General features: G+C 62.6%; 233 protein-coding genes and 1 tRNA gene. 115 read left to right on the top strand and 119 right to left on the bottom strand.

The features are described 5' to 3' along the window. The first annotated feature begins 6 nt into the window (after positions 1-6). Genes AC1DZ5_RS15010 through AC1DZ5_RS14995 form a run of 4 tightly spaced genes read left to right on the top strand, consistent with a single transcriptional unit; the run spans position 7 to position 1807 of the window. Complete coding sequence (locus AC1DZ5_RS15010) at positions 7-252, top strand: HNH endonuclease (RefSeq protein WP_477890404.1); 246 nt, start codon at positions 7-9, stop codon at positions 250-252. Positions 253-300: 48 nt separating this feature from the next. Then, positions 301-642, top strand: coding sequence for an ArsR/SmtB family transcription factor (locus tag AC1DZ5_RS15005; RefSeq protein ID WP_477890402.1), 342 nt, complete (start codon positions 301-303; stop codon positions 640-642). Beyond that, entirely contained in the window at positions 639-1142 is a 504-nt protein-coding gene (locus AC1DZ5_RS15000; RefSeq protein WP_477890400.1) for an SRPBCC family protein, read from the top strand. The genes AC1DZ5_RS15005 and AC1DZ5_RS15000 overlap by 4 nt, the downstream gene beginning before the upstream one ends. A gap of 5 nt (positions 1143-1147) precedes the next feature. Further along, a complete protein-coding gene (locus AC1DZ5_RS14995) occupies positions 1148-1807 on the top strand; it encodes a glutathione S-transferase family protein (protein WP_477890398.1) in 660 nt (219 codons plus the stop codon). A gap of 9 nt (positions 1808-1816) precedes the next feature. On the opposite strand, the gene AC1DZ5_RS14990 is transcribed toward AC1DZ5_RS14995, so the two are convergent. From AC1DZ5_RS14990 to AC1DZ5_RS14950, 9 genes are all read right to left on the bottom strand, one after another. Beyond that, entirely contained in the window at positions 1817-3019 is a 1203-nt protein-coding gene (locus AC1DZ5_RS14990; protein ID WP_477890396.1) for an ABC transporter permease, read from the bottom strand. Further along, positions 3009-3761: an ABC transporter ATP-binding protein gene (locus AC1DZ5_RS14985; protein WP_477890394.1), complete on the bottom strand. Its 753-nt coding sequence runs from the start codon at positions 3759-3761 to the stop codon at positions 3009-3011. The genes AC1DZ5_RS14990 and AC1DZ5_RS14985 overlap by 11 nt, the downstream gene beginning before the upstream one ends. Further along, positions 3758-5101 (bottom strand): efflux RND transporter periplasmic adaptor subunit, encoded by a 1344-nt coding sequence (locus AC1DZ5_RS14980; RefSeq protein ID WP_477890392.1) that lies wholly within the window; start codon positions 5099-5101, stop codon positions 3758-3760. The genes AC1DZ5_RS14985 and AC1DZ5_RS14980 overlap by 4 nt, the downstream gene beginning before the upstream one ends. A gap of 44 nt (positions 5102-5145) precedes the next feature. Further along, positions 5146-6573, bottom strand: a complete 1428-nt coding sequence (locus AC1DZ5_RS14975) for an efflux transporter outer membrane subunit (RefSeq protein ID WP_477890449.1) — start codon at positions 6571-6573, stop codon at positions 5146-5148. 115 nt (positions 6574-6688) lie between these two features. Next, on the bottom strand, positions 6689-7585 hold the full coding sequence (locus AC1DZ5_RS14970) for an EAL domain-containing protein (protein WP_477890391.1): 897 nt from the start codon (positions 7583-7585) through the stop codon (positions 6689-6691). Between the two features lie 102 nt (positions 7586-7687). After that, the gene (locus tag AC1DZ5_RS14965) at positions 7688-8410 is read right to left on the bottom strand and encodes a helix-turn-helix transcriptional regulator (RefSeq protein ID WP_477890389.1); all 723 of its coding nucleotides are present in this window, start codon (positions 8408-8410) and stop codon (positions 7688-7690) included. A gap of 61 nt (positions 8411-8471) precedes the next feature. Then, positions 8472-8915: a hypothetical protein gene (locus AC1DZ5_RS14960; protein ID WP_477890388.1), complete on the bottom strand. Its 444-nt coding sequence runs from the start codon at positions 8913-8915 to the stop codon at positions 8472-8474. A 173-nt stretch (positions 8916-9088) separates the two neighbouring features. Next, a complete protein-coding gene (locus AC1DZ5_RS14955) occupies positions 9089-9541 on the bottom strand; it encodes an EVE domain-containing protein (protein ID WP_477890387.1) in 453 nt (150 codons plus the stop codon). A 3-nt stretch (positions 9542-9544) separates the two neighbouring features. After that, entirely contained in the window at positions 9545-9922 is a 378-nt protein-coding gene (locus AC1DZ5_RS14950) for a VOC family protein (RefSeq protein ID WP_477890385.1), read from the bottom strand. Between the two features lie 161 nt (positions 9923-10083). On the opposite strand from AC1DZ5_RS14950, the gene AC1DZ5_RS14945 reads away from it, so the two are divergent. The 3 genes from AC1DZ5_RS14945 (at position 10084) to AC1DZ5_RS14935 (ending at position 13575) form a co-directional block, all read left to right on the top strand. Further along, a complete protein-coding gene (locus tag AC1DZ5_RS14945) occupies positions 10084-10500 on the top strand; it encodes a PilZ domain-containing protein (RefSeq protein WP_477890383.1) in 417 nt (138 codons plus the stop codon). Positions 10501-10662: 162 nt separating this feature from the next. Then, entirely contained in the window at positions 10663-12612 is a 1950-nt protein-coding gene (locus AC1DZ5_RS14940) for a methyl-accepting chemotaxis protein (protein WP_477890381.1), read from the top strand. A 21-nt stretch (positions 12613-12633) separates the two neighbouring features. Then, the gene (locus AC1DZ5_RS14935) at positions 12634-13575 is read left to right on the top strand and encodes a substrate-binding domain-containing protein (RefSeq protein WP_477890379.1); all 942 of its coding nucleotides are present in this window, start codon (positions 12634-12636) and stop codon (positions 13573-13575) included. A 14-nt stretch (positions 13576-13589) separates the two neighbouring features. On the opposite strand, the gene AC1DZ5_RS14930 is transcribed toward AC1DZ5_RS14935, so the two are convergent. Next, the gene (locus AC1DZ5_RS14930; protein WP_477890377.1) at positions 13590-13991 is read right to left on the bottom strand and encodes a tautomerase family protein; all 402 of its coding nucleotides are present in this window, start codon (positions 13989-13991) and stop codon (positions 13590-13592) included. A 2-nt stretch (positions 13992-13993) separates the two neighbouring features. Next, complete coding sequence (locus AC1DZ5_RS14925; RefSeq protein ID WP_477890375.1) at positions 13994-14215, bottom strand: hypothetical protein; 222 nt, start codon at positions 14213-14215, stop codon at positions 13994-13996. Positions 14216-14352: 137 nt separating this feature from the next. Here AC1DZ5_RS14925 and AC1DZ5_RS14920 point away from each other — a divergent pair, with 137 nt between their 5' ends. The 10 genes from AC1DZ5_RS14920 (at position 14353) to AC1DZ5_RS14875 (ending at position 21875) form a co-directional block, all read left to right on the top strand. Then, positions 14353-15279, top strand: a complete 927-nt coding sequence (locus AC1DZ5_RS14920; RefSeq protein ID WP_477890373.1) for a LysR family transcriptional regulator — start codon at positions 14353-14355, stop codon at positions 15277-15279. An 86-nt stretch (positions 15280-15365) separates the two neighbouring features. Further along, a complete protein-coding gene (locus tag AC1DZ5_RS14915) occupies positions 15366-16139 on the top strand; it encodes a GntR family transcriptional regulator (protein WP_477890371.1) in 774 nt (257 codons plus the stop codon). Beyond that, on the top strand, positions 16136-16933 hold the full coding sequence (locus tag AC1DZ5_RS14910; protein ID WP_477890369.1) for a transporter substrate-binding domain-containing protein: 798 nt from the start codon (positions 16136-16138) through the stop codon (positions 16931-16933). Before AC1DZ5_RS14915 ends, AC1DZ5_RS14910 begins: the two co-directional genes overlap by 4 nt. Before the next feature lie 29 nt (positions 16934-16962). Next, positions 16963-17646, top strand: coding sequence for an amino acid ABC transporter permease (locus AC1DZ5_RS14905; protein WP_477890367.1), 684 nt, complete (start codon positions 16963-16965; stop codon positions 17644-17646). Between the two features lie 3 nt (positions 17647-17649). After that, positions 17650-18300, top strand: a complete 651-nt coding sequence (locus AC1DZ5_RS14900) for an amino acid ABC transporter permease (RefSeq protein WP_477890365.1) — start codon at positions 17650-17652, stop codon at positions 18298-18300. Then, positions 18287-19051, top strand: coding sequence for an amino acid ABC transporter ATP-binding protein (locus AC1DZ5_RS14895; protein ID WP_477890363.1), 765 nt, complete (start codon positions 18287-18289; stop codon positions 19049-19051). The genes AC1DZ5_RS14900 and AC1DZ5_RS14895 overlap by 14 nt, the downstream gene beginning before the upstream one ends. Positions 19052-19099: 48 nt before the next feature. Beyond that, positions 19100-19681: a phosphatidylglycerophosphatase A family protein gene (locus AC1DZ5_RS14890; RefSeq protein ID WP_477890361.1), complete on the top strand. Its 582-nt coding sequence runs from the start codon at positions 19100-19102 to the stop codon at positions 19679-19681. 68 nt (positions 19682-19749) lie between these two features. Continuing rightward, entirely contained in the window at positions 19750-20187 is a 438-nt protein-coding gene (locus AC1DZ5_RS14885; protein WP_477890447.1) for a CinA family protein, read from the top strand. Positions 20188-20261: 74 nt separating this feature from the next. Then, positions 20262-21176, top strand: coding sequence for an alpha/beta fold hydrolase (locus tag AC1DZ5_RS14880; RefSeq protein ID WP_477890359.1), 915 nt, complete (start codon positions 20262-20264; stop codon positions 21174-21176). A 111-nt stretch (positions 21177-21287) separates the two neighbouring features. Further along, complete coding sequence (locus tag AC1DZ5_RS14875) at positions 21288-21875, top strand: outer membrane beta-barrel protein (protein WP_477890357.1); 588 nt, start codon at positions 21288-21290, stop codon at positions 21873-21875. Positions 21876-21949: 74 nt separating this feature from the next. Here the strand turns inward: AC1DZ5_RS14875 and AC1DZ5_RS14870 are convergent, their stop codons facing one another. Next, on the bottom strand, positions 21950-22765 hold the full coding sequence (locus AC1DZ5_RS14870; RefSeq protein WP_477890355.1) for a UPF0149 family protein: 816 nt from the start codon (positions 22763-22765) through the stop codon (positions 21950-21952). A 54-nt stretch (positions 22766-22819) separates the two neighbouring features. On the opposite strand from AC1DZ5_RS14870, the gene AC1DZ5_RS14865 reads away from it, so the two are divergent. Continuing rightward, positions 22820-24448 carry an FMN-binding glutamate synthase family protein gene (locus AC1DZ5_RS14865; RefSeq protein WP_477890353.1) on the top strand — a complete coding sequence of 543 codons (1629 nt, stop codon included), beginning with the start codon at positions 22820-22822 and terminating at the stop codon, positions 24446-24448. A 71-nt stretch (positions 24449-24519) separates the two neighbouring features. Beyond that, positions 24520-26079, top strand: a complete 1560-nt coding sequence (locus AC1DZ5_RS14860; RefSeq protein ID WP_477890351.1) for a methyl-accepting chemotaxis protein — start codon at positions 24520-24522, stop codon at positions 26077-26079. A 92-nt stretch (positions 26080-26171) separates the two neighbouring features. Here AC1DZ5_RS14860 and AC1DZ5_RS14855 read toward each other — a convergent pair whose 3' ends face one another. Next, on the bottom strand, positions 26172-27095 hold the full coding sequence (locus tag AC1DZ5_RS14855; protein ID WP_477890349.1) for a LysR family transcriptional regulator: 924 nt from the start codon (positions 27093-27095) through the stop codon (positions 26172-26174). A 96-nt stretch (positions 27096-27191) separates the two neighbouring features. Here AC1DZ5_RS14855 and AC1DZ5_RS14850 point away from each other — a divergent pair, with 96 nt between their 5' ends. Beyond that, positions 27192-28418, top strand: a complete 1227-nt coding sequence (locus tag AC1DZ5_RS14850; protein WP_477890347.1) for an MFS transporter — start codon at positions 27192-27194, stop codon at positions 28416-28418. Here AC1DZ5_RS14850 and AC1DZ5_RS14845 read toward each other — a convergent pair. The 9 genes from AC1DZ5_RS14845 to argS all read right to left on the bottom strand — a co-directional run bounded on the left by AC1DZ5_RS14845 (position 28408) and on the right by argS (position 37293). Continuing rightward, positions 28408-28839, bottom strand: coding sequence for a putative toxin-antitoxin system toxin component, PIN family (locus AC1DZ5_RS14845; RefSeq protein WP_477890345.1), 432 nt, complete (start codon positions 28837-28839; stop codon positions 28408-28410). The genes AC1DZ5_RS14850 and AC1DZ5_RS14845 overlap by 11 nt on opposite strands. Then, on the bottom strand, positions 28832-30103 hold the full coding sequence (locus tag AC1DZ5_RS14840; protein WP_477890343.1) for a THUMP domain-containing class I SAM-dependent RNA methyltransferase: 1272 nt from the start codon (positions 30101-30103) through the stop codon (positions 28832-28834). Before AC1DZ5_RS14840 ends, AC1DZ5_RS14845 begins: the two co-directional genes overlap by 8 nt. Beyond that, positions 30100-31710 (bottom strand): RNA polymerase factor sigma-54, encoded by a 1611-nt coding sequence (rpoN, locus tag AC1DZ5_RS14835; RefSeq protein ID WP_477890341.1) that lies wholly within the window; start codon positions 31708-31710, stop codon positions 30100-30102. The genes AC1DZ5_RS14840 and rpoN overlap by 4 nt, the downstream gene beginning before the upstream one ends. Then, a complete protein-coding gene (gene lptB, locus AC1DZ5_RS14830; RefSeq protein WP_477890339.1) occupies positions 31710-32486 on the bottom strand; it encodes an LPS export ABC transporter ATP-binding protein in 777 nt (258 codons plus the stop codon). The genes rpoN and lptB overlap by 1 nt, the downstream gene beginning before the upstream one ends. Then, the gene (gene lptA / locus AC1DZ5_RS14825) at positions 32483-33094 is read right to left on the bottom strand and encodes a lipopolysaccharide transport periplasmic protein LptA (protein WP_477890337.1); all 612 of its coding nucleotides are present in this window, start codon (positions 33092-33094) and stop codon (positions 32483-32485) included. The genes lptB and lptA overlap by 4 nt, the downstream gene beginning before the upstream one ends. A 74-nt stretch (positions 33095-33168) precedes the next feature. Then, positions 33169-34101: an exopolyphosphatase gene (locus AC1DZ5_RS14820; protein WP_477890335.1), complete on the bottom strand. Its 933-nt coding sequence runs from the start codon at positions 34099-34101 to the stop codon at positions 33169-33171. Between the two features lie 84 nt (positions 34102-34185). Further along, the gene (locus AC1DZ5_RS14815; protein WP_477890333.1) at positions 34186-34839 is read right to left on the bottom strand and encodes a thiol:disulfide interchange protein DsbA/DsbL; all 654 of its coding nucleotides are present in this window, start codon (positions 34837-34839) and stop codon (positions 34186-34188) included. A gap of 63 nt (positions 34840-34902) precedes the next feature. Next, positions 34903-35580: an SPOR domain-containing protein gene (locus AC1DZ5_RS14810; RefSeq protein WP_477890331.1), complete on the bottom strand. Its 678-nt coding sequence runs from the start codon at positions 35578-35580 to the stop codon at positions 34903-34905. Positions 35581-35607: 27 nt separating this feature from the next. Next, entirely contained in the window at positions 35608-37293 is a 1686-nt protein-coding gene (gene argS / locus AC1DZ5_RS14805) for an arginine--tRNA ligase (RefSeq protein ID WP_477890329.1), read from the bottom strand. Between the two features lie 135 nt (positions 37294-37428). Here argS and AC1DZ5_RS14800 point away from each other — a divergent pair, with 135 nt between their 5' ends. Then, the gene (locus tag AC1DZ5_RS14800; protein WP_477890327.1) at positions 37429-37752 is read left to right on the top strand and encodes a PsiF family protein; all 324 of its coding nucleotides are present in this window, start codon (positions 37429-37431) and stop codon (positions 37750-37752) included. A 68-nt stretch (positions 37753-37820) separates the two neighbouring features. Here the strand turns inward: AC1DZ5_RS14800 and ubiA are convergent, their stop codons facing one another. The 7 genes from ubiA to AC1DZ5_RS14765 form a co-directional block, all read right to left on the bottom strand. After that, positions 37821-38690 carry a 4-hydroxybenzoate octaprenyltransferase gene (gene ubiA, locus AC1DZ5_RS14795; protein WP_477890325.1) on the bottom strand — a complete coding sequence of 290 codons (870 nt, stop codon included), beginning with the start codon at positions 38688-38690 and terminating at the stop codon, positions 37821-37823. A gap of 70 nt (positions 38691-38760) precedes the next feature. Continuing rightward, positions 38761-39720, bottom strand: a complete 960-nt coding sequence (locus AC1DZ5_RS14790) for a LysR substrate-binding domain-containing protein (protein ID WP_477890323.1) — start codon at positions 39718-39720, stop codon at positions 38761-38763. A 4-nt stretch (positions 39721-39724) separates the two neighbouring features. After that, the gene (locus tag AC1DZ5_RS14785) at positions 39725-40648 is read right to left on the bottom strand and encodes a DMT family transporter (protein ID WP_477890320.1); all 924 of its coding nucleotides are present in this window, start codon (positions 40646-40648) and stop codon (positions 39725-39727) included. Next, positions 40629-41621 (bottom strand): hypothetical protein, encoded by a 993-nt coding sequence (locus tag AC1DZ5_RS14780; RefSeq protein ID WP_477890318.1) that lies wholly within the window; start codon positions 41619-41621, stop codon positions 40629-40631. Before AC1DZ5_RS14780 ends, AC1DZ5_RS14785 begins: the two co-directional genes overlap by 20 nt. Beyond that, on the bottom strand, positions 41618-42106 hold the full coding sequence (locus AC1DZ5_RS14775) for an SRPBCC family protein (RefSeq protein ID WP_477890316.1): 489 nt from the start codon (positions 42104-42106) through the stop codon (positions 41618-41620). Before AC1DZ5_RS14775 ends, AC1DZ5_RS14780 begins: the two co-directional genes overlap by 4 nt. Before the next feature lie 122 nt (positions 42107-42228). Further along, positions 42229-42915, bottom strand: a complete 687-nt coding sequence (locus AC1DZ5_RS14770) for a response regulator (RefSeq protein WP_477890314.1) — start codon at positions 42913-42915, stop codon at positions 42229-42231. Further along, a complete protein-coding gene (locus tag AC1DZ5_RS14765; RefSeq protein ID WP_477890312.1) occupies positions 42912-44873 on the bottom strand; it encodes a sensor histidine kinase in 1962 nt (653 codons plus the stop codon). The genes AC1DZ5_RS14770 and AC1DZ5_RS14765 overlap by 4 nt, the downstream gene beginning before the upstream one ends. Positions 44874-45007: 134 nt before the next feature. On the opposite strand from AC1DZ5_RS14765, the gene AC1DZ5_RS14760 reads away from it, so the two are divergent. After that, on the top strand, positions 45008-47041 hold the full coding sequence (locus AC1DZ5_RS14760; RefSeq protein ID WP_477890310.1) for a hypothetical protein: 2034 nt from the start codon (positions 45008-45010) through the stop codon (positions 47039-47041). A 21-nt stretch (positions 47042-47062) separates the two neighbouring features. On the opposite strand, the gene recG is transcribed toward AC1DZ5_RS14760, so the two are convergent. Beyond that, complete coding sequence (gene recG / locus AC1DZ5_RS14755; protein ID WP_477890308.1) at positions 47063-49210, bottom strand: ATP-dependent DNA helicase RecG; 2148 nt, start codon at positions 49208-49210, stop codon at positions 47063-47065. A 58-nt stretch (positions 49211-49268) separates the two neighbouring features. Here recG and queA point away from each other — a divergent pair, with 58 nt between their 5' ends. Both queA and tgt read left to right on the top strand, forming a co-directional pair. Beyond that, the gene (gene queA, locus AC1DZ5_RS14750; RefSeq protein WP_477890306.1) at positions 49269-50351 is read left to right on the top strand and encodes a tRNA preQ1(34) S-adenosylmethionine ribosyltransferase-isomerase QueA; all 1083 of its coding nucleotides are present in this window, start codon (positions 49269-49271) and stop codon (positions 50349-50351) included. Positions 50352-50382: 31 nt separating this feature from the next. After that, positions 50383-51594, top strand: coding sequence for a tRNA guanosine(34) transglycosylase Tgt (gene tgt / locus AC1DZ5_RS14745; RefSeq protein WP_477890304.1), 1212 nt, complete (start codon positions 50383-50385; stop codon positions 51592-51594). Positions 51595-51671: 77 nt separating this feature from the next. On the opposite strand, the gene AC1DZ5_RS14740 is transcribed toward tgt, so the two are convergent. The 7 genes from AC1DZ5_RS14740 to AC1DZ5_RS14710 form a co-directional block, all read right to left on the bottom strand. Beyond that, entirely contained in the window at positions 51672-53417 is a 1746-nt protein-coding gene (locus tag AC1DZ5_RS14740; RefSeq protein WP_477890302.1) for a methyl-accepting chemotaxis protein, read from the bottom strand. A 160-nt stretch (positions 53418-53577) separates the two neighbouring features. Beyond that, complete coding sequence (locus AC1DZ5_RS14735; protein ID WP_477890300.1) at positions 53578-55113, bottom strand: methyl-accepting chemotaxis protein; 1536 nt, start codon at positions 55111-55113, stop codon at positions 53578-53580. A 37-nt stretch (positions 55114-55150) separates the two neighbouring features. Further along, complete coding sequence (locus AC1DZ5_RS14730; protein ID WP_310342229.1) at positions 55151-56425, bottom strand: FIST signal transduction protein; 1275 nt, start codon at positions 56423-56425, stop codon at positions 55151-55153. A gap of 30 nt (positions 56426-56455) precedes the next feature. Next, positions 56456-57115, bottom strand: coding sequence for a PhaM family polyhydroxyalkanoate granule multifunctional regulatory protein (locus AC1DZ5_RS14725; RefSeq protein ID WP_477890298.1), 660 nt, complete (start codon positions 57113-57115; stop codon positions 56456-56458). Between the two features lie 89 nt (positions 57116-57204). Next, on the bottom strand, positions 57205-57663 hold the full coding sequence (locus tag AC1DZ5_RS14720) for a copper chaperone PCu(A)C (protein WP_477890296.1): 459 nt from the start codon (positions 57661-57663) through the stop codon (positions 57205-57207). Positions 57664-57698: 35 nt separating this feature from the next. Beyond that, positions 57699-58250: a YcnI family copper-binding membrane protein gene (locus AC1DZ5_RS14715; protein ID WP_477890294.1), complete on the bottom strand. Its 552-nt coding sequence runs from the start codon at positions 58248-58250 to the stop codon at positions 57699-57701. Positions 58251-58352: 102 nt separating this feature from the next. Then, the gene (locus AC1DZ5_RS14710) at positions 58353-58715 is read right to left on the bottom strand and encodes a DUF2946 family protein (RefSeq protein WP_477890292.1); all 363 of its coding nucleotides are present in this window, start codon (positions 58713-58715) and stop codon (positions 58353-58355) included. Positions 58716-58736: 21 nt separating this feature from the next. Between AC1DZ5_RS14710 and AC1DZ5_RS14705 the strand changes: the two genes are divergently transcribed. Together AC1DZ5_RS14705 and AC1DZ5_RS14700 are read left to right on the top strand one after the other, a co-directional pair. Next, on the top strand, positions 58737-59102 hold the full coding sequence (locus AC1DZ5_RS14705; RefSeq protein WP_477890290.1) for a TraR/DksA family transcriptional regulator: 366 nt from the start codon (positions 58737-58739) through the stop codon (positions 59100-59102). A gap of 62 nt (positions 59103-59164) precedes the next feature. Next, positions 59165-59770, top strand: a complete 606-nt coding sequence (locus AC1DZ5_RS14700) for a MarC family protein (RefSeq protein WP_310343031.1) — start codon at positions 59165-59167, stop codon at positions 59768-59770. Here AC1DZ5_RS14700 and fghA read toward each other — a convergent pair whose 3' ends face one another. From fghA to AC1DZ5_RS14685, 3 genes are read right to left on the bottom strand one after another with little or no spacing between them, the layout of a single operon-like run. Continuing rightward, on the bottom strand, positions 59771-60628 hold the full coding sequence (fghA, locus tag AC1DZ5_RS14695; protein ID WP_477890288.1) for an S-formylglutathione hydrolase: 858 nt from the start codon (positions 60626-60628) through the stop codon (positions 59771-59773). Continuing rightward, positions 60628-61746, bottom strand: coding sequence for an S-(hydroxymethyl)glutathione dehydrogenase/class III alcohol dehydrogenase (locus tag AC1DZ5_RS14690; protein ID WP_477890286.1), 1119 nt, complete (start codon positions 61744-61746; stop codon positions 60628-60630). Before AC1DZ5_RS14690 ends, fghA begins: the two co-directional genes overlap by 1 nt. After that, entirely contained in the window at positions 61743-62846 is a 1104-nt protein-coding gene (locus AC1DZ5_RS14685; protein WP_477890284.1) for a fumarylacetoacetate hydrolase family protein, read from the bottom strand. Before AC1DZ5_RS14685 ends, AC1DZ5_RS14690 begins: the two co-directional genes overlap by 4 nt. A 77-nt stretch (positions 62847-62923) precedes the next feature. On the opposite strand from AC1DZ5_RS14685, the gene AC1DZ5_RS14680 reads away from it, so the two are divergent. The 4 genes from AC1DZ5_RS14680 to purU (AC1DZ5_RS14665) all read left to right on the top strand — a co-directional run bounded on the left by AC1DZ5_RS14680 (position 62924) and on the right by purU (AC1DZ5_RS14665) (position 66063). Further along, a complete protein-coding gene (locus tag AC1DZ5_RS14680; protein ID WP_477890282.1) occupies positions 62924-64009 on the top strand; it encodes a DUF3108 domain-containing protein in 1086 nt (361 codons plus the stop codon). A gap of 7 nt (positions 64010-64016) precedes the next feature. Then, positions 64017-64748, top strand: coding sequence for a DUF3108 domain-containing protein (locus tag AC1DZ5_RS14675; RefSeq protein WP_477890280.1), 732 nt, complete (start codon positions 64017-64019; stop codon positions 64746-64748). Positions 64749-64835: 87 nt separating this feature from the next. Beyond that, entirely contained in the window at positions 64836-65138 is a 303-nt protein-coding gene (locus tag AC1DZ5_RS14670) for a BTH_I0359 family protein (protein ID WP_310342244.1), read from the top strand. 76 nt (positions 65139-65214) lie between these two features. Further along, on the top strand, positions 65215-66063 hold the full coding sequence (purU, locus tag AC1DZ5_RS14665; protein WP_477890277.1) for a formyltetrahydrofolate deformylase: 849 nt from the start codon (positions 65215-65217) through the stop codon (positions 66061-66063). A gap of 5 nt (positions 66064-66068) precedes the next feature. Here the strand turns inward: purU (AC1DZ5_RS14665) and AC1DZ5_RS14660 are convergent, their stop codons facing one another. From AC1DZ5_RS14660 to AC1DZ5_RS14650, 3 genes are all read right to left on the bottom strand, one after another. After that, positions 66069-67661 (bottom strand): methyl-accepting chemotaxis protein, encoded by a 1593-nt coding sequence (locus tag AC1DZ5_RS14660; RefSeq protein WP_477890275.1) that lies wholly within the window; start codon positions 67659-67661, stop codon positions 66069-66071. A gap of 142 nt (positions 67662-67803) precedes the next feature. Then, on the bottom strand, positions 67804-68652 hold the full coding sequence (gene asd / locus AC1DZ5_RS14655; RefSeq protein ID WP_477890273.1) for an archaetidylserine decarboxylase: 849 nt from the start codon (positions 68650-68652) through the stop codon (positions 67804-67806). Between the two features lie 368 nt (positions 68653-69020). Then, positions 69021-69608 carry a bactofilin family protein gene (locus tag AC1DZ5_RS14650; RefSeq protein ID WP_477890271.1) on the bottom strand — a complete coding sequence of 196 codons (588 nt, stop codon included), beginning with the start codon at positions 69606-69608 and terminating at the stop codon, positions 69021-69023. A 126-nt stretch (positions 69609-69734) separates the two neighbouring features. On the opposite strand from AC1DZ5_RS14650, the gene AC1DZ5_RS14645 reads away from it, so the two are divergent. Beyond that, positions 69735-70607 carry a LysR substrate-binding domain-containing protein gene (locus tag AC1DZ5_RS14645; protein ID WP_477890269.1) on the top strand — a complete coding sequence of 291 codons (873 nt, stop codon included), beginning with the start codon at positions 69735-69737 and terminating at the stop codon, positions 70605-70607. Between the two features lie 72 nt (positions 70608-70679). Then, entirely contained in the window at positions 70680-72182 is a 1503-nt protein-coding gene (locus AC1DZ5_RS14640) for an FAD-linked oxidase C-terminal domain-containing protein (protein ID WP_477890267.1), read from the top strand. Between the two features lie 25 nt (positions 72183-72207). On the opposite strand, the gene AC1DZ5_RS14635 is transcribed toward AC1DZ5_RS14640, so the two are convergent. From AC1DZ5_RS14635 to AC1DZ5_RS14570, 14 genes are all read right to left on the bottom strand, one after another. Beyond that, positions 72208-73305 carry a 1-acyl-sn-glycerol-3-phosphate acyltransferase gene (locus AC1DZ5_RS14635; protein WP_477890265.1) on the bottom strand — a complete coding sequence of 366 codons (1098 nt, stop codon included), beginning with the start codon at positions 73303-73305 and terminating at the stop codon, positions 72208-72210. A gap of 40 nt (positions 73306-73345) precedes the next feature. Then, positions 73346-74065 (bottom strand): 3-oxoacyl-ACP reductase FabG, encoded by a 720-nt coding sequence (gene fabG, locus AC1DZ5_RS14630; RefSeq protein ID WP_477890263.1) that lies wholly within the window; start codon positions 74063-74065, stop codon positions 73346-73348. Between the two features lie 34 nt (positions 74066-74099). Beyond that, positions 74100-74900: a beta-ketoacyl synthase chain length factor gene (locus AC1DZ5_RS14625; RefSeq protein ID WP_477890261.1), complete on the bottom strand. Its 801-nt coding sequence runs from the start codon at positions 74898-74900 to the stop codon at positions 74100-74102. 96 nt (positions 74901-74996) lie between these two features. Continuing rightward, positions 74997-75689: a hypothetical protein gene (locus AC1DZ5_RS14620; RefSeq protein ID WP_477890259.1), complete on the bottom strand. Its 693-nt coding sequence runs from the start codon at positions 75687-75689 to the stop codon at positions 74997-74999. Beyond that, positions 75673-78027 carry an MMPL family transporter gene (locus tag AC1DZ5_RS14615; protein ID WP_477890257.1) on the bottom strand — a complete coding sequence of 785 codons (2355 nt, stop codon included), beginning with the start codon at positions 78025-78027 and terminating at the stop codon, positions 75673-75675. The genes AC1DZ5_RS14620 and AC1DZ5_RS14615 overlap by 17 nt, the downstream gene beginning before the upstream one ends. After that, positions 78024-78929, bottom strand: a complete 906-nt coding sequence (locus tag AC1DZ5_RS14610) for an LpxL/LpxP family acyltransferase (protein WP_477890255.1) — start codon at positions 78927-78929, stop codon at positions 78024-78026. Before AC1DZ5_RS14610 ends, AC1DZ5_RS14615 begins: the two co-directional genes overlap by 4 nt. 17 nt (positions 78930-78946) lie before the next feature. Continuing rightward, a complete protein-coding gene (locus tag AC1DZ5_RS14605; RefSeq protein WP_477890253.1) occupies positions 78947-79246 on the bottom strand; it encodes an ApeI family dehydratase in 300 nt (99 codons plus the stop codon). A 1-nt stretch (position 79247) separates the two neighbouring features. Further along, positions 79248-80576 carry an AMP-binding protein gene (locus AC1DZ5_RS14600; RefSeq protein WP_477890251.1) on the bottom strand — a complete coding sequence of 443 codons (1329 nt, stop codon included), beginning with the start codon at positions 80574-80576 and terminating at the stop codon, positions 79248-79250. Between the two features lie 14 nt (positions 80577-80590). Next, positions 80591-81052 carry a hotdog family protein gene (locus AC1DZ5_RS14595; RefSeq protein WP_477890249.1) on the bottom strand — a complete coding sequence of 154 codons (462 nt, stop codon included), beginning with the start codon at positions 81050-81052 and terminating at the stop codon, positions 80591-80593. Positions 81053-81092: 40 nt separating this feature from the next. After that, positions 81093-82286 carry a beta-ketoacyl-[acyl-carrier-protein] synthase family protein gene (locus AC1DZ5_RS14590; RefSeq protein WP_477890247.1) on the bottom strand — a complete coding sequence of 398 codons (1194 nt, stop codon included), beginning with the start codon at positions 82284-82286 and terminating at the stop codon, positions 81093-81095. Between the two features lie 99 nt (positions 82287-82385). After that, positions 82386-83126, bottom strand: coding sequence for a polysaccharide deacetylase family protein (locus AC1DZ5_RS14585; protein WP_477890245.1), 741 nt, complete (start codon positions 83124-83126; stop codon positions 82386-82388). 104 nt (positions 83127-83230) lie between these two features. Then, positions 83231-83836, bottom strand: a complete 606-nt coding sequence (locus AC1DZ5_RS14580; protein WP_477890243.1) for a LolA-related protein — start codon at positions 83834-83836, stop codon at positions 83231-83233. Between the two features lies 1 nt (position 83837). After that, on the bottom strand, positions 83838-84482 hold the full coding sequence (locus AC1DZ5_RS14575; protein ID WP_477890241.1) for a COG4648 family protein: 645 nt from the start codon (positions 84480-84482) through the stop codon (positions 83838-83840). Beyond that, positions 84479-84766 (bottom strand): phosphopantetheine-binding protein, encoded by a 288-nt coding sequence (locus AC1DZ5_RS14570; RefSeq protein WP_477890445.1) that lies wholly within the window; start codon positions 84764-84766, stop codon positions 84479-84481. Before AC1DZ5_RS14570 ends, AC1DZ5_RS14575 begins: the two co-directional genes overlap by 4 nt. 125 nt (positions 84767-84891) lie before the next feature. On the opposite strand from AC1DZ5_RS14570, the gene AC1DZ5_RS14565 reads away from it, so the two are divergent. From AC1DZ5_RS14565 to AC1DZ5_RS14515, 11 genes are all read left to right on the top strand, one after another. Continuing rightward, a complete protein-coding gene (locus tag AC1DZ5_RS14565) occupies positions 84892-85608 on the top strand; it encodes a phosphatase PAP2 family protein (protein ID WP_477890239.1) in 717 nt (238 codons plus the stop codon). A gap of 19 nt (positions 85609-85627) precedes the next feature. After that, positions 85628-86215 carry a chorismate--pyruvate lyase family protein gene (locus tag AC1DZ5_RS14560; RefSeq protein ID WP_477890237.1) on the top strand — a complete coding sequence of 196 codons (588 nt, stop codon included), beginning with the start codon at positions 85628-85630 and terminating at the stop codon, positions 86213-86215. Positions 86216-86279: 64 nt separating this feature from the next. Further along, positions 86280-86561, top strand: a complete 282-nt coding sequence (locus AC1DZ5_RS14555; protein WP_477890235.1) for a phosphopantetheine-binding protein — start codon at positions 86280-86282, stop codon at positions 86559-86561. Continuing rightward, complete coding sequence (locus AC1DZ5_RS14550; RefSeq protein ID WP_477890233.1) at positions 86558-87625, top strand: beta-ketoacyl synthase N-terminal-like domain-containing protein; 1068 nt, start codon at positions 86558-86560, stop codon at positions 87623-87625. The genes AC1DZ5_RS14555 and AC1DZ5_RS14550 overlap by 4 nt, the downstream gene beginning before the upstream one ends. Further along, complete coding sequence (locus tag AC1DZ5_RS14545; RefSeq protein WP_477890231.1) at positions 87622-88224, top strand: hypothetical protein; 603 nt, start codon at positions 87622-87624, stop codon at positions 88222-88224. Before AC1DZ5_RS14550 ends, AC1DZ5_RS14545 begins: the two co-directional genes overlap by 4 nt. A 42-nt stretch (positions 88225-88266) precedes the next feature. Next, positions 88267-89274: a dialkylrecorsinol condensing enzyme gene (locus AC1DZ5_RS14540; protein WP_477890229.1), complete on the top strand. Its 1008-nt coding sequence runs from the start codon at positions 88267-88269 to the stop codon at positions 89272-89274. Continuing rightward, on the top strand, positions 89264-90397 hold the full coding sequence (locus AC1DZ5_RS14535; RefSeq protein ID WP_477890227.1) for a beta-ketoacyl-ACP synthase III: 1134 nt from the start codon (positions 89264-89266) through the stop codon (positions 90395-90397). Before AC1DZ5_RS14540 ends, AC1DZ5_RS14535 begins: the two co-directional genes overlap by 11 nt. Further along, the gene (locus AC1DZ5_RS14530; protein ID WP_477890225.1) at positions 90397-90792 is read left to right on the top strand and encodes a DarG family dialkylresorcinol biosynthesis protein; all 396 of its coding nucleotides are present in this window, start codon (positions 90397-90399) and stop codon (positions 90790-90792) included. Before AC1DZ5_RS14535 ends, AC1DZ5_RS14530 begins: the two co-directional genes overlap by 1 nt. Next, positions 90789-91781 carry a BtrH-related acyltransferase DarH gene (darH, locus tag AC1DZ5_RS14525; protein ID WP_477890223.1) on the top strand — a complete coding sequence of 331 codons (993 nt, stop codon included), beginning with the start codon at positions 90789-90791 and terminating at the stop codon, positions 91779-91781. The genes AC1DZ5_RS14530 and darH overlap by 4 nt, the downstream gene beginning before the upstream one ends. A gap of 53 nt (positions 91782-91834) precedes the next feature. Then, positions 91835-92701, top strand: a complete 867-nt coding sequence (locus AC1DZ5_RS14520) for an ABC transporter ATP-binding protein (RefSeq protein ID WP_477890221.1) — start codon at positions 91835-91837, stop codon at positions 92699-92701. Between the two features lie 2 nt (positions 92702-92703). After that, positions 92704-93864: an ABC transporter permease gene (locus AC1DZ5_RS14515; protein ID WP_477890219.1), complete on the top strand. Its 1161-nt coding sequence runs from the start codon at positions 92704-92706 to the stop codon at positions 93862-93864. Positions 93865-93906: 42 nt separating this feature from the next. Here the strand turns inward: AC1DZ5_RS14515 and AC1DZ5_RS14510 are convergent, their stop codons facing one another. Genes AC1DZ5_RS14510 through AC1DZ5_RS14495 form a run of 4 tightly spaced genes read right to left on the bottom strand, consistent with a single transcriptional unit; the run spans position 93907 to position 97579 of the window. Then, entirely contained in the window at positions 93907-94776 is an 870-nt protein-coding gene (locus AC1DZ5_RS14510; RefSeq protein WP_477890217.1) for a class I SAM-dependent methyltransferase, read from the bottom strand. Between the two features lie 5 nt (positions 94777-94781). Further along, positions 94782-95570 (bottom strand): glycosyltransferase family 2 protein, encoded by a 789-nt coding sequence (locus AC1DZ5_RS14505; RefSeq protein ID WP_477890215.1) that lies wholly within the window; start codon positions 95568-95570, stop codon positions 94782-94784. 3 nt (positions 95571-95573) lie between these two features. Further along, on the bottom strand, positions 95574-96320 hold the full coding sequence (locus AC1DZ5_RS14500; protein ID WP_477890213.1) for a lysophospholipid acyltransferase family protein: 747 nt from the start codon (positions 96318-96320) through the stop codon (positions 95574-95576). An 8-nt stretch (positions 96321-96328) separates the two neighbouring features. Next, on the bottom strand, positions 96329-97579 hold the full coding sequence (locus tag AC1DZ5_RS14495; RefSeq protein WP_477890211.1) for a beta-ketoacyl-[acyl-carrier-protein] synthase family protein: 1251 nt from the start codon (positions 97577-97579) through the stop codon (positions 96329-96331). Positions 97580-97773: 194 nt separating this feature from the next. Between AC1DZ5_RS14495 and AC1DZ5_RS14490 the strand changes: the two genes are divergently transcribed. From AC1DZ5_RS14490 to AC1DZ5_RS14480, 3 genes are read left to right on the top strand one after another with little or no spacing between them, the layout of a single operon-like run. Continuing rightward, the gene (locus AC1DZ5_RS14490) at positions 97774-98034 is read left to right on the top strand and encodes an acyl carrier protein (RefSeq protein ID WP_477890209.1); all 261 of its coding nucleotides are present in this window, start codon (positions 97774-97776) and stop codon (positions 98032-98034) included. Positions 98035-98044: 10 nt separating this feature from the next. Next, positions 98045-99307 (top strand): beta-ketoacyl-[acyl-carrier-protein] synthase family protein, encoded by a 1263-nt coding sequence (locus AC1DZ5_RS14485; protein WP_477890207.1) that lies wholly within the window; start codon positions 98045-98047, stop codon positions 99305-99307. After that, complete coding sequence (locus AC1DZ5_RS14480) at positions 99304-99795, top strand: 3-hydroxyacyl-ACP dehydratase FabZ family protein (protein ID WP_477890205.1); 492 nt, start codon at positions 99304-99306, stop codon at positions 99793-99795. The genes AC1DZ5_RS14485 and AC1DZ5_RS14480 overlap by 4 nt, the downstream gene beginning before the upstream one ends. A 7-nt stretch (positions 99796-99802) precedes the next feature. On the opposite strand, the gene AC1DZ5_RS14475 is transcribed toward AC1DZ5_RS14480, so the two are convergent. Both AC1DZ5_RS14475 and AC1DZ5_RS14470 read right to left on the bottom strand, forming a co-directional pair. Further along, complete coding sequence (locus AC1DZ5_RS14475) at positions 99803-100468, bottom strand: ProQ/FINO family protein (RefSeq protein WP_477890203.1); 666 nt, start codon at positions 100466-100468, stop codon at positions 99803-99805. A gap of 34 nt (positions 100469-100502) precedes the next feature. Further along, entirely contained in the window at positions 100503-101360 is an 858-nt protein-coding gene (locus tag AC1DZ5_RS14470; RefSeq protein WP_477890201.1) for a phytanoyl-CoA dioxygenase family protein, read from the bottom strand. 103 nt (positions 101361-101463) lie between these two features. Between AC1DZ5_RS14470 and AC1DZ5_RS14465 the strand changes: the two genes are divergently transcribed. Together AC1DZ5_RS14465 and rocF are read left to right on the top strand one after the other, a co-directional pair. Beyond that, the gene (locus tag AC1DZ5_RS14465) at positions 101464-102471 is read left to right on the top strand and encodes an asparaginase (RefSeq protein WP_477890199.1); all 1008 of its coding nucleotides are present in this window, start codon (positions 101464-101466) and stop codon (positions 102469-102471) included. Then, a complete protein-coding gene (gene rocF, locus AC1DZ5_RS14460) occupies positions 102468-103382 on the top strand; it encodes an arginase (RefSeq protein WP_477890197.1) in 915 nt (304 codons plus the stop codon). Before AC1DZ5_RS14465 ends, rocF begins: the two co-directional genes overlap by 4 nt. A gap of 9 nt (positions 103383-103391) precedes the next feature. Here rocF and AC1DZ5_RS14455 read toward each other — a convergent pair whose 3' ends face one another. After that, entirely contained in the window at positions 103392-104399 is a 1008-nt protein-coding gene (locus AC1DZ5_RS14455) for an MBL fold metallo-hydrolase (RefSeq protein ID WP_477890195.1), read from the bottom strand. Positions 104400-104559: 160 nt separating this feature from the next. On the opposite strand from AC1DZ5_RS14455, the gene AC1DZ5_RS14450 reads away from it, so the two are divergent. After that, a complete protein-coding gene (locus AC1DZ5_RS14450; RefSeq protein ID WP_477890193.1) occupies positions 104560-106695 on the top strand; it encodes a putative bifunctional diguanylate cyclase/phosphodiesterase in 2136 nt (711 codons plus the stop codon). 13 nt (positions 106696-106708) lie between these two features. Here AC1DZ5_RS14450 and putA read toward each other — a convergent pair whose 3' ends face one another. Continuing rightward, on the bottom strand, positions 106709-109726 hold the full coding sequence (gene putA / locus AC1DZ5_RS14445; protein WP_477890190.1) for a bifunctional proline dehydrogenase/L-glutamate gamma-semialdehyde dehydrogenase PutA: 3018 nt from the start codon (positions 109724-109726) through the stop codon (positions 106709-106711). Positions 109727-109822: 96 nt separating this feature from the next. Between putA and AC1DZ5_RS14440 the strand changes: the two genes are divergently transcribed. The 3 genes from AC1DZ5_RS14440 to AC1DZ5_RS14430 all read left to right on the top strand — a co-directional run bounded on the left by AC1DZ5_RS14440 (position 109823) and on the right by AC1DZ5_RS14430 (position 112129). After that, entirely contained in the window at positions 109823-110296 is a 474-nt protein-coding gene (locus tag AC1DZ5_RS14440; RefSeq protein ID WP_477890188.1) for an Lrp/AsnC ligand binding domain-containing protein, read from the top strand. Between the two features lie 76 nt (positions 110297-110372). After that, complete coding sequence (locus AC1DZ5_RS14435; protein ID WP_477890186.1) at positions 110373-110933, top strand: DUF3617 domain-containing protein; 561 nt, start codon at positions 110373-110375, stop codon at positions 110931-110933. A gap of 68 nt (positions 110934-111001) precedes the next feature. Beyond that, the gene (locus tag AC1DZ5_RS14430) at positions 111002-112129 is read left to right on the top strand and encodes an ABC transporter substrate-binding protein (protein ID WP_477890184.1); all 1128 of its coding nucleotides are present in this window, start codon (positions 111002-111004) and stop codon (positions 112127-112129) included. Here AC1DZ5_RS14430 and AC1DZ5_RS14425 read toward each other — a convergent pair. Then, positions 112126-112824, bottom strand: a complete 699-nt coding sequence (locus tag AC1DZ5_RS14425) for a YggS family pyridoxal phosphate-dependent enzyme (protein ID WP_477890182.1) — start codon at positions 112822-112824, stop codon at positions 112126-112128. The genes AC1DZ5_RS14430 and AC1DZ5_RS14425 overlap by 4 nt on opposite strands. A 54-nt stretch (positions 112825-112878) precedes the next feature. Between AC1DZ5_RS14425 and AC1DZ5_RS14420 the strand changes: the two genes are divergently transcribed. The 3 genes from AC1DZ5_RS14420 (at position 112879) to AC1DZ5_RS14410 (ending at position 116244) form a co-directional block, all read left to right on the top strand. Continuing rightward, complete coding sequence (locus AC1DZ5_RS14420; RefSeq protein WP_477890180.1) at positions 112879-113922, top strand: type IV pilus twitching motility protein PilT; 1044 nt, start codon at positions 112879-112881, stop codon at positions 113920-113922. Between the two features lie 153 nt (positions 113923-114075). Next, complete coding sequence (locus AC1DZ5_RS14415; RefSeq protein ID WP_477890178.1) at positions 114076-115212, top strand: PilT/PilU family type 4a pilus ATPase; 1137 nt, start codon at positions 114076-114078, stop codon at positions 115210-115212. A gap of 105 nt (positions 115213-115317) precedes the next feature. Then, complete coding sequence (locus tag AC1DZ5_RS14410) at positions 115318-116244, top strand: NAD(P)-dependent oxidoreductase (protein ID WP_477890176.1); 927 nt, start codon at positions 115318-115320, stop codon at positions 116242-116244. Positions 116245-116309: 65 nt separating this feature from the next. On the opposite strand, the gene AC1DZ5_RS14405 is transcribed toward AC1DZ5_RS14410, so the two are convergent. From AC1DZ5_RS14405 to AC1DZ5_RS14395, 3 genes are read right to left on the bottom strand one after another with little or no spacing between them, the layout of a single operon-like run. Continuing rightward, positions 116310-116948, bottom strand: a complete 639-nt coding sequence (locus AC1DZ5_RS14405) for a BON domain-containing protein (RefSeq protein ID WP_477890174.1) — start codon at positions 116946-116948, stop codon at positions 116310-116312. After that, a complete protein-coding gene (locus AC1DZ5_RS14400) occupies positions 116945-117544 on the bottom strand; it encodes a phosphoheptose isomerase (protein ID WP_310342290.1) in 600 nt (199 codons plus the stop codon). The genes AC1DZ5_RS14405 and AC1DZ5_RS14400 overlap by 4 nt, the downstream gene beginning before the upstream one ends. Before the next feature lie 58 nt (positions 117545-117602). Next, positions 117603-117992, bottom strand: a complete 390-nt coding sequence (locus AC1DZ5_RS14395) for a YraN family protein (RefSeq protein ID WP_477890172.1) — start codon at positions 117990-117992, stop codon at positions 117603-117605. Between AC1DZ5_RS14395 and rsmI the strand changes: the two genes are divergently transcribed. Beyond that, positions 117993-118904: a 16S rRNA (cytidine(1402)-2'-O)-methyltransferase gene (gene rsmI, locus AC1DZ5_RS14390; RefSeq protein ID WP_477890170.1), complete on the top strand. Its 912-nt coding sequence runs from the start codon at positions 117993-117995 to the stop codon at positions 118902-118904. A gap of 4 nt (positions 118905-118908) precedes the next feature. On the opposite strand, the gene AC1DZ5_RS14385 is transcribed toward rsmI, so the two are convergent. Further along, positions 118909-119541 (bottom strand): 2-dehydro-3-deoxy-6-phosphogalactonate aldolase, encoded by a 633-nt coding sequence (locus AC1DZ5_RS14385; protein WP_477890168.1) that lies wholly within the window; start codon positions 119539-119541, stop codon positions 118909-118911. Continuing rightward, complete coding sequence (locus AC1DZ5_RS14380; RefSeq protein ID WP_477890166.1) at positions 119538-120464, bottom strand: 2-dehydro-3-deoxygalactonokinase; 927 nt, start codon at positions 120462-120464, stop codon at positions 119538-119540. Before AC1DZ5_RS14380 ends, AC1DZ5_RS14385 begins: the two co-directional genes overlap by 4 nt. An 89-nt stretch (positions 120465-120553) precedes the next feature. Between AC1DZ5_RS14380 and AC1DZ5_RS14375 the strand changes: the two genes are divergently transcribed. From AC1DZ5_RS14375 to AC1DZ5_RS14365, 3 genes are all read left to right on the top strand, one after another. Continuing rightward, entirely contained in the window at positions 120554-121288 is a 735-nt protein-coding gene (locus AC1DZ5_RS14375) for a FadR/GntR family transcriptional regulator (RefSeq protein ID WP_477890164.1), read from the top strand. A gap of 76 nt (positions 121289-121364) precedes the next feature. After that, positions 121365-122144: an SDR family NAD(P)-dependent oxidoreductase gene (locus AC1DZ5_RS14370; protein WP_477890162.1), complete on the top strand. Its 780-nt coding sequence runs from the start codon at positions 121365-121367 to the stop codon at positions 122142-122144. Then, on the top strand, positions 122135-123022 hold the full coding sequence (locus AC1DZ5_RS14365) for an SMP-30/gluconolactonase/LRE family protein (protein WP_477890160.1): 888 nt from the start codon (positions 122135-122137) through the stop codon (positions 123020-123022). Before AC1DZ5_RS14370 ends, AC1DZ5_RS14365 begins: the two co-directional genes overlap by 10 nt. 6 nt (positions 123023-123028) lie before the next feature. On the opposite strand, the gene AC1DZ5_RS14360 is transcribed toward AC1DZ5_RS14365, so the two are convergent. The 10 genes from AC1DZ5_RS14360 to AC1DZ5_RS14315 all read right to left on the bottom strand — a co-directional run bounded on the left by AC1DZ5_RS14360 (position 123029) and on the right by AC1DZ5_RS14315 (position 134153). Beyond that, positions 123029-124387, bottom strand: a complete 1359-nt coding sequence (locus tag AC1DZ5_RS14360; protein ID WP_477890158.1) for an MATE family efflux transporter — start codon at positions 124385-124387, stop codon at positions 123029-123031. 33 nt (positions 124388-124420) lie between these two features. Continuing rightward, on the bottom strand, positions 124421-126073 hold the full coding sequence (locus AC1DZ5_RS14355) for an alpha-glucosidase family protein (RefSeq protein WP_477890156.1): 1653 nt from the start codon (positions 126071-126073) through the stop codon (positions 124421-124423). A gap of 24 nt (positions 126074-126097) precedes the next feature. After that, positions 126098-127270 carry a carbohydrate ABC transporter permease gene (locus AC1DZ5_RS14350; RefSeq protein ID WP_477890154.1) on the bottom strand — a complete coding sequence of 391 codons (1173 nt, stop codon included), beginning with the start codon at positions 127268-127270 and terminating at the stop codon, positions 126098-126100. Further along, positions 127267-128271 (bottom strand): carbohydrate ABC transporter permease, encoded by a 1005-nt coding sequence (locus AC1DZ5_RS14345; protein WP_477890152.1) that lies wholly within the window; start codon positions 128269-128271, stop codon positions 127267-127269. Before AC1DZ5_RS14345 ends, AC1DZ5_RS14350 begins: the two co-directional genes overlap by 4 nt. Before the next feature lie 102 nt (positions 128272-128373). Continuing rightward, positions 128374-129681, bottom strand: coding sequence for an ABC transporter substrate-binding protein (locus AC1DZ5_RS14340; protein ID WP_477890150.1), 1308 nt, complete (start codon positions 129679-129681; stop codon positions 128374-128376). A 68-nt stretch (positions 129682-129749) separates the two neighbouring features. Continuing rightward, entirely contained in the window at positions 129750-130754 is a 1005-nt protein-coding gene (locus AC1DZ5_RS14335) for an ABC transporter ATP-binding protein (RefSeq protein ID WP_477890148.1), read from the bottom strand. Between the two features lie 196 nt (positions 130755-130950). Next, entirely contained in the window at positions 130951-131274 is a 324-nt protein-coding gene (locus AC1DZ5_RS14330; protein ID WP_477890146.1) for an ATPase with chaperone activity, read from the bottom strand. A gap of 81 nt (positions 131275-131355) precedes the next feature. Then, entirely contained in the window at positions 131356-132603 is a 1248-nt protein-coding gene (locus AC1DZ5_RS14325) for a DEAD/DEAH box helicase (protein ID WP_477890144.1), read from the bottom strand. Between the two features lie 78 nt (positions 132604-132681). After that, positions 132682-133317 (bottom strand): PAQR family membrane homeostasis protein TrhA, encoded by a 636-nt coding sequence (gene trhA, locus AC1DZ5_RS14320; RefSeq protein WP_477890142.1) that lies wholly within the window; start codon positions 133315-133317, stop codon positions 132682-132684. 23 nt (positions 133318-133340) lie between these two features. Then, positions 133341-134153, bottom strand: a complete 813-nt coding sequence (locus AC1DZ5_RS14315; protein ID WP_477890140.1) for an IclR family transcriptional regulator domain-containing protein — start codon at positions 134151-134153, stop codon at positions 133341-133343. 138 nt (positions 134154-134291) lie between these two features. Here AC1DZ5_RS14315 and pobA point away from each other — a divergent pair, with 138 nt between their 5' ends. The 5 genes from pobA to AC1DZ5_RS14290 all read left to right on the top strand — a co-directional run bounded on the left by pobA (position 134292) and on the right by AC1DZ5_RS14290 (position 141238). Next, positions 134292-135473: a 4-hydroxybenzoate 3-monooxygenase gene (gene pobA, locus AC1DZ5_RS14310; RefSeq protein WP_477890138.1), complete on the top strand. Its 1182-nt coding sequence runs from the start codon at positions 134292-134294 to the stop codon at positions 135471-135473. Between the two features lie 96 nt (positions 135474-135569). After that, positions 135570-136790 carry an efflux RND transporter periplasmic adaptor subunit gene (locus AC1DZ5_RS14305; protein WP_477890136.1) on the top strand — a complete coding sequence of 407 codons (1221 nt, stop codon included), beginning with the start codon at positions 135570-135572 and terminating at the stop codon, positions 136788-136790. Continuing rightward, positions 136787-139861: an efflux RND transporter permease subunit gene (locus AC1DZ5_RS14300; RefSeq protein WP_477890134.1), complete on the top strand. Its 3075-nt coding sequence runs from the start codon at positions 136787-136789 to the stop codon at positions 139859-139861. The genes AC1DZ5_RS14305 and AC1DZ5_RS14300 overlap by 4 nt, the downstream gene beginning before the upstream one ends. An 89-nt stretch (positions 139862-139950) precedes the next feature. Further along, complete coding sequence (locus AC1DZ5_RS14295) at positions 139951-140841, top strand: MurR/RpiR family transcriptional regulator (RefSeq protein WP_477890132.1); 891 nt, start codon at positions 139951-139953, stop codon at positions 140839-140841. 49 nt (positions 140842-140890) lie between these two features. Next, positions 140891-141238, top strand: coding sequence for a phosphomannose isomerase type II C-terminal cupin domain (locus AC1DZ5_RS14290; RefSeq protein ID WP_477890130.1), 348 nt, complete (start codon positions 140891-140893; stop codon positions 141236-141238). A gap of 11 nt (positions 141239-141249) precedes the next feature. Here AC1DZ5_RS14290 and AC1DZ5_RS14285 read toward each other — a convergent pair. Further along, positions 141250-141325 (bottom strand) — tRNA-Arg (locus AC1DZ5_RS14285). Positions 141326-141418: 93 nt separating this feature from the next. On the opposite strand from AC1DZ5_RS14285, the gene AC1DZ5_RS14280 reads away from it, so the two are divergent. After that, positions 141419-141949, top strand: coding sequence for a c-type cytochrome (locus AC1DZ5_RS14280; RefSeq protein ID WP_477890128.1), 531 nt, complete (start codon positions 141419-141421; stop codon positions 141947-141949). A 123-nt stretch (positions 141950-142072) separates the two neighbouring features. On the opposite strand, the gene AC1DZ5_RS14275 is transcribed toward AC1DZ5_RS14280, so the two are convergent. From AC1DZ5_RS14275 to AC1DZ5_RS14260, 4 genes are read right to left on the bottom strand one after another with little or no spacing between them, the layout of a single operon-like run. Beyond that, positions 142073-142615, bottom strand: coding sequence for a DUF2946 family protein (locus tag AC1DZ5_RS14275; protein WP_477890126.1), 543 nt, complete (start codon positions 142613-142615; stop codon positions 142073-142075). 15 nt (positions 142616-142630) lie between these two features. After that, positions 142631-143626, bottom strand: coding sequence for a YheT family hydrolase (locus AC1DZ5_RS14270; RefSeq protein WP_477890124.1), 996 nt, complete (start codon positions 143624-143626; stop codon positions 142631-142633). 45 nt (positions 143627-143671) lie between these two features. Beyond that, positions 143672-144127: a YybH family protein gene (locus AC1DZ5_RS14265; RefSeq protein ID WP_477890122.1), complete on the bottom strand. Its 456-nt coding sequence runs from the start codon at positions 144125-144127 to the stop codon at positions 143672-143674. Positions 144128-144146: 19 nt separating this feature from the next. Next, positions 144147-144887, bottom strand: a complete 741-nt coding sequence (locus tag AC1DZ5_RS14260; RefSeq protein WP_477890120.1) for a Rossmann-fold NAD(P)-binding domain-containing protein — start codon at positions 144885-144887, stop codon at positions 144147-144149. A gap of 72 nt (positions 144888-144959) precedes the next feature. Here AC1DZ5_RS14260 and AC1DZ5_RS14255 point away from each other — a divergent pair, with 72 nt between their 5' ends. From AC1DZ5_RS14255 to AC1DZ5_RS14245, 3 genes are read left to right on the top strand one after another with little or no spacing between them, the layout of a single operon-like run. Further along, positions 144960-145568, top strand: a complete 609-nt coding sequence (locus tag AC1DZ5_RS14255; RefSeq protein ID WP_477890118.1) for a LemA family protein — start codon at positions 144960-144962, stop codon at positions 145566-145568. 6 nt (positions 145569-145574) lie between these two features. Continuing rightward, on the top strand, positions 145575-146495 hold the full coding sequence (locus tag AC1DZ5_RS14250; RefSeq protein WP_477890116.1) for a TPM domain-containing protein: 921 nt from the start codon (positions 145575-145577) through the stop codon (positions 146493-146495). Next, positions 146495-147010, top strand: a complete 516-nt coding sequence (locus AC1DZ5_RS14245) for a TPM domain-containing protein (RefSeq protein WP_477890114.1) — start codon at positions 146495-146497, stop codon at positions 147008-147010. The genes AC1DZ5_RS14250 and AC1DZ5_RS14245 overlap by 1 nt, the downstream gene beginning before the upstream one ends. Before the next feature lie 56 nt (positions 147011-147066). Here the strand turns inward: AC1DZ5_RS14245 and AC1DZ5_RS14240 are convergent, their stop codons facing one another. The 9 genes from AC1DZ5_RS14240 to AC1DZ5_RS14200 all read right to left on the bottom strand — a co-directional run bounded on the left by AC1DZ5_RS14240 (position 147067) and on the right by AC1DZ5_RS14200 (position 154057). Beyond that, entirely contained in the window at positions 147067-147483 is a 417-nt protein-coding gene (locus AC1DZ5_RS14240; protein WP_310342374.1) for a F0F1 ATP synthase subunit epsilon, read from the bottom strand. 3 nt (positions 147484-147486) lie between these two features. Then, positions 147487-148887 (bottom strand): F0F1 ATP synthase subunit beta, encoded by a 1401-nt coding sequence (atpD, locus tag AC1DZ5_RS14235; RefSeq protein WP_310342376.1) that lies wholly within the window; start codon positions 148885-148887, stop codon positions 147487-147489. A gap of 27 nt (positions 148888-148914) precedes the next feature. Then, positions 148915-149799: a F0F1 ATP synthase subunit gamma gene (gene atpG / locus AC1DZ5_RS14230; RefSeq protein ID WP_477890111.1), complete on the bottom strand. Its 885-nt coding sequence runs from the start codon at positions 149797-149799 to the stop codon at positions 148915-148917. A 27-nt stretch (positions 149800-149826) separates the two neighbouring features. Continuing rightward, positions 149827-151380, bottom strand: coding sequence for a F0F1 ATP synthase subunit alpha (gene atpA, locus AC1DZ5_RS14225; RefSeq protein ID WP_310342381.1), 1554 nt, complete (start codon positions 151378-151380; stop codon positions 149827-149829). 50 nt (positions 151381-151430) lie between these two features. Next, complete coding sequence (locus AC1DZ5_RS14220; RefSeq protein WP_477890109.1) at positions 151431-151961, bottom strand: F0F1 ATP synthase subunit delta; 531 nt, start codon at positions 151959-151961, stop codon at positions 151431-151433. A 9-nt stretch (positions 151962-151970) separates the two neighbouring features. Next, positions 151971-152441, bottom strand: a complete 471-nt coding sequence (locus tag AC1DZ5_RS14215) for a F0F1 ATP synthase subunit B (protein ID WP_477890107.1) — start codon at positions 152439-152441, stop codon at positions 151971-151973. Positions 152442-152476: 35 nt separating this feature from the next. After that, on the bottom strand, positions 152477-152725 hold the full coding sequence (gene atpE / locus AC1DZ5_RS14210) for a F0F1 ATP synthase subunit C (protein WP_105261674.1): 249 nt from the start codon (positions 152723-152725) through the stop codon (positions 152477-152479). A 62-nt stretch (positions 152726-152787) separates the two neighbouring features. Then, positions 152788-153666, bottom strand: coding sequence for a F0F1 ATP synthase subunit A (atpB, locus tag AC1DZ5_RS14205; RefSeq protein WP_477890104.1), 879 nt, complete (start codon positions 153664-153666; stop codon positions 152788-152790). Between the two features lie 13 nt (positions 153667-153679). Further along, positions 153680-154057, bottom strand: a complete 378-nt coding sequence (locus AC1DZ5_RS14200) for an ATP synthase subunit I (protein ID WP_477890102.1) — start codon at positions 154055-154057, stop codon at positions 153680-153682. Between the two features lie 267 nt (positions 154058-154324). Between AC1DZ5_RS14200 and AC1DZ5_RS14195 the strand changes: the two genes are divergently transcribed. The 4 genes from AC1DZ5_RS14195 (at position 154325) to AC1DZ5_RS14180 (ending at position 159918) form a co-directional block, all read left to right on the top strand. Continuing rightward, positions 154325-154627 carry a YbeD family protein gene (locus tag AC1DZ5_RS14195; protein ID WP_477890100.1) on the top strand — a complete coding sequence of 101 codons (303 nt, stop codon included), beginning with the start codon at positions 154325-154327 and terminating at the stop codon, positions 154625-154627. A 3-nt stretch (positions 154628-154630) separates the two neighbouring features. After that, on the top strand, positions 154631-155335 hold the full coding sequence (gene lipB / locus AC1DZ5_RS14190; RefSeq protein ID WP_477890098.1) for a lipoyl(octanoyl) transferase LipB: 705 nt from the start codon (positions 154631-154633) through the stop codon (positions 155333-155335). 14 nt (positions 155336-155349) lie between these two features. Next, a complete protein-coding gene (gene lipA / locus AC1DZ5_RS14185) occupies positions 155350-156366 on the top strand; it encodes a lipoyl synthase (RefSeq protein ID WP_477890096.1) in 1017 nt (338 codons plus the stop codon). Between the two features lie 75 nt (positions 156367-156441). After that, a complete protein-coding gene (locus AC1DZ5_RS14180) occupies positions 156442-159918 on the top strand; it encodes a DEAD/DEAH box helicase (protein WP_477890094.1) in 3477 nt (1158 codons plus the stop codon). Between the two features lie 32 nt (positions 159919-159950). On the opposite strand, the gene AC1DZ5_RS14175 is transcribed toward AC1DZ5_RS14180, so the two are convergent. Both AC1DZ5_RS14175 and AC1DZ5_RS14170 read right to left on the bottom strand, forming a co-directional pair. Further along, positions 159951-160814: a BRO-N domain-containing protein gene (locus AC1DZ5_RS14175; protein WP_477890092.1), complete on the bottom strand. Its 864-nt coding sequence runs from the start codon at positions 160812-160814 to the stop codon at positions 159951-159953. A 61-nt stretch (positions 160815-160875) separates the two neighbouring features. Next, positions 160876-161223 carry a hypothetical protein gene (locus AC1DZ5_RS14170; protein WP_477890090.1) on the bottom strand — a complete coding sequence of 116 codons (348 nt, stop codon included), beginning with the start codon at positions 161221-161223 and terminating at the stop codon, positions 160876-160878. 240 nt (positions 161224-161463) lie between these two features. On the opposite strand from AC1DZ5_RS14170, the gene AC1DZ5_RS14165 reads away from it, so the two are divergent. Both AC1DZ5_RS14165 and AC1DZ5_RS14160 read left to right on the top strand, forming a co-directional pair. Continuing rightward, a complete protein-coding gene (locus AC1DZ5_RS14165) occupies positions 161464-162825 on the top strand; it encodes a HipA domain-containing protein (protein WP_477890088.1) in 1362 nt (453 codons plus the stop codon). A 233-nt stretch (positions 162826-163058) separates the two neighbouring features. Beyond that, the gene (locus AC1DZ5_RS14160) at positions 163059-163460 is read left to right on the top strand and encodes a nuclear transport factor 2 family protein (protein WP_477890086.1); all 402 of its coding nucleotides are present in this window, start codon (positions 163059-163061) and stop codon (positions 163458-163460) included. Positions 163461-163474: 14 nt separating this feature from the next. On the opposite strand, the gene AC1DZ5_RS14155 is transcribed toward AC1DZ5_RS14160, so the two are convergent. After that, complete coding sequence (locus AC1DZ5_RS14155; RefSeq protein WP_477890084.1) at positions 163475-163954, bottom strand: hypothetical protein; 480 nt, start codon at positions 163952-163954, stop codon at positions 163475-163477. Between the two features lie 206 nt (positions 163955-164160). Between AC1DZ5_RS14155 and AC1DZ5_RS14150 the strand changes: the two genes are divergently transcribed. The 29 genes from AC1DZ5_RS14150 to AC1DZ5_RS14010 all read left to right on the top strand — a co-directional run bounded on the left by AC1DZ5_RS14150 (position 164161) and on the right by AC1DZ5_RS14010 (position 197072). After that, positions 164161-165420: a sarcosine oxidase subunit beta family protein gene (locus AC1DZ5_RS14150; protein ID WP_477890082.1), complete on the top strand. Its 1260-nt coding sequence runs from the start codon at positions 164161-164163 to the stop codon at positions 165418-165420. A 14-nt stretch (positions 165421-165434) separates the two neighbouring features. After that, on the top strand, positions 165435-165743 hold the full coding sequence (locus tag AC1DZ5_RS14145) for a sarcosine oxidase subunit delta (protein WP_477890080.1): 309 nt from the start codon (positions 165435-165437) through the stop codon (positions 165741-165743). Further along, a complete protein-coding gene (locus AC1DZ5_RS14140) occupies positions 165740-168742 on the top strand; it encodes a sarcosine oxidase subunit alpha family protein (RefSeq protein ID WP_477890078.1) in 3003 nt (1000 codons plus the stop codon). The genes AC1DZ5_RS14145 and AC1DZ5_RS14140 overlap by 4 nt, the downstream gene beginning before the upstream one ends. Next, positions 168735-169376, top strand: coding sequence for a sarcosine oxidase subunit gamma (locus tag AC1DZ5_RS14135; RefSeq protein ID WP_477890076.1), 642 nt, complete (start codon positions 168735-168737; stop codon positions 169374-169376). Before AC1DZ5_RS14140 ends, AC1DZ5_RS14135 begins: the two co-directional genes overlap by 8 nt. Positions 169377-169391: 15 nt before the next feature. Continuing rightward, a complete protein-coding gene (gene glyA / locus AC1DZ5_RS14130) occupies positions 169392-170660 on the top strand; it encodes a serine hydroxymethyltransferase (protein WP_477890074.1) in 1269 nt (422 codons plus the stop codon). A gap of 12 nt (positions 170661-170672) precedes the next feature. Then, on the top strand, positions 170673-171644 hold the full coding sequence (locus tag AC1DZ5_RS14125) for a dipeptidase (protein ID WP_477890072.1): 972 nt from the start codon (positions 170673-170675) through the stop codon (positions 171642-171644). Between the two features lie 78 nt (positions 171645-171722). Continuing rightward, positions 171723-172595, top strand: coding sequence for a glycine betaine ABC transporter substrate-binding protein (locus AC1DZ5_RS14120; protein ID WP_477890070.1), 873 nt, complete (start codon positions 171723-171725; stop codon positions 172593-172595). 24 nt (positions 172596-172619) lie between these two features. Then, positions 172620-173153: a DUF5943 domain-containing protein gene (locus AC1DZ5_RS14115; protein ID WP_477890068.1), complete on the top strand. Its 534-nt coding sequence runs from the start codon at positions 172620-172622 to the stop codon at positions 173151-173153. Between the two features lie 23 nt (positions 173154-173176). Next, positions 173177-175237 carry an oxidoreductase gene (locus AC1DZ5_RS14110; RefSeq protein ID WP_477890066.1) on the top strand — a complete coding sequence of 687 codons (2061 nt, stop codon included), beginning with the start codon at positions 173177-173179 and terminating at the stop codon, positions 175235-175237. A 1-nt stretch (position 175238) separates the two neighbouring features. After that, entirely contained in the window at positions 175239-177131 is a 1893-nt protein-coding gene (locus AC1DZ5_RS14105; protein WP_477890064.1) for a (Fe-S)-binding protein, read from the top strand. Continuing rightward, positions 177128-178231 carry an electron transfer flavoprotein subunit alpha/FixB family protein gene (locus AC1DZ5_RS14100; RefSeq protein ID WP_477890062.1) on the top strand — a complete coding sequence of 368 codons (1104 nt, stop codon included), beginning with the start codon at positions 177128-177130 and terminating at the stop codon, positions 178229-178231. Before AC1DZ5_RS14105 ends, AC1DZ5_RS14100 begins: the two co-directional genes overlap by 4 nt. Then, entirely contained in the window at positions 178228-178980 is a 753-nt protein-coding gene (locus tag AC1DZ5_RS14095; RefSeq protein ID WP_477890060.1) for a hypothetical protein, read from the top strand. Before AC1DZ5_RS14100 ends, AC1DZ5_RS14095 begins: the two co-directional genes overlap by 4 nt. A gap of 21 nt (positions 178981-179001) precedes the next feature. Further along, on the top strand, positions 179002-180258 hold the full coding sequence (locus tag AC1DZ5_RS14090) for an aromatic ring-hydroxylating oxygenase subunit alpha (RefSeq protein ID WP_477890058.1): 1257 nt from the start codon (positions 179002-179004) through the stop codon (positions 180256-180258). A 46-nt stretch (positions 180259-180304) separates the two neighbouring features. Beyond that, positions 180305-181408, top strand: a complete 1104-nt coding sequence (locus tag AC1DZ5_RS14085; RefSeq protein WP_477890056.1) for an FAD-binding oxidoreductase — start codon at positions 180305-180307, stop codon at positions 181406-181408. Positions 181409-181619: 211 nt separating this feature from the next. Then, positions 181620-182657, top strand: a complete 1038-nt coding sequence (locus tag AC1DZ5_RS14080) for a quaternary amine ABC transporter ATP-binding protein (RefSeq protein WP_477890053.1) — start codon at positions 181620-181622, stop codon at positions 182655-182657. Next, on the top strand, positions 182650-183522 hold the full coding sequence (locus tag AC1DZ5_RS14075) for an ABC transporter permease (RefSeq protein WP_477890051.1): 873 nt from the start codon (positions 182650-182652) through the stop codon (positions 183520-183522). The genes AC1DZ5_RS14080 and AC1DZ5_RS14075 overlap by 8 nt, the downstream gene beginning before the upstream one ends. Before the next feature lie 28 nt (positions 183523-183550). Beyond that, the gene (locus tag AC1DZ5_RS14070; protein WP_477890049.1) at positions 183551-184636 is read left to right on the top strand and encodes a GlxA family transcriptional regulator; all 1086 of its coding nucleotides are present in this window, start codon (positions 183551-183553) and stop codon (positions 184634-184636) included. A gap of 246 nt (positions 184637-184882) precedes the next feature. Continuing rightward, positions 184883-185824 (top strand): choline ABC transporter substrate-binding protein, encoded by a 942-nt coding sequence (locus AC1DZ5_RS14065; protein WP_477890047.1) that lies wholly within the window; start codon positions 184883-184885, stop codon positions 185822-185824. 10 nt (positions 185825-185834) lie between these two features. After that, positions 185835-186695, top strand: a complete 861-nt coding sequence (purU, locus tag AC1DZ5_RS14060) for a formyltetrahydrofolate deformylase (protein WP_477890045.1) — start codon at positions 185835-185837, stop codon at positions 186693-186695. Positions 186696-186716: 21 nt separating this feature from the next. Then, on the top strand, positions 186717-188177 hold the full coding sequence (betB, locus tag AC1DZ5_RS14055) for a betaine-aldehyde dehydrogenase (protein ID WP_477890043.1): 1461 nt from the start codon (positions 186717-186719) through the stop codon (positions 188175-188177). Positions 188178-188196: 19 nt separating this feature from the next. Next, positions 188197-189867 (top strand): choline dehydrogenase, encoded by a 1671-nt coding sequence (betA, locus tag AC1DZ5_RS14050; protein WP_477890041.1) that lies wholly within the window; start codon positions 188197-188199, stop codon positions 189865-189867. 174 nt (positions 189868-190041) lie between these two features. Beyond that, positions 190042-191154, top strand: a complete 1113-nt coding sequence (locus AC1DZ5_RS14045) for an ABC transporter substrate-binding protein (protein WP_477890039.1) — start codon at positions 190042-190044, stop codon at positions 191152-191154. A gap of 89 nt (positions 191155-191243) precedes the next feature. Next, positions 191244-192137, top strand: coding sequence for an ABC transporter permease (locus tag AC1DZ5_RS14040; RefSeq protein ID WP_477890037.1), 894 nt, complete (start codon positions 191244-191246; stop codon positions 192135-192137). After that, the gene (locus AC1DZ5_RS14035) at positions 192134-192922 is read left to right on the top strand and encodes an ABC transporter permease (RefSeq protein ID WP_477890034.1); all 789 of its coding nucleotides are present in this window, start codon (positions 192134-192136) and stop codon (positions 192920-192922) included. Before AC1DZ5_RS14040 ends, AC1DZ5_RS14035 begins: the two co-directional genes overlap by 4 nt. Positions 192923-192941: 19 nt before the next feature. Continuing rightward, on the top strand, positions 192942-194000 hold the full coding sequence (locus tag AC1DZ5_RS14030; RefSeq protein WP_477890032.1) for an ABC transporter ATP-binding protein: 1059 nt from the start codon (positions 192942-192944) through the stop codon (positions 193998-194000). Positions 194001-194018: 18 nt separating this feature from the next. Further along, positions 194019-194348, top strand: coding sequence for a DMT family transporter (locus AC1DZ5_RS14025; protein WP_477890030.1), 330 nt, complete (start codon positions 194019-194021; stop codon positions 194346-194348). Positions 194349-194425: 77 nt separating this feature from the next. Further along, positions 194426-195472 (top strand): L-glyceraldehyde 3-phosphate reductase, encoded by a 1047-nt coding sequence (gene mgrA, locus AC1DZ5_RS14020; protein WP_477890028.1) that lies wholly within the window; start codon positions 194426-194428, stop codon positions 195470-195472. A 10-nt stretch (positions 195473-195482) separates the two neighbouring features. Further along, entirely contained in the window at positions 195483-196172 is a 690-nt protein-coding gene (locus AC1DZ5_RS14015; RefSeq protein WP_477890026.1) for a helix-turn-helix domain-containing protein, read from the top strand. A gap of 63 nt (positions 196173-196235) precedes the next feature. After that, positions 196236-197072, top strand: coding sequence for a DMT family transporter (locus AC1DZ5_RS14010; RefSeq protein ID WP_477890024.1), 837 nt, complete (start codon positions 196236-196238; stop codon positions 197070-197072). Between the two features lie 289 nt (positions 197073-197361). Here AC1DZ5_RS14010 and AC1DZ5_RS14005 read toward each other — a convergent pair whose 3' ends face one another. Beyond that, positions 197362-198318, bottom strand: a complete 957-nt coding sequence (locus AC1DZ5_RS14005) for a LysR family transcriptional regulator (RefSeq protein WP_477890443.1) — start codon at positions 198316-198318, stop codon at positions 197362-197364. A 208-nt stretch (positions 198319-198526) separates the two neighbouring features. Between AC1DZ5_RS14005 and AC1DZ5_RS14000 the strand changes: the two genes are divergently transcribed. The 9 genes from AC1DZ5_RS14000 to AC1DZ5_RS13960 all read left to right on the top strand — a co-directional run bounded on the left by AC1DZ5_RS14000 (position 198527) and on the right by AC1DZ5_RS13960 (position 207058). After that, positions 198527-199684 carry an iron-containing alcohol dehydrogenase gene (locus AC1DZ5_RS14000; RefSeq protein ID WP_477890022.1) on the top strand — a complete coding sequence of 386 codons (1158 nt, stop codon included), beginning with the start codon at positions 198527-198529 and terminating at the stop codon, positions 199682-199684. 37 nt (positions 199685-199721) lie between these two features. Further along, positions 199722-200279 carry a flavodoxin family protein gene (locus tag AC1DZ5_RS13995; RefSeq protein ID WP_477890020.1) on the top strand — a complete coding sequence of 186 codons (558 nt, stop codon included), beginning with the start codon at positions 199722-199724 and terminating at the stop codon, positions 200277-200279. Positions 200280-200319: 40 nt separating this feature from the next. Next, positions 200320-200613, top strand: coding sequence for a superoxide dismutase (locus AC1DZ5_RS13990; protein WP_477890018.1), 294 nt, complete (start codon positions 200320-200322; stop codon positions 200611-200613). 66 nt (positions 200614-200679) lie between these two features. Continuing rightward, positions 200680-201375 (top strand): type 1 glutamine amidotransferase domain-containing protein, encoded by a 696-nt coding sequence (locus AC1DZ5_RS13985; RefSeq protein WP_477890016.1) that lies wholly within the window; start codon positions 200680-200682, stop codon positions 201373-201375. 108 nt (positions 201376-201483) lie between these two features. After that, complete coding sequence (locus AC1DZ5_RS13980; protein WP_477890014.1) at positions 201484-202689, top strand: low temperature requirement protein A; 1206 nt, start codon at positions 201484-201486, stop codon at positions 202687-202689. A gap of 32 nt (positions 202690-202721) precedes the next feature. Then, positions 202722-203180, top strand: a complete 459-nt coding sequence (locus tag AC1DZ5_RS13975; protein ID WP_477890012.1) for a (2Fe-2S)-binding protein — start codon at positions 202722-202724, stop codon at positions 203178-203180. A gap of 13 nt (positions 203181-203193) precedes the next feature. Beyond that, a complete protein-coding gene (locus tag AC1DZ5_RS13970; protein ID WP_477890010.1) occupies positions 203194-205386 on the top strand; it encodes a xanthine dehydrogenase family protein molybdopterin-binding subunit in 2193 nt (730 codons plus the stop codon). Then, a complete protein-coding gene (locus AC1DZ5_RS13965; protein ID WP_477890008.1) occupies positions 205386-206396 on the top strand; it encodes an XdhC family protein in 1011 nt (336 codons plus the stop codon). Before AC1DZ5_RS13970 ends, AC1DZ5_RS13965 begins: the two co-directional genes overlap by 1 nt. A 161-nt stretch (positions 206397-206557) precedes the next feature. Beyond that, positions 206558-207058, top strand: a complete 501-nt coding sequence (locus tag AC1DZ5_RS13960; protein WP_477890006.1) for a cyclophilin-like fold protein — start codon at positions 206558-206560, stop codon at positions 207056-207058. A gap of 512 nt (positions 207059-207570) precedes the next feature. Here AC1DZ5_RS13960 and ptsP read toward each other — a convergent pair. From ptsP to AC1DZ5_RS13930, 6 genes are all read right to left on the bottom strand, one after another. Next, a complete protein-coding gene (gene ptsP / locus AC1DZ5_RS13955) occupies positions 207571-209358 on the bottom strand; it encodes a phosphoenolpyruvate--protein phosphotransferase (protein WP_477890004.1) in 1788 nt (595 codons plus the stop codon). Continuing rightward, positions 209355-209624 carry an HPr family phosphocarrier protein gene (locus AC1DZ5_RS13950; RefSeq protein ID WP_477890002.1) on the bottom strand — a complete coding sequence of 90 codons (270 nt, stop codon included), beginning with the start codon at positions 209622-209624 and terminating at the stop codon, positions 209355-209357. Before AC1DZ5_RS13950 ends, ptsP begins: the two co-directional genes overlap by 4 nt. Then, complete coding sequence (locus AC1DZ5_RS13945; protein ID WP_310342487.1) at positions 209593-210039, bottom strand: PTS sugar transporter subunit IIA; 447 nt, start codon at positions 210037-210039, stop codon at positions 209593-209595. The genes AC1DZ5_RS13950 and AC1DZ5_RS13945 overlap by 32 nt, the downstream gene beginning before the upstream one ends. A gap of 356 nt (positions 210040-210395) precedes the next feature. Then, a complete protein-coding gene (locus AC1DZ5_RS13940; RefSeq protein WP_477890000.1) occupies positions 210396-210527 on the bottom strand; it encodes a hypothetical protein in 132 nt (43 codons plus the stop codon). Then, positions 210524-211027, bottom strand: coding sequence for a hypothetical protein (locus AC1DZ5_RS13935; RefSeq protein WP_477889998.1), 504 nt, complete (start codon positions 211025-211027; stop codon positions 210524-210526). The genes AC1DZ5_RS13940 and AC1DZ5_RS13935 overlap by 4 nt, the downstream gene beginning before the upstream one ends. Positions 211028-211032: 5 nt before the next feature. Next, positions 211033-211737, bottom strand: coding sequence for a DUF4197 domain-containing protein (locus AC1DZ5_RS13930; protein ID WP_310342493.1), 705 nt, complete (start codon positions 211735-211737; stop codon positions 211033-211035). A gap of 17 nt (positions 211738-211754) precedes the next feature. Between AC1DZ5_RS13930 and AC1DZ5_RS13925 the strand changes: the two genes are divergently transcribed. Next, positions 211755-212252 (top strand): TlpA disulfide reductase family protein, encoded by a 498-nt coding sequence (locus AC1DZ5_RS13925; RefSeq protein WP_477889995.1) that lies wholly within the window; start codon positions 211755-211757, stop codon positions 212250-212252. A gap of 33 nt (positions 212253-212285) precedes the next feature. Here AC1DZ5_RS13925 and AC1DZ5_RS13920 read toward each other — a convergent pair whose 3' ends face one another. Beyond that, complete coding sequence (locus AC1DZ5_RS13920; RefSeq protein WP_477889993.1) at positions 212286-212735, bottom strand: c-type cytochrome; 450 nt, start codon at positions 212733-212735, stop codon at positions 212286-212288. A 183-nt stretch (positions 212736-212918) separates the two neighbouring features. Here AC1DZ5_RS13920 and AC1DZ5_RS13915 point away from each other — a divergent pair, with 183 nt between their 5' ends. Next, a complete protein-coding gene (locus AC1DZ5_RS13915) occupies positions 212919-213575 on the top strand; it encodes a cytochrome b/b6 domain-containing protein (protein ID WP_477889991.1) in 657 nt (218 codons plus the stop codon). After that, positions 213572-214081: a GNAT family N-acetyltransferase gene (locus AC1DZ5_RS13910; protein ID WP_477889989.1), complete on the top strand. Its 510-nt coding sequence runs from the start codon at positions 213572-213574 to the stop codon at positions 214079-214081. Before AC1DZ5_RS13915 ends, AC1DZ5_RS13910 begins: the two co-directional genes overlap by 4 nt. Before the next feature lie 57 nt (positions 214082-214138). Here AC1DZ5_RS13910 and AC1DZ5_RS13905 read toward each other — a convergent pair whose 3' ends face one another. The 13 genes from AC1DZ5_RS13905 to AC1DZ5_RS13845 form a co-directional block, all read right to left on the bottom strand. Next, entirely contained in the window at positions 214139-214645 is a 507-nt protein-coding gene (locus AC1DZ5_RS13905) for a redoxin family protein (protein WP_477889987.1), read from the bottom strand. A gap of 101 nt (positions 214646-214746) precedes the next feature. Beyond that, positions 214747-215016 carry a 30S ribosomal protein S17 gene (gene rpsQ, locus AC1DZ5_RS13900; protein ID WP_477889985.1) on the bottom strand — a complete coding sequence of 90 codons (270 nt, stop codon included), beginning with the start codon at positions 215014-215016 and terminating at the stop codon, positions 214747-214749. Between the two features lie 10 nt (positions 215017-215026). Continuing rightward, positions 215027-215236: a 50S ribosomal protein L29 gene (gene rpmC, locus AC1DZ5_RS13895; protein ID WP_310342506.1), complete on the bottom strand. Its 210-nt coding sequence runs from the start codon at positions 215234-215236 to the stop codon at positions 215027-215029. 16 nt (positions 215237-215252) lie between these two features. Continuing rightward, positions 215253-215669, bottom strand: a complete 417-nt coding sequence (gene rplP / locus AC1DZ5_RS13890) for a 50S ribosomal protein L16 (protein WP_029708121.1) — start codon at positions 215667-215669, stop codon at positions 215253-215255. Between the two features lie 2 nt (positions 215670-215671). After that, positions 215672-216568, bottom strand: coding sequence for a 30S ribosomal protein S3 (gene rpsC, locus AC1DZ5_RS13885; protein ID WP_310342522.1), 897 nt, complete (start codon positions 216566-216568; stop codon positions 215672-215674). Between the two features lie 16 nt (positions 216569-216584). Beyond that, entirely contained in the window at positions 216585-216914 is a 330-nt protein-coding gene (rplV, locus tag AC1DZ5_RS13880) for a 50S ribosomal protein L22 (protein ID WP_075585605.1), read from the bottom strand. Positions 216915-216924: 10 nt separating this feature from the next. Next, the gene (gene rpsS, locus AC1DZ5_RS13875) at positions 216925-217203 is read right to left on the bottom strand and encodes a 30S ribosomal protein S19 (RefSeq protein WP_094476242.1); all 279 of its coding nucleotides are present in this window, start codon (positions 217201-217203) and stop codon (positions 216925-216927) included. Between the two features lie 11 nt (positions 217204-217214). After that, positions 217215-218039 (bottom strand): 50S ribosomal protein L2, encoded by an 825-nt coding sequence (gene rplB / locus AC1DZ5_RS13870; RefSeq protein WP_105261718.1) that lies wholly within the window; start codon positions 218037-218039, stop codon positions 217215-217217. Positions 218040-218041: 2 nt separating this feature from the next. Beyond that, the gene (rplW, locus tag AC1DZ5_RS13865) at positions 218042-218365 is read right to left on the bottom strand and encodes a 50S ribosomal protein L23 (RefSeq protein WP_105261719.1); all 324 of its coding nucleotides are present in this window, start codon (positions 218363-218365) and stop codon (positions 218042-218044) included. Positions 218366-218373: 8 nt separating this feature from the next. Continuing rightward, on the bottom strand, positions 218374-218994 hold the full coding sequence (gene rplD / locus AC1DZ5_RS13860; protein WP_310342534.1) for a 50S ribosomal protein L4: 621 nt from the start codon (positions 218992-218994) through the stop codon (positions 218374-218376). Further along, positions 218994-219668 (bottom strand): 50S ribosomal protein L3, encoded by a 675-nt coding sequence (rplC, locus tag AC1DZ5_RS13855; protein WP_477889982.1) that lies wholly within the window; start codon positions 219666-219668, stop codon positions 218994-218996. The genes rplD and rplC overlap by 1 nt, the downstream gene beginning before the upstream one ends. A 199-nt stretch (positions 219669-219867) precedes the next feature. Further along, complete coding sequence (gene rpsJ, locus AC1DZ5_RS13850; protein WP_068674876.1) at positions 219868-220182, bottom strand: 30S ribosomal protein S10; 315 nt, start codon at positions 220180-220182, stop codon at positions 219868-219870. Between the two features lie 23 nt (positions 220183-220205). After that, a partial coding sequence (locus AC1DZ5_RS13845) for an EF-Tu C-terminal domain-related protein (RefSeq protein ID WP_477890440.1) occupies positions 220206-220354 on the bottom strand: 149 nt, incomplete at its 5' end.

Genomic DNA, 220354 nt, shown 5'->3' with positions numbered 1-220354 from the left:
TTATCTATGACCGCCTTGTCCCTGACCCGCGAAAAGATCTACCGCACCGTAGCCCGCCAGCTGCATGGCCAGGTGCCCTGCTGGATCTGCGGCGAGCACGTGGCCCACGCCGACGCCACGCTAGAGCACATCATCCCGCGCAGCGAGGGCGGCAGCAGCCACCTGGAGAACCTGGCCATCAGCCACGACTTTTGCAACAACCAGCGCCACATCCGCGGCACCACGCCGGAGAGCAAACGCCCGGCGGCTTGACACCGCCCTTTTTTTCTTTTTTAATTTACCAACTGGTTAATTAAAGACATGCAAGACGCCCTCAGCTCCACCTTTGCCGCCCTGGCCGACCCGACCCGCCGGGCCATTCTGGCGCGCCTATCCACCGGTGAAAGCTCAGTCAGCGACCTGGCCAAGCCCTTTGCCATGAGCGCGCCCGCGGTGACCAAGCACCTCAAGGTGCTGCAGCGTGCCGGCCTGATCAGCCAGAGCCGCCAGGCCCAGTGGCGCCCCTGCAAGCTCGAAGCCCAGCCCCTGCGCGAGGCCGCCGACTGGGTGGCCCAGTACCGCCAACACTGGGAAGAGCGGCTGGACCGCCTGGAAGATTACCTAGCCACCCTGCAACCCCCATCCAGTGAGGAACCCCAATGACAACCCACGCTCCCTTCACCATTTCCCGTTTGCTCAAAGCCCCGCGCCAGCTGGTGTGGGAGGTGTATTCCTCGCCCGAGCACCTGCAGCACTGGCTGGGCCCCAAGGGCAGCACCATCACGCACAGCCAGCTGGACTTTCGGGAGGGCGGCACCTACCACTATGCGATGAAGGTCGAAGGCGGCATGGAGCTCTGGGGCAAATGGCTGTTCCGCGAACTGCGGGCGCCCGAAAAGCTGGTGCTGATCCAGTGCTTTTCCGACCCCCAGGGCGGCGCCACGCGCAACCCCTGGGCGGCGGGCTGGCCCATGTACACCCACTCCACCACCACGCTGACCGAGCAGGATGGCGGCACGCTGATGACGCTGGTGTGGGCACCGCACGAAGCCAGCGCGGAAGAAGAAGCCCTGTTTGCCGCCAGCCACGACAGCATGCGCCAGGGCTGGAGCGGCAACATCGACGTGCTGGAAGACTACCTGTCCCTGCTGCAAACGCCTTAACCGCCATGTCGCTGACGCTGTACTACCACCCCTTGGCCTCGTACTGCCACAAGGTTCTGGTCGCGCTGTACGAGCGCGAGGTTGCGTTTGAACCACGCATCATCGACCTTGGCGCAGAAGACGACCGTGCCGAACTGGGCGCCCTGTGGCCCTTCCGCAAGTTCCCCGTGTTGCGGGACCATGAGCGCCAGCGCACGGTGCCCGAGTCGTCCATCATCATTGAGTACCTGGACCCGTTCGCGGCCCGGCCACCGCTGATTCCGCAGGACGCTAATGACGCGCTGCAGGTGCGGCTGTGGGATCGCATTGTGGACAGCTATGTGCACGAGCCCATGCAGGACATCGTGCTGGACCATCTGCGTGGCGCCAAAGGCGACACGAGTGGCCTGCGGGCCACACTACAGACCGCCTACGGCCTACTCGACACCCAGTTGGCCACACGGCCCTGGGTGACCGGCCACGCTTTCAGCATGGCCGATTGCGCCGCAGCCCCCGCGCTCTTCTATGCCCACACGCTGGAGCCCTTCCCCGAGCCGCTGGCACACCTGCGAACCTATTTCGGGCGCCTCATGGACCGGCCCTCGGTGCAGCGCGTGCTAACAGAGGCCAAGCCCTACTTCCCCATGTATCCGTTCTACAGCGCCATTCCTGCGCGGTTCCTGTAAGCCCAGGCCCTATTCGTGCCGCAGCGCGTCAATAGGGTCCATGCGCGCGGCGCGACGCGCCGGGAAGTAGCCAAACACCACGCCAATGCCCGATGAAAACACCAGCGACAGCAGGTTGATTGACGGGTTGAACAGGTAGGGCACCTGCATCACCTGCGCCAGGCCGATGGACGCCACAGTGGCCAGCACGATGCCCACCAGCCCGCCCAGCGCCGCCAGCGCCACGGCTTCCATCAGGAATTGCAGCAGCACCTCGCGCTCCAGCGCACCAATGGCCAGGCGCAGGCCGATCTCGCGCGTGCGCTCGGTCACGCTGACCAGCATGATGTTCATGATGCCGATGCCGCCCACCAGCAGGCTCACCGCGGCCACGGCGCCCAAGAGCATGGTCATAACCTGCGTGGTGCCCGACAGCGTCTCGGCCAGTTGCTGGGTGTCCAGCACGTTGAAGTTGTCGTCGTCACCATCGGCCAACTTGCGGCGCTCGCGCAGCAACTGGGTCAGGCCGGCCTTGACGCGGCTGGGGTCGCTGCCCTCTTGCATGGACACCAGCAGGGTGCCCACATTGAGCGAGCCGGTAACGCGACGCTGCAACGTATGCAGCGGCACCATCACCACATCGTCCTGGTCGTTGCCCATGGCCGCCTGGCCCTTGGAGGCCAGAACGCCGACCACCTCGCACGAAAACTGCTTCACCCGCACCTGCGCGCCCAGCGCGGGCTGATTGCCAAACAGCTCGCGCCGCACGGTCTCGCCAATCACGCAGACGGCGGAGCCGGCCTGCAGTTCTTCGTCGGTGTAGCGGCGGCCCTGGGCCAGCTTCCAGTTGCTCACGTCGAACCAGTCGTTGGTGCTGCCGGTCACGCTGGTGGACCAGTTGCGGCCATTGGCCACCACGGTCACACCGGCACGCGCCTCGGGCGCCACGGCCTGCACGCCACCCAGCTGGGTGGCAATGGCCTGCGCATCGGCTTCCTTGAACGCGGCGCCACCGCCACCCCCTGGCCCCTGGCGCTGGCCGGGGCGCACCATGAGCAGGTTGCTGCCCAGGCTGGCGATCTGGTTGTGCACCGCCTGCGTGGCACCCTGGCCCAGCGTGACCATGGTGATCACGGCGCTGACGCCGATCACGATGCCCAGGATGGTGAGGAAGGAGCGCAGCAGGTTGCGCCGGATCGAGCGCAGTGCCAGCAGCAAGGTGTTAAGCAACATGGGCCACCTCTTGCTGCAGCGCTGTGGGGTGCGGGTTGCGTGCGTCGTCGGCCACCACGCCATCCACAAAGCGCACCACGCGCTTGGCGTACGCAGCCATGTCGGGCTCGTGCGTGACCATGAGCACAGTAATGCCCCGGTCCACGTTGAGGCGCCACAGCAGCTCCATGATTTCGTGGCTGCGTTGCGTGTCCAGGTTGCCCGTGGGTTCGTCGGCCAGCAGCACAGCCGGCTCGGTGACGATGGCGCGTGCAATCGCCACGCGCTGTTGCTGTCCACCCGACAGCTCTGCCGGCGTGTGGTGCTCCCAACCCGCCAGCCCCACCGAGGCCAGCGCGCGGCTGGCGGCAGCCCGCCGGTCGGCCACCGATTCACCGCGGTACAGCAGCGGCAGCTCCACGTTCTCCTGGGCCGTGGTGCGCGCCAGCAGGTTGAAGCCCTGAAACACAAAGCCCAGGTAGCGGCGGCGCAGGCGGGCGCGCTGGTCACGGCCCAGGCTCTGCACGGGTACGCCCTGGAACAGGTACTCGCCCGCCGTGGGCGTATCCAGGCAACCCAGCGTGTTCATGACGCTGGACTTGCCTGAGCCACTGGGGCCCATGATGGCAACAAAGTCACCGGCCTCGATGTCCAGGTCCACCCCCTTGAGTGCCCGAAACTTGGTGGCGCCCTCGCCGTAGTCGCGCGTGATGCTGCGCAGGCGTATCAGCGGCGTGTGGTCCGGGGTTATGGCCTCGCTCATGAGCGGGCTCCGGCAGTGCGCTGATCGGTGATCACCTTGTCACCCACCTGCAACTCGCCCGCAGTGATCTCAGTCATGCGGCCGTCCGAGATGCCGGGCGTGACGGCCACGGCACCCGCAGCGCCATCGCGCAGCACCCACACCTGGCGCGCGGCGCCAGCACTGCCGCTGCCACCGGCCTTGCGCGTGCCACCGGGCATGCGCGGTATCAGGCTGGAGACAATGCCGCCCTTGCTCGCCGCCGCACCGCCACCGCCCGTGCTGGCCAGTGGCGAGAAGCGCAGCGCGGTGTTGGGCACCAAGAGCGCGTCGTCACGCTCAGTGGCTGCAATGGTGGCCGACGCTGTCATGCCAGGGCGCAGGATCTGGTCGCTGTTGTCCACCTCCAGGTAGGTGATGTAGGTGACCACGTTGTCGGTGGTGGTGGAGCCAAACGCCACGCGCGTAACCTTGGCCGGGAACTTCCGCGTGGGATACGCGCTGACCGTGAAGCTGGCCTTTTGCCCCACCTGCACCGCACCTACATCGGCCTCGTCCACATTCACCTGCAGGCGCAGTTTGCCCAGGTCTTCGGCCACGGTGAACAGCGTCACGGCCTGCAGCGAAGCGGCCACAGCGTTGCCGGGGTCCACCGTGCGCGTCAGCACCACGCCGTCGATGGGTGAGCGGATCGATGCCTTGGACAGGTTGGTCTCATCGGTGGCCGCTGCGGCCTTGGCGTCGGCCACCGAGGCCTGGGCGCTGAGTTCCGAGGCCTGGGCGGTTTCCAGCGTTGCGCGGCCTGTGTCCAGCTCCGTCTTGGACGGCACCTTGCCGCCCGACAGGCGCGCCACTTCTTCCAGGCGGGCCAGGCTGGTGCGGGCCTCGCGCGTGGCCACCACGGCCTGGGCCAGCTTGGCCTGGGCGGAGGCCAGTGTGGCGCGCGAACGCTTCACCTGATCGCCGAGCTTGGAGGTGTCCAGCTCCACCAGCACCTGGCCTTTTTTGACATGGTCATTCACATCCACCAGCACGCGCAGCACGGTGCCCGAGAGCTCGCTGCCAATGCTGACTGATCGCGTGGGTTGCAAGGTGCCGTTGGCCATGACGGACAGCGCCAGGTGGCCGCGCGCCACGGCTTCGGTCACATAGCTGGGGGCTTGGCTGGCCTGCTGCCGACCCTTCCAGACCAGTCCGCCGACTACCGCCGCGACCAGTACGACGGCGCCCACCCACACGGTGGGCATGCGCCACCAGACGTGGCTGACCGGCTCGTCGAGCAGCTGGATCACGTCTTCGGTGCGCAGGGGCGCTCGCGGGGTGGAGGGGGTGGCTTGCGATTCAGGGGTGGAGGGTGTCATGGCGGGCATTCAAAAAATAGGGGATGGGGTGTGACATGGCAGAGCTAATTCCAGCCACCACCCAGCGCCTTGTAGAGGCGCACGTGGTCGGCGCTGACATCGGCCACGGTGCTGGCCACGTTGTCTTGCGCACTCAGGAGCGTGCGCTGCGTGGTCAGCACGGTTTGAAAATCGATGAGACCGCTTTGGTAGCGCTGGCTGGCCAGCAAGGCCGCGTTGTTGGCTGCATCGGCGGCGGTTTGCAGTTCCACCAGGCGGTTGCGGTCACCCTGCAGCGCTACCAATGCGTCTTCCACATCCTTGAGTGCAGTGAGCACGGTGGCCTGGTAGGCCACATGGGCCTGGGCCAGTGCGGCTTCCTGCGCACGCACCTGGGCCTTGGCGGCACCGCCATCAAATATCGGCGCCGACACGCTGGCGAGCAAGGAGCCAACCAGGGACGCGCCATCCGTCAGCGCCCCCAGGGTCAGGGCCTTGAGGCCCAGCGTCGTGCTCAATGAAAAACTCGGGTAGCGCGCGGCCTCGGCTTCGGACACCCGGGCCAGCGCAGCCGTCACCTTGAGCTCTGCAGACCGCACATCTGGCCGCTGGCGCAAGGTGTCCACAGGCAAACTCAGTGCCAAGTCTTGGGGGGCTTGGGGCACCGGCAAGGTGGCGGTCAGCGTGTTGTTCAGTGCAGTCGGCGTCTGTCCCGTGAGCACGGCCAGGCTGTGCAGGGTCTTGCTCACGCTGGCTTGCAGCGCCGGTACTTGCGCCGCAGTCTGGGCCACGGCGGTGCGCGCCTGCTCCACCTCCAGCGAGGTGGTCAGGCCGGCTTGGGCGCGCCACTGGGTGATCTGAAGGGTCTCGGTCTGGCTTTGCAGATTGCTCTGCGCAATGGCCACCTGGGCTTGAAAACCGCGCAGTTCGATATAGGCGACGGCCACTTCTGCCGCCACGGACACACGCACATTGCCCAGGCTGGTTTGTGCGGCATCGGCATCGGCCTGGGTGGCGTCGGCGGCGTTGTGCTTGCCGCCAAAGATATCGGGCTCCCAGCTCGCATCAAAGCCAGCCGAGAAGCTGTTGCCCGCGGAGCCACTGCTGCCAGTACCGGAGAAGCTGCGCTGCGCCGAGGCACTGGCACCAATGGACGGGCCCAGCCCCGCCACCTTGGCATCGCGCAGCGCACGCGATTGCTGCAGGGCGGCCTGGGCGGTTTGCACATCGGTGTTGGCCAGCAGCGCCTGGGTTACCAGACCTGTGAGTTGCGGGTCGTTGAAGCGTGACCACCAGTCGGCCAGCGCGGTGGGCGTAGCCGCCACAGATGCGGCAGCAGCGGTGGTGGCCGTCCAGGCATCGGGTACGGCCACGGCGTTCGCTGGGGCTTCCGGCTTGCCGGGCAGCAGCGTGGAACACGCCGATAGCGACAGCACCGCCAAAACCAGGGCGGTCAGGCGTAAGGACGGGAAAGAGGGAGAAGGGGCAGACAATTTCAATTCACGCTCAGTGCACACGCGGTGCTATTGCAGTGAATCGATGGTGCCTGTGCCGCTTTACATGTCTATGCGGCTAGCGTGAAGCTTTGTAAAGTTCAAAGGCGCGGCTTTAGTCAAACCACTGCAGGCCCTGCGGCCCCGTATCGGTCGCGACCAGTTCAGCGGGCTGGGAGGCCTGGTCGTGCGGGGCCCATGTCTCGGTCAGCACCTGGCGTGCGCGCAGGTTGAGCGTGTCGACCACCGTAGGCGACGGGAAGCCCAGAAAGCGCCCCTGCGCGAGCTGGATGCCAGAGTCGCGCACGATGCGCAGGTCAGCCGCGTCTTCCACAGCTTTGGCCACCAGGCTGGCCCCGGTCTTGAAGCCGAAGGCCGCCAGCGAGCGCAGCACCTTGGCCTTGGCAGGGTCGTTTTGCAGGTCGGTGGTCATGCGGCCGTCCATCTTCACGATGGAGGGCTTGAGCTGCATCCACAGGTTGAGGCTGCGCTGGGAGGCCTTGATGTCGTCCAGTGCAATGGCGCATCCCTGCGTCTGCAAGGCCGCGGTGGCGCGCGCCAGGGCAGCCAGGTCGTCAATCCTGCGGTGGTTGGTCACCTCCACCACGATGCGTTTGCACGGCACGCCGCTGGCCTGGAACAGCTCGTGCAAGCGCGACAGCGCCTCCGACTCGCTGAGCGTGGCCAGCGTGGACGCGCTGAAGCTGAGGTACATGCGGCCCTGCGTATGGGGGTAACCCCAGCCCTGCAGGGCACGGCCTGCGCAGGCCAACTCCACCTCGATTTGCAACTGGATAGCCTGCACACTGTCCAGCAGCATGGGGGGTAGCTCGGAACCACTGTGTCCGCGGGCCAGTGCCTCGTGGCCGTCGATCTCGCCGGTTTGCAGCGCGATGATGGGTTGGTACAGCGTGCCCAGCTTGCCCTGGTCCAGCAGCACCTGCAACGGGTGTGGCGGATTTTTGGCGGGCCAGCGCTGCAGCAAGCGGTGAAACAGGGGAGTAGCGGACATGGAAAAACCTTGGAACACAGAACCCATGCAATCTACGCCCAAAGGGTGCTTCGTCGTGTGTACAAATTGTTCCGGTTTGCAAAGTTGCACACCGGCCGTGCCCTAGGTGCCGCCGTCTTGCAGGCGGGAGATTGCCTCTGGTGGCGCCGCGGTGCGCAGGTAGTCGGCCAGGGATTTGCCGGGCTCTTCGGCAAAGCGGCCCGCTGCACTTTGTAACAATTCCAGCTGCTCCATGCGGTCCAGGCGGAAGCTGCGAAAGCCTTGGCGCGTCTCACACCAGGCCGCCAGCGTCCAGACCCGGCCCCAATAAAAGCACCCCAAAGGGCGCAAGGTGCGCTCGCTGGCGGTGTTGGCTGCGTCGCGGTACTGCAGGCGCACCTTGTTGCGGGTCTGGGCGGCCTCGCGCAGGGTTTGCAGCGTGGCCTGCACCGCGGGCTCCAGCCCGATGGGCGGCGCGTAAATGGTCATGCTTTGCGCGGCCACACGGGCTGCGGCGGGCAGCACCGAGAGAATTTTGCCCAGCGCCACCTGGGAATTTTGCGCCAGCACCGGGTCTTGCCACACCTGGGCCATGCGCACCGAGGCCACCAGTGCGCGCGCTTCGTCCGCGCTGAACATCAGCGGCGGCAATTCAAAGCCCTGGCCCAGCCGGTAGCCCACGCCCGCTTCGCCCTCGATAGGCACGCCCTGGTGCTGAAGGTCGGCCACGTCGCGGTAGACGGTGCGCTCGGACACCTCCAGGCGCTGCGCCAGAAAGGCGGCGGTGGTGAGGCGGCGGCCCCGGATGAGTTGGACGATTTGGAACAGGCGGTCGGCGCGGCGCATGGGAGTTGGATATGTTTTTGGCCTCTAGCCCCCATGATACTTGCGCCAACAGCTAGCAATTTCATAGCGAACCTGAAGGCAAGGCGTTCTTGTCGAGCTGGCGACCGGGCAGCTTCTCGGTCAGGTCTTCGATCATGAACCGGCCATAGCGCTGCGCGGTGACAACGCGCAGCACGGGCACCAGATCGGCCACCCGTGCGGCGCTGGCGTCGTCGCCAGTCTCCACCACCAGAAAGCTGCAGCCGTCTTCTGCAAAGGCCTTGTGCACGCGTACCAGGTCCAGCTCGTAGCCAAAGTTGGCCAGCGGGCTGGCGGTTTGCAGCTCCGCGTTCACCTGGGCCAGCATCTCCTGGGGCGTGTACTCCACCAAGCGGGCTGGGCCAAAGCCCTTCTCGGCCAGCACCGCCTTGGCAGCCTGCAAGGCGTTGTCGGTCGAAAAGGCCATCAGGGTGTGGCCCACAGGTTTGAAGACGCCAAAAGTGGTGGGGGGATTGGTCTTGTCCATGGAACTCTCCAGTAGGGCGGTGTGCCGACCCATTCACTCTAGGACCGCAGGCGCAGCCCCTCTGTGCGCCTGCGCACCGAGGGGCTGTGCCGCAGCGACCGCGGGCAAGCTGGCATGGGAGAGGTTTGCATGAAATTGACCTCTAGCCCCCGTGGAATATGCGCCAACAGCTCCTAAAGATATAGCAAGCCGGGCGAGGCCCGCATGGCATGCGCAATGTGCAGCATGTCGGCGTCGCTCACCTGGAACAGGCCAAACCGGAACTTGTAGCCCCAGCGGCTGCGGTCTTCCACAAACTCGAAGTCGTCCAGCAGCGGCAGGATGGGCGCCTCCAGCGCAGGCACATAGGCCACGTCGCGCCGGTAGGGCACAAAGCCACCACCCATGTCGAACTCATACGGCACGCCGGGCTGCACGATGCCAATCGACACGAAGGCCTGCAGTTTGTCCTTGCCCCCCATGCTGACCGTGGGGCTGTAGTAGGCCAAGCGGTCGCCTGGTGCTACGCGCTTGAGGGGCGCGGCCTTGCCGTGGCAGACCTGCATATAGCCCTGCTCCGGCACCGCGCAGCCCCGGCGGGCATGCGCGGCGCAGGCCACGGCAATCCAGTTGTTGCGCGTGGTCATGGATCAAGCCAATGCGTGCAGGCCGACGCGGTTGCCGTCCAGGTCGGTGATGTGGGCGAAGAAGCCCATGCCCGGCGGCAGCGCGGTGCGCGGCTGGGCAACCTGGCCGCCCTGGGCCACGGCGCGCTGCAGCGCAGCGTCCAGCGAAGGCGATGCGTCCAGGTACACCAGCGTACCGCCGGTGGAAACCTTGGGCGCCGTGGGGCCCATCATCAGCGCGCCGCCGGTGCCGTCGCCGTCCATGTCGTAGGGGAACACGGCGCCTTCGCTGGGGCCCATGTTCTCGCGGCGCATGGCGCGGTCCAGCACGGCTTCGTAAAAGGCCTGGGCGGCGTCCAGTTGGGTGGTGGGGATTTCAAACCAGCTGATAGCGTTTTTCATGGTGCATTTCCTTGTTGCGTTGAAGAAGCCCAGATGGTGCGGGGGGGCTACTGACAGCGGTATGTCAGGAGGGTGCAACGCAGGCGTCACTGCTTCGTCACAGCGCTGCAACGCAAGGGCCGCACCATGGTGGTCGTCTTCATCGCTTTGGGGGTTATTGCATGCCATCTTCTGAACAACGGGTACACACCCGCGCGCCGTTCTTCCTGCTGGGCACCGGCGCCAATGCCACGTCGCTGTTTGCATTCCGCGACGCCAACGACCCGCAGTCCATTGCGGCCCTGGTCTTGGACATCAGCGAGGGCGGCGTGCAAATCCTCTCCCAAGCCGGCCTGCAGCTGACGGGCAAGTCCTTCCACCTGGAGCTGGTGGTCAGCCCCACCGATGTGTGGGAAAAACTGGACGGCGGCGAGGTGCAGTGGGTGTGGTCACGCCCCGAGGGCATGTACACCCGCAGCGGCTTTGTGGCGCGCGCCGACACCCAGGTGCTGTCCATGCTGGTGGCCACGCTGCAGGCGGCCGACCACAAGGTGCTGCGCTGCGTATTGCACCCGGTGGGCGAACACGCACTGGCCTGAGGCCAAGCCACTGTTGCTGCGCCCTCCGGGGTCGGCGCAGTCTTGACCGATTGCGCCACGGCCTCACAAAACAGAAAATAATTTCTAAGTGTTTACACCTAAGTAAATAATTTCCATTGTCACTATAGTCCACGGAGATCATCACAACCCCATCTCTACCCGATGCGCCCACGCCTGCCCCTGACCCCCTCCGTCGCCCGTCGGCTGGCGATGCTGGCTCTGCTGGGGCTGGCCTTGGTGTTGCTTGCAGTGGGGGCTGCCATGGGGGTGTTGGAACAACGCAGCACTCGTGCACTGGTGGTGAGCGCTGTAGCCGAGCAGGTACAGAGCATGGTGGCCGTAGCCGACACGGCTGACCAGATCAATCGCGGCATGGTCTTGCGGGCCTATGCCAGCTTCCGGCGCAACTTCGACCATCAACCCCAAGTGGACGAATCCACCGGTGAGATGCAGAGCGGTGGCAGCGTTGTGAACGACGACTTCCTCGCGGTGGACAGGTTCACGAAGGAAACTGCTGGCGTTGCCATGGTGTTTGCCCGCAAGGGTGACGCCATGGTCTGCATCTCCAGTTCTACACGTACTGAGTCAGGCGAACGCTCCCTGGACATACCGTTTGACGCACATCACCCGGCCTACGCCACCATCATGGCAGGTCAGCCCTACACCGGCTACGCGCGCCTTTTCGGCAAGTCCTACCTCACCCGCTATGAGCCGCTCAAGGCCGCCGATGGCCATGTCATTGGCGCATTTGGTATCGGCAATGATGTGTCGCTGCAGGAATGGGTACTGGAGCAGCAGGTTGCCAAAGTGAAGATTTTCGACACCGGTGGCATGTACTACCTGGATGCCAACGGCGCGCCCTCAGACTTCCGATTCCTCGTCCACCCCACAGCGAAGGGAAAAAAGGTGCTGGCAACCGCACCCGCCGCGGCCAGCTTTCTAGAGGCTTTGGCCCAGGCCCCCGATGGCCATGTGCACGAAGCCTACCCCCTGCTGGATGAGACCACCGGTGCACGCTGGGCCGTGATGCGCAAGACACAGTCCGGCAGCGGATGGCTGGTCGCCGAGGTGTCGGAGGCCGAGTCCATGCGTAGCTACTGGCGCAACATGACCATCATCGGGAGCCTGCTGGCAGCCACGGCCTTGCTACTGGGCGCCGGTCTGTTCTACCTAGTGCGCCGTACCGTAAGCACGCCATTGGGAGAACTCACCAAGGCAGTCACACTGGTAGCCCAAGGCGACCTGACCCAGTCCTTTGCCAGCAGGCGGCGCGACGAAATCGGCACCTTGGTCAGCGGCGTGGAACACCTGCGCAAGAGCTACCAGCTGGCACTGGACAAGGTACGCACCACGTCCGAGGGCATCCGCATCGCCAGCATGGAAATTGCCACCGGCAACCAGGACCTGAGCAACCGTACCGAACACACGGCAGGCAACCTGCAAAGCACGGCGTCCAGCATGGCCCAGCTGATGCACACGGTGCAACGATCCGAAGACGCTGCACGCCAGGCCAACCAGTTGGCGGCCTCGGCCGTGCAGGTGGCGCAACGCGGCGGCGCGGCGGTGAGTGACGTGGTCGCCACCATGGGCGAGATCACGCAGAGCTCCCACAAAATTGCGGACATCACGGGCGTGATCGACGGTATTGCCTTCCAGACCAATATCCTGGCCCTGAACGCTGCGGTGGAGGCCGCGCGCGCTGGAGAACAGGGGCGCGGCTTTGCCGTGGTGGCCGCCGAGGTACGCAACCTGGCCCACCGCAGCGCCGAGGCGGCCAAGGCGATCAAGCTGCTCATCGACGCCTCGGTGGAACGCGTTGCGTCCGGCTCCCTGCAGGTGCAGCAGGCCGGTGACACCATGCAAGAGATTGTGGGTTCGGTGCAGCGGGTCAACCACATCATTTCGGAGATCGCCGCCACCGCGGCGGCGCAGTCTTCCGACATCTCACGCGTCAACGCAGCCGTGGTAGAGCTGGACCAACTCACGCAGCAGAACGCGGCGCTGGTGGAGCAGTCCGCCGCGGCGTCTGAGAGCCTGCACGACCAGGCCAACACCCTGGCCCAGGCGGTCGTGGCCTTCAAGCTTCAGACCACGCCTGCGCTCCCCCTTTAACCCTCACCAAGCCCCCCCCCTATGAAGCATATCCGTGCGCGGGCGTTGCTCACACTGGCACTGACCGCCCCATTTGCCGCGCAGGCCCAGAAAATCGGCCTGGCCATGTCCGAAGTCGATGCTTTTTTGTCGCTGCTGAAAAACGGCGTACAGGTCGCCAGCGCCCGGGTGGGTGCCAGTGTGGTGATGGAGAACGCCCTGACGGACAAGGTCACCCAACTCAACCAGATCCAGAGCCTGATTACACAGAAAGTGGATGCCCTCATCGTGGTGCCGGTCGACACCGGCGCCACCCAACGCATCACCAGCATGGCGATGAATGCTGGCATCCCGCTGGTCTACGTCAACCGCAAACCGGCAGACTTTGAGCAGTTGCCCTCTGGCGCGGCCTTCGTCGGTTCGGACGAAAAAGTGTCTGGCACCCTCCAGGCGCGGGAAGTGTGCCGCCTCATGAACGGCCGGGGCCATGTGCTGGTGCTGATGGGCGACCTCTCCAACGAAGCCGCACGCACCCGCACCCAGGATGTGGAAGATGTGCTGGGTACCGGCCTCTGTAGCGGCATCAAGGTGCTCGACAAGCGCATTGGCAACTGGAACCGGGATCGCGCTCGCATGATCACCACCAACATCCTGGCCGCGGCCAAGCTGTCGGGTAAGAGGTTCGATGCCATCATCGCCAACAACGATGAGATGGCCCTGGGTGCCATTGCCGCCCTGAAGGCAGCGCAGCAATGGACTCCGGAGTTCATCGTCGGCGGCATCGATGCCACCCCCGACGCCCTGCAAAGCATGCGCGAGGGCGAACTCAAGGTCACCGTCTTCCAGAACGCCGAGGCCCAAGGCGGCAGGGCCGTGGAGGCCGCGCTGCGCCTGATCCGCAAACAGCCGGTGCAGCGTTTTGTGGACGTGCCCTTTGAACTGGTGACGCCCCCCTCCCTGCCCAAGTACCTGACCAAGAACTAGATCGTTGTCGCCGCTCAGAGCACCGCCGTGGTGAGGCGCCGCGCCGCCTGCGTATGCCCGCCATAACCCCAGTCAGTCGCCGGCACCTCGCGCACGATGACGTAGCTTGCAGGCTCCAGCCCATGGCCCTCGCCCAGTTGGTTTTCCAGCTCGGCAAACGCGGTGGCGATGAAAGCCGCCTTTTGCTCGGCCGTGTTGGTACCTTGGGTGATGCTGATCTCCAGCAGCGCGGTGGGGCGCTGCACATCGCTGCCGCCCACATGCCAGCGCGCGGCGGGCACGTCGTCAATCAGCACCGCGGTCACCTCCGCACGCTTGCCGAGTTGTTCGTGGGTGATACGGGTCAGCGCCTCGGCCAGGGCGCGGTAGCGCGAGGGGTTTTGCAGCGGCGAGATTTTGAGTTGCAGGGTGGGCATGGTCAGGCTTTCGTAGTTGTGTTGGTGGAACGGTGGGTGCGGCGGGCCAGACTGGCCTTCAGCCGTTCGGCACTGCGCTGGGCAAGGTCCTGGCTGCGCTGCCACACGGCGTCGGCACCGCGCCAAAAGTCGTCGGCCGCCTCGCCGCGCAGGCGATGGATTTCGGTTCTGGCCTGGGCCTGCAGGCGGGCAATCGTGGTGGCACAGGGCATGGTGGGGAACATGGTGGACTCCGGTGGGTTCAGGGGCAAATGCGATGGTTTGAACTTTATTGATATAGCCAGCACTCGGAAACAGCGCCAAACCCATATTGGTTTTGCAGTATTTGCAAAACCAAGTCCAGCCGCCGCACAATGGCGCCATGCAACTCCAACTCGATGACGTCGCCCTGTTCACCCGCATTGCCAAGCTGGGCACCTTGTCCGCCGCGGCGCGCGAGCGCAATGTGCCTGTGAGCCAGGTGACGCGTGCGCTGACGCGGCTGGAGGCGGCCTGCGGCGTGCGCCTGCTGCACCGCACCACCCACGGCCTGAGCCTGACCGACGAGGGCGACACGCTCTTGGCCTATGGCCAGCGCCTGCTGGACACCACGGCCGAGTTGGACAGCGAACTCAGCGGCAAGCTCAGCGGCCCCAGTGGCTGGGTGCGCATCAGCGTGAGCCCGCTGATGGCCGAATGCGTGATTGCCCCCAGCCTGGAAGGCCTGTACCAGCGCTGGCCGCTGCTGCACCTGGACATCAATGCCGATGACCGGATCGCCGACATGGCGCGTGACGGCATTGATGTGGCCATCCGCACCGGCGCATCCGTCAGCGACACGCTGGTGGCACGGCAAATTGGCGAATACGGCCGCACGCTGTATGCCGCGCCCCGCTACCTGGCACGCTGCGGTACGCCCCAGCACCCGGACGACTTGGCCCGCCACCACCTGATTGCCAACAGCGCCAGCCCCGCCCTGAACCGCTGGAGCCGCGCCGGCCACCCCACCCCGCCGGACCTGCTGGTGCCGGGGCAGACGCGCGCGGACAACACCGCCCTGCTGCTGAGCCTGGTGGTGCATGGCGTGGGCATTTCCCGCCTGCACGACCTGATGGCCGCGCCCTGGGTACGCAGCGGCGCCCTGGTGCCGCTGCTACAGGATTACTTTGCCAGCCCGCGCATCCCCATCTATGCGGTGATGCTGCAGGAGCGCCACCGCCTGCCCAAGGTCCGGGCGTGCATTGACTATTGGGCTGAGTGCCTGGCCAAGCTGGCGCTGCCAGACCATGCGCCCCAGCAAGGGGCATAACGCACACAAAACGCCCCACCCAATCACCACACTGGTGCGCAAAACTTGTATACCAGTGGCACATTTTGTGCTGCAATGGATGCCATATGGCCAACGCATCCGACATCAGCACCCGCATCATTGAGGCCGTCATGGCACAGAAGCTTGCCCCCGGCGCACGCCTGGGCGAGCAGCAGCTGGCCATGCTGTTTGACTGCAGCCGCACCATCGTGCGCGAGGCGCTCACGCGGCTGGCGGCGCGCGGCATCGTCACGGTCAGCAGCCGGCGCGGCTGGTATGTGATCGAACCCTCTCTGAGCGAAGCACGCGAAGCCTTTGAGGCGCGCCGGGTGATCGAGATGGGGCTGATCCGCTGCACCACCGAAGTGAGCAAGGCCGCCATCAAGAAGCTCAAGGCCCATATCAAGACCGAGAAGGCTGCCGTCAAGGGCGCGGACGTGGGCCTGCGCAGCTTCTTGCTGGGCGACTTCCATGTGTGCCTGGCCGAGTGCCTGGGCAACAGCCTGCTGGCCGACACCCTGCGCGACTTCACCGCGCGCACCACGCTCATCGCCATGCTGTACCAGTCCACCCACGACGCCGCTCATTCATGCGAAGAGCATGGCCGCATCGTCGAGGCGCTGGAAGCCTCAGACTGGGTGCTGGCCGAGCAGCTCATGCAGGCCCACATTGGCCATGTGCAGGACGCGCTGCGCCTGCAAGCCCCCAATGGCGACCCGCTGGCCGAGTTGCGCAGCGCACTCAGCCCTGTGGGCGAAGGCACCAAACCGAAGCCTGTCCGTTTGGCACATGACTTGCATACAAGTCTTGGCGACAAATCTCCCAAAGACCCCTCAACCTACCTTGGAGCCCTGCTATGACTTTCCCATTGAACAAACGCACCTTCACCCTGGCCATGGCCGCCGGCGCTCTGCTTGCCGCCGCTGGCGTGCACGCGCAAACCGCGCTGGACGACATCATGAAATCCAAAGTGCTGAAGGTGGCCGTGCAGACCGATTCCGCGCCCTACGGCTTTGTGGGCACCGACCTCAAGCCCATCGGCCTGGACGTAGACATGGCCAACTACATTGGCAAGAAAATGGGGGTCCCCGTGGAACTGGTGGTGGTGGTGAGCGCCAGCCGCATTCCCGCGCTGCAAACCCGCAAGGCAGACTTGGTGATTGCCACCCTGGGCAAGAACCCCGACCGTGAAAAAGTCATCGACTTTTCGTCCGCCTATTCGCCGTTCTTCCAGGCCGTGTTTGGCCCCAAGAACCTGAGCGCGAAAGCCTTTGCCGACCTTGGCGGCAAGTCCGTCGGCGTGACCCGTGGCGCGATGGAAGACCAGGAGCTCGGCAAGGTAGCTCCCGCCAACACCGATATCAAGCGCTTTGAAGACAACAACGCCACCATCGCCGCGTTCACCGCGGGCCAAGTTCAGTTCGTCGCGCTGGGTGCCTCGGTGGCCGGCAACATGATGACCAAGAACCCACAGCTCTCCAGCGAATACAAGCTGCTGCTGAAAGACAGCCCCAACTTCATCGGCATCGCCAAAGGTGAAGACAAGCTCAAGGCCAAGGTGAACGAAATCATCGCCGAAGCCAAGAAGAGTGGCGAGCTGGAAGCCATGGCCAAGAAGTGGCTGGGCCGCGGCCTGGGTGACCTGCCTCTGTAACGCCTGATACAGCCTGATCGAGCATCCCCATGCGCATTCAGCTGGACTTTGGCGCCGTGCTGGCGGAGTGGCCCCTGCTGCTCACCGGTGTCGGCTGGACCCTGGCGCTCACGGCCGCCGCCGTGCTGGTGGGCACGGCCCTGGGCATAGGCTGCGCCTGGGTGCGGGCGCGCGGCTTTGGGGCCGAGCACGCGCCGGCCTGGCTGCGTGCCGTGGTGAATGGCTATGTGGAGCTGATCCGCAACACGCCCTTCATCGTGCAGCTGTTCTTCATCTTTTTTGGCCTGCCGGCCGCGGGCTTCAAGCTGTCGGCCGAGACGGCATCCTTCATCGCCATGGTGATCAACCTCGGGGCCTATGCCACCGAGATCATCCGCGCCGGGCTGGAGGCCACGCCCAAGGGACAGATTGAGGCGGCAGTGAGCCTGGCGCTCACCCGGCTGCAAACCTTTACCCGTGTGGTGCTGCCCCCCGCACTCAAAAAAGTGTGGCCTAGCCTGGTGAGCCAGATCGTCATCGTGATGCTGGGTTCCTCGGTGTGCGGACAAATCTCTACCCAAGAGCTGAGCTACGCGGCCGACCTGATCCAGAGTCGCAACTTCCGCTCCTTCGAAGCATTCATCGTGGTCGGTGCGCTGTACCTGCTGCTGTCCTTCGCGGTGCGCCACCTGCTCAACTGGGCCGGTGCCACCTTTCTGTTCGGGAGGCGCTAGACCATGGTTGATTTTTCCCTCTGGGACATTGTCCGCAACCTGCTGCTGGCCTTGCGCTGGACAGTAGGCCTGTCGTTGATCGCCTTTGTTGGCGGAGGGCTGGTGGGCTTGCTGCTCCTGATGCTGCGCCTGAGCAAGCTGCCGGGCGCCGGCGTGTTTGTGAGCGCCTATGTGCAGCTGTTTCAGGGCGTGCCGCTCTTGGTGCAGCTGTTTTTGGCCTACTACGGCCTGGGTCTGTTTGGTATCAACACCTCGCCCTGGGTGGCGGCCGGCATGGGGCTTACCTTTTACGCCAGCGCCTTCCTCACCGAAATCTGGCGCGGCTGTGTGGCTTCCATTCCGCGCGGCCAGTGGGAGGCCTCGCAAAGCCTGGCGCTGAACTTTGCCGAGCAACTGCGCTACGTCATCCTGCCGCAGGCCTTCAAGATTGCAGTGGCGCCCACGGTGGGCTTTCTGGTGCAGGTCATCAAGGGCACGGCACTGGCCTCGGTGATTGGTTTCATGGAGCTGACCAAGGTGGGCAAGACCATTGCCAATGCCACCTACAGCCCGTTTCTCGTCTTCAGCTGCGTGGCTCTCATGTACTTTGTGCTGTGCTACCCCGTGAGCCTTTACGCCAAATCCTTGGAGAGGAAGTTGCATGCCCCCCGTTGAAACCAGCGCCACTGTGGCCCCCATTGTGGACATCCGCGCATTGCGCAAATCGTATGGCAGCAACGAGGTGCTCAAAGGCATTGACCTGCAAATTGCCCCGGGCGAGGTGATCGCCATCATCGGCAAAAGCGGCTCAGGCAAAAGCACGCTGCTGCGCTGCATCAACGGGCTCGAAGAGTTCCAGAGCGGCGAACTGACGGTGGACAGCAAACCGCTGCTGCACAAGAACGCCGCGGCCATGCGCGCACTGCGCCAGCGCGTGGGAATGATCTTCCAGGGTTTCAACCTGTTCCCGCACCTGACGGTGGGCAAGAACATCATGCTGGCGCCCAGCCTGGTCAAAAGCAAGGACGCCGACAGCGCCCAAACCCATGCCCGTGCCCTGCTGGCGCGCGTGGGCCTGGCCGAAAAGTTTGACGCCTATGCTGACCAACTGTCGGGCGGGCAGCAGCAGCGCGTGGCGATTGCGCGTGCGCTGGCCATGGAGCCCGCCGTGCTGCTGTGCGACGAGATCACCAGCGCGCTGGACCCCGAGCTGGTGGGCGAGGTGCTGCGCGTGGTGGAAGGCCTGGCACAAGACGGCATGACGCTCTTGATGGTGACGCATGAGATGAGTTTTGCGCGCCGCGTGTCCAACCGAGTGATCTTTATGCACCAGGGGCGCGTGCACGAGATGGGGCCACCCGCCGACATCTTTGGCAAGCCGCAAACGCCCGAACTACAGCAGTTTTTGTCGTCCCTGCACGATTGAGTACGGCGCACCGCAGACGCCCGGCGCGGCGTCTTCGATAATCGGGGCATGAGTGACCCCGTGACCCTGATTCCGCTGGACACCCTCAGCGGCGCCCCATTGACCCCTCCATCCTCCCGGCCGACCGCCAAATTCATGTTCGCCCACCCGGCGCATGTGCTGGCGCTGGGCTTTGGCTCGGGCCTGTCGCGCATTGCGCCGGGCACCTCGGGCACGCTGTGGGCCTGGGTGGCGTTTGTGGCGCTGCAGCCCTGGATGGGCGACGCCAGCTGGGCCTTGCTAATTGGCGGAGGCACCTTGGTGGGCTGGTGGGCCAGCACCGTGACCGCGCGCCACCTGGGCGTGCTGGACCCCAGCAATGTGGTCATCGACGAGGTGATCGCCTTCTGGCTGGTGCTGTGGCTAGTCACCCCCACTTCGCTGGTCGGCCAGGTCATGGCGTTTGGCCTGTTCCGCTTTTTTGATGCCGTCAAACCCGGCCCCGTGGGCTGGGCCGATGCCCTGTTCCACCACGTGAACCCGCAGACCGACCGCCGCGCCTGGACCAAGGCCGGCTTTGGCATCATGCTGGACGACTTCGTCGCCGCGGGCTGCACCGTGCTGGTGGTGGCGCTGTGGAGGTTCATCTGAACACCACCGACTCGCTATCAAATCAGGAGCTGCTCGCGCATATTCCACGTGGGCTAGTGGCCGATTTGATGCTTAAACACCAGTGGATGCTGGCCACGGCCGAGAGCTGCACCGGCGGTCTGATCGCCGGCGCCTGCACCGACCTGGCCGGCTCCAGCGCCTGGTTTGAGCGCGGCTTTGTGACCTACTCCAACGCTGCCAAGACCGAGATGCTGGGCGTGGATGCCGCGCTGATCGCCATCCACGGTGCCGTGAGCGAGCCCGTGGTGCGCGCCATGGCGCAGGGCGCGCTGCAGCATTCGCATGCGCAGGTAGCAGTGGCTGTGACCGGCGTGGCCGGCCCCACGGGCGGCAGCGCCGACAAGCCTGTGGGCACGGTCTGGTTTGGCTGGGCCACACCGGCCGGCGTGCGCACCGAGGTGCAGCACTTTGCGGGAGACCGTGCCGCGGTGCGCGCCGCCACGGTACAGCATGCGCTGGCGCGGCTGGTCGAGTTCCTGGCCTAGCGACACGAGCGTGCAGGCCACATTGCACGCAATCGACACCACATCCGGCCCCGACTCAGTGAAGGAAAACCACCATGTACACACCCTGGTTTGAACATTTCGAAGAACGTGATTTCGAGGTCCACGGTGTGCGCATCCATGCCCGCGTACCCAACACACCGCGCGCCGGGCGGCCAGCCCTGCTGTTGCTGCATGGCTTTCCGCAAAGCCATGTGTTGTGGAACCGTGTGGCCCAGCAACTGCAGGACCGCTTCTACCTGGTGATGCCCGATTTGCGGGGCTACGGTGACTCGGCCAAACCCGAAGGGCTGGCCGACCACAGCAACTACAGCAAGCGCACCCTCGCCCATGACATGGTGGCCATGATGGATACGCTGGGCGTTAACCAGTTCTACCTCTGCGGCCACGACCGCGGGGGTCGCGTCGCGCACCGCCTGGCCGTGGACCACCCCAGCCGGGTGCTGGGTCTGTGCGTGATCGACATTGCGCCCACACTGGACATGTATGCCGCCACAGACTTTGCATTTGCACGGGCCTACTACCACTGGTTCCACCTGATCCAGCCCAAGCCCTTGCCCGAGACCATGATTGGTGGCGCTCCACTAGCCTATCTGCATGCCAAGCTGGGCGGCTGGGGTTCGGGCGGGCTTGGCTACATCGAACCTCAGGCGCTGGCAGAGTACGAGCGCTGCTTCACCCTGCCCGGCACCCTCCACGCCATGTGCGAAGACTACCGCGCCAGCGCCGGTATCGATCTGGAGCATGACCGCGCCAGCCGGGCCCTACCCGGCGATCAGGGAAAAATTGCCTGCGACATGCTGGTGATTTGGGGCGAACGCGGCGTGGTGCACCGCATGTTCCAGCCCGTGCCGCTGTGGCAGGCGCAATGTGCGGGCACCGTGAGCGCGAAAAGCCTGCCCGCAGGGCATTTCATACCGGAAGAACTGCCCAAGGAGACCGCGGAGTGTCTGGCGAATTTCTTTCTCTAGCTACCGGTGCGGGATAGGGCGTGACCACCTTGGGGCCTGTAACAGTCCCGTAAAATCCGGGTCGGCTATTCGGAGGGATAGCTTTCTCCCATCAAATCTCAATAAATCCATATGAAAAAACTTTTGATCGCGGCGGCCATGGCTGCCACCTTTGTCTCCCCCCAAGCGTTTGCACAAGCCAAGAACTTTGAAGGCTTCAGCCTGTTGGGTGGCCTTAATGTTGCCAACTCAAAATACGATTTCAACGCCAATGCTGGCTCGACAAGCTTCTCCACTGCCAAGACTGCAACCAATCTGCAACTGCAGGCTGAGTACGGCTTCGCGGTGAGCAACAACGTGTTGCTGGGCCTGGGTCTAACCGTGGGCTTGGGTGATCTGTCATTCGGCACACCTCCCACCGCAACGGATGAGGTAAAGCTGAAAGACAACGCATCTGTGTATATCGCTCCGGGCGTGGCACTGAGTGACTCAACTTTGCTGTACGCCAAACTGGCTTCCACTTCTGGCACAGCGAGCAGCAATGGCACGGCGAGCCTATCCGGCTTGGGATATGGCGTAGGTGCGCGCTTCCTGAGCGGAAAGAATATGTTTTTCCAAGTTGAGTACGTCTACAACAAGTTTGATGACAAAACAAACGGCTCTGGCACGGCTCAACCCAACAGCAGCGCGTTCGCCTTTGGCGTAGGCTACAAGTTCTAAGCTTCGCGTTCCTACAAAAAAAGCCCACATCGCTGTGGGCTTTTTTTATGCTTGTCGGCCTATACACCAGGCCCTCAAGCCCCGTGGCACTTCTTGTATTTTTTGCCGCTACCGCAATGGCAAGGGTCGTTGCGGCCGGGTTCGGCTTCTTTGCGCACGGTCTCCACGCGCGGGCCGAAGTTGCGCCATAGCTCGCGCAGGTCGTAGGTGGCCCACACGCCATCGGCAAAGGCGTTGATGCGCTGTTGGCTCACGCTGGGCGGGCCGTCATCGTCAAATACGGATAGCGTGGGTTCATCGGTATCATCTTCGGTCAGCGCCACGATGGACTGCAATGAAGCGTCCAGCCACTTCTCGGCTTCCTTGTCACGTGGCGCGGCCCACTCCTCGGGCCAGCTTTCCACGGCGAACATGAAGCCCAGCGCCCACACTTGGGCAAATGATGGCAAGGCCTGGTCGGCCATGGCCGCGCGCTCTTCCTCGGGCAGCACAGCCACCGCACCGCGCACGTCCATCACCTCGGGGTGGTAGGCGCTGTCTTCGTCCAGGCTTTGTACTCCAGTGTTGAGCCCACGCACCACGTCGTTCCAGCGCCGCGTCCATAGCGCCTGAAACTGCCGTGCCTGCTCCACACTGGAGAAGCTGCCTGCCTCGCCATCCGCTGGCATCTCCATGTCCAGCAGCACCGGAAAATATTCGGCGGCTGCAATCGGGCGGCGGCAGCACACCAGAGCAGCCATGAAGCCCTCACAAAACTCCCACTGGGGAATTTCATCGTGGCGGGAACGCAGGTCGTCGAGGATGGTGTCGATCGCGTCGAACTCATCAGGGGTCAAAGCGTCTACGGGCGCACCGGAGGCGGCGTCTGCAGAGGGAGTTAGGGTAGACATAGGCTGTGCAAAAAGAGAGCAGGCTGGTATTGTCTCTCCGAACAAAGGGTTTCCATGCTGCATACACTCAATTCCATCTTCCCCATCCGCTACACCGTCCTCGGGCTCTGCGCCTTTGCGTTTCTGCTCAGCGGCTTCAGTGTGGTGGTGTTCGGGGTGGGGTGGGGCACGCTGCTGCTGTCGGCCCTGCTGGTGGGGGTGGGGGTGTATGACCTACGGCAGACCAAGCGCTCCATCCTGCGCAACTACCCCATCATTGGCCATATCCGCTTCATGCTGGAGTTTGTCCGGCCCGAGATTCGTCAGTACTTCATCGAGAGCGACAACGAGGCCACACCGTTTTCGCGCTCCCAGCGTTCGCTGGTTTACCAGCGCGCCAAGACGGAACCCGACAAACGCCCCTTTGGCACCCAGCTCGACGTGCATGCCGAGGGCTACGAGTGGATGAACCACTCCGTGGCGCCCACCAAGCTAGCCTCGCACGACTTCCGCATCACCATCGGCTCCGACACGGCCCAGCCCTACAACGCCAGCGTGTTCAACATCTCGGCCATGAGCTTCGGAGCGCTCAGCGCCAACGCCATCCTGGCCCTCAACGCTGGCGCCAAGCGTGGCGGCTTTGCCCACGACACGGGCGAAGGCTCGATCTCGGTACACCACCGCGTGCATGGTGGCGATCTGGTGTGGGAGGTAGCCTCGGGCTACTTTGGTTGCCGCAACGACGATGGCAGCTTCAACCCCGACAAGTTCAGCGCCAACGCGCGCGACCCGCAGGTCAAGCTGATTGAGCTCAAACTCAGCCAGGGCGCCAAGCCTGGCCATGGCGGCATGCTGCCAGGCCCCAAGGTCACGGCCGAAATTGCCGCGGCACGCGGCGTGCCCGAGGGCGTGGACTGCATTTCGCCCGCCGCGCACAGCGCCTTCTCCACGCCCGTGGAGATGATGCAGTTCATCGCGCGGCTGCGTGAGCTCTCGGGCGGCAAGCCCACGGGCTTCAAGCTCTGCATCGGCCACCCTTGGGAGTGGTTTGCCATGGTCAAGGCCATGCTGGAGACCGGCATCACGCCCGACTTCATCGTGGTGGACGGAGCCGAGGGCGGCACAGGTGCGGCGCCGCTGGAGTTCACCGACCATGTGGGCTCGCCGCTGCAAGAGGGGTTACTGCTGGTGCACAACACCCTACGCGGTGCCGGCCTGCGCGAACGTATCAAGATTGGCTGCGCTGGCAAGGTGGTTAGTGCGTTTGACATCGCGCGGCTAATGGCGCTGGGCGCAGACTGGTGCAACAGCGCACGCGGCTTCATGTTTGCGCTGGGCTGCATCCAGGCCCAGCACTGCCACACTGGGGCTTGCCCCACCGGAGTGACCACACAAGACCCGCTGCGCCAGCAGTCGCTGGTCGTACCCGACAAGGCCGAACGCGTCTACAACTACCACCAGCAGACCCTGTACGCACTCAAGGAACTGGTGCAAGCCGCCGGCGTGCTGCACCCAAGCGAAATCACGGCCCACCACATCGTGCGCCGCTCTACCGACCACAAGGTCAAGTCGCTGGCCCAGTTGATCCTGACGCAGCTGCCCAACGGCGCCCTGCTGCACGACAGTGTGGCCGCGCTGCCGCTGATCTACCGCCACACCTGGCCCCGGGCCAGCGCGCGCAGCTTTGCATTGCAGGGAGACTAGGTTCCTTTTGCCTTTTGCTTTGGCGGGCTTCGGAGTACAGTCGTTGAAGGACAACAACAAGAGGAGCAGCCATGATGGGTACCAACTTGCGCATCGGCGCCAGGCTTGGCTTGGCATTTGGGGTTGTGCTGCTGATCACCGCCGTGATGGCTCTGACCGGGGTGTGGCGACTGGGTGTCCTGAAAGACCAAGCCCACGCCTTGGCCTACACCGAAGTGGAACGCTCCTCGCTGGCCCAGAAATGGGTGGAAAACATCCGTATCAACTGGGTGCGCACCTCGGCCGCACTGCACGCTTCTGACCCCAACCATGTGGCCCTGCTGCAAAAGGACATGGACGCGACGTCCAAGCTCATCAGTGATTTACAAAAGCAGCTGGAACCCCTGATTACCGACGACAAAGGCAAAGCGCTGTTCGCTGACATTGGCAAGCAACGCGAGCTGTACCGCGGCCCGCGCACCGACCTGATGAAAAAGAAACAGGCTGGTGAGGACGTCAATGCAGCGGTGGATACCGCCTTGTTACCTCTGGCCACCAACTACCTCAAGTCGCTGGACACGCTGATGGACCACATGGAAGACCAGCTCAAGGACGGCGTGGCCCAGACAGAGGCTGTCGCAAACAGCGGGCAGTGGATTCTGAGTGTCGGGGCTATTCTGTCGGCCGTCATCGGGCTCACACTGGCCGCGCTGGCCACGCGCTCCATCACCCACCCCATCCAGCACGCGGTGAAATCAGCCCAGGCCATCAGCGAGGGCGACCTGACCATCCACATCCAGCCCGATGGCACCGACGAGGCCGCCGAAATGATGCACGCCCTGATGGGCATGCGCGACAACCTAGCGCGCATGGTGGGCGGAGTGCGCACCAGTGCGGAGGGGGTGTCCAGTGCCAGCTCTGAAATCGCTACCGGCAACAACGACCTGTCGGCACGCACCGAGCAGCAGGCCAGCGCCCTGCAGCAGACCGCAGCCAGCATGGAAGAACTCAGTGCCACCGTGCGGCAAAACGCCGACAGCGCTGCCCAGGCGAACCAGCTCGCCGTGACAGCCTCTACCGTGGCGACTCGGGGCGGCGAGGTTGTGAGCCAGGTGGTGCAAACCATGAAGGGCATCAACGAGGCATCCAGCAAGATTGCCGACATCATCAGCGTGATTGACGGCATTGCGTTCCAGACCAACATCCTGGCGCTGAATGCGGCCGTGGAAGCCGCACGCGCGGGCGAGCAGGGCCGCGGCTTTGCCGTGGTGGCCAGCGAAGTACGGGCCCTAGCGGGCCGCAGCGCCGAAGCCGCCAAGGAGATCAAGACCCTGATCAGCACCAGCGTGGAACGGGTGGAGCAAGGCACGGCCTTGGTGGACCAAGCTGGCAGCACCATGAGCGAGGTAGTGGACGCCATCCGCCGCGTGACCGACATTGTGGGCGAGATCAGCGCGGCCAGCGGCGAGCAGGCCTCGGGCGTGACCCAGGTGGGCAACGCAGTAACGCAGATGGACCAAACCACCCAGCAAAACGCCGCTCTGGTGGAAGAAATGGCCGCCGCCGCCAGCAGCCTGCGCTCGCAGGCGCGCGCACTGGTGGAGGTGATGGCAGTCTTCAAACTCACGGCGCCATCCCGCCTCTTGGCTTAACCTGCCAGAGTGCATCGCATTGCCCCTATATTTGCTATCGTTTCAGGAGCTGTTGGCGCAATGAATACGGGGGCTATCAGCTTGTTTGATACCTACCCCGCTGCCGCCAGCGCACCCCAACCTGCCACCAGCGCGGGTCGCAAGATGTCCACAAAGCGGTGCAGCTTGGCCGGGTAAAAGTGGGCATAGGGGTAGAGCAGGTAGATCGGCAGAGGCTCGGCGCGCCACTCGGGCAACAGGTGCAGCAAGCGGCCCTCGGCTACGTCCTCCGCCACCGCCCAGCTGGACGCCACGCACACGCCCAGCCCCAACAGTGCCGCGCTGCGCAGCGCGTATAGGCTGTCGGTGCTCATGCGCGGTTTCAGCGCCAGGCGTTGCTGCGTTCCATCGCTGTGGCGCAGCGTGATGTCGTTGCGGTAGAAGGTACGCAGTGCCAGCCAGGGTAGCGCCGCCAAGTCTGAGGCGTGCGCTGGCGGCGGTGCATCGCCCAGCACCGCGGGCGCGGCCACCACAATGCGCGGGATCTCCGCCAGCTTGACGGCTACCACCGCGGGGTCGTCCACCGCGCCCACATGGATGGCGCAGTCAATGCCGTCGGCAATGAAGTCCGGCGTCCGGTCGTGCAGCAGCCATTCCACCGCCACACGCGGGTGGCGCTGCAGGTAATCGGCCAGCGGGCCCACCAGCTGTTGCTGGCCAATGGCGTGGGGCACCACCACACGAAGCGTGCCCTCGGGCACCTCGGTGCTGCCGCGCAGGTCGGCCTCAAAGGCGTCCCAGTTCTGCAGCAGCTCCTTGGCGTGGGCAAAGCAACGCTGGCCTTCCTCGGTCAGCTGCATGGCGTGGGTGGAGCGCTGCAGCAGCTTGGCTCCCAGCATGCGCTCCAGCGTCTGCAGGCGCCGGCTCACCGTAGGCTGGGTAGTGCCCAGCTGCGCCGCGGCGGCGGACAGGCTGCCGGCCTCCACGATGCGCACCAGGGTCTGCATGAGTTCGATGCGGTCAGGGGCTGTCTTCATACGTCAAGCGTATAACAATTGTGCTTGCCACAGGCGTTCCCAAGGTATTTGGGCGGTGACACACTCGCCTCCATCGCCAAACCAAGGGTTAACGCTATGACATCGACCACTTCCACGCATAAGCCCGCCAACGCCCTGCCCGCGGCCCTGGTGCTGTTGCTGGCCATCGGCGCCGGCCTGGCCGCCGCTGCGCTGTACTACAGCCAGCCCATGCTGGGCGTGCTGGGCACCGAGTTCCACGCCACACCCGGCGCCATCGGCCTGGTGCCCACGCTGACCCAACTGGGCTATGCGCTGGGCCTGGTGCTGCTGGCCCCGCTGGGCGACCGGTTTGACCGGCGCCGCATCATCCTGGGCAAGGCCGCCGTGCTGTGTCTGGCACTGCTGGCCGCGGCGGCCGCGCCCTCCCTGGGTGTGATGCTGGCGGCCGGCCTGGTGATTGGCGTATCGGCCACGCTGGCGCAGGACATCGTGCCCGCCGCCGCCACGCTGGCACCCGAAGCCAGCCGCGGCAAGATCGTGGGCACGGTGATGACCGGGCTGCTGCTGGGCATTTTGTTGTCACGCGTGGTGTCGGGCCTGGTGGCCGAGCAGGCGGGCTGGCGTGCCATGTTTGTCGCTGCGGCACTCAGCATTGCGCTCTTGGGTGTCGCCGTGTGGCGCGGCCTGCCGCGGTTTGCACCTACCACGCAGCTGCCCTACTTGGCGCTGATGCGCACGCTGGCTACCTTGTGGCAGCGCCACCGCGGGCTGCGCCGTGCTGCCCTGGCGCAGGGGCTGTTGAGCGTGGCCTTCAGCGCGTTCTGGTCTACGCTGGCGGTGATGCTGCATGCCGCGCCGGCCCACCTGGGCAGTGCTGCAGCCGGGGCCTTTGGTCTGGCCGGTGCCGCAGGGGCGCTGGCCGCGCCACTGGCGGGGCGCATGGCCGACCGCCGCGGCCCCGAGGTGGTGACACGGTTGGGCGCGGCCCTTGTGGTGGCCGCTTTTCTGGCCATGGGCCTGGGTGCGCTGGGAACGGACAGCCCGCTGTGGTTGCTGGCCGTGGGTGCCGTGGTGTTTGACCTGGGTGTGCAGGCCAGCCTGATTGCCCACCAGACCATCGTCTACAGCCTGGAGCCCGCCGCGCGCAGCCGCCTGAATGCGGTGCTCATGGGGGGCATGTTCATCGGCATGGCCAGCGGTGCCTGGCTGGGCAGCCTGGCGCTGGCGCAGTGGGGTTGGGCAGGGGTCTGTGGTCTGGCGGCCCTGGCGGCAGCCACCGCATTGGCCGTGCGGCTCTGGCCTGTGGCCGACGGCGGCGCCGCAGCGCTATCTATTCGATAGCTGCTCGCGCAGCAGCGCCAAGGGCTAGCAGCCGTTTTGCCATGCAAAGCACGGCGTGGTCCTTGCTCAGCACCGGGCAGCGCTGGGCCACGGCGAGGTCAATGAACTTCTGGTCGTCCGGGTCTTTGCAAGTCACGCTGGCCTTGGGCGGCACCTCCACGGTCTGCACCTGGGCGTCACGCGCCTGTAGCACTTCGGAGGCGCTCAGACCATAGAAGGCCAGGCGCTTGGCAATCTGCGGATAAGCCAACACGCGCTCTAGCTCGTCGCGCATGGGGGCAGTAGCCACCCACTGCAGGCGCCCGGTTTGCAGGGCGTCGCGCAGCGGGGGCGTGGCCGTATCGTTGAAGACCAGCAGGTCCAGCACGATATTGGTGTCCAGAACAATCTGGCGGACACCGTCCACCGCGTGCTCAGTCATTGGGCTCCTGGGCAGCTGGTGCAGCGCCCTTGGCCAGGCGGCCCTTGACCATGTCGAACTTGAACAGGCGGCACTCCAGCGGGCCGTTCCACATGGGCACACGGCGTGATTCCTTCAGGCGCATCTTGCTGGGCAGCTTCAGGTCGGGCGTCAGCACCCAGGCGGTCCAGCCGCTGTAGTTTTTCTTCCAGTGGCTGGCCAGCTGGTTGAAGAAGTCCACGCCCTCGTCGGTCTGCGCCAGTTCGCGTGCGCCAAAGCGCGCCCCCTCGCCTTCACCGGCTACACCGCCGATGCCGATGCGCTCGCCATAGGGCGGGTTCAGCACCATCACGCCGCCACCTTCAATTGGGGGCATGCGCTGCAGCGCATCGCCACCGCGGAACTCGATCACATCGGCCACACCGGCACGCTGGGCATTGCGCTGGGCAAAGTCCACCATGCGGTGCGACACATCGCTGCCGTAGATCAGCGCGGTCTGGCCCGGTTCGGGCTTGACCACGTTGGCGGCGGCCTCGGCCTTCATGTCCGCCCATTCCTGGCTGCGGAAGGGCCGGTATTTCTCAAACGCAAAGCGGCGCAGCGAACCCGCCGCGATGTTGCAGGCAATCTGCGCGGCCTCAATGGCCACCGTGCCGCTGCCGCAGCAGGGGTCGTACAGCGGCATCAGGTCGTCATCGCCCGAGGCCCAGCCGCTGGCGGCGATCATGGCGGCGGCCAAGGTTTCTTTCAGCGGGGCGTCGCCCTTGTCCTCGCGCCAGCCGCGCTTGAACAGCGGCTCGCCCGAGGTGTCGATGTAGAGCGAGCAGCTGTCGGTGGTCAGGTGGGCATAGATGCGCACATCGGGCCACTGCGTGTTCACGTCGGGGCGCACGCCATTCGCCACTTCGCGGAAACGGTCGCACACGGCGTCCTTGACTTTGAGCGCAGCGAAGTTCAGCGAGGTCAGCGGGCTGTGCTGCGCGGTCACCTCGACCTTGATGCTTTCCTTCGGGCTAAACCACTGCTCCCATGGCACTTGCAGGCCGGCACGGTACAGGTCTTGTTCACTGCGGTATTCGGTGTACGACACCAATACCAGCACGCGCTGCGAGAGGCGGCAGTACAGGTTGAGCAACATGGCGTGCGCAAACGAGGTGCGCACGGCCACGCCGCCGCGCTGCTTGGTCACGCAGCCGGGCGGCAGACCGGTGATCTGCAAGATCTCCGGCGCCAGGTACTCCTCCACGCCGGCGGCGCAGGGGAGAAAAAGGGTCAGTTGGTTCATAGCGCTTTGCGGAGTGAGGCGGGGGCGATCTTCAGGCCCTCGCGGTATTTGGCCACGGTGCGCCGGGCGCATTCGATGCCCTGCTCCTTGAGCATGTCGGAAATCTGGTTGTCGCTCAAGGGCTTCTTGCTGCTCTCGGAGGCAATGAACTGCTTGATGAGCGCGCGCACCGCGGTGCTGGAGGCATTGCCACCGCTCTCGGTGCCCAGGCCCGAGCCGAAGAAGTATTTGAGCTCGAAGGTGCCAAACGGCGTGGCCATGTACTTGGCCGTGGTCACGCGGCTGATGGTGGATTCGTGCAGGCCCAGCTCATCGGCAATCTCGCGCAGCACCAGGGGACGCATGGCCAGCTCGCCGTGGGTGAAGAAATTTTTCTGCCGCTCCACGATGGCCGTGCTCACGCGCAGGATGGTGTCAAAACGCTGCTGGATGTTCTTGATGAACCAGCGTGCCTCTTGCAGACGCTGCTGAAGCGCGGCGTGGCCCGCACCGTCGCGGCCACCGCGGTGGTTGCGCAGCACATTGGCGTAAATGTCATGCACCTTAAGGCGCGGCATCACTTCGGGGTTGAGCTGCACGCGGAATTTGGGGATGCCGCCGGCCTTGCCAATCGCCACCACTAGCACGTCGGGCACCACGATGTTGCGCTCCACGTCCACAAAGCGGCGCCCGGGCTTGGGCTCCAGCCGCGCGATGAGCGCAATGGCTTCGCGCACCAGGGTGTCGCTGCCCACACCCATCTGCACCAGGCGCTTGATGTCGCGCCGCGCCAGCAGGTCCATGGGTTGGCGACAAATGCCCAGCGCCACCTGCAGCACCTCTGCGCGCTCGTCCTCGCCCTCTTCCTCGGCCTGGGCCAGCAGGTAAGCCACTTGCAGGCGCAGGCACTCGCCCAGGTCCCGCGCCCCCACGCCCACAGGCTCCAGGCTGTGCAGCAGGCCCAGCGCCACGGTGAAATGGTGCACCAGGTCCTGCAACTGTTCTTCGTCACCAGGGTTCAGGCTGCGCGCCAACTCTTCCAGCGGGTCTTCCAGGTAGCCATCGTCATTGAGCGATTCGATGAGGAAGCGCAGCGCGGCTGCGTCGGTGGCATTGGTGCGCAGGCTCAGGGCCTGGCGGTGTAAAAAGGTCTGCAGCGACTCGGCCGAGCGCGCGAGCTCAGTAGCGTCTTTCTCTTCGTCGTCACCCAGGTTGTTGGCCCGGGCCTTGGCATCCACACCCCACTCGCCGTCGTCGGGCGTCATCTCGGTGGTGCCATCGCCTTCCCAATTGGGCTCGTCGCTGCTGCTCAGCGGCGTGGTTTCTTCGTCATTGCTGCTGGTGCTGGTGGAGGTGGCGTAGTCCGCCACCGCGTTGGGCGCGTAATCGACTTCGCTGTTCTCGGACAGGCGGTCACCCTCGCTCACCGTGGCGTCCACCGCGTTCAGGCCGAAGTCCTCGCGCTCGGCCCGCTCTTCGGTCAGCTCCAGAAAGGGGTTTTCGTCCAGCATCTGCTCCACCTCCTGGCTCAGCTCCAGCGTGGAGAGCTGCAGCAGACGGATGGACTGCTGCAACTGGGGCGTGAGCGCCAGGTGTTGGGAGACGCGTAGCGAGAGGCCCTGCTTCATCACATTTTGAAATGCTCACCGAGATAGACGCGGCGCACATCGGCGTTGTTCACGATCTCGGAGGGGGTGCCCTGCGCCAGCACATGGCCGTCGCTGATGATGTAGGCGTGGTCGCAGATGCCCAGGGTCTCGCGCACGTTGTGGTCGGTGATGAGCACGCCGATGCCACGGCCCTTGAGGAAGTTGATGATGCGCTGGATCTCGATCACCGCAATCGGGTCGATGCCGGCAAACGGTTCGTCCAGCAGGATGAAGCGCGGCCGCGTGGCCAGCGCACGCGCAATCTCCACACGGCGGCGCTCGCCGCCCGACAGGGCCAGCGAGGGCGACTCGCGCAGGTGCTCCACGCGCAGGTCTTGCAAGAGCGCGGTCAGGCGTGCCTCAATCTCGGCCGACTTGAGCGGGTTGCCTGCGTCGTCGCGCTGCAGCTCTAGCACGGCGCGCACGTTGTCTTCCACATTCAGTTTACGGAATATCGAGGCTTCTTGCGGCAGGTAGCCCAGCCCCAGCCGCGCGCGGCGGTGAATGGGCATGTGCTCGATGGAATGGCCGTCGATGGTGATGTCCCCCGCGCTGGCGCGCAGCAGGCCCACGATCATGTAGAACGACGTGGTTTTGCCCGCGCCGTTGGGGCCTAGCAAGCCAACCACCTCGCCAGTGCGCACGGTGAGCGACACGTCCTTCACCACCTGGCGCTTGCCGTACGACTTTTGCAAATGCCGGGCTTCCAGCCGCCCGGTGCTGGTGTCCGGGGCTTCTTGGGTGGGCTCGCTCACTGGGCGGCCTTCTCAAGTTGTGGCGTAGCGCGCAGGGTCGGGCTGGGTTGGGACACAGCAGGGGCAGCTTCGGCCTCGGGTTTGGGCGTCAGCATGGCGCGCACACGGCCGGCCGGGGCGGCAGCGGTCTTGGGGGCACCATCCACAGTGAATTTGTCGGTCAGGTTTTCGTAGAGGATGACGGCGCCCGTTACCTCATCGGCCAGCGTGGCCCCGCGCAGGCGGCGCAACTGGGCTTTTTTGACAAAGCGCACGGTGTCGGCCTTGCCGTCGTATTCAATGGTGTCTCCGTCGCCCTCAATGAATTCATCCAGGCCTTCGCGCTTTTGCCGGAAAAACGCCGGCGTGGCGGTCGAGCCGGTGACCAGGCCGTACTGGTAGCCATCGGGGTCCTGGCGCACCTCGATCTGGGCGCCACGGATCAAGATGCTGCCCTTGGTCAGCACCACATGGCCGCTGAACACGCTGACCTGCTTGACGTCGTCGTAGCGCAGGGCGTCGGCCTCCACGTTCATGGGCTTGTTTCGGTCGGCCTTTTCGGCCCAGGCGTGCCCCACCACGCTGGACAGAGCCAGCCACAAGGACACCGACAAAAGGGTATTTTTCATAAAGGCACGAAACTTGCTCAAAAGCGCTTCGGCCATTGTACCGAGCGCTTTGCGCATTTCGCGCCCTGGCCGACTCAGCCGTCGGCGTTAATTTTGGCGATCAGCGCCTGCAACACGTCTGCTGCGCGGTCGTTCTCCACTTGGCAGGTGCCCGCATTGGCGTGGCCACCCCCGCCGTAGCTGAGCATCAGGTCGCCAATATTGGTCTTCGACGTGCGGTTGGTGATGGATTTGCCGGTGGCAAACACGGTGTTTTGCTTTTGCAAGCCCCACAACACGTGGATGGAGATATTGGTCTGCGGGAACAACGCGTAGACCATGAAACGGTTCACCGCAAAGATGGTGTCTTCGTTGCGCAGGTCCAGCACCAACAGGTTGCCATGCACGGTGGAGCAACGCAACAGTTGCTCCTTGGCCTTGGCGGCATGGTCGAAATACAGCTCCACGCGCTCCACCACGTCGGGCAGCTGCAGGATGTCGTCGATGCCGTGGTGGCGGCAGTACTGAATCAAATCCATCATCAGCTGGTAGTTGCTGACGCGGAATTCGCGGAAGCGGCCCAGACCGGTGCGCGAATCCATCAGGTAATTCAGCAGCACCCATCCCGTGGGGGCCATGATTTCGTCGTGGCTGAAGCGGGCCGAGTCGCCCTTGTCCACCGCTTCCATCATGTCGTGGAAGCGCGCCGGGAAGCGGCTGGCGCCGCCATAGTGGTCAAACACCACGCGCGCGGCCGAGTCGGCATCGGGCAGGATGATGTGGTTGGGGCGCTCACCGGTGTTGCGCACCGTCTCCGACTCATGGTGGTCAAAGGCCAGGTGCACGCCCGGCACGTACGGCAGGTTGGTGGTGATGTCGCGGTCGGACACCTCCACCTTGCCGTCCTGCATGTCTTTGGGGTGGACGAACTTGATGTCGTCGATCAGGTCCAGCTCGTTGAGCAGGACTGCGCACACCAGCCCATCAAAATCACTGCGGGTGACCAGCCGGTACTTGGGGTGTGCCATGGGAAGACTCTCCACAAAGGGGTTGAATGACAAATCATTCTAGCCCTGTGGGATCCCTCTGCGGCGCGTGCAGAGGGGCGTTTTTTAGCGAGCGGTGCGCGCCTGGACGATCAACGCGTCCACGATCTGCAGCGCGCGCTGCATGTTGCCGGCGATGGAGCCATCGGTATAAAAGCGACCTGCCACGCCCAGGGCGGGCACGCCTTCGACCTTGTAAGCGTTTTGCAGTTGGGCAGCCTTGGTAGCCTTGGTGGCCACGCTGAACGAACCGTACTGCTCGACAAACTTGGCCTTGTCCACGCCCTGCTTGGCCACCCACTCGACGATGGCGTCGCCACCGCTGAGGTTCAGCTTCTCGACGTGGATGGCGGCAAACACCTTGGCGTGCAGCTTCTCCACCAGGCCCATGGCTTCGAGCGCGTAGTACAGGCGCTGCTGGGGCACAAAACTATCCTGGAAGGCCACGGGCACACGGCGGAAGGACACATCCTTGGGCAGCTTGGGAATCCAGGCTTGCAGCGTGGGCTCGAACGCATTGCAGTGGGGGCAGCTGTACCAAAAGAACTCCACCACTTCGACCTTGCCAGCGGGTGCTTCCACCGGAGCGCGCGGGTCCACGGGCTGGTAATCGGTGCCGGGCTGTGGGCCTTTGGCCTGCGCCTGGGCGCTGCTGGCCCACAGGGCGGAGGATGCAAAGGCAGCGCCAGTGGCGGCTTGGGTAAATTCGCGACGTTTCATGGGTTCAAAAGCTCCAAAGTGCCCGGATGTGAGTGGACTGGGCGGGGAAAGTTCCAGCGCCGCTTAGCGCTGCACGCGCACCAAGGCGGTTTCCAGACCGCTCTTGTCCAGCTTGTCTTTGGCCTTGTCGGCATCGTCCTTTTTGTCAAACGGGCCTACGCGTACCCGGAACACCGGCCGGCCCGACTGCTCGCGCTCGGAAATCTTGGTCTCGATGCCGCTCAGCGAGAGCTTGGCGCGGTGCGCCTCGGCGTCTTCGGCCGTACGGAAGGCGCCTACCTGCACAAAATAGGAGAACGCGTCGCCTTCGGCGGCTGTACCGGCCTTGGCCTTGGCCAGATCACCCAGGGGGTCTGCCGACACGGCGGGCTTGAGTTCGCCCTTGGCATCCGGCTTGGCCGCAGTCTTGGCGTCTGCCTTGGGGTCGGTTTTGGCTTCCGCCTTGGCCTCGGTCTTTGCGTCTGGCTTGGCCGCCGTCTTGGCGCCCGACGCGGCAGATGCCGGTGCGGTGGCCGTGGGCACGGCGGGGGCCGGGTTCTTGCCGTAGAGCAGCGCGTTGGGGTCCCAGTTTTTGTTCTTCTGGGCTTCGGCCGCGTCCTGGTCGGCACTGCGGCTCTGGCTCTTGTTCATGAACGGCACCGGCACCTTGGTGACGTACACCGCCACGGCCAATGCGGCCCCCAGGCCCACCACCACGCCCACAATGAAACCGACAATGGTTCCGCCACGTTCAAACTTCATGCGCTGCTTTCTCTTCAATCAGTTGGATCACATTTTTTGCGGGGCACTCACGCCCAGCACAGCCAGGCCATTGTGCAACACCTGCGCCGTGGCCGCGACCAGCGCCAGACGCGCCAGTTTCACCGCTTCGTCGTCCACCAGGATGCGTTCGGCATCGTAATAGCTGTGGTAGCTGGCGGCCAGTTCGCGCAGGTAGAAGGTCACGTCATGCGGCGCCTCGTCGGCGGCCGCCGCGGTCAGCATCTCGGGGTATTTGGCCAGTAACAGCATCAACGCCTGGGCCTGCGGGCTTTGCAGCGCCGACAAGTCCACCGTCTTCAAGCTGGCCACATCGCCACCCCAGGTGGCCAACACCGAGCAGATGCGCGCATGCGCGTACTGCACGTAGTAGACCGGGTTGTCGTTGTTCTTGGCCACGGCCAAATCCACGTCGAAGGTGTACTCGGTATCGGGCTTGCGCGAGAGCAGGAAGAAGCGCACCGCATCCTTGCTGGTCCACTCGATCAGATCACGCAACGTCACATAACTGCCCGCGCGTTTGCTGATCTTGACCTCTTCACCCCCCTTGACCACACGCACCATGGTGTGCAGCACGTAGTCGGGGTAGCCCTGGGGAATGCCCACGCCCGCCGCCTGCAGGCCGGCGCGCACCCGTGCGATGGTGCCGTGGTGGTCGGTACCCTGGATGTTCACCACCTTGGTGAAGCCGCGCTCCCACTTGGCGATGTGGTACGCCACATCGGGCACAAAGTAGGTGTAGCTGCCGTCCTGCTTGCGCATGACGCGGTCTTTGTCATCACCGTATTCCGTGGACTTGAGCCACAACGCGCCATCCAACTCGTAGGTTTTGCCAGCGGCTTGCAAGCGCTTGACCGCGTCGTCCACACGGCCGCTGGTGTACAGGCTGCTTTCCAGGTAGTAGTTGTCAAACTTCACCGCAAAGGCTTGTAAATCCAGGTCCTGCTCATGGCGCAAATAGGCCACAGCAAACTGGCGCATGCCGTCCAGATCGTTGATGTCACCGCTGGCAGTGAACTCACGGTCGTCGGACTTGACGGTCTTGCCGGCCAGAAAGTCGGCCGCGATGTCGGCGATGTAGTCGCCGTTGTAGGCCGCGGCCTTCTCACCGCTGGGCCATTGGTCATCGCCGGGCTTGAAACCCTGGGCGCGCAGGTGCGTGCTGCTGGCCAGGGTGCCAATCTGCACACCCGCGTCGTTGTAATAGAACTCGCGGTACACATCCCAGCCCTGCGTTTGCAACAGGTTGCAGATCGCGTCGCCCAGTGCGGCCTGGCGGCCGTGGCCCACGTGCAGAGGGCCTGTGGGGTTTGCGGATACGAATTCCACCAGCACGCGCTGACCGTTGGAGGGCTGGTGGCCAAACTGATCGGCCTGGCCCAGCACCTCGCGCACGATTTCCTGTTTGGCGGCGGGCTTGAGGCGGATATTGATAAAGCCGGGGCCGGCGATTTCTACGTCCTGCACCCATTGGGCATAGACGGGCGTAGCCAACAGCGCGGTGCGCAGGCTCTCGGCCAGCGCACGGGGGTTTTGCTTGAGGGGTTTGGCCAGTTGCATGGCGGCCGTAGTGGCCAGGTCGCCGTGGGCGGCCACCTTGGGGGATTCAAAGGCGGCTTTGGCACCCGCGCCGGGGGAGAGGGTGTCCAGGCAGGCGGCCAGCGCCTGCAGGAGTTCGTGTTTGACAGTGAGCATCTGCCGATTTTACGGGGCGGCTCCGAAAACCCGTCTGGTGGTCAACGGCGCTGTCATCTTTTCGTTATAAGCTTCAAACCGTTGGGGTTTTTCTGCAACGGCAGCACCGCTGCCCTCTTTTTGATTGGATGACTGATGAAACAACTGATCTCCCTCATGGCTCTGGGTTTGGCATTGGCAGTGGGTGGCGCACACGCCGCTGACGCAAAGGCACCTACCGCGCAGCAAAACAAGATGAAGACCTGCAATGCAGACGCCAAGACCAAGGCCCTCGCAGGCGATGAGCGCAAAGCCTTCATGAAAAGTTGCCTGAGTGCCAAGGCAGAAACCGCCCCCGCTGCCGACGGTGCCACCGCCCAGCAAAGCAAGATGAAGACTTGCAATGCAGACGCCAAGACCAAGGCCCTCGCAGGCGATGACCGCAAGAAGTTCATGAAAGAGTGCCTGAGCGCCAAGTAAGCGGCCCAGCCAGGCCCCGCTAGCGCGGTGGCCGCCAAAGCCCGCTCGGCTCACCCGCGCGGGCTTTTTTACGCCCCGATGGCCAGCGCCAGGCCGACAAACACGGCCAATCCCACCCAATGGTTCAGGCGGAAGGCCTTGAAGCAGCCATCGCGCCCACGGTCGGCAATCAGCGTGCCGTGCCAGACCACCTGGGCCCCAGCCACGGCCACGCCAAGCCACCAGGCCCAGGGTCGGTTCAGCGCGGGCAGCACCAGCCAGGACCACAACGCAAGGTAGACGACATAAAACGTGAGCACCGCTGGCACATCCCAGCGCCCCAGCGTGATGGCCGAGGTCTTCATGCCGATCTTGAGGTCGTCGTCCCGGTCCACCATGGCGTATTCGGTGTCGTAGGCCAGCACCCAAAACAGATTGCCCACCAACAGCCCCCAGGCCTGCCAGGGCACGGCCCCAAGCATGGCGGCGAAGGCCATGGGAATGCCAAAGCTGAAGGCCACACCCAGCACCGCCTGCGGCATGGAGACGTAGCGCTTGGCGTAGGGGTAGACCAGCGCCACGGCCAGCGCGGCAAACGACCAGGCGATGGCGGCGGCGTTGGTCGTCAGCACCAGGCCAAAGGCGGCCAGCGCCAGCACGGCCCCCACAGCCAGCGCCTCGCGCGTGCCAATACGCCCACTGGTGACCGGGCGCTGGGCCGTGCGCTTGACGTGCTTGTCGAACTCGCGGTCCGCCACATCGTTGACACAGCAACCCGCGCTGCGCATGAGGATGGTGCCCAGCGTGAACACCGCGATGAGATGCCAACCCGGAAAGCCGCCCGCCGCCAACCACAGCGCACTGAGCGTGGGCCACAGCAACAGCAGCCAGCCCGCGGGGCGGTTCCAGCGGATCAAATCCAGGTAGAGCGAAAGCTTGGTGGAGAAAACAGAAGGCACAGAATTGCTATGAATAGAGGAGCTGCTGGCGCAATGAATACGGGGGCTAGAGGCCTATTTTGCTTAAAAATCAGGACAGGCGCGTGACACCGGGCAGCTCACAGCCATAGACGGCGTTGCGCAGCGCGGCGATGGCCTCGTAGCGCGTAAAGCTGCGCCGCCACGCCAGTACCACGCGGCGCGTCGGTGGGGGCAGGTTCTTGCCGTCCTGCACCGGCAGGTATTTCACAAAGGGCTCGTCACCGCGGCGCTTCTTGGTCTCAAACGCGTCCTTGGGCACGCTCAGGCGCGGCACCAGGGTGATGCCCATGCCCGCGGCCACCATGTGTTTGATGGTCTCCAGCGACGAGCCTTCAAAGCTCTTGCGGATGCCCTCGGCGTCGCTGGAGAAACGCGCGAACTCGGGGCATACCTCCAGCACATGGTCGCGGAAGCAGTGCCCATTGCCCAGCAGCAGCATGGTCTCGCTCTTGAGTTCTTCGGTGGTCACGCTGTCTTGCTTGGCCAGCGCATGGCTGGTAGGCACGGCGGCAAAAAACGGCTCATCGTAGAGCGGCGCCAGCGCCAGCCCGGTGTCGGGGAAAGGTTCGGCCAGGATCGCGCAGTCGATCTCGCCGGTGCGCAGCATTTCCAACAGCTTGACGGTGAAGTTCTCCTGCAGCACCAGTGGCATCTGGGGGCTGTGGGTGATGACCTGGCGCACCAGGTCGGGCAGCAAATAGGGGGCGATGGTGTAGATCACGCCCAGCTTCAGCGGGCCTGCCAGCGGGTCCTTGCCGCGCTTGGCAATGTCCTTGATATTGGCGGCCTGCTCCAGCACGCTTTGCGCCTGGCGCACGATCTCTTCGCCCAGCGGCGTCACGGTCACCTCGTTGGCGCTGCGCTCGAAGAGTTTGACGTCAAGCTCTTCCTCGAGCTTCTTCACCGCCACCGACAGCGTGGGCTGCGAGACGTAGCAGGCTTCGGCCGCCTTGCCAAAGTGCCGCTCGCGCGCCACGGCCACGATGTATTTGAGTTCGGTCAGGGTCATGGCGCTATTCTCCTCCCACCCGGCCCGTGGGTTCCACAATCACCAGTGCAATCCCACACACCAAGAGGCCCGCGCCCAGCCAAAAGGCCAGGTCCGGCGCCTCGGCAAACAGCAGCCAGCCCAGCGTGGGGCTGAACAGCAGCAGCGAGAAGCTGCCCGCCTCCACCGCCGAGGCATCGCCCGCGCGATAGGCAAAAAAGTAACTCAGGTAGATACCCGCCGCCGCCACGCCCACCACCGGCAGCAGCGGCCACAGAGCCAGCGGCACGCTGGGCAGGCTGAAACCCGAGAACACGCCAAAGGTGAGCCAGCAGGCCACCTGGCTCCAGGTCAGCACCGCAATCGGGTGCTCCTGGCCCGAGTATTTCTTCAGCACCACGCCCAGCATGGACTCCATGAGGGCGCCAAACAGCGCCACCAGGGCCGCCGGGTGAAACGCCTCCGCCCCAGGTTGCAGGATGACCAGCACACCGCCAAAGCCCACCACCACGCCACTCCAGCGCAGCCAGTGCGGCTGCTCGCGCAGGAACCACACGCCCATGGGCAGCATGAACAGCGAGCCCGTCATCAGGTAGGCACTGGCCTCGGCCAGCGGCAGGTGAGAGACCGCGTAGGCCGCACACCAGGCCGAGGTGACGATAAACACCGCACGCAGCAGGTGGATGCGCGGCTGGCGCGTGGCGACGATGCGCCCGCGCGTCCACGCCACCACGGGCGCCAGCATAGCCAGCACGACCGTGGCCTGCAAAAACAGCACTTGTTTGGGCGCAATGCCCTGGGCCATCAGCCGCTTATTGCACGCGTCCAAGACCGCCCAGCAAGCCATGGCCAGTATCACCAGCAGCACTCCCCGCGTATTCCCGGCCAACGCCAGCCAGCGCGTACGTAACGGAGAAACCACGCGCCCTTCAGCGTACCGAAATTTCACCGCTGCGCAGCTTGTCGCACAAAATCTCGATGCGCTCTTTCCAGGCGCGGCGCACGTCGGAGTGCGCGCCTTTGAACAGACGGAACACCTGCAGCTCGGGCTCGGCCTCGGACCAGTATTCGTCGCGCACACCGATCTCCAGCTCGGCGCCCAGCGAGACCACCGTGGCGCCCAGCAGGTTGGTGTGAATCACCAGCTTGTTCGCATACAACGTAATGCGGCCGCGCGTATCGAGGTCAATGAACCAATCAATCTTGCCGTCGGGGGTGTAGCCCACTTCGCTGGTGCCACTGAATCCGGCCGTCCTACGCCATTGCACGATCTGATCGGCGGGGTCTATCTCGTTCATCGGGGCCTGCGCCGCAGCCTTTTGGGCACGGGCGGCGCGTGCGATCTCGGCCGCCTCAGCGTCCAGCTTCTGCTGCGCCAACTGGGCCTGGTGCGCCAGGTTCTTCTCCAGCTTTTCTACCCACATGCGTACCTGGCCGGCAAACTGGTTAAAGCCCATGGCGATTTTTTCGTGCACATGGTCCATGCGCAGCGCCGAGCGCTCGCCACCCGTCTTGCCCTGCGCCGTGAAAGCCATTTCGTCAGACGCGTGGAATTCGATGGTGCACAGCCCCGTGGGCTGGGCCTCTTCCTGGTCGGGCAGCTTGCGCATGGCGCGCGACACCTCGATGCGCAGACCCGGCGCAGGCAGGGTCACCGACAGGCTGCCGTCCTGTTCCTGCTCCTCGCCCCCTTCCAGCGCCTGGTGCACATAGCGCCCGCGGTCGGTTTGCACCACCACCTGCTGCGCACCGCGGTGCACCTCCACACTGAATCCATGGGCGCTGAAACGCAGGCCACCGGGGATGGCCGTGGTGCGGGTTTTCAGCAAGGAGGCCTGGTACTCCAGGTAGCCATACAGCCCCCCCACCATGACGGCGGCTGCGCCCACCAGCCAGATGATCCATTGCCACGACTCGCTCATGCGCGCAGCCCCTGCATGTAGGCGACCAGCTGGTCCAGCGCGGTGCTCCAGCCGTGGGCAAAGCCCATGGTCTCGTGCTGCTGGCGGGTAGCCACGTCCTTGTGCTGCACCAGCGCGGTGTAACGGGTGCCAGTGCCCTCGGGTTGGAGGGTGACGCTGGCGGTGACAAAGGGGTTGCTGGCAGGGCGGTAGCCCGGGCCCAGGGCGTCGGTCCAGACCAGGCGCTGTTGCTCCACCACCTCCAGGTAGCAGCCGGTGTGGTCGTTGTCCTGGCCCTCGGGCGAGCGCATGGTGGTGCGGAAGATGCCGCCGGGGCGGAGGTCAATCTCGCAGTCCACCGTGGTCCATGGCGCGGGGGTGAACCAATGCACCACGTGCTGGGGCTGGGTCCAGGCGGCCCAGACCAGCGCAGGGGCAATGGGCACCACACGCTCCAACAGCAGGTCAAGCTCAGGGTTGAACGCGGGATTGGCAGTGGAAGGCATGAACGGGCTTTCTTGGCAACGACTGTACGCTATTGTTTTAGGAGCTACCGGCGCAGTGCAGACGGGGGCTAGCCCCTATTTTTGTACAAAACTGCCGCCTCGGCCACCGGGATAGCCCTAGCTTAGCGTAGCAGGCCTTGGGCGCGCGCCTCGTAAATCGCTTCCGCCTTGGAGCTGACATTGAGCTTTTTGTAGATGCGGCGCACAAAGGTCAGCACCGTGTAGCGCGAGATTTGCATCAGGTTTGCGATCTCGTCCGCCGTGAAGCCCTTGGTGATCAGCTCTAGCACCTCCTGCTCACGCGCCGACAGACTGGTGAGCGGCCTGGTCTCGTCGGCCCCGTCGCTGCGCTCGCCCCCTGTGCGTTCGCGGCCGGACTGCCGGAACCGGGTCAGCACATGGCGGGCGATCAGCGGACTGATGGGGCTGCCACCGCTGAACAGGCTGCGAATCTCGGCGGCCAGGCGCTCGGGCTCGCGGTGCTTGAGCAGGTAGCCGGTGGCACCAGCTTCGATGGAGCGGATCACATGGGCCTCGTCACCAAAGGTGGTGCTGACCATGGTGCTGCAGTCCGGCCACAGCGTGGCCGCCGCGCGAATCACATCGATGCCCGAACCGTCGGGCAGGCCCAGGTCAACGATCAGGATGTCGGCGGGCGGCCCCTGCAACAGGTCCAAGCCCGCCGAGCGTGTGCTGGCGGTGCCCGCAAGCTCCATATCCACTTCTTCTTGCACGGTTTGGGTCAGGGCGTTCAAAAAGTCCATGTCGTCTTCGACGATGGCGACGCGGATGCTGCTGGCGACGTTCATAGCGATGCGGGCCGGGAATCGGCAAAAGGAGCGAGCAGCGGCAGCCACAACGTGGTCGTCGCACCCTGGGGAGAACTGGCCCATGACACCCGGGCGCCAATGGCCTGCGCACGCCGACCCTGGTTGGCCAAGCCTTTGCCCCCGCTTTGCAGAGCGGCCGCAGTGTCATAGCCCGGCCCATTGTCGGCAATGCAGACGAACACGCCCTCGCCGTCCTGGCCGGTGGAAACCGTGATCTCGGTGGCCTCGGTGTGTTTGAAGGTGTTGGTCAGCGCTTCCTGCAGGATGCGCAGCACATGCAGGGCGCGCCGCGGGTCCAGCCAGGTCACGGGGGGAATGTCCTGCACCCCCCATTTCAGCGCAATGCCAGCCGTCTGCAGGCGCGGCCCCAGGCGGTAGCGCAGGGTGGCCAGCAGCAATAGCAGGTCTGCATCCACTGGTTCCATGGAGTCGATGGTGAGGTGCAGGTCGTCAATGCAGCCGCGCAAGATATCGGCCACCGCGGCCTCGGCGACCTGGCCTTTTTCGATGGCCCGCAGCGCGCTGTGCAGCGACGAGCCCAGGCCGTCGTGCATGTCCTGCATCAGGCGCTGTCGTTCATGGGCAACGGTCTGCTTGTGCTCGATCTTGCGCAGGCGGCCATAGCTTTCGGTCAGGGCGTCCTCGCGCTCGCGCAGCTTGTGGGCCAGTTCCTGGTTGGCGTGCTCCACCCGCAGCAGGGCGTTCATGTAGTGGCGGTGCATCAGGTAGCTGAAGACCATGAAGTTCAGCAGATTGGCGTAGGGCCCCAGGTACCAGCTCTCGGGGTCCAGAAAATTGCTCTGGATGGCCCAGTCGTTCAAACCAAACAGTGTGCTGACTGCCGTGCCCACGGCCAGCAGCATGCCGTCCAGCGAACGCCCCCACGACAGGCGGATACCCAGGCCTGCCACCGTCAGCCCCGCCAGCATGGCAAACGGGTAGATCAGCGGGGTGATCTGCGGCGAGTTGGGCAAGCCCCCCACCCCGGGCAAGGTCACCAGCAACACGACCGCACTAAGCCCCAGCAGGCTGCGCGTGAGCCAACGCTGGCGCTGACGGTGCAGCAGCATCTGCAAGAAATGCACGGCCGTGATCAACCAGAACAGCGAGTTGACGGTGAGCCAGGAAAACCAGTCGTCGGCCACCTGCACATCCACATAAAAATGCAGCGCGCGCACAAACGACAACACCGCCAGCAGTGCAAACAGGCCATAGCCCGGCGCACTCTTACCGCGCGCCCAGATGAAAAATGCAAAAAAACCCACCGCCAAAAAAGCCCCGCCGCTCATGGCCGGCGTGTGCAGTTGCAGCCACTGGCGGGCCTCAAAGCGCCATTTCAGTGCGCCAATGGGGCCGAGCCAGACCGAGGCCAGCGCGGTATGCGTCTGGGCGCTGTGCTGCATGCGGAACAAAATTTCCCGTGGCTGCGTCAACCGGCTGCCCGCGTCAACGGCAATCAGCTGCGGGTCCCAGTACCAAAGGGCGCCCTCCAGCTGCCACTGATAGACCCTCACCCCGTCCACATACACGGCCATGGGGCCGTAAGCCTTGGTGCGCGCGGTGTAGAGCATCAGGGGCGCAGCACCCGGTTCAAAGTCTGGCACGGCCAGCCGGTACCAAGTAGTGCGCGTGGCATGGGGCTGTGTCATGTCGGCCTGGCCCAGCAGGTCCGACGAATGCCCAAAGGGCAGTGCTACCGGTTGCCACAGGCCAACCAACGCGCGGCTGTCCACCATGGTGGGGGCGGGTTTTTCCAGGGCCTGGGCCTGCTGCAGCACCTCCGCACGAGTGAGGTGGACGGAAGCGTCCCGCGCAGGGCGGGCACCATGCGTCGGCCCCTGCAGCCACCACACACCCAGGGTCAGCATCAGCACGGCGCAAGCCACCCAGACCACGGCCAAGCGGGGGATCGGTACGCGTCGCGAAAAGGAAACCATGCGGTGGTTGTAACAAAAACAGACAAGGGAAGGACCCGCAGTATGTAGCACATACAGGGGACATACAGGACGCGCAGGGTTCTTGAAAATCCGCACTCGTGGTCCTCTGCGGCCCGTTTTCAAGGAGAAGCCCTGTGTGGATACAACACCTGATCGCGCTGGTACGGCGCATCGCCCTGTTCAAAAGCCTGGCCGCCGTGGCCCTGCTGGCGGTGTGCGCAAGCGCCGTGCACGCCCAGGACCGACGCCTGATGGTGCTGGACCCCACGTTCTACCTTAACCGGTACCCCGACCTGCTAGCGGCCTTTGGCCCGAACAACACCGAAGCCGCCAAGCAACACTGGCTGAACTACGGCATCAAGGAAGGCCGCCAAAGCAGCTTCGTCTTCAGCCTACCGGCCTACCAGGCGCGCAACCCGGACATCCTGTGGGACCGCAACATCCGCAGCTACGAAGCCGTGTTGAACTACTACGTCAACCAGGGCTTCAAAGAAACCCGTGACACCACGCCACAGGACACACCCTTCGACATGCCGATGGGGTTTGACCCGGACTTCTACCGCCAGTACTACCCCGACCTCGCCAAAGCCTTTGGCACCAACTTCGGGGCATTGACCCGGCACTGGCGAGAAAACGGTAGCAGAGAAGGTCGCCTGCCCAGCCGCAAGGCACTGAGCGAAGCGCTGGCTTTGGGCGTGGACCCGGAGTTCTATGCCAACCGCTACTCCGACCTGCGCAACGCCTTTCGCCTGAATGCGCTGACCCTGGTGCAGCACTATCAAAATATCGGCCGAACCGAAGGCCGCTTTGCCATGCCCGGGGTGGAAAACGCGTTTGAAGCAGGACCTCCCAGCTCGGGCCATGGCCGCCAGTATTTGCGCAAGGGAGACTGGCTTTCCACCGATCAGTACCTGAGATCTGCCTCGCGGGCCTACATCGCCGTCCAGCAGGGCGACGGAAACTTCTGTGTCTACAAGGTGGGAAGTCCGCAGGACCCTACCTACCCCGGCCTGAACTGGTGCAGCCGCAACGTCCCTGCCCCCGCTGGTCAGTACTTCACCATCTTTCAGGGTGACGGCAACCTCTGTACTTATGCCGGCACCGGCCCCGCCGACAACAAGGGCGGCATCGTCTGCCCTTCAGGTCCGCGCAGCGGCGACTTCTACCTGATCGTGCAGGACGACGGCAATCTCGTCATGTACCCCGGCAAGAACCCGGCCACCCGCAGGGGCGACGCCAACTGGAACGTGGGCTACTACAAGAACCCCAGGCAATCGCCCGGTCAGTGGATCACCAACGCCGCCAACACCGTGGCCAACGGTACAGTGATGGCTGCCAACACGGTGGCAAACGCAGCAGTTATTGCAGCCAATGCCACGGCCAACGGTGTCACCAACGCCGCCAATACCGTGGCCGGGGGCACCACCCAGCTGGCCAACACCATCGCCAGTGGCACCGTGATGGCCGCCAACACGGTAGCCAACACCGCCGTGGATGTGGCCAACCAGACCGCCGCATTTGCCACTCTGGTGATCGACATGATGCGCAACAACTGCAGCTCGTATTCCAAGTTCTTTCCCGACCCCTTGTCGGGCGGCCTGATCGGGATGGCGCAGGTGATCAACGCCACGCACAGCAACGCCATTACCGGCGAGGTCTCGGCCTGTGCCAGCGAGTTCAAATCCGGCTTCTACTGCCAGATTCCCGAAGAGATCGTGAGCTTGGTGTCGGATGTCAAAAGCCTGGGCGATGTGGCCAAACGCTCGGCCGAGCAAGCCATCACCAAAGAATGTGCCGCCAGCTTTGCACTCACAGCGCCCCCCATGTTCATGGTGCAGGCGCCCTTGGCATGCGGCGCCATCAAAAGCATGGTGGAAGACAGCATCAAGATGACCAACTGCCTGATCGCGGCCGAAAAGGATGGCGTACTGGGCCAACTGATCTCGGAATCCGGAGAGGGTGGCGGGAACATCAGTACGGCCCAGGCTTGCCAGATGGCGGGCAAGGTCACGCTCAAGATCGCCAAGAAACAGCTGACCAAGCAAATTCCTCCCGGCAGCCAGGCAGCCAAGGTCTGGAGCTATTTCAGCAAAGGCGCGCTGGCTAACAAGGCGGGTGGAGAAACCTACACGCGGTTGATGTCTCTGGAAGCCTGCAAGGGGATGTAGGCACCGCGCACGGCGGAGTTCTCAGGCCTTGAGGTACTCCGCCTTGCCACCCAGCCAGCGCGCCACGTGTTTGTGGGCCAGGTGGGGGTAGCGGTCCAGCAGCATGGGGGCTTCGGCACGGGCCCATTCCAGCAGCGCGGTGTCCTGTGCCAAGTCGGCAAAGCGCAGCATGGCCTCGCCGCTCTGGCGCGCGCCCAGAAACTCTCCGGGCCCGCGAATCTCCAGGTCACGGCGCGCGATCTCAAAGCCATCGTTGGTCTCGGCCATGGCGCGCAGGCGCTCGCGCGCGGCCTCGCCCAGGCGCGGTGCGTCGCCCGTGGAGTACAGCAGCACGCAGGCCGAGGCCGCCGCACCGCGCCCCACGCGCCCGCGCAGCTGGTGCAGCTGCGAGAGGCCAAAGCGCTCGGCGTGTTCAATCACCATGAGCGAGGCATTGGGCACGTCCACGCCCACCTCGATCACCGTGGTGCTGACCAGCACGGACATCAAGCCGGCGGTAAAGGCGCCCATGACGGCCTTTTTGTCGTCCACATGCATGCGCGAGTGCAGCAGGCCGATGAGCACGGGTTGGCCATCGGCGCGCGTGGCGCCCTGCAAGGCCTCGGCCAGGTCGGCGTGGGTTTGTGTGGCATTGGTCAGGTCCAGCGCCTCGCTCTCTTCGATGAGCGGGCACACCCAGTACACCTGTCGACCCTGGGCGATCTGGCCGCGGATGCGCTCTACCACTTCGTCACGCCGGTGGTCGTTCACTACCTTGGTGACGATGGGCGTGCGCCCGGGTGGTAGCTCGTCCAGCGTGGACACATCCAGGTCGGCGTAGTAGCTCATGGCCAGCGTGCGCGGGATGGGTGTGGCCGTCATCATCAGCATGTGCGGCTCCATGGTGTCGTGCTGCAGCTTGTTGCGCAGGGCCAGCCGCTGGGCCACGCCAAAGCGGTGCTGCTCGTCGATGATGGCCAGCGCCAGGTTTTTGAACTTCACCTTCTCCTGGATGATGGCGTGCGTGCCCACCACCAGCTGGGCCTCGCCGCTTTCGATCAGCGCCAGCATGGCGCGGCGCTCCTTGGTCTTTTGCGTGCCCGTGAGCCAGGCGGTGGTGATGCCCAGCGGCTCCAGCCAGCCCAGCAACTTGCGAAAGTGTTGTTCCGCCAATATCTCGGTGGGCGCCATCAGTGCGCACTGCCAGCCCGCGTCGATGCAGGTGGTGGCGGCCAGCGCAGCCACCACGGTCTTGCCCGCGCCCACATCGCCCTGCAGCAGGCGGTGCATGGGGATGTGCCGGGCCATGTCGTGGGCGATCTCTGCGCCCACACGCTGCTGTGCACCCGTTAGCCCAAACGGCAGCGTGGCCAACAGGCGCGCATGCAACGTGCCGCCCAGCACCGCCTGCAGCATGGGCGCGCGCAGGGCGGCGCGCTCACGCCGGCTTTGCAACTGGCTCAGCTGCTGGGCCAGCAGCTCCTCGGCCTTCAGGCGCTGCCAGGCCGGGTGGCTGTGGTCCTGCAGCGTATCCAGCGACACATCGGGCGTGGGATGGTGCAAAAAGTGTAGCGCCTGGCGCAGTGTCCATAAGGGCTGGTGGCCTATTCCGTGGTGCAACACGTCCAGATCACCGGGCGCAAAGGTGTCGGACAAATCCGAGCGCGCCAGCCCCGCCAACACGGCCTTGCGCAGGTAGGGCTGGGGCAGCCCGGCCACCGTGGGGTAGATGGGCGTGAGCGCCGTGGGCAGCTCGCCCCCCGCCGCGCGAAAGCTGGGGTGCAGCATGGTGCGGCCCATGAAGCCGCCCTTGACCTCGCCGCGCACGCGGATGCGGTTGCCCACGGCCAGCGCCTTTTGCTGCGAGCCATAAAAGCTGAAGAAGCGCAGCGTGCAGGTGTCCGAGCCGTCGTCCACTGTCACGATGAGCTGGCGGCGCGGGCGAAACGTTACCTCCTGGTGCGTCACCACGGCCTCAATCTGCGCCTGCTGGCCCTCGCGCACCTCGGTCAGCTTGACGATGCGGGTCTCGTCCTCGTAGCGCAGCGGCAGGTGCAGCGCCAGGTCGATGTCGCGCTTCAGGCCCAGTTTCTCCAGCGCCTTTTGCGCGGGAGATTTGGTGGTCACCGCCCCGCCAGCCGCAGCTTCCCCGGCGCTGTCATCGGTGCGGGCGGCGGGTTTCTTGGGCATGGGACAATTCTGCCCTGTCTTTTTCCCTTGGAACGGGCCCGTCCGGCCCTCAAGCACCATGCAAGCCTTCTTCCCCGGCACCGAGCGTGCCTTCGCCCTGAGCGACTTTGACTTTGAACTCCCCGAAACCCTGATTGCCCAGCACCCCGCGGCCGAGCGCTCGGGCTCCCGCCTGCTGGATGGCACGGGCGTCGCTTCGGTGGACCGCATCTTCCGCGAGCTGCCCAGCCTCTTGAAGGCCGGTGACCTGCTGGTCTTCAATGACACCAAAGTGATCAACGCCCGCCTGTTTGGCGAAAAGTCCACGGGCGGCAAGGTGGAGCTGCTGATCGAGCGCGTGCTGGGCGGCAACCAGGTGGCCGCCCACATGCGGGTGAGCAAAAAGCCCGAGGTGGGCGCGACCATCAAGATGACCTGCGCCCCTGGCCAGGAGGATGGCCTCTGCGCCACGCTACTAGGCCGCTGGCCCAATGTGGACGGCCCCATCTACCGCTTTGTGCTGAGCAACGACCGCGGCGATGACCCCTACACGCTGATGGAACGCCACGGGCATGTTCCGCTGCCCCCCTACATCACGCACAGCGATTCGCCCGAGGACGTGCAGCGCTACCAGACCGTGTTTGCCAAAAACCCCGGCGCCGTGGCCGCGCCCACCGCCGCGCTGCACTTTGATGAGGCTTTGTTTGCGCAGTTCGACGCCATGGGCGTGCAACGCGCGCACGTGACGCTGCACGTGGGCGCAGGCACCTTCCAGCCCGTGAAGACAGAGAATCTGGCCGAGCACCACATGCACAGCGAGTGGTACAACGTGCCCGCCGAAACCCAGGCCGCCATTGCCGCCTGCAAGGCGCGCGGTGGCCGCGTGGTGGCCGTGGGCACCACCACCGTGCGCACGCTGGAGAGCTGGGCCAAGACGGGGATTGCCAACGGCGACACCACCATCTTCATCACCCCAGGCTTTGAGTTCCAACTGATCGACGTGCTGGTGACCAACTTCCACCTGCCCAAGAGCAGCCTGATGATGCTGGTGAGCGCCTTTGCGGGCTACGAGCACATCATGGGCCTGTACCGCGAAGCCATCGCCCGTGGCTACCGCTTCTTCAGCTATGGCGACGCCATGCTCCTTCAGCGCGCGGCTTGACGCGCCTGCCTTCACCCCAGACCATACGACCATGCTGAAATTTGAACTCCTGAACAACGACCCCGCCAGCGCCGACGGCGCCTACCTAGGCAGCCATGCCCGCCGCGGCCGCCTCACCCTGAACCATGGCATCGTCGAGACCCCCATCTTCATGCCCGTGGGCACCTACGGCACGGTCAAGGGCGTCACGCCACAGAGCCTGACCGACATGAACGCCCAGATCATTCTGGGCAACACCTTCCACCTGTGGATGCGCCCCGGCCTGGACGTGGTGGAAAAATTTGGCGGCCTGCACCAGTTCGAGAAATGGGACAAACCCATCCTGACCGACTCGGGCGGTTTTCAGGTGTGGAGCTTGGGCGAGATGCGCAAAATCAGCGAGGAAGGCGTGAAGTTCGCGTCTCCGGTCAATGGCGACAAGCTGTTCCTCACGCCCGAGATAAGCATGCAGATCCAGACCACGCTGAACTCCGACATCGTGATGCAGTTTGACGAGTGCACACCCTACCTGTCGGTGGAGCCCAAGACCAAAGGCCAGATCACCACCGAGCGCGAAGCTCGCAGCTCGATGGAACTCAGCCTGCGCTGGGCCAAGCGCTGCCAGGACGAGTTTGCGCGCCTGAACAACCCCAACGCGCTGTTTGGCATCGTGCAGGGCGGCATGTTTGAGCACCTGCGTGACGAGTCACTGGCTGGGCTAGAAGCGCTGGACTTTCCGGGTATCGCCGTAGGCGGTCTGAGCGTGGGCGAGCCCAAGGAAGACATGATGCGTGTGCTCAAGCACGTGGGCCCCAAGCTGCCCAAGCACAAACCGCACTACCTGATGGGTGTGGGTACACCGGAAGACCTGATTGCCGGTGTGCAAAACGGCATCGACATGTTTGACTGCGTGATGCCCACACGCAATGCGCGCAACGGCACGCTGTTCAGCCGCTATGGCGATCTGAAGATTCGCAATGCGCGCCACAAGAGCGACGAGCAACCGCTGGACGTGACCTGCACCTGCTACGCATGCGCCGGATCAAGCGGAGTGAGCTGGGCCAACGGCGGACGCGAGGGCTTCAGCCGCGCCTACCTGCACCATCTGGACCGCTGCGGCGAGATGCTGGGCCCCATGCTGGCCAGCGTGCACAACCTGCACTACTACCTGAATCTGATGCAAGAAATCCGCGATTCGCTGGACGCAGGCCGCTTTGGCGCCTTCATCCAGCAGTTCCACGCGGACCGCGCGCGCGGCGTGTAAGCCCCAAAAGCAACCGAGGCGCTCCTGAATCAGGAGCTACTGGCGCACATTCCACGCGGGCCAGCGGCCTATTTGGCTTAAAAAGTTTCCCAATCCTCATCACCCCCGGCAGGGGTGATTTTGGCGCTGGTTTTGGGCGCCACGGCGGGCGCTTGCGAAGGGGGGGCTTTGTGCGCGCCCAAGGTCGACTTGACAGGCGCACTGTGATTCAGAACTCTGGGCGCTGGTGCCTTCAATGCGGGACGCGCTGCGGGCTGGGAGGGGGGCGAGCGCAAGCTGCTCTGATTGGCAGAAATCTGGAAAACCGCAACACCATCTACCAAATCCCGCGCTTGCGTTTTCAGGCTGGACGCAGCGGCGGCCATTTCTTCCACCAAGGCCGCATTCTGCTGTGTCGCATGGTCCATCTGCGTCACAGCCTCACCGATCTGAGAGACACCGGCACTTTGCTCGGAGCTGGCCGAACTGATCTCGCCCACGATGTCGGTAACACGGCGGATGCTCTGAACCACCTCGGTCATTGTGACGCCCGCCTTGTCCACCAGCATGGTGCCTTGCTCCACCCGCTCGACGCTGGTGCTAATAAGCAGCTTGATTTCCTTGGCCGCTTCTGCACTGCGACCGGCCAAGCTTCGGACTTCACTGGCCACGACGGCAAACCCCCGCCCCTGCTCGCCCGCGCGGGCAGCTTCCACCGCCGCATTGAGGGCCAAAATGTTGGTCTGGAATGCAATTCCGTCGATCACACTGATGATGTCCGCAATTTTGCGGCTGGACTCGTTGATGCCCTTCATGGTCTGCACCACCTGCCCCACCACCTCGCCACCTTGCGTAGCGACCGTGGAGGCATTCATGGCCAGCTGGTTGGCTTGCCGGGCGTTGTCGGCGTTCTGCTTGACCGTTGCGCTCAGTTGCTCCATTGAGGCTGCGGTTTGCTCCAGTGCACTGGCCTGGCTTTCCGTGCGCGCGCTGAGGTCCTGATTGCCCTGGGCAATTTGTGAGCTTGCCGCGGCAACGCCTTCCGACCCTTGCCGCACCCCACTGACCACCCGCACCAAGGCGTCTTGCATCGCCCTCAAGGCACTGAGGAGCGGGCTGACTTCATCGTTGGCGGAGTCCACCACCTGGGTCATGAGATTACCGTCTCGCACGTGCTCGGCCACCACCTGAGCCTGTGCAATGCGGCGACGCAGCAGGCCCGCAACGTACCAGGAGAAGCCCAGTAGCCCGACGGCGACCAATACGACTGCCCCAACGAGCAAATTTCGGGTTACGTGGACATTGCTCTCGATCAGCTCAATTTCCGCGACCAGTTTCCCGCTTTGGCGCTTTTTCTCGGCATCCAGCGCGGACAGGTACTCGTTGCGGGCGGGAATGGTTTTTTCCACCAGGAACGCAAAGGCCTCGTCCACCTTGCCCTCCTGGATGGGCTTCATGTTCTCCACACCCATGGCCCAGAACTTCGCATTCAGTTCATTGGCTTTGGCAATGAACTCGCGGTCCGCCGGCGTCCAAGCGCTGTTTTCATAGCCTTTGAGGGCTTCTTCTATGTGTTTTCGCTTCTCGCCTATGTCCGCAAACGCCGTTGCGATTCCCTCCGGCGTTTTGATCAGCATGGCGTGGCGCAATTGCAGAGATACACGGGTGACATCCAGCTGAACGTCTGCCATGCGCGTCAACTGCGGGGCACGGTTGTCACTGGCTCGCTGGGCCAAAACCGCCACCTGATTCAGTGAAACCCAGGCCGAAATGGCGACTCCGGCCAAGGCGAGGACCAACACCCCGCACACCAGATAAAGACGCTTTGCGATGCTTAGCTTCATGATCGACTCCTATGTTTTTGTTCTGACTCGTTAACCCATTTAGCGCCACGACTACGCCTGAATGTGAGACATCGTATCGATGTGATCGACAAAGGGAAAGCTAAATTAAGGAAACTTTCCTCAAAAAATGAGAAAGAAAGTGTTCGCCCCCGAAAAACACCTATAGCCTGAAGATCGCCACCACCTGCACCAGGTCCTGCGCTTGAGACTTCAGGCTGCTGGCCGCGGCGGCCATCTCTTCCACCAGGGCTGCGTTCTGCTGCGTGGCTTGGTCCATTTGCGTGACGGCTTCACCCACCTGGGAGACGCCGGCGCTTTGTTCATTGCTGGCAGCACTGATCTCGCCCATGATGTCGGTCACGCGCTTGATGCTGCTCACCACCTCCGTCATGGTGGCTCCGGCCTTGTCCACCAACGTTGTGCCTTGCTCCACGCGCTCCACACTGGTACTGATGAGGCTCTTGATCTCCTTGGCCGCCTCGGCACTGCGGCCAGCCAGGGAACGGACCTCGGACGCCACCACGGCAAACCCCCGGCCTTGTTCTCCCGCACGGGCGGCTTCCACTGCGGCGTTCAGCGCCAAAATGTTGGTCTGAAAGGCAATGCCGTCGATGACGCTGATGATGTCGCTGATCTTGCGCGATGCGTCGTTGATACCTTTCATGGTTTCCACCACTTGGCCGACCACTTCACCGCCCTGCACCGCAACCGAGCTGGCGCTTTGGGCCAGTTGGTTGGCCTGGCGGGCGTTGTCGGCGTTTTGTTTCACCGCAGAGTTGAGTTGTTCCATGGAGGCTGCGGTTTCTTCCAGCGCGCTGGCCTGTTGCTCGGTGCGTGCGCTCAGGTCGTGGTTGCCTTGTGCAATCTCGGCACTCGCCGTGGACACGGACTCAGAGCCGCTGCGCACGCTACGCACGACCTGCACCAGGCTGACCTGCATCTCTTGCAGGGCGCGCAATAGTTGGCCCATCTCATCGCGCGTGGTCGCCGCCACCGACGTCGACAAATCGCCCTTCGCCACCCTGGCGGCCAAACCCAGCGCGGAATCCAGTGGCCCGGTGATGGAACGGGTAATCAGGGTAGCCGCCAAGCCCGCTATCACCAACGCCACCACCACAGCCACCACCATGGTGGTCTTTGCCATGGCGTAGGCATCCGCAGCGGTCTTAGCCGCTTCGTCAGAACCTGTGTGGTTCAACAACACAATTTTGTCCAGCGCGTCACCGGCTTTGTCAAAAAGTGTCTTGGAGTCCCCCTCCAGCATCTTTCTTGCATAGTCGTTGTCATTGCGGCGTGATGTGTCCACCATCTCGTCATGGACCTTCATGTATTGGGTCCAACTGGCTTCAAAAGCTTCATAGAGCTTGCGCTCCTCATCGCTGCTGATCAGGCTTGCGTACGTCTGGCGCTCCTGGTCCATTTTGGCTTTGGTCGCCGCCATGTCCTTCTCTACCGCCGCCTTGGCGGCATCCTCGGTGTTCAGAATGTGCTGCATTTCAAACACCCTGAAGTCCGACTTCGCCGTATTGATCTTGTTGGCCGCCTCGACGCTGGGCAGCCAATTTGTCGCAATGTCGTTGGCACTGCCGTTCATGGAAGCCATGCGCCCCATGGCCAGAACCACCACAGCCACCAGCACGGCCATCAACAGCGCAAACCCCGCATACAGGCGCGCAGCGATCTTCAGTTTTCCCATACAGCCACCTTCTCAGTTAACTTGCCTGGCTCGCTGTCTAAGCGGCCGTCGTGAACACCGTCAGCACTCCGGTATAGCCAAACACATGGCGGTGGCCGATCTCGCCACCCGCAAAAAAACCAACCAGCGGCACATCGCCCAGCGCGCGGCGCACGATGTGCATCTCGGCACTGGGCCCGCCAAAGTGCGGGCCGCCGCGGCCCGAGCAGCTCACATACAGCGCACCAGCGATGCGCCGCGCCGGGTGCGGTGCGGCCTCCGCCTCGCTCTGCTGCAGTGCAGTGGCCACTTCCAGGGTTTGCTCCTGGGGCTCCAATTCTTCGCGCACCTCGGCACAAATGCGCATCAGATCGGCCTTGGCGGCCTGCATGTGGCGCTGGCAGAACGCCAACTGTGCGCCCTCCTGCACCTGGTCGGCCACGGCAATGCCACGGCGCCCGGGGTCCAGGCCGATGATGTGACGCACGGTCACGTCACTGCCAAAGTTACCGGTCTGGCGCACCATGGCGGCATCGTGGGCGACGCCCTCCCGCGGCTGCACCAGGCCCACCAGCGTGGCGCGCACCACCTCCAACGCTTCCTGCGGCCGCTCCAGCGACACGCCCAGGTCGCGCAGCATCACGTCCAGCGCGGGTTCACCATCCAGCGCCACGACCACGTTGTGGGCGGCCTCGGTGACCACATGGGTGGGCGACACGGGCTTACAGCCCTGCGTTACGCGCGAAACCAGGTCCACGCCTTCTCCAAACGCCACACCGCTCAAGCCCCCCGTGAACACCCCACTGGCTGCGCCATGGCCGCTGAGGTTGCCATCGGCCGCCACCGCAAACTGCACGCTCTGGGTGCGGCTGCTGGAGAGGCCGCCAAACAGATAGCCACTGTCGGTGCGCCGCGCCATCTCGTCGATCAGCTCAGCCAGGTCTGGCGTGTCGCCATCGGCATGCACCAGCGCGGTATGGGCCTCAAAGCCCAGCCCCAGCGGCGCAATACCCGAGAACACGCGGTACTGGTGGCTGGGCAGCTCCAACAACATCACGGCCAGGGCCGGCTCGTCAAAGTACTCCACGTTGTTGGACGCAATGCCAATGCCCACGGTGCCCGACCAGTCGGTGACCAGCGGCAGCTCACCGCTCAGGTGCTCCAGGATGTCCTGGGCATGCGGGGCGTAGTGGTCGGTGATATAGAGCAGCGCCAGGCACGGCGCCGTGGCGTAGCCGGGCAGCGTCATCTGCGCGCGCAGTTGTGCCAGCACCAAGGCCGCGGCCATGGGCCACTGCGGGTGCGTTGCATGGGCGTACGGAAACAGGGACATGCGCCTGCGCCTGGACGACGGGCTGGGCGCTTAGCGGCCCGCGGTCTTGCGGGCGGGGGTTTTGCGCGCTGCGGGCCGCTTGCTCACGGCCTTTTTGCCCGCGGCCGTGGCGGACTTCAGCGCTTCCTTGGCCAAGCCGGTGGCCATGTTCTTGGTCATGTCCACTGCGGTCTTGGTGGTGGCCTCTTTCATGGCGCTGGCGGCAATGTTTTGGAACTGCTGAGTCAACGAACCCCAGAGTTGCAGCGGATCCACCAGTCCCGTCGCGCTACCCGCCTTGGCGGGCTTGGGGGTGCCGGTCACATCGGAGAAGGTTTTGGCGGTAGAGGCAGCTTTTTCGGTCACACGCTGCACGCTGCTGGCCACCGAGTCGGCCGCCTTGAGCTTGAGGGCGTTGGCAACGTCACCGATATTGAAGTTCATGCCCTTGAGCGTGGCCAGGGTCATCTTCTGCACTTCCAGCGCCTGGATAGTGGCGCCCAGGGCGCGGGAGTTTTGCTCCAGCCAGAAGTGCACGTTCTTGAGCTCTTCGATGCGTTTGTCCAGCTCTTCCACATTCAGCGTGGGGGCCACCCAATTGGCGAGGTTGGGCATTTGCGGAATGTTGGTGGCGGCACCTTTGGCCAGGTTTTGCAAGAAATCAAAGCCCGGGACAAATTTGCCAAAACCGGAGGTGTCTGCATCGCTCATGGTTGCTCCAATGGGCCTGTAAAGCAGGCCACTGCGCACAGCTTACACCCAATGCACGGGCCGTGGCCACCGCTACAACCCGCACCTGCTCAGGGTTTGCCCGGCACGGGTGCGCTGGTGGCCACAGGCACCAGCAGCTCCTTTTTACTCTCCACGCCCTTGGCGTCCTTGAACACCAACGTCAGCGGTATGGTGGTGTCCTTGCGCAACGGCAGCTTCAGGTCCATCAGCATGACGTGGTAGCCGCTGGGGCTCAACGCCACAGCCTTGCCAGCGGGCAGCTCCAGCCCACCCTGGACGGCGCGCATCGTCATCACGTCGCCCTCCATCTTCATCTCATGCACTTCAGCCACGCCCGCTACCGGGGTGACGACGGCCACCAGCCGCGTGCCCTCTTTGGCGGTGAGCTGCATAAAGGCGCCGCTGGCCTTCTGGCCCTGCACGGTGGCGCGGGCCCAGGCGCCGCTGACATCCACCGTCTGGGCCCACAGCGGGGCGGATGCGGTGGCAGCCAGCAGGGTGGCGATGACAAGTTTCAAGGATTTCATGGGGGACTCCGTTGGATGAAGTTAATGGGGCTGAATCAGTGGGCGTGGCCACCGGCGGCCTGCACGTCCAGCACTTCCAGCGCAGCGGCGGGGGACTTCAGGCTGTGTGCGTCTTGGCCCGCGGCGGGAATCTCGACCCACTCGGTGCGGCCAACCTCACACAGCTGCACGACCTTGAACCACAGCGTCCCGGGCTTGCGCGGCGTGGTGCCGCGCAGCACAAACTCGTCGTACAGCGCGCTGGGCAAAGCGTTCTCAGCGCCCTTGGCGGTCCAGGTGATTTCCTGCACGCCCTCGGTGTAGCGCGTGCCATGCATTTCATAGGGCTGGGCCAGCGGGCCGACCTTGGTGGACACGGCCCAACCGGCTTTCACCATGGGTTGCGCTGCGTTGAAGCCGGCGGGGATGGTGACCTGAATGGTGGTGGTGGCCGAACCGGCACAGCCATGGCCCACCTGCAGCACCGCGCGGTAGCCGGCACCGGCCGCAGCGACCGGATCTTGCAGGGTTACATGCCCAAAAGAGGCGCTAGCCCCCGTCAATACTGCGCAAGCAGCTACGAATTGAATAGCAAATTTTGAAGTCATACGGAATATCAATAGCGCGCAACCCACAGCAGGGGCCACGCGGACGAACCACCGCCCCAACGGACGGCGCTTCGAAAAACAAAAAAAGGGGAGGGAGAAAGTTCAGGCCAGCGCAGGCGGGCCGCGCGCGGCGGACGCTGCCACGATGGCGCCTACGGGGCGCTGGGCCAGCGCGCTGCGCTGCACATGGGCCAGGGCGGCGGGCGGGTGCACCACCGCAGGGGCAGCGGGCGGCGCACCGGCCACCATGCAAAGCACACAGTCCAGAGTATGGCCCATGGGCTGGGGCGCATCGCCATCGGTGCTGGCCTTGAGCTGCACCACGCCTGCGGCAGAGCACACCAGGGTAAGTGCCTGCGGGTTGACCACTGGCGAAGCCACCGCCACGCCCAGCGACAAGGCAAACCACACCAGCATCCATCGAACGACGGCTCGGGTTTGGCGCAAGGACTGGAGGGCAGACATGGGGCTGAATTATGACGCAGGGTGCACAAGGCCCTCATCTCACATCCGGCATTTGACCCACATCAATGCAGACACGACGCCCTGCGCTCGCAGCTGGCCACCCTGCGCGGTGGCAACGCCACGAGCAGAACCCAGGCCTCTGCCGAACACTTTGCCCCCAACCAAGACTCCACCGCCCAGACCGCGAGTGAAAAAGCGCTAGAGTTTGCGCTGGACGAACACGAAAGCGCCGAGCTGCGCCAGGTGGAAGCCGCGCTGCAGCGCCTGCAGGCAGGCACCTATGGCCGTTGCGTAGATTGCGGCATCGACATCCCCGATGCCAGACTGCACGCGGCCCCCGAGGCAGAGCGCTGTATCACTTGCCAGGCGGCGGCGGAACACGCCTGACGCTGCTATTCTCGGGCGCTTCCCCGATTGAGGACGCTGGCAAGGCCAGCGCAGCTCCCATGATGAATTACACCTTCGCCTCGGCAACCATTCTGCTGATCCTGATCACCGATCCGGTCGGCAACATTCCCATCTTTGCCAACGCGCTCAAACACGTGGCGCCCGAACGGCGGCCCAAGGTCATCTTGCGCGAGATCCTGATTGCATTTGCGCTGCTCTTGACCTTCATGTTTGTGGGCGAGAGCTTTCTGCGCGTGATGAACCTCAGCGAGTTGTCGCTGCAGATCGGCGGCGGGGTGATCCTGTTTTTGATTGCGCTGCGCATGGTGTTTCCGCCGGCAGCCACGGCCGAGGGCGAACTCACGACGGAGCCGCTCATCGTGCCCTTGGCGGTACCCGCCATCGCCGGTCCGTCCGCCCTCGCGACCGTCTTGCTGTTGGTATCCCAGCAGCCCGACCGGCGCATGGAGTGGATCGGTGCCCTGTGCGTGACCATGCTGGTCAGCGCGGTGGTGCTGGTGTCGGCCGAGCGCATTCAGCGCTGGATTGGCACGCGGCTGGTCGTGGCCGTGGAACGGCTGATGGGCTTGGTGCTGGTGTCCGTGGCCATTGAGATGATGCTGCGCGGCATCAAGACCTTTGTGCAACAGGTGGCTGCCGCCACCTGATCACGCCGTGAGGCCCAGCCCCTGCGCATGGTGGCGCAGGTGGTCTTCCATAAAAGTACTGATGAAGTAGTAGCCGTGGTCGTAGCCCGCGTGGCGGCGCAGCGTGAGCGGCTGGCCGGCCTTGGCGCAGGCAGCTTCAAAGAGATGCGGGTGCAGCTGCATCTCCAGAAACTTGTCGGCCAGCCCCTGGTCCACGAGGATGCCTTGCGCAAACAGCGGCGTGCTGCGCTGGCCCATCAGGGACGAAGCATCATGCGCAGCCCAGGCCCCGCGATCCTCCCCCAGGTAGCCCGCAAACGCCTTGTGCCCCCAGGGGCTCTGGCTGGGTGCGCAGATGGGCGCAAAGGCGGACAGGCTTTTGAAACGCAGCGGGTGGCGCAGCGCCAGTGTGAGCGCACCGTGGCCGCCCATGGAGTGGCCAAACAGGCCCAGGCGGTGCACATCGACCGGCAGGGTCTCGCTCACCAGCGGCAATAGCTCGTCCAGCAGGTAACTCTCCATGCGGTAGTGCTGCGCCCAGGGTGCTTGCGTGGCATCCAGGTAGAACCCCGCGGCCACACCAAAGTCCCAGGCATCGGCCTCGCCCGGCACACCGGCGCCGCGCGGGCTGGTGTCGGGGGCGATCAGCGCCAGGCCCAGTTCCGCGGCCACGCGCTGCGCACCGCCTTTGGCCATGAAGGTCTCCTCATTGCAGGTCAGGCCCGCGAGGTACATGACCGCCGGCACCGCGCCCTGCTGCGCCTGCGGCGGCAGAAACACCGAGAAGCGCATGGGCAGGCCGATGGTGCTGGAGGCGTGTTGGTAGTAACGCTGCACGCCGCCAAAGCAGGCGTGTTCGCTCAGTAACTCCAGCGCCATCAGTAAATCACCACGCCGCGGATTGACTCGCCACGCTTCATCAAATCAAAGCCCTTGTTGATGTCTTCCAGCGGCATGGTGTGGGTAATCAGGCTGTCGATGTTGATCTTGCCTTCCATGTACCAGTCCACGATCTTGGGCACATCGGTGCGGCCGCGTGCGCCACCAAAGGCCGAGCCTTCCCACTTGCGGCCGGTGACCAGCTGGAACGGGCGTGTGGAGATTTCGGCACCGGCCTCGGCCACGCCGATGATGATGCTGCGGCCCCAGCCCTTGTGCGTGCACTCCAGCGCCTGGCGCATGACCTTGGTGTTGCCGATGCACTCAAAGCTGTAGTCGGCACCACCGTCGGTCAGTTGAACAATCGCATCCACGATGTTGCCACCGGCGGCTTCAATGTCCTTGGGATTCAAAAAGTGCGTCATGCCGAACTGGCGCGCCATGGCTTCACGGGCGGGGTTCAGGTCCACGCCGATGATCTTGTCGGCACCCACCATCTTCAGGCCCTGGATCACGTTCAGGCCAATACCACCCAAGCCGAACACCACGGCATTGGCCCCGGCTTCCACCTTGGCGGTGAAGATCACTGCGCCAATGCCGGTGGTCACGCCGCAGCCGATGTAGCAAACCTTGTCAAACGGTGCGTCTTCGCGGATCTTGGCCAGCGAGATTTCAGGCGCCACGGTGTAGTTGCTGAAGGTGCTGGTGCCCATGTAGTGGAAGATGGGATCGCCATTCAGGCTGAAGCGGCTGGTGGCGTCGGGCATCAGGCCCTTGCCCTGCGTTCCACGGATCAGCTGGCACAGGTTGGTCTTGCGGGAGAGGCAGAACTTGCAGGTGCGGCACTCGGGCGTGTAGAGCGGAATCACGTGGTCGCCCTTTTGGAGGGTAGTCACGCCGGGCCCCACGTCCACCACAATGCCTGCGCCTTCGTGGCCCAGGATGGCGGGGAAGATGCCTTCGGGGTCGGCGCCGCTGAGCGTGTAGTAGTCGGTGTGGCAGATGCCGGTGGCTTTGATTTCCACCAGCACTTCACCGAACCTGGGGCCTTGCAGGTCCACGGTTTCGATGGTCAGGGGCTGGCCTGCTTTCCAGGCGACGGCGGCACGTGTTTTCATTCGGGTGTCTCGGTAGGTGTTTCGGTGGATGTCTCGGGGGTGGTCTCAGCTGCGACGGACGCAGCCGGGGCGGCGGCAGGCGCCCGGCCCTTGAACTCGGGCGGCACCACTTCCTGCAGGATGGCACCAAACACGCTCTGACCATCGCGGCCCTTGACCTCGATGCGGATGGTGTCGCCGTACTGCATGTACTCGGTGCTGGGTTGGCCATCTTGAATGGTCTCCATCGCGCGCTTCTCGGCAATGCAGCTGTAGCCGCTGGGCCAGTCGGTGCGGTTTTTGCGGGCCACGCCCTTGTTGCTGATGGTGCCCGAGCCAATGATGGAGCCAGCCCGCACACGGCGGGTCTTGGCCAGGTGGGCCACCAGTTGGCCAAAGTGAAACGTCATGTCGCTGCCAGCCTCGCACAGGCCGACCTTGCGGCCGTTCCAGGTGCACTGCACCGGCAGGTGCACGCGGCCACGGGCCCAGGCATCGCCCAACTCGTCAGGCGTGATGGCCACGGGTCCAAACGCGGTGGCGGGCTTGCTCTGCACAAAGCCAAAACCCTTGGCCAACTCGTCGGGAATCAGATTGCGCAGCGTCACATCGTTCACCAGCACCAAGAGGCGCACCGCATCAATCGCGCGGTCCGGCGGGCAGCCCATGGGTACGTCACCGGTGATGGCGGCCAGCTCGGCCTCAAAGTCCACGCCCCAGGCGGCGTTGGCGCAGACGATGTCGGCCTGCGGGCCGGCCAGGTCGTCGCTGCCGCCCTGGTACATCAGCGGGTCGGAGTAAAAGCTCTCGGGCACTTCGGCACCGCGCGCCTGGCGCACCAGCTCCACGTGGTTCAGGTAGGCCGAGCCATCGGCCCACTGGTAGGCGCGCGGCAGCGGCGCCATGCACAGCGCCGGGTCAAACGGAAACGCGTGGCGCGCACGGCCGTTGTTCAGGCTCACGTACAGGTCTTGCAATTGGGGGGAGAGGAAATTCCAATCGTCCAGCACCTGCTGCAGGCGGTTGGCGATGTGGGTGGCGTAGTGCGCCTGGGTCAAATCCCGGGAGACGACCACCAGCTGCCCGTCGCGGGAGCCGTCTTGGTAGGTAGCGAGTTTCATGGCGGCATTTTCGCCGGGTTTGGCCCAAAGGCCCGCCATGTGTCTACCGTACACTGGACTTTTGCGTTCTATCCAGCATGTCTTTGGCTTTGCCTTCGGTCGCACTTCCCCCCACACCCTTCACTTTCTGGCCCTTCAAGGGTTTGGCGTTGGTGTTGGCCGCCGTATTGGGGCTGCACTGGTGGTTGTTAAGCGGGGCACCGCTGCAGACGCTCTGGGGCTATGCCGACGCACCGCAAGAAGCGGCCGTCGTAGCGATGCAGACCCGGGTGCTGCCACCTGTGACGCCCTCTGTGCAGCCCCAGTCGGCAGAACCAGCGCCCGTGCGCACCGCCGCCAAGCCCATCCGCCTGCCAGCGGGCGCCGCACAGGGAACTTCCGTGCCTTTTATGCCTCTAGCCCCCGTAGACATTGCGCCAACAGCTCCTGAATTGGTAGCAGAACCTGTCCCCCCTCCGCCTGCTGTGGCCCCCGCCGTGACCACGGCTGCGACGCCCGCAGTCCAGGAGAGTCCCCAGCGCTATGCCTTCCCGCCTCCCGTACGGTTGAATTACGACCTGGACGCACTGACGGGCGGCAGGCGTGATACCGGAGGTGCGAAACTCATCTGGACGCACGACGGCGCCAGCTACCAGGCCAGCCTGATAGCCACCAAGTTCTACGTCAATCTGCGGCAGTGGACCAGCAAAGGCGCGCTGACGGATGCCGGCCTGGCCCCGCTGCGCTTTGGTGACAAGGGCCGTGGCAGCGAGGTGGCTGCGCATTTCGTGCGTGACGAGGGCAAAGTTGTCTTCAGCGCCAACACGCCCGAAGCACCGCTGCTGCGGGGTGCGCAGGACCACCTCAGCGTGTTCATGCAGTTGGCCAGCCTATGGGCCGGCGAGCCGCAGCGCTATGCAGCGGGCGACAGCCTGGCCTTCCAGGCCATAGGCCCACGGCAGAGCGAAACCTGGACCTTTGTGGTTTCCGCCGAAGAAAACATCACCGTGCCGGGTGGCATTTTCAGCGCCGTCAAGCTGACGCGCGACCCCACCGGGGACTACAGCACCAAGGCGGAGCTCTGGCTGGCCCCCAAGCTCGCCTACCTGCCTGCCCACATTCGCCTGACAGAATCAAACGGCAACGTGCTGGACATGGTGTGGACCGACAGCGAACAACCCTGATCCATTTATGCCCAACCCTTCCCTACGCCGACTTCTCCTGGCCCCCCTGCTCTTTTGCGCCGCTGCAGCCTTGCCGCCTCTGGCCGCCGCACAGCCCGTAAGCGTGCCGCCTGCGGTGCGCCTGAACTACGACTTTGAAGGCGTGATCTCGACGCCCTACACCGGCAGCGCCGAACTGCTCTGGCAGCGCGAGGGCAATAGCTACACCTCGCAACTGGTGGTGCGCAAATTTGGCCTGAGCCTGCAAACCTGGACCAGCAAGGGCGCGCTCACCGCCCAGGGCCTGGAGCCATTGCGCTTTGGCAGCAAGCGCCTGGGCAAGGATGAGATCAGCGCCAACTTCCTGCGCCCCCAGGGCAAGATCAGCTTCAGCGCCAACACGCCGGAGGCCACCCTGGAGGCCGGGGCGCAAGACCAGCTCAGCGTCTTCATGCAGTTGGCCAGCGTAGTGGCCGGCGAGCCCGGGCAGTGGACAGCGGGCAAAACCGTGACCTTTCAGGCCGTGGGCGACCGCTACGCGGAGAACTGGACCTTCAAGGCTGGCGCCCTGGAACCCATCAAGGTGCCGGGCGGCACCTTCCCCGCCATCAAGCTGACGCACGAGCCCACGGCCGAGCGAAGCCAGAAACTGGAGCTTTGGTACGTGCCCAGCGTGGGGTATTTGCCACTGCGCATCCGCATTACGGAATCCAACGGCGACTTTCTCGATTTGTTGTGGGCCAGCAGCCAAAAACCCTGAGCTTTGCACCGCCGGGCACTTTTCCTGCTACTCTTGAAACCGTAAAGATGACACCCATTTGGCATGTATCTCTCGTTGGAAAATACTATGCACACCCTGTACGACTCTGAAACCTTCTCTGTCACCCACATGCTGGCCAATGGCGAGCCCGAGGGTTTTGTGGTCGAAAAAACCGAGCGTTACCCCATGGGCGTGCCCACCCTGGCCCGCCACGGCTTTGAGATCGTAGACAAACGATCCGGCAAAGAGGTGTACCTCGATGGCTCCTGGGCCGAGCTGTTCCAGCAACACATCCAGGCCTGGCAGGTGAACACGCCCACCCAGGAAGAAGTGGAAGACACGCTGGAAGGCTACGCCGAGCTGGCGCAAAACCCCGTCATCGTGCACTAATCTCCCACCTTCCCCCGACAAAGGCCGCTCCCCGAGCGGCTTTTTCATGTTGGGGGAACTGCGACAATCCATGCCCATGAGCCAGACCTACATCCTTACCTTTTCCTGCCCCGACCGCCTGGGGCTGGTGCACGCTGTTTCGGGCTTCTTGCTGGAACGCGGCGGCAACATCGAAGAAGCCGCCCAGTACAACGACCACGATACCGGTCTGTTCTTCATGCGCGTGCAGTTCAGCTGCGGCCAACTCAGCCACGCCGAACTGCGCACCCAGCTGGGCAGCTTTGCCGAGCCGTTGCAGCTGCAATGGAGCCTGCACGCCACGGCCCAGGCCATGCGCACCGTCATCATGGTCAGCAAGGAAGGCCATTGCCTGAACGACTTGCTGTTCCGCTGGAAGAGCGGCCTGCTGGCGCTGGACATCCGCGCCATCGTCTCCAACCACCGCGAGTTCTACCAGCTGGCCGCCAGCTACAACGTGCCCTTCCACCACATCCCGGTGACAGCCGCCACCAAAGCCCAGGCCGAGGCCCGCGCCTATGAGGTGATTGAGACCGAAGGGGCCGAGCTGGTGGTGCTTGCGCGCTACATGCAGATTTTGAGCAACGACCTATGCCAGAAGCTGAGTGGCCGTGCCATCAACATCCACCACAGCTTTTTGCCCAGCTTCAAGGGCGCCAAGCCCTACTACCAGGCGCATGACCGTGGCGTGAAACTGATTGGCGCCACCGCCCACTACGTGACGGCCGACCTGGACGAAGGCCCCATCATCGAGCAGGACGTGGCCCGTGTGGACCACAGCAAAACCGTGGAAGACCTGACCACCCAGGGCCGCGACACTGAGAGCCAGGTGCTGGCCCGCGCGGTCAAGTGGCACAGCGAGCACAGGGTGCGGCTGAACGGCCACAAGACCGTGATCTTCAAGTAAGCCGGTTAGCGCAGCAGCGGCAGCGCGCTGCCGCCCTGCAAGGCAAAGCGGCCGACCAACTGGTCCAGAGACTGGGCTTGTTCGTCCAGAGACTGGGCGGCCGCTGCGGCCTGCTCCACCAATGCGGCGTTTTGCTGCGTGCTGTCGTCCAGCTGGGCGACAGCACGGTTGATTTCCTCGATGCCCGAACTCTGCTGCACGGATGCCCCGGAAATCTCTTCCATCACCGTGCTCACCTGGGCTACGGTCTGCGCCATCTCGCGGATGGTTTGGCCCGCGCGCTGCGCTAGCGCCGCACCGTCCTTCACCTGGCTGGACGAGGCTTCGATCAGTGCATTGATTTCGCGTGCGGCCTTGGCGCTGCGCTCGGCCAGCGAACGCACTTCGGCCGCCACCACGGCGAAGCCACGGCCCTGCTCGCCCGCGTGCGCCGCTTCCACCGCTGCATTCAGCGCCAGGATGTTGGTCTGGAAGGCAATGCCTTCGATCACGCTGATGTTGCCGTGGATAGCTTCCGTGCTTTTGCTGATCTGCTCCATGGTGGAGACCACGCTGGCCACCACGTCGCCGCCCTGCTGGGCCGAGCGTGTAGCCACGCCCGATAGCTGGGCTGCGTGCGTGGCGCTGTCGGCATGGCGCTTGGCAATGGCCGCCATCTGCTCCACGTTGGTGGTGGTTTTTTCCAGCGAGGCGGATTGTTGTTCGGTGCGCTGGGACAAGTCCAGATTGCCCATGGAAATTTCGCGCGAGGCATTGGCCACCTGCTTGGAGCTGCTGGCAATCTCGCGCATGGTGTCGGCCAGTTTGCCTTGCATGTCACGCAGGGAGTACAGCAGGCTCTCGGTGTCCTTGGGGTCGATCTCTATGTGCATGGACAGATCGCCCTGGGCAATGCGACTGGCAATGGACTTGGCGTAGGCCGGTTCGCCACCCAGCTGGCGCAGCAGGCGCCGCGTCACCCAGCCGCTGATGGCTAGCGACAGCACAAACAGCAGCACCATGATGCCGACCACCCAGGTCTGGGAGGACTGGTAAATCTGCCCGGCCTGGACGATGGTGGCTTCGGCCGATTTGGAGCGCTGCTCCACCAGCAGGTCCACAATCTTTTCCAGCTTGCGGGTGTCATTGAGCAGGCGGGCATCTTCGGTGGGCACATCGGGGCTCATCTGCATCAGATCCACCGGCTGCTCTTTCACCAGCGCAATGTAGGCACGTTGGCGCTTGGTCCAGTTGGCCATCGCATCGATCAGCTGCTGGCTAGAGGCGCTGCTTTCCTCGGTGGTGGACAGGCCCTTGATGGTTTCCAGGCGCAAGCCGATCTGGGTCAGGCTGGCTTCAATGTCAGTCCCCAGCGTATTGCGCTCGGCCGCGGTGGTCGCAGTCAGCAACTGGGTCTGGGCCCGGCTGGCACGCAAAATCAGGCCGCGGGCCTGCTCGGCGGCCTGGCCGGCGGCGTACTCTTGTTCGTAAATGGCCTTGGTGGACGCGTTCAACCGCCCCATCTGGAACAGCGAGAACACGCCAATGACCACAGCCCCGGCGAGCACGCTGGCAAAGGCCAGCCACAGACGGGCCCGTACTGACAAATTTTCCAACATCGCCCTTTTGGGGCGTTGGCGCGGTGCCTGCTCCTGATCGTTTGAATCTTCCAGAGCCAACGCGCTGTGTGTGGAAAGGCTATCCATTTATATCCCCCAACATGGGTTTTTAAGACTTTCAGGATACCGCTTTTCCCTAAGGTCAAGCGGTTTTAACACCCATCTTTTCACCCAACTGCACCGGTTTAGCCGGCACCCATTCGGGCGAAAAGTTGAGCGCACCCTGCCCAAATAGCAGGACGACGGTGGAGCCAAGCAAGAAGCGTCCCACTTCTTCGCCTTGGCGCAACATGACTTTGCCAGCATCGTAGTGCCACTCCGTGATTTGGGGTAGGCGCGGCGGGTTGACCAGGCCATGCCACACCGTGGCCATGCTGCCCACCACCGTGGCCCCCACCAAGGTGAGGACAAACGGACCATGGTCGGAATCGAACACGCAGACCACCCGTTCGTTGCGCGCAAACAAGCCCGGCACGCCGCGCGCCGTGGTCGGGTTAACGGAGAACAGGTCGCCCGGCACATAGATCATGCGGCGCAGCACGCCGTCACACGGCATGTGGATGCGGTGGTAGTCGCGTGGGCTCAGGTAAATGGTGGCGAACGTGCCGTTGTCGAACTGCGCCGCCAACTGGGCATCGCCCCCCACCAGCGCCGTGGTGCTGTAGTGGTGACCCTTGGCCTGAAAAATCTGATCTTTGTCAATCGCGCCAAACTGGCTGATAGCGCCGTCTACCGGGCAAACAAAGGGGGCCGACGCGAGTGGGCGCACACCTTCTTTCAGGGCGCGGGTGAAGAATTCGTTGAACGTGGCATACGCAGCCGGATCCGGGTTGGCGGCCTCGGCCATATTGACTTGGTACTTGCCAATGAACCAGCGAATCAGTGCCGTCGTGGCTTTGCCACCCCGGGCACCAGCCACCAAGCCGCCAAAGGCGGTCAGGGCTTTTTTGGGGAGAAGGTACTGTGGCAGTACGGCAAGGGTGTCAGACACAGGGGAACTCCCGAGGGAAAAAGATCGCCATTCTACTGAGGCGCCCCAGAGGAAGGCACAGGCTGAGCTTTACCCAAACAGGGTACGAAAAGCCTCCAACTCGTCATGCACACATGCCTCCAAATTGCGGTCCAGCCGGGAATCGCTCAGCCTTTGGCTGCACGGCTAGCAAGCAGTGCGGAACTGTAAGCGCAAGCCCATGGTGTATGGCAGGTTTGCCCGACAGGGCCTAGATTTCAGCGGCCGTATTAGTGGTGCTGATAGCAGGCAGGCGCAAAAAAGCTTCGCGCGGAGTCTCCGCGCGAAGCTAGGCAGTGCGAATGTGTGTGGGGGTGTGAGGCGCAGTACAAAAGGCCTGCGTGCCCCTGCTATGCGGCGCTAAGCAAGCCCATTTTTGCGGGAGCGGATACCCCGGCTTTGTTGATGGAACCAAACTGGATATCACCCATCAACTGCCCGCCTTCCTGGATCACCACCTTGCCGTAGCGGATCTTGCCGCTCACCCGGCCGGTGGCGTAAATCACCAGCTTTTCGCGCACCGTCAAATCCCCGTTGAATTCACCGTGGATCTCGGCGTAGTCGATGTCGGCGGAGCCCTTGAAGGCGCCAATCTCCGTAATGTGCATGACGCGGGAGTCCATCGTTGCCTCCACCGTCCCCTCGACCACCAGGGTGTCGCAGTCCGTAATTTCCACGCCTTTGAGCTTGATGTTGGGGCCCACAGTCAGCTTGCTGCCGCCTTCTTTGGTAGGAGCCCCCGAAAGGACCGATGCTGCCGCGCTGCCGGTCGTTACTGCGGGCGCAGGCGCAGGCACCTGTACCGGGGCAACGGGTGCATGTGCCCCGCCATTGCTATTGATAGCCGAGCCAGACAAGCCCTGAGGCTGGCCCGACGTTGGACGAGAGTTCACCGGATCTGCGGGGCGTTTGCCAAAAAAAGGAGGCTGCATCGTCATCGGAATTCTTTCGAGTTGAAGAGAATTCATACTAGCCCCGCCACCCTGTAGAAATCTTTAGTCAATTGCAACATCCCTAACTCAAATGCCCCTAAATGTTGCAAGCGTCAATGGCATCATCTCCCCATGAGCGCCTCCCGTATCCCTCCCATCCAGTGCCTGCTGACCTTTGAGGCCTTGGCGCGGCTGCGCTCGGTCACGCTGGCGGCAGAGGAGCTGTTTGTCACGCCCAGCGCGGTGAGCCACCGGGTGCGGCAACTGGAACAGATCATTGGCACCAAGCTGTTTGGCCGGGCGGACTTTTCACTGACCACCGAGGGCAGCGAGTACCTGGCCCATGTGCGCGAGGGCCTGGCCATTCTGCAGAAGTTTCCCAGCGCATCGGCCGCGCCGGGCAAGCGCAAGCTGCGCCTGGCGGTCACGCCCACGTTTTCGCGCTCCATCTTGATTCCGCGCCTGCGCCAGTTCACCGATGCCTACCCCGAGATCGACCTGACGCTGCAGGTCTCCATCCCCCTGCTGGATGTGGTGGCCGAGGACGCGGACCTGATGGTGCGCTTTGGCACCGGCCGCTATGCCGACATGGAACACACGCTCTTGATGAAGGACGAGGTGACGCCCCTGGCCTCCCCTGCCTTTGTGCGCGAGCACGGCCCGTTTGAAACGCCGCAGGACCTGGCCAACATCCCCTTCTTGCGGAGCCCGCTGGAGCCCTGGCGCACCTGGTTTGCGGCCAACGGGCTGGACTGGCCCGAGCCGGTGGAGGGTTCGCAGTTCAACGACATTGGCCTGATGTGCGACGCCGCAGCCGCGGGCATGGGCGTGGGCTTGGTGCGCCTGAAGCTGGGCGCGCCCTGGCTGGAGAACGGCGCGCTGGTGCGGCTGTACGACAACAATGTGCCCAGCCCCCACGCGCACTACCTGTGCTGGCGCACCGGCGCCATGGACCGCTGGGAAGTGGCGGCCTTTGCCGACTGGTTGAAAAAAGCGGTGGGCTAGGCGCCAGTTTCTTCACGCCACAGTGCCCGGCTTTCACCTAGAGTGCAGACTACGCCGCCAGAAAACCCCGCCATGAACGCCCCTGCCTCCGCCAGCACTACCGAATTGCTATCAAAACCAGAGCTGCTTGCGCAGATTCTGCGGGGGCTAGAGCCTCATTTGCCCAAGCATGCGCTGCTGTACCAGACGGAAGACACCACGCCCTACGAGTGCGACGGCCTGACCGCCTACCGCCAGCGTCCGCTCCTGGTGGCGCTGCCCGAGACCGAAGAGCAGGTAGCCACCGTGCTCAAGGTCTGCCACGGCCTGAATGTGCCGGTGGTGGCGCGCGGTGCTGGCACGGGCCTGTCAGGCGGGGCCATGCCACATGCGATGGGCGTGACGCTCTCGCTGGCCAAGTTCAACAAGATCCTCAAACTGGACAAGCGCAGCCGCACGGCCGTCGTGCAGTGCGGCGTGCGCAACCTGGCCATCAGCGAGGCGGCCGCGCCACTGGGCCTGTACTACGCGCCCGACCCCAGCAGCCAGATTGCCTGCACCATAGGCGGCAACGTGGCCGAGAACTCGGGCGGCGTGCACTGCCTGAAGTACGGCCTCACGCTGCACAACGTGCTCAAGGTACGTGGCTTCACCATGGAGGGCGCGCCCATTGAGTTTGGTGGCGACGCGCTGGATGCGCCAGGCTACGACCTGCTCAGCGTGGTGGTGGGCAGTGAGGGCATGCTGGCCGTGACCACCGAGGTGACGGTGAAGCTGGTGCCCAAGCCCATGCTTGCGCGCTGCATCATGGCCAGCTTTGACGACCTGCGCAAAGCGGGCGATGCCGTGGCCGCGGTGATTGCGGCCGGCATCATCCCCGCCGGGCTGGAGATGATGGATAAGCCCATGACCGCCGCTGTGGAAGACTTTGTGCACGCGGGCTACGACCTGAGCGCGGAGGCGATTCTGCTGTGTGAGAGCGATGGCACGCCTGAAGAGGTGGAAGAAGAGATTGGCCGCATGACCGAGGTGCTGCGCAGTGCAGGTGCCACGGCCATCTCGGTCAGCAACAGCGAGGCCGAGCGCCTGCGCTTCTGGAGCGGGCGCAAGAACGCCTTTCCCGCCAGCGGCCGCATCAGCCCTGACTACATGTGTATGGACAGCACCATTCCCCGGGCGCGGCTGGCCGACATCCTGCTGGCGATTGCCGAGATGGAGAAGAAATACCAGCTGCGCTGCGCCAACGTTTTCCACGCGGGCGACGGCAATCTGCACCCGCTGATCCTGTTTGATGCCAACGACCCCGACCAGTTGCACCGCTGCGAGCTGTTTGGCGCTGAGATTCTGGAAACCAGTGTGGCTATGGGCGGCACCGTGACGGGCGAGCACGGCGTGGGTGTGGAAAAGCTCAACAGCATGTGCGTGCAGTTCAGTGCGGAAGAGAACGCGCAGATGTTTGCAATCAAAACCGCGTTTGACCCCAAAGGACTGCTCAACCCCGGCAAGGTGATTCCCACGCTGCAGCGCTGTGCCGAGTATGGCCGCGAGTTGGTGCGCGGCGGCAAGATCAAGCACCCCGAGTTGCCGCGTTTTTAGCGCGGCATTTATGCGGTCGTGCCCCTCAAGCCACCCGACGCGAATTGAAAACCGGTTGTGCGTAGAGCTGCAGCAGCGCTTCGCGTGCGTTGACGCTCGCCAATCCCAGCGCGACCAACTCCGCCACTTGGGTGTCTATCCTGCCCACAAAGGCTTTGGCGTACGAGGTCTGCAGATCCCACGGTGACCCGGTCAGCAATGCATGGGCGATTCGATTGCTCTCCCAGTTGCGGAAGTTGCTCCAGATTTGCGCATCGATCTTGTCTACGACGTCCTGCACGACATCGTCGCAGGGGGCCTTGTCGTACCGCAGCTCTTCGCCAAAGGCAAGATGCACATGGCCCTTGTCTGTCGTCAGGCTTTCGCGGATTTGGGCCAGGTCTTCGCCCGGTTGCTTTTGGTAGTTGCCGTGTTCGCGCCGCAACAAGGTTTCACGCACCTTCTGGACCGCACAGGGCTCGAATTCATAGGAGATGGCAACCGGCACGATATGCAGCTTTTCATAATCGGCTTGGCTACGGGCACCGTGCAGCCCCAGCATCTTGATGATGGAGGGCTCGGTGTGGTCATTGCCGTCCTTGGTCCGCCCCGGGCTCTGTGACAACCAGACTGAATAGTGCCGCTCTTCGATTTGTCGCGCCACATAGGCCGCCACCAGGCGGGCATTGGCATAAATGTCGCGGTGGGGGCCGCTGCGCTTGATGCTGACGCCGTTAAGCAGCAGCATCAACTCCGTGACGCCGGGGGCGTTCATCAGGTTGTCACCGACGCAGACCTTGCAAGTTCCACGTCCACTCGACAACAGGTTCAGCGACACCAAAGCGGCGTCGGTAACGATGCAACGGTGGTTGGAGACAAACAGGAACTTGCGGTCCGTCGGCAGTTGGTCCAGGCCGGAAATGGTCAGACCCTGCGTGGTTTGGTCGAAAACGCGCCGCAAAGCAGGATTGACGTAGGCGGCCTGGAAATCCTCGGTGGCACCAAAAGCCCGCATCTGCGAGACCACATCCTCACGCGAAAGTTCGGGAAAGCTCCAGCGCAAGAGGGTGTCTGCCAGCGGTGTTGCAAGAAAGCGGTCCCGACAAGCCGCGAATTCCGAGGGACTGTCCAAGGTGCGTTGCATGGTGGAATTCAACGGATGGACCTGCCTGCCTGGGCGCTCATCACACCATCCCGCCGTTGACCGAGATCACCTGGCCGGTAATGTAGGCAGCAGAATCCGACGCAAGAAATCCGACCAACCCCGAAACATCTTCCGGCGTTCCTGCCCGCTTCATGGGCACCAGGTTGGCAATGGCCTTGCTGTCAAACACGTCACGCGTCATCGCCGAGCTGATGATGCCCGGTGCCACCACGTTGACGGTAATACCCCGCGTCGCCAGTTCCAGGGCGAGCGATTTGCTGGCCGCGTGCAACGCCCCTTTTGCGGCAGCGTAATTGGTCTGCCCGCGGTTGCCGGTAATCCCCGCAATCGAAGAAATATTGATGATGCGGCCCCAGCGACTGCGGATCATCGGCATCGACAGCGGCTGCGTGACATTGAAAAAGCCATGGAGCGATATGTCTATAACCTTGTGCCATTGCTGGCGCTGCATACCCGGAAACACTGCGTCGTCATGAATGCCCGCGTTATTGACCAGAACCTGAATGGGCCCGCTTTCAAGCAACCCCTCCAATGCCATTTGCGTAGCGTCACCATCGGCAACATCAAAACACACCGTCTGTGCCGAATGGCCCGCACGCAACAATTCGTCACACAGACTTTGCGCACCGACCAAGTTGGTGTTGGCGTGGACGATCACATGCATGCCATCTGCCGCGAGGCGGCGACAGATAGCGGCCCCGATGGCACCGCTGCCACCGGTTACAAGGGCACGTTTCATGGATGGCAACTCCGTGTGTGGTTCAGCACTAATTTCAAGCGACGCTGCTCACCTCGATGCAGAGCCCCAGCGTATCCAGATACTCCACCACCACAGAGCCGTTGCGGCCGTGCGCCAGAAGCTCCAGCAGCGGCAAGCAGCGGGCCACCGGAATCGTCAAACGCATGTGTTCAAACACGTCCTGCTGCATGTGCGTTGCGGGAGCGTTGCTCAATGACACTGCAAGACGGGTACGGCTTGCAGGCGTCTTGTGAGGGCTGAGGACCATGGCCACACCCATCGCATCCGGGATGGCGCGCAGGCTGCGGATCGGCGCGGGAAAAGCCGTGTCAAACGCCAGCAGCATGCATGGCTTGCCATTGCTCTGGATTTGCGTGGCAGCTTCTAGCAGACCCGCAGCAAATGTGGCGTCGTAGGTGTTCAGACTGGTACTGGGTTGCATGCAGCTTGTTGCGATGCTCCAATATCCGGAGGGCGCGTTGTGCACCGAATTGTGGAAGCGGGTCGGAGACATCGCACGGTCACTGGATGCCAGTGCTTCCAGGATCGCGTGGGTGTTGTCACAGTCCGCTTCTGTCGAAGAAAACACCGTAGCCATGGCGGCAACATCGGCATCTGCGTGGCGTGCGGCTTCCAACCCTATTGCCATGGACAGTTTGACCGGCACACCCACCCGGCGACGTTCGGCCGGCGGCAACTTTTCCGCTGTCGGCAATGCCGTGACCGCCGCAACATAAGGCGCTCGACCGGTGAGTACCTCACTGGCTTGCTCCCAACCAGACAGGCCCGGCCCCAGCAATCCGACACCGTCGAGGTAGAGGCTAATGGAGGTCATTTGCATTCATCAGGGGCCCGCATGAACCGAGCAGCCATGTCGTGTGCTTGTGCAATCTGCATTCCTGCCCTCCTCTGTTTAAATTGTGGACCGCGCCTATTGTAGGGGGCCACTCCCCGGCAGCCAATGCACAAGATCACGGTCCAGCCAGCCCTCCCACAGAGCTTTCCAGGTCGCCCAATTATGTTTACCAGGCAGCACGCTAATGCACTCGCTGGGCAACAAGTTGGAGATCAGCTTCTGCCCCTGCAGGAAGCGATCCTCGCTACCGGTACCGAAGTGCACGGGCATGATCCATATGTTCAGAGTGGACTGTCGGGCCAACCAATGCCACCAACTGCGCTCATCGGCGGTAGAGGGCTGCTGCTGACTCCAGGGGACGACACCACCGGCGGCGCGAATTTCGGCCAGCACATCGTGTGTGCCTGGATAGGGACTGAGCAAGTAGATGCCGGCGAGACGGCTTGCTCGTTGACCCGCATGTTCGGCCGCGTAAAGCAGCGCACTGAATGCTCCCAGCGAGATGCCAACCAGCCAGATCGAGTGATACCCAAGGGATTGCGCTGGTTGTATCACGGAGCTGTGCAACGCAGAAACCACAGTTTTTTCGAGCACATGCTGCCCGGTGACATCGGCAAGCCAGACATCCACCGGCAACTGGCGCCGCTGCACTGCGTCTACAAAACCGTGCTCGTAAAAGGCCTCGATGCTGGACAGCGCTGGGGGCAGCAACACCAGCAGCGTGTCACCGCGTTGGGATTGGACGTGGAGATCAGTGCGGATGCGCACCTACGCGCTCCCTGGTCAGTATGGCGGCAAAGACCAGTGCCAGAAAAGTTCCGGCCGCCACGGTGCTGCCAATAGCTGCCAGCACCGGAACATCGGAAAAGCCAAGCAGCCCAAAACTGCCCACCGCCGTCAAATTCGCGATCACCAATGAGACTTGCGTCTGCTGCCTGTCATGGGCCCCACCGCTCTGGGCGCCGCGGTCAAAGAACAACGCGTAATTGGTGCCTATGGCGACCACCAGCAGGAGGCCCACTATGTGCAGGATGGTGAGCGGAGTGCCATGCAGAAGCAGCCCTGCAACCACGCACACCACGGCACTGGCCAGCGGGGCTGCAACCCGTAGCGCCCGTGCCCACGAACGCAATGAGGCCAGCAGCAGCACGAAGATGAATAGCCCCCCCAATCCCGCCAGCCACAACACCTCGTGGCGATAGCCATCAAACAAGCTGCGGGATTCTTCAACCATGTCGATCACTGTCGCGTTATCCAGGCCCTGCATCCGCAGGGCACTGTGCACCACATCCAGCGGGATGCTCCCGACCGACGGACCATCCTGCATCGGATGCAGTGGCATCAGGACCAGGAAATCGGCTGAGCGCCTGATTAGCATTGAATCCACCATCATGGCTGCGGCGGTACCGTCCAGGTCCTTGCGAAGCAAGGGCGGGTGTTGCCGCGCGGTCTGCAGGTCTGCCAGAAAAGCGTCCAGGCGCTCCGCCCGCACCGGCAAGCCTTGCAACGCCTGCTGCAGTCTGGCGGTGGCCTGCATGGCGTCCGGCAATGCGGCCTGCCTTTCCTGTTGCAGGGCAATACTAGGAAGTACTGCGGCAGGCGAATTGAAACCGGCCATCACCTGTTTTTTGATAAGTTCCCGCAGCACCGCGCCAGCTCGTTCGGCCTGCTGCAAAGCGCGTTCCTGGTCCGGCGCCGTGAGCGCCATGATGTAGCGAGAATCGGTACCCCCCAGATCGCCTCGCAATTGTTCGTCCGCGCGTTGCTCCGATTTGGGAATTGGATTCAGGCCTGAGAGATCCCGGTTCCATACGTTGTCGTCGTAGCTGTAGATCGTGATGCATGCCAAGGCAGTCACCACGACCAACAACCACCGCAATCCGGCCGCGCGCCCAAGCATTTGGTCCAGACCAGCGGCGACTTGGTTCATGTCGCGCAAAGCCAGTTTTTGCGGGGTGAGTACCGGCAGCACATAGCGTGTGACCAACACGGCGGCCACCAAACCAGCGATGGAGTACAGCCCAAGCTGCGCAAGTCCGGGAAAGCTGGAATACAGCAGCGCAGCAAAACCCACAATCGAGGTCAACATCCCCAGCCAGATAGTGCGCCAGAAATTGCGAGAAGCATGGGTGGCCGCGCGCTGAACGAAGAAGTAGATGGAATAGTCCACGGCCTCACCAATCAGCGTGGTGCCAAAACCCAAGGTCAGGCCATGCACTTGGCCAAAACCCAGACTGACAGCTGCAACGCCAGCCGCCACACCAGAGAGTACCGGCAATATACCCAGCACCAACAACCGCACGGAGCGGTACACCACAAGCAACAAGCACACCACCAGAATGAAACTGGCAGTGGCCAGGCGCGAAACTTCCTTTTCGATGGTATTGCGCGAGGAAGCCGAAGAAACGCCCGCACCGCTCATCACCAGGCGGGCGTCGGCACTGCGCCCCGGCAACGCGGCAAATGATGAGCGCACCATCTCCACTGCCTGCGACTGTGCTTCGGTATCCGATCCGGCTGCCCGTGTTAGCGCCAGCAGCAACGCACGCTGGCCGTCGCGAGAAGCCCAAACGCCCTCAACACTCTGTGGCTGCCCGGTGCCGGAGAATTGTTCCACCAGTTGCAGTGTCTCGCCAGTCGGATCGCGTGCAAACAACCGTTTGATACCCATGCCGGCGTCGCCGGACAAGGCGTCTATCGAACTGCTGATAGCGGCATGCAGTCCATCCACCTCGAACCGCGCAGAGGTGACCGCCGGGCTCAACAGATAGCGGTTGTCAAAAAAATAAGTGCGGTCGCGCTCCAGCGTTTCTTCTTGCCCATTTTGGACGCCGACAAACAGGCTCGTTTTTTCAAGTTCTTGGGTCAACGCGCGTGACAGACTTGCGCGCTCCGCCGCGCTGCCACCTTCTATGCCCACCATGATGAGTCGCGCCACGGCGCCATCGCGCAACTGGTCGATGAGCAGTTGCTGACGCGCGTTGGGCGTCTTTGGCATGAACGCGGACAGATCTGTGACGAAACGCGTTTGCATGATGACCAGCAGGCAAGCCAACATAGCTGCAAGCCAAAGGGCCAACGGCCATACCTTGGACCTGTTCTTCATGGTGCTGAATCCCAAAAATCAAAGAAGTTGAACCAGTTGTAGGGCGCTGCCCGGCAGTGACGCTCCAGCGCCGCCACGTATTTTTCCAAGGTTGCACGCACTACAGCATCACGCTGACTGCGCGGGACCGATCCGAAGTCCGCCAGTGGTTCGAAATGCAACGCGTAGCGGTTGCCTCCTCCATACAGCCCAATCATGAAATAAACCGGATGACCTAGCATGGCTGCCAGCCGGAACGGACCCGTCGGAAAGCGTGCTGGTGCGCCCAGAAATGGCAGCGTGATGTACTGGTCCGGGCCAGAGGCCCGATCGGCCAACACACCAACCATGCTGCCAGCCTCCAGTTTGTGGTGGATGGTCAGCATGGAATCCATTTGACCCAGCCCAATGATGCCAGCGACAGCTTGCGGATTGACAGCAGCCAGAGTGCGGTTCAGCCGCCGTGCATTTTCTGGATACATCGCGACGCACGACCGGAAATTATTGCGGCGGCCATGGTCCAGCAAGACTTCAAAACTTCCCATATGGGCACCGAACAACAGCATGCCCAAGTTGTCAGCCTGACATTGAATGACGGGCTCCGCTCCAAACACCTGAATGTCAAACAGGTCCGTTTGGTTGTTGAGCAGAAAAAACCGGTCGTGGATGGTGCTGGCAAATGCCAGGATGTTTCGATACCGGTCTGCCCAGGTGACAGGGCGTTGCAGCGCCCGCTCCAAATATTGGCGCGATGCTTTGCGCGCAGCAGGCGCGGCCAGAAGGAAATACAAAGCAATGCCATACACCACCACGCGAGACAGTCGGCGGCCACAGAGCAGCGACAGGTAGCGCATCAGCTGCAGCAAAAAGAAACTGCCGCGCTCCTCATGCTGCAGCCACGCAGGTTGATCCTGCGCCTGCATGTCCGAATCAGGTGTACTCATGGCGCAGAGGCTTGCAGTAGTGCAAAGCGACCGCTGGCAACCTTGCGCGTCGCGCTACGAATTTCAAACCGCACCGTTGTAGCGCCGACTTCGAAATCCAGTTCCAGTGTGTCAGCGGGTGTGGCCGGACAGCTGAATTTGGCCTCAGTCAGTGCCTGGAGGGGTTGGCCTGCGCGGGCTTCAATTGCACCTTGAGCCCAGTCCAGCAATACCACGCCTGGAACAATAGGGTGCCCCGGGAAGTGGCCAGGAAATGCGGGGTGGTCCGGGAAACACGGCAATGCGACGACTGGCATTTCAGACGTTCCCGGCAAAGTGTGTTGCGAGAAGTTCGGCCAATGTTGCGGCGGCAATTTTTCCGTTTGCGTCGCGCGCCAGTACATTAACAAACACGATTGGACGCGGAAGGAACACAGGATCCACATGCTGGCGCAGGGCGTCCAAAATGGTGGCGCTCCTCAGCCCTGGGGCAACCACAAAAGCCACCAGACGGGGCGATTCGTGCTGCGACCTGCCTTCGTGCATGCAAAACACACCATCGGACACACCAGGCAGACCTTGTAGCAGCTGATTCAGAAAACCCAGTGAGTTGCGCTTTCCAACAATGTTAATCATGTCCGAGTTGCGGCCCAGCAGCCGAAAGCGCATGGGGCTGATCAAGTCCACCATATCGTTGAGCACTTGTGGTGCATCGAAATGGTCGGCACAGGCGCGGGTTACATCCTTGTTCACTTCCAGTGTGATGCCCGCATAGGTCTCCCAGTCCGTGCCTTTGGTGGGGCGCCGAGTTGCCAATGCGCCCGTCTCTGTAGATCCGTAGATTTCTACCATCGGTGCCTTCAATTGGGCTTCCACCTCCTGGGCCAACTCCAATGACAACGGCGCCGTAGCCGAGAGCACGGCGCCAACCCGCGGCATCTCGATTTGTGCATCCACCAGCTTGCGCAGATGAAACGGTGTAGAAACCAACAGGCGAGGCTCCGGCAGTTCCGCCAGTGCACTGGCCACATCTGCCGCAAAAAAAGGCTGCGCGGCGCAGAACTGCCCACCACCAAAAATCGGCAGCAGTACCGTCGCTTCCAATCCAAACATATGCTGCGGCGGTACCGTGCCCAGTACCGTGCAAGGTTGCCCCACCGTTTCCCACATACGCTGCGCCTCGGCAATGGCGCACTTGACCATACGGCCAAAGCGCATGGTATGGGCCTGCGGCTTGCCTGTTGATCCGGAGGTAAAGATGCGCGCAATGGGCTGATCAGAAGGGATCTGTGGCATGACGTCCGTTATCGTGGGCGCAGAATGGTCGGCCTCAGCAACCGCCACGTACGGCATCTGCATCGGCACGGATGCATCCTGCTCGCCCACGCAAATGGCATCGGGAAAATCGGCAAACAGCGCGGCCATGTTCTTCGGAGCCGTAGAGTTTTGCAACAGACTCACGACGCCGCGACTAATGGCTGCAAACAATGCCACCGCGAACCAGTAACGGTCTTTGCAGAGATTGAACACGTGTCCTGTATCGGGCAGGCGTGCGGCCAAGGCCTGCACATCGGCCAGAAATTCAGCCTGACTGACCATGCGCCCGTTACGCCAAGCCAAGGTTTTGGTGCCGTTGTAGCCGGGCAAAAGAGGCAAAGTTGTCATGGATTTGGTGGGAGTGTTCCGGACGCAGCCGAGGGCTTGATCATGACGCTGGCACGGCCACACAGCAGCAAACGACCACTGCAATGGAGCGCAAAGTTATACAGCAGACTGACATCATTACCGGAGATACGAGTGGCCTGAATACATAGTTCGGCTCCCAGATCATCCAGTCTCGGCGTCCACCATTGCACATTGCGCACGCTGGTCAAGTAGCCCACTTCCGGAGTCTCATCTGATGTTGCAAGCAGTGCGCCATGCACCGCCATGGATTGCGCCGCATATTCAATACCTGCAACGATGGGTAATCCCGTGGCATTGCGCAGTGGATGGTCTGGCGCCGTGTGGCCCGTCGCTACGCAGACGATTTCCGTGTTGTCCCATCGATCTACCGCATGCAGCAAACACATGTTGCCTTGGTGCGGAATGTGGGCTTGAATCCAGTCGCGCCCCACTTTCATGGTTGCGGCACAGCAGTGCGCCTAAGCCGGGGCAACACGATCATGCCAAGCTCCTGGAAAACAAAAGACTGCAATTGCTGCCGCCAAAGCCAAAGGAGTTGCTAAGTGCATGCGCAAGGTCCCACTCCCGGTTCTTCAACAGGTAATTGCAGTGCAAATTGGGGTCAAGATTCATGGTGCCCACGCCTCCGGGCATGAAGCCATGGCGCAGTGCCAGCATACAAATCACGGCTTCCACAGCCCCTGCAGCACCCAACGTATGACCAGTGTGTCCTTTGGTAGAGCTGCAGGGCGTAATGCTGCCAAACAACGAGGTCACACCCTTGTCTTCGGCCGCATCGTTGCTAGGGGTTGCTGTGCCATGCAGGTTGACGTAATCAATGGCCTGAGGTGGCAGACCAGCCATATCCAACGCAGCCTGCATCGCCATGCGTGCACCCAAGCCCTCGGGATGTGGTGCCGACATGTGGTGTGCATCGCTGGATTCACCGACGCCGCTGAGCACAATGTCACCGGTTTGAGCCCGGTCGGCGCGTTCAAGCAGTATGAATGCGGCCCCTTCGCCAATCGATATGCCGTCGCGTCCGGCGTCAAACGGCATGCACTTTCGGCTAGACAACAGCTGTAGCGAATTGAAGCCGTACAGCGTGGTCAGGCACAGGGAATCCACCCCGCCCACCACCGCCGCATCGATCAACCCACAATGGATCATCCGCTGGGCGATGCCAAACACCTTGGCACTGGACGAGCACGCGGTGGATACCACGTTGGCCGGACCTTGCAGATCCACGTAGTGGCGCACGAAGTCCGCCACAGAAAACATGTTGTGCGTCTGGCGGTAGTTGTGGTGCATCGGCAAAGCACCACTAACCGGATCACGCTCGCGATAGGCCAGTTCTGAACTCAGGATGCCTGAGGTGCTGCTACCCAGGAACACCCCAACGCGCTTTTTGCCGTATCGGCGTGCGACGGCTTGCACGCTGTCCACAAAACCGTCCTGCTCAAGGGCCAATTGCGCCAAGCGATTGTTGCGGCAGTCGAACCCTGTCAGGTCAGCACGCATGGACACTGCGTCCACACCTTCGACCTCACCCAGACAGGTGGGCAGGTCAACCGTTTCCCACCTGCGCTCCTGCAGTCCGGTGCGCTGCGAGCGCAATGCGCTCAGCGTGTCTGCAATGCCGCATCCCACAGCGGTGGTGACAGTGAATGCATTGATGAGTAGTGGCTGCACAAGGAATTCGCATGATGAAACGCGGAAATTCTACTTGACTCAGATCTGGACATGAATTCAAAGTGGGCAGCAATACCTTCGCCTCCACCAGCCGCCGCTTCAGTCCGGCCTACACCCGTGAATCAACGTAACAGGGTTTAGTCCGCGCTCCCGTATGGCGTCCAGCAGCCGGGGAAGCACGGCAACCACCATGGCTTCACCAGTGCGTGTGCGTGCCGCATTGCCGTCATGCATCAACAAAATGTCGCCTGCGGCCAACTGGCGGGTCAGGCGTTCCAGCACTTTTTGGGGATCGCGCTCCCGGGTGTCGAAGCCACGACGGGTCCAGCTCGCCAACTGCAGGCCGGCACCATGCAGCACCGGGGCCAGGAAAATATTTCGCAATCCGGCGACCGCTCGGTAGAAATGCGGGGCTTCGCCGGTAATGCGCTGCAACGTTTGCTGCCCACCCAAAACTTCGCTGCGCCACCCTGCAGGCCCCGACAGTGAGCACAGGGTCGGATGGCGGGCACCATGGTTTTCGATGCGATGCCCGGCAGCAACCATTTCCCGGCACAACTCCGGGTATGCATCGGCGTGAGCACCTATGCAAAAGAAGGTGGCCCTGACACCATACCTCGCAAGGATTTCCAACACCTGCGGAGTGACCTCGGGGTCTGGGCCGTCATCAATGGTAATAGCGACCTCGCTCCGCCCTATTGCAGAGGGCAACCGTACAAGATTAGCCCCCATCCAGGTGCTGCGTGGCCACAGACCGGTGACCATCATCAACAGATGACTCAACAGCAGCGTCGCCGCGGCCCAGCGCCATTGTTGCGGCCAAATTACCAGCAGCACCATCGCAGCGCAATGCAGTACCAATTGGCCCCACAGAAACGGGGTTGGGCGCCACGGACCTAGGGTGGCAGAACTCGCTGCCTTGGCTTTGGCGGGGGGGGGCGTGCTCACGGAGCGGTGCCTCTGGAGATCGTCATTTCGAGGCGGTCCCCATCGGTTTGCTCAAAACTGATGGTTTTGACGTTTGCATCTGCACCACCGAGCTGAACCTTGCGCACAACCTTGGCCACTGCCTTATTCACCGGGGTCAATGTCAACAACCATTTGCTCTGTGCGCCACTGAATTCAACGGCATAGTTCTTTTCCAGCGCAACCAAATCACCGCTCAAGGTGCCACGAATGCTTTCGACCATGGCGGCAACTTCCGGATGATCTTGCAGACGCAAGTTGAACGGGCGCTTCTCATACATGTTGATGGTCAACTTGTCACCCTCAAGCAGCATGGATTCAAAGCGTGGTTTCAATGTCCGCTTCTCCAGTCGATCCGGCGCCTCGAAAGACAGCTCGCCAGAAGATTCCAGCGGCTTGTCCAGAAAGTTAATGAATTTTTTCTCGACGAAATTGGCTTTGCCAGACTTTTGCTGAGCCAGCAAACCCATTAACTCCTGCAAGGACCAGTCGGCGGCGTATCCGCTGATACTGGTGAAGAGGCCCACCAATGCAATGCAAACGATGATTTGATGCGACCAGCGCTGACGCACAGACGATGACATGTCAGCTCCGCTCGTAAGCCCGGTACGCCTGAACGATTTGCGCGACGCTGTAGTGCTCACGGTCAGGCAACATGCGTACGCGCACCAAGTATTCAATAACAAACATCAAGCCCACGGTCACAGGTGTCAACAGGTTGGCAAAGAAGGACCATACGACCAGTGGTGCCCCCCAAAAAAGCCCCACGGACAAAAGTGCACTGACGACAAAATAAACAGTCCACACCAACGTGACTTTCCACGTATAACGCATGTAAACCGGGTCGGCCGGACTGGGCAGTAAGAGGCGGGTAACGCGTGAACACAGTGCGTCAGCGTCGCCGCGGCCCAGCGTGCTTCCAAAGGTGATGGCCAGCAAGGTCATGGCCCCAGCATGTTGCGCAAAGTACAGCCAATTGACATGGTTGCGCAACTCATCAAGGTACAAGATCACGCACAGCGCCACTATGGCCAGCGCCGTCAGGGCAATCCACCGCATGCGGGAATGCCACGCGGCCAGTATGGCCATGGCCGATAGCGGAGCGACTCCCACAGCCAGCATCAACGGATTGGGATGTTTCTCAATAGTTAGCAGGTGGCTGAATGCCAAGTACGTGGCACCGACACAAGCCACCGCCACCATTGCTACCAACCGAGTAAAACGGGTCACTTGGTGCGCTTGTCTGCGATATGCGCGCTCAGGCTGCGGAGCGATTTAAAGACGATGAAGTTGTCCTCGCCTTCCGCCTTCATCTGAAGACCATATTGTTTGGATACAACCAGTGCGATTTCCAAAATATCGATGGAATCCAGCCCCAAACCATCGCCATACAATTCGGCCTCAGCTTCAATGCTTTCCGGTGCTACCTCCAAGTTCAGTGCGGAGACGATCAACTGTGCAACCTCGCGCTCAAGGTCTGCATTTGTTGAAGGGGCGCTGGATGAGTTAGTCATGTTATAAAAGATAAAAGCAGTACCAACTTGCGAGTCTGCCGGAGTTGCTGCACAACCAAGGTTGTGCACGCACGAAGAATACTTGCTGGCGCCAATGCCACAAGGACGTCAATCTAGGCATTTTAATGCAATCAAAATTTCCTCTGTGCCCTCCTGCGCTTGCGCCCGCCAGTCAGACTGCCCAATCCACTTTGGATTGGCGCACGATTTTTCTGAATGATTTTTGGTTCAAATTCTTCGGCACCGGAGCCTTCATATCGCTTTTCTTTTGGGCGTACCTCCATTTGCTGAAGAACCCCGCATTCCCCGTGCAGACCGTACCTCTCACCATGGTGGACCAGTGGATTGGTTTTTCGCCACTGGCGTTGATTCCCTATCTATCGCTTTGGATTTATTGCTCATTTCCGGTAATGTTGATGCCTGCGCGCAAACGGCTGCTGAACTTTGGCGTGTGGGTGGGCGCCATGTGCCTGCTTGCTTTGACAATTTTCTATTGGTTGCCGAACGCCGTCCCCCCTGCCAAGATTGACTGGGACTTGTATCCTGGAGTTGCCTTTCTCAAAAGCGTTGACGCGGCGGGCAATGCCTGTCCGTCGCTCCATGTGGCAACGGCGGTGTATTCAAGTTTTTGGCTGTACTGGTTGATGGTGGAGATGCGCATGAATTGGCGCGCCCAGACTATTCAGATGCTGTGGGGAGCGGCCATCGTTTATTCCACGATGGCGACCAAACAGCATGTGTCGCTGGATGTGTTCGCCGGCACCGTGCTGGGCGCCGCATTTGCAATAGCCAGTCGACGGTTGGACCGTAAATTGCAGCCGTTGCAGGCGGCCAGCCAATGAGAAGTTTTTTTGCAGAACGATGAATCCTCCGTACTTCCCTGCAATAGCGAATTGGCACTCCCATATCCACAAGCACGCTGTCTCGACGGAAATGCATGATTGGCTGACCAACCCACAGTCACTGACAATGCGCTTGGCTGCACGGTGCGAGCTATTCCGCGTACAGCGTCTGCAGCAGCAGATTGCGCCCTGTCTGTATGACGAGTTCCATGCCATTGGCTTGGCCACACGGGCGAATGCGGTGGAGCGCAACGTATTGCTGCGCTGCGACGAGGCTCCCGTGGTCTATGCACACACGGTATTGCCGTTGTCTGCAACCGGCAGCCAATGGCCGTTGTTTGCTGCACTGGGGCACAAATCTTTGGGCAGTATCTTGTTTCAAGATCCCCAAGTGACGCGGGGCCGTCTGGAATACGCGCAACTGCGTACCACCCACCCGCTGATGCGACGGATTTTTGGCATGCAATTGGTGAAGGCAGAAACGACCAGCCTATTCGCCAGGCGCTCCTTGTTTACACGACGTGGTTCCAGCCTGTTGGTCACTGAGGTGTTTCTGCCCGCGTTGTCCGCGCTGCCTCCGGCGCGTCACAATAGCGCCGCGCTATGAAATACGAGATTCTCCACCCCTGAAATAGCTTTTCTGGCGGCCTTGCCATTTTGGACTCAACTACATGAATGTACGCCTCGCGACACCCGATCCGGTATTCCTGAACGAAGTCAAAGAACTGTTGCTGCACGCTGTTGATGCCCGGGAGCCGAAGGAAGGCCTGAGTCCGGATGAGCCGCTGTTTGGACCGGAGTCGCGACTGGATTTGGACTCGCTGGACGGTTTGCAATTGTCCGTGGCCATCCAGAAGCAGTACGGCATACGCATGGCCGATAGCAAAGACTTGCGCCGCGCGTTGGCGTCGTTGACCGTACTGGCGAACTACATCGCGGCTCACCGCAAATGAAGCAGGTGTATCTGGCGGGTCGTGCGCTGGCATCCGCGTTGGGCCTGAATCTGGAACAGACACTGGCCCATTTGAATGAGGCCACGACACACCCCGTAGCAACCTATTCGCTGAGGGACCACGGCAGCGTGCCCTATCGGCGCATTCTCGACTCCGCGCAAGGCGGCTGGGACGCACGGGCACGGGCATTGATCACCCAAGTGGCTGCCGACGCGGGCGCCTCGCAAGCCAGGCATGGCGCCTTGTTCATAGCCATGTCCTGTCAAGACGGAGACTCTGCCGAACAACCCCAGCGCGACATGAACTTCCACGCACTGTCGCACCGGATTGGGGAATGGTTGAATTGGGCTGGCCCGGTATTTCTGATCAGCAGTGCTTGTACTTCTAGCATGCAGGCCTTGCTGAGTGCCACCGAATGGCTGCGCGCAGGGAATGCAACAGAAGCCTTGGTGCTGGGGATTGAGTTGGACAATCAGCTTACTTTGCCCGGCTTCTTTGCATTGCAGTTGCTTAGTTCCAGCCATTGCAAACCATTTGCATTGCAGCGGGATGGGCTGGTGCTCGGTGAAGCGGTTGCAGCACTGCGTTTGTCCACGGTGGAACCCTCATCGTGGGTGTTGCGCGGTGGCGCCAATGTGGTGGATGGCACCCAGCCAACAGGCGCATCGGTCCAAGCGGTGGCGTTGATGTGCCATCGCGCGCTGGTGGCCAGCGGCAAGAATGCTGCCGATGTGGATCTCATCAAAGTACAAGCAGCCGGCAGTCCCGGCAACGATGCGGTGGAGGCCAGCGGGTTGCACATCGCTTTTACCCGCATGCCCGCATTGCTCTCCCTCAAGCCTCTGATCGGACACTGCATGGGGGCCTCTGGTTCCGCCGAAATTGCACTGCTCCTGGAATGCCTGGAACGCGGATATTGGCCGAGCTTCGACAACGCGCCCGACCCGACGCTGGATGTCCAACTGGCGTCACAGGCACCTTTGCGGCAAAACTGCGTGCTGGCGACTATTCTTGGTTTTGGGGGCAGCCACGCTGCCGTCGTGCTGGAGCGCAACCCGTCATGAAGGTGTACCGCATCCGCGCACGCTGCGCTGCTCTTCCTCCGGCAGATTGGCGTGAACAACTTGCCATTCGCCTGGGTGGTCGGCCGCGGCGCCTGGGAAGATGGACCGAACTGGGCGTGTACGGTGCACTGGAATGCGTTACCAACGGTGGGGAAAGCACATTGGCGACACAGGCCGCCCTGGTACTCTGTAGCCAACATGGGCCAGCAGGGGCCATGCATGAGGCCTTGGCGCAGGCGCGCGAAAGCCTGCCGCTACCTCTGGCGTTTTTACAAACGCAACCCAGCCAGTTGCTGGCCGCTCTGTCGGCCCAACTGCGATGGTGCGGTGACGCACGCTTTGTCACCAACCCGAACCCGCTCACCGTACTGGCATTGGCATTGGTTATCGCAGACAGTCATGCGGACGGCTTGCTGGTGGGTTGGGTCAACGAACTGGACATTGAAAGCAGCTACTGGCTACGGCTTGAGCCGAGCACCGCCCCAGACGGCAACCCCTTGGCTGATTGGCAAGGAGCCAGCAACCTCACAAAGCTGGTGCAGGAGGCCAGCCATTTGCGGCTGGGGCCGTTGGGCGTAGAGGTTATCATTGGTTCATAAGCCGCCAATGCCGATCAAAGTGCTGGCATAGAAGTGACTTCAGTGCATTCATCTCGACATAATCATTACAAAGAAGATGCAGGGAGAGGGGGCGTCGTTTCCAGAACCAAACGGATTCTGGTGATCGCCTATTCCCAAACCGGGCAGTTGACGCGGATAGCCGAGAGCATCCTGGCGCCACTGCGGCGGGATAACGGTATTGAAGTGCATGTGGAAGTACTTCGCCCGTGCAAGGCATATCCCTTTCCTTGGTCACCGTTCCGATTTTTCGATGCTTTCCCCGAGTCGGCCCATATGGTGGGGCCGGCACTGGAGCCCTTGACGCTACGGGGCGATGAGGATTTTGATCTGGTGATCCTGCCCTATCAGGTGTGGTTTTTGGCACCATCATTGCCCATCACCGCGTTTCTGCAGCACCCACTTGCGCAGCGTTTGCTCAAGGACAAGCCGGTAGTCACCGTAATTGCCTGTCGCAACATGTGGATGTTGGCGCAAGAAAAGATGAAACTGATGCTATCGGTCTGTGGTGCTCGTCTTATTGACAATGTGGTGCTAATCGACCCCGGTCCGACTTTGACGACCCTGGTAACCACACCTTGGTGGCTGCTGACTGGAAAGAAGCGCTTGTGGGGACTACCGCCAGCCGGCATTGACGACGCCAGCATTGCGCAAGCGGCGCGCTTTGGCTATGCGTTGCGCGATGGCCTCCGCGCCAGCGCCGAGTGCGAACCAGGGCCGATGTTGCACGGACTCCAAGCTTGTGAGGCCAACCCTGGTTTGCTGGTCAGCGAGCGTGCTGGCACCCGCAGCTTTTATTTGTGGGGCAAACTGCTGCGCGCTGCCGGCGAGCCTCAAGCCCCCTTGCGCAAACCCCTGTTGTTGCTCTACATCATCTTCCTGATACTGTTGATCCTGACCGTGGTTCCACTTAGCCTGCTATTGCAGGCTTTGTTGCGACCGTTCATTGGGCGACGGTTGGCGGCTGTGAAGCGGCGCTACGAAATGCCTTCGGGGTCGGGCCATGAGCGAATGAGAACGTATGGCTCTTGATGTTTATATAACGGCAACCGGATCGTATTTGCCGCTGGCGCCAGTGGGAAACGACGAAATCGAGCAGGTGCTGGGCATGGTCGGTGGCAAGCCGTCCAAAGCCCGCCGTCTCATATTGCGCAACAATGGCATTCGGCAGCGCCACTACGCTCTGGACAGAACAACCGGTCAAGCCGTTATGACCAATGCCCAGATGGCGGCGCGAGCCATCGAGAATCTGGGCCCCATAGGCAAGGTGGACACGTTGGCGGCAGCCACCTCCTGCCCAGATCAGCTGATGCCGGGGCACGGCGTTATGGTGCATGGTGAATTGGGTTGGCCCCACCTGGAGGTGGTGTCGCTGGCCGGCATTTGCGTTTCCGGCATTGCCGCCTTCAAACATGCCTGGCTGTCGATACGGGCGGGTGAAGCAAAACGCAGCGTGGCAGTCGCCTCGGAGCTAGCCTCGCTGGGCTTGCATGCGCGCAACTTCGACGCCGAGTACGAAAAGAACTCCCAGGACCTGGAAGGCCGCCCGGAGTTGGCTTTTGAAAAAGATTTTCTGCGTTGGATGCTGTCCGATGGCGCTGGCGCAGTGATGCTGGAAAACGCTCCGAGCGAAAAGTTGAGCCTGCGCGTGGAGTGGATTGAGTTGTCCTCGGCTGCGCATGAGTTGCCCGCCTGTATGTACTGCGGCGCAGACAAGAGCGAAAACGACGGTTTGATCGGATGGCAACAGTTCAATCATGAGGATCGCGCCACACGTTCCGTATTTTCAATCAAACAAGATGTGCGCCTGCTCAATGAACATGTAGTGCGCAGCACATTGACGCAGCCGCTGCGCGCACTGATCACCAAGCGCAATTTGCACCAGCGTCGTATCGACTGGTTTTTGCCGCACATGTCGTCGAACTACTTCGCCCGACCCATAGAACAAAGCTTGGCGGAGTTGGGCCTCGATATTCCGCGCGAGCGCTGGTTCACCAACCTGACAGAAAAAGGCAACACGGGGTCCGCATCTCCTTTCATCATGCTGGACGAATTGTTCCGTAGCGGCCGCCTGAAGCGCGGTGACACGCTGCTCCTTTTCGCGCCGGAAAGCGGGCGCTTTTCCAGCGGCTTTGTTTTCATGGAAGCAGTCTGATGAACGTCTCCGATGTACCGCAGGAAGGTAATCGTACGCTGGGCAATCACCGCAAGGCGCTCTATGCAAAGGACGCCAGTGGACGCATGGTCCTGGTGGCTTCACGTGGCTCGGAAGTCGATGAAACCGTCACCCTGCAAGCGGTTGAACGGCTGCAGACTTTCGCCGAAGATGCACGCAAACGCTGCCTGGCCGGGCAGACAGCCCCGCTGGAATTCTGGATGTGGGCGCAGCGCATGGATTTGCCATTGTTATCCCAAGTGACGGGCATCTGGCAATGGCGCATCCGCCGTCACCTGCGGCCTCACACCTTTGCCCGTCTTTCGCCGAAGCTGCTGGAGCGCTATGCCCAGGCGCTCGGTTTGCGTGTCGAACAACTACTACAACTGCCATGAGCGTACCTGCTCCCGTCTACCAGCACCATCACGCGGCCCACTGCGAGAGTGGGGTGGCGTCAAACATGCTCAGGCACTGCGGCGCAAATGTGTCGGAAGCCATGGCCTTTGGACTTTCCTCGGCTTTGTCGTTTGCCTACCTGCCGTTTGTGAAGCTCACCGGCTTTCCACTGATCGCCTACCGCATGCCACCAAAGTTCATCCTTAAGGGCTTACGCAAACCTTTGGATGTGCAGCTGCATTTCGAGACCTTCCGCAACGCTGAGAAGGGCCGACTTCGACTCGATGAGTTGCTGGACCAAGGCAAGGTGGTTGGATTGCAGACCTCGGTCTATTGGTTGCCCTATTTTCCGCAAGACATGCGCTTTCACTTCAATGCCCACAACCTCCTGGTTTACGGCAAAGAAGGGGACGAATATTTGATCAGTGATCCGGTCGCGGAAGATCCCCAGCGCTGCGCCAGTGCCGACTTGCAGCGCGCGCGCTTTGCCAAAGGGGTACTAGCCCCCAAGGGGCTGCTGTATTACCCGGATACGCCAGGACGCATGGATGTCACCCGTGACGCCGTGCGCCGGGCCATTGTCAAGACCACACGCATCATGCTGGGACCGATTCCCGTCATAGGGATACGCGGCATGCGCATGCTGGCCAACAAGATTGAGCGTCTGAGCGCAAACGAATACGGCATGAACTATATCGGCCACATCGTACGCATGCAGGAGGAGATTGGCACGGGTGGTGCGGGTTTTCGCTTTTTGTATGCCAGCTTTCTGCAAGAGGCTGCGGCCGTCTGCGCGCAACCAGAGCTGGAACAGCTGGCAGACCGCCTCAATGCGATTGGCGACGACTGGCGTGGCTTTGCACTACACGCCGTTCGCATGATCAAGGGCCGCGATCCCGTTGATTTTCCCGCGCTGGCCACCGCGCTGCGCACACTGGCAGACCAGGAAAAAGAGTTCTTTCGCGCACTGCGCAAAGCCGTCGCGTAATGTTGTCTATACGGGACCTGGGATTTCGCTATGCGACTGCCACGACGTCGGCCTTGCAACAGGTCACGTTCAGCGCAGCGCGTGGTGAAGTGCTGGGGTTGCTCGGACCCAACGGCGCTGGCAAGACCACGCTGATTGCGCAACTCGCCGGCATGCTGGCCGTGCAACAGGGCCAGATCGACATCGATGGCCTGCCCTTGCTGCAATTGCGTCGGTCACGCCCAACCGTCATCGCCATTGCGCCGCAGGAGTATGCGTTTTACCCCAGCTTGAGCGTTCGCGAAAATCTCGACTGTTTTGCCGGTGTTGGCGGACTGCGAAGCAGCGTCAAGAGGCAGCGGATCGACGAATGCATTGCCATCGCCCAACTGCAGAGCTACACCATAGTGCAGGCGCAGAGGCTGTCCGGTGGGCTCAAGCGCAGGCTGAACCTCGCCATCGCCCTGCTGCACAGCCCCGATCTCATCCTGTTTGATGAACCGACCGTGGGCGTTGATCCACAATCGCGCGCTTTTCTGCTGGACGCCGTCAAACAGTTGGCGCGCAAAGGCAAGGCGGTGATCTATACCTCGCATTACATGGAAGAAGTGCAGGCCATTGCCGACCGCATCGTGATACTCGATCAAGGACGCGTGTTGTGCCAAGGTACGCTGCAAGATTTGCTTGTGGGCCCGACCACTCTGTATGTCGAAGTTGACGAGGACACCGCACAGGAGCAGTTGGTGCAATTGCTTGCCAGTTTTGGACCGACCAACACACAAGGTCGCGGTGTGTTGCTTGCGGTAAGCGATCAGGAGCGATTGCCAGAGTTGCTGCGCAGCATTGCCGAAACCGGACGGAAGTTGCGCCAGATTCGCTACGGCCAGACTGACCTGGAACAGTTGTTCATGTCGCTGACCCACAGATCACTCCGGGACTGAACATGTTTCTTGCCCTTGCCAAAAAGGAATTGCTGGCGCTGTCGCGCGATCTGCACGGATTGGCGGCCCTGTTCCTGATGCCCATGGTGTTCATCATCGTCATGTCGATGGCCCTCAAAGACGTGTATTCGCCAAGGGTGCAGGCATTGCGCTATGCGGTGGTCAATCTCGATCACGGACCAAAGACCGAAAGCCTGCTCGCAGCATGGCGCAAAGAACACGGTGCGCCCATCGCATTGCAAGACAACTGGCAAGACGCGCTGCGCGCCGGTGAACTGAAATACGTGTTGCAGGTAGACGCCCACTTTGCCCAAGCGCTGGACGATGCGCCGGAAGGAGAAGAGGGGAAGAAAGTGCATCTCTTTGTCGAACCGGGGCTGGACCAAGGACTGTTTGAAAGTACCCAGGCCAGCCTGATGATGCACGTGGCGCAATTGCGCACAGAAAGCATGCTGGCGCAACTCAAGGTCGAGGGCGACCTTGCGCAGGCCAGTGAATCTCTGTTCACCAATACGCTGGTGACGGCGGAGCGTGCCGGCAAGAACGTGCGCCCCAGCTCCGTTCAGCAGAGCGTGCCAGGCTGGTTGGTGTTTGGAATGTTCTTTGTAGTCGCATCCATCGCAGGCCTGTTTGTCGAGGAACGCAGTTGCGGCGCGCTGGCACGCTTGCGCAGCCTGGGGGCGTCTCCCGCAACCCTGTTGGCCGCAAAAGTAGCCCCCTACATGTTGGTCAACGGGATCCAAGCCGCCTTGATGTTGTCAGTAGGCGTGTGGTTGATGCCCGTATTGGGTGGCGACGGATTATCACTGCAGGGCATTGGTTGGAGCGCATTGGTACTGGTGTTGATGTCCATCAGTGCCGCCGCCGTAAGTCTGGCTTTGGCCATTGCCTGTTTGGTGCGCACCCATGCCCAAGCCGCCACGCTGGGGCCCATCCTCAATGTCCTGATGGCGGCGCTGGGTGGCATCATGGTGCCCCTGTTTGTAATGCCAGAGGTGATGCAACAGATCGCCGTCTATTCGCCCATGAATTGGGGCCTGGAGGCGTTGCTTGATGTGCTCTTGCGTGGCGCAGACGTCACTGCGGTCCTTCCACGGGTGGGACGCTTGTGCGGATTTTCGGCGCTCATGTTGTCCGGCGCCTACTTGTTGTTCCGACGCTAAGTCCCTTGGGAACTGTTCAGAATCCCCTTCAAGCCTCCGCGGCTATTCCAACGCACAGGGCGTGGAATAGCCGCCCAACTTGAACCAGCCCGCCAAGCTGCGGAAGTTGTTCTGCTGCAAAGTCGACAGCCTGGAGAACTGCTGCTTGGCGCGTTGCAAGGTTGGAGCATCCAGCGGTTGACTGCGCTCGCTTCTGAGCACCACCATAAATGGTGCCAGCGACGTTACATGCCGCTGCATGTCTGCCCGCAACGGCGCTGCCGCCTCTGACAGCTCGGCCACACTAAAGGCCGCTTTCAGTGAGTTGTGATAGTCGTCAGTGAATTGCGCAGATTGCCCCAAGTCATTGGCAAAGAAATGCTGTGTGCTGCGCAACTTGAATCGCCCGAAGTCCACCAGATAGAACCGCCCTTGGGGTTTCAGCACCCGACGAATCTCCTGCATCGCCACCCTCAAAGCTGCCAAATCCGGCAAATGGTGCAGTGACATGGTGCAGGTCACACAATCCACACTGCTATCGGCAAGGTTACTCAGGCGCGTAATATCGCCCTGCTGCAACGCTACATTGCAAATCTCGGCGCGCTCCAGCGCGCCTTGCGCGTACTGCAGCATACTGGCGGAAGCATCAATGCCAACAAACTGCACATCAGGATTCAGGCGCGCCATCTGTATCAACTGATTGGCTGGTCCGCATGCCAAGTCCAGCACGCAGTCCCCCGGTTGCAGCAACGTGGTGATCTGCAACGCATTGTACAGATACAGAAAGGCAAGCACCCCATCCTGCTCCCCCGCCAGGGCAAAGGCTTTGGTCTGCGCCTCACTTTCCATCACCAGATTAGGCTCCGGCACCCGAGGCAGGCGCCCCCAGTACATGCGTTCTCGCAGCAAATGCATCAAGACAGTGGCGGACATGGTCTCTACGCTCCATTGAGCCTATGGGAACCGAATTTCCTAGCGATCAACATCGGCAGGCGCAAGACAAAGGCCACCATCAGGCGAAAGTGCATCCAGCTCAGCAACAGGTTGTCGCGGCGATAATTAAAATGCGAGACACCACCCTCATGGGCCTGCAAGTACTTCACGGGCGCCGGCAGATTGATGGGCACCACACCGCGCCAACACAAGCGCACCGCGGCCTCGGGATCGAAGTCAAAGCGTCGCATCCAGCGTTGTTCCCGCATTACTGCCCGCAGGGGTTCGACTGGATAGACGCGAAAACCGTACAGCGAATCGCCGATGCCAGCCCATAAAGTTTCCAGATTGGCCCACCAGTTGGATATCTTTCGCCCGCGCACACGCAGCGACGGTGCACTCGCATCAAACACCGGTACGCCCAGCACCATGGCCGACGGCGATGCCTGCGAGCACTGCATGAAGCTTGTGATCAGATCCGCCGGATGCTGCCCGTCCGAGTCCATGCACAGCACGTGGCTGAAACCCTGCAGCGAGGCTTCGTCCAACCCGTACAAGACTGCCGCACCCTTGCCCTGATTGCGGGGCAGCACAAACACCTTCAAACCGTCGTCTTTGGCGGCCATGTGTTGCAACACGGCGGCGGTGCCGTCGGTGCTTCCGTCCACCACCACCCACACCGGGTTCCAGTGCGCGCGTGCCTGGGCCACGGTCTCGTAGACCTTGGCACCGGAGTTGTAGCTGGGAATCAACACCAAATGACTGGAAGAAGGCACGGCGAAATGGGTGGGCATTGGTCAGCTTTTGCGCGGGAGCGGGGTAATTTCACTCTGGAAATAATCATGCAGCGTCTGCGTGAAAACCTTGGGATTGGTCGGCACATCAAACCGCTGGCCCAGACGAATGCGAAAGTACATGGGCATGTCAGGTCGCTTCAGCCAGGGCCAATTTTTGCCCAAAAACCCACTGTCCTGCTCAATGATGATGGTCTGAATAGGAACGCCGGATCGATACGAGACATAGGCCGCCCCGATCTGGAACTCGCCAAGCGGCATGGGGTCGCTACGTGTCCCTTCCGGGAACAGCAGCAACTGGCTGCCACCATGCAACTCTTCGACTGCCAGATTGATAGCTTCGAGAAACAAATCATTGCGGATGTACCCTGCCAGTCGCGCGCCGGCTCCCCACAAGGGATTACGCATCAACGAGGCTTTGAAAATACAAGTCACATTCGGCAGTCGCGACAAAACCATCAGGGCGTCCAGCAACCCCGGATGGTTGACCGCCAGAATGAGTGGCCCCGCACCGCGCAGTGCGTCCAGCGCGGTAATGTCAAAGCGCCCCAGACCAATGACGCGCAGCAGCCAGAGATAGGCGCGAAATCCCAGCGTCGCCATCCATCGTCCCACCCACCGGCCGAGCCGTTGTGGCAACACCCATCCCAGAGGCAATGCCAGCGCGGTCCACAGCAGACACCCTGCGCCCAGCGTCAACAGAGCGAAGCGAAGGCGCGCAGCGGAGTAGAGATGGCTAAATGACGGCATCAAATGAGTTAATCCACGGCGCGGAAGGCCAGCACGGCATTGCTACCGCCAAATGCGAAGGAGTTGCTCAAGGCAGCCCGTAGCGGAGCGCCCCGCAGCCCCGCACCCTTCACATGACGAACGCCCAGACAATCTGCGGCCACTTGCTCCAGATGGGCCGTCGGCGGAATGGCCTGTTTGTGCAACGCCAACACGGTAATCACGGCCTCTACAGCCCCCACAGCCCCCAGCGAATGCCCATGCATGGACTTGGTTGCACTCACAGCCAGTTGCTCCGCGTATGTACCGAATACCAACTTGAGGGCACTGATTTCAACCGGATCGCCTTCCTGCGTGGCAGTGCCATGGGCATTGACATAGTCAACCTGTTCCGGCGTGAGTTCGGCGTCGCGCAGTGCTGCCTCCATGGCCCGGGCTTGCCCCCGCGCATCGGGACGCACCAAATGAAGGTGGTCACAGCTTTGACCGAACCCAGCCAACTCACCGTAGATCCGGGCGCCGCGTCGCTCTGCATGGCCCCAGTCTTCCAACACCAGTGCAGCCGCCCCCTCGCCGAGCACCAGGCCCTTGCGTCCTTGCTGAAATGGCCGACACGCGCTGTGCACATCTTCAGTAACGCTGCTCACCACACGCATGGCTTCCCAGGCGCGCATGATCGTAAATGCCATCGGCGATTCGGAGCCGCCCGCCACAACCAATGTGGATTCGCCGCGCTGAACGCGGCGAAATGCCTCGCCGATTGAAACCGTAGACGAGGCACACGCTACAGAATAGGTCAGGCAGGCGCCTCCCAATCCCAGCGCCATGGCGATATGAGAGGCAGCGGCATTGTTCATCGCCATGGGAACCGACAGCGGCGAGACGCGCTGCTTGTCGTGCAGATAAATGTCGCGGTAACTCTTTTCGTAGGTCAACATGCCACCAGCGCCAGTGCCCCAAGAAACGCCGTAGTCATCGGCCCCTGCACCCTCGCGCGCCAGCCCCGCATCATCCCAGGCGGAAAGTGCCGCCGCGACACCGAGCTGGCTGAACCGATCGGTCACGTGGCTGATCGCCCGTCCAATCGTTTTTTCGGCATCGAAATGGCTGCAGATAACAGCGGGTTGCACCAGACGGGAAGGTGACGTGGGGTGCTCGTACAGCCGGACTGCAGATTCGCCCCCCAGGATGCGCTCAAAGAAGTCGTCAACGTCGCCACCAAACGGACTCACCATTCCCAAGCCAGTGACCGCTACTCTTCGACTACGCGCCTTGCTCATGGATTACTGCGGGCTCAATCTGTTGGTCGGTAATGCCGGCGCGGCCATAGTCAAAAATGAAATAAAAGTGCACAAAAGAATGGTGTGCCGCTGCGTCGGATTCTAATGCACGTGATTATCGGGAGCCTCGTAGCCGCGCGCTTCGGCGCGGCGTTCCGATACAATTCGGCAGCAATGTCCATCCGGCAAAGAGCATGTTAATTGAACAAATAAAGAAATATTTAGTGGAGACTGCGGGTACCGATCCGCAGGTATTTTCAAACCCGGATTTGAAAGTAGCAGACCTGAAGCTGGACTCCCTGGGTTTGGTGGAAATGCTTTTTGAAGTCGAAGACAAATATGGTTTTCAAATTCCAGACCCCATGGTTTTTCTACCCATGACGTTTGTCGAAATGGTGGCCGCCATTGAGGCCATGGTGCAGGAACAAACACAGGCCAAAGCCACCGCGACTTAAGCGACACCATGTGAATAAGGTTGTTGTCACCGGCTCTGGAATCATTTGTCCCCTGGGGGCTGACAAGGCCAGTACCTTCTCTGCCGCCCTGGAGGCCCGAAGCGGCATTGGCGGCTGCCCCGCAGATATCGCCCAATGGCTACCCCATGTCGTGGTGGCCCAATCCCGCACAGAACCGCAAACCTTGTTGGAGCGCGCCGACCAGGGACTGGACCGAGCAACCCAGTTCGCCATCGTGGCGACGGCCCAGGCAGTTGCGGAGGCCGGTTTTTCGGTTTCACCGAATGACTCGCACCGCGTCGGCGTGTTCGTTGGCATTGGCTTTGGGGGCGCGCAAACCAGTGACAGCCTGTACGCACGCTTCTACAAGACGCTGTCCGACCCTGAACTGAAGCACAAAGACCCCACTGTCATGCACCCGCTGACCGTGCCACGCATCATGGCCAATGCCGCTGCGGCCGCCATCACCATGCGCTATGGACTGCGCGGCCCCAGCAATACCTATGCGGTGGCCTGCGCCTCATCGGCTATCGCCATTGGCGAAGCCTATCGAGCGATACGCCATGGCTACCTGGATGCAGCCGTAGTGGTCGGTGCGGAGGCGATGCTCAACCCCGGAGTCATGATGGGTTGGAATGCATTGCGCGTCATGGCCAAACCGGATGCCAGCGACCCCGCACGGAGCTGCCGCCCGTTTTCTGCCGATCGCAACGGATTTGTGATCGGCGAAGGTGCAGCCGCGCTGGTGCTCGAAAACATCTCCCGCTGCAGACAACGGGGTGCATTGGTATTGGCAGAGTTGGTGGGTTATGGCTGCAGCAGCGATGCACAGCACCTGACGGCCCCCAGCGTGGACGGACAAGTCCACGCCATGCAGCAAGCGATGCAGGAGGCCGGCCTGGCACCAGAGCAAATTCAGTACATCAACGCCCACGGCACCGCGACCGACACGGGCGATGTCATCGAAACCCACTCCATCCATGCAGCCTTTGGCAGTGCGGCCCGACAGGTTGCCGTGAGTTCAACCAAGTCCATGCATGGCCATCTGATTGGCGCGGCCGGTGCGCTGGAGCTGGCACTGAGCATAGAAGCCATGAACAGCGGTTCCTTGCCCCCCACGGCACATTTGGACACCCCCGATCCGCGTTGCGACCTGGACTACATTCCGCTGCAAGCACGCCACGGCTGCCATGTCGAAGCGGTCATGTCAAATTCCTTTGCATTCGGGGGCAGCAACGCATCCTTGATCGCTCGTCGGTTTTCCGGGCAATGAGCCCCATTCCCGAGTTTCCGTTCACGCTGGATCGCTATGCGATTGAGCGCCTGCTGCCGCATCGGGGCCCCATCTTTGCTTGCAAGCAATTGATTGCACGCGCCCCTCGTGAATACACGGCGATCGCGAATTGGGCCCTGGACAACGCGCTGATCCAGGGGCATTTTCCTGGCTACCCGCTCGTACCGGGGGTGATGCTGATCGAATCGGTGACACAACTTGCAGGCGCGGGGTTATTGAGCGCAGATGCCTATGTGCAATCCTTGCCGGGCGATCGCATCGGTGTGCTGGCTTCAGTGCGGCGCTGCGCGTTCAAACGCCCGGTCCTGCCCGAGCAGGATGTCACCTTCGAAATTCGCTGTCGCCAGATCGGAGATGCGGCGGTTCAGATCAACGCCCAGGCACTGGTGGAAGGCTCCGAAGTGGCCCAATTGGAAACCCTGATGGTCTACGCGGACCGAACACTACTCCCTTCCTTCGTAGTGTGATTCACTGCTACGCTGAGGCAACAGTCGCCCGCGCCAGCATCCGACTCACCGCACGTGGGTCCATGCCGTACATGTCGGCAAACACTTCCACGGTTTTCCCACTCGCCTTGAACGCCTTTGCCAGCGCCTCGGTCTTGGCGGCTTGGGCGTTGGCTACTGCCATGGCTTCGTCGAGCAGCGCGTTGGCGGCTTCGTCGCGGCTGCGTACCAGTTCGCTGTAGGCCTGGGGTGTCAGGCCCGAGGCCTCAAAAGCCGCCACGATGCGCTGCACGAGCTTGGGGCGCAGGTCTTCCTTGGTGCGGGCGTGGCGGCGGCGAAACACTTCCAGCAAGGCGTGGTGCACATGCTCGGGGGCCATCGCTTCGACGGGCTTGCCTTGCAGGTCGTACCGGTCTTCGCCGGAGGCCACGGCCGTCAGGTAGCGGGTGGACCGCGCGTGGTGGGACAGCGCCGCCTTGAGGCTGTCTTTTTCAAAAACATCAGGGTGGGCATCCAGCAATTCCTGGAAAACGCCGCGCTTCATGGGCAGAAAGGTGGCGCCAAACATATGGGGGTAGAACGCCGCCATTTTTTCCAACACCGGCAAAACATCGGGTTTGGACGCGCGCTTGGGAGCAGCCACGGGGGCCTCGGCGGCAAGCGTTTCGGGTGCGGTTGGCAAAGTAGCGGTCATGCAAAATTTTAGAGAGACTGGGAAAAGTCCTCGATCATGCCAGCACAAAGCCCCGCACCGGGTCTTCCGCTCCACGCTGCAGCCAATTGGTCGCTGCGTACTGCGTGCTGACATCCGTCGCATGCAAGGTATAGGCATGCCGCGACACCGCCGAGCGATTGGGCGCGCTGTAGTGCGGCAGCAGCCCATGGAAGACCACCAGGGCGCCGGCTTTTACCTCCAGCGGAATTGCATTCACATTGCTGGCGGGCCAGGGAGTGGCATCCAGCTTGTGCATGGTGATGGCGTCCCCACGGCGTTCAAAGCGCTCGCGCAGTACGCCACGCGGGCCGCGGTGGCCGCCGGGTTCGGTCCATAGGCAGCCGTTGTCCAGCGTCGCGTCTTCCAGCGCAAACCAAAAGGTGGTGACGCTGATGGGCGTGGTGTCGAAAAACGTGGCGTCCTGGTGCCAGCCCACCTCGCCGCCGATTCCAGGCTGCTTGAAGATGTACATGGACTGCCAGACCTGCGGTTGGGTCAGGCCCACATCCGCGGCCACCTCGGCCAGGGCAACGCCGTGGCTGAAGGCCTCGAACACCGGGTCCTTGTCATGCAGCGCGTGGCCAATCTTGTTGATGGACAGGGCCTTGGCCTGGCGCAGCTCGCCATCCGGGCCAAACGCCTCTTCCTCAAAAAAACAGCTGATGCGGTTGGCCGAATCCAGAAAGTAGCGGTCCACCTGGCGCACCTGGTCGTTGGTGGTGAAGATGGTCTTGCTCTCGTTGGGGTCAAAGGCCTCGACGATGGCCTCGGCCCGGGCACGCACGGCGGCGATTTCGGCGGCCGACTTGAAGTTCGGCAGGATAAGGAAGCCGTCTTCCTGGTAACGGGTTTTCTGATCGGGTGTCAGCATGGGGCTATGCAAAGTTGGGCGGTGGCCATAGCGTTTCAGTATAGACAGCCAGGGCACAAACCGGAGCAATTCGGATACGCTTGTCAGCAGGAGAAGATAACCCGTGAACCTTGCCCCCCTGATCCAGCTCACCCGTGGCGGCACGCCCGAATGCCTGCACTTCGGCGCAGTCGCCGTGGTGAACCGCAGCGGCCAACTCAAGGCCTTTGCGGGTGACCCGCACCTGGTCACCTTCACCCGCTCCACGCTGAAGGCGCTGCAGGCTCTGCCCTTTGTGGAGGCCGGTGGACCCGCGCAGTTTGGCTTTACCCAGGCCGAGAACGCGCTGCTGTGTGCCAGCCACAACGGCGAGGCCATGCATGTGGAGGGCGCGAACAGCATGCTGGCCAAGGCCGGCCACACCTACAAAACCTTGCGCTGCGGCTGCCATGTGCCGCTGCTGTTCAGCTACTTTGACAAGGGCGCGCCTGAGGGCGCCACCTACACAGAAGCGCACAACAACTGCAGCGGCAAACACGCGGGCTTTGTGGCCTATTGCGTGCAGCACGGCCTGCCGCTGGACGACTACACCGCGGCTGACCACCCGCTGCAGCAGGCCATTGCCCGCGATGTGGCACGCGCCGTGGGCATGGACGTGCAGGACATGCCGCGCGGCATTGATGGTTGCTCAGCGCCCAACTTCGCCATGCCGCTCTCCAACCTGGCCCGCGGCTACGCGCGCCTGGCCAGTGGCGCGCAAGACGCCGAGTTTGGCGCCAGCTTTGCACTGCTGAGCGAGGCGATGACGGCCCACCCCGAGATGGTGAGCGGCACGGGCCGCAACGACCTGGACTTCATGCGTGTGGGCCGGGGCGACTGGGTCAGCAAGGTGGGGGCCGATGGCGTGCAGGTGGTGGGCAGCAAGCGCCGCGGCGAGGCCTTTGCGCTCAAGATCATCGACGGCAACAAACCCGCGCTGTTTGCGGCCAGCGTGGAGATACTGAACCAGCTGGGCTGGCTGGACGATGCCCAACGCGCCGCGCTGCAGCCATGGCGCGCGGCCGAGATTCGCAACGCACGCGGCATGCTGGTGGGCGAGCGGCTCCCTGTGTTCCAACTGGAAACCCCATGAACCACAAGATCAGCTTGATTGGCGCGCCCACCGACATTGGCGCGGGCACGCGTGGCGCCAGCATGGGGCCCGAAGCCCTGCGCGTGGCCAACATCACCAGCGTGCTGCAGGCCCACGGGCTGGAGGTGCTGGACAAGGGCAACCTCAGCGGCCCCAGCAACCCCTGGCTACCACCCGTGAACGGCTACCGCCACCTGGCGGAGGTGACGGCGTGGAACCGCAGCCTGCACGACGCCGTGTATGCCGAGCTGCAGGCCGGGCGCCTGCCCATTGTGCTGGGTGGGGACCATTGCCTGGGCATAGGCTCCATCAGCGCCGTGGCGCGCCACTGCCGCGACGTGGGCAAGAAGCTGCGCGTGCTGTGGCTGGATGCGCATGCCGACTTCAACACCAACACGCTCACGCCCAGCGGCAACATCCACGGCATGCCCGTGGCCTGCCTGTGTGGCTTTGGTCCGCAAGAACTGATCGAGATTGGCGGTCAGGTGCCGGCCATCAGTCCCAAATGGGTGCGGCAGATCGGTATCCGCAGTGTGGACGAGGGTGAGAAGCGTTTTGTGCACGAGCAGGACCTGGAAGTCTTCGACATGCGCTACATCGATGAGATGGGCATGCGTGCGGCCATGGAGCTGGCGCTGGCCCTGATCGACAGCAACACACATCTGCATGTGAGCTTTGACGTGGATTTTCTGGACCCCGACATTGCACCCGGCGTGGGCACCACGGTGCGTGGCGGCCCCACCTACCGCGAGGCGCAGCTCTGCATGGAAATGATTGCTGACACCGGCCGCATGGCCAGCCTGGATGTGTTTGAGCTGAACCCCGCGCTGGACGAACGCAACCGCACGGCCGAGGTGGCGGTGGACCTGATCGAATCGCTCTTTGGCAAAAGCACCTTGATGCGCAAATAGGCCTGCGGCCTACAGCGGGATGCTGCGCGTCTCGCCATGGCGCATCAGCCACACCCGGTCTTGCGGCAGTCCACGCTGCGCCAGCGCTGCGGCCAAATCTTTGGGCGGCTGGTCAAACGCCTCCTGCGTCAGCATAAAGGTCCCCCAGTGCACGCCCATGGCCTGCTTGGCCTCCAAGTCCAGCATCAGCTGCACCGCATCGTCGGGGTTCACGTGCATGGGCTTCATGAAGTCGCGTGGCAGGTAGGCGCCTATGGGCAGTGCCACAAAGTCCATGGCGCCTATGCGTTGGCGTATGGTTTTGAAGTCATTGCTGTAGCCCGTGTCGCCGGGGAAGAGAAACCGCCACGGCGACTGCGTGGGCCGCAACCACTCCAGGCAATAGCCACCCCAGCGAGAGGCATTGGTGTCCCACGGTGTGCGCCGGCTCCAGTGCTGCGACGGCGTGAAGTGCACCCGCAGCCGGTGCGGCAGGTCAAAGGTCTGCCACCAGTCCAGCTCGGTCACATTGGCGATGCCGCGCCTGTCAAACCAGGCCTTCAGCCCCAGGGGCACGATGAATTCCGGCGTTTGCCCGGCAGCCAGCAGGCGGCGGATCGTGGCGTCGCAGAGATGGTCATAGTGGTTGTGCGAAATCAGCACCACATCAATGCGCGGCAATTGCTCCGGCGTCAACGGCGCGGGTACCCGGCGGGCCGCACCCACCTTGCCCATGGGGCCGGCAAAGTCAGCCAGTGTAGGGTCCATCAGCACGTTCAAACCCGCCACCTGCAGCAAGACACTGACATGGCCCAGCCACGTCACGGCAGGCACCTCCGGCTGCTGCAACAAGCGGCCATGGTCCACCGGCACCGACCACTCCCGCGCAAACGCGGCGTATCCGCCCGCAGGCTCGGATTGGGGTTTGAAGTCTCCCCGCAGCGAACGCCAGACCATTTCATACCAGGGGAAATTGCCAATCACCACCGCAGGGTCGGTATTGCCAAAGCGGGGTGGGGACGCAGCGGGAGTATTCATGGGCCGCATGATGCCGCAACCGAGCGCATGCGCCACTTTAGGGCGGTGATTCAGGACGGTGGGCAGGGGTTTTGGGGTACAGTCATTTGACCCCTCGCTCCTTTGTGCCGCCACCCCTTTTTGTGCCAGCCACGCTGTGACCGACGATCTGCCCACCTCCATGTCCACCGGAACCCCGGAACCGCTGCCTGTGCGTGCCTGGAGCGGCGCCCTGTTTGAGGAAGACGCCGATAGCCTCTGGAAACTCGCGCTGGAAGGCTCGGGCGCTGGCGCCTGGGACTGGAACCTGGTCACCGGCGAGCAGATCCACTCGCGCCGCTGGCAAGAAATGCTGGGTTACGAGGTGGGCGAGATTCCCCGCACCAACCAGGCTTTTGTGAGCCGCCTGCACCCGGACGACCTGGCCCGGGTAACCCAGACCTTCACCGCCTACCTGGCCGGCCAGGCCGAGGACTACACCGCCGACCTGCGCCTGCGCTGCAAAGACGGCAGCTGGATCTGGGTGCACACGCGCGGCATGGTGGTCAACTACGCCGAAGACGGCAAGCCCCTGCGCATGATTGGCACGCATGTGGACATTACCCAGCGCAAGCTGGCCGAGGCCACGCTGCGCGAGAGCGAGGAACGCTGGAAGCTGGCGCTGGAAAGTGCGGGCGACGGCGTGTGGGACTGGCACATCCAGGAGGGCAAGGAGTTTCTGTCCAAGCGCCTGATCGAGATGTACGGCTTCACCGAAGACGAGCTGCGCAGTCACCCCGACGAACTGGACAACCGCACCCACCCCGATGACCTGGCCCAGCTGGCACAGGACCGCCAGGCTCACTTTGACGGCCTGACCCCTACCTACACCAATGAACACCGCGTGCTCTGCAAGGACGGTAGTTGGAAATGGGTGCTCACGCGCGGCATGGTCATCAGCCGCGATGCCGCGGGCCACCCGCTGCGAATGATTGGCACGCACACCGACATCACCGCGCGCAAGAACGCCGAAGCACTGGTGCGCCAGCACGCCTACTTTGACCCGCTGACCGGCCTGCCCAACCGGCGCATGCTGCGCGACCGGCTGGAGCAGGAGATCAAGCGCAGTCGACGCGATAACCTGCAGCTGGCCATCCTTTTCATCGACCTGGACCATTTCAAGGCCGTGAACGACACCCTGGGCCACGACAACGGTGACCTGCTGCTGGCAGAGGCCGCACAGCGCCTGCGCCAATGCGTGCGTGAGAGCGACACCGTGGCCCGCATGGGCGGTGACGAGTTCACCATCCTCATCACCGAGCTGACCGACACCGGGGGCTTGGAACCCCTGCTGGAGAAGCTGCTGCAGAGCATGACGCAGGTCTTTCAGCTGGGCACCGAGCAAATGTTTGTCTCCGCCAGCATCGGCATCACGCTGTACCCGCTGGACGGCACCGAGGTGGAGGCGCTGTACAAAAACGCCGACCAGGCGCTCTATGTGGCCAAGGGCGCGGGGCGCAACCGCTACAGTTTTTTCACCCCGGCGCTGCAGGAGGCTGCGCTGACGCGCGCACGCCTGGCCACCGACCTGCGCTTTGCGCTGGGTGCACGGCAGTTCCACCTGTTGTACCAGCCCATCGTGGAGCTGGCCACGGGCGCAGTGCACAAAGCCGAGGCGCTGATCCGCTGGCAGCACCCCGAGCGTGGCGTGGTAAGCCCGGCCGCCTTTATCCCCATTGCCGAGACCAGTGGCCTGATTGTGGAGATTGGTGACTGGGTGTTTGCCCAGGCGGCCCGCCAGGTGCAGCAGTGGCGCCAGAGCGTGCACCCGCAGTTCCAGATCAGCATCAACAGCTCACCCGTGCAGTTTCAGCATGCGCGCACGCAGAACGAAACCTGGGTGCAGCGCCTGCAGGCCCAGGGCCTGCCGGGCGAATGCCTGACCGTGGAGATCACGGAGGGCGTGTTGCTGGACAGCAATGCCGGCGTCACCGCCAAGTTGCTGGAATGGCGCGATGCGGGCATCCAGGTGGCGTTGGACGACTTTGGCACGGGCTACTCCTCGCTGTCGTACCTGCAGAAGTTCGACATCGACTTCATCAAGATCGACCAGTCCTTTGTGCGTGACCTGCACGCACAGTCCACCAATTTCACCCTGTGCAAGGCCATGGTCGCCATGGCCCATGCGCTGGGTCTGCAGGTGGTGGCCGAGGGCGTGGAGACGGCCCTGCAGCGCGACCTGCTGCTGCAGGCCGGCTGCGACTATGCGCAGGGCTACTGGTTTGCCCGGCCCATGCCCGCCGAGGCGCTGGCCGAGTGGGTGGCTGCACGCGCATGAGCCCGCCGCCTCTTCAGTGCATGCTGGCCAATAACGCGGCGTTGCCCCCCGCGGCCGTGGTGTTCACGGTCACGGTCTGTTCGGCACAGAAGCGGTACAGGTAGTGCGGCCCACCCGCCTTGGGGCCGGTGCCACTCAGGCCTTCGCCCCCAAAGGGCTGCACACCCACCACGGCGCCAATCATGTTGCGGTTGATGTAGATATTGCCCACATGGGCCGCTGCCGCCAGCGCCTGGGCCCGGCTGTCGATTCGGGTCTGGATGCCCAGCGTCAGGCCATAGCCCAGCGCGTTGATCTGGTGGATCACCTCCGCGGGGTCACTGTCCCAGCGCACCACCTGCAGCACGGGGCCGAAGATTTCGGCTTTCACCTGGGCAATGGTTTCCACTTCAAAGGCATGTGGCGCAATCAGATTTGCTATTGAATTAGTAGCTGCTAGCGCATATTCTGCGGGGGCCAACAGCACTTTTGACTCAGATTTCAGGCGGGTGATATGGCGCTGAATATTGTCAAACGCCTCGCGGTCAATCACCGGGCCCAGGTCGGTGGCCAGGTCGGCGGGGTTGCCAGCCAGCAGCAGTTCGGCCGCGCCCTGCAGCATCTCGATCACCCCATCGGCAATGGCCGAGTGCACCACCAGCAGGCGCAGCGCGGAGCAGCGCTGGCCGGCGGAGCGGAAGGCGCTTTGCACCACGGCGTCCACCACCTGCTCGGGCAGCGCGCTGCTGTCCACCAGCATGGCGTTGATGCCGCCAGTCTCGGCAATCAGCGGAACGATGGGGCCGTCTTTGGCGGCCAGCGCGCGCTGGATGATTTTGGCCACCTGGGTGGAGCCGGTGAACACCACGCCCGCCACGCCAGGCTGCGCCACCAGGGCCGCGCCCACAGTCTCACCCGCGCCGTGCAGCAGCTGCAGGGCATCGGCCGGCACGCCAGCAGCCACCAGCAGGTCTACCGCGGCTTTGGCCACACCCGGCGTTTGCTCCGCCGGCTTGGCCAGCACCGTGTTGCCCGTGGCCAAGGCGGCGGCCACCTGGCCCATGAAGATGGCCAGCGGGAAGTTCCAGGGACTGATGCAGACCCACACGCCACGCGCGGTCAGGCGCAGGGTGTTGGTTTCGCCGGTCACGCCGTACTGGTAGCCCGCTTGCGCATTCGCCACCACCGGGCATGCGATGGGCTGCATGATGCGCTGCGCCTCGTCGGCGTAGTAGCGCAGGAAGTCCACGGCCTCGCGCACTTCACTCACGGCGTCGCCCCAGGTCTTGAAGGCTTCTTTGACCAGCAGTGCGCAAAACCGCGGCATAGCGTCCTGCAGTGCATCCGCCGCACGTCGCAGCACCACGGCACGTTCTTCCACGGGCACCTTGCTCCACTTTTGATAGCTGCTTGCGCAGGCGACATAAGCGCTGGGGAGGGTTTTGACATCGGCCTCGGGCACCACGGGCACGGGGGTGCTGTGCAACGCGGCCAGCAGCGGGTCGCGGTGGGCGGGCACGGTCAGGTCCAGCCCCGTGCTGTTGGCGCGCGCACCGGCATGACTGCCAAACAGGTCGGCCGGCAGCGGCAGGCTGGGCTGGGGCTCCAGGCGCAGCGGCGAGATCAGCAGCTCCTGCATGCCCACCGATTCATCGGCCAGCTGGTGCACAAAACTGGAGTTGGCGCCGTTCTCCAGCAGGCGGCGTACCAGATAGGCCAGCAGGTCGCGGTGCGCGCCGACCGGGGCGTAGATGCGGCAGCTGATCAGCGGGTTCTTCAGCACCTCGCGGTACACGCCTTCGCCCATGCCGTGCAGGCGCTGCAGCTCAAAGGCCGCGCCGCTCTTGGCACCCATTTGCAGGATGGCCGCAATGGTGGCCGCGTTGTGCGTGGCGAACTGGGGAAAGATGGCGTCCGGCACGGCCAGCAGCGCACGCGCGCAGGCCAGGTAGGACACATCGGTGTGGTGTTTGTGGGTGAACACCGGGTAGTGCGGCAGGCCCAGCTCCTGGGCGCGCTTGATTTCGGCATCCCAGTACGCGCCCTTGACCAGGCGGCACATGAGCTTGACCTGGTGCTTGCGCGCCAGCGCGGTGACGTGCTCAATGAGCTCCAGTGCCCGCGTCTGGTAGGCCTGCATGGCCAGGCCCAGGCCAGTCCAGGCTGGGCAGTGCGCGGCCACACGCACCAGCAGGGCGTCGAGCACCTCCAGCGAAAGCTCCAGCCGGTCCACCTCCTCAGCGTCGATGGTGAGGTTGATGTTGGCGTCGGCCGCGGCCATGCACAGCGTCCACACGCGCGGCACCAGCACCAACAGCACCTGCTCGCGGTGCGCGTCTTCGTAGCGCGGGAACAGGGCGCTCAGTTTGATGGAAATACCGTCATTCTTGGCCAAAGCCACCGTCTTGCTTGCGCGAGCAGCTATGAATTCAATAGCATTCGCATAACTTTTCAGGTAGCGCAGCGCGTCCTTGTCGGTGCGTGCGCCCTCGCCCAGCATGTCGTAGCTAAAGCGCACATTGGATTTTTTGCGCGCCGCGTCGGCCTCCTTCATGGCCTCGGGCATGGTTTGGCCCAGCACAAACTGGCGGCCCAGCAGTTGCACGGCGCGCAGCGTAGCAGCCACCACCGTTTTGGCCCCCAGCTTGGCCATGATGCCGGGCTCCTGCTGCGCGTCGGGCAAAAAGTGTTTGGACAGGGCGATGGCCGTGCTGGACAGGCGCGAGAGCACCTTGTCGCCGCTGGCCTCGAAGTCGGCGCGGCCCAGCTGGTCGGTGGTGAGCGCAATGGCGGTCTCGGCGTCGGGCACGCGCAACAGTGCCTCGGCCAGGCGCATCAGGGCCAGGCCTTCGGCACTGGAGATGGGGTATTCCTTGAGCAAGCTCTCCATCGCCCAGAAGGGCGGCGGGTTGTCGCGCACGGCCTGCACCCAGGGGGCGGCCACGCGGGCGGCATCGGCCCAGTCCAGCGCAGCCTCCAGCGACTGCAGGCGCTGGGACACGGTGGCGCCCTCGGGGCGGTAAGGATTGGGCAGGCGGGACACGGCGGGCATGGGGAATTCCTAAAACTTGATCGAATGCGCTATGGTTACGCTTATTTGCCTGAATTAATCACCATATTTTCTTCACCTTACCGATAAAAACTCAGCATGAGCCTCCCGCCAGAACTGGACCGCATTGACCTCAAGATCCTGGCCTGCCTGCAGCAGGACGGTCGCCTGTCCAACCTCAAGCTGGCCGAGCTGGTGGCGCTGTCGCCGACCGCCGTGCTGGCGCGTGTGCAGCGCCTGACCAAGGACGGCTACATCCTGGGCTACGAGGCACGACTGAACCCACTCAAGCTGGGCGCCGGAATGATGGTGTTTGTGGAAGTGCTGCTGGACAAGACCACGCCCAACATGTTTGACGCCTTCAAGGCCGCGGTGCAGGTGTACCCCGAGATCATGGAGTGCCACATGGTGGCGGGTGGCTTTGACTACCTGCTCAAGACCCGCATGGCCGACATGGCGGCCTACCGCCTGTTTGCCGGCACCGTGCTGTGGCAGCTGCCCGGCGTGCGCGAAACGCGCACCTACGCGGTGATGGAAGAGGTGAAGAACTCCACCCACCTGGCACTGGGCTAGAGCGCTTTGCCGGGCCACTTTGCAAACGCGCACGGCACGCTCACAATGGATTCCTTCCACCGCCACCGGAGCCCCCATGAAACTCCCAATCTTGGCCTGCGCCACCCTGCTGGTATCGCTGACCGCCCACGCCCAGAGCATGAAGCCCGGCTTGTGGGAAATCACCAACCAGATGCAGGGCGCCCCCGGCAGCAAGGCCGATGCGGCCATGGCCCAGATGCAAAAGCAGATGGCAAGCATGTCGCCCGAGCAGCGCAAGATGGTGGAAGACATGATGGCAAAAAAAGGCATGCAGATGAGCCCAACGCCGGGCGGTGGCATGGCCGTGAAGATATGCCTGACACCCGAGATGGCGGCGCGCAACGAGGTGGCCCCCGCCCAGCAGGGCCACTGCACCCACACGCCCAGCCCACGCACGGGCAACACCCAGAAGTTCGCATTCACCTGCACCACACCTCCCAGCCATGGCGAGGGCCAGGTCACCTACACAAGCCCCGAGGCCTACGCCATGAAAATGACCACGACCACCACAGTCAAAGGCAAGGAAGAAACCATGGACATGCAGGCCCAGGGCAAATGGCTGGGCAGCGATTGCGGCAGCGTGAAGCCCTTGCTTGAACAGTCACCGCGGAAATAGAGTGCGCAACTTATCTCCAATCGCAACAAGAACCAAGGGTATACCCTTATTCAGGGGAAAATGACAAGATGATCAATCGTCGCCAATTCTCTTTCGCTGCCGGCGCAGCGAGTCTGGTCGGGTTTCCGGCCGTACACGCCCAGTCCGACAAAATCATCCTTGGCCAGTCGGCCGCCTTTACAGGGCCTGCGGCCCAGCTCGGCATTCAGTTTCATGCGGGCGCCAAGCTTTATTTTGATCAGATCAACGCCACAGGTGGCATTGCTGGGCGCAGCATTGAAATTCGCAAGCTCGACGACGGCTATGAGCCAGCCCGCTGCGAAGAAAACACCCGCAAGCTGCTAGAGGATGACGTTACCGCGCTGTTCGGCTATATAGGCACCCCCACCAGCATCGTGGCATTGCCATTGGCCACGAAGGCCAAGGTCCCTTTCATTGCGCCATTCACCGGCGCCATGGCATTGCGCACCCCCTTCAATCGCTATGCCTTTCACATACGCGCTTCTTACAACGACGAAACAGCCCTGATCGTCAAGCAGCTGCACAACGTGGGGCTTACCAAAGTCGCGGTGTTCTACCAAAACGACGCCTACGGAAAAGCCGGCCTGGACGGCATGACGGCCGCCTTGACTAGCTTGAACCTGAAGCCGGTGGCCATCGCGACGGTAGAGCGTAATTCAGTGGATGTCGCCAAAGCGGTTGAGACCATTAACGCGGCCATGCCCGAAGCCGTCGTACAAATCAGTGCCTACAAATCTTGCGCAGCGTACATACGAGCAGCACGCAAGGCAGGCTACGGTGGTGGTTTTTACAACGTGTCCTTTGTAGGCACGCAAGCGCTGGCCGATGAATTGGGCAAGGAAGGGGCTGGCGTCGTGGTATCGCAGGTAGTCCCATCGCCCTATACCGGCAGCAAAGCCATTTCGCGGGAATTTTCAGAGGCAACCCGCAAAACAAACGGTGCCGTACAAGCCAACTTTTCCAGTATGGAGGGCTATATCGCCGCCAAGGTATTGGCTGAGGGCTTAAAACGTAGCGGCGCCAAAGGAGGTGCCGACGCCCTGATTGCCGCGCTAGAAAGCATCAACGGCCAGCCTGTGGGCGGCTTCAACGTGAATTTCTCACGCGCAGAGCATACCGGGTCAAGTTTTGTGGAAATGTCCATGCTCACCGGCGACGGGCGCGTGCGCACCTAAGTCGCGGCTGGGTAGCTGCGGCCGCCAAAGATCGCGGTGCCCACGCGCACCAGCGTGCTGCCGCTGGCTACGGCAGCGTCCATGTCGGCGCTCATGCCCATGGACAGTGTGTCCAGCGCCAGCCCTGCGGTGTTTAAGGCATTAAACAGGCCTCTAGCCCTCGCAAACACTGCGCTGGCAGCTACGAAATCAGGAGCGGGCTCTGGAATACACATGAGGCCACGCAGCTGCAGCCGCGGCAGCGCAGCGACCGCCTGGGCCAGCGCCAGGGCTTCGTCGGGCACCACGCCCGACTTGGTGGGGCCGCCATCCACATTCACCTGCACGCACACCTGCAGTGGTGGCAGGTGGGCCGGGCGTTGCTCGCTCAGGCGCTGGGCGATCTTCAGCCGGTCCACGGTATGCACCCACTGGAAGTGCTCGGCCACCAGGCGCGTCTTATTGCTCTGGATGGGGCCTATGCAGTGCCATTCCACAGCCAGGTGTTCCAGCGCGGCCATCTTCTCCACCGCCTCCTGGATGTAGTTCTCGCCAAAGGCGCGCTGGCCGGCGTCAAACGCGGCCTGCACGGCCTCGGGCCCAAAGGTCTTGGAGACCGCCAGCAACTGCACCGCGTCCGCCGAGCGGCCCGCTGCGGTGCAGGCCTGGGCGATGCGGCTGCGAACAGCGTAGAGATTGTCGGCAATCATCGTCATAATCTCCCAAGCGTACCAAACCCTTCCCAGCCCATCTCAGCGAAAGAGGATTCCGTGGACATTACCCAGCTGCTGGCGTTCAGCGTCAAAAACAAGGCTTCCGACTTGCACCTTTCCGCAGGTCTGCCCCCCATGATCCGTGTGCACGGCGATGTGCGACGCATCAACGTGGAGCCGCTGGACCACAAGCAGGTCCACGCCATGGTGTACGACATCATGAACGACACCCAGCGCAAGATGTACGAAGAGTTTCTGGAGATCGACTTCTCGTTCGAGATCGACGGCCTGGCGCGCTTCCGCGTTAACGCCTTCAACCACAACCGCGGCGCCGGCGCCGTGTTCCGGACGATTCCGTCCAAGATCCTCTCGCTGGAACAACTCAACGCGCCGAAGATTTTTGCCGACCTGGCCCTGAAGCCGCGCGGCATGGTGCTGGTGACGGGCCCCACGGGTTCGGGCAAGTCCACCACGCTGGCGGCCATGGTCAACTTTTTGAACGAAACCGAGTTCGGCCACATTCTGACGGTAGAAGACCCGATTGAGTTCGTGCACGAGTCCAAAAAATGCCTGGTCAACCAGCGCGAAGTGGGACCACACACGCTGAGCTTTGCGGCCGCGCTGAAGTCGGCGCTGCGGGAAGATCCAGACGCGATTCTGGTGGGCGAAATGCGTGACCTGGAAACCATCCGCCTGGCCATGACGGCCGCGGAAACCGGGCACTTGGTATTTGGCACACTGCACACGTCGAGTGCCGCCAAGACCATCGACCGGATCATTGACGTGTTCCCCGCCGAAGAAAAAGAAATGGTGCGGGCCATGCTGTCCGAATCGCTGCAAGCCGTGATTTCGCAAACCCTGTGCAAGACCAAGGACGGACAGGGCCGCGTGGCCGCGCACGAGATCATGCTGGGCACCAGCGCTATCCGCAACCTGATCCGCGAGGCTAAGGTGGCGCAGATGTACTCCAGTATCCAGACCGGCAACAGCGTGGGCATGCAGACGCTGGACCAGAACCTCACGGACTTGGTCAAGCGCAACATCATCAGCCCCGCCGAAGCCCGTACCAAGGCCAAGATCCCCGAGAACTTCCCCGGCTAGATATGGCACACCCCCCGGCTTGCCCACTGCGTGTGGCCGCTTTCCCCCTTGCAGGGGGCAACACCAGCAGTCCGGCGAAGCCGGTCCTGCGGTGTTCCTGGAATTTGGGAACCCTGCGTTCCTCGGTAACTATTTAGAAAGTGAGGTGTTCTTATGGAACGCGATCAAGCCACGAAATTTATCAACGACCTGCTCAAGCTGATGGTCAGCCGCAATGGCAGCGACTTGTTCATCACTGGGGACTTCCCGCCAGCCATCAAGGTGGACGGCAAGGTGACCAAGGTCTCGCCCCAGCCGCTGAACGCCGCCCACACGCTGGCCCTGGCGCGTTCCATCATGAACGACAAGCAGGTGGCCGAGTTTGAGCGCACCAAGGAAAGCAACTTCGCCATCGCGCCGGCCAACATCGGCCGCTTCCGCGTCAACGCCTTCATCCAGCAGGGCAAGGTGGGCATGGTGCTGCGGGTGATTCCACAGGTGTTGCCCACGATTGACGGGCTGGGCGTGCCCCAGGTGCTGAAGGAAATTGTGATGGCCAAGCGCGGCCTGACCATCATGGTGGGCGCCACCGGCTCGGGCAAATCCACCACGCTGGCCGCCATGGTGGACTGGCGCAACGACAAGTCGTTTGGCCACATCATCACCATCGAAGACCCGGTGGAGTTTGTCCACATGCACAAGAACTGCGTGGTCACCCAGCGCGAAGTGGGCCTGGACACCGACAGCTGGGAAGCCGCGCTGAAGAACACCCTGCGCCAGGCGCCCGATGTGATCCTGATGGGCGAAATCCGCGACCGCGAGACCATGGAGCACGCCGTGGCGTTTGCCGAAACCGGCCACCTGTGCCTGGCCACGCTGCACGCCAACAGCGCCAACCAGGCGCTGGACCGCATCATCAACTTCTTCCCCGAAGAGCGCCGCAGCCAGCTGCTGATGGACTTGTCGCTGAACCTGAAGGCGCTGGTGTCGCAGCGCCTGATCCCCAAGCAGGACGGCAAGGGCCGCGTGGCTGCGGTGGAAGTGCTGATTAACTCGCCGCTGATTTCCGACCTGATCTTCAAGGGCGAAGTGTCTGAGGTCAAAGAGATCATGAAGAAGAGCCGCCAGGCCGGCATGCAGACCTTCGACCAGGCGCTGTTTGACCTGTACGAAGCCAACGCCATCACCTACGAAGACGCGCTGCGCAACGCCGACTCGCTGAACGACCTGCGCCTGCAGATCAAGCTCAACAGCGCACGCGGCAAGTCCACCGACCTGTCCGCTGGCACTGAAAATTTCGCAATTATGTGATGTGGCCCCCACGCTCCGCCGCTGCGCGGGTCGCTGCCCCCCAAGGGGGCTAATTTTGCTTGGGGCGGCCCCGGCGCAAAATTGCCTTTCCAACCGATTAGAACTATGCCCTCCATCAACGCCAAAACCTACGAAGCATCCCCCGCCTACTCCGTCGCCTTTCTGGGCCTGGGTGTCATGGGTTACCCCATGGCCGGCCACTTGGCCAGCGCTGGCCACCAGGTCACGGTGTACAACCGCACCGCTACCAAATCCATAGCATGGTGCACAGACTTTGCGGGGGCTAGCAGCCAAAATGGTGCCCATAGTCATTCCGAAACTCCGCGCCAGGCCGCGCAGAACGCCGATATCGTGTTCTGCTGCGTGGGCAATGACGACGACCTGCGCAGCGTGACGCTGGGCGCCGACGGAGCCTTTGCCGGCATGAAGCCCGGCGCCATCTTTGTGGACCACACCACCGCATCGGCCGACATTGCACGTGAGCTCAGCGCCGCAGCCCGGGCCAAGGGTCTGCAGTTCATCGATGCCCCCGTATCCGGTGGCCAGGCCGGTGCGCAAAACGGCCTGCTCACCGTGATGTGCGGTGGCGATGCCGAGGCGTTTGAATCGGTGAAGCCCGTGGCCATGGCTTTCTCACGCGCATTCACGCTGCTGGGCGACAGCGGCGCTGGTCAGCTCGCCAAGATGGTGAACCAGATCTGCATTGCCGGCCTGGTGCAGGGTCTGAGTGAAGCCGTGGCCTTTGGCCAGCGTGCCGGGCTGGACATGAACCAGGTGCTGGACGTGATCGGCAAGGGTGCCGCGCAGAGCTGGCAGATGGACAACCGCGGCAAAACCATGGTGGCCGACAAGTTTGACTTCGGTTTTGCGGTGGACTGGATGCGCAAGGACCTGGGCCTGGTGCTGGATGAGGCCAAGCGCAACGGCGCACGCCTGCCGGTGACCGCCCTGGTGGATCAGTTCTACGCCGATGTACAGCAGATGGGCGGCCAGCGCTGGGACACTTCCAGTCTGATCAAACGCCTGAAGTAAATAGTGACCCGGCGCTGAAACCTAGCTCACCCCAATAACAAACGGCCCCGAGGGGCCGTTTGTATTTACTTGGCGGGTTCCGCCGGCTTTTGCGGCAGGGTGCGCGCCAGCTCGTCTTCCGAGATGATTTCCAGAATCCGCACCACGCGCTGCACACCCGAGGTGCTTCTGATGATGGTGGTCGAACGATCGGCTTCGCGCTCGGTCACGCGGCCCATCACGTAGGTGGTGCCCCGTTCGGTCACGATCTTGAAGGCATTGGCAAACAGGTCTTTGGCGTCGACCAAAGCGGCCTTCACGCGGCCGGTCACCAGCGCGTCGGACGAACGCTGCGTCAACGTGGCGTTGCCCAGTACGGCCAGCTCGTTGACGATGTTCTGCACGTTGTCCACGCGGGAGACGATTTGCTCCACCAACTGCTTGTCTTGCGCGGTCGGTACTTCACCGGTCAACAGCACCTGGCGGTTGTAGCTGGTCACGTTGACGTGGGCGCGATCGCCCAGGCTCTCGCGCAGGCGGCTGGCAGCGCGTTGCTCAATGCCTTCGTCTTCCAGCTGCGAGCCCGAGGTGCGGCGGTCGGTGGCCACCAAGCTACCGCCCACCAGGGCGCCGCCCACCAGCAGCGGGAAGCAGGCCGACAGGCCCGCCAACGTGCCAGTCAGTGCAGCAGCCAAGGCCAAACGTTTCAAAATACGATTCTTCATGGGGTGGGTTCCTGTTCGCCCAACAGCTGGGCATCAACCGCATCGCAAATGCAATGCAGCGTCAAAAGATGAACTTCCTGGATGCGGGCGGTGCGCTCATGCGGCACGCAGATGTGCACATCGGTGTCGCGCAGCAGCTGCGCCATTTTCCCGCCATTGCGGCCTGTCAGGCCCACTACCACCATCTCGCGCGCATGCGCAGCTTCGATGGCGGCCAACACGTTGGCCGAGTTGCCACTGGTAGAGATGGCCAGCAGCACGTCGCCTGGCGCCCCCAGGGCACGCACCTGGCGCGAGAAGATCACGTTGAAGTCGTAATCGTTGGCAATGGCGGTGATGATGGAAGTGTCGGTGGTCAGCGCAATGGCGCCCAACTCGGGGCGTTCACGCTCGAAGCGGCCCACAAACTCAGCAGCAAAATGCTGCGCATCAGCGGCAGAGCCACCATTGCCGCAGGCCAACACCTTGCCACCGCTGGTCACGCAAGCCAGCATGGCTTGCACGGCCGCAGCAATCGGTTTGCTCAAGGCTTGCGCCGACTGGTATTTCAGGTCTGCGCTGTCAATGAAGTGTTGTTGAATTCGTTGTTCCAGCATGGCCCGGATGATACCGCGGCCCCCAAAGGCCCTTTTGGCTGGGGCGTCAAGGCCTGTATCAAGATGCGTCAAAGGCCGCCTGCAGCCACTGCACCGTGTCGCCGTCCAATACCACCACATCAAACCGGCATGGTGGCAAGGTACGCAGGCGCAACAGGTAGTGCTGGGCCGCGAAGATGATGCGCCGCTGTTTGGTGGCACTCACGCTGGCGGCACCGCCGCCGTGCGTAGTGGAAGCGCGTTTGCGTACCTCGACAAACACCAGTGTGCCATCGGGGGCGCGCATGATCAGGTCGATTTCTCCACCACCGCGTCCGGGGGTTCGATAATTGCGCTCGACCAGTCGCAAGCCCTGGGCCTGCAAATGCCGCAGCGCCGTGGCTTCTCCCGCGTCCCCCAGTTGTTTGGTAGTGGCGCCTGGCCTTGGTCGTGTTGGAAAGAAACCCATATGAGTGCGTCTTTTATCTCTGCCCTGTCCGCAGCCAAAGAGGCCGCCGGTGCGCAGCATTATCCGCAGGGCGCGTTGTACCTGGTGGCCACCCCCATTGGTAACCTGGCCGACATCAGCCTGCGCGCCCTGCATGTGCTCGCGCTGGCCGACACCATTGCCTGCGAAGACACGCGCCATACCCAGCAACTGCTGCGCGCCTATGGCATCGACAAGTCGGCGGGCCAGCTGCTGGCCGTGCACCAGCACAACGAGGCCCAGGCGGCCGAGGTGGTGGTAGACCGCTTGCGCCAGAACCAGCGCGTGGCCTATGTGAGTGATGCGGGCACGCCCGGCATCAGCGACCCCGGTGCGCGTCTGGTGACCCAGGTGCGGGCCGCGGGCCTGCGCAGCATCCCCCTGCCCGGTGCCAGCAGTGTGACCACGGCCTTGTGCGCGGCAGGTTTGGCCGAAGGTGGGGATGGGCACAGTGGTTTTGTGTTCCGGGGGTTTCTGTCCTCCAAAGCGACTGAGCGTGCGCATGAGGTGCAGGTGCTGTCCGAAGAGCGCCGTGCGGTAGTGTTACTGGAAGCCCCGCATCGCATTGAGGCGTTGGCATTGGCGCTGGCACCGCTGGCATCGCGCCTGGTCACCGTGGGGCGTGAACTCACCAAGCAGTTTGAAGAGATTGCCACCGTAGCCGCAAGCGACTTGGCGACTTGGCTCGCAGCGGATGCCAACCGGTTGCGCGGGGAGTTCGCGCTGGTGATTCATCCCGCACCGGCCAGTGCTGCGCAGGCGCCCGACGACCGGGTGCTCAAGCTGCTATTGGAAGAGTTGCCACTGAAAACCGCAGTCAAACTGGCTGCGGACATCACCGGCGAGGCCCGCAACGCGCTGTACGAGCGGGCCTTGGCCCTGAAGCAGGGCTAGCGCTTCAAGCCTGCTGCCAGGCCTGAACGTAAGCGCGACCGCGCACCAGCACGTCGGCCGCCGAGGTGCCCGGCGCAAACAGCTGGCTGCCAATGCCAAAGCCGGTAGCGCCAGCCTTCTTCCAGGGCCCCATGCTTTCAGGGGTGATGCCCCCGACAGGCCACAGATCGGTCCCGGCGGGCAGCACTGACTTCAGCGCCTTGATGCCGCCATGGCCCACCATTTCGGCAGGGAACAGCTTGAGCGCGTGGGCGCCCGCCTGCAATGCGGCAAACGCCTCCGTGGGCGTGGCCACACCGGGAGCACACAGCATGCCCAGCTCCACCGCACGGCGAATCACCGCCACATCGCAGTTGGGCGAGACCATGAGGCGGCCGCCGGCGGCGTGCACGGCCTCCACGTCGGCCACGGTCAGCATAGTGCCACCGCCAACGATAGCGTCGGCCGGCAGGGTACGTGCCAGCGTGGCAATGCACTCCAGCGCGCCGGGGCGGTTCAGCGGCACTTCCAGCGTGCGAAAGCCGCTTTCGACCAACGCCTCACCCACGGCCTGCGCCTCGGTGGGCACTAGCCCGCGCAAGATGGCCACCAAGGGGGTGTGGCGCGCACGCGCCAACAGTTCCAGGGAATCGCTCATAGTGGTTTCCAGTTCAAGTGAATGTGGTGGACTGCCGCCACAAAGGCGGCCTTGGCATCAAGGATGTCGAACGACAAGCCCAGATGCTGGGCCGCGGTTTGGTAGTGGGCCGCCAACTGCGGTGAACCCAGCAGCTTGAACGTGCCCTGCGGGCCCGTGCCTGCACTGCCCTGCAGCACGTCTTTGAGTTCAGTGCCAATGAGCAAACCGCTCAAGTAGGCGGTGGTGCTGGAGGCGGGCATGTCCTTGCAGACCACACGCGCCCGGACGCTGAAAATCTGGTGGCTCAGCGCATGGTGGCCTGCGGCCTTCACGCCTTCTGCAAAAGCTGTCTCGTCCCACACGGGCGTCGCGCCACCGGCGGCCGCAGCCACCGTGCCATGTTTGCTGAGCAGGTCAAACAATTCACCGGTCATGTAGGTGCGTAGCTGTACCACGCGGCCTTCGTTCAACTCCACCCACTTGCTGTGCGTACCCGGCAACACAAACCAGCCACTGCGGTGGCCCAAGGCCCAGGCGCCCAGCAGCTGGGTTTCTTCGCCGCGCATCACGTCGGGCACGCCCTGCGCATTGCGCACGCGGTAGCCGGGGATGATGATGGCCGACACGCCTGGCGCGGCGTCAGGCACCCGCATGGCATGGGTGGCCAGGTCTTGCACGGGCACGCTGCTGTCGACATAGGGCACCTCGTGCCAGCCCAACGCGCTACCCACCATGCCGGCCAGCACCACGCCCGTGCCCTGCACGTCCAGTGCCTGCAAAGCCGCGTCCAGCGCGGCTGGAAAGCGGCCTTTGCAGGCCAGGGCACCATCGGAATCGGAAATTTCACGCACGCACTGGCCATCACCGGCAATGGCGTAAACACGGCGGTGGGTAGTCCCCCAGTCCATACCGACAATCGAAACAACAGGGTTGGCAGCCATATTTTTAAAGTTCACAGTAGATGTTCAGGCGAATTTAAACATATGATGATTAAACCCGATTTTGCCGCAGTACACCGCCGCCTCACCCCATGAAACCCTCTGCAACGCCCTCCCACGCCACCTACGCCGGGCGCAATCTGCATGGCCAGGTAGTGAACGAGTTGGGCCGCCGGGTCGTCGGCGGCGTCTATGCCGCCGGAGCCTTGTTGCCCAATGAAGACCAGCTGTGCGCCGAACTGGCAGTGAGCCGCACCGCGCTGCGCGAAGCCATCAAGGTGTTGGCGGCCAAAGGCTTGCTGGAGCCCCGCCCGCGCATTGGCACCCGGGTGCGCCCCACCGAGCAGTGGAACCTGCTGGACCCCGACATCCTGGCCTGGCGCTGTGCCACGGGCGCGGATGCAGAGTTTTTGCAGCACCTGACCGAGCTGCGCGAGATCATCGAGCCATCCGCCGCCGCGCTGGCCGCCACCAGCCACAAGGCCGAACAGCTGGCCGATATTGCGCGCGCGTTGGACGCCATGCAAGAGGCCCACCACATCAGCGAATGGGTACAGGCCGACCTGGCCTTCCACACCGCCGTGCTCAAGGCCACCAACAACCCGCTGCTGATGCCCTTGGCCGCCATCATTGGCAGCGCGTTGGAGTCGCTCTTGGCCGTGAGCGCCCGCACTTCCGAGAATTTCAAGCAGGCCCTGCCCGACCACCAAAAGGTGTTTGAAGCCATCCAGGCTCGCGACGCCCAGAGTGCGCTGCACCGCATGGCCGGCCTGCTGTCAGACACTCGGTCGCTGATGAAACGGGCGGTGATTTCACCGCCTGTGTGATTTGCTAGGGATTCGTTTATTTGTATGATGATTTAGGCATTCCCATTACAATTTGCAAGCAACTTCCCACCCTCCTATGCAAACCCCATCCCTTTCCACATTTGCGACCTACCCCAGCCTGGCTGGGCGCACGGTCTTTGTCACGGGCGGTAGCTCCGGCATTGGCGCGGACATCGTGATCGCCTACGCCCGCCAGGGTGCCCAAGTGGCCTTCACGGGCCGCAACGCCGAGTCGGCCGCACAGGTCATCGAAGCGGCGTCCGCGTTCGGCCCCGCCCCGCTGTTTTTGCAAAGCGATGCCGCCGACGTGGCGGCCCTGAAAGCCGCCATCGCCACCACGGCCGAGCGCTTTGGTGACATCAGCGTGCTGGTGAACAACGTGGCCAACGACCAGCGCCACGATCTGGCCGATGTAACGCCCGACGACTTTGACTGGCGCGTGGCCATCAACCTGCGCCCGGCCTTCTTTGCGGCGCAGTCCGTGGTCGAGGGCATGAAGCGTCTGGGCGGCGGTGCCATCGTGAACCTGGGATCCATCAGCTGGATGATCAAGGGCGCAGGCTACCCCGTATACGCCACCTGCAAGTCGGCTACCGTGGGCCTCTCGCGCAGCCTGGCGCGCGATCTGGGCAAGCTCAATATCCGCGTGAATACCCTGACGCCCGGCTGGATCATGACGGAGAAGCAGCTCACCATGTGGGTGGACGAAGCCGGTGAAAAAGCCATGGACGAGAACCAGTGCCTGCCCGGCCGCATTGTGGGCAGTGACGTGGCCAATATGGCTCTCTTCCTGTCGGCCGACGACAGCCGCATGGTGACAGCGCAAGACTTTGTGGTGGACGCCGGATGGACCTGAGCACGCCGACTATCCGCACCGTCTGGCCCGCCAACCTGCTGCTGGGCGAAGGCCCGATGTGGCATGCCGCCAGCCAACGTTTCTATTTTGTGGATGTGCATGGCAAGGCGTTGCATAGCTGGGACCCGCAAAGCGATACACGCCAAAGCTGGGCCATGCCCGAGCGCATTGGCTGGTTGATTCCGCGTACCGATGGCGACGGCTTCATGGCCGGCCTGCAATCGGGCTTTGTGCGCCTGTGGCTGGAACCCAGCTTGCGCATAGAACCCGTTGGCACGCCCCACCCCGGTGAACCGCTGGTGCGCCTGAACGACGGCAAGGCCGACTGCCTTGGCCGCATCTGGGCCGGATCCATGCGCAACGATGAGCCCGGGTTGCGCCAGGGCCGTTTGGCCCAGCTTGCGCCGTCGGGAGAGATCAGCGTGGTCGAAAGTGGCATCTACATTGCCAACGGACCGGCTATTGCGCACGACGGCAGCTGGATGCTGCACACCGACTCGTTCTTGAACACCGTCTACCGCTACGACCTCTCGCCCCAAGGCGTGCTGTCTGGCAAAACCGTGTGGAACAAGTTTGGCGGCGAAGAAGGTACACCCGACGGCATGACGCTGGACCGCGATGGCAATGTGTGGGTGGCGTTTTGGGGTGGCAGTTGCATACGACAATTTGCTCCCCAAGGCACCTTGCTGCGCACCATTGGGTTGCCAGCAACACAAATCACCAGCATGGCGTTTGGTGGCAAGAACCTGGACCAGTTGCTGGTGACCAGTGCCCGTGTGGGCCTGGACGATGCCACGCTAGAGCGTTACCCACTGGCAGGCAGCATCTTTGTACTGGAACCCGGTGTGCAAGGCGTGCTGCCCTGCACCTTTGGTTAGCGCGAACTACTCGCCGGCGCGCAAGCGTCGGCGGCTGTCGCGCGCGTTGGGCAACCAACCACGCCACAGCCAGCGGGCCAACAGCAGCAGACCGCGAATCCATTCGTCAATCGCATAGGCCATCCAGATGCCTGGCAGCCCGAACAGCCGGCCGAGCCAGAACGACCCCACCCCCAGTACCAACACCAGCGATGCCACGCTGGACGCAGCGGGGTACAGCGCATCGCCGGTTGCGCGCAGGGCGCCATTCAAGATCAGGTTGAACACGCGGCCGGTTTCCAGCAACAACGACAACCACAGCAGCGTTTGTGCCGCATGGATCACAGCCGGATCTTTGGTGAAGATGCGCATCAGCCAGGGCGCTCCCAGCGCCGCCAGCAAGGCCAGCGAGCCGGACGCCAGCAAGCCATTGCGCACGGCCTTGCGTACCAGCCCATTGGCCACGCGCAAGTCACCCGCCCCCACCAACCGGCCCACCATGATTTCGCAGGCCCAGCCAATCGCCATACTGGTGAGCAACACATATTTCAGGAGTTGCAAGGTGTAGGAGTGGGTGGCCAACGCGGTCACCCCCAGGCGTGCGGTCGCCGCAATGGACACCATGAAGGCGCCGCGGTAGGCCACCTCCACGCCCGCACCGGGTAGCCCCACACGCAGCACGGGCCACAGGTCTTTCCAGCCGGCCGACCACCAGTCTCGCCACCGGGGCACCAATTGCATACGGATGCGCCAGAACCACAAATGCATAACCAACCCTAGCGCGCGGCTGATCAGCATGGCAATGGCGTAGCCCTCCAGCCCCATGCCATCCCACTCGCCCCAATCGCGCATCAGCAGCGCGGCCAACAACAAATGGCTGCTGTGCATGACGACCATGACCTTAAGCGAATCCCTGGAGTGCAAGTGCGCGCGCAGCACCGAGGCCATGCTGAGGTTGTAGGCCTCCAGCATCAGCGCGGGCGCAAACCACTGTAGATAGGGTGCCGCCAACACCACGATCTGGTCCGGCGCGTTGAGCCAGTCCAGCACCAGGTCGTTGCCCGCCACCACAATGCACACCACCAAGGCCCCGGCCCACGTACTCGCGCCCAGCGCGAGCAAGGCCGCGCGACGTGCCGACGCATGCTGCTGGCCGCCCAGGTACTGCGTGACCACAACCCCCAGGCCAATGGCCAGCACGCGAAACACCACCAACAGGGTTTCCAGAATCTGGTTCACCAGGCCGAAGGCGCCGGCTGCGGCGTCCGAGGTGTGTGAGGCCAGCCACAGGCCGCCCATGGCCACACTCATGCCCAGTAAAAATTCGCCCAGCAAGGGGCCTGCGATCATGTTGAGGCGGGGGCGGTCGGGCACAGTCATAGCCATGGACCTTACCGCAAAGCGACCATCCTGCCTGGTTCAGCCCATGCGGTAGTAGGCACCACCCCAGGGTGCGAGTTGCAGCGTGTTGCCTGCGCGGGGCACAACGGCCAGACCGCTGCCGACTACTGCATTGGCGCCCACATAGGCAGCGGGAATGTCCCACTGCGCAACCGTGTCGCTAAAGTTGAAGACACACAGCAGCTGCGCACCGTCCAAGGCGCGCACAAAAGCCAGCACCTGTGGATGGGCCGGCAGCACGGTCAGCGTACCGCTCACCAGCGCAGGCTGGGTTTTGCGCCAACGCAGCAGCGCGCGGTAGAAGTGCAGCAAGGAACCCGTATCACGCTCCTGCACATCCACTGCCAGCGCGCGGTGTGGCTCGATCACCGGCAACCACGGGGCAGCCGGCTGGGCCACGCTGGAGAAGCCCAGATCGGCCGAGTCCTTGGCCCATGGGTGGGCGGTACGGCAACCGTCGCGGCCCTTGAACTCCGGCCACATGGTGATGCCGTAGGGGTCTTGCAAATCTTCGAACGCAATGTCGGCTTCGGGCAGGCCCAGCTCGTCACCCTGGTAAATGCAGGGCGAACCGCGCAAGCTCATTTGCAGTGCAGCGCCCAGGCGCAACAGATCGGGGTGGGCGGGCTCGTCAGCGCTGCCCCAGCGGCTGGCTACGCGCACCACGTCGTGGTTGGACAGTGCCCAGCAAGGCCAGCCCCCAGGTGCCACTTCTTCAAAGCGCTGCACAAAGCCGCGGAAGTGCGCCGCGCTGTGCGCGGTGCCCAGCAGGTCAAAGCAGTAGGCCATGTGCAGCTTGTCGCCACCACTGGTGTACTCGGCTACGCGGGCTAGGCCGTCGTCGTCGCCAATTTCGCCCACCATGGTGGTGTTGGGGTACTGGTCCAGCAGCGCGCGCAGTCGGCGCAGGAACACCAGGTTCTCGGGCTGGCTCTTGTCGTGTTGGTGCCACTGCCAGCCATAGGGGTTGACGGCATTGACGGCAGGGTCTTCACCATCGGGGCGACCACGCGGCGGGTTGCTGCGCAGCTGGGCGTCGTGGAAGTAGAAGTTGGCGGTGTCCAGGCGGTAGCCGTCCACGCCCAGGTCCAGCCAGAACTTGACCGTGTCCAACAGCGCCGCCTGCACCTGCGGGCTGTGGAAGTTCAGGTCCGGCTGGCTGGTCAGAAAGTTGTGCATGTAGTACTGGCAGCGGCGCGTGTCCCACTGCCAGGCACTACCGCCAAAGATGGAGAGCCAATTGTTGGGCGGCGTGCCATCACTTTGGGCGTCGGCCCACACGTACCAGTCAGCCTTGGGGTTGGTGAGGCTGGAGCGGCTCTCGACAAACCAGGGGTGCTGGTCCGAGCTGTGCGACAGCACCTGGTCGATCATGACCTTCAGGCCCAGCGCATGGGCACGGTCCACGAGCTTGCGGAAATCGGCCACGGTACCAAACATGGGGTCTACGTCGCAGTAGTCGCTCACGTCGTAGCCGAAGTCCTTCATCGGGCTCTTGAAGAAGGGCGAGAGCCAGATGCCGTCGGCGCCCAGGGCGGCCACGTAGTCCAGCTTGGCCGTGATGCCGTCCAGGTCACCAATGCCATCGCCGTTGCTGTCGGCAAAACTGCGGGGATAAATTTGATAAATGACGCCGCCGCGCCACCAATTGTCATTCGATGCTTTGGTCATACAAAAAACGAGAAGTAAAGAAAATTATTTAACGGAACCGGACAATAGGCCGCGCACAAAGAAGCGCTGCAGCGAGAAGAATACGGCTACCGGCACGGCGATGGACACAAAGGCGCTGGCCGTCAGGATTTCCCAGCTCTCGCCGCGGGAGCCCAGCAAGTCATTGAGTTTGATGGTCAGCACGATCTGGTCAGGCGCCTTGCCCAGGAACACCAGTGCGATCAGGAAGTCATTCCACACCCACAGGAACTGGAAGATGGCAAAACTGGCCAGCGCGGGGATCGACAGCGGCAACACGATGCCAATGAAGATCTGGAAGTGCGAGGCACCGTCCATGCGCGCGCTCTCGATGATGTCGCGCGGCAGCGAAGCAATGTAATTGCGCAGCAGGTAGATGGCCAATGGCAGACCAAAGGCTGAGTGCGCCAACCACACCCCCATGTACGATTTACTCTCCACACCCAGCGCCTCGCCCAACTGGTTGTACAGGCGCAGCAGCGGGATCAGCGACATTTGCAGCGGGACCACCAGCAAGCCCACCACCACCACGAACAGCCATTTGCGCCCCGGGAACTCCATCCAGCTGAAGGCATAGGCCGCAAAGGCTGCGATCAGGATAGGAATGAAGGTGGCCGGAATCGTGACCTTGAAGGTATTGAGGAAAGCCTGGCCCACGCCCTCGGACGCCACCACTTTTTCATAGTTCTGTGTCAGAAACACGGGGGGCGATTCGGCCACATAGAACACGCGTACACCGCGGTCCTTGTCGTAGTTCTGGCTTAGCTCCAGGCGGTAGCTGCCATCGGCCTGCACGGTCAGCGTGCCATCGGGTTGGCCGTCTTCTTCGTCAAACACCTGGCCGTCCGCCACCTCTGCCGCCGTGCCCACGGCAAACTCGCCGGGGTTACCCGACTTGAGGGAGAACTTCTTGATCTTGATACCCGACTGTTCAGGGAACAGGCGGCCGCTGATCACGAAGCGATCGCCTTCTTTGACCAGGCTTTGTGTGCCAGCCGTGCGGCGCATGTCGGCGCGGGTTTGGGTGGACAGGGCTGTCCACCAACCACTGGACACCAGCTGCTGTTTGTCGCGGAAACTGGAGACCAGCAAACCAAAGGTGGGTAGCACCCACAGCACCACGATAGCCAGCAACAAGAGCTGCGCGGCGATGGAGGGAAAGCTGAAGTATTTTTTCATCGCTGGGCCTCCTCGGTCCGGAACCGGCGGATATTGAACGCCATGACGGGCACTACCGCAAACATGAGCACCATGGCCAGCGTGGAGCTGCGGCCATAGTCGCCACCGCCTCGGAACATCCAGTCATACATCAAGTTGGCCAGCACGCTGGTGTCCCACTGGCCACCGGTCATGGCCATCACGATGTCAAACACCTTGAGCACGGTGATGGTGATGGTGGTCCACACCACGAGGATGGTGGACATGACCTGGGGCACCATGATTTCAAAGAATATCTGCAGCTCGCTGGCACCGTCGATACGGGCAGCTTCAATGGTTTCGTTGGGCACCCCGCGCAGCGCAGCCGACAAGATCACCATGGCAAAGCCGGTCTGGATCCAGATGAGGATGGCCATGAGGAAGAAGTTGTTCCAGAACGGCACGGTAACCCAGGCCTGCGGCTGGCCGCCCAGCCCCACGACGATGGCGTTCAGGATGCCGATCTGGTCAGACTCTGGCCCGCGGAAGTCGTAGACAAACTTCCAAATCACACTGGCGCCCACAAAACTGATGGCCATGGGCATGAACACCATGGACTTGGCAAAGCCACCCCACCACACGCGGTCCGCCAGCACGGCCACGATCAAACCCAAGCCCGTGGCGGCCGCAGGCACCACCACCAGCCACAGGAAGTTGTTGCGGATGGTGAGCAGGAAATTCTGGTCTACCAATACCCATTGGTAGTTGGCCAAACCGACGAACTGTTCGCCGGTGGCATCGAAAAAGCTGAGACGAAAAGTCTCGAACAGCGGATACAGCAGGTAAGTGCCGAGCAGCAGCAACGCCGGGGCCAAAAACAGCCAGGGCCGTATGCTGGAACGCACCCGCTCGCGCTGGTGCTTTTGCCCGAGCGGCAGGTGCACAATTTTGTCCAACAGAAAGTTGGAGCCAGCGAAGTACAGCAGGCAAAACGCAATGCTGACCACCACGGCGGTTATGGTCTGGAGGATTTGATCGGTCATGGGATCAACTCTTTTGCGTATCGTGAAAGGGTTTCAAAAGGGCCGGCAGCGCGGAGCTGCCGGCCTGAAGACGCGCCACCAGGGCCACGTCAGAGGAGATGCTTACTTGATCGCGTCCCAGCTCTTCTGGATTTCGTCTGCCACCTGCTGGGCCGTTTGACCACCCGAGTAGTTGACCATGCCCTTCCAGAAGCTGCCAGCACCCACGGCGCCAGGCATCAGGTCGGAGCCGTCAAAGCGGAAGGTGGTTGCATTGAGCAGAATCTCGCCTTGCTTCTTCTGGGCCTTGGTCTTGTACTTGTCCAGGTTCACACCCTTGTGCGGTGTCAGGAAGCCGGGGCCGTCCGCCATCCAGATTTCATGCGCTTGTGGGCTTTGCATGTAGTCCATGAAGGCGTGGGCGCCCTTGCTGTCCTTGGTGATGGTCAGGATCGTGCCGCCACCCAGAACCGGGTTACCGAGCTTCTTGCTGGCAAACGAGGGGAAGTAGAAGAAGTCTGCATCGTCCGCCTTGCCTTCAGGGAAGAACGCAGGGATGAAGGATGCCTGGCGGTGCATGTAGCACTTGGGAGGCGAACCGAACAGACCCTTGGGGCTGTCCTTGAAGCTCACAGTGGCCACGGCCTTGGCGCCGCCATCCACATAGGCGTCGTTCTTGGCAAACCAGCCGTAGGCTTCGATGGCCTCGACCACGCGCTTGTCGTTGAACTTGACCTTGTTGCTCACCCAGCCGTCATACACCTCAGGGGTTTGCGTGCGCAGCATGAAGTCTTCCACCCAGTCGGTGGCGGGCCAGCCGGTTGCCGCATCCGAACCCAGGCCGATACACCAGGCTTTGCCACCGTCAGAAGCGATCTTCTTGGTCAGGGACTGCAGATCTTCCATGGTCTTGGGCACTTTGTAGCCCTTTTCCTTGAAATTCTCAGGGATGTACCAGACCAGGCTCTTCACGTTCACGTTGTAGAACAGGCCGTAGAACTCTTTCTTGCCAGCCTTGTTGGCGTAGGTGCCCAGGTCTGCCCAGGAGGTGCCGGCAGCGTAGTTCTTCTTCACCCATTCTTTGGACTTGTCGCCCAGGGGAACCAGGCCACCGATGGCAGCCATGTTGGCGGCCAGACCGGGCTGGGGGAACACCGAGATGTTGGACGGCGAACCGGCCTTGATGTCGATCACGATTTGCTGCTCGGAGCTTTGGGAGCAGGAGTGCTTCACGGTGGCACCGGTGGCTTTTTCAAAGCCATCGATCACCTTCTGGAACGACACCTCTTCGGCGCCCGTCCAGGGGCAGGTGATGGTGACTACTTCACCCTTCAGATTGGGGCCTTTGTAGTCGGCAGCGGCCATGGCCGGGCTGACCAGCGAGCCCAGTACCAGGGCAGACGCTCCGGCAATTACGGTTTTCTTGAACATCGTCTCTTCTCCTCTTGGTGCGCCACGGCCCATCCGCGGTGCTTTAAAAATTCAGGGGTGGCACGGCGTCAGTCGACGCGCCGGCCCTCGGCGTTGAAGCGGTACAGGTGCTCGGGCGCAAAGCCCAGCTCAATGGTCTTGCCCGGCTCCAGTGCCAGCGTGCCGTCCATGCGTGCGGTGATGTCGCCATGCGCGCCGGCGGTCACGTAGGCAAAGGTCTCATTCCCCAGCTGCTCGGAGTGCTTGAGCGTGCCCTGGATGGGGCCGCCGACCTGCACCTTCAAGTGCTCGGGGCGCAGGCCCACGGTGGCCACGTTGTGGCGCGCGGCAAATTCGCCGCCAATCAGGTTCATCTGCGGCGAGCCAATGAAGCTGGCCACAAACAGGCTGGCAGGCTTGTTGTAAAGCTCCAGCGGGCGGCCAACCTGCTCGACCCGCCCCTTGTTGAGCACCACGATCTTGTCGGCCAGCGTCATGGCCTCGACCTGGTCGTGTGTCACGTACACCATGGTGGCACCCAGGCGGCGGTGCAGTGTAGCCAGCTCCACGCGCATCTTGGTGCGCAGGGCAGCGTCCAGATTGGACAAGGGTTCATCAAACAAAAACACCTTGGGGTCACGCACGATGGCACGGCCAATGGCCACGCGCTGTCGCTGGCCGCCCGACAGGGCTTTGGGCAGGCGGTCCAGGTATTCGGTGAGCTGCAGGATCTCGGAGGCTTCGCGCACCCGGCGCTCAATCTCGGCCTTGGGCGTTTTGGCAATCTTCAGGGCGAAGGCCATGTTGTCGTACACGGTCTTGTGGGGGTAGAGCGCATAACTCTGGAACACCATGGCCACGCCGCGCTCGGACGGGCCGAGTTCATTGACGCGTACGCCACCGATGTTCAGGTCGCCGCCAGAGATCTCTTCCAGACCCGCAATCATGCGCAACAGGGTGGTCTTGCCGCAGCCCGAGGGGCCCACAAACACGGTGAACTCGCCCGGCTCGATATCCAAATCGATGCCGTGGATGACATCCGCTTTCCCGTAGTTTTTAACGATTCCGCGTAAACGGACATCGGACTGACTCATATGCATGCTCCTTGCGGTTGACCTGCGGCGCCTCGCCACGCAGCAGAATGTAACCAGATTACAAGGGCATTAGCTCAGGGAAAACCCTTGAAATTTTCGTTTCCACTCTGTTTCCAAAACCGATTTTGTCCAATGAGGTACTCAAAGCACCTTTTGATACAAATTTCCTAGGAGAAGTAATCGAGTTACTAGCTGGTTACCTGTTTTCGGTAACCCAGAGAGGCAAGGCCCAGTCCAGCAGCTCGGCCAGACGGCTCACAACCCACTGCGCTTCTGCGGGCGTTACGACGGCGGCTTCGCCCAGCAAACCCTGGTGGCAGCGCGTCAGCACATCCCCTTCGGCCAGCCCCAGGCCGAACTCCATGTCGCGCGCCGTGGTGGTCAGCAGGTTGGCCAGGTCTTCGCACAGCTCGTAGCGCTGGGCCACCTCATGCCACGGGGTGTGCAGGCGGTTGCGGCGGCTGTCGGTGTAGAGCGCGAGGAAGCTCTGCGGGATCTCGATTTGGTAGTCGTCAGACATGGGCGTTGGCAGGAGAAATCAGCACAAATAAGGCTCTAGCCCGCGTATCCATTGCGCTAGAAGCTCCTATTTTTATAGCATTTAACCGAGCGGCGGCAGCAACCCTGCGGCACGCAGCTTGTCTTTCTTGCTGGGCCGCAGACCCTTGATACCGCCACCCGCGGTGTCGCCCCGCGCGTCGCTGGCGCGCGGCGCGGGCTCAAAGCCTGCCACCTGCTCGCGCGGCACCAGCTTGCGGTGGCGCTTCTCGATGAGGCGGAAATGCGCCTCCATGTCTGCGGTGATGAAGCTCACCGCCAGCCCACTGGCACCCGCGCGCGCGGTGCGGCCAATGCGGTGGGTGTAGTCGGTGGCCGAGCGCGGCAAGTCAAAGTTCACCACCACCGGCAGGTCGCTGATGTCGATGCCGCGTGCGGCCACATCCGTGGCCACCACCACCTGGAGGGTCGAGGCCTTGAAGTCCATCAGCACCTGGGTGCGTTTGCCCTGGCTCAGCTGGGCATGGAAGGGTTCGGCCAGCAGACCGGCGCGGCGCAGCTTGTCGGCCACCATCTCGGCGGCGTATTTGGTCGCCACAAACACCAGCACCCGGCTCCAGCCCTGGTCGGCAATCAGGTGGCGCAGCAGTTGGGTGCGTTGGCTGGCATCCACCTGGATGGCGCGCTGGGCGATGTCGGGCAGCTCGCCCTCTTCGGCCACCACATTCACCTCCACCGGGCTGTGCAGGTTGGCCTGCGCCATGGCGCGCACTGCGGCAGGAAAGGTGGCCGAATACAACAGGCTTTGGTGGCGCACTGGCAGCAGGCCGCGAATGCGATCGAGCTCCTGCGCGAAGCCCAGGTCCAGCAGGCGGTCGGCCTCGTCCAGCACCAGGGTCTGCACGCCGCCCAGGGTCAACGCGCGGTGGTCCACCACGTCCAGCAAGCGGCCCGGCGTGGCCACCACGATGTCGGTACCACCCCGCAGGCCCATAAGCTGCGGATTGATGGAGACACCACCAAACAGCACCGTCACGCGCGCCGCCTGGCCGGCATGCTGGGCCAGGGTGCGCAGCGTGTCACCCACTTGGGTAGCCAGCTCGCGCGTGGGCACCACCACCAATGCGGTGGCTTGGCGGGGCTTGTGCGTCGAGCGGTTGGCCAACTGCGCCAAGAGCACCATGGCGTAGGCGGCGGTTTTGCCGGAGCCGGTTTGCGCGCAGGCCAGCACGTCTTGCCCGCCCAGGGCCACGGACACGGTCTGGGCCTGCACGGGGGTGGGCAACACAAAGCCCTGCAGCACCATGGCATGCGCCAGTGCGGGGGAAATACCGAGGTCAGAAAAAGGCATGGCGTGGAGAGCCCGGTGGGCAGTAGGCAAAGGAAAGAAGAAAGAGACGGGTCAGGAGCGGGCCGGGCAGCACAGGGCTCAGCCGGCGTAGCCCATCACGGCAACGCAGTGGCAGCCGGTGCCCAGCGCCACAAAGCCATGCCAGATGGCATGTGCGTAGCGGATGCGCGAATCGAGCACGAAAAACACCACGCCCAGCGTGTAGGCCAGGCCACCGGCCACCAGCCAAGCCAAACCTTGCAGCGGCACGCGCTCTACCAGGGGCACGGCAGCAATCAGCACCAGCCAGCCCATGGAAAGGTACAGGCCAGTAGACATCCATGGATGCTCGAGCTTGTCGGTGGACTTGAGGATGACGCCGACGACGGCCAATGCCCATACCAGGCCAAACAGGGTCCAGCCCCAGGCGCCGTACAACGCGCCCAGCGCGAACGGGGTGTAGCTGCCGGCAATAAACAGGAAGATGGCGCAGTAATCCAGCTTGAGGAACACCCGCTTGGCGCGCCCGTTGGGCAGTGCGTGGTACAGCGTAGAGGTGAAGTAGAGCACCACCATCGTCACGGCAAACACGACGGCCCCAACCTGACTGGCCGTGCCGAGATCGCGCGCGGCCGCAATCAGAAAGGGCGCAGCACCGATGGCAGCCAGCAGCGCCAGCCCGTGGCTGACACTGTTGGCGATTTCTTCACCCAGGCTTTGGAGTCGTGCGGTCATACCCCGATTGTCGCAGCTTGGGCTCACAAGAGCGGGCGCAGCTCCCGCGCCGCGTCCTGCAGCACGGGCAACAGCTCGCGCGCCATGTCATCCAGCGTCAGCCGGTGCGGTGCCGCCACCACATTGAGCGCCCCCACGGTGTCGCCATGCAGGTTGCGCAGCGGTACCGCCAGCGCTTGCACGCCCAACTCATGCTCCTCACTGGCCAGGCAGTAGTCCTGGCGACGCGCCTGCTCGACCAGCGCGCGCAGCACCTTGGGCTCGGTCACCGTGTGGGCCGTCAGGCGGCGCAGGGTGTGGGCCTTGAGCCAGGCATTGAGCGCGGGCTTGGGCAGCGCGGCCAGCAGCACCCGCCCGGTGGACGTGGCATGCGCTGGAAGGCGTGCACCCAGGTGCAAGCCATAGGCCAACACTTGGGCTTTGCCCGAAGGTGAGCTGCGCCAGTCGTTGCCGCTGCGTGCCACGATCACCACCTCATCCGCATCCAGCACCACGGCCGAGAACGACTCCTGCGTCTGCGCCGCCAGACGGTTCAGCGTGGGCTGCAACACGCGTGGCAGCCGGGCCGACGACAGGTAGCTCCCCGAGAAGCGCAGCACCTTGCTGGAGAGCCAGTAGTAGCTGCCATCTGTCTCCAGGTAGCCCAGGTAAGCCAGCGTGAGCAGGTGGCGCCGCGCCGCAGCACGCGTGATGCCGGCACGCTGGGCGGCCAGCGTGGCGTTGAGGCGCTGGCGCTCGGTGTCAAAGCTTTCCAGCACGGCCATGCCCTTGGCCATGCCGGCGATCAGATCGGCCGGAGCGATGGTGGCGGGGTGCAGAGGGGAGGCAGAAGGCATGGTGCGGTCTTTGGGTATGTCGGTTTTGCGCGATTATCGCGCAATCACTCCAATCACCGCGCAACAGCATAGCAACTCGGATGCACAAACAAGGCGGCCTGCCTAAGCTAGGCACACATTTAAAAACACGGAGTTTTCATGCGCACCCAAGTCGCCATCATTGGCGCCGGCCCCTCGGGCCTGCTGCTCGGAGCCCTGCTGCATAAGGCCGGCATTGCGAACGTCATCATCGAACGCCAAAGCCCGGACTACGTGCTGGGCCGCATCCGCGCCGGCATTCTGGAGCAAACCACGGTGGACGCGATGGTGGAAGCCGGTGTGGGCGCAGGCGTCGGCCGCGAAGGCATCGTGCACCAGCACCTGGACCTGGTGTTCAAGAACCAGCACCACGCCATCGACCTGCACCGGTTGACTGGCGGCAAAGTGGTGACCGCCTACGGCCAGACCGAAGTGACACGCGATCTGATGGAGGCGCGCGCCGCCTCCGGGCAGACTACGGTCTACCAGGCCGACCAGGTCAGCGTGCATGACTTCGAGGGCCAGCATCCCCAGGTGCGCTTTGAGGTGAATGGCCAGTCCCAGGTGCTGGATTGCGACTTCATCGCCGGTTGCGATGGCTTCCACGGCGTGTGCCGAGCCAGCGTGCCGAAGAACGCCATCCGGGAGTTCGAGAAGGTCTACCCCTTCGGCTGGCTGGGGGTGCTGAGCGACACACCGCCGGTATCGCCACACGCCATCATCTACGCCAACAGCGAACGTGGTTTTGCACTCTGCTCCATGCGCAGCATGACGCGCAGCCGCTACTACGTGCAGTGCCCGCTGACAGACCCCGTGGAGGCCTGGAGCGATGCGCGCTTCTGGACCGAACTTAAAAGCCGGCTGGACCCCGCCACAGCCGAGCGCCTGGTGACCGGCCCGTCCATCGAGAAAAGCATAGCCCCGCTGCGCAGCTTTGTAGCTGAACCCATGCGCTTTGGCCGCCTGTTTTTGGCTGGGGATGCCGCCCACATCGTGCCGCCCACGGGCGCCAAGGGCCTGAACCTTGCCGCCAGCGACGTGCGCATGCTGTCGCAGGCGCTGGGGGAGTTCTATACCGAGAAGTCGGAAGCCGGCATTGACGGCTACTCGGAGCGGGCACTGCGTCGCGTCTGGCGCGCCGAGCGCTTCTCGTGGTGGATGACCTCGCTGCTGCACCGCTTTCCCGACACCGAAGGCTTCGGCCAACGCGTGCAGGAGGCTGAGCTGGAGTACCTGGTGCAGTCCCAGGCCGCGTCTACCGCGCTGGCGGAAAACTACGTGGGTTTACCGCTGCAGGGCTGAACTTTACGGAGGCTTTACACAGCCGACAGCGGGCAGCGGCAAACAGGATTCAAAGTCGGGGTACCTCCCCGTCCCACCCCTATGCCACTGCTGCCCATGACCCTTGCCCGCTCTCCCCTGCTCATTTTTGGCGCCCTGTTGCCCCTGGCCCTGCTGGGGTGCTCGGGCAAGACCGAAGCCCCCACGGCCCAGGCCGCCACCGCACCAGTGCCTGCCGCATCGGCCAGCGCCGCGACAGGGGCACCTGCCACCGTCAGCACCGTCAAAGCTTTGAGCCGCGACCTATCGGTCACGCTGAAGGCCACAGGAACAGTCGCCCCGCTGACCACGGTGGACGTCAGATCCCAGGTCACCAGCACGGTGACCCAGGTGCATTTCAAGGAAGGGCAGTTCGTCAAGGCGGGGCAGGTGCTATTCACGCTGGACGCCCGTACCGATGAGGCCAACGTGGCCAAGGCCCGCGCACAGCTGGCCAAAGACAACGCCAGCCTGGCCGACGCCAAGCGCCAGTTCGAGCGCGCCCAGCAGCTGTTCACGCAAAACTTTATCTCGCAAGGCGCAGTGGACACCGCGCAGGCACAGGTGGAAGCCGTGACCGCCACCGTGGCGGCCGACCAGGCGGCGATAGACGCTACGCGCGTGGCGCTGTCGTACTCGCGCATCACTGCACCCAACGCGGGGCGCGCAGGCGCTGTGAACGTGTATCCCGGCAGCGCAGTGCAGGCCAACGTGACCACACTGGTCACGATTACCCAGCTGGACCCGATTGGCGTGCAGTTCAGCATTCCGCAGCGCAACCTGGGCGATGCCCTGCAGGCACTGCAAGGCGGTGGTGCCAGCGTGACCGCCACGCTGGCCGACGGCGGTGGCACCTTCAGGGGACGCCTGCAGTTTGTAGACAGCCTGGTGGACGCCAGCTCGGGCGCCGTCAAGGCCAAGGCGGTGTTTGACAACAAGGACACCAAGCTCTGGCCCGGTGCGTTCGTAGAAATTTCGCAAACCGTATCCACCCTCCAGGGCGCGGTGGTGGTGCCGCAGGCGGCCATCATCCAGGGTGCACGCGGCACCATCGTGTATGTGGTGGAAGACGGCAAGGCCGTGCTGCGCCCGGTGAAGCTGGTCTACGCAGAGGCGGGTGATGCGGCGGTGACCGGCATCCAGGCGGGCGACAGCGTGGTGCTGGACGGCAAACAAAACCTGCGCCCCAACACCCCGGTGGTGGAGCGCAGCAAGGACGCCAAAGACCCACCCGGCGCGCCCAAAGACAAGGACAGCAAGGCCGTGGCCCAGGACAACACCAAGCCCGCCACACCATGAACTTCTCTGAACTGTTTATCCGCCGTCCGGTGATGACGGTGCTGCTGAACCTGGCTATCGTGCTGGCCGGGGTGATTGGCTTTCGCAGCATCCCCGTGTCCGCACTGCCCAGCTATGACACGCCCGTCATCAACGTCTCCGCATCCCTGCCCGGGGCCAGCCCGGAAACCATGGCCACCTCGGTGGCGCTGCCGCTGGAAAAACAATTCCAGACCGTACCTGGTCTAAAAACCATCAGTTCCACCAGCACGCTGGGCAGCACATCGTTGACGCTGGAGTTTGAAGAGTCGCGCAACATCGACGCCGCGGCGGTGGATGTGCAAGCCGCGCTGCTGCGTGCGCAGCGTGCCCTGCCGCAGGACATGACCAACCCGCCGTCCTACCGCAAGGTCAACCCGGCGGACGCGCCGGTCCTGCTGATTGCGCTGCAGTCGCCCTCACTCTCACCTGCCGAGCTGCAGGACTATGCCGAGCACCTGATCTCGCCCACGCTGTCCACTGTGGACGGCGTGGCCCAGGTCAGCGTCTTCGGTGCCAAGCGCTATGCGGTGCGCGTGCGGGTGCAACCCGAGGCCCTGGCCACACGCAACATCAGCCTGGACGAAATCAGCGCCGCGCTCAAGGCCGCCAACGTGAACACACCCGTGGGCACACTGGAAGGCCCCAAGCAAACCCTGGTGCTGCAGGCCAACAAGCAGCTGCGCACTGCCGCCGAATTTGCCGACCTCATCGTCAGCACGCGCGGCGGCACGCCGGTACGCCTGCGCGACGTGGCCGTGGTGGAAGACAGCCTGGAAACACTCAAGAGCTGGGCCACGTTGAATGGGGAGAACTCCATCACCCTGGCTGTGCAGCGCCAGCCTGGTGCCAACACCGTGCGCGTGGTCGACTCCATTCGCAACGCGCTGCCCGCACTGCAAAGCCAGATGCCGCAATCGGTCAGCATGACGCCGATCAACGACCGGTCCGTCTCCGTGCGCGAGGCGCTGCACGACGTGACCCTGACCCTGATCGGCACCATCGCGCTGGTGGTGCTGGTCATATTCCTGTTCCTGCGCCGCTTTGTGGCCACGGCCATTCCGGCTTTGTCGCTGCCAGTGTCGCTGGTGGGTGCGGTGGCCTTGCTGTGGGGCTTGTCGTACAGCCTGGACAACATCTCCCTGCTGGGTCTGACGCTGGCCGTGGGCCTGGTGGTGGACGATGCCATCGTGGTGCTGGAGAACATCATCCGCCACGTGGAGCATGGTGAAAACTCCTTCCAGGCCGCGCTGCGCGGCGCGCGCGAGGTGGGCTTCACCATCATCTCGATCTCCACCTCGCTGATTGCGGTGTTCATCCCCATCTTCTTCATGCCCGGAGTGATTGGCCTGCTGTTCCACGAGTTTGCCGTGGTGGTGGGCTTGTCCATCGTGGTGTCGGCCTTTGTGTCGCTCACGCTGGTGCCTATGCTGGCCAGCCGCTTTCTCAGTGATGAGGCCCACATGAAGCCGCCCGGTGCCGTGGTGCGCAGTTTCGAGCGCGGCTTCAACGCCCTGCTGGCTGGCTACACCCGGCTGCTGGACAAGGCGCTGTCCCACCGGGCCCTGATCGTGGGTCTGGCCATTGCCACCTTTGTGGCGACCGCGTGGTTGCTGGTCATCATCCCCAAGGGCTTCTTCCCCGAGGAAGACATCGGCCAGATCCAGGTGACCACCGAGGCCAGCGAAGACACCTCTTTCCCCGAGATGGTTCGGCTGCAAGAGCGGGCCGCCGAGATCATCCGCAAAGACAGCAATGTCGCCGCGGTGAGCTCCTTCAACGGCGGCAGCGGTGCGCAAAACACCGGCCGCATGTTTGTGACGCTGAAGCCCACGGCAGAGCGTCAGCCCATGAAGAAAGTGGTGGAAGGCCTGCGCAAGCAGCTGCGCTCAGTGGCCGGCATCAACGTCTTCATGCGGCCCACCCAAAATCTGCAACTGGGCGGGCGCCAGAGCAAGGCGCAGTTCCAGTACATCCTGCAAAGCGTGCGCGCCGACGAGCTCAACACCTGGGCCACCAAGCTGCAAGAAAAGCTGCGCGCGGACCCGGTGTTCCGCGACGTGACCAGCGACGCGCAGCTGCGCGGCCTGCAGGCCCAGCTCAAGATCGACCGGGACCGGGCCAACGCACTGGGTGTGTCCATCGACGCCATCCGCTCTGCCTTGTTCAGCGCGTTTGGGGAGCGCCAGGTGTCCACCATCTACCTGCCCACCGACAGCTACCAGGTCATCATGGAAGTGGCGCCCGAAGCCAAGCAGGACGAGCATGCGCTGAACGGCATTTACGTGCGCTCGTCCACCGGTGCGCTGGTGCCCATGTCCAGCTTCACCACGGTGGAGCGTGCCGTGGGCCCCTCGTCCATCAACCATGTGGGCCAGCTGCAGGCCGTGACCGTGTCCTTCAACCTGGCCCCCGGCACGGCGCTGGGCGATGCCACGGCCAAGATCGATGCGGCGCGTGCAGCCATCCAGATGCCTGTGTCCATCATCAGCACCTATGGCGGTGATGCTGCCGTGTTCAAGAGCTCGCAGGGCAGCCAGACCATTCTGGTGGTTGCGGCGCTGCTGGTGATTTATGTGCTGCTAGGCGTGCTGTACGAGAGCTACATCCACCCCATCACCATCCTGGCGGGCCTGCCGTCTGCCGCGGTGGGGGCGCTGGCCACGCTGATGTTGTTCGGGCAAGACCTGACGCTGATCGCCACCATCGGCATCGTGCTGTTGATCGGCATCGTGAAGAAGAACGCCATCATGATGATCGACTTCGCGCTGGACGCGCAGCGCCACCAAGGCATGACGCCAGCACAGGCGATCCGCGAGGCCTGCATCCTGCGCTTCCGCCCCATCATGATGACCACCATGGCTGCGTTGATGGGCGCCCTGCCCATCGCACTGGGCCTGGGTGCGGGCGCCGAGTTGCGCCAGCCGCTGGGCCTGGCGGTGGTGGGTGGGCTGGTGTTCTCGCAGGCCATCACGCTGTTCATCACCCCGGTGATTTACCTGATGCTGGAGCGTTTCAGCGGCACCGGCCCGGTGCTGACAGCTGAAGCGTAATCTGCCAACCAGAAGTACCTTTGTTACATGTCTATTGATGGAAATAAGGTTTTTATGTAACATCGGTACATTCACTGTTTGTACCGATCATGGCGACGCCCTCCTCCATCCACGCGAGCTACTTCATCCAGCGCATTGAACATGCGCTGGACGGACTGCCCGAGTCTGAGCGGCGTGTCATGGCGCTGGCGTGCAGCGACCCGAAGGCATTTCTGGAGATGTCGGCCGAGCAGGCCTCGCTGCTGGCCAAGGTCAGCAAACCCACCGTGGTGCGAGCATGCCGGCGTGTGGGGTACGAGGGGCTCACCGAGTTCAAGCGGCATCTGGTGCTGTACCTGGGCTCGTCGTCGCACGACCTGCCCTATGTGAACTACTCGCTGAAGCACCAGGACGACATCGAGAACCTGGGCGCCAACCTCAGCACCAACCTGATTTCCGCGATTGACGCGTTCCGCAAGTCGGCCGGCTTTGGGCCCATCCAGCAGGCGGCGCAGGCCATCAATGCGACACTGGACCGGCACGGCCACGTGCTGTTGATGGGCGTAGGCAATTCGGGCATTGTGGCTACCGACGCCCAGCACAAGTTCTACCACCTGGGGGTGAACTGCACGGTTTGCCAGGACACCGACCAGCAAGTCATCACCGCCACCATGGCGCAGCCACAGGACTGCCTGATTGCCTTCTCCACCTCGGGCCGCACGGCGGACCTGGTACACGCGGCGCAGATTGCCAGGCGAGGCAAAGTGAAGATCGTCGCAGTGACCAAAACGGGTTCCTCGCTGGCCCAGGTGGCCGATGTGGTGATTCCGGTGGAGCACGATGAAGACAGCAACCTTGCGCTGCCCATGGTCTCACGCGTGCTGCAGCTGCTGGTGGTCGATATCCTGGTGATGGCTGTGGCCACCAAGCGCAGCCCCCACCTGGCACCCCAGCTCAAGGCGCTGGAGAAGAACATCAAACACAAGCGGGAACATGTGTAGGTCCCCGACCATTCACCCTTCAGTCACAACTCTTTTTCAATTGGAAACTATGTCCACCACTTTCGAAACCCGCCCCTGGGGCTCCTTCACCGTGCTGGACGAAGCGCCCGGCTACAAGGTCAAACGCATTACCGTGACGCCAGGCCAAACCCTGTCGCTGCAACTGCACCACCAGCGCGCCGAGCGCTGGGTGGTGGCCGCAGGCAAGGCCGAAGTCACGGTAGGAGAAGAAGTGGCGGAGCTGAAGATTGGCGAGACGGTCTACATCCCCGTGGGCGTGAAGCACCGCCTGGCCAACCAGGCCCTGGAGACTCTGGAGCTGATCGAGCTGCAGATGGGCCCGTATCTGGGAGAAGACGATATTGTTCGGTTTGAAGACCGTTACGGTCGGGCCTAAACCTGAGATGGTGGTGCGGCTGGCGGGGATCGAACCCACGACCCTTGGCTTCGGAGGCCAATACTCTATCCACTGAGCTACAGCCGCGTCCAGAAGAAGGCGCATTGTAGGTGTTTTCACAGAGGGCCCCCGTTATAATCCCGAGCTGTTTCAAAGCACCCGCTATTTTTGAGGACACCCATGAGCGACAACAGCCACGCCACCGCGCACGATGAGGCCCACACCGGCCCCATCAAGACCCCCAAGCAACTGCTGTTGGCGGCATTTTTCTCGTTCGTGATTCCCATTTTCGTGATCATCGGTCTGGTGTACTACGTCACCTCCGACTACAAACCCGCTGCGGGCACCGTGAGCGTGGAAAAGTCCACCGCTGAGCGCATCCAAAAGGTCGGCATGGTCGAAATTCGCGATGCCAACCGCGAAATGAAGACCGGTGAACAGGTTTTCAAAGCCCAATGCTCCGCCTGCCACGCCACGGGCGCTGCTGGTTCTCCCAAGTTTGGTGATGCGTCCGCGTGGGGCCCTCGCATCAAGACCGGCTTCGAAGCCTTGCTGAACTCCGCCCTCAAGGGCAAGGGCGCCATGGGCGCACAGGGTGGTGGCGACTTTGACAACCTCGAAGTGGCGCGCGCTGTGGTCTACATGGCCAATGCCGGTGGCGCCAAGTTCGACGAGCCCAAGAAGCCTGCGGCACCCGAAGCTGCCAAGTAAGTACACGCGATAGGCCTGCGGGCCTTGCGACAAAAAAGCCGACCCTGTGGTCGGCTTTTTTGTGGTCATTTGGGCCTCTAGTCCCCGTGATATATGCGCCAGCAGCTACAAAAAATATAGCAATCAGTGGCCTGTGTGGTGCGCCAACGGGCTGGTGACGTAGGCAAACCGAGCCGGCAGCTCCGCCCGGCTCACGTCTTCCAGCGTCCACAGCCCCGACTCCAGCGCGCGCGCGGCGTTCTCCATGTCCTGCGTGTGCACCAAGCCCAGGCCCAGTGCGGTGCGCAGGTACAGCCAGCCCTGCTCGTCCAGCAGCGCGCCCAACACCTGCACAGGCACCCCGGAGTGGGCCGCCACGTCCAAGCTGTCGGCCACGCGCCAGACCCAGGGCGTCGCTTCCAGCTCCACATACACGCGCTGCGGCCCGTTCTGGAAGAACCACTGGCCTGCGGCGTCGGCCGCGTAGTTGCGCTGAATGAAGTCGATCAGCTTTTCGTGCTGCAACAGGCTGCCCTTGGCGCCGGGTCGGCCGCTGCTGAAGGCGCCCGAAGCCTGGGCGCCGTCGTCGCGCATGTACCAGTTGCCGCGCGCGTCCAGCCCCAGCCAGCCGTAGCAGTGCGGCACGTTGGGCCACTTGGCCATGGCTTGTTTGACGATGTCGTCCACGGCGCGTCCCGGTTGCTACTGCAGCTGTTGCGCCAGCCAGCCGCCCACGGCGTCGGGCATGGTGCGCACATGGCCGGGAATGCGCCCGTGCGGAAAGCCCACGTGGCCGCCGTGCGCGGGCTGCCACAGGGTCACGTGCTGGCCCACATCGGCCTGCGAGGGCAGGCACCAGGCGGGCACAAAGGGGTCGTTGCGCGCGTTCACCACCAGCGCGGGAATGCGGATGCGGTGCAAGTGTGGCTTGGCCGACGCCCGGCCCCAATAGTCTTCGGTGCTCTTGAAGCCGTGCAGCGGCGCGGTGAACACGTTGTCGAACTCGTACAGGTCGCGCGCGGCCTTTAGCGCCTGGCCGTCGAACAGGCCGGGGTGCTGCTCCAGCTTGCGCAGCGCCTTGGGCACCATGGTGTTGAGAAACATGCGGGTGTAGACCAGCCGGTTGAAGCCGCGCCCGATGGCGTAGCCACCAGCCGCCAGATCAATGGGCGAGCAGACCGCCGCCACGCTGTTGGCCACCTGGGCCGCGCTGTCACCCATCTCCTGCGCCCAGCGCAGCAGGGCATTACCACCCAGCGAAACGCCGACCGCCATGACGGGGCCGCGGTGCTGCGCGCGAAATCTGGCCAGGATCCAGCCGATCTCCTCATAGTCGCCCGAGTGGTAGGCACGGGGCCCGTGGTTCAGTTCACCACCACAGCCGCGGAAGTGCGGCACCGCGTAGGCAAAGCCACGTTCGCGCGCAAAGTCAGCAAAGGCCTCGGCGTAATGGCTGCGCGAGCTGCCTTCCAAGCCATGGAAAAGCACCAACAAGGGACGCTCCGGTGCCGCCAGAGCGCTGCCCCGCGTCGAGGCCTCATCCTCCAACCAATCCACGTCGACGAAGTCGCCATCGGGTGCGGCCCAGCGTTCGCGGCGGTACTGCGGGTGCGGCCCGAACACCCGACGCGAGTACAGCGCGGGCCAAATAGTTTGCAGGTTGCCGCCGGGCAACCAGCGGGGCGCTACATAATTCATAGCTGCTTGCGCATATTCCATGGGGGATAGAGGCCTTTTTCTATCTCAATGCAGCACCTGAGGTGGATGCTGGGTCTCGGTCACGTCGCCGGGGGTGCCCGGGCTGGCGTGGTGCACCACCAGGCGCCAGCCTTGCGGGGTCTTGTGGTACACGTTGGTGGCCAGCACATGGGCCTGGGCCGGGCCGTCAGCGGTCATCACCTCCACCTTTTCCAGCACATGGTGCACCGCGCTGGCCATGGAGTCGACACGGCGGATGTGCTCGGCCTGGACATGGATGGCGCCACCGTGGGCAAACAGCGCGTCAAACGCAGCCCGTATGCCCCCCGCACCGATGATGCGCGGACCACCAGGGTGGATGCACACAATGTCGTCTTCGTCGGCCCAGCAGGCCATGAGTTTTTCGATGTCGCCTGCTTGCAGGGCTTCGTAGAACGCGGCTTCCACGTCGTCCGGGGTTCCGCCCATGGCGGCGTGGAGTTTGGCTTTGTGTCGGGGCATGGGGCGATTCTCCCCCAACTCAGGTGGCCAACCAGGCACGGACCACGTCTTGCACCGTGGCCTCGCTGGTACGGCGCGCCAGCTCGGGGGGCGCAATGTGCACACCGGGTGGCATCTCGCGCAGGGCCACATCCACCAACGCAGCCAGGTCGGCGGCGCGCGGCGGCATCTCGTTGCTGGGCACCATATAGGCAAAGATGGAGAGCATGCGGTGCGCCAGCCACTCCAGCACATTCGCATGTGTCGGGGTTTGGGGCGCGGCGGCGGGGCGCACCAACAGCAGGCGCTCAAACCCCATGGTGGCCACGGCGTGTTCATCCAGATTCGCCAATCCGGCCTTCAGTGCCTGCGGCAGGCGCCCCTGGTCATGCGGCACCACCACGGCCAGGGTATGCACACCGCAGCGCAACATCCAGGCTGCCAGTGCCGGCAGCTGCGCGGGTTGCGGGGTCCACAGCGCACGCTCACGGTCGTTGTACAGGCTGGGCGCATCAAACACGATCACGCCTACCGATGCGGGCTGCAGCGGCCACGCGCTGGGGTCGTCGGATGCCACGGTCACCATCTGCACCCGGTCCAGCGCGGGGGTGATGTCCTCTTGCGACAGCACCCGCAGTTGGCGGTAATGGTGGCTACCCGCCAGACGCCGCAGCACCTCGGTGCCCAGCGTGCCCGCCGCACCGGCCATCAGCGCTACCGGCAAGGCTGCAGGCGGTGTGGGGCCGCGCTGGGCGGCGTGCAGAACATCGAGTGGGTTCATGGTGCGGCAGGAGAGGAAGGGGCTTTAGAGGGCGCTCTATAGTACGTGCTGTTGTATTAGCAGGAGGTTCACATGCGGTTGTCTTCTTTTCGGGCTTGGGCGTGGTTGGCAGCGGGTGCGGCAGCCGTGCTGCTAAGCGGTTGTGGCTACAACGACTTTCAGCGGCTGGACGAGCAGACCAAGTCCGCGTGGAGCGAGGTGTTAAACCAGTACCAGCGCCGTGCCGACCTGGTGCCCAATATTGTGGCCACCGTCAAGGGCGAGGCCGCCTTTGAACAGGACACGCTGACCAAGGTGGTCGAGGCCCGCGCCAAGGCCACGTCCATCCAGGTGACACCAGAGACACTCAACAACCCCGCGGCTATGGCCAAGTTCCAGGCCGCGCAAGGCGAACTGGGCGGCGCGCTGAGCCGCCTGATGGTCGTGAGCGAGCAGTACCCTAACCTGAAAGCCAACCAGGGCTTTAGCGACTTGCGCGTGCAACTGGAAGGCACCGAGAACCGCATTACTGTGGCACGCAACCGCTACATCCAGGCGGTGCAGGAGTACAACGTGCTGATTCGCAGCTTCCCCAGCAACCTGACGGCGATGGCAATGAGCTACCAGGCCAAGCCCAGCTTCACCGTGCAAAACGAAGCCACCATCAGCACACCGCCGGTGGTGGACTTCAACAAGAAGTAAGCCAGCATGCAACAACTCCTGGGCGGATGGTCGGGGTTGCGACTCTGGGTTGCGGTGTTGGCACTGCTGGTCTGCGCGCCTGCCCTGTGGGCGCAGGATGTGCAGCCGGTGCCGGCGCTCAGCAGCCACGTGATCGACACCACAGCCACATTAAGCGCGGCGCAACAGCAGGCGCTGGACGCCAAACTCGCAGCCTTTGAAGCCAGCAGCGGCGCACAGGTGGTTGTATTGGTGGTGCCTAGCACCGCGCCAGAGGACATTGCCAGTTACGCCAACCGCGTGGGCAATGCCTGGAAGATTGGCCGCAGAGACATTGGCGACGGGTTGATCCTGCTCGTGGCCAAAAACGACCGCAAGCTGCGCATCGAAGTGGCCAAGACGTTGGAAGGCGCCATCCCCGACCTGATGGCCAAGCGTGTGATCGACCAGGCCATTGCGCCACGCTTCAAGGAGGGCGATTTTGCCGGCGGCATCGATGCCGGGCTGGAGCAGATCATGGGGTTGATACGCGGCGAGGCCTTGCCCGCGCCAGCGGCCACAACCAGTAGCGGCGGAGGTGGTGGCCGTCAGGCCGGATTCCAGTGGATGGACTTGGCGGTGTTTCTGTTCTTCGCGGTGGCGATTGGGGGCAGCATGGCCCGCAAGATTTTGGGCAACAAACTGGGCTCTCTGGTCATCGGCGGTGTAGCCGGCACGGTGGCCATGGTGGTGACCTCTAGCATCGTGCTGGCGGTACTGGCAGGCTTTGTTGCCGTGGTGCTGACATTGTTGAGCAGCTTGAACGGCGCCAACCGCGGCGGTGGATCCTGGGGCGGTGGTGGCAGCAGTGGCCGTGGCGGCTGGGGTTCCGGCTCCAGTGGTGGTGGCGGGTTCAGCTCCGGCGGGGGTGGCAATTTTGGGGGCGGTGGTGCCTCTGGGGGCTGGTGATGATTCAACGACTGCAACGCCTCTTCAAACACCGCTGGATGGAAGACGCCGGCCACGTACTGCCAGCCGATGCGCTGCAGCGCCTGCAAGCCCGCGTGGCTGCCAGTGAGCAGCAACACTCGGGCGAAATCCGCATCTGCGTGGAGGCGGGCTTGCCCAACAGCTATCTGCTGCGGCCCGACACCACGGCTGCCCTGCTGCGCCAACGCGCTTTGGCGCAGTTCGGCCGCCTGCGGGTGTGGGACACCGAGCACAACAACGGCGTGCTGATTTACCTGTGCCTGGCCGAGCGCGCCATCGAACTGGTGGCTGACCGGGGTGTGGACCGCGTGGTGCCCGCCGAACAATGGCAAGGCGTGGTGCAGCAGCTGGCCACCGCACTGCGCGCAGGCCAGTACGAGCAAGGCTTGGCCCAGTCTGTCGATGCCGTGTGCGCCGTGCTAACCCAGCATTTCGCGCTACAGCCCGGGCAGCACAACCCCAACGAACTGCCGGACACGCCTAGCCTGTCTTAAGCCCTGAAACGACAAAACCGCCCGAAGGCGGTTTTGCGAGGGCAAGCGCAGGGCGCTTACTTCTTGTGCAGGAATCGGCGCGCAGCCGCAATCTCAGCCGCCATGATGGCGATCTCAGACTGGATTTTCGCAATGTCGATCTCGCTCTTGGCGTTCTTCAGCGCCTCTTCGGCAGCAGCCTTGGCGGCGTTGGCCTTCTCTTCGTCCAGGTCCTTGCCGCGGATGGCCGTGTCAGACAACACGGTCACGCAGTTGGGCTGCACTTCAAGAATGCCACCGGCCACGAACACAAACTCTTCGCTGCCATCGGCTTTCTGAATGCGCACCGAGCCAGGCTTGATGCGCGTGATCAGGGGCGTGTGGCGGGGCTTGATGCCCAGCTCGCCAGCCTCACCGGGAAGCGCCACGAAGACGGCTTCACCGGAGAAGATGGACTCTTCTGCACTGACCACATCAACGTGGATGGTGTTCATTTTTTAGACCTTCTTGGCTTTTTCGAAGGCTTCGTCGATGGTGCCGACCATGTAGAACGCTTGCTCTGGCAGGTGATCGCATTCGCCGCCCACGATCATCTTGAAACCACGGATGGTTTCAGACAAAGGAACGTACTTGCCGGGAGAGCCGGTGAACACTTCAGCCACGTGGAAAGGCTGGCTCAGGAAACGCTGGATCTTGCGGGCACGTGCCACAGCCAGTTTGTCTTCTGGGGCCAAGTCATCCATACCCATGATGGCGATGATGTCGCGCAGTTCGCGGTAGCGTTGCAGCGTGCCCTGCACCGCACGGGCAGTGTTGTAGTGGTCTTCACCCACCACCAGCGGATCCAGCTGACGGCTGGTGGAGTCCAGTGGATCCACAGCAGGGTAGATACCCAGCGAAGCGATGTCACGGGACAGCACCACGGTGGAGTCCAAGTGGGCAAAGGTCGTGGCGGGAGAAGGATCGGTCAAGTCATCCGCTGGCACGTACACGGCCTGGATGGACGTGATGGAACCCACCTTGGTCGACGTAATACGTTCTTGCAAACGGCCCATTTCTTCGGCCAGCGTAGGCTGGTAGCCCACGGCGGACGGCATACGACCCAGCAGCGCAGACACTTCGGTACCGGCCAATGTGTAGCGGTAGATGTTGTCCACGAAGAACAACACGTCTTTGCCTTCGTCACGGAACGATTCCGCAATGGTCAGACCGGTCAGGGCCACGCGCAGGCGGTTGCCTGGGGGTTCGTTCATCTGACCGTACACCATCGCCACTTTGGACTCAGGCAGATCTTCGAGGTTCACCACACCGGAATCGGCCATCTCGTGGTAGAAGTCGTTCCCTTCACGGGTACGCTCACCCACACCAGCGAACACGGACAAGCCGCTGTGCGCCTTGGCGATGTTGTTGATGAGTTCCATCATGTTCACGGTCTTGCCCACACCGGCACCACCGAACAGACCCACCTTGCCGCCCTTGGCGAACGGGCAGACCAAGTCAATCACCTTGATGCCGGTTTCCAGCAGCTCTTGCGAAGGGCTCAGTTCGTCGTAGGACGGGGCCTTGCGGTGAATGGAGGCAGTGTGCTCTTGGCTCACGGGGCCACGTTCGTCGATGGGCGCACCCAACACGTCCATGATGCGGCCCAGAGTGGCCTTGCCCACGGGCACGGTGATTTGTGCACCGGTGTTGTACACCACCAGACCGCGACGCAGGCCGTCAGACGAACCCAGCGCAATGGTACGCACCACGCCGTCGCCTAGCTGCTGCTGCACTTCGAGAGTCAGCGGGGAGCCTTCCATCTTGAGCGCGTCGTACACACGGGGCATGCGGTCACGTGGAAATTCCACGTCCACCACAGCGCCGATACATTGAACAATTTTTCCTTGGGCTTGCATTTTTCGCTCCAATAATTTTGAATTCGCTTAGCCGCTGATGGCAGCTGCACCGGACACGATTTCAGACAGCTCTTTGGTAATCGCAGCCTGACGGGTCTTGTTGTAAACGAGCTTGAGCTCGGCAATGACGTTACCGGCATTGTCTGTGGCGGCCTTCATGGCCACCATGCGTGCAGCGTGCTCGGACGCCATGTTTTCGGCCAGGGCCTGGAACACCAGAGCCTCTACATAACGCACGAGCAACTCGTCAATAACGGTTTGCGCGTCCGGCTCGTAGATGTAATCCCAAGCGTGGTGGCTGCCTTCGGCCTTGCTGTCCGCAGCCATCTGGTCCGCAGACAGTGGCAGCAGTTGCTCAACCACAGGGTCCTGCTTCATGGTGCTGACAAACTTGTTGTAGCAGACGTACACCGCGCTGACTTCACCGGCCACATACGCGTCGATCAGCACCTTGACGGGCCCAATGAGCTTGTCCAGGTGAGGACGATCGCCCAGGTGGGTTACGTGGGACACGACTTTCGCGCCCACGCGGTTCAAGAAGCCCAGACCCTTGCTGCCGATGGCAACCGCCTGTGCGGTCTTGCCGGCAGCCTGCGTATCACGCAGCTTGCCGGTGACCTGACGCAACAGGTTGGTATTGAGACCACCACACAGGCCCTTGTCCGTGGTCACCACAATCAGACCCACCGCTTTCGCGTCGTTGGTCTTCATGAAGCTGTGCACGTACTCAGGGTTGGCCTGTCCCAGATTGGTCGCAATGTCCCGGATCTTCGTGCTGTAAGGCCGGGCAGCGCGCATACGCTCCTGCGCCTTGCGCATTTTGGAGACCGAGATCATTTCCATGGCCTTGGTGATCTTCTTGGTGTTTTCCACCGATTTGATCTTGGTGCGTAGTTCCTTACCTGCTGCCATCAATGGCTCCTTGTGATCAGGGGGAAATCAAGCAAAAGTTTTCTTGAACGCGGCCACAGCAGCAGTCAATTCAGCCTCTGCATCCTTGTCCAATGCCTTGGTGTCTTCCACCTTGGCCAACAGGGCTGCGTGCTTGTCCTTGAGGTAGGCATGAAGGCCGTGCTCGAAAGCCAGGATCTTCTTGACTTCCACGTCGTCCATGAAGCCCTTGTTCACTGCGAACAGCGAAGCGCTCATGATGCTGATGGACTGGGGGCTGTATTGCTTTTGCTTGAGCAACTCGGTCACGCGGGCACCGCGGTCCAGCTGCTTGCGGGTGGCTTCGTCCAGGTCGGAAGCGAACTGCGCGAACGCAGCCAATTCACGGTACTGAGCCAAGTCGTTACGGATACCGCCGGACTGGCCCTTGACCACTTTGGTCTGCGCAGCAGAACCCACGCGGGACACCGAGATACCGGCGTTGATCGCGGGGCGCACGCCAGCGTTGAACAACGAGGTTTCCAGGAAGATCTGGCCATCGGTGATCGAGATCACGTTGGTAGGCACGAAAGCGGACACGTCGCCGGCTTGGGTTTCAATGATAGGCAGAGCGGTCAAAGAACCGGTCTTGCCCTTCACAGCGCCCTTGGTGAAGGCTTCCACATACTCGGCGTTCACGCGGGCTGCGCGCTCCAGCAAGCGGCTGTGGAGATAGAACACGTCGCCAGGGTAGGCTTCGCGGCCGGGTGGACGGCGCAGCAGCAAGGAAACCTGGCGGTAAGCCACGGCTTGCTTGGACAAATCGTCATACACGATCAGGGCGTCTTCGCCGCGGTCGCGGAAGTACTCGCCCATGGTGCAGCCGGAGTACGCAGACACGTACTGCATGGCAGCCGATTCAGAGGCGGAGGCAGCCACCACAATGGTGTATTCCATGGCGCCAGCTTGTTCCAGCGCGCGCACCACGTTCTTGATCGAAGAGGCCTTTTGGCCGATCGCAACGTAGACGCAGGTCATGTTCTGACCCTTCTGGTTGATGATGGCGTCGATGGCCACGGCGGTTTTGCCGGTCTGGCGGTCGCCGATGATCAATTCGCGCTGGCCGCGGCCCACGGGAACCATGGAGTCGATGGACTTCAGGCCGGTCTGCATGGGCTGATCCACGGATTTACGGGCGATCACACCAGGTGCCACCTTTTCAATCACGTCGGTCATCTTGGCGTTGATGGGGCCTTTGCCGTCGATGGGCTGACCCAGGGCATTGACCACACGGCCTTTGAGCTCGGGGCCCACGGGCACTTCCAGAATGCGGCCGGTGCACTTGACCGTATCGCCTTCGGAGATGTGCTCGTACTCACCCAAGATCACGGAACCGACCGAGTCGCGCTCGAGGTTCAAAGCCAGACCGTAGGTGGGCAGGCCGTCGCTACCTGCGGGGAATTCCAGCATTTCGCCTTGCATCACGTCAGACAGACCGTGGATGCGGCAGATACCGTCCGTCACCGACACCACGGTGCCTTGGTTACGGATGTCAGCGCTGGCGGACAAGCCGTCAATGCGGCTCTTGATCAATTCAGAAATTTCTGCGGGATTGAGTTGCATGACTCTTTCCTTCTTTCTTTAGTTGGGCTTCACAGCAGGCGGCTTGCGCCTCAGGCTGTCAAAGCCGCTTTCATTTGTTCCAGACGGGCCTTGACGGAGGTGTCAAGAACTTCGTCACCCACCACCACGCGAATACCGCCGATCAGATCGGCGTCGAGCGCAACGGACACATTGAGCTTGCGACCAAAACGCTTTTCGAGCGAAGCTGCCACGTCCGTCAACGCTTGCGCATCGATTGGAAAGGCGCTGTACACCACAGCATCGGAAAGTCCGCTTTGTGCGTTCTTCAGCGCGCGGAACTGGGCTGCAATTTCAGGCAGGGCTTCCAGGCGTCCGTTGTCTATCACGGTGCGCAGAAAGTTCTTGCCTTGCTCAGACAGCGCAGCCTTGATCACGCCAGCGATCAGGTCATAGACCTGTGCGTCGGTGGTTTTGGGGTTGCTGGCGAACTGCTGCAATTGACCGTTTTCGGCAATCGCAGCCAGCTCGTCCAACCACCCGGCTGCACCGTTCAAGTCCGCTTTCGCGGCCTGGAACAGGGCTTCGGCGTAGGGCCTGGCAATGGTGGCAAGTTCAGCCATAGTATTCCCTTACAGCTCAGTCTTCAGGCGAGACAGCAAGTCGGCATGCACACCGGCATTGACTTCCTTGCGCAGGATCTGCTCAGCGCCTTTGACGGCGAGCGCAGCGACCTGTTCGCGCAAAGCCTCACGGGCTTTCACGGACTGCTGCTCAGCCTCTGCCTTGGCAGCCGCAATGATGCGGTTGCCTTCTTCGGTGGCGCGGCCCTTGGCATCTTCCACAATGGTCTGCGCACGGCGCTCGGCGTCAGCCAAGAGACCTGCAGTTTCATTTTTGGAAGAAGCCAGTTCGGCTTCCACGCGCTTGTTGGCAGATGCCAGTTCGGCCTTGGCCTTGTCGGCGGCGGCAAGGCCGTCGGCGATCTTCTGTGCCCGCTCGTCCAGCGCTTTCGTGATCGGGGGCCACACGAATTTCATCGTGAACCACACCAGGATCGCAAAAACGATAGCCTGCAGGAACAGGGTTGCGTTGATGTTCACGGTTTGATTCCTTCTCTAACGTGAAGGGCCGTTGATTACTTCAGAACGAAGGGGTTGGCGAATGCGAACAGCAGAGCGATAGCAACACCGATCAGGAACGCAGCGTCAATCAGACCAGCCAAGATGAACATCTTGGTTTGCAGTTCGTTCATCAGCTCGGGTTGACGTGCAGAAGATTCCAGGAACTTGCCACCCATCAGCGCGATGCCGATGGAAGCGCCGATAGCGCCCAGACCAACGATGATGCCGCAAGCCAATGCCACGAGGCCGAGAATGTTTTCCATGAGAAGCTCCTAAAAGTTAGTGGAAAAAGAAAAACGAAAACAAGAAAACGAAAACAGTTACATCAATGTGCGTCGTGCGCTTGACCTGTGTAGATCAGCGTCAACATCATAAAGATGAAGGCTTGCAAGGTGATCACCAGAATGTGGAACAGGGTCCACACGGTTCCGGCGATGACGTGGCCGATGGCCAAGCCAACACCTGTTGCTGACAAGGCCCAGCCGCCACCCATCAGGGCAATCAGCATGAACACCAGCTCACCTGCAAACATGTTGCCAAACAACCGCATGCCGTGGGACACAGTCTTGGCAAGGTACTCAATCATCTGCATCAGGAAGTTGACCGGGTACAGCGCCCAGTGGTCACCAAACGGTGCAGCAATCAGTTCGTGCGCCCAGCCGCCCAGACCCTTGATCTTGATGTTGTAGAACACGCAGATCAGCAGAACCGAGCAAGACAGGCCCAGAGTAGTGGACAGGTCGGCGGTAGGAACCACGCGCATGTAATCCTTGAAACCCAGTGCGGGGCCAGCGCTGTGCCAGACCGAGGGAATCAGATCCACGGGCAGCATGTCCATGGCGTTCATCAGGAAAATCCAGACAAACACGGTCAGCGCCAGGGGACCAATGACCTTGCGGCTCTTGGCGTTGTGGATCACGCCCTTGGCTTGGTTATCCACCATTTCGGTCAGGATTTCGACGGCAGCCTGGAAACGTCCGGGGACACCGGAAGTGGCCTTGCGCGCCGCATTCCACAGCACGAAGCAGCCGATCGCGCCAAGCAAGAGCGAGAACACCAGCGAGTCAAAGTTGAACAGGCTGAAATCGACGATGCTGTTTTGCTCGACGTTTTCAAAATTGAAGTTTTTCTGCAAATGATGCAGATGGTGCTGGATGTACTCTCCAGCAGACGGGGCATGTGTTCCAGCGTGTTCAGCAGCCATATGTCACCAAATATCAATTCGAAACATTGAGATTCCGGCGCTTGGGATACAGCCACGCGGCCACCCAGTACACCTTCATCGTCAACACGAAACCAGCCACCAAGGCCAGCCAACTGAGTGATGAAACCACTTTGGGCGCCGCAAACAGCATTGCGATCGTCAAAATAACTTTCACCGACTCCCAAACCACAAATCCCAACATGACAGCACCCGGCTGCATGACGGCACGTTGGCGCTGCATGCCCCGAACCAGCAAGGCTGCGGGGAACACGACCGACAAGGCTCCATAGCCTGCGGACCAACCTACCGTGGAACCCCATCCCCAGCCGGCCACTGCAAGAATCAGCAAACCGACTACCGCTTGGCACACAATGACCCACCAAGGGGACATTGCGGGATGGGTGCTGCGCCACTGGGCGGCCTCTTCGGCCGTCAGGGGCTTGAACTCTGCGTCAAAGACTCCATCTGGATTCTCTGCGTCAGGGGACTGGGATACCAAAGGCGTGATTGTCGACATCGAGAATTACGCCCAGGTTACAGCCACTGTTCAATGCACAGCCCACGATTATACGTAGAAACCCGTCCCTGCCTAGAACTTCCCGTTTTCCGTTTCTTGCCCCCAGGCGACACAGGGACAACCCCCAGCGATAATTACCCCATGAGCACCCCCACCCCGCCCCCTGGCGCCGAAGGCAATCCCCGCGCCGAATCGCTGATCGAGTACCCCTCGCAATTCCCCATCAAGGTTATGGGCCACAAGGTGGACGGACTGGTACATGCCATCACAGTCATCGCCAAACAGTTCGACCCGGCGTTTGACGCGTCCACCATCGAGCTGCGCGAAAGCAAGGGCGGCAACTACCTGGGCGTGACCATCACTATCACAGCCACGAGCCGCGAACAGCTCGACGAGCTGTACCGCACGCTGTCGACCCACCCCATGGTCAAAGTGGTGCTCTGACCCGTGACCATCGACATCTCGCAGCTCGGGCGGCAGGACTACCTGCCCACCTACGCGGCGATGCAGGCATTTACCAATGAAAGAGCCGTCGGGCCCACGTCCACCGTGCGCGACCAGCTATGGATTTGTGAGCATTCACCGGTCTTCACGCAGGGCCTGGCGGGCAAGCCGGAGCACGTTTTTCTGCCGGGCGACATCCCGGTGGTGCAGACCAACCGCGGCGGCCAGGTGACCTACCATGGCCCCGGCCAGGTAGTTGGCTACCCGCTCATCGACCTCAAGCGCGCGGGCTACTTCGTCAAGGAGTACGTCTACCGCATCGAAGAAGCAGTCATCAAGACGCTGGCGCACTTCGGCGTGACCGGCCACCGCGTGGCGGGCGCGCCCGGCATTTATGTGCGGCTGGACGATCCCACGGGCCACGCCCCGTTGGCGCAGCGCCCCCAGAACGGAGCGGCTGGCAACGCCGACCCCGACTTCACCGGCCTGGGCAAGATTGCCGCCCTGGGCATCAAGGTCAGCCGCAACTGCACCTACCACGGCGTGGCGCTGAACGTGGCCATGGACCTGGAACCCTTCTCGCGTATCAACCCCTGCGGCTACGCCCGGCTGCAAACTGTGGACCTTTCTACAATCGGGGTCTCTGTTGGCTGGACTGATGCCGCCGACGTGTTGGGCCACAAGCTCGCAACCTACCTCGCGCCCTGACCGCGCGCCGCCCTATGAGCCATAGCGAAGACACCACTATCCAGACCCCCACCAACGCCACGGTGCGTGAGGTGCAATCGCTGGACGCCTACAAGGCCACCGACAAGCAAAAGGCCGCCGCCAAGCTGTCGCGCATTCCGGTCAAGGTGGTGCAGGGCGAAGTGCTCAAGAAACCCGACTGGATCCGCGTCAAGGCCGGCAGCCCCAGCACACGTTTTTATGAAATCAAGGACACGCTGCGCGCCAACAAGCTGGTGACGGTGTGCGAGGAAGCCAGCTGCCCCAATATCGGCGAATGTTTTGGCAAGGGCACGGCCACCTTCATGATCATGGGCGACAAGTGCACGCGCCGCTGCCCCTTCTGCGACGTGGGCCACGGCCGCCCCGACCCGCTGGACGTGAACGAGCCCGACAACCTGGCCAAGACGATTGCCCAGCTCAAGCTCAACTACGTGGTGATTACCAGCGTGGACCGCGACGACCTGCGCGATGGCGGAGCCGGCCACTTTGTGGACTGCATCCGCAAGACACGCGAGCTGTCGCCCAAGACGCAGATCGAGGTATTGGTGCCCGACTTCCGCGGCCGCGACGACCGCGCGTTGGAAATTCTCAAGGCGGCTCCGCCCGATGTGATGAACCACAACCTGGAAACCATTCCCCGCCTCTACAAGGAAGCGCGCCCGGGATCGGACTACCAGTTCAGCCTGAACCTGCTCAAGAAGTTCAAGGCCCTGTTCCCCGATGTGCCGACCAAGAGCGGCTTGATGGTCGGCCTGGGTGAGACCGACGAAGAGATTCTGGAAACCATGCGCGACATGCGCGCCCACAACATCGAGATGCTGACCATCGGCCAATACCTGGCGCCGTCCACCAGCCACCTGCCGGTGCGCCGCTATGTGCACCCAGACACCTTCAAGATGTTCGAGGCCGAGGCCTACAAGATGGGCTTCAAGCACGCCGCGGTGGGTGCCATGGTCCGCAGCTCGTACCACGCTGATGTGCAGGCCGGGCATGCGCTGGGCACCGCCTAAGTAGAACAAAACACTATCAATTCAGGAGCTGCTTGCGCAGATCCTATAAGTGCTAGAGCCCTTATTTGCTTATCAATGTCAAACCCCAGCGGCCTCTGGTTCACCCCTCGCTCTTTGGAGCAACAATCGGACAGCGGCGCCTGGTCGCGCGGGCTGGCGTTGTTTCGCAAACAACAGGTCCTGAGCCTGGACATTGATCCGGATGGGGACCATTGGGTGTTGCTGGGGGAAGTGCAAGGCAGCTTGCCCGAACCCTACGAAGTGTCTGCCGAGCTGGGCATCGCGGCGGATGGCAAGTTGTTGTTTTGGGAAAGTGACTGTGAATGCCCGGTAGGTACCGACTGCAAACATGGTGTCGCACTCATGCTAAAAGCCGCGCACCAGGGGCTACGCATTCTGGCGGAGTCCGGCAACACGCCCGGACAAGATGACCCCACACCACCCACGCCTGGAGACATAGAAGCACGCCGCCAAGCCGCCCTGGCCCGCGCCACCGATCTGGCTCGCATCGAAGCCGAAAGCCGGCTGCTGCAATGGCTCAGTGAGATGGATGTGGCCAGGGGCGCAGCCCCGCTTTTTGCCCATGCATTGCCGCGCGGCAGTGCGGATCGACCTGCCCGGCCTGACCAATATGTCTACCTGCTGCGCGTGATCAACGCCCAGAGTACCAAATCCGAGTTGCTGCTTGAGGTGGTGGTGTCCTACCCCAAGGCCACAGGCGGCTGGGCCCGGCCCAAAAAGGTGAACACAGCACCCTATGCCGGCCAAGCCCTCTATGACCGCGCCAGCCCGCAAGACCGCGAGCTGCTGGACCTGATTGCCGCCATGCCGGGGCGGGGGCAATTGCGCTACTACGGCCACAGCTTCAGCTCCGAGGCCTTGCTGCGGGGGCACATTGGCGTGCTGGCGTTGCAACTGGCGGCGCAGACAGGCCGCCTGTTCCAGACCAACCCGCGGGGTGATGTGGAAGCGCCCCTGCAATGGGGACCACCCCAAACCCTGCAATGGACATGGGCAGAAGTCCCCGCCCCCCACAGCAACGAACCCAACTGGGTTTTGCGCGCCCAACTGCCCGACCACCAGGCCACGCTATGCCTGAACCAGCCTCCGCTCTACCTGAATACCGACACAGGCCAATGCGGTACGGTCACGGCCGAAGGGATAGGTTCGGACCAGCTGAACGTGTTGCTCAAGGCCCCGCCGCTCAAGCCTGCCGCGCTGCAAAAGTTCCAACCCGAGCTGATGCAACGCCTGGGCCGTATCCCGCTGCCGCCAGTGCTGCAAAGTTTGGAATCCCTGCAAGACATTGTGCCGACGGCCTGCCTGCAGCTGCGCCCCAACCCGCCACAGGATGTACCTTACCGGGGACTGATCGAAGCGCAGCTGCGCTTTGACTACGCTGGGCACCGCGGCTGGTGGGCCGGTCAGGGCAACGCCGTGCGGGTGGAAGATGCCAGTGGGCAGTACTTGCTGCACCGCGACGCGGAAGCCGAGTTTGACGCCATCTCCCGGCTCATGGCCTTGGGGCTTATGGGGGCCGAAGGCGGCATGTTTGGCATTCCCGGCCACCTCCCACAGAACGACTGGCTGGAATGGTCGCAAACCGACTACGCCCCGCTGCGCGCGCTGGGCTTTGACGTTGCAGTGGACACCCGGTTGCAAGGCTGGGTCAGCCAGGCCGAAGCGCTACATGTGGATTTGCAGACGCAGGGCGCGGAGGAAGCCACGTCGCCCTGGTTTGATCTGTCGCTGGGCATGGAGATTGACGGCCAGCGCCACAACATATTGCCGTTTCTGCCCGAGCTGATCGCCGCAACCGGCTCTGGTGCGCCGGCCCCGGAAACGGGCCTACATACCTTGCCGCCCTTTGTGTTTTTGCGCAAACCCGATGGCAGTGGCTTTATTCGCCTGCCCACTGAGGCACTCAAACCCTGGATGGCCGCGCTACTGGAGCTGGTCGGCGAGCGCAAAAGCGACTTTGCCGCCGACAGCCTGCGCCTTTCGCGCCTGGACGCCATGCGCGCCACCGCCGCGCTGGGCGAAGGCGCGGTGTGGGACGGTGCCCAGCAACTGCGCGCCATGGTGCAACAGCTCTCTGGCCGCGCCGAGCTGCCCGTGGTAGCCATGCCCACCAGCGTGCAGGCCCAGTTGCGCCCCTACCAGCAGCAGGGGCTGAACTGGCTGCAGTTTTTGCGCAGCCACAGCCTGGGCGGCATTCTGGCGGACGACATGGGCCTGGGCAAAACCCTGCAAACCCTGGCCCACATCCAGGTAGAAAAAGACGCCGGGCGGCTGACCCAGCCCGCCCTGATCATTGCGCCCGTGAGCCTGATGGGCAACTGGCGCAACGAGGCCACGCGCTTTTGCCCAGAGCTGCGCACGCTGGTGCTGCACGGCAAAGACCGGCACGACGTAGCCCACACCATGGCTGAGCACGACCTGGTGATCGCGCCCTACTCGCTGCTGCAGCGCGACAAGGAGCGCTGGCTAGAGGCGCAGTGGCACCTCGTGGTGCTGGACGAAGCCCAGAACATCAAAAACGCCAGTACCCACGCTGCGCAGGTGGTGGGCCAGCTGCAAACCCGGCATCGCCTGTGCCTGTCTGGCACGCCCATGGAAAACCACCTGGGCGAAATCTGGAGCCTGTTCCACTTTGTAATGCCCGGTTTTCTGGGCAGCCAGCAGCGTTTCAAAGAGCTATTTCGCAACCCCATCGAGAAGCAGGGTGACCCCGAACGCCTGCACCAGCTGCGCGCGCGCATCACCCCCTTTATGCTGCGCCGCACCAAGGCGCTGGTGGCCACCGAGCTACCGCCCAAGGTGGAAACCATTACCCGCGTGGAGCTGACTGGCAAACAGGCCGACCTGTACGAGACCATTCGCCTGGGGATGGAAAAAACCGTACGCGAAGCACTCAAGACCAAAGGCCTGGCCCAATCGCAAATCACCATCCTGGACGCACTCTTGAAACTGCGCCAGGTATGCTGCGACCCGCACCTGCTCAAGCTGCCCGCCGCGCAAAAGGTCAAGACCTCGGCCAAGCTAGAGCAACTGATGGAGCTGCTGCCGGAGATGGTGCTTGAGGGGCGGCGCATTTTGCTGTTCTCGCAGTTCACCAGCATGTTGACCCTGATTGAGGCGGAACTCAAGAAAGCAGGACTGGCCTGGACGAAACTCACCGGCCAGACGCAGAACCGCGAGGCCGCCATTGAACGCTTTACCGGCGGCGAGGTGCCGATCTTCCTCATCAGCCTCAAGGCAGGCGGCGTGGGCCTGAACCTACCCCAGGCCGACACCGTCATCCACTACGACCCCTGGTGGAACCCCGCGGTAGAAAACCAAGCCACCGACCGGGCCCACCGCCTCGGCCAGCAACACACGGTGTTTGTCTACAAGCTAGTGGCCCAGGGCACGATAGAAGAACGCATCTTGGCCCTGCAAGAGCGCAAAGCCGCGCTGGCCGACAGCATGTACAGCGGCGCCGCCGGGCGCAAGCAACCACTGTTCACCGAAGGGGATCTGGCGGAGTTGTTGCGGCCGTTGTCGGAGTAGTCACTTGGGGTGGCTTTGACTTCGGCCCAACCCTAATCACCCTTCAGCTTTTTCGTCTTCTTAATCGCCAACTGCTTGAAGTTTTCCTTGGAGATCACCGGCTTACCAGTCTGTTTCTCAATATCTTTGCGCGTACGCCCGGCCACTGCGCCGCCATCTTTAGCGTCTTTCTTTAGCGGTGCCATACCGATGGAATCACGGTCACGGTGCAGCTTGGTGGTGGTCGCCTCCGCCAGCATGGTCAGGATCAACTCTATGTCGGTCATGTGGTCGCGCAAGTTCTCGCGCGCTAGCGCCTTCACTTGCTTGTACTCGTCCACCTTCAGAGCAAAGGTGCCGTGCATGATTTCGTTGGTCAGGATGGCGAATTCTTGGCTGTTGCTTACCCCACGCTGTTTCCATTCGTCGGTCAAGTCTTGGCGTACAGCAATACCGCGCAGGCGCTTGTCGATCCACTCCTTGGGGTAACCTTTCTTCTCGTAGAGCTCCTGCATGCGGCCCATGGCCAACTCGGGGTTTTCAATCTCGTCGAGGCGCTCTTTGCCCACCTTGGCCAGCCAGCGCTTGAAGGGCTCGGCCTTGGGGCTGGGGATAGACTGGATCAAGCGGAAGATGCCTTGTGTGTTCCAGCATTGGAGTTTTTGTCGCCCGCCCGCCGTCTCAAACGCCAGAGCAAGGAGGGGGTCAATTTGTCCCCCCCCTTGGCTGTCCAGACTCAAATCGGGGTCGCGCCTGCGCATCTTCTTCCAGTAATCCGACGGATTTGCGGCATCCGTCAGCGCGGCAATGATGTCTGTGATGACAAACCACCACTCATCGTTGTGCAGGGTGCGGCGGATCTCGCGGCTTTGAAAAAGCGCCACGCGCGCTTCGGGGTGGTCTTTCGGCTCACTCATTGCAAACACCCTATTTCGGAAAGGTCGACTTCGAACGCATTGCCAGTTCGCAGGTTCGCGGTCACTTAGAACCTCCGTCAACATACAAATTGCATGCAACGTGACTAACTCGAATGCTGTCCCCACAGGAATGCAAATGATTGGAATCGAAGGCCCATTTCAGTACGTGCGGCTTGGTCAGCCCCTGTTGATCTGATGGTTTCTCCTCATCCATGGTGTCACGAACCTTCTTCATGAGTCCCGAGCCATTTGCATCACGCATGTAGATCACCATCAGGCCCCGAAGCTCCCGGCCCGTCATGTATCCCAACAGTTGCCCCACTCCATCAATGTGGTACTTCGGACCATGATGAATCTTTGCTTCACCGAGGATTCGTCGCGAAATGCCCAACCGATACAGCATTTGCACTGTGGATGTTCTGCACTGTACAACAGCACTCGCGGGCGTCCGACGGTGTTGGCGAAACGCTGATTTCACAATTCGGCATGAAGAAAACATTGCTCAAAGTGCCAACAGCACAAAACATTCATGGCGCCGCGCCGCTGTTTTTTATCAGCCACAGCCAGACACTTTTTATAAATTAGTAAATAAATATCTATTTTGACAAAACTTGTTTACTGATAGACACTTACAAAAAAGTATCTATTAATGAATGCCCCTGCACTTGCCCTAGCGGAACACCTCCGCGCCTTGTTGGCGCAGGGTGGCACGTTCACGGCGCAGCAACTCCAGGCCGCCACAGGCAAGAGCCAGCCCAGCATTTCACTGGCGCTGAACAAGTTGGGCACGGAGGTCTGCAAACTGGGTGCAGCCCGCAGTACACGTTATGCGCTGGTGCAGACTATTTTGGGGCTGCCTGCCAAGCAAACCCTCACATGGACAACGCCTGACGGCCAATTGCAAACCTTTGGCAGCCTGGTTTTTTTGCAAAGCGGTCAGGTTTATGTGCGCGCCCACCAAGGTGCTGACTGGTTGAGTGCGCCTGGCCAATTGCCCTGGTTTCTGCAGCCCCTGCGCCCCCAGGGCTTTCTGGGCCGACAGCTCACGCGCCTGCGGCCCGACTTTCCCGGTGATCCCGACCACTGGCGCACCGAACAGGTGTTGTACATGGCCGCCAACCACGCGGGCGACCCGCCGGGGGCCCTGCATCTGGGGGAAACGAGGGGTCGCATCGTGGACGAGGCCCCAGGAGTTGCGTCCGACCAGGCCGCGCACTTTGACACGCTGGCGCGTGCGGTCACCCAAACCCTGCCCGCCGCCTCCAGCGCTGGCGGTGAGCAACCCAAATTCCTGACCGAGGTGGATACGCCAGACGGACAACACAAACATCTCATCGTCAAGTTCAGCCCGCCGCGTGGCACACCGTTTGGCGAACGCTGGCACGACCTATTGCATCTGGAACACCTGGCGCTGACCGTGCTGGCGGACAACGGTATCGCCGTAGCCCCCACCACCATCGTGGAATCCAGCGAACGCACTTACCTGATATCTGAACGCTTTGACCGTGTGGGCCTGGAGGGCAAGCGCCACGTAGTACCTGCCAGCGCTTTGCACGACGCCTTCGTCCCCGCGCCACGCCAGCACTGGGTTGCCACCTGCGAAGCACTGGCAGAACAAAAGCGGCTGACCCAAGCCCATGTGCAATCTGTGGCCAGCGCCTATCTGTTTGGTCAGTACATAGGCAACACCGACATGCATTTCGGCAACCTGTCCTTCTTTGTGGACGACCTGTTGCACCCCACTCTGGCGCCCACACCGGTCTACGACATGCTGCCCATGATGTGGCGCCCTGGCGTGCACAGCGGTGAGCTGGAAGCCAGGCCCTTGCAGCCCCAAGCCCAACCTGCTGGCCATGCAGCGCTGGCAGTCACAGTCCGCACTTGGGCAAACCACTATTGGGAACGGGCCGCCAGCCTGCCCGCTGTCAGCGCGGCACTGCGTACTGTCTGTGCTGACAATGCGGACCTACTCCAACAGAATCGCGCGCCGCAAGGACCACGCGCGGGCTAGGCGAGTGCGACAAATCGCTCCTATTTCAGGAGCTGCTTGCGCATATTCCATGGGGGCTAGCGCCGTATTTCATACATATTTCGGTTTGGCAAAGCCGCCTTCCACTGCGATGACAACAACTGCGACTGCGCCTCTGCTGTAGGCCAAGTCCTACCGGCAGACCCCGCCTAGGCCTATGGAAGGCGGTCCGGTTTGGGCGGACCATGTGCTTCTTATCCCGAAAGGAGCGCAACATGCCTACATCCAGCCAAACCCTCATCGACCTGGAAACCAAGTTCTGGCAGTCCATGGTGGACCAGGACACTGACACCGCCGTGGCACTGCTGAACGAACCCGCCCTGATGGTCAGCGCCCAGGGCGCCTTCAAGTTTGACCATGCGGGCTACCGCAAGATGGCCAGCAAGGCCACCATGACCGTCGCATCGTTCAAATTGAGCGATGTGGAGGTGGTCTTCCCCGATGACACTACCGCCATCGTGACCTACGGGGTAAAGCAGGAAATCGTCGCCCCCGGACTGGGCAAACCGCTGACCCAGGAAATGCACGACTCGTCCACCTGGATCCAGAAGGGCAAGCGTTGGCAGTGCGTCATGCACACCGAAACGCCGGCCGAGGCCACACACACCCGGCACTAACGGCGTAGCGCTATCTAGCGCGGCTTCGCAAAACCACTCTCCGCCCACGCCACGGCACTGCTGCGGCTGAGCTTGAACGAGGGCACCACGCGCACCTCGGCCAGCAGGTCGTCGCCCTCGCTGCGGGCACTCAGCAGGGCGGACGGGTTGTCTTCGTCCGGTGTGATGTCCAGGCACACTGTCACGCGGGCCGCGCCCACCGTCACTGCAATACTCTGATGCAGCGTGGCATGCAGCTGCTGTTCGCTGCGGCGCACAAATTCACTGGCAGTTTTGACCAACGTGCTGAAAGCATTGCCATCCAGTGGCTTGGGGTTCTTCTTGTCGCGGCCCATGGTCCAGGGGCCGACCAGCGCGGGTTCGGCCTGGCCATCCTTGGTCATGGCCACAGCCCAGCCGTCGTCGTCCTCGTTTTTGATGACCCGGGCGGTCCAGCCGTCACTGCTCCAGAGCCGAGGCTCCTGTACTTTGTTGTCGAATTCGTTCAAGTTCATGGCGCATGAGTATGCAGGCAGACACACCTGCATTTCCAGCGAAACACCCACGATGGTGCGCCGCAGCAACGCGCCATTTTGGACGCACGCACGACAAACGTGCAATGTCGGATTTGGACAAAACTTCGTCTTCCGGGCGCAAGGTCGTACACGCCTGAAGAAAAACAATAGCGCCAAGACAGTTTCCCTGGACCACCACAAACTTCATGCGCGGCCAACACTACTCCCTCTGGAGCCTGCTCAAGCACGGTTTCAAAAACCACACCACCTGGGAACCCGCATGGGAACGGGTGGCCCTGAAGCCGTCGTATGATGTGGTCATCGTGGGCGGCGGCGGGCACGGCCTGGCCACGGCCTACTACCTCGCCAAAAACCACCCCGGCATCGGCAAGATCGCCGTGCTGGAAAAAGGCTACCTGGGCGGCGGCAACACGGCGCGCAACACCACCATCGTGCGCTCGAACTACCTGTGGGACGAATCCGCAGCCATCTACGAGCACTCGCTGAAGCTGTGGGAAGGGCTGACCGAAGACCTGAACTTCAACGTCATGTTCAGCCAGCGCGGCGTGTTCAACCTGGGCCACACCTTGCAGGACATGCGCGACATCGAACGCCGCGTGAACGCCAACGCCCTGCAGGGCATTGATGCCCATGTGCTCAATGCCAAAGAAGTGCAGGAGAAAATCCCTCAGCTCGACTGCAGCGCCAGCCGCCGCTACCCCGTGCTGGGTGCCAGCTGGCAGCCCCGCGCCGGCGTGGCCCACCACGATGCCGTGGCCCGCGGCTTTGCCCGTGCCGCCAGCCGCCTGGGCGTGGACCTGATCGAAGGCTGCGAAGTCAGCGGCATGGACATCGAGGCCGGCCAGATCCGCGGCCTGCAAACCAACCTGGGTTATGTGAAAGCCGGCCGCGTGGGCTGCGTGGCCGCCGGCCACTCCTCGGTGCTGGCCAAGATGGCCGGGCTGCGCATGCCGCTGGAGAGCCACCCACTGCAAGCCTTTGTGTCCGAATCCATGCAGCGCGTGATTGACACCGTCATCATGTCCAACGCCGTGCACGGCTACCTGAGCCAGTCCGACAAGGGGGAGCTGGTGATCGGTGCTGGCATCGACAGCTACCTCGGTTATGGCCAGCGTGGCAGCCCGCACGTCATCGAGCACACGGCGGCGGCCATCATTGAAATGTTCCCGCAGTTCTCCCGTGTGCGCATGAACCGCCAGTGGGGCGGCATTGTGGATGTCACGCCCGACGCTTGCCCGATTATTTCCAAAACTGCGGTACAGGGCCTGTTCTTCAACTGCGGCTGGGGCACCGGTGGCTTCAAGGCCACACCCGGCTCCGGCCATGTGTTTGCCGACATGCTCGCGCAGGGCGAGGCCAATGCGCTCTCCAAGGCCTTCTCCGTAGACCGCTTCCACACCGGCCACCTCATTGACGAACACGGCGCTGCCGGTGTTGCCCACTAATCCTCAGGACCACCATGTTTCTAATGCATTGCCCCCACTGCGGCGAATTGCGGGACGAAGAAGAGTTCAGCTACGCCGGTGAAGCCTACATCCCCCSCCCCGCCCAACCCGAAGCGGTGGACGACGCCACCTGGGGTGACTACGTATTCTTCCGCAAAAACCCCAAAGGCTGGTTCTGGGAGCAGTGGCAACACACGGCCGCTTGCCGCAAGGTGCTGGCGGTGAAGCGCAACACCGCCACCTACGAAATTGCCGGCACCTGGACCCTGGCCGACGCCAAGCCCCTGTACCTGGCCGACCTGGACCGTGAGGTGAAAGCATGAGCGGCACCCGCGTCTCCCTGGCTGGCACGCGCATCGACACCGCGCAAACCATCCGCTTCAGTTTCAAGGGCCGCGACTACACGGGCCACCCCGGCGACACGCTGGCCTCCGCCCTGCTTGCCAACGGCGTGCGCCGCATGGCCCGCAGCTTCAAGTACGGTCGGCCCCGCGGCATCATCGGCGCCGGTGCCGAAGAGCCTAACGCCCTGGTGCAGCTAGGCACCGGCGCGCTCACCGTGCCCAACATCAAGGCCACCCAGGCCGAGCTGTACGACGGCCTGGTCGCCAACCCCACGTCGGGCTGGCCTTCGCTGGACTTTGACTTGAAATCCGTGCTGGGCCAGGGCTCACGTTTCATGCCCGCCGGCTTTTACAGCAAGACCTTCAAGTGGCCCCGCAAGCTTTGGCCACTGTATGAAACCGTGATCCGCAAGTTCGCCGGTTTTGGCAGCGCCCCTACCGAGGCCGATCCCGAGCGTTACGACCACCTGCACCACCACGTCGATGTGTTGGTCGTCGGTGGCGGCGCCTGCGGCCTGTTGGCAGCGTTGCAAGCCGGTCAGGCCGGACTCAAAACCCTGCTGCTGGATGAGCAAAACGAGCTGGGTGGCTGGTTGCTGTCCGACACCACGGCACAGATCGACGGGCGCAACAGCGAGGCGTATATCCGCGCGGTGCACACGGCGTTGCAAGACATGCCACACGTCACGGTGCTGACCCGCACCACCGCTTTCGGCATGTACGAGCAAAACCTGGTGCAAGCCGTGGAACTGGTGCAAGACCACCTGGCCCCCACGCAGCGCAATGCCGACATGCCCCGCCACCGGCTGCACAAGATCCGCGCCCACCATGTGGTGCTGGCCACAGGCGCCATCGAACGCCCGCTGGTGTTCGGCAACAACGACCTGCCCGGTGTGATGACGGTCTCCGCCGGCCACACCTTCTTGCAACGCTACGGCGTGCTGGTGGGCAAAGCCATCGTGCTGTGCGGCACCAGTGATCTGGTCCATGACGCAGCCGAATTGCTGGCCAGTGCGGGCGCCAACGTCACGGTGGCCGATGTACGCCACGGCGCCAAGGCCCGCAGCAACCGCTACACCGTGATGGCCGGCTACGGCATCGCCGAGGCCCATGGGCGCGGCGAGGTTAGCAGCGTGCGCTTGCTGCCTCTGCATGCCGAGCGCGACGAAGCCGCCGGTCCAGGCACCACGCTGGCCTGCGACGCTGTGCTCAGCTCGGGCGGTCTTTCTCCCACAGTGCACCTGTTCTGCCACGATGGTGGACGCCCGGTGTGGGACGAATCTGTGGCCGCCTTCGTGGTGCCGCGCACGGGCCGCAAGGGCGTGGCCTGTGTGGGCGCCGTGACCGGCACGTTTGAGCTGGCGGATGCCCTGGCCCAAACCACCCGCGCCATGCAAGACGTGGTGTCTGTGTTGGGCAAGCCCACCACATTGGTCGTACCCACATGCGCCAGCCCCCTGCGCTTGGCGGCCCGCCCCATGTTTCGCCTGCCTGATGGCAAGGCGGAAGGCGCGGGGGCCAAGGCCTTTGTGGACTACCAGAATGACGTCAGCTCGGCCGACATTGAACTGGCCGTGCGCGAGAACTACCACTCCATTGAGCACGTCAAGCGCTACACCGCGCTGGGCTTCGGTACCGACCAGGGCAAGCTCTCCAACGTCAACGGCTTTGTCATCACGGCCCGCGCGCTCAAGCGCCCCGTGTCCGAGGTCGGCACCACCACCTACCGCCCCGCCTACACCCCTGTGAGCCTGGGCGCCTTGGCCGGCACCATGCGCGAAGAGTGTTTTGACCCCAGCCGCTACACCGCCATCCATGCATCGCACGTGGCGCGCCAGGCGGCCCTGGAGCCCGTAGGCCAATGGCTGCGCCCCTGGTACTTCCCCAAGCCCGGTGAAGACATGCATGCGGCCGTCAACCGCGAATGCCTGGCTGCCCGTAACGGCGTAGCGGTGATGGACGCCTCCACCCTGGGCAAGATCCAGATCGATGGCCCGGACGCCCGCGAATTTCTGAACCGCATCTACTCCAATGCCTGGAGCCAACTGGCCGTGGGCAAGTGCCGCTACGGCCTGATGCTGGATGAAAACGGCATGGTGATGGATGACGGCGTGACCGCCTGCATCGAGCCCGACCAGTTCTACATGACCACCACCACCGGCGGTGCCGCCCGTGTGCTGAACTGGCTGGAACGCTGGCACCAGACCGAATGGCCGGAGCTCAAGGTTTGGATGACCTCGGTCACCGACCACTGGTCCACCGTGGCCCTGGTCGGCCCCAAGGCCCGCGCCGTGCTGGCCAAGCTGTGCCCGGACATCGACCTGTCGCCCGAGAACTTCAAGTTCATGGACTGGCGTGCTGGCACGGTCTGTGGTCTGCCCACCCGCGTGTTCCGCATCAGCTTCTCGGGCGAGTTGTCGTATGAGCTGAACGTCGAATCCGGCTACGGCCAGGCCCTGTGGGAGGCCGTGATGGCCGCCGGCGCCGAGTTCGACATCACCCCCTACGGCACCGAGACCATGCACGTGTTGCGGGCCGAGAAGGGTTTCATCATCGTGGGCCAGGACACTGACGGCTCCATGAGTCCGCTGGATCTGGACATGGCCTGGGCCGTGGGCATGAAAAAGCCCTTCAGCTTCCTGGGCAAGCGTTCACTGGCGCGCAGCGACACCGCCCGCACCGGGCGCAAGCAACTGGTCGGCCTGCTGCCGCAAGACCCCCACGCTGTACTCATCGAGGGCGCACAAATCATGGAAAGCGCCATGGCCCACCCCCATGGCCATAACCAGATGCTGGGCCACGTGACCTCCAGCTACTACAGCGCCTTTCTCGGCCGCACCATCGCCATGGCGGTGGTGGCCGGTGGGCTGGAACGCAAAGACCAGACCCTGCACGTGCATGCCCACGGCAAGGTCACGCCGGTCAAGGTGTCAGGCAGCGTGTTTGTGGATGTGAAAGGTGATCGCCAAAATGTCTAAGCCCACCCTGCAATCCCCCCTGCATGCCTTCGGGCTTGATGCGCAGGCCGTTCCGCCTTCGGCCCTGAACCGCGTGGTCTTCAGTGAGCTGCCCCACCTGGGCTACATCGTGCTACGCGGCAAGGCCGATGACAGTGCCTTCATGCAGGGCGTGGCCTCCGTACTCGGCCACAGCCTCCCGGTGCAACCGCGCCAGGTGCTGCACGCCGCCGAGGGGGCAGTGCTATGGCTCTCGCCCGACGAATGGCTGCTGGTCTGCCCTCGCAGCCAGCGCGATACCATGCTGGCCGCACTGACGGCGGCCCTGAAAGGCCTGTTCGCCCAGGTAGTAGATAACAGCGGAGGCTTCACCACCCTGCGCATAGCAGGTCCCGAACACCTGGCCCTCTTGCGCCAGCTCGGCCCCTACGACTTTGAAAGCCAGGCTGTCGGCACGGTGGCCAGCACGGTGATGTCCAAAACCTCCGTCACCGTGGTTCGCACCGATGCCACCGGCGTGCTGCTGGTGTTCCGCCGCAGCTTTGCGGACTACCTGTGGCGCCTGATCGAGCGCACGGCCAAGCCCTACCACCCCTGCATCGCCGCACCGGCCGTGGTGGCCGACCCGGTGTTCACCCCCCTGCTTACCGCATAAGAACGAGACACACCCATGAACCACTTTTTCTCCACCGGAGTCGCTGAGGCAGACCCTGCCGTCTCCGCCGCCATGGACCACGAACTGCAACGCCAGCGTGACCAGATCGAACTTATCGCCTCCGAGAACATCGTGTCTCAAGCCGTGCTGGAAGCCCAAGGCTCGGTGCTCACCAACAAATACGCCGAGGGCTACCCCGGCAAGCGCTACTACGGCGGCTGCGAGCATGTCGACGTGGTGGAGACCCTTGCCATTGAACGCCTGTGCAAACTGTTTGGCTCTGAATTTGCGAACGTGCAGCCGCACTCTGGTGCACAGGCCAACACCGCCGTCATGCTGGCGCTGGTGCAGCCCGGCGACACTGTGCTGGGCATGGCCCTGTCTGCCGGCGGCCACCTGACCCACGGCGCCAAACCGGCCCTCTCCGGCAAATGGTTCAAGGCCGTGCAGTACGGCGTGCGCCGCGAAGACTCGCTGATCGACTACGACGAAGTCGAAGCCCTGGCCGTCGAACACAGGCCCAAGCTCATCATCGCTGGCTTCTCGGCCTACCCCCGCACCATTGATTGGGCGCGCTTCCGCACGATTGCGGACAAGGTGGGCGCGTTGCTCATGGTGGACATGGCCCACGTGGCCGGCCTGGTCGCCACCGGCGTCTACCCCAGCCCGGTGCCGCATGCCCACGTCACCACCTCCACCACCCACAAGACCCTGCGCGGCCCGCGCGGTGGCGTGATCCTGACCAACGACGCCGAGATCGCCAAGAAGATCAACTCCGCCGTGTTTCCCGGTGCCCAGGGTGGTCCGCTGATGCACGTGATTGCCGCCAAGGCAGTAGCGTTTGGCGAAGCCTTGCAACCCAGCTTCAAGACCTATACACAACAAGTCGTGGCCAACGCCAAGGCCTTGGGTGCCGTGCTCAAGGCCGGTGGCCTGGACCTGGTCACCGGTGGCACCGACAACCACCTGCTGCTGGTTGACCTGCGCCCCCTGGGTCTGAAGGGCAACACCACCGAAGTGGCGCTGGAGCGCGCTGGCATTACCTGCAACAAGAATGGCATTCCGTTTGACGACGAAAAGCCCACCATCACCTCCGGCATCCGCGTGGGTACCGCTGCGGGCACCACCCGCGGTTTTGGTGTGGCCGAGTTCGAAGAAGTGGGCCGCCTGATGCTGGAAGTCTTCAACAGCCTGAAGACCAAACCGGAAGGTGATGCCACCCTGGAGGCCTCGGTCTATGCCCGCGTCAAAGCCCTAACTGCCCGCTTTCCTCTGTACGCATAAAGGACACGCACCATGAGCAATCTGCACCAGGACTCCATCGTCATCGACGGCCTCATCATCGCCAAGTTGGACCGCAGTGTCTTTGAGGACATGAAAAAAGGCGGCTTGGCAGCCGCCAACTGCACGGTCTCCGTGTGGGAGGACTTCCCAAAGACGGTGGACAACATCGCCCAGCTCAAACAGTTGATCCGCGACAACAGCGACCTCGTGACCCTGGCGCGCAACACAGCGGACATCGTCCAAGCGAAGGCCGATGGCAAGACCGGCATCGTGCTCGGCTTCCAGAACGCCCATGCCTTTGAGGACAACCTCGGCTACATCGAGGCCTTCCACGACATGGGTGTGCGCGTGGTCCAGCTCTGCTACAACACGCAGAACCTCGTGGGCACCGGCTGCTATGAGCGAGATGGCGGGCTTTCCGGCTTCGGCCGCGAGGTCATCGCAGAAATGAACCGCGTGGGCATCATGGTCGACCTGTCGCACGTGGGCAGCAAGACCTCGGAAGAGGCGATCCTGGCCTCCACCAAGCCCGTGGCTTACACCCACTGCCTGCCCCTGGGCCTGAAGGACCACCCGCGCAACAAGAGCGACGCAGAGCTGAAGTTCATCGCCGACCACGGCGGCTTCATCGGCGTGACCATGTTTTCGCCCTTTCTCAAGCGCGGCAATGAGTCGACCGTGCACGACTACGTCGAGGCGATCGACTACGTCATCAACATCGTGGGCGAAGACTGTGTGGGCCTGGGCTCTGACTTCACCCAGGGCCACGGCCACGAGTTCTTCGACATGCTGACGCATGACAAAGGCCGCTGGCGCCGCCTGACCAACTTCGGTGAGGTGATCAATCCCGAAGGCATTCGCACCATTGGCGACTTCCCCAACCTCACGGCCACGATGCAGCAATCCGGCTGGTCCGACACCCGAATCACCAAGGTACTGGGTGCCAACTGGATGAAGTTCTTCGACCAGGTCTGGGGCGCCTGAGCCCGGCAACCATCCCGACAACCCCATCTCCCGTTCCGCTTCCGTTCTTCCCCCCCACCCCACCAGGAGTTAGCTGCTATGACCGTTTCGTTCTCCCCGCGTAAGCGTCGTGAATTTCTCACCCAAACGCTGGGGCTCTCCGCCTTGGCCATGTCCGGCGGCGCTGCACTTGCGCAGGCCAAGCCCACTTTGAAAATTGGCTTTGTCGACGGCTGGTCTGACAGCGTCGCCACCACCAACCTGGCCGCGGCCATCATGCGCAGCAAGCTGGGTATGAATGTGGAGTTGGTTCCCCTGGCCGCCGGCATCATGTGGCAAGGCGTGGCCCGCGGCGACATCGACATGACGCTCTCCGCCTGGCTGCCCGTCACCCACGAGGCCTACCTGGCCAACTTCAAGGACAAGGTACAGATCGTCGGTGCCAACTACCCCGGCGCCAAGATCGGCCTCATCGTTCCCGACTACGTCAAGGCCACCAGCCTGGCGGACCTGAACGCCCACCGTGCGGACTTTGACAACCGCATCGTTGGCATCGACGCCGGTGCCGGCGTGATGAAGAAAACCGAGGAAGCCATCAAGGCCTACGGCCTGGAGATGCGCCTGCAACCCAGCTCCGGCCCTGCCATGGCCGCCGAGCTGGACCGCGCCTACCGCGCCAACAAGTCGATTGCCGTGACGGGCTGGATCCCGCACTGGATGTTCGCCAAGTACAAGCTGCGCTTCCTGGCCGACCCCAAGACCATCTACGGCGCCGAAGAGCATGTGGACAGCGTCATCAACCCCGGCCTGAACACCAAGGCGCCTGCGGTGGTGGCCTTCCTGAAGAAATTCTCCTGGAAGCCAGAAGAAATCGGCGCTGTGATGCTGGCCGTCGAAGGCGGCGCCAAGCCGGCCGAAGCCGCTGAAAAGTGGATGAACGACAACGCGGCCCGCGTCTCCAGCTGGCTGTAAGACTGACGCGATTGAGGTAAGACCATGCACCCCCAACTCCCCATTGACGTTCACGCAGACACCGGCGTCTGGACCACCGACGGTTTGCCGATGATTTATGTGCCCCGGCACTTTTTCGTCAACAACCATGTGGAAACCGAAGCCGTGGTGGGTCGGGAGGTGTATGCCCCAGCGCTCTACAAGGCTGGCTACCGCTCGGCCTACTTCTGGTGCCAGAAGGAAGCCGCCACCCATGGCCTCTCGAGCATGGCGGTGTATGAGCACTACCTCAAACGCCTGTCCCAGCGCGGCTGGGGCTTGTTCTCCTTCACATCGGCAGACGCCACCACAGGCCACGCCACGGTCAAGCTGGAACACTCGGTGTTTGTGCTGGCCCAGGGCATTGCCGGTGTGCCGGTGAACCACAGCAAGGTCTGCTACCTGTTTGCCGGCTGGTTCTCCGGTGCCATGGACTGGGTGCTGGAAACCAGCGGCTCCGCCATCCGCACCACCAGCGAAGAAACCCTATGCGCCGCCGAAGGCCACGCGCACTGCATCTTCACCGTTCGCCCTCTCTAACCCCACCTCGCCCGACACCCGCCATGCGTTACCCGCACTTGTTTGAGCCCATCCGTCTGAACCAGGTTCTGGTGCGCAACCGCATCGTCAGCACCGCGCATGCCGAGGTGTATGCCGAAGGCGGCCATGCGTCGGAGCGCTACATCCGCTACTACGAAGAAAAAGCCAAGGGCGGCGTCGGCCTGGCCATCTGCGGTGGCTCCAGCCCGGTGTCGCGCGACAGCCCCTGGTCGTGGTGGAGTTCCATCAACCTGGCCAACAGTTCGGTGGTGGACTCCCTGGCCAAGCTGGCCGAGACCATGCACAAGCATGGCGCCAAGATCATGATCCAGGCCACCCACATGGGCCGGCGCAACGCCTGGCACGGCTTCGACTGGCCACACCTGGTCAGCCCCTCCGGCATCCGTGAGCCGGTGCACCGTGGCAATGCCAAGACTATCGAGATCGAAGAGATCCGCCGCATCGTGGCCGACTACGGCCGGGCCGCCAAACGCGTGAAAGACGCCGGCCTGGACGGCATTGAAATCTCGGCTGCGCACCAGCAGCTGATCGACCAGTTCTGGAGTCCCCGCGTCAACCACCGCACCGACGAATACGGTGGCAGCCTGGAAAACCGCATGCGCTTCGGCATGGAGGTGCTGCAGTCCATCCGCGAGCAGGTGGGGGCCGACTTCTGCGTGGGCATGCGCATGTGCGGCGACGAATTCCATGAAGACGGCATCAACCACGACATGGCCAAGGACATTGCCCAGGGCATGAGCGAGTCCGGTCTGATCGACTTCCTCAGCGTGGTCGGCTCCGGTGCCGACACCCACAACACCCTGGCCAACTGCATGCCCCCCATGGCACTGCCACCCGAGCCCTTTGTGCACCTGGCCGCCGGCATCAAGTCCGTGTCCAAGGTGCCGGTCATGCATGCGCAGAGCATCCGCGACGCCTCGCAGGCCGAGCGCATCCTGGCCACTGGCATGGTGGACATGGTGGGCATGACCCGCGCGCAAATTGCCGACCCGCACATGGTCATCAAGATCCGCGACGGTAAAGAAGACCAGATCAAGCAATGCGTAGGTGCCAACTACTGCATCGACCGCCAGTACAACGGCCTGGACGTGCTGTGCGTGCAAAACGCCGCCACCAGCCGGGAGCAGACCATGCCCCACGTGATCGAAAAAACCGCCGGCCCACGCCGCAAGGTGGTGGTGGTGGGCGCTGGCCCGGCCGGGTTGGAAGCGGCCCGCGTGGCTCGCGAACGTGGCCACGACGTGGTGCTGTTTGAGAAAAACACGCTGGTCGGCGGGCAGGTCAACCTGGCTGCCAAGCCACCCAAGCGCGAACAGATGGCCGGCATCATCCGCTGGTTTGACATGGAAACCGTGCGCCTGGGCGTGGACCGCCGCCTGGGTGTGGCCGCGACCATGGAGATGATCCAGGCCGAGGCTCCCGACATCGTGGTGCTGGCCACCGGCGGCGTGCCCCACACAGGCCAGACCCCGGCCTGGGGCGCCGCCGAGGGCCTGTGCGTGAGCGGCTGGGACATCCTGAGCGGCGCCGTGCAACCCGGCGAGAACGTGCTGGTGTACGACAGCATCAGCACCCACGCCGGCACCGGCGTGGCCGACTTCATCGCCGCACGTGGCAAGCAGGTAGAGATCGTCACCCCCGATGTGAAAGTGGCCGATGACACCGGCGGCACCACCTTCCCCATCTTCTACCGCCAGCTCTATGCCAACGGCGTCATCCAGACGCCCAACCACTGGCTGGAAAAGGTCTACCGCGAAGGCGACAAGCTGATCGCGGTGCTGAAGAACGAATACACCGAAGTGCTGGAAGAGCGCGCCGTGGACCAGGTGGTGGTGGAAAACGGCATCTTGCCGAACGACGGCCTCTACTGGCAGCTCAAACCCCTGTCCCTTAACAAGGGGCAGACCGACCTGGACGCGCTGTTCGACGCCCTGCCCCAACCGGCACTGAGCCAAACCACCGGCAACGGCCAGTTTTTGCTCTACCGCGTAGGCGACTGCATTTCCATGCACAACATCCACGCCGCCATTTACGACGCGCTGCGTCTGTGCAAGGACTTCTGAGATGCTGCCCCAGCTCGTCAGCACGGTTTTCTGGCTTGCAGTCCTGGCGCTGGGCTGGGGCCTGGCCCGCCGCGCACTTATATGGAAAAAAGGCCGCCAGCCCTCGGTAGATATGCGCGGGCTGCTACAAATTCCGAAGCGTTACTTTGTCGACCTGCATGACGTCGTGGCGCGTGAACCCTTCGTTGCCCGGGCTCACGTGGGTGTGGCCGGCGGTGCCATCCTGGCGCTGGCGCTCATCGCCGTGAACTACGGCCTGGGCCTGTACCTGCGGGTGCTCGATGGCGCGCTGCTCTTCGCCGGCGTGCTGATGGTGGCGGGCGCCAGCGCCATGGCTTGGCGCCGTCGCGCGGCACCGGCCCGCCTCTCGCGCGGCCCCTGGAGCCGCCTGCCCTTCAGCCTGCTGCTGTTTGCTCTGGCCGTCAGCCTCACATCGGCAGTGGCTCTCACCGGCACCGCGCTCGCCCCGTGGCTGGCGGGCCTCATCAGCCTGGCCTTTGCCGCAGGCGCTGCCGAGCTGGCACTGGGCATAGGCCTGGGCGGCCCCATGAAACACGCGGTGGCTGGCCTGCTGCATCTGGGCTTGCACCCAAGGCCAGAACGCTTTGGCACACCGGCTGAAAAGCGCTTTGCCACCGCTCTGCGCCCGCTCACCCTGACGGCCGATGACATGGGCGTGGGCAAGCCCGCCGACTTTGCCTGGAACAAGCTGCTGTCATTTGATGCCTGCGTGCAGTGCGGCAAGTGCGAGGCCGCCTGCCCTGCCTTCGCCGCAGGCCAGCCCCTCAACCCCAAGAAGCTGATCCAGGACCTGGTGGTGGGCATGAGTGGCACGTCTGATGCAGCCTATGCCGGCAGCCCCTACCCCGGTCAACCCGTCGGTCAACACAGCGGTGCACCCCAGCTGCCCATCGTGGGCGGCCTGATCAACAGCGACACCCTGTGGTCCTGCACCACCTGCCGCGCCTGTGTGCAGGAATGCCCCATGCTGATCGAGCATGTGGACAGCATCGTCGACATGCGCCGCCACCTGACCCTGGTGGGCGGCGTAGTACCCAACAAGGGCAACGAAGCGCTGGACAACCTGCGCGATACCGACACCGTGGGCGGCTTCCCGCTGAGCGCACGCCACCACTGGGCGGCGGATCTCAACGTGCCGGTGCTGGCGGCCGGCGACTCTACCGACTGGCTGGTGCTGGTGGGCGAAGGCGGTTTTGACATGCGCTACCAGCGCACGCTGCGCGCCTTCATCAAGACACTGCAAAAGGCCAATCTGAAGATTGCCCTGCTGGGCGCCGCAGAAACCGACGGGGGCGACCTGGCCCGCCGCCTGGGCGATGAGGCAGGCTTCCAACGCCTGGCCCGGCAGCTCATGGCTACCCTGCAGGCACGCAACTTCAAAGGCATCGTCACTGCAGACCCGCACCTCTTTCACTTGCTCAAGAACGAATACCCCTCGCTGGGCGGTCACTTCACGGTGTTGCACCACACCCAGCTGTTGGCCGATCTGATGGCCAAGGGCAGCCTGAAAGCCACCCGCAGTGCCGGCGTGGACAGCCTGACCTACCACGACCCCTGCTACCTGGGCCGCTATGGCCAAGAGGTGGACGCTCCCCGCGCCGTGCTCAAGGGCATCGGCATCAAGGTCGTGGAAATGGAACGCCATGGGGTACGCGGCCGCTGCTGCGGCGGCGGCGGTGGCGCGCCGTTCACCGACATTCCGGGCAGTACCCGCATTCCCGACATCCGCATGGCAGACGCCAAAGCCACGGGCGCTGCCGTGGTGGCCGTGGCCTGCCCGCAATGCACCGCCATGCTCGAAGGCGTGGTGGGCCCACGCCCCGAGGTGCGCGACATTGCCGAACTCGTGGCCCACGCTGTGGAGGCTGTATGAACACGCCCGCTGCGGTACGCCGCGTCGACCCACGCCGCCCCGCCATCCTCACGCCCCAGGGGCTGCGCCGCATTGTGTTGGGCAGTACCGAAGGCGAGCGCGGTGCCGCGCGCTTGCAAGCGGCGCACGACGCCCACAAAGCCGTGCGCAGCCAGGGCCCATTCAGACACGCCCATGTGGTGGTCACCCACACCGAACGCGGCGCCCTAGGCGATGGCGCGCGCCAAGCACTGGCAGCGGCCGCCATCCTGGCCGATGCCGCCACCGAGGTGGTGCTGTTGGCCCTGGGCCCCTGCAAAGACGATGCCGCTGCGTTGGGTGCTGACCGCGTGCTGTGCGCGACGGACTTTGACGCCAGCCACTACCAGCCAGAGGCCGCGGTCACCTGGCTGCAGACGCTGCAGACGCAGATGAGCGTGCAGCACTGGTTCTTTGCCGACCACTCCGCCGATGGAGAACTGGGCCGGCGCTTCGCCGCTGCCAGTGGTTTGCCGGCTAGCTGTGGTGTGGCAGAGATCAACGCACGCGAGACACGCGCGCCGGCAAGCCCCACCCATGACCGCGTGCAGCCCCACACGGTCGTCTTGCTGCTGGGAAAGGGAACCGCCTCAACCCATCTACCGTTTGTAGGCTTGGGCCTGGCTGCGCAGGCCCCGGCATGGGTGAACGCGCCCCGCGCCCAAGTCGAAGACCTGGGCGTGCAAGTCGGCGACCCCCAGTCCCTGGCGCTGGAAGAAGCGGACTTCATCGCCGCGGCCGGCAATGGCGTGCAGAACGTGCCCCTGTTCCACGAGCTGGCCCGTAGCCTGGGGGCCGCGGTAGGCGCATCGCGCGTGGCGGTGGACGATGGCCGCTTCACCCGCGCACAGCAGGTGGGGGCCACCGGCAAAACAGTGAGCGCATCGACCTACCTCGCGCTGGGCATTTCGGGCGCGGTACAACACTTGCAAGGCATCAAGGATTGCCGCCATGTGATTGCCGTAAACACCGACGCCTCCGCCCCCATGACCAAACGCGCCGACCTCACCCTGGTCGAAGACAGCGCCGCGCTGATGCAGGCCCTGCTGCAATTGGTACGTCAAGGCAAGGAGAAAGCATGAGCCGCGTGACCGTGTTGGTAGCCGCGAGACAGCACCCCGTGAGTGGCCAGCCCACCCGCAGCCCGGCCGACGCCAAAGCTGTTGCCGTGGCACTGGCCATCCCAGGCAGCGATGTGCAGCTGCTGAGCGCCGGCGCTCTGGGTGACGCTGTGGCCCGCGACTACCTGGCCCAAGGTGCACGCTCCATCGAAGTGATAGCCACCGACGCTGACGTGTGTGCGGCGCTGCTGTCCCCGCTGAAGGAAGTGCCGTGGGTGTTGACCGGGACCCGCAGCGCAGAAGAGGCGGGGGGCAACCTGCTGCCGTTCCAACTGGGTGCGGCCCTGAACCGCCCGGTGCTCACCCAGGTGGTGGCGATTGAAGACCATGGCACGCACTGGATCGTGACCCAGGCCCTGCCCAAGGGCGCACGCCGCCGCCTAAAGGTCACCGCCCCTGCGGTACTGGCCATCAGCGAGGCAGCACCGGCCACGGTACGCTACGCCCTGGCAGACAAAACAGCGGGGCGCATTTTCCGGACCACTGCACCCGCGACGGCACAGGCCCCCGCCATTGCCAATACGCTGGTACCCCGCAGCAAACGCCGCGCCGTGTTGCAAGCCAAGGTGGCCCAAAGCGGCCATGCCCGCATGCTGGGCGCGATCGACTCGCCGTCTGGCGGCGGCACCGTGGTTAGCACCGGCACCCCCGAACTCAAGGCGCAGGTTCTGCTGGACTACCTGCGCCGCCATGCACTCGTCAATTTCTAGGAAAGGTACAAGAGGTACACCATGCACGCCACCATTTCCGCCCAAACCCTGTTAACCCGCGAGTTGCTAGCGCGCCGCCGCCCCGGCTACAGCCTGGAAGCGCCGTTCTACCTGAGCGAGTCCATCCTCGCGGCCGACATGGAACACATCTTTGGCAAGCACTGGATCTTTGTGGCCGTGGAGCCCCAGATTCCCGAAGCTGGCGACTACATCACGGTGGATTTTGGCAATAACTCCATTCTCATCGTGCGCGATGACGACATGCAGGTCAAAGCCTTCCACAACGTCTGCCGCCACCGTGGCTCGCGGCTGTGCGCCAGCCAGCGGGGCTCGGTGGGCAACATCGTCTGCCCCTACCACCAGTGGACCTATGACCTCAGCGGCAAGCTGCTCCACGCCAAACACATGGGCGATGACTTCGACCCCTCCACCTCCGGCCTGAAGGCCGTGCATGTGCGCAGCCTGGGCGGACTGATCTTCATCTGCCTGGCCGAGAACCCGCCAGAAGACTTCGAGCAAATGGCGCAGGAGATGACGCCTTACATCGCGCCGCACCGTCTGGCCGATTGCAAGGTGGCAGCGCAGGTTGACATCATCGAAGACTGCAACTGGAAGCTCACCATGGAGAACAACCGGGAGTGCTACCACTGCGTGAGCAACCACCCGGAACTGACCATCTCCCTCTACGAGTACGGTTTTGGCTACAAGCCCGATGCGCAAAATGCCGCCGGCCTGCAGCGCTTCAAGGATGTCACTGCCGCCAACCATGCGCGCTGGGAAAGCATGGGTCTGCCCTCGGCAGAAATCGACACCCTGGATGACCGCGTCACCGGCTTTCGCACCCAGCGCCTGCCGATTGACCGCGCGGGCCAGTCGCAGACCATGAACACCGAAGTGGCCTCCAAAAAACTGCTGGCAGACTTTGTGGACCCCGCACTGGGTGGCCTGTCGTTCTGGACCCAGCCCAACTCCTGGCACCACTTCATGAGCGACCACATCGTGAGCTTTTCGGTGCTGCCCATCTCGGCCGGCAAGACCCTGGTGCGCACCACCTGGTGCGTGCACAAAGATGCCGTGGAGGGCGTGGATTACACCGTAGACAACCTGACGGCCGTGTGGAATGCTACGAACGATCAGGACCGCCGCCTAGTGGAAGAGTCGCAGATCGGTGTCGCCAACGGCGCGTACGAGCCCGGCCCTTACTCCCCCTTCACCGAAGGGCTGGTCGAGAAGTTCTGCAACTGGTACGTGGGCCGCATGCGCGAGCTGACCCGCTGATCCTCCTGCCCCGCCCCTTCACTGACCGATTGCCCACCACCACCGCATGAGCTTTCCCGCCCACCTTCCTGACTTAGCCAGCGTAGCATCTCCGTCTTGGTCTTCGGACCGGGACGAAACCCTGCGCTGCATCCACATCCGCCAGGAAACGCACGACGTCAAAACCTTCGTGCTGGCGGCCGATGCGCCGCGCACCTTCCGCTACCTCCCAGGTCAGTTCATCACCCTGGAGCTGGAGATTGCAGGGCAGAAAATCAACCGCTGCTACACCCTGTCCTCGACACCCACGCGGCCCGACGTGGTCAGCATCACGGTCAAACGGGTGCCCGGCGGCGCGGTGTCCAACTGGCTGCACGACCACCTGCGCGTGGGCATGGCACTGGGCGTGATGGGCCCCTCGGGCGACTTCAGCTGCTTCCCCCCCACCGCCAAGCAATACCTGCTGATGTCAGGCGGCAGCGGTGTCACCCCGCTGATGTCCATGGCGCGTGCGCTGCACGACCTGGGCAGCGACGCGGATGTGGTGTTTGTGCACTGCGCCCGCACACCAGCCGACGTGCTGTTTGCCGAAGAGCTGACACTGATGGCGCGCAACATGCCGAAGTTCCGCGTAGCCATTGTGTGTGAGCAGCACACCGCCGGCAGCAGCTACGCAGGCCACCTGGGCCGCATGGATGCCGCACGCCTGGCGCACATTGCGCCCGACTTCATGCAACGCGATGTCTACACCTGCGGGCCAGCACCATTCATGGGCGCTGTGCGCACCTTGCTGGAACAAGCCGGGTTTGACATGGCGCGCTATCGCCAAGAAAGTTTTTCGTTTGAAGAAACCGTGGCCCCTGCAGCGATTGCCACGGAACCCGCCCACGCCGCCCCTGGTGGCGCGGTGCTGCACACCATCACCCTGAAGAAGACCGCGCAAAGCTTTAGTTGTGCAGAAGACCAGACCATTTTGCAAGCCGCATTTGCGGCCGGTGTGCGCCTGCCATCGTCGTGCAGCAGCGGCGCCTGCGGCACCTGCAAGTCGCTCAGCCTGTCGGGCAAGGTACAGATGCAGCACGCGGGCGGTATCCGCCAGCGGGAAATCGACCAAGGCTGGATGCTGCCCTGCTGCTCCAAACCCTTGAGCGACGTGGCACTGGACCGCTGACCCCTACGGAGTGCATGTCCAGACCGCCGATGAAACACCCCATGCACTCTCTTTTTTTCACCACAACTTTTGCGCCTGGCATGGCGCAAAAGCCTTGCTGCGCGCGGCTTGGCGCGCAAAAAACAGTGCCACGACCAGTACCTAACTGGCTCGCCCCTTGCTTACACCATAACTACTTTTTGTCATCACGCGATGAACTTTGGAGACCTCCATGTCGGATCTGAAAATCAGTGTCAAAAACCTTTACAAAATCTTCGGCAACAACACGGCACCTGCGCAAAACATGTTGAACGAAGGCTTCAGCAAGGATGAGGTGTTCGCCAAGACGGGGCATGTCGTCGGCGTCAACCGCGTCAGCTTCGATGTCAACCAGGGCGAGATCTATGTGCTGATGGGTTTGTCGGGGTCCGGCAAGTCCACACTGATACGGCTGATCAACCGTCTCGTCGAACCGACCGACGGCATGATCATCATCGACGGGCAAAACATTGCCCGCTTGCCCCAGCCAGAGTTGGTCAAATGGCGGCGCAAACGTGTGGCCATGGTGTTCCAGTCCTTCGCCCTGATGCCGCACCGCAGCGTGCTGGACAACGCCGCCTTTGGCCTGGAGATGGCGGGCACCGACCGCAAGGAACGCGAGAAGCGCGCCATGGAGGTGCTGGCCCAGGTGGGCCTGCACACCTATGCCGCCAAGTACCCGCACCAGCTCTCGGGCGGCATGCAACAGCGTGTGGGCCTGGCCCGCGCGCTGGCCGTGGACCCCGACATTCTGTTGATGGACGAGGCCTTCTCGGCTCTGGACCCGCTCAAGCGCGTAGAAATGCAGACCCTGATGCTGGAGCTGCAGCGCGAGCAGAAACGCACCATCCTGTTTGTCTCGCACGACCTGGAAGAAGCCCTGCGCATCGGCAACCGCATCGCCATCATGGAAGGCGGCCAGCTGGTGCAGGAAGGCACGGCGCACCAAATCATCACGCAACCCGCCAACGCCTATGTGCGCAGGTTCTTTGAGGGCGTGGACACCTCACGCTACCTCACCGCCGCCGACCTGCTTGACAGCAGCCTCAACGGCCATTCGTACCACGGTGGGCCACGCCTGTCCTGGTCCACGCCCTTGCCAGACGCCATGAAGATCGTCATGGGCCTGGACGAACCCGTCGGCGTGTTTGACGCCGCGGACCACCTACTGGGCTGCATCTCTGCGCGCAGCCTGCTTGTCAAAATGTCCCAGGAAGCCCGCCATGTCTGATCTCTTGACCACAGTAACAGAAGCCTCTCACGACATGCTGCCGCTGGGGCAGTGGGTGAACGCCGGTGTGAAGGTGCTGCTCGATAACGGTGCATCGGTGTTCGATTCCGTGGGCGTCGTGGTGGAGGGCTTTGCCCAGTCCATCGAGCAGGGTTTGCTGGCCATTCCCTTCTGGCTGGTCATCGCCGTGGCCACCTTTGTGGGCGTCAAGCGGCTGGGCTGGGGGTTTGGCCTGTTTGTTGCTTTGGCTTTGATGCTGATTGTGGTGACTGGCTTCTGGCCCCAGACCATGGTGACCTTGGCGCTGACCCTGTCCGCCACCCTGATCAGCTTGCTGTTTGGGATTCCGCTGGGCATCTGGTGTGCCCGCAACAACCATGTCAACGCCAGCGTTCGCCCTGTTTTGGACTTCATGCAAACCATGCCCGCCTTTGTGTACCTGATTCCCGCAGCCATGCTGTTCGGGCTCGGGCGCGTGCCGGGCACGATTGCCACCGTGATCTTCGCCATGCCACCCGTGGTACGCCTCACCAGCCTGGGCATCCGCCAGGTAAGTTCCGAACAGGTAGAAGCTGGCAACGCCTTCGGCTGCACCTCAGCCCAGCTGCTTTTCAAGGTGCAACTGCCCATTGCCATGCCGACCATCATGGCCGGCGTGAACCAGACCATCATGATGGCACTGTCCATGGTGATCATTGCCTCCATGGTGGGCGCCGGTGGGCTGGGCAACGACGTGCTGGCCAGCATCCAGCGGCTGGATATCGGCTTAGGGTTTGAGAGTGGTCTTGCTGTCGTTTTGCTGGCTATTATTCTGGACCGCATCACGGAGAGCTTTGGCGTGGCACGCCAGAGCCACGACAGCTAAGAACAAAAGAGCGGATCAGGAGCATCACGTGCAACGGACACCCCAGGACATGAACTCGACTGCAGCCCAGGGCGCGAATGCATCGCGTGCCGACGGCACGCCCACGCACGTCGGCTTCATCCTGATGCCGGACTACTCGATGATCGCGTTCGCCAATGCCATCGAAACCCTGCGCATGGCCAACTACATCAGCCGCAGCACGCTGTACCGCTGGTCGGTGGTCAGCACCGACCAGGCCGGCGCGGTGGCCAGCAACGGGTTGTGCATGGCGTCGGGCTGCGGTGCCGATGCGCTGTCCGGCTGCGACATGGTGTTTGTGTGCGGGGGCGTGAACATCCGCGCCAACACCGACGACAAAGTCCGCCAGCTGCTGCACCAATGCGCCGCCAGCGGCGCGGCCATGGGCTCCTTGTGCACCGGCTCGTTTGCGCTGGCCAGTGCCGGTTTGCTGGATGGCTACAAATGCGCCATCCACTGGGAAAACCTGGCCGCCATCAGCGAAGAGTTTCCCCGCGTGCAGTTCTCCACCGAAGTGTTTGTGCTGGACCGCGACCGCTACACCTGTTCGGGGGGCACGGCGCCCCTGCACCTGATGCTGCACCTGGTGCGCGCGCACCACGGCGCCAAGCTGGTGATGGACATTTCAGAACAATTCATTGTGGAGCGCCTGCGCGCCAGCAATGACCGCCAACGCATTCCCCAGCCCGAATGCATAGGCCCGGGCTACCAGCACCTGACCGAGGCCGCCGAGATCATGGCCGCCAACATTGAAGAGCCCCTGCCGCTGGCCGAGCTGGCCGCCGTTATCCACGTGTCTCTGCGCCAGCTGGAGCGGCTGTTCCACCGCTACTTCAGCATGAACCCCGCGCAGTACTACATGAACCTGCGCTTGCGCCGTGCGCAAGAGTTGCTGACCCACAGCAGCATGCCCATCATGCAGGTCACCGTGGCCTGCGGCTTCCAGTCCGCATCGCATTTTTGCAAGGCCTACCGCAGCCTGTTTGGGCATTCCCCCAGCGAAGAGCGCCGCAACCAGGCGACCGCGCCGGAGGCCCGCAACACCGCCCGCCGCCGGGCCAGCACCCTCCGCTTCGAAGCCAGCGCCCACGCCTGAGCCGGTGCCGGCCCGCTGGGCTTCGGGCGTTGCCGCGTCCCTTCATTTGCTATTTATTTCATAGCTTTCTGCGCAATATCTGCGCGGGTTAGCGGCACTTTTTCTTAAATTATCTCTTTCAAGGCCCATGCCGCGCTGGAGCCATTTCACGTCGTTCTGAGCAAAGTTGGGCACCGCCAACCTGCCAAAGTCACAGGGCGTTTAGTTCGACACTCCCCCCCCCACCTCACACGATTGGAACTGGTCATGAAGCTCACCCTCTCGATGCTGGCTTGCACAGCCGCTGTACTTTCCCTCTCCGCTCCGCTGGCCCAGGCAGAAGATGCCAGCTGCAAACCGGTGCGTTTTGCCGACGTGGGCTGGAGCGACATCGCAGCCACCACGGGCATGGCCTCGGTGGTGCTGGAAGGCCTGGGCTACAAGCCCACGGTGACCATTGCGTCGGTGCCGATCACCTTTGCGGGCATCAAGTCTAAGCAGATTGACGCCTTCCTGGGCTACTGGAACCCCAGCATGACGCCCATGATCGAGCCCTTCATCAAGGCCGGTCAGATCAAGGTGCTGGACCAGCCCAACCTGGTCGGTGCCAAGTACACCCTGGCCGTGCCTGCCTACCTGTACGACAAGGGCCTGAAGACCTTTGCCGACATCTCCAAATTCCAGAAAGAGCTGGACGGCAAGATTTACGGCATTGAACCCGGCAACGACGGCAACGCCCTGATCATCGACATGATCAAGAAAAATGACTTCAACCTCAAGGGCTTCAAGATCGTGGAGTCGTCCGAGGCCGGCATGCTGGCCGAAGTCATGCGCTCGACCCGAAGCAGCAAGCCCATCGTCTTCCTGGGCTGGGAACCCCACCCCATGAACGTGCAGGTGAAGATGAAATACCTGGAGGGTGGAGACGCCGTGTTCGGCCCCAACCTGGGCGAAGCCAAGGTGTTCACCGCCATCCCACCAGCCTACGAAACCCGCTGCCCCAACGTAGCGACCCTGCTGAAAAACCTGCAGTTCAACACCGACATGGAAAACAGCGTGATGCTCTCCATCATGGGCAAGGCCAAGCCCAATGCCGCTGCCAAGGACTACCTGAAGAAGAACCCCGCCGTGCTGGAAGGCTGGCTCAAGGGCGTGAAGACTTTCGACGGCAAGGATGGATTGCCAGCCGTCGTGGCATCTCTGAAGTGAGCCTGACTGCATGAGCCTGGACACCGCCACCCATTACTGCCTGAACCTCGCCTGCGGGAGCGCCCGCGGCCAGGTGGCCGCCATCTCGAACCTGCTGCACGAGCATGGTGCCTACATCGAGCAGTTCTCCGTGTTTGACGACCACACCACGGAGCGGTTTTTTGTGCGCGGTGTTTTCAGCCTGCGCAGCCCGGTACAAGTGCTCGAACAAGCGCTCACCGGGCTGGCCGCGACCTTCCCGAATGCGCAGTGGAAAGTGCACGACCTGGCCGTACCCACCAAGGTGCTGATCATGGTCTCCAAGTTTGACCACTGCCTGCGCGAGCTGATTGCGCAATGGCGGCGGGGCGAACTGAATATGGACATCGTGGCGGTGGTGTCCAACCATGCCGACCTGGCCAGCATCGCCCATGCCGAGGGTTTGCCTTTTCACCACCTGCCCATCAGCGCCGACACCAAGCCGCAGCAAGAAGCGCAACTGGAAAACATCATCACCGCGAGTGGTGCCGAATTCGTCGTCTTGGCGCGCTACATGCAGGTGCTGAGCGAAGACCTGTGCCACCGCCTGCATGGCCGTGTCATCAACATCCACCATTCGTTCTTGCCCGGATTCAAGGGCGGCAAGCCCTACCTGCAGGCGTTCGAGCGTGGCGTCAAACTCATTGGCGCCACGGCCCACTTTGCCACCACCGACCTGGACGAGGGTCCTATCATCGAACAATCCGTCGAGCGCGTAGACCATGCAGACACCCCCCAGAACCTGGCCCAGGCGGGTCGGCTGGTGGAGAGTCTGGTGCTCTCGCGTGCCATGCGCTTTGTGCTGGACCGGCGGGTGTTCATCAACGGTAAAAAAACGGTGGTGCTGCGCTGAGCCGCAGCCAAAAGGACGCCTGTGACGGATCTTGTCATTCCCAGTTTTATCGACGGCCAGGCTGTGCATGGCAGCGGCGCGCGCTTTGATACCCTGAACCCGGCCACGGGCCAGCTCATCGCGGGCGTGCATGACTGCACGCAGGCCGATGTGGATGCCGCGGTGGCCGCAGCCCAGCGTGGCTTTGCGGTCTGGTCGGCCATGACCGGCACGGAGCGCGGCCGCATCCTGCAGCGCGCGGTGCAGATCCTGCGCGAGCGCAACGACGAACTCGCCGCCCTGGAGGTGCAGGACACCGGCAAGCCCTGGCAGGAGGCGCAGGTGGTTGACGTGGCCAGTGGCGCGGACTGCATCGAATACTTTGCCGGCGCTGCCGCAACTTTGGCCGGTGCCCAGTACCCGCTCAAAAACGCCTTTGCCTACACCCGCCGCGAGCCCCTGGGCGTGTGCGTGGGCATCGGTGCCTGGAACTACCCCATCCAGATCGCGTGCTGGAAATCCGGCCCCGCGCTGGCCGCCGGCAACGCCATGATTTTCAAGCCCTCGGAGCTGACCCCGATGACAGCGCTCAAGCTGGCCGAGGTGTACCTGGAGGCCGGCGTGCCGCCAGGCGTGTTCCAGGTGCTGCAGGGGCGTGGCAACACGGGCGCCCTGTTAGCCGCACACCCCGATGTGGCCAAGGTGTCCGTGACCGGCTCGGTGCCCACCGGCAAACGCGTCATGGCCAGCGCCGCAGACACCCTCAAACGCGTGACCATGGAACTGGGTGGCAAGTCACCGCTCGTGGTGTTTGAAGACGCAGACTTCGAACAAGCCGTCACCGCCGCCATGATGGCGAACTTCTACACCCAGGGCGAGATCTGCACCAATGGCACGCGCGTCTTCGTACAGCGCAGCATCCTGCCCCGCTTCATTGCCCGCCTGAAAGAACGTACCGCACTCTTGCGTGTGGGCGATCCGATGCACCCCGATACCGAGGTGGGCGCGCTGATCTCCGCCGCCCACCGCGACAAGGTCATGGGCTACATCCAGATCGGCAAGGATGACGGTGCCACGCTGGTGTGCGGTGGCCACACGGTGGCCGTGCCCGGCATGGAGGGCGGCTACTTTGTGGCCCCCACCATCTTTGCCGATTGCACCGACGCCATGCGCATCGTGCAGGAAGAGATCTTCGGACCGGTGATGTCCATTCTGGCGTTTGACGACGAGGCCGAAGTGCTGCGCCGCGCCAATGACACCCGCTTCGGCCTGGCCGCCGGTGTGTTCACGCGCGACAGCGCGCGCGGCCACCGCATGGCGGCCGGCCTGAAGGCTGGCATCTGCTGGATCAACAATTACAACATCACGCCGATCGAAATGCCGTTCGGCGGCGCCCGTGAATCCGGCATCGGCCATGAGAACAGCATGGTCGCGCTGGAGCACTACACCCAGCTCAAAACGGTTTACGTCGAACTCGGCCAGGTGGCCTGCGGCTACCGCTAACCCTTCGCCACGCTTTGCCATGCGCACAGAAACTTTTGACTACATCATCGTGGGTGCCGGCTCTGCCGGCTGTGTGCTGGCCAACCGCCTGACCGAAGACCCGGACGTTTCGGTGCTGCTGCTCGAAGCCGGCCCCGGCGACAAGAGCATCTTCATCCACATGCCCTCGGCGTTTGCCTACCCGCTGGCCAACGACAAGTACAACTGGTACTACCACTCCGAGCCCGACCCGTACATGAACCAGCGCATCATGTACTGCCCGCGCGGGCGGGTGCTGGGTGGCTCATCGTCCATCAACGGCATGGTGTACATCCGCGGCCACGCCATGGACTATGAAGGCTGGGCGTCCCACGCCGGGCTGGAGAACTGGTCGTATGCCGACTGCCTGCCCTACTTCCGCAAGGCCGAAACGCGGGCCAAGGGCGGGGACGATTATCGGGGCGACAGCGGCCCTCTGCATGTGTCCACCGGCGCCTGCAAAAACCCGCTGTACAACGCTTTCATCGAAGCGGGCCAGCAGGCCGGCTATGCACGCACCGAAGACATGAACGGCTACCGCCAGGAAGGCCTGGGCCCCATGGACATGACGGTGCACAAGGGCCGCCGCTGGAGCACCGCCATGGCCTACCTGCGCCCCGCGCTGCAGCGCCCCAACCTGCAGGTGCGCACCCGCGCGCTGGTGGCCCGCGTCACCTTTGCACCCGACACCAGCCCGCCCCAAGCCACTGGGGTGGAGGTGGTCAACGGCCACCGTACCGACGCCATTCGGGCCAACCGTGAGGTGATTCTGTGTGGCGGCGCCATCAATTCGCCACAGCTGCTGCAGCTCTCCGGCATTGGCAACCCGGACGCATTGCGCGCATTGGGCATCCACGTGATCGCCCCGCTGCGTGGCGTGGGCGAGAACCTGCAGGACCACCTGGAAACTTATGTGCAGTACGCCTGCAAAGAACCCATCACGCTGTACAGCGCGATGAACCCGATCGCCAAGGTCAAGATCGGGCTGGAGTGGATGCTCAAGGGCACGGGCCTGGGGGCGACCAACCACTTTGAGTCAGGCGGCTTTATCCGCAGTGAAGCCGGCGTCCAACACCCGGACCTGCAGTACCACTTTCTGCCCATGGCGATCAGCTACGACGGCAGCGCGCCGGCCAGCTTCCACGGCTTCCAGGCGCACGTGGGGCCCATGCGCCCGACCAGCCGCGGCTTCGTCAAGATCAAGAGCGCCAACCCCCAAGAAGCACCGCGCATTCTGTTCAATTACATGGCCACCGAGCAGGACCGCAAAGAGATGCGGGCCGGCATCCGACTGACCCGTGAAATCTTCAGCCAAAAGGCCTTTGACCGATTTCGGGGCGAGGCCGTGTCGCCCAAAGACACGGTGCAAACGGATGCAGAGATAGACGCCCACATCCGCGAGCACGCCGAGAGTGCGCTGCACCCCTCCTGCACCTGCCGCATGGGGATCGACGAGATGGCGGTGACCGACGGCAGCGGGCGCGTGCATGGGGTCACAGGCCTGCGCGTGGTGGACGCGTCCCTCATGCCCGATGTGGTGAGCGGCAATCTGAATGCGCCCACCATCATGCTGGCCGAAAAAATGGCCGACACCATCCGCAACAAAGCGGCATTGCCACGCTCGCCGGCACCGTTTTTCATACACCCTGCGTACGAAACGCAACAGCGCTGAAGCGCGATGCGGCACAAGTAACAAAAAACCGTCACTTTCTAGTTCAGTTGCGACACGCGCAATTGCGCTGCAGGGTGGTTCAGAGGGAAGATGCTAAGGCCGTCATGCATCCGTCACAGGACTGTCATTTGGAACCTGAACACTGGCGACGCTTTCTTTTTTATAGGGAACTTTATGTCAACACGTTTTTCTGTTCGTCCCGCGCTCAGCGCCTTGACCACCGCCGTTCTGGCCGTATGCGCAGCACCTGCCGCCCACGCCCAGTCTGCCGAATTGATTGCTGCGGCCAAGACCGAAGGCCAACTGACCGTGATTGCCCTGGCACGCAACTGGTGCGGCTACGGCCCCATCATTGACGCGTTCAAGGCCAAGTACGGTATCAAGGTCAATGAACTGAACCCTGATGCTGGCTCGGGCGACGAAGTCGAAGCCATCAAGGCCAACAAGGACAACAAAGGTCCCCAAGCCCCTGACACGATTGACGTGGGCCTGTCTTTCGGGCCTGCTGCCAAGGCCGCCGGCCTGATCCAGCCCTACAAGGTCTCCACCTGGGCCACCATTCCCGATTCGGCCAAGGATCCTGAAGGCTACTGGTACGGCGACTACTACGGCGTGCTGACTTTCCAGGTGAACACCGACCTGGTCTCCAAAGCGCCGGCCGACTGGGCCGACCTGCTCAAACCCGAATACAAAAATGCAGTGGCCCTGGCCGGTGACCCACGCAGCGCCAACCAGGCCATCCAGGGCATTTACGCCGCAGGCCTGGGCACCTCCGGTGGTGATGCCTCCAAAGCCGCGGCAGGTGGCTTGAAGTTTTTCTCTGACCTGAACAAGGCGGGCAATTTTGTGCCCGTGATCGGCAAGGCCGCCTCCTTCACCCAAGGCACCACCCCCATCATCATCCGCTGGGACTACAACGCGCTGGCAGACCGCGACACGCTGAAGGGCAACCCCAAGGTCGATGTGGTCGTCCCCAAGACCGGCGTGGTCGCCGGCGTGTATGTGCAGGCTATCAGCGCCTACGCCCCTCACCCCAACGCGGCCAAGCTGTGGATGGAGTATCTGTACTCTGACGAAGGCCAGCAGGGATTGTTGAACGGCTACTGCCACCCGATCCGCTTCAACGACCTTGTCGCCAAGAACAAGTTCACCAAAGCCTCCTTGGACAAGCTGCCACCCGCCGCCGCATACGCCAAAGCTGCGTTCCCCACCCTGGAACAGCAAAACGCTGCCAAGGACACCATCACCAAGCAATGGGACCAAGTGGTGGGAGCCACCGTCAAGTAAGTCTTTGGCTTGAACATTGCTAACCGGGCAAGACTGCATACCGCGGTCCTGCCCGTTTTTATTTGGTAACGCTTGTGCCTGAATTGCCGATGTCTGTCACCCCAACCACCTCCCAAGCGCCGCCAGCGGCCGCTGCCCAACCAGCCTCCTTCAACCTGCTGGGCGTGCTGCCCTTCATGCTGTTTGCGCTGATGTTTCTCATCCTGCCCACGGCCTACCTGATGATTGGCGCCTTCCAGGACGCCGAAGGCCACTTCACCCTCGCCAACGTGCGCGGGTTGATGGAAGCCAATGTGCTGGAGGCCTACTGGATCAGCTTCAAGATCAGCGCCACATCGGCCCTGGGCGGCGGCCTATTGGGCTTTGTGCTCGCATGGGCCGCCGTCATGGGCAAGCTGCCCGCATGGATACGTCCGACCCTGATGACCTTCTCCGGTGTGGCCTCCAACTTTGCGGGCGTGCCACTGGCGTTCGCCTTTCTCTCCACCCTGGGGCGCATGGGCCTGGTCACGGTGCTGCTGCGCACCTACCTGGACGTCAACCTGTATGCCAGTGGCTTCAGCATCCTGAGCTTTGTAGGCCTGGCCATCACCTACCTGTATTTCCAGATTCCGCTCATGGTGCTCATCGTGACGCCGGCGCTGGAAGGCCTGAAGAAGGAATGGCGTGAGGCCTGTGACTGCCTGGGCGGCACCGCTTTTCACTACTGGCGCTATGTGGCTCTGCCAGTGCTGTGGCCCAGCATGGTGGGTGCCATGCTGCTGCTGTTCGCCAATGCCTTCGGTGCGGTCGCCACCGCCTACGCCCTCACCGGCAGCTCGCTCAATATCGTCCCCATCCTTTTGTACGCGCAGATCCGCGGTGACGTGCTGCACAACCCCAACCTGGGTTACGCCATGGCGCTGGGCATGATCGTGATCACCGGCCTGGCCAATGCTGGCTACATGGTCCTGCGCAGCCATTCTGAGAGGAGCCGCACATGAACCGGCAGTCCCGTCTCGGCGCCTGGATCGCCATGGCCATCGGTGCCAGCTACTTCCTGATCCCGCTCATCGCCACCTTCGAGTTCAGCTTGCGCATGCGACGCGGCGAATACAGCTTCGATGCCTACCGCGTCGTGTTTGCCGATCCGCAGTTCCAGACCACGTTTGGCTACTCCATCGTGATGGCCGTACTCACCATTGTGGTGGGCGTGTTGCTGGTGGTGCCCACAGCCTACTGGGTGCATTTGCGCATGCCCAAGCTGCGCCCGCTGGTGGAGTTCATCACGCTCTTGCCCCTGGTCATCCCGGCCATCGTGATCGTGTACGGCTACCTGCGCATGTACAACAGTAGCTCCATCATCCCCCTCACCGGCAGTGAGCGCGCGACCGACTTCCTGCTGATGTGCAGCTATGTGACGCTATCGCTTCCGTACATGTACCGTTCGGTGGACACGGGACTGCGCACCATCGACATCCGCACGCTCACCGAAGCGGCCGAGGTGCTGGGCGCCAACACGGCCACCATCCTGTTCAAGGTGATTTTTCCCAACATCACCTCGGCCATCCTGTCCGGCGCATTCCTGACCTTTGCAGTCGTTATCGGCGAATTCACCATGGCCAGCCTGTTGGACCGCCCGGCCTTTGGCCCCTACCTGCAGCTCATCGGCGCCAACCGCGCCTACGAGCCGTCGGCACTGGCGGTGATTGCCTTCCTGCTGACCTGGGCCTCGATGGGGCTGATCCAGGTCTTCGGTCGCAACTCTGCGGCACGCACCCAAAAATAATTTTTACGAGAACTCCGACATGGCTTTTCTGGAAATCTCCCAGCTGCAAAAACACTTCGGCAACCACACGGCCGTCAAAGACTTTTCCATCTCCATCGAGAAAGGCGAGTTCATCACCTTTCTGGGCCCATCGGGCTGCGGCAAGACCACCATCCTGCGCATGCTGGCGGGCTTCGAGTCACCATCCAAGGGCAGCATCGTGTTCGATGGGCAGGACGTGACCCAGCTGCGCACCAGCCAGCGCAATGTGGGCATGGTGTTCCAGTCCTACGCGCTGTTCCCCAACATGACGGTGGCGCAGAACATCGGCTTTGGCCTGAAGGTGGCCAAGATGCCGCAGGAGCAGATCGACGCGCGCGTGCAAGAAATGCTGGCGCTCATCAAGCTGGAGAAGCTGGCCGACCGCTACCCCTGGCAAATGTCGGGCGGGCAGCAACAGCGCGTGGCGCTGGCCCGCGCCATTGCCAATAAGCCCAAAGTACTGCTGCTTGATGAACCCCTGTCGGCACTGGACGCCAAGATCCGCATCTCCTTGCGCGAAGAAATCCGCACCTTGCAGCGGGCCCTGAACATCACCACCGTGTTCGTCACGCATGACCAGGAAGAGGCCCTGTCCATCTCCGACCGCATCGTGGTGCTCAACGAAGGTGGTGTGGAGCAGACCGGCACGCCGTCGGAGATTTACAACTTTCCGCGCACCCGCTTTGTGGCCTCGTTCATCGGCACGCTGAACCAGGTGAACGCCACCGTAGCCGATGTACAAGCCGGCACCCTGCGCGTGGGTGAACAGATGCTGACCAGCAGCCACCCCTTGACCGGCCTGCAAGTCGGCCAGTCCTGCATGCTGGCCCTGCGCCCCGAGGCCGTGAACCTGGCCGCGCCTGAAGCCGGAAAAAACAACCTGCAGGTGGTGGTGGACGATGTGAGCTTTCTGGGCTCCATCGTGCGCATCCGCACGCGCACGGGCGACCAGGTGGTGTCGCTGGACGTCTTCAATGACCCCAACCGCCAGCTACCGCAACGCGGCACGCCGGTGAATCTGAGCTTCGCGCACGAGAACCTGCTGGTGCTGCAGTAAGCACCGGGCGGCCCCCGCATGAACTGGCTGTACCTGGCGATTGCCATCGCCTGTGAGGTGTTCGCCACCTCGGCACTCAAAGCGACGGAAGGCTTCACGCGCTGGCAGCCATCCGCGTTGGTGGTGGTGGGCTACGGCCTGGCCTTTTTCTTTCTGTCACTCACCCTGCGCAGCATTCCGGTGGGCGTGGCCTATGCGATCTGGTCTGGCACCGGTGTGGTGCTGGTGTCTGTCGTGAGCTGGTTCCTGTACCAGCAGACCATGGACACCGCTGCTGTCATCGGCATCGGCCTCATCGTGGCGGGCGTGCTGGTCATCAACCTGTTTTCCGAGGTCGCAGCGCACTGAAACCCTGGTGCGTGCAGCGCTGCCAAAAAGGGACACAATGGCAAGCCCATTTGTTTCACCCTTTTGCGAAGCGCACCATGTACCACGCAGCCTCTGACCGTTACGACGGACGTGTTCCCTACCGCACCTGCGGCAAAAGCGGCCTCAAACTCCCCGCCGTCTCCCTGGGCCTGTGGCACAACTTCGGCGATGCCACGCCCTTCCAGACCCAGCGTGACATGCTGCGCACGGCCTTTGACTTAGGCATCACCCACTTCGACCTGGCGAACAACTACGGCCCGCCCTACGGCAGCGCCGAAACCAACTTTGGCGAACACCTGCGCCGCGACTTCAAGCCCTACCGCGATGAGCTGATCATCTCCAGCAAGGCCGGCTACGACATGTGGCCCGGCCCCTACGGCCAGGGCGGCGGCTCGCGCAAGTACGTGCTGGCCAGCCTGGACCAGAGCTTGAAGCGCATGGACCTGGAGTACGTGGACATCTTTTACAGCCACCGCTTTGACCCCGACACTCCACTTGAAGAAACCATGGGCGCACTAGCCACCGCCGTACAGCAGGGCAAGGCGCTGTACGCCGGCATCAGCAGCTACTCGGGCACCAAAACACGCGAGGCCGCAGCCATCCTGAAGAGCATGGGCGTGCCCATGCTGATCCACCAGCCCTCCTACAGCCTGATGAACCGCTGGATCGAGGAAGACCTGCTGGACGCGCTGATTGATACCGGCATGGGCTGCATCGCCTTCAGCGCGCTGGCCCAGGGCCTGCTGACCAACAAGTACCTCCATGGCGTACCAACAGACGCCCGCATCAACCGCCCCGGCGGCGGATCGTTCAACAAGGATCACCTGAGCGAGCAGAACCTCAAGCATGTGCGCGCGCTCAACGACATCGCCCTGGCCCGCGGCCAAAGCCTGGCGCAGATGGCCACGGCCTGGGTGCTGCGCGATGCACGCGTGACCTCTGCGCTGATTGGTGCGAGCAAGCCCGAACAGATCGTGGACCTGGTGGGTGCCATGAGCAACCTGACGTTCAGCGCCGACGAACTGGCCGCCATTGACCAGCACGCGGTAGACGGTGGCATCAACCTGTGGAAGCGCCCATCCACCGACCAACGTCTGGCCTGAAGCAGTCCCCATGCACGCCGCCCATGGCTCCCTGTCGCTGCGCCAGTACGGCCCGTCACCGGGCAGCCATGCGCACGACCATTTCCAAGTGCTGCTGGGCCTGGAAGGCACGCTGGAGCTGGAAGTGCAGGGGCACTGCCAACGCATCGCGGCCGGCAGCGGCTGCGTGATTGCGCCCGGCGAGCGGCATGACTTTGAGGCTAACGGCAACGCACGCTGCCTGGTGCTGGACACGGCAGAAGCCGACTGGGCGGCCGCGGTGGGCACACCGGTGCAACCCGCCACGGCGTTGGCCCTGGCGCGCTACCTGCAGCTGGCCTTGGCCCAACCAAGCAGCCTGGCCCAACACTATGGCCCGCTGTTGCTGCTGGACTGCTGGCGTGCACAGACAACCCGGCCCACCCGCAGCCAGCGCCGCATTGATTGGAGCGGCCTGAACGCGTGGTGCCAGCAGCAATTGCACAGCCCACTGACGGTGGCCGACCTGGCGCAACAAGTGTTTTTAAGCCCTACCCAATTTGCCGTGCGCTGCCAACAGGAAACCGGCATGCGCCCCATGCAGTGGCTGCGCGACCTGCGCCTGCAGCGCGCCCGCCAATTGCGTGCCCAGGGCCTGGCCATGGCAGACATTGCGCGCCGCTGCGGCTACCAGTCCGCCTCGGCCCTGACCGCTGCGCTGCGCCAGCACACGCGGCACTGAGACCGTGGTTGCGCGACGGCAAACCGTCGTCCCACGACAGCCCCTGCGGCTAAGCTTGCTGCCATGCAAGCCTCCCTCCTCGCCCTCGCCGCCATTGCCCTCTGGGGCTCGCTCGCCCCGCTGGGCGTTTCTCTGGGCCACGTGCCCCCGTTTTTACTGACCAGCTGCGGCCTGCTGATCGGCAGCCTCATCGGGCTCGTCCTCTCCAAAGGCCGCGTGCAGCAGTGGCGGGTGCCCGCACCCACGCTGGCGCTGGGTGTGTACGGCTTGTTCGGCTTTCACTTTCTGCTGTTCATCGCGCTGCGCCATGCGCCGCCCGTGCAAGCCAATCTGGTGAACTATCTGTGGCCGCTGGGCATTGTGCTGATGGCGCCGCTGTTCCTGCCCGGCATGCGGCTGCAGGGCCTGCACATTGCGGCTGCGCTCTTAGGCTTTACCGGCGCGGCGCTGGCCATTGTGGGCGGGCGTGACTTACAGGGCGGCTTTGCCTGGGGCTATGTGCCGGCGCTGGCTTCGGCCTTCGTGTGGGCCAGCTACTCGCTGCTGACGCGGCGTGTGCCAGCCTTCCCCAGCGCGGCTATCGGCCTATTCGGCCTCGTGTCGGGCCTGCTCTCGCTGCTGTGCCATGCGCTGCTGGAAACCCCGGTGGACTTGAGCGCACATGACTGGGTGCTCTTGGCCGCCATGGGCCTGGGCCCGTTGGGCGGCGCGTTTTACCTGTGGGACGCCGCACTGAAGCGTGGCGATCCGCGGCAGATTGGCGTGCTGTCCTTCCTCACGCCGCTGCTGTCGACGTTGGCACTGCTGTGGCTGCGCGGGGAATGGCCCAGCGCCTCAGTGGTGCTGGCGGCCAGCATGATTGTGGGAGCTGCGGTGCTGGGCTCACGGGCTGGCAAATAGGCGAACTATTCAGAGGGAAATGTGGCGCTAGTCCTTGTGAAATATGCGTATGCAGCTATCTATTCAGGAGTACCCAGCATTACCTCTGACCGGGAGGACTGCGATGCGCAGATGGATGGCGGGGCGGAAAGTGGATTCTGCCATGGTGCCAACGTCGAACGCCCACCACCCCCCTACGTTGGGGGGTGCTGGCGCGACGCACCGTCAATCACGCATGTTTCCGTTCGCCTTTTTCAACGCCAGAAAGCTATAGGTTGATCGCAAAAAGTACAACCTGCACACGTCTGGATCAATCGCTGACATAGTCCCGCAAGGCGCTGAGTGGCACATGCAAAGCCTCATCCTGAGCAAATGCTGCATGAAGATAATCAACCGTGGCCCTGACCCTGGGGGCCATCAAGGCGCGATGTGGGAATTGCATCACCATCTCGTAGCTTCCCGGATCGTGCAGACCCAGCAGCACAATCTTCAGCCTCCCGCAGGCCAGATCGCTCCACGCATGGTGGACACCCACTTGAGCGACTCCCAAGCCCAGACTGGCTGCCTGCGCCATGGCCTCGGGGGCAGACAAGGTCACTGCCGCAGCATCCATGTCCAGCGTGGTGATGCTGTCATCAGCCGCCCTGAAGTTCCATGGGGAGACCTTTCCGCCAAGAAAACGCCGCACGATCAGCTTGTGCTGTTTGAGTTCCTGCGGTGTACGCGGCACGCCTTCTCGCGCCAAATACTCAGGTGAGGCGACCAGCACCAGATTCATGCGGCAGATCGGACGCGAAACCAATGCGGAATCGGCGATGTGGCCTCCCCTGATGGCCAGGTCGTAGCCTTCACCCACCAGGTCAATCACACGGTCGTCAAAGTCCGCTTCAACTGTCAAGGCTGGATAGCGGGTCAACAGCCCCGGTAGTGCGGGCAAAAGCTGGTCGCGCCCAAATCCGGCGCTGGTTGATATGCGCACATGGCCGCTCGTTTCGCCCCGCTGTGTCGCGACGGAATCCACGGCTGAGTCCAGGGCATCGAGCGCAATCCGGGCCTGTTTGAGAAAAGCCGCGCCTTCATCGGTGAGACTGAGCGTTCTTGTGGTTCGGTTCATCAGGCGCACCCCTAGTGCCTGTTCGAGACTCGCCACGTTCTTGCTGACCGCTGCCGAACTGATCCCCAGCACGCGCCCGGCTGCCGCAAAACTGACCGCATCTGCCGCTTGGACAAAAGAAAGAATGGCGCGCACGCGTTGTGACGGATCCATAAATACCCTTCTGCAAGTGGAGTCAAAGGTCATCGAATGGCCTTTTTGACAAGGCCACGCCGCACCTTGCACCCGCAGATTGTCAACTCAAAGTTATCAATCATTCAACTATAGGGCATCTTCCGGTTTCGAGCGGCGAGAAATAGCATTCGTTTCGTTGAAATTTTCAATGCATGAACTGATTGCATCAAAACCCAGGAGTAGTGTGATGTTGAACTTTGAATTCCAGAATCCAACCCGCATCGTGTTTGGCCAAGACACGATTTCCCGTATCGACACGCTGGTGCCAAAAGATGCCCGCGTATTGGTTCTTTACGGCGGACAAAGCGCCGAGAAGAACGGCACTTTGTCCGAAGTTCGTGCGGCGCTCGGGCAGCGCCAGCGCCATGAGTTCGGCGGCATCGAACCCAACCCCAGCTACGAGACCCTGATGAAGGCCGTCGAGCTGGTGCGCGCAGAAAAAGTGGACTTTCTGCTCGCTGTCGGGGGCGGCTCTGTCATTGACGGCACCAAGTTCGTCGCAGCCGCCGCCAATTTTGAAGGTGACCCCTGGCAAATTCTTGAGACTATGGGTGGGGCTGTCACCCAGGCTCTTCCGCTCGGCGCGGTGCTGACTTTGGCGGCAACGGGTTCAGAAATGAACTTCAATGCGGTGGTTACCCGCAAGTCGACCAAAACCAAGGCATTCTTTGCAAGCCCGTTGGTCTTTCCTCAGTTCTCGGTTCTTGACCCGACAAAGACTTACACCTTGCCCGCACGCCAATTGGCCAACGGCGTGGTGGATTCGTTCACCCACATTGCCGAGCAGTACCTGACTTATCCGGTTGACGCACGCGTGCAAGACCGGTTTGCCGAAGGCCTGCTGCAAACGCTGATCGAGATCGGCCCCAAAGTGGTAAACGGGCCTGCAGACTACGACTCACGGGCCAATCTGTCGTGGACCGCCACCATGGCGCTCAATGGCCTGATTGGCGCTGGTGTGCCGCAGGACTGGGCGACGCACTTGGTTGGCCATGAACTGACATCGCAGTTCGGCCTGGATCACGCGCAAACCCTTGCTGTATTGCTGCCGTCCATGCTGCACGTGCGCCGCGATAGCAAACACGCCAAGTTGCTCCAGTACGCCGAGCGCGTGTGGGGCATCACCACAGGCAGTGAAGGTGAGCGGATCGACCAGGCCATCGCAAAGACCCGCAGTTTCTTCGAAAGCCTGGGTGTCAAGACCCGTCTCTCTGAGTACGGCATCACTGCGGACGCCATTGACGGACTGCTTCAACCGCTGCAAGCGCATGGCATGACCCAACTGGGCGAGCGGCAGGACGTGACCGAGGACGTTTGCCGCAAGGTCTACGCCGCAAGCCTTTGAGCCATTTCTTACAACCCGATTTATCTGGAGAACATCCATGCAGGTATCCATCATCTATGACAGTGGCTACGGCCACACCGCCAAACAGGCGCAGGCCGTTGCAGAGGGCGTGCGCCGCATTCCCGGCGCAGAAGCAAAACTGATCGCCGTGGCGGATGGCGCGATTCCCTGGGACACGCTGGAAGCCAGCGATGCCATCATCTTCGGCTCACCGACTTACAACGGCTTGGTCAGCGCCAGATTCAAGCAGTTCATGGAAGACTCCACCAAGTCTGCCTGGATGCCTCAGAAGTGGCGCAACAAGATCGCTGCCGGGTTCACCAACTCTGGTGCCTTGCACGGCGACAAGCTCAATTCACTCATCTCGATGACGCTGTTTGCGGCACAGCACGGAATGATCTGGGTCGGTCTGGATCTGTTTCCGGGCAAGTCCGGCAGCGACATGAATCGGGTCGGCGGCTGGCTGGGTGCCATGGCGCAATCCGACGATGCCTCCCCCGAAGTCACCCCGCCCGAAAGCGACCTGCTGACCGCCGCCTACCTGGGCGAGCGCGTCGCGCAAACCGCGCGCCGCATGCATGCTCAATCGGCTTGAAACACAAATTCCCTCAACCACTAACCAAAGGAAATACACCATGAAATTGCTTTGCCTCGACATTCCCCAACCCGGTGCCTCTCTGGAGCAATACGGCCCCCATTTGAAAGATGAAGTCCTCCACGGCTGGGAGCTCTACAAGAGCGGCTTCACACGCGACATCTACTTCCGCCAAGACCGCCCCGGCGTGGCCATCATCGCCGAGGCCGACTCGGTGGAAGCCGCACGGGCTGAGCTGATGCAGTTCCCGCTTGCCAAGGCCGGACTGATCGGTTGGGAAGTGATCCCGCTGGGCCCCTTCCTGAATTGGGAGTTGCTGTTCGCCAAATCGTAATTGGCCAGCCCCCGGAGCAATGCATCAATTCTGGGGGCATTTTTCAACATCTTTCAGGAGATAGCGATGTCTAAACACGCGTCAGAACTCAAACCCGTCCTCTTCGTCGTCACCAGCACCCATGTGAAAGGCGACACAGGCATCCCCACCGGCTTCAACGTGGCCGAAGTGACCCACCCGCTGGAAAAGCTGCAAGCAGCCGGGATCCGCGTGGAATTCGCTTCGCCCAAAGGCGGCGCTGCGCCGCCCGATGGCATGGAGGATTTGAAAGACCCGGTGGTCGCCCGCTACTTGGCCGATGCTGAGTACCTCCACGCCATTGCCCACACGCAGTGCTTGGACGACGTAGATCCTTCGCGCTACAGCGCCATTTTTTTCGCGGGCGGCCACGGCACGATGTGGGACTTTCCAGAAAGCACCGCTGCTCAGAAAGCCATCCGCGAAATTGATGCGGAGAGTGGCATCATCTCGGCGGTCTGTCATGGCCCTGCAGCACTGGTCAACGCGCGTCGTGCCGACGGTAGCCTGCTGGTAGCTGGCAAGCGCGTGGCAGCCTTCACCAATGGTGAGGAAGAGGAAGTGCAATCCACCGACGTCGTGCCCTTCCTGCTGGCAAGCACGCTCAATGAACGCGGAGCCCATCACCAGAACACGCCCAACTGGACCAACAACGTGGTAGTCGATGGTCGACTCATCACCGGCCAGAACCCGCAATCCGCAGCCAGCCTGGGTGAGGTCTTGCGTGACGCACTGCTGGGCTGAAGCATGGCACCTCCCGGCAAATGAAGCTCGAACGGCTCTTTGTAACTGCTCGAATGACGTGAAAAGGCTGCAACCAATGCTACCCACCCGGAGAACTGAGCGCTGACCATGCATCCAAAATTTGCACATTCACTGCTGCGTGACCGCAAGGGCGAGGCCAGCGGTCGCGTCACCATGGTCGAGTTGTTCTTCGATCTGGTCTTCGTCTTCGCGATCACGCAACTGTCGCACATGTTGCTGCACGGCCATGGTGCGCAAAGCGTCTTTACAGTCGCACTGCTGATGACCGCAGTGTGGTGGGTGTGGGTATACACCTCCTGGGTTACCAACTGGCTGGAACCGGATCGAATACCGGTGCGTGCAGCCCTCTTCGCTTGGATGCTGGCCGGTCTTCTGATGTCGGCTGCGATACCGCAAGCATTCGGTGAACGCGGCCTGTTGTTTGCAGTTGCCTATGTGAGCATCCAGGTGGGGCGCACTCTGTTTTTCCTGTGGGCGGTCCGCCATGAACGGCTGGCCCTGCGGCGCAACTTCCAGCGCATTCTGGTGTGGCTTGGTTCGGCCGGAATTTTGTGGATCGTGGGTGCGGTGGTGGAGCCGGAACAGAGACTGGTGTGGTGGTCTGCCGCGCTGCTCATCGAAATTATCTCCCCCGGTGCTTACTTCTGGGTGCCTGGGCTCGGACGCTCAAGCGCCGCCGACTGGGATATCGACGGCGGGCACATGTCGGAACGCTGCGCGCTGTTCGTCATCATTGCACTGGGCGAATCGCTGCTTTCTACCGGTGCCACATTCTCGCAGGGCGACCTGAGTATCGCGAAGGCTGCCGGCTTCACCAGCGGCTTTGTGGGGACGGTGGCCATGTGGTGGCTCTACTTTCATCGCGGTGCCGTGCAGGGCCACCACCGCATCGCCAACTCCAATGTGCCCGGCCAGCTGGGAACGGTCTATACCTATCTACACCTACCCATCGTTGCCGGGATCATCGTCGTCGCAGTCGCCGACATTCTGCTGCTGGCAGATAGTCGCCCTGAAGGCTGGTCTGCCCAGGCCATCGTCATTGGTGGCCCCATGCTCTACCTGGCTGGTGTGACCGCCTTCAACTGGGCATCGAACCCGTTGCATCGGCCACCGTTTTCACACCTCGTTGGTCTTGCCGCGTTGGCCGTACTGACTGGGTTGGCACTGGCGGGCGATATCCCGCTGCTGGCCGTGCACCTGGCAACAACGGCGGTGCTGGTGGGGGTGGGTGCGTGGGAGGAAATCGCCACCACCGTACAGGAATCCGCCAGCCAGAAGGCCAAGACCTCATAGCCACTGTCTTAACCACTCTTTGGGAACCATCCATGATCACACTCCATATCAACGGCAAACCGACCCACGCCACGGCCGATCCTCATACACCATTGTTGTGGGTGCTGCGCGACGAGCTGCAGCTCACGGGCACCAAGTACGGCTGCGGCATGGGCCTGTGCGGTGCGTGCACGATCCATCTGAATGGCGAGCCGGTGCGCTCCTGCAGCACGCCAGCTTCCGCCGCAGTGGGCAAGAAGATAGTCACCATCGAAGCTGTCAACAAGGGGCGCGTCGCAAAGGCGGTGCAAGGGGCATGGACGCGCCTTGATGTCGTGCAATGCGGCTATTGCCAGTCCGGCCAGATCATGAGTGCCATCCATTTGCTTGAAAAAAATCGTAAGCCATCAGACGCGGACATTGATGCTGCCATGAGCGGAAACCTCTGCCGCTGCGCGACCTACGTGCGCATCCGGGCAGCCATTCACGAAGCTGCGCAATCACTGGCTTAAAGGAGCGGACACCATGAACGAAAAAAGTCACATCAAAAACGACAGTCGCCGCCGTTTCCTTCAAGGTGCGGCCGGATTGACGCTTGCCATCTATTGGCCGACTGCTCCCGCTGCAGCGACCTCATCCGCGGTTGGTGCCGCTGTCACGTTCGAGCCAAATGCCTTCCTGCGGATCGGCACAGACAACACCGTCACTGTCATCGCCAAGCATCTTGAGATGGGCCAGGGCACCCACACTGGCCTGGCCACCCTCGTCGCCGAGGAGCTGGATGCAGCCTGGTCGCAGGTGCGCGTAGAGGGTGCACCGGCCGATGCCAAACGCTTCAACAATCTCTTGTGGGGGCCGATGCAAGGCACGGGCGGGAGTTCGGCCATGGCCAATTCATGGGAGCAGATGCGCAAGGCAGGAGCGTCTGCACGCGCCATGCTCGTGGCTGCGGCGCAGCAGCAGTGGCAAGTGTCGGCTGGCGAAATCACGGTCAGCGAAGGGGTGCTCGTCCACACGCCATCCAAGCGCCGGGCCAGTTTCGGTGACTTGGCAAAGAGCGCGTCCGGGCAGTCGGTGCCGGACGATGTCCAACTGAAAGACCCCGCGACGTTCAAGCTCATCGGAAAGCGCGCGCCGCGCAGGGATACGGCCGACAAGATCAACGGCAAGGCGCAGTTCACCCAGGATGTCCACCTGCCGGGCATGCTCACGGCGGTGGTTGCGCACCCGCCGCGCTTTGGAGCCAAGGTGAAGTCCTTCGACGCGAGTGGTGCCAAAGCGGTCAAAGGGGTGGTCGCGGTCGTGGAGATTCCCACCGGCGTGGCCGTGTTGGCCAAGGACACCTGGAGTGCGAAGAAGGGCCGTGACGCACTGCAGGTGGAATGGGACGAGTCCGCTGCGTTCAAGCTCGGCAGCGAAGAAATCTTCGCCCGCTACCATGAGCTTGCCAAATCGCCCGGTGCCGTTGCCCGCAAGGAGGGTGATCCCGATGCCGCCTTTGCAGCACCAGCACGCCTGCTGCGCGCCGCCTATGACTTCCCCTACCTCGCGCACGCGGCGATGGAGCCAATGAACTGCGTGGTGCGGCTCGGCCAGGACAGTTGTGAAATCTGGAACGGCGAACAGATGCAGACCGTCGACCAGATGAGGGTGGCGGAACTCCTGGGCCTCAAGGTCGAGCAAGTGTCCATTCACATGCTCTATGCTGGTGGCAGCTTCGGGCGGCGGGGCAGCAAGGATGCTGACTATGTGCGCGAGGCCGTCACCATCGCCATGGCGATCAAGGGCCAGGCTCCGGTCAAGATGGTGTGGTTGCGCGAGGATGATATGAAGGCCGCCTATTACCGTCCGGCCTTCCACCACGCACTGGAAGCTGCGCTCGATGCGCAGGGGAAACTCATAGGCTGGCATCACCGTTTGGTCGGTCAATCCATTCTGGGCGGCTCCCCGTTTGCGATGATGATCAAGGACGGCATTGATCCCGTTTCCGTAGAGGGCGCGGCAAGCTTGCCCTATGCGATTCCCAATCTGCTGGTCGATCTGCATACGCCAACAGATATCGGGGTGATGGTGCATTGGTGGCGCTCGGTCGGATCAAGTCACACGGCGTATTCAACCGAAACGTTCATTGATGAGGTGGCTGTGGCGGCCAGCCAGGACCCCGTGGCCTTCCGTCTTGCGCTGCTCGACAAGCATCCACGACATACCGGTGTCCTCAAGCTCGCCGCCGAGCAAGCGGGTTGGGACAAGCCGCTTGCGCACGGCGCTACTGGCGAGCGCCGCGGGCGCGGTGTGGCAGTGCACGAGTCCTTCGGTTCCTATGTGGCGCAGGTGGTCGAAGTCACGGTACAGCCTGACGGCAGCTTCAAGGTCGACCGTGTCGTCTGCGCCGTGGACTGCGGCACAGCAATCAATCCCGATATTGTGCGCGCGCAGGCTGAAGGCTCGGTTGGATTCGCACTGTCGGCGGCACTCAACGGCGCGATCACCCTGAAGGAGGGTGTGGTCGAGCAATCCAACTTCCATGACTACGCGCCCATTCGCATCAGTGACATGCCGAAGGTTGATGTGTTTATTGTTCCCTCAGCCGCGAGACCCTCCGGCATGGGCGAGCCAGCGGTGCCTCCGCTGGCTCCGGCCCTGGCCAACGCCATCGCTGCGGCCACGGGCAAGCGGGTGCGCAACCTGCCCATTCGTACCGATGAGCTGAAGGCCTGATGGAAAGCCTCGATCTGCAAGTGCTGGCTGCGGCCAGGCGCTGGGCGGCGGCCGGGCACCGCTTCGCGCTGGTGACGGTGGCCCGCACCTGGGGTTCAGCACCGCGCCCGCCGGGCTCCTGGCTGGCGCTGCGCGACGATGGCCTGCTGGAAGGTTCTGTATCTGGCGGCTGCATCGAAGACGACCTCATTGTCCGCATGCGAGAGGGGCGACTGGGGCCGTCGAGCGGCCCGTTCAGGCTGGTGTATGGCGTGACAAAGGACGAGGCGACGCGCTTTGGTCTTCCCTGCGGCGGCACGCTCGAACTCGTGGTCGAACCAGCACCTGATCCGACGCAAATGGAAGACCTGGCAATGCGCTTGTCCAAGCGAGAACTGGTAAAGCGGCGTGTCGATTTGCACAACGGCATCGTGGAGGTGACCGAGGCACGGCGCGGTGACGCGCTGCACTGGGACGGCGAATACCTGACCACCGTCCATGGCCCCCAATGGCGTCTGCTCATGGTGGGTGCCGGATCGATCTCGCACTATCTCGCGCAGATGGCGCAAGCACTGGACTATGAGATCATCGTCTGCGACCCACGCGAGGAATATGGCATCGGTTGGGACGTGCCAGGCGCGCAACTGGTCACCACCATGCCCGACGACGCGCTGCTCGCCCTGCAAGCAGACCCCCGCCTGGCCGTCGTGGCACTCACCCACGACCCCAAGCTTGATGACATGGTGCTGCTGGAGGCGCTCAAGTCGCCAGCCTTCTATGTCGGTGCCATCGGATCGCATCTCAATAACGCAAAGCGGCGCGAGCGACTGGCGCAGCACTTCGGTCTTTCAGCTGAGGAACTGGCGCGCCTGCATGGCCCGGTGGGACTGGCCATCGGCAGCAAAACGCCGCCGGAAATTGCGCTGGCGATCCTCGCCGAAATGACGGCGGTGAAGAATGGAGTGGCTGCGCCCTTGCGGGATGCGAGAGCAACGCCGACTGGAGACACGCGGGCTTGCTCGGCGACATGACCATGGCGAGCACACGAACGGAACCCATCGTCGGATTGCTACTCGCCGCCGGAAGCGGCCAGCGCTTCGGTGGCGACAAGCTCCTGCACCCCTTTGTGCGCCCCCATTAACCTATTGGACGTGGACACGCCTGACGGCCTGAAGAAATTGGATGTCTAACCATGAAGAACGCCATGCGACCTGCCGCCATATCGATTGCTTGTTTGGCCCTGATGCTTTCACGCCCCGTATGCGCAACAGGGGAGCCAAAGAAGTCGCCCACAGAACGACTCAACGAGACGGTGAACCCTGAGCAAAACACGGTGAAGATTCGTCTGACCATCGACGGAAAAACGGTGACGGCCAGCCTGCATGACACCCCTGCGGCACGTGATTTCCTGTCCTTGCTGCCGCTGAATCTGAATCTGACGCTGGAGGATTACGCCTCCACGGAAAAGATCGCCTACCTACCAAGGAAACTCGCAACGAAGGGCGCACCTGCCGGTTTTACGCCATCGGCAGGTGACATCACCTACTACGCTCCCTGGGGGAATCTGGCTATCTTTCACAAGGAATTCCGCTATTCCGAGGGGCTCATCAGCCTGGGGCGGATCGACTCAGGCGGGGAAGCCCTCAAGGCACCCGGTGCGCTGAGGGCGATGATCGAACGCATGGAGAAGTAAGCACGACTGTTTCTCCCGTAGCGAGTAGCAGATACCTCTCAAACGCGAACCCGTCAAATCACCGCCCATCGGTGGTGGTCGCACCGGTGTCAGCTCACCTTTTCCAGAGCCAGCAAGCCGGTATGTGGCACAGCGCGACGGCCACATCACGCTGCTTGGCAAGGACGCCCCGCGCTTCAAGCCGCACGAGGTCGCCCGCCAGGGTGTGGCCTATGTGCCCGAGGGGCGAGGAGTGCTCCCCAACCTGTCGGTGCGCTGCTCTCCGGCGCCGAGCAGCAGATGCCGTCGATTGGCCGTGCACTGATGACCCACCCCGAGCTGATTGTGCTGGCCCGTGCCGACCAAGCCCTGGTGCTGCAAAAGGGCAAGTGGTGTTGCAGGGCCTGGCGGATGATGTGGCGGGCAGCGCGGCTCTGTCGAACTACCTGGGGGTTTGAGAAGGTTGGCGGACTCGGAATCAGAAGAAAAACGACATCCAGCCCCCGTCAACACTGCGCGAGCAGCTCCTGTTTTTATAGCGGCATGGGGCGACTGCTGAGCTCTTCGCCAGGTTCTTCGGCGTCGCACACGCCCTGCGCCCAAGCCTCCAGCTTGCCCGCGTCGGCGCGCAAGATCTCTTGCTTGACCGCCAGAATCTGTGCCGGGTGCATGGAGAAGCTGCGCAGGCCCAGGCCCAGCAACAGGCGCGTCATGGTCACGTCGCCGGCCATCTCGCCGCACACACTCACATCCTTGCCCTGGGCGCGGCACTCGGCAATGGTGTCGGCCACCAGGCGCAGCACGGCGGGGTGCATGGGGTCGTACAGATGCGCCACCGACTCGTCGGCCCGGTCGATCGCCAGCGTGTACTGGATCAGGTCGTTGGTACCGATGGAGAGGAAATCAAAGTACTTGAGGAACAGGCGCAGGCTCAACGCCGCGGCCGGAATCTCGATCATTGCGCCAAGCTGAATGGGCCCGTAGGCCACACCGCGGCGGTCGAGCTGCGCACGCGCCTTCTCGATGTGGGCAATGGTCTGCCGGATCTCGCGGGCATGGGCCAGCATGGGAATCAGCAATCGCACCTTGCCATGCGCTGCGGCGCGCAGGATGGCGCGCAACTGGGTCAGAAACATGCCCGGGTCGGCCAAGCTCCAGCGGATGGCACGCAGACCCAGCGCAGGGTTCAGGTGGGCGTCATCACGCACGGAGGCATCCAGCGGCTTGTCGGCGCCCACGTCCACCGTGCGGATGGTCACCGGCAGGCCCTGCATGCCTTCCACAGCCTTTTTGTAGGCCTGGTACTGCTCTTCCTCGTCGGGCAGGCGACCCTGGCGCCCCATGAACAAAAATTCGCTGCGAAACAGGCCCACGCCCAGCGCACCAGCCTTGAGCGCCACCTGGGCGTCCTCGGGCATTTCGATGTTGGCCAGCAGCTGCACACGCTGGTCGTCCATGGTGACGGCGGGTGTGTGCAGCAGGCGCTGCAGTCGGCCGCGCTCCAACTCGCCCTGACGCTGCTTGAAGCCGTATTCGGCCAGGATGATGGGCGAGGGATCGACAATGACCACGCCCACATCGCCATCGATGATGACCCAGTCGTCCTGGCGCACCAATTGGCTGCAGGTGCGTGCGCCAACCACAGCGGGGATGTCCATGCTGCGCGCCACGATGGCGGTGTGTGAAGTCTTACCACCCACATCGGTGATGAAGCCCGCAAACACACTCTGCTTGAACTGCAGCATGTCGGCCGGCGACAGGTCGTGCGCGATGAGCACCAGTGGCACGTCCACGGTGTCGTCCAGCAGCAGGTCTTGTTGCGAGGGCTTGCGCGGGCTGCGCTGCACCGGTTGCAGCACGGGGGATTGGGCGCCCTTCATGGCGCGCAGCACGCGTTCGCAGATCTGCTCCATGTCGGTCTTGCGCTCGCGCAGGTAGGCGTCTTCCATTTCGTCGAAATGGCGCGCGATGATTTCCAGCTGTGTGGTCAGCGCCCACTCGGCGTTGTACAGCCGGTCGGTGATCCAGTGCTTGACGCCTGCCACCAATTCTTCGTCCTGCAGCAGCATCAGGTGCACGTCCAGCAGGGCGGACAACTCGTGCGGTGCCTCCTTGGGGCCCATGCGGGTGATGCTGTCCTGCAGGCGGGCAATCTCTTCCACCACCGCGTCGCGTCCGACACGCACCCGGTCTATCTCCGATTCCACCTCATGAGGTTTGACGAAGTAATGCGCCACATCCACGCGGCTCGACGCCACCAGCACGGCACGCCCAATGGCGATGCCGCGCGAGACCGTCAAACCGTGGATGGAAAATGTCATTCGCCTTCGCCAAACTTGTCGTTGATCAATGCCAGCAAGGCGTCCATGGCTTCCTGCTCGCGCTCGCCGCTGGTTTCCAGCATGACTTCGGAGCCAATGCCAGCGGCCAGCATCATCACGCCCATGATGCTCTTGGCGTTCACGCGGCGCTCGCCGCGGGCCATCCACACCTCGCAGGGGAAACTGCCGGCCAGCTTAGTGAGCTTGGCCGACGCTCGGGCGTGCAATCCCAGTTTATTGACTATGGTCGTGTTGATGCTGATCATGGGGTTTGCGATGTTGGTTTTGGGGGGCGGTGACCGCCACTTGCATGATGCTCTGGATACCGCCAGCCAGCGCCCGCGTGATGAGCACGTCCAGCACCTCGTGGCGGTAGTTGACGGTGCGCAGCAGCATGGGTAGGTTGGCGCCAGCCACCAGTTTGGTGCTGATGCCGTCCACCACTTTTTGCGCCACATTGCAGGGCGTGGCACCGAACACATCGGTCAGCACCAAGGCCTGGGGGGTGCCCAGCTGGGCCAGCAGCGCCTGCGCCGCCATGCGGGTGATGTCGGTGCTCTCGTTGGGTGCCACGTCCAGCGCCAGCACACCGGCCGCCGCCTCGGGGTACACGTGCAGGGCCGCTGTGCGCAGCGCACTGGCCAGCGGTGCATGGGCGACGATGAGAATGCCTGTGTTCATGAGGGAGCGCGGAGCGGGTGAAGAGTGATTATGGCGCCTTTGCCAGCAGGAAATGCACATAGGCCGCGACACAGGTAAGGCCGTAGGCACCAAATGCCGCCTAGTACGCCGCCACATCGGCCAGGCCCAGCACCTTGAAGCCGTCAAGCAGCAGCCCAATACCCCACTGCACCGTAAACAGGGTTGTAGCCCCCCGTCGTGATTGCGCCATTAGCTACTAAAAGAATAGCAAACAACACGAAACTCAGTGACAAACCCAGCGCAATCAGGCGCGTAGCGGTGTGGCCCAGGCGTGCCAGCCAGGGGTTGGCCCAGCCCAACAGCACACGGGCCGCCAGCAGTCCCAGGTCGCGCGACTACAGGCTAAATTCCTGCACCAGCGTCGGGGCCAGTGTGGCGGTGATGGCCCGGATCAGGGCGGAGAGGAAGTAGGCCAGCCCAAACGCCAGAAAGACACCCACCGCCTTGCGGGGCGACAGCAATGTCATGGCTGCGGTGTCTCGGCGAAAAACGGTTCGGTCATGTCCGGCCCCAGGCGTTCGGCATACACCGCCCAGTGAACAATCTGACGCCCCCTTAGGCGCCACAGCAGTTGGGCTTGCACCGCACGACCGTCGGGCCGCAGGCCCTGGGCCTGCAGCAGGGTGGCGCCCGCCATGGGCTGGTCCTGCACCTGGCTCGCGCGCAGGGCGGCCAGTGCCTGGGCGCGCCACGCGGCCAACACCTCGGGCGCGGCCACACCTTCGGGCAATTCCACGCGGCTCACCGCAAACAGCGCACTGCCCGCCTCGCAGCCCACCATGTCCATCGCCAAGGTGTGCGGCACCAGCGTGACGCTGCGCTGCGCCTTGTCGGGCTTGCAGGGCAGCATCACCGAGACCGACGCCACGCTGGCCTGGCGCCAGTTCAGCGCCGGGCTGCAGGCCCCCAGCGTGGAAGCGAAGGCGAGCGCCAACACGGCAGGCAGCCACGCCCGCACGCGCTCCATGCTCTTCACTTCAGCGCGCCAAAGACCTTGGTCAAAATGGAGCTGCCGTAGGCCACCGGGTTTTGGCGAATCTTCTTCTCTTCTTCCGAAATCATGAAGAACAGGCCATCCAGTGCCTTACCGGTCACATACTGCTGGATATTGGCGTCTTCTTTCTTCATCAGCCCCAGCTCCGATGCCCTGCCGGCCAGTTGGTTGTACTTGTCGGCCAGGCCGACTTTCGCTGTGGCCTTGGTCACGATGGGCAGGAACTTGACGCCCAACGGCGAGCGCGTTTTCTCGGCAAAAAATTGGGTCACGGCGGTGTCACCGCCTGTCAGAATGCCCTTGGCGTCGTTCACCGACATGGTCTGCACGGCCTTGACTAGCAGGTCCTTGGCCATGGGCACGGCGGCCTCGGCACCGCGGTTCATGGAGGTCACCAGCTCGTCCACCCGGGCGCCCTGGCCAAAGGTGCGCAGCAGTTTTCCAGCATCTTCGAGATAACCGGGCAAAGGAATGCGAACTTTTTCGTTGCCCAGGAATCCATCCGTGGTGCCCAGAATGCCCACGGCGGCCAGCGCGCCTTTTTCCAGCGCGGTTTTCAGGCCCTTGGAGGCGTCTGCGTTGGTCAGATCCTCCAGACTCAAGGCGTAGGCGGGTTGCAAACTGGCAGCGGCCCACAGGGCAGCACTGGTTAGCGTGAAAGAATTAAAATGTCGACGGTCCATGTGGGGTACCTACTGAGATGAAAAAACAAATCGCGATCGCCAGCATCGTAGCGGCTTGCGCTGTACTTGCTGGCGCTTATTTACTGGGCAACGGCAATGCTGCACCAGCTTCAACTTTCGTACTGCTGGACGGTTCCCAAAGGCAAACCACCGACCTCAAGGGCCGCGTGACCCTGGTGAACTTCTGGGCCACCAGCTGCGTCACCTGCGTGGCGGAGATGCCCAAGGTCATCGCCACCTACGAAAAATACAAGGGCCAGGGCTACGGCACCATGGCCGTGGCCATGTCCTATGACCCGCCCAGCTACGTGGTGAACTATGTGCAGACGCGCAAGCTGCCGTTTGATGTCGCCATTGACAACACTGGTGCCGTGGCCAAAGCCTGGGGCGAAGTGGGCATCACCCCCACCAGCTACCTGGTGAACAAGCGCGGCGAGATCGTCAAGCGCTACGTGGGCGAGCCCAATTTCACCGAGCTGCACCAGCTCATCGAGAAACTGCTGCAGGAAACCTGAGCAGTTTCCTGCAAAACTGGGGCGGGCTGATGCCTAGCTGCGGAAGGCGTCGTGGCAAGTTTTGCAGTTGCCGCCCGCCGCACCTACAGCGGCTTTGATAGTGTCCAGGTTGCCGGTTTTGGCAGCGGCGCTGAGTTTGGCCATGTCAGCCTGCAGCTTCTCCGCGTTCTCATTGAATTTGGCTTTGTCGGTCCAGATTTCGGCCTTGGCCTTGGTGTCGCCCTTGTCTGAGCCCTCTACAAACGCGCTCCAGGGCAGTTTGCTCATGAACGCCGCCACTTCGGCGCTGTCCGCGGCCACCTTGGCATCAAACGGGGCTTTGCCCGCCGCCATGGCAGCCACCCGGCCAAAATTCTGCTGCATCACAAACATCACACTCTTGCGGTACTTGATGGCGTCTTCCGCTTTGGCAAACTGTGCGGAGGCCGGCGCCGCAATCACGAGGGCCGTCGCGGCCAAAACCAGGGAAACAAGCTTTTTCATGGGTCGTCCTCTCGAGGGGTGGGTGGAAATTGCCAGCGGATAGAGTAACGCCAATTCGCAAAAGTTCTCACGCGGCGGGTAACCGAGGGTAAGTCCCATGCACATCACCAGTGGCGCCCGGCGCAGTGCTACATTGTCGCTTGGCGGCGTGTCGGTACCGCCCTTCGTATCGGGGGACTAACTATGCAGACAACCAGGGTGTGGGACCTGCCCACGCGGCTCTTCCATTGGGCGTTGGCAGTGTGCTTTGTGGCATTGGTATTCACGGGACAGACTGGCGTATTCGAGTGGCACTTTCGTCTGGGTTACAGCGTATTGGCCTTGCTGCTATTCCGCCTGGTGTGGGGCTGTGTGGGCGGACACTGGTCGCGCTTCTCCAACTTCGTCTACCGCCCGTCCACTATCCTGCGCTATCTGCGCGGCGAAGGTACCCCGCTGCATAGCGTAGGCCACAATCCATTGGGTTTTTTGTCGGTGCTGGCCCTGTTGGGGTTCAGCCTACTGCAGGTCTTCACCGGTCTGTTCAGCGACGACGAGATCGCCTCCTCAGGCCCCTTGACCAAGTTTGTGAGCAGCAAGTGGGTGAGTCTGGCGAGCGATTACCACGCCGACATTGGCAAGGTTATCCTGATTGTTCTGGTGCTGCTACACATCGCTGCCATCCTGTTTTACAAATTCAAGAAGGGCCACAACCTGGTAGCACCTATGCTGCACGGCGACAAGCTGTTGGCAGACGCCGTGCCCTCCTCGCGCGACGACGCAGCCTCACGAACCTTGGCGCTGATTGTTTTTCTGTTGTGTGCGGGCCTGGTCACCGCCCTGTTGCGGTGGGCAGAATGAACCCAGAATCTGCCCTGCAGGCACCCGAAAAGGCGCGGCTGCTGCAACCCCAATCCCCCGCTGACCTGGATGGTGTACGCGTGCTGTTCAAAGAGTACGCCGACAGCCTGGGTGTGGATCTGTGCTTTCAGAACTTTGAGACCGAGCTGCAGCAGTTACCCGGAGAGTACGCTGCGCCGCGGGGCAGCTTGCTGGTGGCGGTGGTCGGCGCTGTATTTGCTGGCTGCTGCGCATTGCGCCCCCTGGACAGTGCCGATTACACCAACGCCTCGGAGATGAAGCGCCTGTATGTGCGACCCGAATTTCGGGGCTTGGGCTTAGGCCGCATGCTGGCTGAGGGCATTCTGGATGCTGCGCGGCAGTCGGGCTACAGCTGCGTACTGCTGGACACCCTGGACGATATGGAGTCCGCCCGTGCCCTGTATGCCGAACTGGGCTTTGAAGAGGTGCCACCGTTCTACTACAACCCGATTCCCGGTGCGCACTACCTGAAGGCAGAGCTGTAGGCAAAAAAAGCCCTGCCGCATCAACGTACGGCAGGGCTTTACGCCGATGCGGGCGCCTTAGGCCTTGGCTTGGGCGAGCAAGGTTGCTGCGTCGCTCACTTCAAACTTACCCGGGGCTTCCACGTTCAGCGAAACCACCTTGCCGTCTTTCACCAGCATGGAGTAGCGGTTGCTGCGCAGGCCCATGCCGCGGCTGGTCAGGTCCAGTGTCAAGCCTGTGGCTTGGGCAAAAGCAGCACTGCCGTCCGCCAACATGCGGACCTTGCCCGCTGTTTTCTGGTCACGTGCCCAGGCACCCATCACAAAGGCGTCGTTGACGCTGACACACCAGATTTCGTCCACGCCGGCCGCCTGGAAGGCTTCCACGTTTTGCACGTAGCCTGGCACGTGTTGTGCCGAGCAGGTAGGAGTGAAGGCGCCAGGCAGGGCAAACAACGCGATGGTCTTGCCGGCGGTGGCCTTGGCCACGTCAACAGCGTTAGGGCCCAGGCTGCAGCCCTCGCCCTCGACTTCGGAATACTCCATCAGTGTGGTGGCGGGAAGGGTTTGACCGACTTGAATCATGTGTGCTCCTGAGAATGAAAGTACGTTTTCAAAGTACCAATGAAAACGGCCCACATTGTGGGCCGTTTTGAAGTCACTTGCAGTGAACGAAGCCGATAGGCTTAGACTGCAGCAGCCTTTTCCACCAAGCGGGTCGCAATCCAGTTCTTGGTCTTGGAAATGGGCTTGCTTTCCGTGATTTCGATGACATCACCCAACTTGTACTCGCCCTTTTCGTCATGGGCGTGGTACTTGCTGGTTTTTGCCACGATCTTGCCGTAAAGCTCATGCTTCACGCGACGCTCGATCAGTACAGTCACTGTCTTCGAACGCTTGTCGCTGACCACCTTGCCAATCAAGGTGCGCTTGAGGGATTTTTTAGCTTCCGTCATTTATCGCTCCTTATTTGGCGGATTTTTCAGCGCTTTGCTTCTCGACAAGAATAGTCTTGGCGCGAGCAATATCACGGCGCGCAGAGCGCAGCGTAGCGGTGTTGTTGAGTTGTTGCGTGGCTTTTTGCATACGCAGGCCAAAGTGGGCTTTTTGCAGCTCTTTGACTTCCGTAGTCAGACCGGCAATGTCTTTGGTGCGCAGTTCAGCAGCTTTCGTCATGTCGATATCTCCTGAATTACTGGCCAATCATGCGTGCCACGAACGTAGTACGCAGAGGCAGCTTGGCCGCAGCCAAACGGAATGCCTCGCGTGCCAGCTCTTCAGGCACACCGACGATTTCAAAAACGATCTTGCCGGGCTGGATTTCAGCCACGTAGTACTCGGGGTTACCTTTACCGTTACCCATACGCACTTCAGCAGGCTTTTGGGAAATCGGCTTGTCAGGGAACACGCGAATCCAGATACGACCGCCACGCTTCACGTGACGGGAAATTGCACGACGTGCAGCTTCGATCTGGCGAGCCGTCAGACGGCCGCGGTCAGTACATTTGAGACCGAAGTCACCGAATGCGACCGAGCTTCCTCGGGTAGCAATACCGGTGTTACGGCCTTTTTGCTCTTTGCGGTATTTCCGGCGAGCGGGTTGCAACATGGTTATTCTCCTTTACCGTCAGCTGCTGCAGCTGGCGCGGCGATTTTACGAACGCGCTTAACGGCTGGTTTGTTTGCATCAGCACCAAGTGCTTCTGCGGGCTTGTCGCTGCCATCGGCAGGGGCTGCATTGCCACCCACGGGACGACGAGCGCCACGGGGAGCAGCACGGTCAGCACCTGGACGGGCACCACCACGGTCATCGCGGCGGGGACCACGTGGGCGACGTTCTTCTTCAGAACGAGGCTCCACAGCAGCGGGCAGATCGTTACGGCCCAAGGTATCACCCTTGTAGACCCAGACCTTCACACCGATGATGCCGTACGTGGTCTTGGCTTCGGAAGTTCCGTAGTCAATGTCAGCGCGCAGGGTGTGCAATGGCACACGGCCTTCACGGTACCACTCGGTACGAGCAATTTCGATGCCATTCAGACGACCGGACGACATGATCTTGATGCCCAAGGCGCCCAAACGCATAGCGTTTTGCATGGCGCGCTTCATGGCACGGCGGAACATGATGCGTTTTTCGAGCTGTTGGGTGATGCTGTCAGCAATCAGCTTGGCATCGATTTCGGGCTTGCGCACTTCTTCGATGTTCACTGCCACTGGCACGCCCAATTGCTTGCCCAGATCGCGCTTCAAGTTTTCGATGTCTTCGCCCTTCTTGCCGATCACCACGCCCGGACGAGCCGAGAAAATGGTGATACGTGCGTTCTTGGCAGGACGCTCGATCAGAATGCGCGAAACCGAAGCATTCTTCAACTTGGCCTTCAGGTACTCACGCACCTTGATGTCTTCGGCCAGCATGCCCGCGAAATCGCGGTTACTAGCGTACCAACGAGAAGACCAATTACGGCTGATCGCCAAGCGAAAGCCGGTTGGGTGGATTTTTTGTCCCATATCTTCCTGGCCTCTTTCAGTTACCAACCGTCACGTACACGTGGCACGTGGGCTTGCGGATTTGATTGCCACGGCCTTTGGCACGTGCCGTGAAGCGACGCAGAGAAGCACCTTGCTCAACGTAGATGGTTTTCACCTTCAGTTCGTCGATGTCGGCGCCATCATTGTGCTCAGCATTGGCAATGGCGGACTCCAGAACCTTCTTGATGATCACAGCAGCTTTTTTCTGTGTGAATTGCAAGATGTTCAGAGCTTGGTCAACTTTTTTGCCACGGATCAGATCCGCGACCAGACGACCCTTGTCTACCGACAAACGGACGCCACGAAGGGTTGCACGAGTTTCCATGGTCACCTCCTTATTTCTTTTGGACTTTTTTGTCCGCAGGGTGACCCTTGAAAGTACGGGTCAGAGCGAACTCACCCAACTTGTGGCCAACCATTTGATCGGTGATATAGACAGGCACGTGCTGTTTGCCGTTGTGCACAGCAATGGTCAAGCCGATGAAATCGGGCAAGATCATAGAACGACGCGACCAAGTCTTAATCGGCTTCTTGTCCTTGGTAGCGACGGCCTTTTCGGTCTTGGCTACCAGGTGGTGGTCCACAAAGGGACCCTTTTTGAGAGAACGAGTCATTTACCTACCCCTTACTTCTTGCGACGCGACACGATCATGACCTGCGTGCGCTTGTTGTTACGGGTACGGTAACCCTTGGTCAGATTACCCCAAGGATCGACTGCATGACGGCCTTCGCCAGTCTTGCCTTCGCCACCACCGTGTGGGTGGTCCACAGGGTTCATCACCACACCGCGAACGGTCGGGCGAATACCCATCCAGCGCTTGACACCGGCTTTACCCAGACGGCGCAGGCTGTGCTCTTCGTTGGCGACTTGACCAATGGTTGCACGGCAATCGATGTGGATCTTGCGAACTTCACCGGAGCGAACGCGGACCTGGGCGTAGGTGCCTTCACGGGCCAACAGGGTTGCAGAGGTACCCGCAGAGCGGATGATCTGTGCGCCCTTGCCAACTTGCAGTTCCACGCAATGGATGATGGAACCCACTGGGATGTTGCGGATAGGCAAAGTGTTACCCACGCGGATAGGAGCTTCGGAACCATTCATGATGGTTGCGCCGACTTCCAGACCACGGGGGGCAATGATGTACTTGCGCTCACCGTCGGCGTAGCACACCAGAGCGATGTGCGCAGAGCGGTTGGGATCGTACTCAATGCGTTCCACCTTGGCAGGAATGCCGTCCTTGTTGCGGACAAAGTCGACAACGCGGTAGTGGTGCTTGTGTCCACCGCCCTTGTGACGGGTGGTGATGTGGCCGTTGTTGTTACGACCGGCTTGCTGGAATTGAGGTTCCAACAATGCAGCGTGAGGGGCACCCTTGTACAGGTGGTCACGCGAAATCTTCACCACGCCACGACGGCCTGGAGAAGTAGGTTTCATTTTAATGACAGCCATGATTACGCGGCCTCCCCACCAAGGTTCAGCTCTTGGCCGGGCTTGAGCATCACGTAGGCTTTGCGAACGTTGTCGCGACGGCCATTCGATTTGCCAAAGCGCTTGGCCTTGCCTTTTGTGTTCACCACAGAAACGCCTTGCACTTCCACCTTGAACATCAATTCCACAGCGGCCTTGATTTCGGGCTTGGTAGCGTCTTGCAGCACCTTGAACGTCACAGCATTGGATTTTTCAGCCACCATGGTTGCCTTTTCAGACACGATGGGAGCAACCAGAACCTGCATCAAACGACCTTCGTCGTACTTGACTTTCGACGTGTTGTTCATACGGGCGCTCATGCGAACATCTCCTTGAGTTTGTCCATGGCAGCCTTGGTCACCAGCACCTTGCGGTAGTGCACCAACGACAGGGGATCTGCATAGCGAGGCTCAACAACCAAGATGTTCACCAGGTTGCGAGATGCCAAGTACAGGTTTTCATCCACTTCGTCAGCAATCACCAGCACGGACTCAAGGTTCATCGCCTTGAATTTAGCTGCCAATGGCTTGGTCTTGGGAGAATCCACCTTCAGGGAGTCAACCACTGCCAGACGGCCTTCGCGGGCCAGCTGAGACAAGATGGAAGCCATACCGGCACGGTACATTTTCTTGTTAATCTTTTGACCGAAGTTTTCATCGGGCATGTTAGGGAAAATGCGGCCGCCCCCGCGCCACAGTGGCGAGGAAGTCATACCGGCACGGGCACGGCCCGTTCCCTTTTGCTTGAAAGGCTTCTTGGTCGAGTGATGGACTTGCTCGCGGTCTTTTTGGGCACGGGTGCCTTGACGCGCGTTGGCCTGGAAGGCCACCACCACTTGGTGAACCAAGTCTTCGTTGTATGCGCGACCAAACACGGTTTCTGGCGCATCGTATTTCGACGTAGCCTGACCTTGGTCATTCAGGAGTTCGAGCTGCATCAGTTCGCTCCTTTCGCTGTTTTAGCCTTGACTGCGGGACGGACGGTCACAAAACCACCTGCTGCACCGGGGATCGCACCCTTGATCAACAACAATTGACGCACTTCGTCGATGCGGATCACATCGAGGTTTTGCGTAGTTTTGGTGACGTCACCCAAGTGACCCGTCATGCGCTTACCGGGGAACACGCGACCTGGGTCTTGTGCCATACCGATAGAACCGGGAACGTTGTGCGAACGGCTGTTACCGTGCGAAGCACGCTGCGAGCTCATGTTGTGGCGCTTGATGGTACCGGCAAAGCCTTTACCAATGGAGGTGCCTTGCACGTCCACTTTTTGACCAACAACAAACACATCAGCAACGGGCACAGTAACACCAGCGGTGTACTTTGCGGCCGCATCAGCGGTTACGCGAAATTCCTGGATGATTTCACCGGCTTCAACACCTGCTTTGGCAAGGTGGCCGGCGATAGGCTTGGTCACACGCGAAGCTTTGCGTGCACCGAACGTTACCTGCAAGGCAACGTAGCCATCGTTCTCCTGGGTTTTGACCTGCGTCACGCGGTTGTTCGACACATCTACCACCGTAACAGGAACTGCATCCCCGTCATCGGTGAATAGGCGCATCATGCCAACCTTGCGACCCAGCAACCCTAAGTGATTGCTAAGACTCATTGTTTTCTCCGTAACTCCCACCGCTGCAACTTCAATTGGCTACAGCGTTTTTGCGTGAGAGACTGTTAATAAAACTCCACCCACATGCAAAAGCACATGGAGCAGAGCCAGCGAGTATAGCGTGGACCTGTGATTTGCACAAGCCCCTGCTTTCCTCACCGGTCAGAAGCTTTGGACTTGCGTCCAAAGCCACTATTTCTTACTGCAGCTTGATTTCAACGTCCACGCCAGCTGGCAGATCGAGCTTCATCAGCGCGTCTACAGTTTTGTCTGTGGGATCAACGATGTCCATCAGACGCTGGTGCGTACGAATTTCAAACTGATCGCGACTGGCCTTGTTCACGTGGGGTGAACGCAGGATGTCAAAACGCTTCATGCGGGTTGGCAAAGGCACGGGGCCTTTGACAATCGCGCCAGTGCGCTTGGCGGTGTCAACGATTTCAGCAGCCGATTGGTCAATCAGCTTGTAGTCAAACGCCTTCAGGCGAATGCGGATTTTTTGCTTGGCGGCCATCGTAATTCCTTAGTTTGCGCGAATTACGCGATGATTTTCGCAACCACACCGGCGCCGACGGTACGACCACCTTCGCGGATGGCGAAGCGCAGGCCTTCTTCCATGGCGATGGGGTTGATCAGCTTCACAGTGATCGACACGTTGTCACCAGGCATCACCATTTCTTTGCCTT

It is taken from the genome of Rhodoferax sp. P1_F3, assembly GCF_056405715.1.
Note: the sequence above shows the minus strand (reverse complement) of the source record. Positions and strands in the feature narration are given on the sequence as shown.

What these genes read in the sequence shown, in the direction of transcription:
- AC1DZ5_RS15010 (WP_477890404.1), top strand. Translation starts at nt 7, where the DNA reads ATGACCGCCTTGTCCCTGACCCGCGAAAAGATCTACCGCACCGTAGCC.
- AC1DZ5_RS15005 (WP_477890402.1), top strand. Translation starts at nt 301, where the DNA reads ATGCAAGACGCCCTCAGCTCCACCTTTGCCGCCCTGGCCGACCCGACC.
- AC1DZ5_RS15000 (WP_477890400.1), top strand. Translation starts at nt 639, where the DNA reads ATGACAACCCACGCTCCCTTCACCATTTCCCGTTTGCTCAAAGCCCCG.
- AC1DZ5_RS14995 (WP_477890398.1), top strand. Translation starts at nt 1,148, where the DNA reads ATGTCGCTGACGCTGTACTACCACCCCTTGGCCTCGTACTGCCACAAG.
- AC1DZ5_RS14990 (WP_477890396.1), bottom strand. Translation starts at nt 3,019, where the DNA reads ATGTTGCTTAACACCTTGCTGCTGGCACTGCGCTCGATCCGGCGCAAC.
- AC1DZ5_RS14985 (WP_477890394.1), bottom strand. Translation starts at nt 3,761, where the DNA reads ATGAGCGAGGCCATAACCCCGGACCACACGCCGCTGATACGCCTGCGC.
- AC1DZ5_RS14980 (WP_477890392.1), bottom strand. Translation starts at nt 5,101, where the DNA reads ATGACACCCTCCACCCCTGAATCGCAAGCCACCCCCTCCACCCCGCGA.
- AC1DZ5_RS14970 (WP_477890391.1), bottom strand. Translation starts at nt 7,585, where the DNA reads ATGTCCGCTACTCCCCTGTTTCACCGCTTGCTGCAGCGCTGGCCCGCC.
- AC1DZ5_RS14965 (WP_477890389.1), bottom strand. Translation starts at nt 8,410, where the DNA reads ATGCGCCGCGCCGACCGCCTGTTCCAAATCGTCCAACTCATCCGGGGC.
- AC1DZ5_RS14960 (WP_477890388.1), bottom strand. Translation starts at nt 8,915, where the DNA reads ATGGACAAGACCAATCCCCCCACCACTTTTGGCGTCTTCAAACCTGTG.
- AC1DZ5_RS14955 (WP_477890387.1), bottom strand. Translation starts at nt 9,541, where the DNA reads ATGACCACGCGCAACAACTGGATTGCCGTGGCCTGCGCCGCGCATGCC.
- AC1DZ5_RS14950 (WP_477890385.1), bottom strand. Translation starts at nt 9,922, where the DNA reads ATGAAAAACGCTATCAGCTGGTTTGAAATCCCCACCACCCAACTGGAC.
- AC1DZ5_RS14945 (WP_477890383.1), top strand. Translation starts at nt 10,084, where the DNA reads ATGCCATCTTCTGAACAACGGGTACACACCCGCGCGCCGTTCTTCCTG.
- AC1DZ5_RS14940 (WP_477890381.1), top strand. Translation starts at nt 10,663, where the DNA reads ATGCGCCCACGCCTGCCCCTGACCCCCTCCGTCGCCCGTCGGCTGGCG.
- AC1DZ5_RS14935 (WP_477890379.1), top strand. Translation starts at nt 12,634, where the DNA reads ATGAAGCATATCCGTGCGCGGGCGTTGCTCACACTGGCACTGACCGCC.
- AC1DZ5_RS14930 (WP_477890377.1), bottom strand. Translation starts at nt 13,991, where the DNA reads ATGCCCACCCTGCAACTCAAAATCTCGCCGCTGCAAAACCCCTCGCGC.
- AC1DZ5_RS14925 (WP_477890375.1), bottom strand. Translation starts at nt 14,215, where the DNA reads ATGTTCCCCACCATGCCCTGTGCCACCACGATTGCCCGCCTGCAGGCC.
- AC1DZ5_RS14920 (WP_477890373.1), top strand. Translation starts at nt 14,353, where the DNA reads ATGCAACTCCAACTCGATGACGTCGCCCTGTTCACCCGCATTGCCAAG.
- AC1DZ5_RS14915 (WP_477890371.1), top strand. Translation starts at nt 15,366, where the DNA reads ATGGCCAACGCATCCGACATCAGCACCCGCATCATTGAGGCCGTCATG.
- AC1DZ5_RS14910 (WP_477890369.1), top strand. Translation starts at nt 16,136, where the DNA reads ATGACTTTCCCATTGAACAAACGCACCTTCACCCTGGCCATGGCCGCC.
- AC1DZ5_RS14905 (WP_477890367.1), top strand. Translation starts at nt 16,963, where the DNA reads ATGCGCATTCAGCTGGACTTTGGCGCCGTGCTGGCGGAGTGGCCCCTG.
- AC1DZ5_RS14900 (WP_477890365.1), top strand. Translation starts at nt 17,650, where the DNA reads ATGGTTGATTTTTCCCTCTGGGACATTGTCCGCAACCTGCTGCTGGCC.
- AC1DZ5_RS14895 (WP_477890363.1), top strand. Translation starts at nt 18,287, where the DNA reads ATGCCCCCCGTTGAAACCAGCGCCACTGTGGCCCCCATTGTGGACATC.
- AC1DZ5_RS14890 (WP_477890361.1), top strand. Translation starts at nt 19,100, where the DNA reads ATGAGTGACCCCGTGACCCTGATTCCGCTGGACACCCTCAGCGGCGCC.
- AC1DZ5_RS14885 (WP_477890447.1), top strand. Translation starts at nt 19,750, where the DNA reads ATGCTTAAACACCAGTGGATGCTGGCCACGGCCGAGAGCTGCACCGGC.
- AC1DZ5_RS14880 (WP_477890359.1), top strand. Translation starts at nt 20,262, where the DNA reads ATGTACACACCCTGGTTTGAACATTTCGAAGAACGTGATTTCGAGGTC.
- AC1DZ5_RS14875 (WP_477890357.1), top strand. Translation starts at nt 21,288, where the DNA reads ATGAAAAAACTTTTGATCGCGGCGGCCATGGCTGCCACCTTTGTCTCC.
- AC1DZ5_RS14870 (WP_477890355.1), bottom strand. Translation starts at nt 22,765, where the DNA reads ATGTCTACCCTAACTCCCTCTGCAGACGCCGCCTCCGGTGCGCCCGTA.
- AC1DZ5_RS14865 (WP_477890353.1), top strand. Translation starts at nt 22,820, where the DNA reads ATGCTGCATACACTCAATTCCATCTTCCCCATCCGCTACACCGTCCTC.
- AC1DZ5_RS14860 (WP_477890351.1), top strand. Translation starts at nt 24,520, where the DNA reads ATGATGGGTACCAACTTGCGCATCGGCGCCAGGCTTGGCTTGGCATTT.
- AC1DZ5_RS14855 (WP_477890349.1), bottom strand. Translation starts at nt 27,095, where the DNA reads ATGAAGACAGCCCCTGACCGCATCGAACTCATGCAGACCCTGGTGCGC.
- AC1DZ5_RS14850 (WP_477890347.1), top strand. Translation starts at nt 27,192, where the DNA reads ATGACATCGACCACTTCCACGCATAAGCCCGCCAACGCCCTGCCCGCG.
- AC1DZ5_RS14845 (WP_477890345.1), bottom strand. Translation starts at nt 28,839, where the DNA reads ATGACTGAGCACGCGGTGGACGGTGTCCGCCAGATTGTTCTGGACACC.
- AC1DZ5_RS14840 (WP_477890343.1), bottom strand. Translation starts at nt 30,103, where the DNA reads ATGAACCAACTGACCCTTTTTCTCCCCTGCGCCGCCGGCGTGGAGGAG.
- rpoN (WP_477890341.1), bottom strand. Translation starts at nt 31,710, where the DNA reads ATGAAGCAGGGCCTCTCGCTACGCGTCTCCCAACACCTGGCGCTCACG.
- lptA (WP_477890337.1), bottom strand. Translation starts at nt 33,094, where the DNA reads ATGAAAAATACCCTTTTGTCGGTGTCCTTGTGGCTGGCTCTGTCCAGC.
- AC1DZ5_RS14820 (WP_477890335.1), bottom strand. Translation starts at nt 34,101, where the DNA reads ATGGCACACCCCAAGTACCGGCTGGTCACCCGCAGTGATTTTGATGGG.
- AC1DZ5_RS14815 (WP_477890333.1), bottom strand. Translation starts at nt 34,839, where the DNA reads ATGAAACGTCGCGAATTTACCCAAGCCGCCACTGGCGCTGCCTTTGCA.
- AC1DZ5_RS14810 (WP_477890331.1), bottom strand. Translation starts at nt 35,580, where the DNA reads ATGAAGTTTGAACGTGGCGGAACCATTGTCGGTTTCATTGTGGGCGTG.
- argS (WP_477890329.1), bottom strand. Translation starts at nt 37,293, where the DNA reads ATGCTCACTGTCAAACACGAACTCCTGCAGGCGCTGGCCGCCTGCCTG.
- AC1DZ5_RS14800 (WP_477890327.1), top strand. Translation starts at nt 37,429, where the DNA reads ATGAAACAACTGATCTCCCTCATGGCTCTGGGTTTGGCATTGGCAGTG.
- AC1DZ5_RS14790 (WP_477890323.1), bottom strand. Translation starts at nt 39,720, where the DNA reads ATGACCCTGACCGAACTCAAATACATCGTGGCCGTGGCGCGCGAGCGG.
- AC1DZ5_RS14780 (WP_477890318.1), bottom strand. Translation starts at nt 41,621, where the DNA reads ATGAGCGAGTCGTGGCAATGGATCATCTGGCTGGTGGGCGCAGCCGCC.
- AC1DZ5_RS14775 (WP_477890316.1), bottom strand. Translation starts at nt 42,106, where the DNA reads ATGCCTTCCACTGCCAATCCCGCGTTCAACCCTGAGCTTGACCTGCTG.
- AC1DZ5_RS14770 (WP_477890314.1), bottom strand. Translation starts at nt 42,915, where the DNA reads ATGAACGTCGCCAGCAGCATCCGCGTCGCCATCGTCGAAGACGACATG.
- AC1DZ5_RS14765 (WP_477890312.1), bottom strand. Translation starts at nt 44,873, where the DNA reads ATGGTTTCCTTTTCGCGACGCGTACCGATCCCCCGCTTGGCCGTGGTC.
- recG (WP_477890308.1), bottom strand. Translation starts at nt 49,210, where the DNA reads ATGCCCAAGAAACCCGCCGCCCGCACCGATGACAGCGCCGGGGAAGCT.
- queA (WP_477890306.1), top strand. Translation starts at nt 49,269, where the DNA reads ATGCAAGCCTTCTTCCCCGGCACCGAGCGTGCCTTCGCCCTGAGCGAC.
- tgt (WP_477890304.1), top strand. Translation starts at nt 50,383, where the DNA reads ATGCTGAAATTTGAACTCCTGAACAACGACCCCGCCAGCGCCGACGGC.
- AC1DZ5_RS14740 (WP_477890302.1), bottom strand. Translation starts at nt 53,417, where the DNA reads ATGAAGCTAAGCATCGCAAAGCGTCTTTATCTGGTGTGCGGGGTGTTG.
- AC1DZ5_RS14735 (WP_477890300.1), bottom strand. Translation starts at nt 55,113, where the DNA reads ATGGGAAAACTGAAGATCGCTGCGCGCCTGTATGCGGGGTTTGCGCTG.
- AC1DZ5_RS14730 (WP_310342229.1), bottom strand. Translation starts at nt 56,425, where the DNA reads ATGTCCCTGTTTCCGTACGCCCATGCAACGCACCCGCAGTGGCCCATG.
- AC1DZ5_RS14725 (WP_477890298.1), bottom strand. Translation starts at nt 57,115, where the DNA reads ATGAGCGATGCAGACACCTCCGGTTTTGGCAAATTTGTCCCGGGCTTT.
- AC1DZ5_RS14720 (WP_477890296.1), bottom strand. Translation starts at nt 57,663, where the DNA reads ATGAAATCCTTGAAACTTGTCATCGCCACCCTGCTGGCTGCCACCGCA.
- AC1DZ5_RS14715 (WP_477890294.1), bottom strand. Translation starts at nt 58,250, where the DNA reads ATGACTTCAAAATTTGCTATTCAATTCGTAGCTGCTTGCGCAGTATTG.
- AC1DZ5_RS14710 (WP_477890292.1), bottom strand. Translation starts at nt 58,715, where the DNA reads ATGTCTGCCCTCCAGTCCTTGCGCCAAACCCGAGCCGTCGTTCGATGG.
- AC1DZ5_RS14700 (WP_310343031.1), top strand. Translation starts at nt 59,165, where the DNA reads ATGAATTACACCTTCGCCTCGGCAACCATTCTGCTGATCCTGATCACC.
- fghA (WP_477890288.1), bottom strand. Translation starts at nt 60,628, where the DNA reads ATGGCGCTGGAGTTACTGAGCGAACACGCCTGCTTTGGCGGCGTGCAG.
- AC1DZ5_RS14690 (WP_477890286.1), bottom strand. Translation starts at nt 61,746, where the DNA reads ATGAAAACACGTGCCGCCGTCGCCTGGAAAGCAGGCCAGCCCCTGACC.
- AC1DZ5_RS14685 (WP_477890284.1), bottom strand. Translation starts at nt 62,846, where the DNA reads ATGAAACTCGCTACCTACCAAGACGGCTCCCGCGACGGGCAGCTGGTG.
- AC1DZ5_RS14680 (WP_477890282.1), top strand. Translation starts at nt 62,924, where the DNA reads ATGTCTTTGGCTTTGCCTTCGGTCGCACTTCCCCCCACACCCTTCACT.
- AC1DZ5_RS14675 (WP_477890280.1), top strand. Translation starts at nt 64,017, where the DNA reads ATGCCCAACCCTTCCCTACGCCGACTTCTCCTGGCCCCCCTGCTCTTT.
- AC1DZ5_RS14670 (WP_310342244.1), top strand. Translation starts at nt 64,836, where the DNA reads ATGCACACCCTGTACGACTCTGAAACCTTCTCTGTCACCCACATGCTG.
- purU (WP_477890277.1), top strand. Translation starts at nt 65,215, where the DNA reads ATGAGCCAGACCTACATCCTTACCTTTTCCTGCCCCGACCGCCTGGGG.
- AC1DZ5_RS14660 (WP_477890275.1), bottom strand. Translation starts at nt 67,661, where the DNA reads ATGTTGGAAAATTTGTCAGTACGGGCCCGTCTGTGGCTGGCCTTTGCC.
- AC1DZ5_RS14650 (WP_477890271.1), bottom strand. Translation starts at nt 69,608, where the DNA reads ATGACGATGCAGCCTCCTTTTTTTGGCAAACGCCCCGCAGATCCGGTG.
- AC1DZ5_RS14645 (WP_477890269.1), top strand. Translation starts at nt 69,735, where the DNA reads ATGAGCGCCTCCCGTATCCCTCCCATCCAGTGCCTGCTGACCTTTGAG.
- AC1DZ5_RS14640 (WP_477890267.1), top strand. Translation starts at nt 70,680, where the DNA reads ATGAACGCCCCTGCCTCCGCCAGCACTACCGAATTGCTATCAAAACCA.
- AC1DZ5_RS14635 (WP_477890265.1), bottom strand. Translation starts at nt 73,305, where the DNA reads ATGCAACGCACCTTGGACAGTCCCTCGGAATTCGCGGCTTGTCGGGAC.
- fabG (WP_477890263.1), bottom strand. Translation starts at nt 74,065, where the DNA reads ATGAAACGTGCCCTTGTAACCGGTGGCAGCGGTGCCATCGGGGCCGCT.
- AC1DZ5_RS14625 (WP_477890261.1), bottom strand. Translation starts at nt 74,900, where the DNA reads ATGACCTCCATTAGCCTCTACCTCGACGGTGTCGGATTGCTGGGGCCG.
- AC1DZ5_RS14615 (WP_477890257.1), bottom strand. Translation starts at nt 78,027, where the DNA reads ATGAAGAACAGGTCCAAGGTATGGCCGTTGGCCCTTTGGCTTGCAGCT.
- AC1DZ5_RS14610 (WP_477890255.1), bottom strand. Translation starts at nt 78,929, where the DNA reads ATGCAGGCGCAGGATCAACCTGCGTGGCTGCAGCATGAGGAGCGCGGC.
- AC1DZ5_RS14605 (WP_477890253.1), bottom strand. Translation starts at nt 79,246, where the DNA reads ATGCCAGTCGTCGCATTGCCGTGTTTCCCGGACCACCCCGCATTTCCT.
- AC1DZ5_RS14595 (WP_477890249.1), bottom strand. Translation starts at nt 81,052, where the DNA reads ATGAAAGTGGGGCGCGACTGGATTCAAGCCCACATTCCGCACCAAGGC.
- AC1DZ5_RS14585 (WP_477890245.1), bottom strand. Translation starts at nt 83,126, where the DNA reads ATGGTGCTGCTGGTAATTTGGCCGCAACAATGGCGCTGGGCCGCGGCG.
- AC1DZ5_RS14580 (WP_477890243.1), bottom strand. Translation starts at nt 83,836, where the DNA reads ATGTCATCGTCTGTGCGTCAGCGCTGGTCGCATCAAATCATCGTTTGC.
- AC1DZ5_RS14570 (WP_477890445.1), bottom strand. Translation starts at nt 84,766, where the DNA reads ATGACTAACTCATCCAGCGCCCCTTCAACAAATGCAGACCTTGAGCGC.
- AC1DZ5_RS14565 (WP_477890239.1), top strand. Translation starts at nt 84,892, where the DNA reads ATGCAATCAAAATTTCCTCTGTGCCCTCCTGCGCTTGCGCCCGCCAGT.
- AC1DZ5_RS14560 (WP_477890237.1), top strand. Translation starts at nt 85,628, where the DNA reads ATGAATCCTCCGTACTTCCCTGCAATAGCGAATTGGCACTCCCATATC.
- AC1DZ5_RS14555 (WP_477890235.1), top strand. Translation starts at nt 86,280, where the DNA reads ATGAATGTACGCCTCGCGACACCCGATCCGGTATTCCTGAACGAAGTC.
- AC1DZ5_RS14550 (WP_477890233.1), top strand. Translation starts at nt 86,558, where the DNA reads ATGAAGCAGGTGTATCTGGCGGGTCGTGCGCTGGCATCCGCGTTGGGC.
- AC1DZ5_RS14545 (WP_477890231.1), top strand. Translation starts at nt 87,622, where the DNA reads ATGAAGGTGTACCGCATCCGCGCACGCTGCGCTGCTCTTCCTCCGGCA.
- AC1DZ5_RS14535 (WP_477890227.1), top strand. Translation starts at nt 89,264, where the DNA reads ATGGCTCTTGATGTTTATATAACGGCAACCGGATCGTATTTGCCGCTG.
- AC1DZ5_RS14530 (WP_477890225.1), top strand. Translation starts at nt 90,397, where the DNA reads ATGAACGTCTCCGATGTACCGCAGGAAGGTAATCGTACGCTGGGCAAT.
- darH (WP_477890223.1), top strand. Translation starts at nt 90,789, where the DNA reads ATGAGCGTACCTGCTCCCGTCTACCAGCACCATCACGCGGCCCACTGC.
- AC1DZ5_RS14515 (WP_477890219.1), top strand. Translation starts at nt 92,704, where the DNA reads ATGTTTCTTGCCCTTGCCAAAAAGGAATTGCTGGCGCTGTCGCGCGAT.
- AC1DZ5_RS14510 (WP_477890217.1), bottom strand. Translation starts at nt 94,776, where the DNA reads ATGTCCGCCACTGTCTTGATGCATTTGCTGCGAGAACGCATGTACTGG.
- AC1DZ5_RS14505 (WP_477890215.1), bottom strand. Translation starts at nt 95,570, where the DNA reads ATGCCCACCCATTTCGCCGTGCCTTCTTCCAGTCATTTGGTGTTGATT.
- AC1DZ5_RS14500 (WP_477890213.1), bottom strand. Translation starts at nt 96,320, where the DNA reads ATGCCGTCATTTAGCCATCTCTACTCCGCTGCGCGCCTTCGCTTCGCT.
- AC1DZ5_RS14495 (WP_477890211.1), bottom strand. Translation starts at nt 97,579, where the DNA reads ATGAGCAAGGCGCGTAGTCGAAGAGTAGCGGTCACTGGCTTGGGAATG.
- AC1DZ5_RS14490 (WP_477890209.1), top strand. Translation starts at nt 97,774, where the DNA reads ATGTTAATTGAACAAATAAAGAAATATTTAGTGGAGACTGCGGGTACC.
- AC1DZ5_RS14480 (WP_477890205.1), top strand. Translation starts at nt 99,304, where the DNA reads ATGAGCCCCATTCCCGAGTTTCCGTTCACGCTGGATCGCTATGCGATT.
- AC1DZ5_RS14475 (WP_477890203.1), bottom strand. Translation starts at nt 100,468, where the DNA reads ATGACCGCTACTTTGCCAACCGCACCCGAAACGCTTGCCGCCGAGGCC.
- AC1DZ5_RS14470 (WP_477890201.1), bottom strand. Translation starts at nt 101,360, where the DNA reads ATGCTGACACCCGATCAGAAAACCCGTTACCAGGAAGACGGCTTCCTT.
- rocF (WP_477890197.1), top strand. Translation starts at nt 102,468, where the DNA reads ATGAACCACAAGATCAGCTTGATTGGCGCGCCCACCGACATTGGCGCG.
- AC1DZ5_RS14455 (WP_477890195.1), bottom strand. Translation starts at nt 104,399, where the DNA reads ATGAATACTCCCGCTGCGTCCCCACCCCGCTTTGGCAATACCGACCCT.
- AC1DZ5_RS14450 (WP_477890193.1), top strand. Translation starts at nt 104,560, where the DNA reads ATGTCCACCGGAACCCCGGAACCGCTGCCTGTGCGTGCCTGGAGCGGC.
- putA (WP_477890190.1), bottom strand. Translation starts at nt 109,726, where the DNA reads ATGCCCGCCGTGTCCCGCCTGCCCAATCCTTACCGCCCCGAGGGCGCC.
- AC1DZ5_RS14440 (WP_477890188.1), top strand. Translation starts at nt 109,823, where the DNA reads ATGAGCCTCCCGCCAGAACTGGACCGCATTGACCTCAAGATCCTGGCC.
- AC1DZ5_RS14435 (WP_477890186.1), top strand. Translation starts at nt 110,373, where the DNA reads ATGAAACTCCCAATCTTGGCCTGCGCCACCCTGCTGGTATCGCTGACC.
- AC1DZ5_RS14430 (WP_477890184.1), top strand. Translation starts at nt 111,002, where the DNA reads ATGATCAATCGTCGCCAATTCTCTTTCGCTGCCGGCGCAGCGAGTCTG.
- AC1DZ5_RS14425 (WP_477890182.1), bottom strand. Translation starts at nt 112,824, where the DNA reads ATGACGATGATTGCCGACAATCTCTACGCTGTTCGCAGCCGCATCGCC.
- AC1DZ5_RS14415 (WP_477890178.1), top strand. Translation starts at nt 114,076, where the DNA reads ATGGAACGCGATCAAGCCACGAAATTTATCAACGACCTGCTCAAGCTG.
- AC1DZ5_RS14410 (WP_477890176.1), top strand. Translation starts at nt 115,318, where the DNA reads ATGCCCTCCATCAACGCCAAAACCTACGAAGCATCCCCCGCCTACTCC.
- AC1DZ5_RS14405 (WP_477890174.1), bottom strand. Translation starts at nt 116,948, where the DNA reads ATGAAGAATCGTATTTTGAAACGTTTGGCCTTGGCTGCTGCACTGACT.
- AC1DZ5_RS14400 (WP_310342290.1), bottom strand. Translation starts at nt 117,544, where the DNA reads ATGCTGGAACAACGAATTCAACAACACTTCATTGACAGCGCAGACCTG.
- AC1DZ5_RS14395 (WP_477890172.1), bottom strand. Translation starts at nt 117,992, where the DNA reads ATGGGTTTCTTTCCAACACGACCAAGGCCAGGCGCCACTACCAAACAA.
- rsmI (WP_477890170.1), top strand. Translation starts at nt 117,993, where the DNA reads ATGAGTGCGTCTTTTATCTCTGCCCTGTCCGCAGCCAAAGAGGCCGCC.
- AC1DZ5_RS14385 (WP_477890168.1), bottom strand. Translation starts at nt 119,541, where the DNA reads ATGAGCGATTCCCTGGAACTGTTGGCGCGTGCGCGCCACACCCCCTTG.
- AC1DZ5_RS14380 (WP_477890166.1), bottom strand. Translation starts at nt 120,464, where the DNA reads ATGGCTGCCAACCCTGTTGTTTCGATTGTCGGTATGGACTGGGGGACT.
- AC1DZ5_RS14375 (WP_477890164.1), top strand. Translation starts at nt 120,554, where the DNA reads ATGAAACCCTCTGCAACGCCCTCCCACGCCACCTACGCCGGGCGCAAT.
- AC1DZ5_RS14370 (WP_477890162.1), top strand. Translation starts at nt 121,365, where the DNA reads ATGCAAACCCCATCCCTTTCCACATTTGCGACCTACCCCAGCCTGGCT.
- AC1DZ5_RS14365 (WP_477890160.1), top strand. Translation starts at nt 122,135, where the DNA reads ATGGACCTGAGCACGCCGACTATCCGCACCGTCTGGCCCGCCAACCTG.
- AC1DZ5_RS14360 (WP_477890158.1), bottom strand. Translation starts at nt 124,387, where the DNA reads ATGGCTATGACTGTGCCCGACCGCCCCCGCCTCAACATGATCGCAGGC.
- AC1DZ5_RS14355 (WP_477890156.1), bottom strand. Translation starts at nt 126,073, where the DNA reads ATGACCAAAGCATCGAATGACAATTGGTGGCGCGGCGGCGTCATTTAT.
- AC1DZ5_RS14350 (WP_477890154.1), bottom strand. Translation starts at nt 127,270, where the DNA reads ATGAAAAAATACTTCAGCTTTCCCTCCATCGCCGCGCAGCTCTTGTTG.
- AC1DZ5_RS14345 (WP_477890152.1), bottom strand. Translation starts at nt 128,271, where the DNA reads ATGACCGATCAAATCCTCCAGACCATAACCGCCGTGGTGGTCAGCATT.
- AC1DZ5_RS14340 (WP_477890150.1), bottom strand. Translation starts at nt 129,681, where the DNA reads ATGTTCAAGAAAACCGTAATTGCCGGAGCGTCTGCCCTGGTACTGGGC.
- AC1DZ5_RS14335 (WP_477890148.1), bottom strand. Translation starts at nt 130,754, where the DNA reads ATGAGTCAGTCCGATGTCCGTTTACGCGGAATCGTTAAAAACTACGGG.
- AC1DZ5_RS14330 (WP_477890146.1), bottom strand. Translation starts at nt 131,274, where the DNA reads ATGTCTGACGACTACCAAATCGAGATCCCGCAGAGCTTCCTCGCGCTC.
- AC1DZ5_RS14325 (WP_477890144.1), bottom strand. Translation starts at nt 132,603, where the DNA reads ATGCCTTTTTCTGACCTCGGTATTTCCCCCGCACTGGCGCATGCCATG.
- trhA (WP_477890142.1), bottom strand. Translation starts at nt 133,317, where the DNA reads ATGACCGCACGACTCCAAAGCCTGGGTGAAGAAATCGCCAACAGTGTC.
- AC1DZ5_RS14315 (WP_477890140.1), bottom strand. Translation starts at nt 134,153, where the DNA reads ATGCCTTCTGCCTCCCCTCTGCACCCCGCCACCATCGCTCCGGCCGAT.
- pobA (WP_477890138.1), top strand. Translation starts at nt 134,292, where the DNA reads ATGCGCACCCAAGTCGCCATCATTGGCGCCGGCCCCTCGGGCCTGCTG.
- AC1DZ5_RS14305 (WP_477890136.1), top strand. Translation starts at nt 135,570, where the DNA reads ATGACCCTTGCCCGCTCTCCCCTGCTCATTTTTGGCGCCCTGTTGCCC.
- AC1DZ5_RS14300 (WP_477890134.1), top strand. Translation starts at nt 136,787, where the DNA reads ATGAACTTCTCTGAACTGTTTATCCGCCGTCCGGTGATGACGGTGCTG.
- AC1DZ5_RS14295 (WP_477890132.1), top strand. Translation starts at nt 139,951, where the DNA reads ATGGCGACGCCCTCCTCCATCCACGCGAGCTACTTCATCCAGCGCATT.
- AC1DZ5_RS14290 (WP_477890130.1), top strand. Translation starts at nt 140,891, where the DNA reads ATGTCCACCACTTTCGAAACCCGCCCCTGGGGCTCCTTCACCGTGCTG.
- AC1DZ5_RS14280 (WP_477890128.1), top strand. Translation starts at nt 141,419, where the DNA reads ATGAGCGACAACAGCCACGCCACCGCGCACGATGAGGCCCACACCGGC.
- AC1DZ5_RS14270 (WP_477890124.1), bottom strand. Translation starts at nt 143,626, where the DNA reads ATGAATTATGTAGCGCCCCGCTGGTTGCCCGGCGGCAACCTGCAAACT.
- AC1DZ5_RS14265 (WP_477890122.1), bottom strand. Translation starts at nt 144,127, where the DNA reads ATGCCCCGACACAAAGCCAAACTCCACGCCGCCATGGGCGGAACCCCG.
- AC1DZ5_RS14260 (WP_477890120.1), bottom strand. Translation starts at nt 144,887, where the DNA reads ATGAACCCACTCGATGTTCTGCACGCCGCCCAGCGCGGCCCCACACCG.
- AC1DZ5_RS14255 (WP_477890118.1), top strand. Translation starts at nt 144,960, where the DNA reads ATGCGGTTGTCTTCTTTTCGGGCTTGGGCGTGGTTGGCAGCGGGTGCG.
- AC1DZ5_RS14250 (WP_477890116.1), top strand. Translation starts at nt 145,575, where the DNA reads ATGCAACAACTCCTGGGCGGATGGTCGGGGTTGCGACTCTGGGTTGCG.
- AC1DZ5_RS14245 (WP_477890114.1), top strand. Translation starts at nt 146,495, where the DNA reads ATGATTCAACGACTGCAACGCCTCTTCAAACACCGCTGGATGGAAGAC.
- AC1DZ5_RS14240 (WP_310342374.1), bottom strand. Translation starts at nt 147,483, where the DNA reads ATGAACACCATCCACGTTGATGTGGTCAGTGCAGAAGAGTCCATCTTC.
- atpD (WP_310342376.1), bottom strand. Translation starts at nt 148,887, where the DNA reads ATGCAAGCCCAAGGAAAAATTGTTCAATGTATCGGCGCTGTGGTGGAC.
- atpG (WP_477890111.1), bottom strand. Translation starts at nt 149,799, where the DNA reads ATGGCAGCAGGTAAGGAACTACGCACCAAGATCAAATCGGTGGAAAAC.
- atpA (WP_310342381.1), bottom strand. Translation starts at nt 151,380, where the DNA reads ATGCAACTCAATCCCGCAGAAATTTCTGAATTGATCAAGAGCCGCATT.
- AC1DZ5_RS14220 (WP_477890109.1), bottom strand. Translation starts at nt 151,961, where the DNA reads ATGGCTGAACTTGCCACCATTGCCAGGCCCTACGCCGAAGCCCTGTTC.
- atpE (WP_105261674.1), bottom strand. Translation starts at nt 152,725, where the DNA reads ATGGAAAACATTCTCGGCCTCGTGGCATTGGCTTGCGGCATCATCGTT.
- atpB (WP_477890104.1), bottom strand. Translation starts at nt 153,666, where the DNA reads ATGGCTGCTGAACACGCTGGAACACATGCCCCGTCTGCTGGAGAGTAC.
- AC1DZ5_RS14200 (WP_477890102.1), bottom strand. Translation starts at nt 154,057, where the DNA reads ATGTCCCCTTGGTGGGTCATTGTGTGCCAAGCGGTAGTCGGTTTGCTG.
- AC1DZ5_RS14195 (WP_477890100.1), top strand. Translation starts at nt 154,325, where the DNA reads ATGAGCACCCCCACCCCGCCCCCTGGCGCCGAAGGCAATCCCCGCGCC.
- lipA (WP_477890096.1), top strand. Translation starts at nt 155,350, where the DNA reads ATGAGCCATAGCGAAGACACCACTATCCAGACCCCCACCAACGCCACG.
- AC1DZ5_RS14180 (WP_477890094.1), top strand. Translation starts at nt 156,442, where the DNA reads ATGTCAAACCCCAGCGGCCTCTGGTTCACCCCTCGCTCTTTGGAGCAA.
- AC1DZ5_RS14175 (WP_477890092.1), bottom strand. Translation starts at nt 160,814, where the DNA reads ATGAGTGAGCCGAAAGACCACCCCGAAGCGCGCGTGGCGCTTTTTCAA.
- AC1DZ5_RS14165 (WP_477890088.1), top strand. Translation starts at nt 161,464, where the DNA reads ATGAATGCCCCTGCACTTGCCCTAGCGGAACACCTCCGCGCCTTGTTG.
- AC1DZ5_RS14160 (WP_477890086.1), top strand. Translation starts at nt 163,059, where the DNA reads ATGCCTACATCCAGCCAAACCCTCATCGACCTGGAAACCAAGTTCTGG.
- AC1DZ5_RS14155 (WP_477890084.1), bottom strand. Translation starts at nt 163,954, where the DNA reads ATGAACTTGAACGAATTCGACAACAAAGTACAGGAGCCTCGGCTCTGG.
- AC1DZ5_RS14150 (WP_477890082.1), top strand. Translation starts at nt 164,161, where the DNA reads ATGCGCGGCCAACACTACTCCCTCTGGAGCCTGCTCAAGCACGGTTTC.
- AC1DZ5_RS14140 (WP_477890078.1), top strand. Translation starts at nt 165,740, where the DNA reads ATGAGCGGCACCCGCGTCTCCCTGGCTGGCACGCGCATCGACACCGCG.
- AC1DZ5_RS14135 (WP_477890076.1), top strand. Translation starts at nt 168,735, where the DNA reads ATGTCTAAGCCCACCCTGCAATCCCCCCTGCATGCCTTCGGGCTTGAT.
- glyA (WP_477890074.1), top strand. Translation starts at nt 169,392, where the DNA reads ATGAACCACTTTTTCTCCACCGGAGTCGCTGAGGCAGACCCTGCCGTC.
- AC1DZ5_RS14125 (WP_477890072.1), top strand. Translation starts at nt 170,673, where the DNA reads ATGAGCAATCTGCACCAGGACTCCATCGTCATCGACGGCCTCATCATC.
- AC1DZ5_RS14120 (WP_477890070.1), top strand. Translation starts at nt 171,723, where the DNA reads ATGACCGTTTCGTTCTCCCCGCGTAAGCGTCGTGAATTTCTCACCCAA.
- AC1DZ5_RS14115 (WP_477890068.1), top strand. Translation starts at nt 172,620, where the DNA reads ATGCACCCCCAACTCCCCATTGACGTTCACGCAGACACCGGCGTCTGG.
- AC1DZ5_RS14110 (WP_477890066.1), top strand. Translation starts at nt 173,177, where the DNA reads ATGCGTTACCCGCACTTGTTTGAGCCCATCCGTCTGAACCAGGTTCTG.
- AC1DZ5_RS14105 (WP_477890064.1), top strand. Translation starts at nt 175,239, where the DNA reads ATGCTGCCCCAGCTCGTCAGCACGGTTTTCTGGCTTGCAGTCCTGGCG.
- AC1DZ5_RS14100 (WP_477890062.1), top strand. Translation starts at nt 177,128, where the DNA reads ATGAACACGCCCGCTGCGGTACGCCGCGTCGACCCACGCCGCCCCGCC.
- AC1DZ5_RS14095 (WP_477890060.1), top strand. Translation starts at nt 178,228, where the DNA reads ATGAGCCGCGTGACCGTGTTGGTAGCCGCGAGACAGCACCCCGTGAGT.
- AC1DZ5_RS14090 (WP_477890058.1), top strand. Translation starts at nt 179,002, where the DNA reads ATGCACGCCACCATTTCCGCCCAAACCCTGTTAACCCGCGAGTTGCTA.
- AC1DZ5_RS14085 (WP_477890056.1), top strand. Translation starts at nt 180,305, where the DNA reads ATGAGCTTTCCCGCCCACCTTCCTGACTTAGCCAGCGTAGCATCTCCG.
- AC1DZ5_RS14080 (WP_477890053.1), top strand. Translation starts at nt 181,620, where the DNA reads ATGTCGGATCTGAAAATCAGTGTCAAAAACCTTTACAAAATCTTCGGC.
- AC1DZ5_RS14075 (WP_477890051.1), top strand. Translation starts at nt 182,650, where the DNA reads ATGTCTGATCTCTTGACCACAGTAACAGAAGCCTCTCACGACATGCTG.
- AC1DZ5_RS14065 (WP_477890047.1), top strand. Translation starts at nt 184,883, where the DNA reads ATGAAGCTCACCCTCTCGATGCTGGCTTGCACAGCCGCTGTACTTTCC.
- purU (WP_477890045.1), top strand. Translation starts at nt 185,835, where the DNA reads ATGAGCCTGGACACCGCCACCCATTACTGCCTGAACCTCGCCTGCGGG.
- betA (WP_477890041.1), top strand. Translation starts at nt 188,197, where the DNA reads ATGCGCACAGAAACTTTTGACTACATCATCGTGGGTGCCGGCTCTGCC.
- AC1DZ5_RS14045 (WP_477890039.1), top strand. Translation starts at nt 190,042, where the DNA reads ATGTCAACACGTTTTTCTGTTCGTCCCGCGCTCAGCGCCTTGACCACC.
- AC1DZ5_RS14040 (WP_477890037.1), top strand. Translation starts at nt 191,244, where the DNA reads ATGTCTGTCACCCCAACCACCTCCCAAGCGCCGCCAGCGGCCGCTGCC.
- AC1DZ5_RS14035 (WP_477890034.1), top strand. Translation starts at nt 192,134, where the DNA reads ATGAACCGGCAGTCCCGTCTCGGCGCCTGGATCGCCATGGCCATCGGT.
- AC1DZ5_RS14030 (WP_477890032.1), top strand. Translation starts at nt 192,942, where the DNA reads ATGGCTTTTCTGGAAATCTCCCAGCTGCAAAAACACTTCGGCAACCAC.
- AC1DZ5_RS14025 (WP_477890030.1), top strand. Translation starts at nt 194,019, where the DNA reads ATGAACTGGCTGTACCTGGCGATTGCCATCGCCTGTGAGGTGTTCGCC.
- mgrA (WP_477890028.1), top strand. Translation starts at nt 194,426, where the DNA reads ATGTACCACGCAGCCTCTGACCGTTACGACGGACGTGTTCCCTACCGC.
- AC1DZ5_RS14015 (WP_477890026.1), top strand. Translation starts at nt 195,483, where the DNA reads ATGCACGCCGCCCATGGCTCCCTGTCGCTGCGCCAGTACGGCCCGTCA.
- AC1DZ5_RS14010 (WP_477890024.1), top strand. Translation starts at nt 196,236, where the DNA reads ATGCAAGCCTCCCTCCTCGCCCTCGCCGCCATTGCCCTCTGGGGCTCG.
- AC1DZ5_RS14005 (WP_477890443.1), bottom strand. Translation starts at nt 198,318, where the DNA reads ATGGATCCGTCACAACGCGTGCGCGCCATTCTTTCTTTTGTCCAAGCG.
- AC1DZ5_RS14000 (WP_477890022.1), top strand. Translation starts at nt 198,527, where the DNA reads ATGTTGAACTTTGAATTCCAGAATCCAACCCGCATCGTGTTTGGCCAA.
- AC1DZ5_RS13995 (WP_477890020.1), top strand. Translation starts at nt 199,722, where the DNA reads ATGCAGGTATCCATCATCTATGACAGTGGCTACGGCCACACCGCCAAA.
- AC1DZ5_RS13990 (WP_477890018.1), top strand. Translation starts at nt 200,320, where the DNA reads ATGAAATTGCTTTGCCTCGACATTCCCCAACCCGGTGCCTCTCTGGAG.
- AC1DZ5_RS13985 (WP_477890016.1), top strand. Translation starts at nt 200,680, where the DNA reads ATGTCTAAACACGCGTCAGAACTCAAACCCGTCCTCTTCGTCGTCACC.
- AC1DZ5_RS13980 (WP_477890014.1), top strand. Translation starts at nt 201,484, where the DNA reads ATGCATCCAAAATTTGCACATTCACTGCTGCGTGACCGCAAGGGCGAG.
- AC1DZ5_RS13975 (WP_477890012.1), top strand. Translation starts at nt 202,722, where the DNA reads ATGATCACACTCCATATCAACGGCAAACCGACCCACGCCACGGCCGAT.
- AC1DZ5_RS13970 (WP_477890010.1), top strand. Translation starts at nt 203,194, where the DNA reads ATGAACGAAAAAAGTCACATCAAAAACGACAGTCGCCGCCGTTTCCTT.
- AC1DZ5_RS13965 (WP_477890008.1), top strand. Translation starts at nt 205,386, where the DNA reads ATGGAAAGCCTCGATCTGCAAGTGCTGGCTGCGGCCAGGCGCTGGGCG.
- AC1DZ5_RS13960 (WP_477890006.1), top strand. Translation starts at nt 206,558, where the DNA reads ATGAAGAACGCCATGCGACCTGCCGCCATATCGATTGCTTGTTTGGCC.
- ptsP (WP_477890004.1), bottom strand. Translation starts at nt 209,358, where the DNA reads ATGACATTTTCCATCCACGGTTTGACGGTCTCGCGCGGCATCGCCATT.
- AC1DZ5_RS13950 (WP_477890002.1), bottom strand. Translation starts at nt 209,624, where the DNA reads ATGATCAGCATCAACACGACCATAGTCAATAAACTGGGATTGCACGCC.
- AC1DZ5_RS13945 (WP_310342487.1), bottom strand. Translation starts at nt 210,039, where the DNA reads ATGAACACAGGCATTCTCATCGTCGCCCATGCACCGCTGGCCAGTGCG.
- AC1DZ5_RS13940 (WP_477890000.1), bottom strand. Translation starts at nt 210,527, where the DNA reads ATGACATTGCTGTCGCCCCGCAAGGCGGTGGGTGTCTTTCTGGCGTTT.
- AC1DZ5_RS13935 (WP_477889998.1), bottom strand. Translation starts at nt 211,027, where the DNA reads ATGGAGCGCGTGCGGGCGTGGCTGCCTGCCGTGTTGGCGCTCGCCTTC.
- AC1DZ5_RS13930 (WP_310342493.1), bottom strand. Translation starts at nt 211,737, where the DNA reads ATGGACCGTCGACATTTTAATTCTTTCACGCTAACCAGTGCTGCCCTG.
- AC1DZ5_RS13925 (WP_477889995.1), top strand. Translation starts at nt 211,755, where the DNA reads ATGAAAAAACAAATCGCGATCGCCAGCATCGTAGCGGCTTGCGCTGTA.
- AC1DZ5_RS13920 (WP_477889993.1), bottom strand. Translation starts at nt 212,735, where the DNA reads ATGAAAAAGCTTGTTTCCCTGGTTTTGGCCGCGACGGCCCTCGTGATT.
- AC1DZ5_RS13915 (WP_477889991.1), top strand. Translation starts at nt 212,919, where the DNA reads ATGCAGACAACCAGGGTGTGGGACCTGCCCACGCGGCTCTTCCATTGG.
- AC1DZ5_RS13910 (WP_477889989.1), top strand. Translation starts at nt 213,572, where the DNA reads ATGAACCCAGAATCTGCCCTGCAGGCACCCGAAAAGGCGCGGCTGCTG.
- AC1DZ5_RS13905 (WP_477889987.1), bottom strand. Translation starts at nt 214,645, where the DNA reads ATGATTCAAGTCGGTCAAACCCTTCCCGCCACCACACTGATGGAGTAT.
- rpsQ (WP_477889985.1), bottom strand. Translation starts at nt 215,016, where the DNA reads ATGACGGAAGCTAAAAAATCCCTCAAGCGCACCTTGATTGGCAAGGTG.
- rpmC (WP_310342506.1), bottom strand. Translation starts at nt 215,236, where the DNA reads ATGACGAAAGCTGCTGAACTGCGCACCAAAGACATTGCCGGTCTGACT.
- rplP (WP_029708121.1), bottom strand. Translation starts at nt 215,669, where the DNA reads ATGTTGCAACCCGCTCGCCGGAAATACCGCAAAGAGCAAAAAGGCCGT.
- rpsC (WP_310342522.1), bottom strand. Translation starts at nt 216,568, where the DNA reads ATGGGACAAAAAATCCACCCAACCGGCTTTCGCTTGGCGATCAGCCGT.
- rplV (WP_075585605.1), bottom strand. Translation starts at nt 216,914, where the DNA reads ATGGAAACTCGTGCAACCCTTCGTGGCGTCCGTTTGTCGGTAGACAAG.
- rpsS (WP_094476242.1), bottom strand. Translation starts at nt 217,203, where the DNA reads ATGACTCGTTCTCTCAAAAAGGGTCCCTTTGTGGACCACCACCTGGTA.
- rplB (WP_105261718.1), bottom strand. Translation starts at nt 218,039, where the DNA reads ATGGCTGTCATTAAAATGAAACCTACTTCTCCAGGCCGTCGTGGCGTG.
- rplW (WP_105261719.1), bottom strand. Translation starts at nt 218,365, where the DNA reads ATGAACAACACGTCGAAAGTCAAGTACGACGAAGGTCGTTTGATGCAG.
- rplD (WP_310342534.1), bottom strand. Translation starts at nt 218,994, where the DNA reads ATGCAGCTCGAACTCCTGAATGACCAAGGTCAGGCTACGTCGAAATAC.
- rplC (WP_477889982.1), bottom strand. Translation starts at nt 219,668, where the DNA reads ATGAGTCTTAGCAATCACTTAGGGTTGCTGGGTCGCAAGGTTGGCATG.
- rpsJ (WP_068674876.1), bottom strand. Translation starts at nt 220,182, where the DNA reads ATGGCCGCCAAGCAAAAAATCCGCATTCGCCTGAAGGCGTTTGACTAC.